Source organism: Mucilaginibacter flavidus (assembly GCF_024055575.1).
GTDB lineage: Bacteria > Bacteroidota > Bacteroidia > Sphingobacteriales > Sphingobacteriaceae > Mucilaginibacter > Mucilaginibacter flavidus.
The window spans coordinates 1-230,686 of sequence record NZ_JAMXOE010000002.1 but is presented as its reverse complement, the minus strand read 5'-3'; the positions used below and the strand labels follow the sequence as shown (position 1 = coordinate 230,686).

At 43.4% G+C, this 230,686-nt stretch carries 207 protein-coding genes and 1 pseudogene; 127 read left to right on the top strand and 81 right to left on the bottom strand.

Translation table 11 applies throughout. From position 1 onward, the window contains the following. Positions 1 to 124 precede the first annotated feature (124 nt). The 7 genes from NAF19_RS05360 to NAF19_RS05330 all read right to left on the bottom strand — a co-directional run bounded on the left by NAF19_RS05360 (position 125) and on the right by NAF19_RS05330 (position 11,856). The gene (locus NAF19_RS05360; protein ID WP_252788787.1) at positions 125 to 4,333 is read right to left on the bottom strand and encodes a two-component regulator propeller domain-containing protein; all 4,209 of its coding nucleotides are present in this window, start codon (positions 4,331 to 4,333) and stop codon (positions 125 to 127) included. A gap of 227 nt (positions 4,334 to 4,560) precedes the next feature. Then, positions 4,561 to 5,850 carry an MFS transporter gene (locus tag NAF19_RS05355; RefSeq protein ID WP_252788786.1) on the bottom strand — a complete coding sequence of 430 codons (1,290 nt, stop codon included), beginning with the start codon at positions 5,848 to 5,850 and terminating at the stop codon, positions 4,561 to 4,563. A 126-nt stretch (positions 5,851 to 5,976) separates the two neighbouring features. Next, positions 5,977 to 7,362: a M20/M25/M40 family metallo-hydrolase gene (locus NAF19_RS05350; protein WP_252788785.1), complete on the bottom strand. Its 1,386-nt coding sequence runs from the start codon at positions 7,360 to 7,362 to the stop codon at positions 5,977 to 5,979. Between the two features lie 127 nt (positions 7,363 to 7,489). Beyond that, complete coding sequence (gene recG / locus NAF19_RS05345) at positions 7,490 to 9,598, bottom strand: ATP-dependent DNA helicase RecG (RefSeq protein ID WP_252788784.1); 2,109 nt, start codon at positions 9,596 to 9,598, stop codon at positions 7,490 to 7,492. A gap of 118 nt (positions 9,599 to 9,716) precedes the next feature. Beyond that, the gene (locus NAF19_RS05340) at positions 9,717 to 10,094 is read right to left on the bottom strand and encodes a RidA family protein (RefSeq protein ID WP_252788783.1); all 378 of its coding nucleotides are present in this window, start codon (positions 10,092 to 10,094) and stop codon (positions 9,717 to 9,719) included. 54 nt (positions 10,095 to 10,148) lie between these two features. After that, on the bottom strand, positions 10,149 to 10,292 hold the full coding sequence (locus tag NAF19_RS05335; RefSeq protein ID WP_252788782.1) for a DUF6728 family protein: 144 nt from the start codon (positions 10,290 to 10,292) through the stop codon (positions 10,149 to 10,151). A gap of 184 nt (positions 10,293 to 10,476) precedes the next feature. After that, a complete protein-coding gene (locus NAF19_RS05330; protein WP_252788781.1) occupies positions 10,477 to 11,856 on the bottom strand; it encodes an OmpA family protein in 1,380 nt (459 codons plus the stop codon). Positions 11,857 to 12,004: 148 nt separating this feature from the next. Between NAF19_RS05330 and NAF19_RS05325 the strand changes: the two genes are divergently transcribed. Beyond that, a complete protein-coding gene (locus NAF19_RS05325; RefSeq protein WP_252788780.1) occupies positions 12,005 to 13,291 on the top strand; it encodes an aminopeptidase P N-terminal domain-containing protein in 1,287 nt (428 codons plus the stop codon). Positions 13,292 to 13,329: 38 nt separating this feature from the next. Here the strand turns inward: NAF19_RS05325 and meaB are convergent, their stop codons facing one another. Continuing rightward, positions 13,330 to 14,247, bottom strand: a complete 918-nt coding sequence (gene meaB, locus NAF19_RS05320) for a methylmalonyl Co-A mutase-associated GTPase MeaB (RefSeq protein ID WP_252788779.1) — start codon at positions 14,245 to 14,247, stop codon at positions 13,330 to 13,332. 135 nt (positions 14,248 to 14,382) lie between these two features. On the opposite strand from meaB, the gene NAF19_RS05315 reads away from it, so the two are divergent. From NAF19_RS05315 to NAF19_RS05295, 5 genes are all read left to right on the top strand, one after another. Beyond that, positions 14,383 to 15,261, top strand: coding sequence for a glycosyltransferase family protein (locus NAF19_RS05315; protein ID WP_252788778.1), 879 nt, complete (start codon positions 14,383 to 14,385; stop codon positions 15,259 to 15,261). A 48-nt stretch (positions 15,262 to 15,309) separates the two neighbouring features. Then, positions 15,310 to 16,449 (top strand): glycosyltransferase family 9 protein, encoded by a 1,140-nt coding sequence (locus NAF19_RS05310; RefSeq protein ID WP_252788777.1) that lies wholly within the window; start codon positions 15,310 to 15,312, stop codon positions 16,447 to 16,449. Between the two features lie 85 nt (positions 16,450 to 16,534). Then, on the top strand, positions 16,535 to 18,367 hold the full coding sequence (locus NAF19_RS05305) for an ABC transporter ATP-binding protein (RefSeq protein ID WP_252788776.1): 1,833 nt from the start codon (positions 16,535 to 16,537) through the stop codon (positions 18,365 to 18,367). A 366-nt stretch (positions 18,368 to 18,733) separates the two neighbouring features. Then, the gene (locus tag NAF19_RS05300) at positions 18,734 to 19,657 is read left to right on the top strand and encodes a nucleotide-diphospho-sugar transferase (protein ID WP_252788775.1); all 924 of its coding nucleotides are present in this window, start codon (positions 18,734 to 18,736) and stop codon (positions 19,655 to 19,657) included. Positions 19,658 to 19,872: 215 nt separating this feature from the next. Further along, a complete protein-coding gene (locus tag NAF19_RS05295; protein ID WP_252788774.1) occupies positions 19,873 to 20,841 on the top strand; it encodes a nucleotide-diphospho-sugar transferase in 969 nt (322 codons plus the stop codon). Positions 20,842 to 20,922: 81 nt separating this feature from the next. Here the strand turns inward: NAF19_RS05295 and NAF19_RS05290 are convergent, their stop codons facing one another. Continuing rightward, positions 20,923 to 21,588 carry a porin family protein gene (locus NAF19_RS05290; protein ID WP_252788773.1) on the bottom strand — a complete coding sequence of 222 codons (666 nt, stop codon included), beginning with the start codon at positions 21,586 to 21,588 and terminating at the stop codon, positions 20,923 to 20,925. Positions 21,589 to 21,703: 115 nt separating this feature from the next. Between NAF19_RS05290 and NAF19_RS05285 the strand changes: the two genes are divergently transcribed. From NAF19_RS05285 to corA, 3 genes are all read left to right on the top strand, one after another. Continuing rightward, positions 21,704 to 23,425, top strand: a complete 1,722-nt coding sequence (locus NAF19_RS05285; protein ID WP_252788772.1) for a glycoside hydrolase family 3 protein — start codon at positions 21,704 to 21,706, stop codon at positions 23,423 to 23,425. Positions 23,426 to 23,528: 103 nt separating this feature from the next. Then, positions 23,529 to 24,200 (top strand): NAD-dependent epimerase/dehydratase family protein, encoded by a 672-nt coding sequence (locus tag NAF19_RS05280; RefSeq protein WP_252788771.1) that lies wholly within the window; start codon positions 23,529 to 23,531, stop codon positions 24,198 to 24,200. Between the two features lie 73 nt (positions 24,201 to 24,273). Beyond that, positions 24,274 to 25,401 (top strand): magnesium/cobalt transporter CorA, encoded by a 1,128-nt coding sequence (gene corA, locus NAF19_RS05275; protein WP_252788770.1) that lies wholly within the window; start codon positions 24,274 to 24,276, stop codon positions 25,399 to 25,401. Between the two features lie 86 nt (positions 25,402 to 25,487). On the opposite strand, the gene NAF19_RS05270 is transcribed toward corA, so the two are convergent. From NAF19_RS05270 to NAF19_RS05215, 12 genes are all read right to left on the bottom strand, one after another. Beyond that, the gene (locus tag NAF19_RS05270; RefSeq protein WP_252788769.1) at positions 25,488 to 25,898 is read right to left on the bottom strand and encodes a VOC family protein; all 411 of its coding nucleotides are present in this window, start codon (positions 25,896 to 25,898) and stop codon (positions 25,488 to 25,490) included. A gap of 221 nt (positions 25,899 to 26,119) precedes the next feature. Next, positions 26,120 to 26,551 carry a helix-turn-helix domain-containing protein gene (locus NAF19_RS05265; protein WP_252788768.1) on the bottom strand — a complete coding sequence of 144 codons (432 nt, stop codon included), beginning with the start codon at positions 26,549 to 26,551 and terminating at the stop codon, positions 26,120 to 26,122. Between the two features lie 64 nt (positions 26,552 to 26,615). Continuing rightward, the gene (locus NAF19_RS05260; protein WP_252788767.1) at positions 26,616 to 27,119 is read right to left on the bottom strand and encodes a hypothetical protein; all 504 of its coding nucleotides are present in this window, start codon (positions 27,117 to 27,119) and stop codon (positions 26,616 to 26,618) included. A gap of 181 nt (positions 27,120 to 27,300) precedes the next feature. Further along, on the bottom strand, positions 27,301 to 28,176 hold the full coding sequence (locus NAF19_RS05255; protein WP_252788766.1) for a hypothetical protein: 876 nt from the start codon (positions 28,174 to 28,176) through the stop codon (positions 27,301 to 27,303). Then, positions 28,160 to 29,467 carry an NrfD/PsrC family molybdoenzyme membrane anchor subunit gene (gene nrfD, locus NAF19_RS05250; RefSeq protein WP_252788765.1) on the bottom strand — a complete coding sequence of 436 codons (1,308 nt, stop codon included), beginning with the start codon at positions 29,465 to 29,467 and terminating at the stop codon, positions 28,160 to 28,162. Before nrfD ends, NAF19_RS05255 begins: the two co-directional genes overlap by 17 nt. Before the next feature lie 16 nt (positions 29,468 to 29,483). Continuing rightward, entirely contained in the window at positions 29,484 to 30,407 is a 924-nt protein-coding gene (locus NAF19_RS05245; protein ID WP_252788764.1) for a 4Fe-4S dicluster domain-containing protein, read from the bottom strand. 24 nt (positions 30,408 to 30,431) lie between these two features. Beyond that, on the bottom strand, positions 30,432 to 30,710 hold the full coding sequence (locus NAF19_RS05240) for a hypothetical protein (RefSeq protein WP_252788763.1): 279 nt from the start codon (positions 30,708 to 30,710) through the stop codon (positions 30,432 to 30,434). Between the two features lie 154 nt (positions 30,711 to 30,864). Next, positions 30,865 to 31,272, bottom strand: coding sequence for a c-type cytochrome (locus NAF19_RS05235; protein ID WP_252788762.1), 408 nt, complete (start codon positions 31,270 to 31,272; stop codon positions 30,865 to 30,867). 64 nt (positions 31,273 to 31,336) lie between these two features. Then, positions 31,337 to 32,308, bottom strand: a complete 972-nt coding sequence (locus NAF19_RS05230; protein WP_252788761.1) for a DUF5777 family beta-barrel protein — start codon at positions 32,306 to 32,308, stop codon at positions 31,337 to 31,339. 20 nt (positions 32,309 to 32,328) lie between these two features. Continuing rightward, a complete protein-coding gene (locus NAF19_RS05225; protein ID WP_252788760.1) occupies positions 32,329 to 32,712 on the bottom strand; it encodes a hypothetical protein in 384 nt (127 codons plus the stop codon). A gap of 16 nt (positions 32,713 to 32,728) precedes the next feature. After that, positions 32,729 to 33,511 (bottom strand): YceI family protein, encoded by a 783-nt coding sequence (locus NAF19_RS05220; RefSeq protein ID WP_252788759.1) that lies wholly within the window; start codon positions 33,509 to 33,511, stop codon positions 32,729 to 32,731. Positions 33,512 to 33,630: 119 nt separating this feature from the next. Continuing rightward, positions 33,631 to 34,218, bottom strand: a complete 588-nt coding sequence (locus NAF19_RS05215) for a hypothetical protein (protein WP_252788758.1) — start codon at positions 34,216 to 34,218, stop codon at positions 33,631 to 33,633. A gap of 363 nt (positions 34,219 to 34,581) precedes the next feature. Between NAF19_RS05215 and typA the strand changes: the two genes are divergently transcribed. The 5 genes from typA to NAF19_RS05190 all read left to right on the top strand — a co-directional run bounded on the left by typA (position 34,582) and on the right by NAF19_RS05190 (position 43,967). Beyond that, entirely contained in the window at positions 34,582 to 36,393 is a 1,812-nt protein-coding gene (typA, locus tag NAF19_RS05210) for a translational GTPase TypA (RefSeq protein ID WP_252788757.1), read from the top strand. A 144-nt stretch (positions 36,394 to 36,537) separates the two neighbouring features. Beyond that, positions 36,538 to 37,860 (top strand): flippase, encoded by a 1,323-nt coding sequence (locus tag NAF19_RS05205; protein WP_252788756.1) that lies wholly within the window; start codon positions 36,538 to 36,540, stop codon positions 37,858 to 37,860. Next, complete coding sequence (locus NAF19_RS05200; protein ID WP_252788755.1) at positions 37,857 to 38,504, top strand: FkbM family methyltransferase; 648 nt, start codon at positions 37,857 to 37,859, stop codon at positions 38,502 to 38,504. Before NAF19_RS05205 ends, NAF19_RS05200 begins: the two co-directional genes overlap by 4 nt. Positions 38,505 to 38,685: 181 nt before the next feature. Beyond that, positions 38,686 to 42,978, top strand: coding sequence for a T9SS type B sorting domain-containing protein (locus NAF19_RS05195; RefSeq protein WP_252788754.1), 4,293 nt, complete (start codon positions 38,686 to 38,688; stop codon positions 42,976 to 42,978). Further along, positions 42,975 to 43,967 carry a PorP/SprF family type IX secretion system membrane protein gene (locus tag NAF19_RS05190; RefSeq protein WP_252788753.1) on the top strand — a complete coding sequence of 331 codons (993 nt, stop codon included), beginning with the start codon at positions 42,975 to 42,977 and terminating at the stop codon, positions 43,965 to 43,967. Before NAF19_RS05195 ends, NAF19_RS05190 begins: the two co-directional genes overlap by 4 nt. A 7-nt stretch (positions 43,968 to 43,974) precedes the next feature. Here the strand turns inward: NAF19_RS05190 and NAF19_RS05185 are convergent, their stop codons facing one another. The 7 genes from NAF19_RS05185 to NAF19_RS05155 form a co-directional block, all read right to left on the bottom strand. Beyond that, complete coding sequence (locus NAF19_RS05185) at positions 43,975 to 44,964, bottom strand: glycosyltransferase family protein (RefSeq protein ID WP_252788752.1); 990 nt, start codon at positions 44,962 to 44,964, stop codon at positions 43,975 to 43,977. A gap of 178 nt (positions 44,965 to 45,142) precedes the next feature. Further along, positions 45,143 to 45,997 carry a UDP-2,3-diacylglucosamine diphosphatase gene (locus NAF19_RS05180; protein WP_252788751.1) on the bottom strand — a complete coding sequence of 285 codons (855 nt, stop codon included), beginning with the start codon at positions 45,995 to 45,997 and terminating at the stop codon, positions 45,143 to 45,145. Positions 45,998 to 46,252: 255 nt separating this feature from the next. Then, positions 46,253 to 46,780: a DinB family protein gene (locus tag NAF19_RS05175; RefSeq protein ID WP_252788750.1), complete on the bottom strand. Its 528-nt coding sequence runs from the start codon at positions 46,778 to 46,780 to the stop codon at positions 46,253 to 46,255. Between the two features lie 156 nt (positions 46,781 to 46,936). Continuing rightward, entirely contained in the window at positions 46,937 to 47,137 is a 201-nt protein-coding gene (locus NAF19_RS05170; protein ID WP_252788749.1) for a type II toxin-antitoxin system HicA family toxin, read from the bottom strand. A gap of 3 nt (positions 47,138 to 47,140) precedes the next feature. Next, positions 47,141 to 47,368 carry a type II toxin-antitoxin system HicB family antitoxin gene (locus tag NAF19_RS05165; RefSeq protein ID WP_252788748.1) on the bottom strand — a complete coding sequence of 76 codons (228 nt, stop codon included), beginning with the start codon at positions 47,366 to 47,368 and terminating at the stop codon, positions 47,141 to 47,143. 213 nt (positions 47,369 to 47,581) lie between these two features. Beyond that, entirely contained in the window at positions 47,582 to 47,881 is a 300-nt protein-coding gene (locus NAF19_RS05160; RefSeq protein WP_252788747.1) for a hypothetical protein, read from the bottom strand. Positions 47,882 to 48,007: 126 nt separating this feature from the next. Next, positions 48,008 to 48,745, bottom strand: coding sequence for a YjjG family noncanonical pyrimidine nucleotidase (locus tag NAF19_RS05155; RefSeq protein ID WP_252788746.1), 738 nt, complete (start codon positions 48,743 to 48,745; stop codon positions 48,008 to 48,010). Between the two features lie 42 nt (positions 48,746 to 48,787). Between NAF19_RS05155 and NAF19_RS05150 the strand changes: the two genes are divergently transcribed. Then, positions 48,788 to 49,126, top strand: a complete 339-nt coding sequence (locus NAF19_RS05150) for a hypothetical protein (protein WP_252788745.1) — start codon at positions 48,788 to 48,790, stop codon at positions 49,124 to 49,126. Between the two features lie 145 nt (positions 49,127 to 49,271). Here the strand turns inward: NAF19_RS05150 and upp are convergent, their stop codons facing one another. Next, positions 49,272 to 49,919, bottom strand: a complete 648-nt coding sequence (upp, locus tag NAF19_RS05145) for a uracil phosphoribosyltransferase (protein ID WP_252788744.1) — start codon at positions 49,917 to 49,919, stop codon at positions 49,272 to 49,274. A gap of 226 nt (positions 49,920 to 50,145) precedes the next feature. Between upp and uvrB the strand changes: the two genes are divergently transcribed. The 7 genes from uvrB (at position 50,146) to NAF19_RS05110 (ending at position 59,608) form a co-directional block, all read left to right on the top strand. Further along, a complete protein-coding gene (gene uvrB / locus NAF19_RS05140) occupies positions 50,146 to 52,170 on the top strand; it encodes an excinuclease ABC subunit UvrB (RefSeq protein WP_252788743.1) in 2,025 nt (674 codons plus the stop codon). A 167-nt stretch (positions 52,171 to 52,337) separates the two neighbouring features. Next, a complete protein-coding gene (locus NAF19_RS05135) occupies positions 52,338 to 53,327 on the top strand; it encodes a DUF6427 family protein (protein WP_252788742.1) in 990 nt (329 codons plus the stop codon). Between the two features lie 69 nt (positions 53,328 to 53,396). After that, complete coding sequence (purQ, locus tag NAF19_RS05130) at positions 53,397 to 54,089, top strand: phosphoribosylformylglycinamidine synthase subunit PurQ (RefSeq protein WP_252788741.1); 693 nt, start codon at positions 53,397 to 53,399, stop codon at positions 54,087 to 54,089. 76 nt (positions 54,090 to 54,165) lie between these two features. Next, a complete protein-coding gene (locus NAF19_RS05125) occupies positions 54,166 to 54,906 on the top strand; it encodes a type III pantothenate kinase (RefSeq protein ID WP_252788740.1) in 741 nt (246 codons plus the stop codon). Then, entirely contained in the window at positions 54,899 to 56,236 is a 1,338-nt protein-coding gene (gene bamG, locus NAF19_RS05120) for a BamG family beta-barrel-assembly machinery protein (RefSeq protein ID WP_252788739.1), read from the top strand. The genes NAF19_RS05125 and bamG overlap by 8 nt, the downstream gene beginning before the upstream one ends. A 90-nt stretch (positions 56,237 to 56,326) precedes the next feature. After that, the gene (lptC, locus tag NAF19_RS05115) at positions 56,327 to 56,896 is read left to right on the top strand and encodes an LPS export ABC transporter periplasmic protein LptC (RefSeq protein WP_252788738.1); all 570 of its coding nucleotides are present in this window, start codon (positions 56,327 to 56,329) and stop codon (positions 56,894 to 56,896) included. A 150-nt stretch (positions 56,897 to 57,046) separates the two neighbouring features. After that, a complete protein-coding gene (locus NAF19_RS05110) occupies positions 57,047 to 59,608 on the top strand; it encodes a putative glycosyltransferase family protein (protein WP_252788737.1) in 2,562 nt (853 codons plus the stop codon). A 145-nt stretch (positions 59,609 to 59,753) separates the two neighbouring features. On the opposite strand, the gene NAF19_RS05105 is transcribed toward NAF19_RS05110, so the two are convergent. Next, on the bottom strand, positions 59,754 to 60,509 hold the full coding sequence (locus NAF19_RS05105; protein WP_252788736.1) for a glycosyltransferase family 2 protein: 756 nt from the start codon (positions 60,507 to 60,509) through the stop codon (positions 59,754 to 59,756). After that, a complete protein-coding gene (locus NAF19_RS05100) occupies positions 60,509 to 61,768 on the bottom strand; it encodes a glycosyltransferase family 4 protein (protein WP_252788735.1) in 1,260 nt (419 codons plus the stop codon). The genes NAF19_RS05105 and NAF19_RS05100 overlap by 1 nt, the downstream gene beginning before the upstream one ends. 153 nt (positions 61,769 to 61,921) lie before the next feature. On the opposite strand from NAF19_RS05100, the gene NAF19_RS05095 reads away from it, so the two are divergent. Together NAF19_RS05095 and NAF19_RS05090 are read left to right on the top strand one after the other, a co-directional pair. Then, positions 61,922 to 62,428: a serine acetyltransferase gene (locus NAF19_RS05095; RefSeq protein WP_252788734.1), complete on the top strand. Its 507-nt coding sequence runs from the start codon at positions 61,922 to 61,924 to the stop codon at positions 62,426 to 62,428. 146 nt (positions 62,429 to 62,574) lie between these two features. Then, positions 62,575 to 63,321: a class I SAM-dependent methyltransferase gene (locus NAF19_RS05090; RefSeq protein WP_252788733.1), complete on the top strand. Its 747-nt coding sequence runs from the start codon at positions 62,575 to 62,577 to the stop codon at positions 63,319 to 63,321. Between the two features lie 32 nt (positions 63,322 to 63,353). Here NAF19_RS05090 and NAF19_RS05085 read toward each other — a convergent pair whose 3' ends face one another. Continuing rightward, on the bottom strand, positions 63,354 to 63,698 hold the full coding sequence (locus NAF19_RS05085) for a type II toxin-antitoxin system RelE/ParE family toxin (RefSeq protein WP_252788732.1): 345 nt from the start codon (positions 63,696 to 63,698) through the stop codon (positions 63,354 to 63,356). Further along, entirely contained in the window at positions 63,691 to 63,912 is a 222-nt protein-coding gene (locus NAF19_RS05080) for a hypothetical protein (protein ID WP_252788731.1), read from the bottom strand. The genes NAF19_RS05085 and NAF19_RS05080 overlap by 8 nt, the downstream gene beginning before the upstream one ends. Before the next feature lie 188 nt (positions 63,913 to 64,100). Here NAF19_RS05080 and NAF19_RS05075 point away from each other — a divergent pair, with 188 nt between their 5' ends. The 3 genes from NAF19_RS05075 to NAF19_RS05065 all read left to right on the top strand — a co-directional run bounded on the left by NAF19_RS05075 (position 64,101) and on the right by NAF19_RS05065 (position 69,644). Next, positions 64,101 to 67,289: a S41 family peptidase gene (locus tag NAF19_RS05075; protein WP_252788730.1), complete on the top strand. Its 3,189-nt coding sequence runs from the start codon at positions 64,101 to 64,103 to the stop codon at positions 67,287 to 67,289. Between the two features lie 237 nt (positions 67,290 to 67,526). Then, positions 67,527 to 68,018, top strand: coding sequence for an ankyrin repeat domain-containing protein (locus NAF19_RS05070; RefSeq protein WP_252788729.1), 492 nt, complete (start codon positions 67,527 to 67,529; stop codon positions 68,016 to 68,018). Positions 68,019 to 68,240: 222 nt separating this feature from the next. Continuing rightward, positions 68,241 to 69,644, top strand: coding sequence for an aminopeptidase P family protein (locus tag NAF19_RS05065; RefSeq protein ID WP_252788728.1), 1,404 nt, complete (start codon positions 68,241 to 68,243; stop codon positions 69,642 to 69,644). A 187-nt stretch (positions 69,645 to 69,831) separates the two neighbouring features. Here NAF19_RS05065 and NAF19_RS05060 read toward each other — a convergent pair whose 3' ends face one another. Together NAF19_RS05060 and NAF19_RS05055 are read right to left on the bottom strand one after the other, a co-directional pair. Then, a complete protein-coding gene (locus NAF19_RS05060) occupies positions 69,832 to 70,749 on the bottom strand; it encodes a glycosyltransferase (RefSeq protein WP_252788727.1) in 918 nt (305 codons plus the stop codon). A gap of 9 nt (positions 70,750 to 70,758) precedes the next feature. Further along, positions 70,759 to 71,532, bottom strand: a complete 774-nt coding sequence (locus tag NAF19_RS05055; RefSeq protein WP_252788726.1) for a class I SAM-dependent methyltransferase — start codon at positions 71,530 to 71,532, stop codon at positions 70,759 to 70,761. 372 nt (positions 71,533 to 71,904) lie between these two features. On the opposite strand from NAF19_RS05055, the gene NAF19_RS05050 reads away from it, so the two are divergent. The 8 genes from NAF19_RS05050 to NAF19_RS05015 all read left to right on the top strand — a co-directional run bounded on the left by NAF19_RS05050 (position 71,905) and on the right by NAF19_RS05015 (position 80,566). Further along, on the top strand, positions 71,905 to 72,162 hold the full coding sequence (locus tag NAF19_RS05050; protein ID WP_252788725.1) for a DUF4834 family protein: 258 nt from the start codon (positions 71,905 to 71,907) through the stop codon (positions 72,160 to 72,162). Between the two features lie 2 nt (positions 72,163 to 72,164). Continuing rightward, positions 72,165 to 72,455, top strand: a complete 291-nt coding sequence (locus tag NAF19_RS05045) for a hypothetical protein (RefSeq protein ID WP_252788724.1) — start codon at positions 72,165 to 72,167, stop codon at positions 72,453 to 72,455. Positions 72,456 to 72,661: 206 nt separating this feature from the next. Beyond that, positions 72,662 to 75,139, top strand: coding sequence for a YfhO family protein (locus NAF19_RS05040; RefSeq protein ID WP_252788723.1), 2,478 nt, complete (start codon positions 72,662 to 72,664; stop codon positions 75,137 to 75,139). 365 nt (positions 75,140 to 75,504) lie between these two features. Then, positions 75,505 to 77,619: a peptidylprolyl isomerase gene (locus NAF19_RS05035; RefSeq protein ID WP_256484223.1), complete on the top strand. Its 2,115-nt coding sequence runs from the start codon at positions 75,505 to 75,507 to the stop codon at positions 77,617 to 77,619. Between the two features lie 69 nt (positions 77,620 to 77,688). After that, positions 77,689 to 78,204 carry a DUF2480 family protein gene (locus tag NAF19_RS05030; protein WP_252788721.1) on the top strand — a complete coding sequence of 172 codons (516 nt, stop codon included), beginning with the start codon at positions 77,689 to 77,691 and terminating at the stop codon, positions 78,202 to 78,204. Positions 78,205 to 78,435: 231 nt separating this feature from the next. Continuing rightward, positions 78,436 to 79,221, top strand: coding sequence for a DUF3108 domain-containing protein (locus NAF19_RS05025; RefSeq protein WP_252788720.1), 786 nt, complete (start codon positions 78,436 to 78,438; stop codon positions 79,219 to 79,221). Further along, positions 79,218 to 79,781 carry a DUF3109 family protein gene (locus NAF19_RS05020; protein ID WP_252788719.1) on the top strand — a complete coding sequence of 188 codons (564 nt, stop codon included), beginning with the start codon at positions 79,218 to 79,220 and terminating at the stop codon, positions 79,779 to 79,781. The genes NAF19_RS05025 and NAF19_RS05020 overlap by 4 nt, the downstream gene beginning before the upstream one ends. A gap of 227 nt (positions 79,782 to 80,008) precedes the next feature. After that, complete coding sequence (locus tag NAF19_RS05015; RefSeq protein WP_252788718.1) at positions 80,009 to 80,566, top strand: hypothetical protein; 558 nt, start codon at positions 80,009 to 80,011, stop codon at positions 80,564 to 80,566. 60 nt (positions 80,567 to 80,626) lie between these two features. Here the strand turns inward: NAF19_RS05015 and NAF19_RS05010 are convergent, their stop codons facing one another. Next, positions 80,627 to 81,415: a hypothetical protein gene (locus tag NAF19_RS05010; RefSeq protein ID WP_252788717.1), complete on the bottom strand. Its 789-nt coding sequence runs from the start codon at positions 81,413 to 81,415 to the stop codon at positions 80,627 to 80,629. A 557-nt stretch (positions 81,416 to 81,972) separates the two neighbouring features. Here NAF19_RS05010 and NAF19_RS05005 point away from each other — a divergent pair. After that, positions 81,973 to 82,464, top strand: a pseudogene (locus NAF19_RS05005) (ABATE domain-containing protein); the annotation flags it as partial. Next, positions 82,428 to 82,631 (top strand): CGNR zinc finger domain-containing protein, encoded by a 204-nt coding sequence (locus NAF19_RS30690; RefSeq protein WP_370362844.1) that lies wholly within the window; start codon positions 82,428 to 82,430, stop codon positions 82,629 to 82,631. The pseudogene NAF19_RS05005 and the gene NAF19_RS30690, both read left to right, overlap by 37 nt. Before the next feature lie 135 nt (positions 82,632 to 82,766). On the opposite strand, the gene metK is transcribed toward NAF19_RS30690, so the two are convergent. Beyond that, a complete protein-coding gene (metK, locus tag NAF19_RS05000) occupies positions 82,767 to 84,017 on the bottom strand; it encodes a methionine adenosyltransferase (protein ID WP_252788715.1) in 1,251 nt (416 codons plus the stop codon). Positions 84,018 to 84,288: 271 nt separating this feature from the next. On the opposite strand from metK, the gene NAF19_RS04995 reads away from it, so the two are divergent. From NAF19_RS04995 to NAF19_RS04840, 32 genes are all read left to right on the top strand, one after another. Beyond that, complete coding sequence (locus NAF19_RS04995; RefSeq protein ID WP_252788714.1) at positions 84,289 to 85,173, top strand: diacylglycerol/lipid kinase family protein; 885 nt, start codon at positions 84,289 to 84,291, stop codon at positions 85,171 to 85,173. A gap of 113 nt (positions 85,174 to 85,286) precedes the next feature. Next, positions 85,287 to 85,622 (top strand): translation initiation factor, encoded by a 336-nt coding sequence (locus NAF19_RS04990; protein ID WP_252788713.1) that lies wholly within the window; start codon positions 85,287 to 85,289, stop codon positions 85,620 to 85,622. Between the two features lie 374 nt (positions 85,623 to 85,996). Beyond that, complete coding sequence (gene tnpA / locus NAF19_RS04985) at positions 85,997 to 86,449, top strand: IS200/IS605 family transposase (protein ID WP_252788712.1); 453 nt, start codon at positions 85,997 to 85,999, stop codon at positions 86,447 to 86,449. Positions 86,450 to 87,196: 747 nt separating this feature from the next. Continuing rightward, positions 87,197 to 88,801: a phosphoenolpyruvate carboxykinase (ATP) gene (gene pckA / locus NAF19_RS04980; protein WP_252788711.1), complete on the top strand. Its 1,605-nt coding sequence runs from the start codon at positions 87,197 to 87,199 to the stop codon at positions 88,799 to 88,801. Positions 88,802 to 89,177: 376 nt separating this feature from the next. Then, positions 89,178 to 90,008 (top strand): MotA/TolQ/ExbB proton channel family protein, encoded by an 831-nt coding sequence (locus NAF19_RS04975; RefSeq protein ID WP_252788710.1) that lies wholly within the window; start codon positions 89,178 to 89,180, stop codon positions 90,006 to 90,008. Between the two features lie 93 nt (positions 90,009 to 90,101). Beyond that, positions 90,102 to 90,725, top strand: coding sequence for an ExbD/TolR family protein (locus NAF19_RS04970; protein WP_252788709.1), 624 nt, complete (start codon positions 90,102 to 90,104; stop codon positions 90,723 to 90,725). Positions 90,726 to 90,728: 3 nt separating this feature from the next. After that, the gene (locus NAF19_RS04965) at positions 90,729 to 91,268 is read left to right on the top strand and encodes an ExbD/TolR family protein (protein WP_252788708.1); all 540 of its coding nucleotides are present in this window, start codon (positions 90,729 to 90,731) and stop codon (positions 91,266 to 91,268) included. Between the two features lie 47 nt (positions 91,269 to 91,315). Then, positions 91,316 to 92,131, top strand: coding sequence for an energy transducer TonB (locus NAF19_RS04960; protein WP_252788707.1), 816 nt, complete (start codon positions 91,316 to 91,318; stop codon positions 92,129 to 92,131). Between the two features lie 14 nt (positions 92,132 to 92,145). Beyond that, positions 92,146 to 92,373: a hypothetical protein gene (locus NAF19_RS04955; RefSeq protein WP_252788706.1), complete on the top strand. Its 228-nt coding sequence runs from the start codon at positions 92,146 to 92,148 to the stop codon at positions 92,371 to 92,373. After that, complete coding sequence (locus NAF19_RS04950) at positions 92,363 to 93,271, top strand: PstS family phosphate ABC transporter substrate-binding protein (protein WP_252788705.1); 909 nt, start codon at positions 92,363 to 92,365, stop codon at positions 93,269 to 93,271. The genes NAF19_RS04955 and NAF19_RS04950 overlap by 11 nt, the downstream gene beginning before the upstream one ends. Before the next feature lie 238 nt (positions 93,272 to 93,509). Continuing rightward, positions 93,510 to 95,249: a tetratricopeptide repeat protein gene (locus NAF19_RS04945; protein ID WP_252788704.1), complete on the top strand. Its 1,740-nt coding sequence runs from the start codon at positions 93,510 to 93,512 to the stop codon at positions 95,247 to 95,249. Positions 95,250 to 95,329: 80 nt separating this feature from the next. Then, complete coding sequence (locus NAF19_RS04940) at positions 95,330 to 95,701, top strand: NADH-quinone oxidoreductase subunit A (protein WP_252788703.1); 372 nt, start codon at positions 95,330 to 95,332, stop codon at positions 95,699 to 95,701. Between the two features lie 275 nt (positions 95,702 to 95,976). After that, the gene (locus NAF19_RS04935; RefSeq protein WP_252788702.1) at positions 95,977 to 96,519 is read left to right on the top strand and encodes an NADH-quinone oxidoreductase subunit B; all 543 of its coding nucleotides are present in this window, start codon (positions 95,977 to 95,979) and stop codon (positions 96,517 to 96,519) included. Then, a complete protein-coding gene (locus NAF19_RS04930) occupies positions 96,519 to 97,022 on the top strand; it encodes an NADH-quinone oxidoreductase subunit C (protein WP_252788701.1) in 504 nt (167 codons plus the stop codon). The genes NAF19_RS04935 and NAF19_RS04930 overlap by 1 nt, the downstream gene beginning before the upstream one ends. A gap of 5 nt (positions 97,023 to 97,027) precedes the next feature. After that, complete coding sequence (locus NAF19_RS04925; protein WP_252788700.1) at positions 97,028 to 98,239, top strand: NADH-quinone oxidoreductase subunit D; 1,212 nt, start codon at positions 97,028 to 97,030, stop codon at positions 98,237 to 98,239. Then, entirely contained in the window at positions 98,232 to 98,756 is a 525-nt protein-coding gene (locus NAF19_RS04920; protein ID WP_252788699.1) for an NADH-quinone oxidoreductase subunit NuoE family protein, read from the top strand. The genes NAF19_RS04925 and NAF19_RS04920 overlap by 8 nt, the downstream gene beginning before the upstream one ends. A 1-nt stretch (position 98,757) precedes the next feature. After that, complete coding sequence (locus tag NAF19_RS04915; RefSeq protein ID WP_252788698.1) at positions 98,758 to 98,937, top strand: hypothetical protein; 180 nt, start codon at positions 98,758 to 98,760, stop codon at positions 98,935 to 98,937. Positions 98,938 to 98,944: 7 nt separating this feature from the next. Beyond that, complete coding sequence (gene nuoF / locus NAF19_RS04910) at positions 98,945 to 100,309, top strand: NADH-quinone oxidoreductase subunit NuoF (protein ID WP_252788697.1); 1,365 nt, start codon at positions 98,945 to 98,947, stop codon at positions 100,307 to 100,309. Positions 100,310 to 100,442: 133 nt separating this feature from the next. Beyond that, positions 100,443 to 101,438 carry an NADH-quinone oxidoreductase subunit G gene (locus tag NAF19_RS04905; protein ID WP_370362843.1) on the top strand — a complete coding sequence of 332 codons (996 nt, stop codon included), beginning with the start codon at positions 100,443 to 100,445 and terminating at the stop codon, positions 101,436 to 101,438. Continuing rightward, positions 101,438 to 102,466, top strand: coding sequence for an NADH-quinone oxidoreductase subunit NuoH (gene nuoH / locus NAF19_RS04900; RefSeq protein ID WP_252788695.1), 1,029 nt, complete (start codon positions 101,438 to 101,440; stop codon positions 102,464 to 102,466). The genes NAF19_RS04905 and nuoH overlap by 1 nt, the downstream gene beginning before the upstream one ends. Positions 102,467 to 102,478: 12 nt before the next feature. Beyond that, positions 102,479 to 102,976 carry a NuoI/complex I 23 kDa subunit family protein gene (locus NAF19_RS04895; RefSeq protein WP_252788694.1) on the top strand — a complete coding sequence of 166 codons (498 nt, stop codon included), beginning with the start codon at positions 102,479 to 102,481 and terminating at the stop codon, positions 102,974 to 102,976. 61 nt (positions 102,977 to 103,037) lie between these two features. Further along, positions 103,038 to 103,535 carry an NADH-quinone oxidoreductase subunit J family protein gene (locus NAF19_RS04890; protein ID WP_252788693.1) on the top strand — a complete coding sequence of 166 codons (498 nt, stop codon included), beginning with the start codon at positions 103,038 to 103,040 and terminating at the stop codon, positions 103,533 to 103,535. Continuing rightward, on the top strand, positions 103,535 to 103,864 hold the full coding sequence (nuoK, locus tag NAF19_RS04885; RefSeq protein WP_252788692.1) for an NADH-quinone oxidoreductase subunit NuoK: 330 nt from the start codon (positions 103,535 to 103,537) through the stop codon (positions 103,862 to 103,864). The genes NAF19_RS04890 and nuoK overlap by 1 nt, the downstream gene beginning before the upstream one ends. A 136-nt stretch (positions 103,865 to 104,000) precedes the next feature. After that, positions 104,001 to 105,905, top strand: a complete 1,905-nt coding sequence (gene nuoL, locus NAF19_RS04880; protein ID WP_252788691.1) for an NADH-quinone oxidoreductase subunit L — start codon at positions 104,001 to 104,003, stop codon at positions 105,903 to 105,905. A 26-nt stretch (positions 105,906 to 105,931) separates the two neighbouring features. Further along, on the top strand, positions 105,932 to 107,395 hold the full coding sequence (locus tag NAF19_RS04875; RefSeq protein ID WP_252788690.1) for a complex I subunit 4 family protein: 1,464 nt from the start codon (positions 105,932 to 105,934) through the stop codon (positions 107,393 to 107,395). Next, the gene (locus tag NAF19_RS04870) at positions 107,396 to 108,781 is read left to right on the top strand and encodes an NADH-quinone oxidoreductase subunit N (RefSeq protein ID WP_252788689.1); all 1,386 of its coding nucleotides are present in this window, start codon (positions 107,396 to 107,398) and stop codon (positions 108,779 to 108,781) included. A gap of 238 nt (positions 108,782 to 109,019) precedes the next feature. After that, entirely contained in the window at positions 109,020 to 109,670 is a 651-nt protein-coding gene (locus NAF19_RS04865) for a DedA family protein (protein ID WP_252788688.1), read from the top strand. After that, positions 109,671 to 110,216, top strand: a complete 546-nt coding sequence (locus NAF19_RS04860) for an inorganic diphosphatase (protein ID WP_252788687.1) — start codon at positions 109,671 to 109,673, stop codon at positions 110,214 to 110,216. It begins immediately after the preceding gene. A gap of 7 nt (positions 110,217 to 110,223) precedes the next feature. After that, a complete protein-coding gene (locus tag NAF19_RS04855) occupies positions 110,224 to 111,561 on the top strand; it encodes a hemolysin family protein (RefSeq protein ID WP_252788686.1) in 1,338 nt (445 codons plus the stop codon). Between the two features lie 147 nt (positions 111,562 to 111,708). After that, the gene (locus tag NAF19_RS04850; protein ID WP_252788685.1) at positions 111,709 to 112,416 is read left to right on the top strand and encodes a 16S rRNA (uracil(1498)-N(3))-methyltransferase; all 708 of its coding nucleotides are present in this window, start codon (positions 111,709 to 111,711) and stop codon (positions 112,414 to 112,416) included. A gap of 83 nt (positions 112,417 to 112,499) precedes the next feature. Further along, positions 112,500 to 113,162, top strand: coding sequence for a DUF4159 domain-containing protein (locus tag NAF19_RS04845; protein ID WP_252789283.1), 663 nt, complete (start codon positions 112,500 to 112,502; stop codon positions 113,160 to 113,162). 63 nt (positions 113,163 to 113,225) lie between these two features. Continuing rightward, positions 113,226 to 113,723, top strand: coding sequence for an acyl-CoA carboxylase biotin carboxyl carrier protein subunit (locus NAF19_RS04840; protein WP_252788684.1), 498 nt, complete (start codon positions 113,226 to 113,228; stop codon positions 113,721 to 113,723). Positions 113,724 to 113,796: 73 nt separating this feature from the next. Here the strand turns inward: NAF19_RS04840 and NAF19_RS04835 are convergent, their stop codons facing one another. Beyond that, complete coding sequence (locus NAF19_RS04835) at positions 113,797 to 115,491, bottom strand: SUMF1/EgtB/PvdO family nonheme iron enzyme (protein ID WP_252788683.1); 1,695 nt, start codon at positions 115,489 to 115,491, stop codon at positions 113,797 to 113,799. 232 nt (positions 115,492 to 115,723) lie between these two features. Between NAF19_RS04835 and porV the strand changes: the two genes are divergently transcribed. After that, the gene (gene porV / locus NAF19_RS04830; protein ID WP_252788682.1) at positions 115,724 to 116,905 is read left to right on the top strand and encodes a type IX secretion system outer membrane channel protein PorV; all 1,182 of its coding nucleotides are present in this window, start codon (positions 115,724 to 115,726) and stop codon (positions 116,903 to 116,905) included. Further along, positions 116,905 to 117,390, top strand: coding sequence for a 2-C-methyl-D-erythritol 2,4-cyclodiphosphate synthase (ispF, locus tag NAF19_RS04825; protein WP_252788681.1), 486 nt, complete (start codon positions 116,905 to 116,907; stop codon positions 117,388 to 117,390). The genes porV and ispF overlap by 1 nt, the downstream gene beginning before the upstream one ends. A gap of 134 nt (positions 117,391 to 117,524) precedes the next feature. Here ispF and NAF19_RS04820 read toward each other — a convergent pair whose 3' ends face one another. The 7 genes from NAF19_RS04820 to NAF19_RS04790 all read right to left on the bottom strand — a co-directional run bounded on the left by NAF19_RS04820 (position 117,525) and on the right by NAF19_RS04790 (position 126,427). Beyond that, on the bottom strand, positions 117,525 to 120,899 hold the full coding sequence (locus NAF19_RS04820; protein ID WP_252788680.1) for a trifunctional glycoside hydrolase family 18/polysaccharide deacetylase/glycosyltransferase family 2 protein: 3,375 nt from the start codon (positions 120,897 to 120,899) through the stop codon (positions 117,525 to 117,527). Positions 120,900 to 120,955: 56 nt separating this feature from the next. Next, positions 120,956 to 121,117 carry a FeoB-associated Cys-rich membrane protein gene (locus tag NAF19_RS04815; protein ID WP_252788679.1) on the bottom strand — a complete coding sequence of 54 codons (162 nt, stop codon included), beginning with the start codon at positions 121,115 to 121,117 and terminating at the stop codon, positions 120,956 to 120,958. A 119-nt stretch (positions 121,118 to 121,236) separates the two neighbouring features. Beyond that, positions 121,237 to 122,466, bottom strand: coding sequence for a hypothetical protein (locus NAF19_RS04810; protein WP_252788678.1), 1,230 nt, complete (start codon positions 122,464 to 122,466; stop codon positions 121,237 to 121,239). Between the two features lie 89 nt (positions 122,467 to 122,555). Further along, positions 122,556 to 123,392, bottom strand: a complete 837-nt coding sequence (locus NAF19_RS04805) for a glutamine amidotransferase-related protein (RefSeq protein ID WP_252788677.1) — start codon at positions 123,390 to 123,392, stop codon at positions 122,556 to 122,558. An 8-nt stretch (positions 123,393 to 123,400) separates the two neighbouring features. Then, positions 123,401 to 124,498: a carboxylate-amine ligase gene (locus NAF19_RS04800; protein ID WP_252788676.1), complete on the bottom strand. Its 1,098-nt coding sequence runs from the start codon at positions 124,496 to 124,498 to the stop codon at positions 123,401 to 123,403. A gap of 79 nt (positions 124,499 to 124,577) precedes the next feature. Further along, positions 124,578 to 125,657 carry an ATP-grasp domain-containing protein gene (locus tag NAF19_RS04795; RefSeq protein ID WP_252788675.1) on the bottom strand — a complete coding sequence of 360 codons (1,080 nt, stop codon included), beginning with the start codon at positions 125,655 to 125,657 and terminating at the stop codon, positions 124,578 to 124,580. Positions 125,658 to 125,719: 62 nt separating this feature from the next. Then, positions 125,720 to 126,427 carry an esterase family protein gene (locus tag NAF19_RS04790; RefSeq protein WP_252788674.1) on the bottom strand — a complete coding sequence of 236 codons (708 nt, stop codon included), beginning with the start codon at positions 126,425 to 126,427 and terminating at the stop codon, positions 125,720 to 125,722. A 322-nt stretch (positions 126,428 to 126,749) separates the two neighbouring features. Here NAF19_RS04790 and NAF19_RS04785 point away from each other — a divergent pair, with 322 nt between their 5' ends. The 4 genes from NAF19_RS04785 to NAF19_RS04770 all read left to right on the top strand — a co-directional run bounded on the left by NAF19_RS04785 (position 126,750) and on the right by NAF19_RS04770 (position 129,675). Next, positions 126,750 to 127,565, top strand: a complete 816-nt coding sequence (locus NAF19_RS04785; protein ID WP_252788673.1) for an alpha/beta hydrolase — start codon at positions 126,750 to 126,752, stop codon at positions 127,563 to 127,565. 37 nt (positions 127,566 to 127,602) lie between these two features. Beyond that, on the top strand, positions 127,603 to 128,217 hold the full coding sequence (locus tag NAF19_RS04780) for a M949_RS01915 family surface polysaccharide biosynthesis protein (protein ID WP_252788672.1): 615 nt from the start codon (positions 127,603 to 127,605) through the stop codon (positions 128,215 to 128,217). 51 nt (positions 128,218 to 128,268) lie between these two features. Further along, positions 128,269 to 128,829 carry an NUDIX domain-containing protein gene (locus NAF19_RS04775; protein WP_252788671.1) on the top strand — a complete coding sequence of 187 codons (561 nt, stop codon included), beginning with the start codon at positions 128,269 to 128,271 and terminating at the stop codon, positions 128,827 to 128,829. A gap of 93 nt (positions 128,830 to 128,922) precedes the next feature. Beyond that, the gene (locus tag NAF19_RS04770) at positions 128,923 to 129,675 is read left to right on the top strand and encodes a lysophospholipid acyltransferase family protein (protein ID WP_252788670.1); all 753 of its coding nucleotides are present in this window, start codon (positions 128,923 to 128,925) and stop codon (positions 129,673 to 129,675) included. A gap of 54 nt (positions 129,676 to 129,729) precedes the next feature. Here the strand turns inward: NAF19_RS04770 and NAF19_RS04765 are convergent, their stop codons facing one another. Beyond that, positions 129,730 to 130,470 carry a LytR/AlgR family response regulator transcription factor gene (locus NAF19_RS04765; RefSeq protein ID WP_252788669.1) on the bottom strand — a complete coding sequence of 247 codons (741 nt, stop codon included), beginning with the start codon at positions 130,468 to 130,470 and terminating at the stop codon, positions 129,730 to 129,732. A gap of 1 nt (position 130,471) precedes the next feature. Further along, positions 130,472 to 131,479 carry a sensor histidine kinase gene (locus NAF19_RS04760; protein WP_252788668.1) on the bottom strand — a complete coding sequence of 336 codons (1,008 nt, stop codon included), beginning with the start codon at positions 131,477 to 131,479 and terminating at the stop codon, positions 130,472 to 130,474. Positions 131,480 to 131,681: 202 nt separating this feature from the next. Between NAF19_RS04760 and NAF19_RS04755 the strand changes: the two genes are divergently transcribed. From NAF19_RS04755 to NAF19_RS04745, 3 genes are read left to right on the top strand one after another with little or no spacing between them, the layout of a single operon-like run. Beyond that, on the top strand, positions 131,682 to 131,885 hold the full coding sequence (locus NAF19_RS04755) for a hypothetical protein (RefSeq protein WP_252788667.1): 204 nt from the start codon (positions 131,682 to 131,684) through the stop codon (positions 131,883 to 131,885). Next, positions 131,879 to 132,778: an ABC transporter ATP-binding protein gene (locus NAF19_RS04750; protein ID WP_252788666.1), complete on the top strand. Its 900-nt coding sequence runs from the start codon at positions 131,879 to 131,881 to the stop codon at positions 132,776 to 132,778. The genes NAF19_RS04755 and NAF19_RS04750 overlap by 7 nt, the downstream gene beginning before the upstream one ends. Positions 132,779 to 132,784: 6 nt before the next feature. Continuing rightward, positions 132,785 to 133,600, top strand: coding sequence for an ABC transporter permease (locus tag NAF19_RS04745; protein ID WP_252788665.1), 816 nt, complete (start codon positions 132,785 to 132,787; stop codon positions 133,598 to 133,600). A gap of 599 nt (positions 133,601 to 134,199) precedes the next feature. Here NAF19_RS04745 and NAF19_RS04740 read toward each other — a convergent pair. Further along, a complete protein-coding gene (locus tag NAF19_RS04740) occupies positions 134,200 to 135,552 on the bottom strand; it encodes a M28 family peptidase (RefSeq protein ID WP_252788664.1) in 1,353 nt (450 codons plus the stop codon). Positions 135,553 to 135,680: 128 nt separating this feature from the next. Beyond that, entirely contained in the window at positions 135,681 to 138,845 is a 3,165-nt protein-coding gene (locus NAF19_RS04735) for an ATP-dependent DNA helicase (RefSeq protein ID WP_252788663.1), read from the bottom strand. 134 nt (positions 138,846 to 138,979) lie between these two features. Here NAF19_RS04735 and NAF19_RS04730 point away from each other — a divergent pair, with 134 nt between their 5' ends. After that, entirely contained in the window at positions 138,980 to 139,222 is a 243-nt protein-coding gene (locus tag NAF19_RS04730; protein WP_252788662.1) for a hypothetical protein, read from the top strand. After that, a complete protein-coding gene (locus NAF19_RS04725; RefSeq protein ID WP_252788661.1) occupies positions 139,204 to 139,512 on the top strand; it encodes a type II toxin-antitoxin system RelE/ParE family toxin in 309 nt (102 codons plus the stop codon). Before NAF19_RS04730 ends, NAF19_RS04725 begins: the two co-directional genes overlap by 19 nt. 163 nt (positions 139,513 to 139,675) lie before the next feature. On the opposite strand, the gene NAF19_RS04720 is transcribed toward NAF19_RS04725, so the two are convergent. Further along, entirely contained in the window at positions 139,676 to 139,843 is a 168-nt protein-coding gene (locus NAF19_RS04720) for a hypothetical protein (RefSeq protein ID WP_252788660.1), read from the bottom strand. Between the two features lie 119 nt (positions 139,844 to 139,962). Between NAF19_RS04720 and gmd the strand changes: the two genes are divergently transcribed. Together gmd and NAF19_RS04710 are read left to right on the top strand one after the other, a co-directional pair. Continuing rightward, positions 139,963 to 141,099: a GDP-mannose 4,6-dehydratase gene (gene gmd / locus NAF19_RS04715; RefSeq protein WP_252788659.1), complete on the top strand. Its 1,137-nt coding sequence runs from the start codon at positions 139,963 to 139,965 to the stop codon at positions 141,097 to 141,099. A gap of 17 nt (positions 141,100 to 141,116) precedes the next feature. After that, positions 141,117 to 142,727: a capsule assembly Wzi family protein gene (locus tag NAF19_RS04710; protein WP_252788658.1), complete on the top strand. Its 1,611-nt coding sequence runs from the start codon at positions 141,117 to 141,119 to the stop codon at positions 142,725 to 142,727. 95 nt (positions 142,728 to 142,822) lie between these two features. Here the strand turns inward: NAF19_RS04710 and dxs are convergent, their stop codons facing one another. After that, positions 142,823 to 144,751, bottom strand: coding sequence for a 1-deoxy-D-xylulose-5-phosphate synthase (gene dxs, locus NAF19_RS04705; protein ID WP_252788657.1), 1,929 nt, complete (start codon positions 144,749 to 144,751; stop codon positions 142,823 to 142,825). Between the two features lie 187 nt (positions 144,752 to 144,938). Further along, positions 144,939 to 145,754 (bottom strand): hypothetical protein, encoded by an 816-nt coding sequence (locus NAF19_RS04700; protein ID WP_252788656.1) that lies wholly within the window; start codon positions 145,752 to 145,754, stop codon positions 144,939 to 144,941. Positions 145,755 to 145,948: 194 nt separating this feature from the next. On the opposite strand from NAF19_RS04700, the gene NAF19_RS04695 reads away from it, so the two are divergent. From NAF19_RS04695 to NAF19_RS04685, 3 genes are all read left to right on the top strand, one after another. Beyond that, on the top strand, positions 145,949 to 146,698 hold the full coding sequence (locus NAF19_RS04695; protein ID WP_252788655.1) for a segregation and condensation protein A: 750 nt from the start codon (positions 145,949 to 145,951) through the stop codon (positions 146,696 to 146,698). A gap of 242 nt (positions 146,699 to 146,940) precedes the next feature. Beyond that, a complete protein-coding gene (glyA, locus tag NAF19_RS04690) occupies positions 146,941 to 148,233 on the top strand; it encodes a serine hydroxymethyltransferase (protein ID WP_252788654.1) in 1,293 nt (430 codons plus the stop codon). Between the two features lie 154 nt (positions 148,234 to 148,387). Continuing rightward, positions 148,388 to 148,777, top strand: a complete 390-nt coding sequence (locus tag NAF19_RS04685) for a response regulator (protein WP_252788653.1) — start codon at positions 148,388 to 148,390, stop codon at positions 148,775 to 148,777. Positions 148,778 to 148,919: 142 nt separating this feature from the next. Here the strand turns inward: NAF19_RS04685 and NAF19_RS04680 are convergent, their stop codons facing one another. Both NAF19_RS04680 and rlmN read right to left on the bottom strand, forming a co-directional pair. After that, positions 148,920 to 149,618, bottom strand: a complete 699-nt coding sequence (locus NAF19_RS04680) for a ComF family protein (protein ID WP_252788652.1) — start codon at positions 149,616 to 149,618, stop codon at positions 148,920 to 148,922. A 247-nt stretch (positions 149,619 to 149,865) separates the two neighbouring features. Continuing rightward, positions 149,866 to 150,921 (bottom strand): dual-specificity RNA methyltransferase RlmN, encoded by a 1,056-nt coding sequence (gene rlmN, locus NAF19_RS04675; RefSeq protein WP_252789282.1) that lies wholly within the window; start codon positions 150,919 to 150,921, stop codon positions 149,866 to 149,868. A 133-nt stretch (positions 150,922 to 151,054) separates the two neighbouring features. On the opposite strand from rlmN, the gene NAF19_RS04670 reads away from it, so the two are divergent. The 12 genes from NAF19_RS04670 to NAF19_RS04615 all read left to right on the top strand — a co-directional run bounded on the left by NAF19_RS04670 (position 151,055) and on the right by NAF19_RS04615 (position 162,897). Further along, a complete protein-coding gene (locus tag NAF19_RS04670) occupies positions 151,055 to 152,230 on the top strand; it encodes an amidohydrolase family protein (protein WP_252788651.1) in 1,176 nt (391 codons plus the stop codon). 91 nt (positions 152,231 to 152,321) lie between these two features. Beyond that, positions 152,322 to 152,594 carry an acylphosphatase gene (locus NAF19_RS04665; RefSeq protein WP_252788650.1) on the top strand — a complete coding sequence of 91 codons (273 nt, stop codon included), beginning with the start codon at positions 152,322 to 152,324 and terminating at the stop codon, positions 152,592 to 152,594. A gap of 45 nt (positions 152,595 to 152,639) precedes the next feature. Beyond that, a complete protein-coding gene (locus tag NAF19_RS04660) occupies positions 152,640 to 154,127 on the top strand; it encodes an oligosaccharide flippase family protein (RefSeq protein ID WP_252788649.1) in 1,488 nt (495 codons plus the stop codon). Beyond that, on the top strand, positions 154,124 to 154,558 hold the full coding sequence (gene dut, locus NAF19_RS04655) for a dUTP diphosphatase (RefSeq protein WP_252788648.1): 435 nt from the start codon (positions 154,124 to 154,126) through the stop codon (positions 154,556 to 154,558). The genes NAF19_RS04660 and dut overlap by 4 nt, the downstream gene beginning before the upstream one ends. Positions 154,559 to 154,612: 54 nt before the next feature. After that, positions 154,613 to 156,385, top strand: coding sequence for a tetratricopeptide repeat protein (locus NAF19_RS04650; protein ID WP_252788647.1), 1,773 nt, complete (start codon positions 154,613 to 154,615; stop codon positions 156,383 to 156,385). Beyond that, entirely contained in the window at positions 156,363 to 157,199 is an 837-nt protein-coding gene (gene lolB1, locus NAF19_RS04645) for a lipoprotein insertase outer membrane protein LolB1 (RefSeq protein WP_252788646.1), read from the top strand. The genes NAF19_RS04650 and lolB1 overlap by 23 nt, the downstream gene beginning before the upstream one ends. A 12-nt stretch (positions 157,200 to 157,211) precedes the next feature. Beyond that, entirely contained in the window at positions 157,212 to 158,507 is a 1,296-nt protein-coding gene (locus tag NAF19_RS04640; protein WP_252788645.1) for a murein hydrolase activator EnvC family protein, read from the top strand. Between the two features lie 60 nt (positions 158,508 to 158,567). Beyond that, the gene (locus NAF19_RS04635) at positions 158,568 to 159,071 is read left to right on the top strand and encodes a twin-arginine translocase TatA/TatE family subunit (protein ID WP_252788644.1); all 504 of its coding nucleotides are present in this window, start codon (positions 158,568 to 158,570) and stop codon (positions 159,069 to 159,071) included. 34 nt (positions 159,072 to 159,105) lie between these two features. After that, complete coding sequence (gene tatA / locus NAF19_RS04630; RefSeq protein ID WP_252788643.1) at positions 159,106 to 159,306, top strand: twin-arginine translocase TatA/TatE family subunit; 201 nt, start codon at positions 159,106 to 159,108, stop codon at positions 159,304 to 159,306. Between the two features lie 110 nt (positions 159,307 to 159,416). Beyond that, complete coding sequence (gene gatA / locus NAF19_RS04625) at positions 159,417 to 160,841, top strand: Asp-tRNA(Asn)/Glu-tRNA(Gln) amidotransferase subunit GatA (RefSeq protein WP_252788642.1); 1,425 nt, start codon at positions 159,417 to 159,419, stop codon at positions 160,839 to 160,841. A gap of 148 nt (positions 160,842 to 160,989) precedes the next feature. Continuing rightward, complete coding sequence (locus NAF19_RS04620; protein ID WP_252788641.1) at positions 160,990 to 162,396, top strand: lytic transglycosylase domain-containing protein; 1,407 nt, start codon at positions 160,990 to 160,992, stop codon at positions 162,394 to 162,396. 156 nt (positions 162,397 to 162,552) lie between these two features. After that, positions 162,553 to 162,897, top strand: coding sequence for an immunity protein Imm33 domain-containing protein (locus NAF19_RS04615; protein ID WP_252788640.1), 345 nt, complete (start codon positions 162,553 to 162,555; stop codon positions 162,895 to 162,897). Between the two features lie 138 nt (positions 162,898 to 163,035). On the opposite strand, the gene NAF19_RS04610 is transcribed toward NAF19_RS04615, so the two are convergent. Next, positions 163,036 to 164,316: a hypothetical protein gene (locus NAF19_RS04610; protein ID WP_252788639.1), complete on the bottom strand. Its 1,281-nt coding sequence runs from the start codon at positions 164,314 to 164,316 to the stop codon at positions 163,036 to 163,038. A gap of 678 nt (positions 164,317 to 164,994) precedes the next feature. Here NAF19_RS04610 and NAF19_RS04605 point away from each other — a divergent pair. After that, entirely contained in the window at positions 164,995 to 165,384 is a 390-nt protein-coding gene (locus NAF19_RS04605) for a VOC family protein (RefSeq protein WP_252788638.1), read from the top strand. Positions 165,385 to 165,511: 127 nt separating this feature from the next. Beyond that, entirely contained in the window at positions 165,512 to 165,847 is a 336-nt protein-coding gene (locus tag NAF19_RS04600) for a hypothetical protein (protein ID WP_252788637.1), read from the top strand. Positions 165,848 to 165,871: 24 nt separating this feature from the next. Here NAF19_RS04600 and NAF19_RS04595 read toward each other — a convergent pair whose 3' ends face one another. Next, a complete protein-coding gene (locus tag NAF19_RS04595; protein WP_252788636.1) occupies positions 165,872 to 166,369 on the bottom strand; it encodes a RebB family R body protein in 498 nt (165 codons plus the stop codon). A 281-nt stretch (positions 166,370 to 166,650) separates the two neighbouring features. On the opposite strand from NAF19_RS04595, the gene NAF19_RS04590 reads away from it, so the two are divergent. The 8 genes from NAF19_RS04590 (at position 166,651) to NAF19_RS04555 (ending at position 179,746) form a co-directional block, all read left to right on the top strand. After that, a complete protein-coding gene (locus NAF19_RS04590) occupies positions 166,651 to 166,944 on the top strand; it encodes a MafI2 family immunity protein (protein ID WP_252788635.1) in 294 nt (97 codons plus the stop codon). Between the two features lie 43 nt (positions 166,945 to 166,987). After that, positions 166,988 to 167,221 carry a hypothetical protein gene (locus tag NAF19_RS04585; RefSeq protein ID WP_252788634.1) on the top strand — a complete coding sequence of 78 codons (234 nt, stop codon included), beginning with the start codon at positions 166,988 to 166,990 and terminating at the stop codon, positions 167,219 to 167,221. A gap of 46 nt (positions 167,222 to 167,267) precedes the next feature. Beyond that, the gene (locus tag NAF19_RS04580) at positions 167,268 to 167,942 is read left to right on the top strand and encodes a hypothetical protein (protein ID WP_252788633.1); all 675 of its coding nucleotides are present in this window, start codon (positions 167,268 to 167,270) and stop codon (positions 167,940 to 167,942) included. A 205-nt stretch (positions 167,943 to 168,147) separates the two neighbouring features. After that, a complete protein-coding gene (locus NAF19_RS04575; protein WP_252788632.1) occupies positions 168,148 to 168,528 on the top strand; it encodes a hypothetical protein in 381 nt (126 codons plus the stop codon). Positions 168,529 to 169,050: 522 nt separating this feature from the next. Beyond that, a complete protein-coding gene (locus NAF19_RS04570; protein ID WP_252788631.1) occupies positions 169,051 to 171,333 on the top strand; it encodes an NADP-dependent malic enzyme in 2,283 nt (760 codons plus the stop codon). A 244-nt stretch (positions 171,334 to 171,577) separates the two neighbouring features. Next, positions 171,578 to 172,162 carry a Holliday junction branch migration protein RuvA gene (gene ruvA / locus NAF19_RS04565; RefSeq protein WP_252788630.1) on the top strand — a complete coding sequence of 195 codons (585 nt, stop codon included), beginning with the start codon at positions 171,578 to 171,580 and terminating at the stop codon, positions 172,160 to 172,162. Between the two features lie 96 nt (positions 172,163 to 172,258). Continuing rightward, the gene (gene sov / locus NAF19_RS04560; RefSeq protein WP_252788629.1) at positions 172,259 to 179,227 is read left to right on the top strand and encodes a T9SS outer membrane translocon Sov/SprA; all 6,969 of its coding nucleotides are present in this window, start codon (positions 172,259 to 172,261) and stop codon (positions 179,225 to 179,227) included. An 18-nt stretch (positions 179,228 to 179,245) separates the two neighbouring features. Further along, entirely contained in the window at positions 179,246 to 179,746 is a 501-nt protein-coding gene (locus tag NAF19_RS04555; protein WP_252788628.1) for a YcxB family protein, read from the top strand. Positions 179,747 to 179,842: 96 nt separating this feature from the next. Here NAF19_RS04555 and NAF19_RS04550 read toward each other — a convergent pair whose 3' ends face one another. Both NAF19_RS04550 and NAF19_RS04545 read right to left on the bottom strand, forming a co-directional pair. Continuing rightward, entirely contained in the window at positions 179,843 to 180,547 is a 705-nt protein-coding gene (locus NAF19_RS04550) for a head GIN domain-containing protein (RefSeq protein ID WP_252788627.1), read from the bottom strand. Positions 180,548 to 180,671: 124 nt separating this feature from the next. Next, positions 180,672 to 182,483, bottom strand: coding sequence for an AsmA family protein (locus NAF19_RS04545; protein WP_252788626.1), 1,812 nt, complete (start codon positions 182,481 to 182,483; stop codon positions 180,672 to 180,674). A 423-nt stretch (positions 182,484 to 182,906) separates the two neighbouring features. Between NAF19_RS04545 and NAF19_RS04540 the strand changes: the two genes are divergently transcribed. The 8 genes from NAF19_RS04540 to NAF19_RS04505 all read left to right on the top strand — a co-directional run bounded on the left by NAF19_RS04540 (position 182,907) and on the right by NAF19_RS04505 (position 192,291). Further along, positions 182,907 to 184,451, top strand: a complete 1,545-nt coding sequence (locus NAF19_RS04540) for a MiaB/RimO family radical SAM methylthiotransferase (protein ID WP_252788625.1) — start codon at positions 182,907 to 182,909, stop codon at positions 184,449 to 184,451. Between the two features lie 138 nt (positions 184,452 to 184,589). After that, positions 184,590 to 185,828 carry a sigma-54 interaction domain-containing protein gene (locus tag NAF19_RS04535; RefSeq protein WP_252788624.1) on the top strand — a complete coding sequence of 413 codons (1,239 nt, stop codon included), beginning with the start codon at positions 184,590 to 184,592 and terminating at the stop codon, positions 185,826 to 185,828. A 6-nt stretch (positions 185,829 to 185,834) separates the two neighbouring features. Next, complete coding sequence (locus NAF19_RS04530; protein ID WP_252788623.1) at positions 185,835 to 186,356, top strand: LptE family protein; 522 nt, start codon at positions 185,835 to 185,837, stop codon at positions 186,354 to 186,356. Between the two features lie 18 nt (positions 186,357 to 186,374). Beyond that, positions 186,375 to 188,474 (top strand): hypothetical protein, encoded by a 2,100-nt coding sequence (locus tag NAF19_RS04525; RefSeq protein WP_252788622.1) that lies wholly within the window; start codon positions 186,375 to 186,377, stop codon positions 188,472 to 188,474. Positions 188,475 to 188,485: 11 nt separating this feature from the next. Continuing rightward, entirely contained in the window at positions 188,486 to 188,839 is a 354-nt protein-coding gene (secG, locus tag NAF19_RS04520) for a preprotein translocase subunit SecG (protein ID WP_252788621.1), read from the top strand. A 236-nt stretch (positions 188,840 to 189,075) separates the two neighbouring features. Next, positions 189,076 to 189,351, top strand: coding sequence for a co-chaperone GroES (locus NAF19_RS04515; RefSeq protein ID WP_252788620.1), 276 nt, complete (start codon positions 189,076 to 189,078; stop codon positions 189,349 to 189,351). 103 nt (positions 189,352 to 189,454) lie between these two features. Further along, a complete protein-coding gene (groL, locus tag NAF19_RS04510; protein WP_252788619.1) occupies positions 189,455 to 191,089 on the top strand; it encodes a chaperonin GroEL in 1,635 nt (544 codons plus the stop codon). 413 nt (positions 191,090 to 191,502) lie between these two features. Next, a complete protein-coding gene (locus NAF19_RS04505; RefSeq protein ID WP_252788618.1) occupies positions 191,503 to 192,291 on the top strand; it encodes a mechanosensitive ion channel family protein in 789 nt (262 codons plus the stop codon). Positions 192,292 to 192,416: 125 nt separating this feature from the next. On the opposite strand, the gene NAF19_RS04500 is transcribed toward NAF19_RS04505, so the two are convergent. From NAF19_RS04500 to NAF19_RS04475, 6 genes are read right to left on the bottom strand one after another with little or no spacing between them, the layout of a single operon-like run. Beyond that, positions 192,417 to 193,763 (bottom strand): DUF58 domain-containing protein, encoded by a 1,347-nt coding sequence (locus NAF19_RS04500; protein WP_252788617.1) that lies wholly within the window; start codon positions 193,761 to 193,763, stop codon positions 192,417 to 192,419. A 37-nt stretch (positions 193,764 to 193,800) separates the two neighbouring features. Further along, complete coding sequence (locus tag NAF19_RS04495; protein WP_252788616.1) at positions 193,801 to 194,778, bottom strand: AAA family ATPase; 978 nt, start codon at positions 194,776 to 194,778, stop codon at positions 193,801 to 193,803. 4 nt (positions 194,779 to 194,782) lie between these two features. Then, positions 194,783 to 195,961 carry a DUF4350 domain-containing protein gene (locus tag NAF19_RS04490; protein ID WP_252788615.1) on the bottom strand — a complete coding sequence of 393 codons (1,179 nt, stop codon included), beginning with the start codon at positions 195,959 to 195,961 and terminating at the stop codon, positions 194,783 to 194,785. Next, complete coding sequence (locus NAF19_RS04485) at positions 195,958 to 196,683, bottom strand: DUF4129 domain-containing protein (RefSeq protein ID WP_252788614.1); 726 nt, start codon at positions 196,681 to 196,683, stop codon at positions 195,958 to 195,960. The genes NAF19_RS04490 and NAF19_RS04485 overlap by 4 nt, the downstream gene beginning before the upstream one ends. Before the next feature lie 3 nt (positions 196,684 to 196,686). Beyond that, positions 196,687 to 197,559, bottom strand: coding sequence for a hypothetical protein (locus NAF19_RS04480; protein WP_252788613.1), 873 nt, complete (start codon positions 197,557 to 197,559; stop codon positions 196,687 to 196,689). Continuing rightward, positions 197,543 to 198,520: a stage II sporulation protein M gene (locus NAF19_RS04475; RefSeq protein ID WP_252788612.1), complete on the bottom strand. Its 978-nt coding sequence runs from the start codon at positions 198,518 to 198,520 to the stop codon at positions 197,543 to 197,545. Before NAF19_RS04475 ends, NAF19_RS04480 begins: the two co-directional genes overlap by 17 nt. Before the next feature lie 86 nt (positions 198,521 to 198,606). Between NAF19_RS04475 and NAF19_RS04470 the strand changes: the two genes are divergently transcribed. Continuing rightward, positions 198,607 to 199,332: an RDD family protein gene (locus NAF19_RS04470; RefSeq protein WP_252788611.1), complete on the top strand. Its 726-nt coding sequence runs from the start codon at positions 198,607 to 198,609 to the stop codon at positions 199,330 to 199,332. On the opposite strand, the gene NAF19_RS04465 is transcribed toward NAF19_RS04470, so the two are convergent. Together NAF19_RS04465 and NAF19_RS04460 are read right to left on the bottom strand one after the other, a co-directional pair. Continuing rightward, positions 199,314 to 199,679 carry a DUF2752 domain-containing protein gene (locus tag NAF19_RS04465; RefSeq protein WP_252788610.1) on the bottom strand — a complete coding sequence of 122 codons (366 nt, stop codon included), beginning with the start codon at positions 199,677 to 199,679 and terminating at the stop codon, positions 199,314 to 199,316. The two genes, NAF19_RS04470 and NAF19_RS04465, sit on opposite strands and share 19 nt — an antisense overlap. Then, positions 199,679 to 200,176: a DUF5684 domain-containing protein gene (locus tag NAF19_RS04460; RefSeq protein WP_252788609.1), complete on the bottom strand. Its 498-nt coding sequence runs from the start codon at positions 200,174 to 200,176 to the stop codon at positions 199,679 to 199,681. The genes NAF19_RS04465 and NAF19_RS04460 overlap by 1 nt, the downstream gene beginning before the upstream one ends. Positions 200,177 to 200,296: 120 nt before the next feature. Here NAF19_RS04460 and NAF19_RS04455 point away from each other — a divergent pair, with 120 nt between their 5' ends. Next, positions 200,297 to 201,724 (top strand): L-serine ammonia-lyase, encoded by a 1,428-nt coding sequence (locus NAF19_RS04455; RefSeq protein ID WP_252788608.1) that lies wholly within the window; start codon positions 200,297 to 200,299, stop codon positions 201,722 to 201,724. Between the two features lie 91 nt (positions 201,725 to 201,815). Continuing rightward, positions 201,816 to 203,132, top strand: coding sequence for an aminotransferase class V-fold PLP-dependent enzyme (locus tag NAF19_RS04450; protein WP_252788607.1), 1,317 nt, complete (start codon positions 201,816 to 201,818; stop codon positions 203,130 to 203,132). A 19-nt stretch (positions 203,133 to 203,151) separates the two neighbouring features. On the opposite strand, the gene NAF19_RS04445 is transcribed toward NAF19_RS04450, so the two are convergent. From NAF19_RS04445 to NAF19_RS04435, 3 genes are read right to left on the bottom strand one after another with little or no spacing between them, the layout of a single operon-like run. Further along, the gene (locus NAF19_RS04445) at positions 203,152 to 203,880 is read right to left on the bottom strand and encodes an SGNH/GDSL hydrolase family protein (protein WP_252788606.1); all 729 of its coding nucleotides are present in this window, start codon (positions 203,878 to 203,880) and stop codon (positions 203,152 to 203,154) included. Further along, positions 203,877 to 204,620, bottom strand: coding sequence for a lipoyl(octanoyl) transferase LipB (gene lipB, locus NAF19_RS04440; RefSeq protein WP_252788605.1), 744 nt, complete (start codon positions 204,618 to 204,620; stop codon positions 203,877 to 203,879). The genes NAF19_RS04445 and lipB overlap by 4 nt, the downstream gene beginning before the upstream one ends. Positions 204,621 to 204,624: 4 nt before the next feature. Then, the gene (locus NAF19_RS04435; RefSeq protein ID WP_252788604.1) at positions 204,625 to 205,260 is read right to left on the bottom strand and encodes a 4'-phosphopantetheinyl transferase family protein; all 636 of its coding nucleotides are present in this window, start codon (positions 205,258 to 205,260) and stop codon (positions 204,625 to 204,627) included. A 99-nt stretch (positions 205,261 to 205,359) separates the two neighbouring features. Here NAF19_RS04435 and NAF19_RS04430 point away from each other — a divergent pair, with 99 nt between their 5' ends. From NAF19_RS04430 to NAF19_RS04410, 5 genes are all read left to right on the top strand, one after another. After that, on the top strand, positions 205,360 to 206,202 hold the full coding sequence (locus tag NAF19_RS04430; RefSeq protein ID WP_252788603.1) for a phytanoyl-CoA dioxygenase family protein: 843 nt from the start codon (positions 205,360 to 205,362) through the stop codon (positions 206,200 to 206,202). Between the two features lie 115 nt (positions 206,203 to 206,317). Further along, positions 206,318 to 207,511, top strand: coding sequence for a Gfo/Idh/MocA family protein (locus tag NAF19_RS04425; RefSeq protein ID WP_252788602.1), 1,194 nt, complete (start codon positions 206,318 to 206,320; stop codon positions 207,509 to 207,511). A gap of 558 nt (positions 207,512 to 208,069) precedes the next feature. Beyond that, entirely contained in the window at positions 208,070 to 208,606 is a 537-nt protein-coding gene (gene dcd / locus NAF19_RS04420) for a dCTP deaminase (RefSeq protein ID WP_252788601.1), read from the top strand. A 276-nt stretch (positions 208,607 to 208,882) separates the two neighbouring features. Further along, the gene (locus tag NAF19_RS04415; protein ID WP_252788600.1) at positions 208,883 to 211,345 is read left to right on the top strand and encodes a TonB-dependent receptor plug domain-containing protein; all 2,463 of its coding nucleotides are present in this window, start codon (positions 208,883 to 208,885) and stop codon (positions 211,343 to 211,345) included. 18 nt (positions 211,346 to 211,363) lie between these two features. Next, the gene (locus NAF19_RS04410; protein ID WP_252788599.1) at positions 211,364 to 213,826 is read left to right on the top strand and encodes a TonB-dependent receptor; all 2,463 of its coding nucleotides are present in this window, start codon (positions 211,364 to 211,366) and stop codon (positions 213,824 to 213,826) included. 142 nt (positions 213,827 to 213,968) lie between these two features. Here the strand turns inward: NAF19_RS04410 and NAF19_RS04405 are convergent, their stop codons facing one another. Next, on the bottom strand, positions 213,969 to 215,087 hold the full coding sequence (locus NAF19_RS04405) for a carboxypeptidase-like regulatory domain-containing protein (protein ID WP_252788598.1): 1,119 nt from the start codon (positions 215,085 to 215,087) through the stop codon (positions 213,969 to 213,971). Between the two features lie 183 nt (positions 215,088 to 215,270). Here NAF19_RS04405 and NAF19_RS04400 point away from each other — a divergent pair, with 183 nt between their 5' ends. Next, entirely contained in the window at positions 215,271 to 215,663 is a 393-nt protein-coding gene (locus NAF19_RS04400; RefSeq protein ID WP_252788597.1) for a hypothetical protein, read from the top strand. Positions 215,664 to 215,791: 128 nt separating this feature from the next. On the opposite strand, the gene NAF19_RS04395 is transcribed toward NAF19_RS04400, so the two are convergent. Further along, positions 215,792 to 216,604, bottom strand: a complete 813-nt coding sequence (locus tag NAF19_RS04395) for an enoyl-ACP reductase FabI (RefSeq protein WP_252788596.1) — start codon at positions 216,602 to 216,604, stop codon at positions 215,792 to 215,794. 288 nt (positions 216,605 to 216,892) lie between these two features. On the opposite strand from NAF19_RS04395, the gene NAF19_RS04390 reads away from it, so the two are divergent. Together NAF19_RS04390 and NAF19_RS04385 are read left to right on the top strand one after the other, a co-directional pair. Then, complete coding sequence (locus NAF19_RS04390) at positions 216,893 to 217,369, top strand: RNA polymerase sigma factor (protein ID WP_252788595.1); 477 nt, start codon at positions 216,893 to 216,895, stop codon at positions 217,367 to 217,369. Further along, positions 217,353 to 217,952 carry a hypothetical protein gene (locus NAF19_RS04385; protein ID WP_252788594.1) on the top strand — a complete coding sequence of 200 codons (600 nt, stop codon included), beginning with the start codon at positions 217,353 to 217,355 and terminating at the stop codon, positions 217,950 to 217,952. The genes NAF19_RS04390 and NAF19_RS04385 overlap by 17 nt, the downstream gene beginning before the upstream one ends. A gap of 62 nt (positions 217,953 to 218,014) precedes the next feature. Here NAF19_RS04385 and recN read toward each other — a convergent pair whose 3' ends face one another. The 4 genes from recN to NAF19_RS04365 form a co-directional block, all read right to left on the bottom strand. Then, positions 218,015 to 219,694, bottom strand: coding sequence for a DNA repair protein RecN (gene recN / locus NAF19_RS04380; RefSeq protein WP_252788593.1), 1,680 nt, complete (start codon positions 219,692 to 219,694; stop codon positions 218,015 to 218,017). A 197-nt stretch (positions 219,695 to 219,891) separates the two neighbouring features. Then, the gene (locus tag NAF19_RS04375) at positions 219,892 to 221,961 is read right to left on the bottom strand and encodes a M56 family metallopeptidase (RefSeq protein WP_252788592.1); all 2,070 of its coding nucleotides are present in this window, start codon (positions 221,959 to 221,961) and stop codon (positions 219,892 to 219,894) included. Positions 221,962 to 221,998: 37 nt separating this feature from the next. After that, positions 221,999 to 223,852 carry a M56 family metallopeptidase gene (locus tag NAF19_RS04370; protein ID WP_252788591.1) on the bottom strand — a complete coding sequence of 618 codons (1,854 nt, stop codon included), beginning with the start codon at positions 223,850 to 223,852 and terminating at the stop codon, positions 221,999 to 222,001. 127 nt (positions 223,853 to 223,979) lie between these two features. Continuing rightward, on the bottom strand, positions 223,980 to 224,348 hold the full coding sequence (locus NAF19_RS04365; RefSeq protein WP_252788590.1) for a BlaI/MecI/CopY family transcriptional regulator: 369 nt from the start codon (positions 224,346 to 224,348) through the stop codon (positions 223,980 to 223,982). Positions 224,349 to 224,430: 82 nt separating this feature from the next. On the opposite strand from NAF19_RS04365, the gene NAF19_RS30525 reads away from it, so the two are divergent. After that, entirely contained in the window at positions 224,431 to 224,562 is a 132-nt protein-coding gene (locus NAF19_RS30525) for a hypothetical protein (protein WP_256484222.1), read from the top strand. Between the two features lie 103 nt (positions 224,563 to 224,665). Here the strand turns inward: NAF19_RS30525 and NAF19_RS04360 are convergent, their stop codons facing one another. The 6 genes from NAF19_RS04360 to NAF19_RS04335 all read right to left on the bottom strand — a co-directional run bounded on the left by NAF19_RS04360 (position 224,666) and on the right by NAF19_RS04335 (position 230,171). Further along, complete coding sequence (locus NAF19_RS04360; protein WP_252788589.1) at positions 224,666 to 225,526, bottom strand: hypothetical protein; 861 nt, start codon at positions 225,524 to 225,526, stop codon at positions 224,666 to 224,668. Between the two features lie 91 nt (positions 225,527 to 225,617). Then, the gene (gene porD, locus NAF19_RS04355) at positions 225,618 to 226,514 is read right to left on the bottom strand and encodes a type IX secretion system protein PorD (protein WP_252788588.1); all 897 of its coding nucleotides are present in this window, start codon (positions 226,512 to 226,514) and stop codon (positions 225,618 to 225,620) included. After that, a complete protein-coding gene (gene coaBC, locus NAF19_RS04350) occupies positions 226,501 to 227,700 on the bottom strand; it encodes a bifunctional phosphopantothenoylcysteine decarboxylase/phosphopantothenate--cysteine ligase CoaBC (RefSeq protein WP_252788587.1) in 1,200 nt (399 codons plus the stop codon). Before coaBC ends, porD begins: the two co-directional genes overlap by 14 nt. Positions 227,701 to 227,842: 142 nt before the next feature. Then, on the bottom strand, positions 227,843 to 228,181 hold the full coding sequence (locus NAF19_RS04345) for a DNA-directed RNA polymerase subunit omega (protein WP_252788586.1): 339 nt from the start codon (positions 228,179 to 228,181) through the stop codon (positions 227,843 to 227,845). A gap of 6 nt (positions 228,182 to 228,187) precedes the next feature. After that, positions 228,188 to 229,117 carry an outer membrane protein assembly factor BamD gene (locus NAF19_RS04340; RefSeq protein WP_252788585.1) on the bottom strand — a complete coding sequence of 310 codons (930 nt, stop codon included), beginning with the start codon at positions 229,115 to 229,117 and terminating at the stop codon, positions 228,188 to 228,190. A gap of 496 nt (positions 229,118 to 229,613) precedes the next feature. Next, a complete protein-coding gene (locus NAF19_RS04335; RefSeq protein WP_252788584.1) occupies positions 229,614 to 230,171 on the bottom strand; it encodes a DUF1572 domain-containing protein in 558 nt (185 codons plus the stop codon). Positions 230,172 to 230,686 lie beyond the last annotated feature (515 nt).

Here is a 230,686-nt window from a genome sequence, read left to right as displayed (position 1 = left end):
AAGGACAATCATGAACCTTAACTTTTGTGGAAACCAAAATGCGGCGTTTAGATACTCACAACGTTTTTTGCTCCGTTGATTAGCAAGCTCAGAGATTGCTTCGTTCCTCGCAACGACGGGTTTATTAAACCCCGTGCCCTACTTCCTTTTCAACAAAGGAATGTTCCAGCACGTCAACCAGATCCTTAATGCTGATTGGTTTCGAGATAAAATGGTTCATTCCTGCGTCAAGGCAAGCGGCTTTGTCTTCGGCCATTGCGGCTGCCGTCATGGCGATAATATAGGGTTGTTTTTTGTCGCTTTTGCGGATAATGCGCGTAGTTTCCACTCCGTCAAGTTCGGGCATTTGGACATCCATTAATATAATATCGTAAAAATCGTGGGCCAAAACATCCAGCACCTGGTTGCCATTGTTAACTACCAGGGGCGTATAGCCCAGTTTATTAATAACCTTGGTGATCAGTTTTTGGTTTATTAGGTTGTCCTCTGCAATCAATATCCGCATCGGGAATTTTTGAGCAAATTGCTCCGACAGTAACGAGGTTTTAGCCGCTTCGGGCAGTGCAGATTTGGTTTGTACCAGGCTCGCCTGTATAGCATTACAAAGCTGTTGCTGCTTAACTGGTTTTAATAATATTTTAGCGCCAGTATCGGCAGCTTTGTGCTTTTCAAGCACTGAGCACATTAATATAACGGGGATATTTTTATTGATATTGTGAATTGCCTTTGTAAGTTCCAGGGTGTCTGTTCCCGGGATGTTGGTACCGGTTAGTACAAGATTAAACCCGGCGGTGCCGGTTAATAAACTTAAAGCCTCATTGGCTGTTGCTGCGCATACAACATTAAGGTTCCACTGCTCAAGCTGTGTTTTTAATACTTCGAGTGCTTTGCCACTTTTGTCGACAACCAAAACGCGGGTCTCTGCAGCATTCTTGATGCCGCAACTTTCATTAGTTCCGGTTGTTTTGTCCTCTTCGCTTTTTAGGTTAAAAATTACGGTTGTGCCTATACCTAATTCGCTTTCAATACCAATACTGCCGCCCATTAGTTCAACCAGTCGCTCGCAAATAGCAAGCCCGAGGCCCGTGCCACCATGTAGGCGTGTGGTTGATGCATCAACCTGCGAAAATGCTTTAAATAATCGCTGTAGTTTTTCTTTAGGTATACCCATACCTGTATCCTTAACCTTGAAACCAAGGTTAAGACCATTTTTATCATTGCCCAACAGATCGATCTCTATCAACACTTCACCTTTGCTGGTAAACTTAATCGCGTTGCCCACCAGGTTTATTAATACCTGCCGAATGCGCAGTTGGTCGCCAATTAATTTCTCAGGTACGTTTTTGGCGAACTTGTATAACAGATCTAGTCGTTTTTTTGCAGCCGCTTCAGAAAACAGGTCCAATACGTCTTCAATACACTGCCGCAGGTCGAACGCATTCTGTTCGAGCTCCATTTGGCCTGATTCTATCTTCGAAAAGTCAAGAATATCATTAATAACATTGAGCAGATTTTCGCCGCTGATACGGATGATGTCGGCATACTCCCGCTGCTCGGGGTTTAACGGGGTTTCGCAAAGCAGTGAAGTCATACCCAATACGCCATTCATCGGCGTGCGTATCTCGTGGCTCATGGTGGCCAGGAAAACACTCTTTGCCATATTGGCTTTTTCGGCTTCTTTACGTGCCTGCAGTTCCTGCTCCTTTTGTGTTTCCAGCTCGTTGTTTAACTCCTGTAAATAATCTGATTGCGATTGCAGCTCTTCCGACTGCGCCTGCAACTCCTCATTTAAAGATTGCAGTTCTTCCGATTGATTTTGTAGCTCTTCTGATTGCTTAACAACTTCTGCAGTTTGCTCGATAACCAGCTTTTTAAGCTTTTTCTGCTGTTGTTTTATAGCATAAGTGCGGTAAACAAAATAACCGTAAACAGCAGCAATAACCAATATGAAAGCCATGATCCTAAACCACCAAGTCATATAAAATGGAGGTACTATTATGATTTTTAAAGTAGTAACGTTGTTATTCCATATGCCATCGTTGTTGGCAGCTTTTACCATAAAAGTATATTCGCCGGGGTTAAGGTTGGTATAAGTTGCCTTTCGTTGCGAGCCTACATAATTCCAGTTTTTGTCAAAATTGTCAAGCTTGTAGGCGTATGAATTCATTTCGGGCAGCGTGAAATTCAACGCACTGTATTCAATGGTGAAAACAGACTGGCCATAATCAAGCTTTATCTCTTTTGTTAAGCTAATTGATTTTTTAAGAACGGAACTCCCCCCGATTGACACTTTTTTATTAAACAGTTGAAAATCGGTAAACACCACATCGTGCTTACTTTTATTTACAGCCAAATCGTAAGGGTCAACAATGTTAAAACCATTATGCCCGCCAAAAAGCAGTTCGCCTGTGCGGGCATTCAAGCTGGCACCCGAAAAAAACTCGTAGCCCTGTAGGTTATTTGCAGCCGTGTATTTCCTGATATTGGCTGTATTTGGTTTAAAGCTGATAAGGCCGGCATTGGTACTTACCCACATAAAACCATAGCCATCCTGCGTAATACTGTTAATTATAGAGTAGTTTGTGCCATTTGGAAACTGGTAACCCACGAAAACTTTTTTGTGTTTATCGAATTTACTCAGCCCGCCGCCTAATGTGCCAATCCAAAGGTTGCCGTCATTATCTTCAAATATTGAAATGATAACATTGCTTGACAGCCCGTTTTGCGTAGGTTTAAAATGGGTAAAGTTGTTTTTTGCCTGGTTATACAAATTTAAACCGGCAAAGGTGCCTACCCAAATATTGTTTTCCTTGTCGCAATAAATTGACCGTATATCGTCGTTTGACAACGAATGCAATGTGTCTGATACATTACGTTTGAAACGCTTTACCACTTTTGAGTGTTCAATAACATTTAAGCCTTCGCCATCTATGCCTACCCAAACAGCTCCTGTTCTATCCTGATCTAATGCAAAAACATTAACACCACTTATTTGATTTGGGTTATTGCCGGCAGCAAGGTGGGTCACTTTTTGTGTTTTGGTATCAATCATGTCCAGCCCGCTACCATAATATCCTATCCAAAGTTTATTTTGCTTGTCTTTCAACAACTTAAGTATGTGCTTACCACTTATGGAATTTTTATCACCTGCCTGTGGCATGTAATGTGTAAACTTCTGTGTTGATTGATTTAAAAAGTTTAAGCCCCCGCCGTCTGTGCCTACCCAGTAGCCTTTATCGCCTTCTGCAAATGACGTAACTATATTATTGCTTAATCCATCAGCATCCAGGCGGTCTTTATGATAGTACCCAAACATAGATAAGTTTGTATCATAAAATTTCACGCCCGATTCATATGTGCCCAACCATAAAATACCGCCGCTTTTGTAGACACAGCTTATTGAATTATTTTCGCCCGCAGTGCTTTTATCATCGCTTATGTACTTTGTAAAAGTGCCTTTTGCCTCGTCAAAAAGGTCAAGGCCTTCCTCGGTAGCTACCCATATTTTTTTTGCAGCGCCGGTAGTTAATGCGAAAATATTGTTATTTACCAAAGAGTTGGAGTTACCCGGCTGATGTGCGAAATTTGTAAAGGTTTTGGTTTTTAAATCAAAGAAATCCAACCCTTTGCCGGCCGTGCCGATATAAAGATTACCTTCGGCATTTTTTAATAAATTATTTAACTTGTTGCTGCTCAAGCTATTTTTACCAATATGCAGGTACCGCTTTGCAACGCCGGTTGTATAATTGAACTCAACAAGGCCATTGCCGGTGGCAAGCCACAAATTGCCGTTGTTATCTTCTGCTATCGAATTAATTTGATTGTCCGGAGTGTCTTCATTTCCTTTGGTATAAAAGAATCTTTTTACTTTTCTCGTTTTTACATCAAGCAGATTAAGGCCAGAGTAAGTGCCAACCCAAATGTTGTTTTTGCTATCCTGGAAAATATAATTTACATCGGGAGTCGAGAGGGTAGTTTCATCATTTTTAACGGCTTTTAGCGTAGTAAAACTATTGCATTCCGGGTTGTATTCGCTCAGTCCACCACCACTACCTATCCACAAATGGCCCTGTTTGTCTTCAAACAGGTTAGTTATATCGTTTGCTGGTAGCGAATGCGGGTCGTTTGATTTATGCCTGTAAACGGTAAAAGTATAGCCATCATAACGATTAAGCCCATCGTCGGTTGAGAACCACATATAACCCAGGTGGTCTTTTATGATTGATTTTACATCACTTTGTGAAAGGCCGTTTTCGATAGTAAGTGAAGAGAATTTTACTACCTTATTTTGGGCGATAAGGCTATTATTAAGCGCTAAAAAAATGAAGCTCAATAATAAAAGGCGCAAAATAAACGGTTTCAAACAGGGTTTTAACATTAGCAGTATTATCGTTACAGTAACTACCAGGTGATAAAATTGGTCCTGGAAAAACAGGCTAAAGGTTATAACAAACCTAAATTAAACTGTTGCCGCCTTTTACGTTATTTTTTTGTAAAGGTTATGTTACGTGTATCGCGGGCGTAACGGGAACCGGCTGTTGCAAAAAGGTTTGGACAAAATTATTCGGTCTCAGCCGCTTCCGGCGTTTGAATTTGAACCAGCGAAAGCGGAATCAATTTTTGAGTTTTCAGGAAGGTAATGGTGACGATTACCAGCGTTACGGTGCCTCCAAAAACAACCGATGGAACGGTGCCGAGCAATTTAGCCGCCGTGCCCGATTCAAATGCCCCAATTTCGTTTGATGAACCAATAAACATGGAGTTTACTGCCGATACCCTGCCACGCATATGATCGGGTGTAAGCAACTGCATTATGGTACCACGGATGATAACGCTGACGCTATCAAAAGCGCCTTCGGTAAACAGGAAGATGAGCGATAAATAAAAGCTGCGCGAAAGGCCGAAACAAATAATGGAAAGCCCAAAACCCGTTACCGCAATAAGCAGGTTACGCCATGGTTTACCCATTGGCGAAAAACGGGCCATTGCCAGCATAGTTAAAACGGCACCTAATGATGAGGTTGCGCGCATTATCCCTAAACCTTCGGAGCCAACTTTTAATATGTCTTTGGCAAATACAGGCAATAGCGCCACGGCCCCGCCAAAAAACACCGAAAATAAGTCGAGGCTCATGGCCCATATCAGCATTTTGCTTTTAAAAACAAAATCAATTCCTTCTTTTAAACTATCCCATATATTCTCTTTCGGGATAAATATTGGCGGGTAAGATCGTAACCGGTATATCAGGATTATAGATAGTAAAAGAAAGCAAAGGATAAAGCAAAAAGTCGTAGTTATGCCGTAAAAGCCATAAATTAATCCACCGGCTGCCGGGCCCAGAATGGAGGCTATCTGCCAGCTGGAGCTGCTCCAGGTACTGCCGTTAGGGTAAATTTCTTTTGGGATGCTATGCGCATAAATAGTAAAAGTAGCAGGGCCATAAAATGCACGGGCCAACCCGTTTAAAAATATCATTACATATATTATGGGTATAATCCATCCCTTATGCAGGTACGGCGCAACGTTTTTCATGGTAACCGAAAACATCACCACCGATGCGAAAAGCACCAACCCCGAAATAGTGAGTAACATTTTGCGTTTTTCGGATTTATCGGCCACATAGCCGCCGTACAATGCAATACAAACAGCAGGAATGGCCTCGCACAAGCCAACAAGGCCGAGTGCAAATACGCTGCCTGTAACATGGTAAATGTAAAAGCCGATTACAACTGCCTGCATCTGGTAAGCAAAGGTGAAGAAAAACCGCATGCCCAGGTACGAGCGAAAATCCTTATAGCGTAATGCTGCAAATGAATCTGTTTTGGGTTTACTGTCGCCTTCTGGTGCCAATGATGAGATGTTTTTTGTGATGCGGTAAAATTAAGGTTTGTGGAATTATATGAGGTAAGATTTACGAGGTTTTTAAAACTTCGTAAATCTAAAATCGAATAAAATTACCTTGAAAATACAAAAGCACTAATTCAAACCGTGCTGGTCTATCAAATACATTAACGATGCCATTGATGCAGCGCCAAGTTCAAGCTCGCGTTTGTTTACGTTTTCAAAAACGTCATTTGGGGTATGGTGCACATCAAAATAACGTTGCGAATCGGGCATATAGCCAATTAAAACAACGCCTTTTGATTTTTCGGCCAATGGGCCAATATCGCTGCCGCCACCGCCAGCGGTTAACACACCTGAGCCGTATGGTGCTAATAATTTGCCCCAGTTGCTGCTGATTTTCTCAATCCGGGCCGGCGAAATACCCTCAAAGGTAAAACCGCGCGGGGTAAAGCCACCCAGGTCCGATTCAATGGCTGCAATATGCTCTTCTTTGTTTTGATCGGCAAGCTCGGCATATTTAATACCTCCGCGATCGCCGTTTTCTTCGTTTATAAAAAATACGGCTCGTATAGAGTTTTTGGGTTTATAGCCCATTACTTTTAACAAGCGCAACGCTTCAACAGATTGCATTACACCGGTGCCATCGTCATGGGCGCCTTCGGCCAAATCCCACGAATCAAGATGCCCGCCAACGGTGATAAATTTATTAGGGTTTTCGGAGCCTGTCATTTCACCAACAACATTAAATGACGGTGCATCGGGCAACAACTCGCAGTTTTGTTTAAAGTAGAACTTAACCGCCGGTAACGATTTCATCTTAAGCATAGCGCTTAAGGTATTTGCATCTTTTGTTGATATGGCAGCGGCCGGTATATTAACCCCATCTTTTGTATAGGACGTTGCTCCTGTATGCGGATAAAAATCAAGGGTTTCGGTTAATGAGCGCACTATTACGCCTGCCGCGCCATATTTCGCGGCAGCTGCCGGGCCGGCAAAACGCTGGTCGCCGGCTGTGCCGTAAGCCCGTAGCGTTTCGATAAACCTTGGATCAAACGGGCGGTTAAAGAAAACTATTTTGCCTTTAATAACACCTGCACCCAACGTTTCTAATTCTTTCAGGCTTTGTACCTCAATAATAGGAGCGGTTAAACCATTTTTAGGTGTTGCGACTGTCATACCCAAAGCCGCGATGTGCACGCTGATTTTTTTATCGCCCTTAATAATAGCGCCCTCTTCTTTAGCGCCGCGTACCCAGTGCGGTACCATTACAGGCTGCAGGTATACCTTGTCGAACCCGTAGCTTTCCATTAGTTTCTTGCCCCATTCAACCGCTTTTTGTGCATTTGCCGAACCGCTGATGCGCTGGCCGATATTTTTACACAAATAATGCAGGTTGCTGTAGCATTGGCCGTTAACCAATTCTTCGTCGTATATCTTACGAATCATTAGGGAATCCTGCGCTTTTGCAAGGCCTCCGATTAAAATTAGTGTAGATAGGAGTGTAAGTTTTAGTTTCATGTTATTAGTCAGTTATGCGGTAAATATAGGGAAAGAGAAAATAAGGTGGATAAAATTAGTAGCGCCGGGATATGCTAAAAGCACTTAATTAATGTAGTTGATCGTTTTTCAAAAGGCAAACTATTTGTCACGATATCTTATCCCAACTGAGCCCGTCTTGTTTTATTTTAAACGACTGATGCAGAATTTGATTTTCCGGCGCGGTAAGCTGCGGGTCTTTTTCAAAAATAGTTTCTACAAACTTGCGCACCTGTATCAGCAGTTCCTGGTCGGTAACCAGGTTGGCTACTTTTAAATCAAGGACGCCGCTTTGTTGGGTGCCCTCTATATTGCCGGGGCCGCGCAATTGCAGGTCTGTTTCGGCAATTTCGAAACCATTGTTGGTTTTAACCATGGTGTTGAGGCGTATACGGCCGTCGTGGCTCAGTTTATGGCTGCTCATGAGTATGCAATATGACTGCTCGGCCCCGCGGCCTACGCGGCCGCGCAGCTGGTGTAATTGCGACAGTCCGAAGCGCTCGGCATTTTCAATAATCATCACCGATGCATTTGGAATGTTCACCCCAACTTCAATTACCGTTGTTGCCACCATTATTTGCGTTTCACCTTTTATAAAGCGGTTCATTTCAAACTGCTTATCCGAAGGCTTCAATTTGCCGTGAACTATGCTTATTTTGAAATCGGGCAGCGGAAACTCCTGCGACATTACCTCTATTCCATCCATCAGGTTTTTGAGGTCGAGTTTCTCGCTCTCCTGTATCAGCGGGTAAACTACGTACACTTGCCGGCCTTTGGCAATTTCGCGCTTCATAAAACCAAACATAGCCAGGCGCTGGTTTTCGTAATAATGTAGGGTTTGAATGGGCTTGCGACCGGCCGGCAGTTCATCAATTACAGATATATCCAAATCGCCATATAATGTCATTGCCAGGGTACGGGGGATAGGGGTGGCCGTCATTACCAAAATGTGTGGCGGAATGATGTTTTTACGCCAAAGCTTGGCCCTTTGCTCCACACCAAAACGGTGTTGCTCGTCGATAACCACAAAGCCCAGGTTTTTATACTGCACCTTATCTTCAATAAGCGCATGGGTTCCTATTAAAATTTTAAGGTCGCCATTCTCTAACCGCTCGTGCAAAACCTTTCTGTCTTTTTGTTTGGTCGAGCCGGTCAGCAGCCCAACCTCAATAAAATCATCGCCAACAAGTTCTTTTATGGTTGCATAATGCTGGCTTGCCAAAATCTCGGTTGGGGCCATTATACAGGTTTGGAAGCCGTTATCGATAGCAATAAGCATGCTCATAAGGGCAACTACAGTTTTGCCGCTGCCCACATCGCCCTGCAATAAACGGTTCATCTGCACGCCGCGCTGGGTATCCTGCCTTATCTCTTTTAAAACCCGCTTTTGGGCGTTGGTTAGCGGGAAAGGCAGTTTATGGTGATAAAAATCATTAAAGATATTACCAATACTTCCAAACACATTCCCTTTAAATTTCTGGGTATGCAGCAGCTTGTTTTTTAAAAGTTTAAGCTGTAAAAAAAATAATTCTTCGAACTTAAGGCGGTATTGAGCCTCGTTAAGCTTAATAGCATCTTCAGGAAAGTGGATGTTTCGATAGGCCTCGGCACGCCCCATCAGCTTATACCTGTTAATAATATAAAAGGGCAGGTTTTCATGAATATCCTTCAGGTGCTGCTCCAGTAATTGTGATACCAGTTTAAGGAGCCCTTTACTATCAAGCGAAAACTGCTTAAGTTTTTCGGTTGAGTTGTAAGCGGGCTGTAGAGTGAGGTTTCCCCTGCGCTGCTGCACTTCGGTGGTATACAACTCCATCTCGGGGTGTGCCATTTGTGGCTTACCGTTAAAAAAAGTGGGTTTACCAAACAACACGTACACCTTGCCCGGTATGATGTTTTTCTCCATCCACTTAATGCCCTGGAACCACACCAGCTCGATAACGCCGGTGTCATCCTGTGCCTGTGCTACCAGGCGGCTGGTACGTTTCTCGCCGGCAATTTCTTTATGCATCACACGGGCAAGCACCTGCACGTAAGGCATCTCTGGCTGTACGTCTTTTACCTTATAAAACCGGGTACGGTCGATGTATTTGTAGGGAAAGTAATTTAAGAGGTCACTAAAATTGAATACCTGCAGTTCTTTTTTTAAAATCTCCGCACGGCTAAGGCCCACGCCCTTTAAATATTCAATTGGAGTTTCAAAAACCTGGGTGTTCAATTAGTGATTGATTTGAATTGAAAATTTGAAGATAAGCCGATTTGAAGATTAAAACCTTTGCAGCGCCTGGCCTGACTTGTAGTTCATTTTCAAATCCTCAAATCAGCCAGTCATCAAATTATTTAATCGCTGTAACGGTAATTTCAACATTAACGCCTTTGGGTAAACCGGCGACCTGCACGGTTTCGCGGGCAGGGAAATCATTTGTAAAATATGTTCCGTAAACCTCGTTTACGTGTGCAAAGTTACCCATGTCGGTCAAAAAAATGCTGGTTTTAATTACGTGGCTAAAATCAATGCCGGCCTCGGTTAAAATGGCCTTAATGTTATCCATCACCTGTTTGGTTTCGGTTTTAATATCGTCTAATACAAGTGCGCCGTTAGCAGGGTTTAGGGCAATTTGGCCCGAAAGAAAGATAAAGCCGCCCGCAGCTACTGCCTGGTTATACGGGCCAATTGGTGCTGGTGCGTTATTAGTATTAATTATAGTTTTCATTTAGAAATTTGTTTTTCTGACAGACTGGGATATGCGTTGAGGGGTATTTTAAATTTACTTTTTCAGGATGAACAGTTTTATAACCGTCCAGATAATGCCCAGCAAAAACATAATGATTGCAATGGCATTAATGGTATGCATTACCTTAAGGTTAAAGCTGGTGGGCCTGTTGGGGTCTTTTTTCCTGAAAAAATACATGAACAAATATAGGGAAGGTTAAGGCGAAAAGCAAGTGGGGGGAAGTCATAAGTCATAAGTCGGAAGTCGGAAGTCGGAAGTCGGAAGTCGGAAGTCGGAAGTCGGAAGTCGGAAGTCGGAAGTTTAGGGTAAACAAAAAGGCCTCCCTGTAACGGGAGGCCTTTTGTATAATAATTAATTAAAATTATTTGTGCATTTCAACACGACGATTAGCAACGCGGCCATCTTCGGTAGAGTTATCAGCTATAGGATGGGTTTCGCCAAATCCTTTAACTTTTAAGCGTTTTGCATCAACACCTGAGTTAACTAAGTAAGTTTTTACAGAGTTAGCACGGTCTTTTGATAAACGCATGTTGTGAGCAGCAGTACCTTCAGATGAAGCGTAACCAGCTAAAGTAACAGTGCTTGAGTTAGCCCTCATATCAGCAGATGTAGCATCTAATACTGGGTATGAAGAAGTTTTTAACACTGAACTGTCAAATTCAAACTGGATGTTTCCGTATGGAGTCGCAGCAGGAGCGGGAGCAGCAGCAGCAGCTACAGGCTCAGGGAATTTGATTGGGCAACCAGAACCATCAACTACGCTACCTGCAGGAGTGTTAGGGCATTTGTCAAATTGATCAGCAACACCGTCACCGTCTGAATCTTTTTTCAGGTCGTTAACAGCGTTTTCAACGTTAGTAACACGGCCTTTTAAAGCTTCAACTTCTGCACGTAATGCTGCATCGTACAATTCGTCATACATCATAGCAACAGGGTTTGCCCACTCTAAGCTCGGTTTCGAAGATGAACCTAAAGTGTACTCTAAACCAACATATCCGTAAGAATATTTGTCGTTAGATGGGTATTTAGCGTGAACGCCAGTTACGTTAAATCCGTCAACAAAGTTTTCGGTGTAGCCAACGTTGAAGTCTAAGTGATCAGATGCGCGGAATTTAACTCCAACGCCAACTGGTACGTATACTTCTTTAACTTTATGACCGCTAGCTGCGCTCCATTTAACATAGTTTGTTAAATCAGTTGACGGTGCCGGATCATAAACCATGAAGCCAAAACCTGCAGAAGCGTAAAAGTTAACAGAGTTAGCACGGTGTAAAAAGCTGATGTTACCAAAATTAACAACACCGCTCAAGCTTCCTGAAATGAAGTTGGTTTTGAAACCTTCGTACTGGGTACCAGTAACAAGATCTGTTACAGTGGTAGTAGCGCCAGGATCATTCGCGTTTGGAGATTGATCTTGTCTGCCTTTGATCTGACCTGCGTGTGCATCTAACTGTATGCCAAATGCGTGGCTAAGTTGATCTTTAATCGAAACGCCAAAACCTAAAGCAGGCTGGCTTTGATTAAATCTGTTGAAGCCACCGGTTATTACTGACGATCCTGTCACGCCAACGTTAACTCCGATGCTCCATGTGTTGTACTGTCCAGCTCCACCAAATAATTTGGCGGGACCGGCCGCGTCAGACATTTTCTTAGTGGAGTCGGTTTGAGCGGATGCTATACCAACTGCCATCAAGGAAACACATGATAAGACGACTGTTTTCTTTAATGTAGAATAGTTCATAGTTTTAAGATTAAACGATTTTAATTGTGATTTTTTTCAAAAATAGTAATTATGTTTGAATTTGTAACCAAACACCGTTCCAAATTTTATAATTATTATACAAATAAATGAAAAAAATTGTTTTTAAAAAATTAATAAAATTTAAAAGATGAAATATCTCCCCATTAATAATGAGGTATTTACCCACAATAGAAAAAATTTCGTTTCCCGACTAAAGCCCTGTTCCATAGCCATTTTCAATGCAAATGACGAATTTCCGAGAAGCGGCGACCAAAGTTTTCTTTTTAAACAAAACCCCGATTTTTTTTATCTGACAGGCATAGACCAGGAGCAAAGCATACTGTTGTTATTTCCTGACTGTCCTAATCCGTTATACAAAGAAGTACTGTTTTTAAGACAAACCAACGAACACATTGCTGTTTGGGAGGGCCATAAATATACTATTGAAGAAGCCAGGGTTGCTTCGGGTATAACAAATATCTATTGGCTGAATGATTTTGACGTTATACTGCACTCCATTATTAACTATGCAGAACACATTTATATAAATACAAACGAGAACGACAGGTACGCCCACACCGTGCCCTACCGCGACATAAGGTTGCTTGAATCGTTACGTACAAAATATCCCCTGCATAAATACGAACGTTCTGCTTTAGTAATGCGCGATCTACGGGTTGTAAAATCGGACACTGAGATTATGCTTACTAAAAAGGCTTGCGAAATTACCCGCGATGCTTTTGTACGTGTACTTAAGTTTTTGAAGCCTGGTGTTACCGAATATGAAATTGAAGCCGAATTAACCCACGAGTTCCTGCGCCAGCGTGCCACAGGCAATGCATACAACCCTATTATAGCATCCGGTAAAAATGCGATAGTACTGCATTATGTCGACAATAACCAGGTTTGTAAAGACGGTGATGTAGTATTATTTGACTTTGGTGCCGAGTATGCCAACTATAATGCAGATATGAGCCGCTCGGTACCTGTTAACGGGCGTTTTACCAAACGGCAGCGCGATGTTTATAATGCAGTGCTGCGGGTAATGCGTGCAGCAACCAAAATGATTGTTGCCGGAACTGTGCTAACTGAGTATCAGGACGAGGTGGGCAGGATAATGACCGGCGAATTAATTGGACTTGGACTGCTCAACAAAACTGATGTTGACAAGCAAGACCCTAAGATGCCTTTATATAAGAAGTATTTTATGCACGGCACATCGCACCACCTGGGCCTTGACGTACATGATTTTGCCAGCCGCTATAAACCGTTTGAAGTTGGGAATATTTTAACCTGCGAACCCGGAATTTATATACCTGAAGAAGGCCTGGGCATACGTATCGAAAATAATATACTGATTACCGCCCGTGGCAACGTTGACCTGATGGCCGATATACCTGTCGAGGCAGATCATATTGAGGAGATAATGAATTAGCCCCCCGACCCCCTAAAGGGGGAGCTCGATTAGCAAACTTAAACTTCTGCTCCCCCTTTAGGGGGATGGGGGGCTAAGGTTCCGATGAACTTATACAAGTTGAATCCTGGTTCTTCTAAAGCTTTGGCAATATCATGCTGAAGCTTTTTTTTGTCAATATCGGCCATGCGTTTTTGCTGGATGATGCGATAGGCCTTTTCGGCGAGCAATAATTGTTTGCGGGAGTTTTTTTTGCCTGCATTTGATCGGATAAAGGCTATTACTTTATCAATGCCGATATCTTTTGAAGCAACGGTTTTAAAAACCGGCAATCCCGAGTCAGCCTTTTGCAGCTTTTTTAGATTATTAACAAAAAGGTCGGCATCGGCGCGGTCGCCTTTATTTACTATAAAGGCATCGGCAACTTCCATAAGGCCCGATTTTATGTTTTGTATTTCGTCGCCGCTTTCTGGCACTAAAACCAGCAGGGTAATATCGGCCAGGCCGGCAATTTCGATTTCTGACTGACCAACGCCCACTGTTTCTACTAAAATATAATCGAACCCTGCGGCACGTAAAACATCAGTCATTTCGATGGCTTTCGCCGACAGCCCGCCAAGCGAACCGCGTGTAGCCAGCGAGCGGATAAAAACATCGGGATGGTTAAAATGCGGCGCCATGCGGATACGGTCGCCTAAAAGCGAGCCGAAATTAAAGGGCGAGGTCGGGTCGATAGCTAAAACCGCTATTTTATTGCTGTTGTTAAGCAAGCCGGTTATTAAAGTGTTTACCAGGGTGCTTTTGCCGGCTCCCGGTGGCCCGGTTATACCAATAATTGGAGCACTTTTGGCAAACGTCAGGCTTTTTAAAAGTTCATCGGCACCCTGCAAATCATTTTCAACAACAGTTAAAGCACGCGCAACTGAACGGAAATCAGTACAATCGGGTTTGATGTTGTTGGTGGCGTTATTTTGCATTTTATATAGCTGAGATAAAGTAACAAAAATATAATGTATTTTAAACAACACATGTACAATTGCCACTTTTGATTGACAATATTGTAAGCGTACTTTGTAGCATAAAGCTATATTTGCTGCAAAACATAATGTATAATGAAGGTGGCCGGTTTTACTTTTATCAGGAATGCAGTAAAAAATGATTACCCTGTAGCCGAAGCCATAACTTCAATTCTTCCAATTTGTGATGAGTTTATAGTTGCATTAGGCAATTGCAGCGACAATACTGAAAGTTTGATAAGGAATATAAACTCGCCTAAGATTAAAATAATTAATACTGTTTGGGACGATTCGTTACGCGATGGCGGAGCCGTATTTGCCGCCGAAACAGATAAGGCCTTTAATTCAATTTCTTCAGATGCCGACTGGGCCTTTTATATCCAGGGAGATGAGTGCGTGCATGAGAAGTACCTGCCGCTCATAAAAAAGGAGATGGAGGATAATTTAAATGATAACCGTGTAGAAGGTTTGTTATTTAAGTATCTCCATTTTTACGGGTCGTACGATTATTACGGCCATTCGCGCAGGTGGTACAGGCGTGAAATAAGGATACTGAGAAACAATAAGGCGATACATTCATATCGTGATGCGCAAGGTTTCAGGCTGGACGGAAGAAAGATAAGGGTTAAGTTGATTGATGCTTACATTTATCACTATGGATGGGTAAAACCACCGGATGGTTTGAAAAGCAAGCTTCGTAATTTCAACTTGTTTTATCATGATGACGCGTGGATGGCCGAAAACCTACCCGAAACATTTGAATTTGATTATAAAAATGCCGACCGCCTGGTACATTTCACCGGCAACCATCCGCAGGTAATGCAAAAACGGATTGCTTTGACCAACTGGAAACTTAATGTAGACCTTAACCAACTGCATAAAAAAATGACCTTTAGAAGGAAATTGCTGCAAAAAGTTGAAGATATTACCGGCTGGCGGGTAAGCGAATACCGGAATTACAAAATAGTTAAATAGCCACCGTGAATTTAAAGAAAAGCGTTTCGGCAATTATTCCTAATTATAATGGCCGTCATTGATAAAAATTTATTCAGACTTACCCGGTTTCTACTATTGAAGCTTCCTTTGCTATTTCGTTTTTTGGCGAAGTTCAGGTCGCCCCAAAAAAGACTGCTGATCATAAAAACCGATGCCATTGGCGACTACATCCTGTTCAGAAATTTTATAGAGGTTGTAAAATCATCAGCAGCCTATAAAGATTACCAGGTTGATTTGCTTGGCAACGTGCTTTGGCAGGATATTGCGTTGAAATACGACGCTCCTTATGTTAACCAGTTTATATTTGTAAAAGCCGGGCCCATGTTTACCCAGCCTGTGAAAGTCTTCAAACTGGCATTGCGGCTTTTTAAGGCTAATTACGAGGTTACGCTACAGCCATCATCTACACGCACATTTATCAGTGATAGTTTTGCCGGGTTTACAGCGGCGAAACAAATAATTGGATTCGAAAGTGACTATGAGGGTATTTCTGAACGCTATAAGATGAAGACCGACAAATTTTATACCCGGCGCTTGTTATTACCTGCCGGGGTGCATTTTGAATTTGGGCGTTCGAGGTTTTTTTTCGATACTTTTTTAAATACACATGATACTATAAGCTCAACCACAATCCCGGTGACAAAAACGGGGGAGGGGGGCATTGTGATATTTCCCGGCGCCGGCGCTTTTGGACGTCAATGGGGCGAGCACAATTTTATTGAATTAATACAGCAAATTAAACAGCAGAGCACGCAGTCGGTTTACCTGGCAGGCGGACCAGGCGAGGTAGCTTTGGGTGAATTTATAGTTGCCAATTTACCGCCCGGCAGCGTAGTTAATTTAATCGGCCAATCAACCCAACCGCAGATGGTTGAGCTGATAGGGCAGGCTGGGCTTGTAATTGCCAATGATACGAGCGCCATTCACATAGCTGTCGCTGCAAAAACAAAATCGGTTTGTATACTTGGCGGCGGCCACTTTGAGAGATTTGCCCCTTACCCTGCATATTTCGAATACGGCCCGGTTTGCGTATTCGAAAAAATGGACTGCTATTATTGTAATTGGGCTTGTATTCATAAACCTGCCGCAACCGAAGTTTATCCCTGCATTGGCAAAATTAGCGTAGCCCGCGTTTGGGACGCGGTTTTGCCTTTATTGCCCCGGTAATAAAAATGTGGCAAGCGCCGGTATACTTTGTGGGGTATATATTAGTTAATTACTGTTAACTTTGCATTTTTATTTATAGTTTTTAATGAAGACATATTTCCGGCTGCTATCTTTTGCCAAGCCAATTGAAAAGTTCGCCATACCGTATATAATTACAACTATATTCTCTGTAATATTCAGCACATTAAACCTGGCGCTACTGGCGCCCTTACTGCAAACGCTTTTTTCGGGTAAAAACCCAAAGTGTGATGTTCCTACCGCTGCAATGGTAAAGCCATCATGGTTTGACATTATGGGGAATTTTAATTACTACGTACAGTACATGATTGAGCACTACGGCAAATGGGGCGCCCTGGAGTTTGTTTGTGGCGCCATTGTTATGTCGGCACTATTGGCCAATCTGTTTAGGTACCTGTCGCAGCGTACCATGGAGAACCTTAGGGTGCACACACTTTTGAATTTTAGGCGTGCAGTTTTTAATAATGTGATGAATCTGCACCTGAGCTATTTTAATAATGAGCGGAAGGGGAACATTATTTCGAAAATAGCATCGGATGTACAGGTGGTTCAATTTTCGGTAACTTCAACATTACAGGTTGTATTCAAAGAACCTTTAACGCTGCTGTTTTTTATGGGCATGTTATTTAATATGTCACCAAAGCTTACGTTTTATTCGTTACTGGTAATACCGGTATCGGCATTTGTTATCTCACGTATTGTTAAAAAACTTAAAGCCCAGGCAATTGCATCGCAGCAAACTTATGGTAATATGATAAGCTATCTTGATGAAGCCTTATCCGGGATAAAAATTATAAAAGCGTTTAATGCCACTGAATTTATAAAAAACAGGTTCGACAGAGAAAATACAAAATACTCAAGAATTACACGTTCCATGGCCAGGCGGCAGCAGTTAGCATCGCCTGTTTCTGAATTTTTTGGGATAACGATGGTTGCTATTATTGTGTTGTATGGCGGTTACCTGGTGCTAAATAACAACTCTCCCCTCACTGCCCCCGCGTTTATTACTTATATCGCATTTTTTTCGCAGGTAATGCGACCGGCTAAAGCCATATCCGACTCATTTAGTAATATACACCAGGGGATTGCCGCTGGAGAAAGGGTTTTACAACTGATAGATGAAAAACCTATGATAGTTGATGCGGCGAATGCAATTGCTGTAAATGGGTTTAACGAAAAAATCGAATTTAGAAACGTATCATTCAGCTATAAAGAAAGAGAAGTTTTAACGCGCATTAACTTAATTGTGCCTAAAGGAAAAACTGTTGCGCTGGTAGGGCCTTCTGGCGGCGGTAAGTCGACTTTGATGGATTTAATCCCAAGGTTTATGGAACCGCAGGGGGGGGAGATTTTGGTTGACGGTGAAAATATACAAGCACTTAAAGTTGACTCCCTGAGAGCGTTGATGGGCATTGTAAACCAGGAATCCATATTGTTTAATGATTCGATCTTTAATAACATAGCGTTTGGCAAACCTGATGCTACCAGGGAAGACGTTGAAAACGCAGCCAAAATTGCCAATGCCCATAACTTTATCATCGAAACAGAAAAAAGCTACGAAACCAACATTGGCGACCGCGGTACCAAGCTGTCAGGCGGTCAGCGCCAGCGCATTTGTATAGCCCGTGCCGTGCTGAATAACCCGCCTGTAATGCTGCTTGATGAGGCTACATCGGCACTGGATACCGAATCGGAAAAGCTGGTGCAGGATGCCCTCAACAACCTGATGAAAAATCGCACATCGCTAATAATTGCGCATAGGTTAAGCACCATACAAAATGCCGATATCATTATCGTGCTGGAAAGCGGGCAAATTGTTGAACAAGGCACCCACCTTGAACTGCTTGAAAATAACGGGCTATACCGTAAACTTATTGATATGCAAACATTTGCGGGGTAGTAGCCGCAAATGCATCATTCCCGGTTAGCACCTGCTACCAGGTGATTAACCAATAATTTATTTTTTTTAAACATTGGTTGTTTTTGTTTGTTGAAAGCAAAAGTGGCTGGTATCGACCATTTTTTACTGCAAAACCACTTGAGGCTATACTTTTTAATTAAGGTGCTGGAATGCAGACCACGTACGACAGCATCCTGAAAAATGATAAAGATGTTTAAATACTATTGTAACAATATTCTTATAAACCGCTTTGCATTCAGATTGTTACCGTAGCAATAAAATATTCTACAGAGTTTTGGGTTGCCAATTATAATGTATTTGCTATGTATCAATCTACTAATTACCCCGTATCAAACTAAGTCGGCCGTGTTGTTCGTGATTTTTAACCGCCCCGATACCACCAACCGCGTTTTTGAACAAATAAGGGCCGCCAGGCCAGCCCGTTTATACGTTGCCGCCGATGCTCCGCGCCCCAATAATGCTACCGATGAGTTATTATGTAAACAAACACGGGCTATTATTGACAGGATAGACTGGGATTGTGAGCTGAAAACCCTTTTTAATGAAACAAACAGGGGCTGCAGGCAAGGCGTTTCGGCAGCGGTAACCTGGTTTTTTGATAATGAAGAGGATGGTATTATTTTAGAAGACGACTGTTTACCATCGAACAGCTTTTTTAAATTTTGCGACAACCTTTTAGAAAAATACCGCGACGATACCCGTATCAGACATATCACCGGCTGCAACCTGCAACTGGGAAAGAAATGGGGCGAATACAGCTACTATTTTTCAAACCGCGTACATATATGGGGGTGGGCAAGCAGGAGGCGCGTATGGAACGACTACGACTTACACCTTAGCAAATATGATGAACCTGAAATAAGGGAACGCTTGCAGAATGTTTACCAGGATCCGTTGGTGGTTGAAAGCTGGCTGAATATTTTTAAGGAAGTAAAAGCTGGCAAAGTAAACTCATGGGCGTACCCGCTCGATTTCATAAACTTTTTTAACAACGGCCTGGTAATAATCCCCAACAAAAATTTGATATCAAACATTGGCTTCGGTGGCGATGCTACCAATACTATCAGTACCGAAAGTGTTTATGCGAACCTGCCGGTGGCCGAAATAGACGAAATTACAGACCCCGTTTTCATACTTCCGGAAAAGCGTGCCGACCTAACGATAATAAACCGCGATTTTAACATTGAACAACAACGGCGCAAACAAAATGCGCTGAAAAGAAGGGTAAAACGTTGGTTTGTATCTTCATTTAATAACGCGGCAATGTAATACTGCTGCTGTTTTCTTTTCAACCTCTGCCCCCCGCGGAATTATTTCGTTCAAACATTGTAGCGTATCGATACCGCCTGTCGTAACAGTTAATATCGACAGCGTTTTAAACCTTTAGCGGTTGAGCATGCTGTTGTTAATATTAATAGGTTTTAGGGCGATATTTATCTTTAAAATAATAGCGCTCTTGTAATGTTTTTACCCAATATTGTAACATGAAAGTTACCTCTGTTCCTGAACCTGTAAAATCGGCGGTGTTATTTATTATATTCAACAGACCGGGTACAACAATGCAGGTTTTTAACCAGATAAAAAAGGCCAGGCCGTCGCGTTTATATGTGGCCGGCGACGGGCCGCGCGCCGGCAAACCCAACGAAAAGCAACTTTGCGCCGACGCACGCAGCGTGGTTAACTTAATTAACTGGCCTTGTGAAGTGAAAACACTTTGGCGGGACGAAAACCTTGGTTGCAAAGAGGCTGTAGCCGGCGCAATAAACTGGTTTTTTGAACAGGAAGAAGAAGGGATTATTTTAGAGGATGATTGTTTACCTGCTGACGATTTTTTTAATTATTGCGATACCCTTTTGGAAAAATACCGCCATGATACACGGGTGAGGCATATAGCCGGTTGCAATTTGCAACATGGCAAAAAATGGGGCGATGCCAGCTATTACTTCTCGAACATAACCCATGTATGGGGCTGGGCTGGCTGGCGTAGGGTTTGGAAGGATTACGATAAAGAATTAACGCGATACCCGGAAAGTGAGTTTAGAAATCAGATGGGGAAGGTGTTTGCAAACAGGTACATAATTGATGCGCTCGAGCATGTGTTTAAAGAGCTAAAGGCGGGCAAGATTGATACCTGGGATTATCAGCTAGGCTTTTTAAATTATTTTAACCACGGCCTTTGCATTATACCCAATGTTAACCTGATAGCAAATTTAGGTTTCGGGCCCGACTCGACCCATACGGTTGACACCGATAGCCCATATGCTAATTTGCCACTGGGGAGTTTGCCGGCAATAGTACACCCACACATTTTTTTGCCGGAGACACAGGCTGACAATTATACATTAATCCACGACTTTGATATTAATGAGCGCGAGCGGAAGCATAATTTGCTGAGACGCAGGGTTAAAAGGTGGTTTAAAGCCAGGATGAGGATAAACCCGGCGCTACAGTAAGATCGTAAAACATGAAGTCCCACAGGAAAAAACTGCAGGACTTTATTGTTTTGGACAGTCGAAACTTACCACTCACCAATTTTACTGGAACTTAAAGCCAATACCCAATTGGAAAACTTCGTTGCGGTAACCGGGGATATAATAAGCATTATCATCAGTTTGTTGAAAATCGATAGTATAACGGGCACGTATTTCAACGTTGGGATTTATATCAACACCAACGCCAATCACACCATCTAATACAGTACGGTCATGGGTAGTACTGTAGTGATCCTGTGCGGTACCGTTAAATCCGTTATCATATGTATTTGTTGTTGATATAGGGAACGAAACCTGCGGACCAACTACGAAATTAAAAAATGGCGACAGCCTGAATTTTGCCAGTAAAGGCACATCGATAAAGTTGCTGCGCTGTGTAAAGTTGCCATCAGTGGTAGTTGCTGCATAACCTTTTTGTGAGTATAAAACCTCGGGTGCGAACGACAGCGGGTAAGCTACAGGGATGTCTAACGTAAGGCCCACGTGGAATGCCGTAATGCCAGCTGTTGAATAATTTGAGTTATAGGCGTCAACAGCATCGGCAAAGTTAAAGCCGCCTGCAATCCCAACCCTGGTGCGGTAAAAATCGCTTGCTGAGCTGCGCGGAGCCGAACGCCTAACCGCACGACGATGGCCCGAGTAATAGCCCTGTGCGCTTACTGAACCTGCAACCAGCAGGCATATAGTAAAAAAGAGTAATTTTTTCATGTGTTTTTTGTTTGATATATCTCATAGATTAAAAAACAATACAAAGGTTTATTCGTAATTGTTTTTTTTATGAATGCTGCTCACTAAAAAATCATATTTCAACTACATTTGGCCCATGGCATTAATAAAACACCATTTAAAATATATTGCAGTACTCGTTTTCTGCTTTATTTCGCTCAATGTTTCTGCGCAAAAGGATAGCTATATACAATCATTAAACCACCAAAACCATTGGGTCGATTCTGTTTTTAAAAAGCTAAGCCGGAAGAAAAAGATTGCACAGCTGTTTTTTGTGCGTGCCCATACCGACAGGGGGCAGGCCTACGAAGACTCGGTGGCAAAAGTAATTAAGGATGAACAATTGGGCGGCGTGGTGTTTTTCCAGGGCGGACCTGTGCGGCATGCACAATTAATTAACAATTACCAAAAACTGGTAAAAGTGCCGTTGTTAATAACAATGGACGGGGAGTGGGGCTTAGGAATGCGGATAGACTCTACAATATCGTATCCTTTCCAAATGACTTTGGGAGCCATACAGGACAACAGCCTTATTTATAAAATGGGGGAGCAGGTAGGGTACGACTTTAAACGGCTGGGCATGCAAATGAATTTGGGGCCGGATATGGACGTAAACAATAACCCCAACAACCCGGTGATAAACTACCGATCGTTTGGTGATAATAAATATAATGTTGCCGCCAAGGGTATTGCCTATTTTAAGGGTATGCAGGATGCCGGTATTTTAACCACGGCCAAACATTTTCCCGGTCATGGAGATACCAATGTGGACTCGCACCTTGACTTACCGCTCCTACCCTTTACAAGGCAACGGTTGGACTCGTTGGAGGAATATCCCTTCCAGCAGGCAATAAACGCCGATATAAGCGGTGTGATGATAGCTCACATGAACATACCGGCGCTTGATACCACTAAAAACCTTCCTTCAACACTTTCGCGGCCAATTGTTACCGGCGAGTTGAAGGACTCATTGCGTTTTAAAGGATTGGTGGTATCGGACGCGATGGAGATGAAAGCGGTAATAAAGTATTTTCCGGATGGCGAAGCAGACTTAAGGGCATTTTTGGCCGGAAATGACATAATTGAATTGTCGGAAAACTCTGAGCGGGCGATAAAGAAAATCCGCAAGGCCATTCGCAAACATAAAATCACAAAGGAAGAATTTAATGCCAAAGTTAAAAAGGTGCTTGCAGCCAAATATTGGGCCGGCTTAAATCAATACCACGAAACAGATATTAACCACCTGGCCGAAGATTTGCACCGGCCCGCGGCCACTAACCTTATTCAGCAATTGAGTGATGCGGCGGTAACACTTGTAAAAGGCAGCGCCGCAGGTTTACAAATGATCCCTTTGCACCGCACTGCATTGGTAAGCGTAGGTGCGGAGGGGACGGTTTTCCAGGCGGAATTGGCAAAATGGTATACTTATAACAGGTGGTTTAACATTGGCAAAACATCAACAGCAGCCGAGCTTAATGATATATTGACGAGCCTGAAGGATTACGACCAGGTGTATGTAAGTATTAATGATACCCGCGCGCGCCCGGCCAGTAAGCTGGATTACAGCGCGGATATTAAACAATTTATAAGCAGCCTGGCAGCACACAACAATACGGTAATTACCCTATTTGCCAATGCCTACACCATTGCCGATTTGCCAGGTATTGAAAAATGCAGCGCATTGCTGGTTTGCTACCAAATGACTGATGCCCTGCAGCGCTCGGCGGTAAAAGTAATTACGCAGCAGCTAAAACCAACAGGCAGGTTGCCTGTAACTATTAATAAGGATTTTACAACCGGGATGAGAGGAGGTTTGTAAGAAAAATAGAGCCAGGAATCAAGAACCAAGAGCCAAGACAGGAGAAAGGAGGCCTACTATCGGATATTCTTTTTATCTTGACTCTTAAGTATAATTCGAAAATATGGAAAACATAAAGGCAATCGTAACCGGTGCCACTGGCATGGTTGGCGAGGGGGTATTGGATGAATGCCTGCAACACCCGCAGGTAACAGAGGTTTTGGTTATTAACCGCAAGCCCTGTGGTGTGGTTCACCCAAAACTAAAGGAGATTATCCATGCTGATTTTTTTGATTTGAGTTCGATTGAAAATCAGCTTGTGGGATACAATGCCTGTTACTTTTGTTTGGGTGTGTCATCCGTTGGGATGAAGGAGCCGGAATATTATAAGCTTACTTATACCCTAACCATACATGTTGCCGAAACTTTAAGCCGGTTAAATAACGACATGACTTTCTGCTACGTATCAGGTGCCAGCACCGATAGTACCGAAAAAGGCGGGCAGATGTGGGCGCGGGTAAAGGGTAAAACCGAAAACGATTTAAAGAAACTGCCCTTTAAGCAGGAGTTTAATTTTCGCCCGGGATTTATGAAGGCTGCGCCGGGAGCTAAAAATACGCTGAAACTTTATAAATATTTTAGCTGGCTGTATCCAATTTTAAAATTGGTAGTGCCGAACTCGGTAAGTACCATAGCCCAGGTTGGGCAGGCAATGATAAACGTTACCTTATTTGGATATGAAAGCAATGTTTTGGAGGTTAAGGACATTAAGGATGCTGCAGCGCCGGGGAGTTAATTTTTTCATACATTTTATCAACACAGAAACAAAAAGTACTAATTTCAGTTTTTGAAAACGTAATTAGTACCCCATGAATATATCCGGAAAAAGAATCCGCTACAACCCGCGACGAAAAGTTGGCAATATTGGCGATAGCCCGGGCGCCATCGTCATCCCCGAAGATGCCTTAAAGCCAATAATTTCGGTTTACTCGTACAATACCAAAGAACTGGTAAGCAGTGAAGGCAAAAATATAAAGGTTGTGCTGGACCAGTTTAAAAAATGCCAGGACCATACTCACTGGATACAGGTGCGCGGTTTGGGCGATGCCACACTGATTGAAGAAATAGGGTCTATTTTAACCATCAACCCGCTTGTATTAGAGGATATTACCAATATACACCAGCGCCCCAAGTTTGATGAATATGATGACTACGTATTTGCTGTGAGCAGGATGATAATGTTCACTAAGGATTACGAGCTCACCAACCACCAGTTTTCGGCGCTGGTGAAGGATAACATCATCATTACGTTTGAAGAAACCCACGAAGAAAATTTCGAGGGTGTAAAGAGCCGGCTTAAAGCAGGCAAAGGCGCCATCCGCACCGCCGGAGCCGGCTATATGTGCTATGCGCTTACCGACACTATACTCGATTGTTATTTTGCCCTGCTGGCCAAGCTTGGCGACCAATTGGATGTTGTAGAAGACCGCCTGTATGCCAGCGCCGATAAAACTATTATGTACGACGTGCAACAGCTAAAACGCACCCTGATAGTTTTACGCCGCAGCTGCTGGCCCGAGCGCGATAAAATAAACGACATGCTACGCACCGAAAGCCCGCTCATAAACGCCGAAGTAAAGATGTTTTTGAAGGATGCGTACGACCATTGCATCCAGATAATGGACCTGATTGAAAGCTACAAGGAAATAACCAGCAGCATTATGGATATTTACCTATCCATGGTGAGCAACCGCATGAACGAGATTATGAAGGTGCTGACCATTATCTCGGTAATATTTATCCCTCTCACATTTGTGGCCGGTATTTATGGTATGAACTTTTCGCGCACCGACCCGGTGACCAATAAGGTAATGCCTGATAACATGCCGGAGTTGTATAGCCCGCATGGCTACATTTACGCTATTGGCGGCATGATACTTATAGGGGTTATACAAGTAGTTGTATTTTGGAAAAAAGGGTGGTTTAGTAAATTGTAAGTTGATTTGAAAATAAAATAATTTGGAGATGTGTTAGTTTGAAAATGAAATGAATCTTCAAATTAACACATCGTCAAATCTTCAAATCACCCTTTCTGCCCCAATGAAAACCAGTTGCCTGAATCATCTTTAAACAGCGCTTCGAAACCGTAAAATTCCTGGGTTGGAGCTTTGGTGAACTCAACACCTTTGGCCTTTAGTTCTTCGTAAGTTACCAGCAGGTTGTCGCATTCAAATACGCCGAAGCCGAAGGTGCCTTTGCTTACCAAATCGCGCATTTGCTGTGCCGACTCCTTGCTAAACATCATTCCCTCGTCAATCGACATTAGTGAAATTTCCAGCTCCGGCTGATCCGGCGGACAAACAGTCAGCCATCGCATACCGGGTCCCATCGGCGCATCGGTATGTACTTTAAAGCCCAGCTTATTTACATAAAAATCAAAAGCGCTTTCCTGGTCCAGGACGAAGACGCTTACGTGGTTCATTTTTGTAATCATTGTTCTTTTGTTTTGATAAAGCGAAGGTGAGGATAGATTTGGTGCGGGGCTTCTCCGAAATTGCGATTGTGATTAGTTGATTAGAGGCTGGAGATTAGAGATTAGGAGCTGCAATGGCAGCGGATAAAAGATTGCGAAGTTTCAGACACGTTCTATTGCAAGTCAATCAAACACTTATTATTTCACAGCGCGTTTTTTTCTGATCTCTGATTAACTAACCTCTAATCAACTAAAGTCCAACCTTTTTTCTCGGCAAAGCAATTGGGGATAAATTTTAATGGCGCATCGGCAATGGCTGCCTGTCGCTGGTGTTGTGCTGCCTGGTACGCAGATGGGGTTTGGCCCACCATGCGCTTGAATAGCCCGGTAAACGAGGTCACACTTTCAAAGCCTACAGCGTAGCAAACATTGGCGGCAAGCATATCCGTTGCTAATAACTGCTTGGCTTTTTCAATCCGAACAAATGAAAGGTATTGGTGCGGGGTTTTATTATAAACGGAATTGAAGAGCCTGATAAAGTGATATTTTGAAAAAAAGGCCTCGTCGGCAATGTTATCCAAATCTATCTTATCGGCAAAGTTATTATCAATGAATAGTTTGGCGTAAACTATGCGGCGGTAGAGATAGATTTTTGGCAAGTTTGGTACGGACATTAAATATCATTGATTATCAAAAATACGTTTTCCAAACCTTTCGGCAATATTCAAATTAGCCCTTTCAGTTCTTCACCACCACAGAGCCCAGAAACGTATCATGCCCTGTTGTAGGTAAACCTTCGGCTGCTATTGTTGATACGCTGTACAATTTATTGCCTATAATAAACATAAACATATCATACTTCTTCTTAGCAGCATCTGTACCCGTAGAGGTGTAGCTGGTGAATCCTTTGTAAGTGCCAATGGTAAAATCGGCCATATCAACGCCAGGCAGACTCTGCAATAGCCCGGTTTTTATTTGGGCGGCAAATTCCGCTGTGGCTTTCATGGGGGCGAGGGCTACCGAATCGATGCCTGCTACCTGCACAAAATCAACCACTGTGAAAACGTAAGCTACCCCGGCTTTATCGGTAGTGATAAACGAGCCCGGTGTAAGTTCTTTGGGTTCCACCGGAAATTTAACTGATACCCTGTTATCGGCAACGTGGGTAACCCAGCCATCCTGTGCATTAGCAATACCTGCTGTAATTACCAGCGCGATAATAAGGGTATATATTTTTTTCATGTTTTAAATATAAAAATAAACTAATAAAAAAGCCAATAGATAAATAATACATAAAGTTTAATACAGGCAGACTAATTACAGCTATTATCGTGCGATCGTTAAATATTTGGGGGCTTACCAGTAGTCAAAAAAAATGACCAGCCATATCAGCCGGTCACCTTATTTATTTTCACCATTTTTGCTATACCTGCCCGCCTATTTTTCTTATTTTAATTATATTAAATACCAGGAAAACCAGGACTCCCCAAACAGCGAATAAGATAGAATAAGATATCAGCTGCAGCCAGATAGGTGCTTTGTCCCTGGTGGCGAATAGCGTGCGGTTGTTAAAGGTGTTTACCGGCGTAAATTTAACGCCCCAGTTTACGGTCTTCTCAACCGATAAATTGCCATACAATTCATTGTCCTCAACCTTGGCTATAAGTGTAAGGTTACCTGATTTGCCGCCCGGCATGCCCAGTCGTTTAAAATCTGCGGATGCTTGCCCGGTTGAATCGGTTGTAAACGTTGGGGTTTCGTTAACAGGCAGATCGCCGCCAAGGCGTTTTATAGCGATTTTTAGTTCAACTCCTTTTACGGGTGTCCAGGTGGTGTCCTTTAATTCTAAAACCGTGGCGGTTATGGTTTTGTCGGCTGTAGTTAATACTATTTTCGCCCGTGCTACGGTTAAGTCAGCCTTACCTTCCTCATACTTTTTATCGCCTTTAAAGGTGGCTAAAAAGGTATGCTTTACTGACGTAGCCCATTGTTTTTTTACCGATACCGGGATAAAAATACTTGCTTCGCCTTTCCTGTTTGTAGTAACGCGACCAATGGCAGTTCCGGCGGAGTCTTTGTCTAAAAACAAATTAACGCTTACGCCTTCAACGGGTTGAAACCTGCCGTTAACTTTAGTTTTTACCCTAACCAACAGCGAAGGCACGGTGTTGTTGTCAACAAAATAATTAATCGCAATGCTTAAATCGCCTTTCGGGGTAGCCTGCGCAAAGGTATTGTAGCCTGCAAATACTAAAGCAAGTGCCAATAGTGCGCTAAAATTTTTATATAGCCTTTTCATGTTGTTCGGTTAAAGTTTCCTGAATTGGGATGATAGGGAATATCCTGGCCAGTATGGTAATAATCAACAGTGCCCCGGCTAACGAGCCCATGGTTATGGCCCATTCTTCCCAGCTTGGAAAATAATGATGGTAGCTTGCCGGCACATCATGCATAGGCAGGAATGGGTTAAGCAGGGTTGGCGTTACAATTAAGTAACGTTTAAACCATGCGCCTACTATCACCATAATACCCACTATAAACATCGGCAGCGGTTTGCGCCCCTGCCTGAATAGTAAAATAACTACCGGGATGATGATACCTATTAAAATTGCGAACCAGAAGACCACTGAAAAGTCGCCGCTAAAAAGTCCGTTCAGATACCCTTCCTCAGATTTCTTCATCTTAAAAAACGGCGTTAAAAACTCGTTCATGTTAAAATAGAGGTAAAGCAGCGATAGTAATACAACCACACGGCCCATTTTTTCGAAATGGATTTCGGTTATATATTTTTCAAGATGATAGGCTTTCCTGAAAACGTACATGGCAACCACAACGGCGCCCGATCCTACCAAAAATGCGCCGGCAATAAAGTACGCGCCAAAGTTGGTGCTATCCCAGCCCGGCCTGTAGGTTGTGGCAAATAACCATGATGTAACCGTGTGGATAGTAAATGCCACCGGGATAATAGTTATACAAAGTATATTGATGGCCTTTTCGCTTAGTTTAAACTGGGCGGGTGTGCCTTGCCAGAATGAGCCGATATAGTTGTAAAACTTATGCAACCCATTGCCTGATTTTTGTTTAAAGCGAAGCAATATTTTAATATCGGGCAGCAAAGGGTAGTATAATAATAGTATGCTGATAAAAAAATAGGTTGTAATTACTATAACGTCCCAAATGATCGGCGATTGGATACGTCCGTGGGTGAATAGGTAATAGAACCGTTCGGGACTACCCATATCTACAATGATAATAAGCGATGCAAAAATGATAGCCGCTACAGCTATAATTTCGGCGATGCGGGTAAGGGGGGCGCCCCATTTTACACCGGCTAACCTGAATATTGCCGTTATTAACGACCCTACCAGGCTTATGGCAACAAAAAATACAAAGTTTGAAATATAAATACCCCACGATACATAATCGCGCATGGCGGTAACTATTAAACCATATCGTAACTGGCGGTAATAGGCAAATAATCCTATCAAACAAATTACCGTTAATACGCCAACCCATATTTTACCTGCCTTACCAAACTTTTGGGGCAAGAGGTCGGCTATTATTTTTTCATCTGTTATTGAGTTTTCCACTTTTAACTATTTAATATTATTTATTCTGCTCTTTATCGTTTTCAAGCCCCGATTCGAAAGGGAAATTGCGGCTTACCGGCGGCAGGTAATAAACGCTTGGTTTGGTGCCAAGGTCTTCCATTAAGCGGTAGCCTCCTTTGTCTTTAATCAGGTCGCTGAAACGGAAAGTTTCGGCGCCGTTGCTTACCGAATCCTGGTTGATATCCCCAAAAGCGAAAACGCCATTAGGACATGCTGAAACACAGTGCGGTAATTCGCCCATGCGGGTCATATCTGCACAGAAATCACATTTGCCTACGGTACCCTTTTTTTGTGGTACGCTGGTTTCGCACGAATATGGCTGACTGGCTATAGCTGGTGCAATTTCCGGTTCGCCCCAGTTAAATACCCGGGCTGAATACGGGCAAGCGGCCATACAAAAACGGCAGCCTATGCAGCGGTCGCTATCAATCAAAACTATACCATCCTGCCTTTTAAACGTTGCGTCAACCGGGCAAACCTTAACACAGGGCGGTTCATCGCAATGCATACAGGTAGTTGGTTCCCAATAGGGCGCGGTATGTTCGGCATCCTGCATTGGGTCCACTTTAATCCAGTTTTCGCCGGGGTTTAATTCATGTGCATGGTTACAAGCTGATTGGCATTTCTTCAGGTTTTTACACCGCGAAAGGTCAATTACCATTACAAACTTTTTTCCGGGGATGCCAATTCGTGCTTCGGTGTTACTAACAGGCGGGATATGGGGCACGGGTTTTAAAAATGCCTCATCTACCTCTATTTCTTCCCCGTCAACCGAAAGTAGTTTTACCTTTTTGCCTGAGGGCAGGGCAACATCACTGGCGCCGGCCTCAAAAGGGTCGGTTTTCGGCGTACAACCTGATACCAGGCCGGCGGTTATTAAGCCGGTTAGTAAAAAGTCTCTTCTCGAATTATTTTCCATCTTAATTTTATTAAGGGGTATCTTTTATTTTTTTATCCAGTTTTTGAGTTCGGTGTCTGTCACCTTTTTGCGGTTGGCGGTTAACAGCGATGCATCAACATCAACCAGCCGTCCATCTTGTGTCAGCATTCTTACCGTACCACATTTAACCGGGGTTTGCGGGAGTGCCTTATTCTTTTTTCCGAAAAGCGGTAGCCCCAGTGATGCGGCCATAGCTGCGAATGCAGTGATGGCACCGGCTTTCCAAACAAACCTTCGGCGCGATGCTGAATTTGTCGGTGTTAATTCCTCGTGATTATTCATTTTATTACACTTAATTGGGTGTGGTAAAAGGACATACCTTATGCCCCCGGCGCTTATTGTGCCGTTAAACAGGTGCATTACATTGCATTGTTTTGATGAAATAAAACAAACCAGCCAGGTTGTATAAAGCCGGTTTGTTTTATTTTAAAGCTCGCTATTTTTTTAGCGTACGTATGTAGTTCACCACGTTCCAGGTGTCTTCGGCCTCCGGAATCTTCTTTTTAAAGCTCGGCATATCGTTGCGCCCTTCAGAAATCTTGTAAAATAAAGATCCGTCTGATTGTGCCTGCAAGGCTGATTTTGTCATATCCTCGGGCTGGGTCTTTAGCTGCGCTGCTTTGCTACCGTCGCCCAAGCCTGTTTTGCCATGGCACGATGCACAATGTAAATTCCATAACGATTTCCCCTCAGCTATTGATTCTTTGCTTGATTTTACCGGGTTGGCCATTTTTGCATTCTTTTCGGGAACGGGCCATGGTTTGGGTTGCTGCGCCGTGGTAAACGCGACGCTGACCATGCTTGCGGCAAATACCGAAGTTGTTAACATTAATTTAATTTTCATAGAATTTTTCATTTAAGTATTGGTGATTAAAACATAAATATTGCTTGTCGATACTATCCCTGGATTAATTCCACAAACGGGTGATATTGAAGCCAATAACAAATTTGCCGCCTTTAACTTTGGTGCCATCGGCTTGCGTATAGGCAAAAGGGCTGTTTGCGTTAAACAGGTTGTTTTTTCCGGGATTTAACATGGTATAGTTACCCATAAATAACTGGAAAGTGTGGCCACTTGTGGCAAACTCAAACCCAAAGGATAAATTGGGATTGGGGTTGTTGGTGCCATGCTTTGTAATAGGCTGGTCGTAGTTGACTAACACAGAAGTTGCATCACCTAATTTGTACCTTCCCGAAAAAGCAATGGCAAAATGGTCATGCTTCATTTGTTGGAAGATGGTTTGGCCGGTACTGTCGTTTTTTGTGTAATAACCCTGTACCGAGTTCTGGTGGGTAATACTTGGTGCCACCTGTAATGATAATTTATCATTAATCTTACGGGCGATGATCAATTGGTTAAAAGAAATCAACCGATCTGTCTGGTGGGCGAAAAGGGCGTTACCCACGTCTTTGCGGGTGTCAGCTGCCAAATCTCCATAGTAGGTGATACTTACCGGGTACTTGCCGTTCGTCTGTTTAAGAATAGCGTATTTTGCGCTTACATCCCACAGCATGTCAAACTTATCGATTCCTATACCCAGGTTAAGATTGTTAATAGGTGCATAGCCAACGCCGATGCGTATGTTTGAGGAAGCAAACAGTCCCCAAAAGTCACTATAGCCTTTGTCAACTGTACCAAACCTATGCTGAATATCCATCTCGAATGTCCCTTTCACAGGCACCATCACAGTTTGATTGTCAATAATCCAAACACTTTGAAAAGTGTTTTTTACCGGTTTGGCTTTCGCCGGGGTAACCGCTTGTTTTGCGGTCGCCGCCGTGTCTTGTGCAAAAACGGATACCTGGTGTAGCATTAGGCAACAGACCATGCACAGGCCTGCTTTGAGCAGGCGGGTTGGTGATTTTATTGTTAGTTTCACGTCGTTATTTTTTAAGTCACTTAATTATTGAGGGCGCCGGTTCTAATCCAGTCATATACTTTTTGCCTGTCGGCAGCGTCTGGAATGTGTACCTGCATGTTTCCATTGATCATGATATACAGATCGCTTTGGGTTGGAATAATGGTGTTGACAAATCCGCCGTTAACCAGGCTGTTGTATGACACAGCTGTTTCCAGGTCAGGTGCTTGTACTCCTGCTACATGGCAGCCCGACAACGCGCAATTTGTGTTAAACAAAGGGGCGATATCTTTTTTATAGCTGTATTGTACAGGTGGAGCGTTCGGGTCGGTGCCCTTTTTTGGCAACACTACATCTTTATAGCAGCTTGTAACGCCGACTATCATAACAATGAAGACACCGGCAATTATTATAAATCTTTTCATCGTAATTGGTTGTTAACTATTTGTTATTAAAGTTGGCATTAACTACTATGTTCACTTTGTCGGCAACCTCGGTGTTGTTTACACCGAAATCAGCTTTGTTTATCTGGAATTCTAATTTTAATCCAAAATCGCTGTAGGTGGCCCCTGGTACCAATGTCTCGGGTATATAGGTTAATTTACCACTAATTGATTGGGTAACAGGTGCAGATCCTCCTCCCTGCCATGTAAAATCGAAAGTGGCTATGTAACCATTGCTAAGTGGGTCGAACACAACAGAAGTAGTTTTTATATGGGCTACATTTGCTGCTGTAAGGTTTTGTGTGCCAGCTACAATTTTGGTGGTGCCAAATGTTGTAATTAAACATCCTCCATCGCGACCCGGCTCACCGGTATTTACCTGGTTGGTTTGAATATACCCGGCAAAATGTGTTTTAGTGGGATCGTTTTCGTAAAATGCCCATGATGTATCTGGCAATGGCTGCTTGGTTGTGTTATAATTCTGCATAAGCGCATCTTTTAAATCAACCACGCCGAATTGGTTAAATTTGCCGGTGAGGTCGGCGCCTACTTCTAAAAATGGGCTTGACCAGTTAACGGCGCTGTGTACCTTGTCAAACTTCCATTGCGTGGTGTCGCCCAACGTTAACCCTGCAAGGTGAATGTGCTTGCCGTGTGAAATTTTTACTGCAGTTGATACAGATGCCGGCAAAGGATCGTTTTTGTGTGTGCAGCTTACAACTAATCCAACGCCGCTTATCAGAATCAGCGCGATCATCAGTATTTTGTTAAATCGTTTCATAATGTTTTGTTTGATTTGTGATTATCTATTATGTCATCAAATGTATGGTGCGAATTTTTACAATTTAATGACGGGTGTGTGCGATTAGTATGACCCTCGTCACTAATTTAAGAACAGCTTTATTTGTGATTTTTACTGTTAAATAGGCCTAGAATAATGCCGCTGCTACCCAGTTTTTTTACAAATAGCGGCTTGCGCTTTTTTAAATAACTAAAAGCCAGAAACAGGATGGTTATAAGGCCGGGTAAGGCGAGGTTTAGGATTATACTGGCAGCTAAAACCCGCATATCATTTTTAACGATGTTGTTATCGGCCGATGGAGTTATCGCCAAAAAAAATAAATCACTTACCACAAAATAGAAAAACAGGCAGCTGTGCAGTAAACTTAAAACAGGCCGCTTGTAAAAGAATGGTGCCAGGAAAGCGATGGGCAGAAGCCCCCATATAACCAAAAAAGGCTGTTGAATGGTAAACTGAATATGTTCGAATGAATAATCCGGGTAAAGTTTTTTTAATTGAAAACCAAGGAATAAGATACTTATAAGCGCATATGAGGCTGGCAAAAACGAAATTACCCTGTCGCTGAGTTTTCCTTTTAGCCGCCTGTTCCCCAAAATAAACAGGATAACTGTATAAACTAATGCATAGCCGGAAAAAAAAGCCATTGCTTCCAGTTTCTGTATGTAGGCTAAAAAACTACTATTCATAAAAACAATTTTGAAAGAAGTTGCATGATAGAAATAGAGTTATATTGAATTAATAAAGCCTGGTTTTTTGAACCGCCGCAAAGTACAGCTCTGGTTTTGACAGCGAAGTGACGCATCTCACTTTTAAAAATGATAGTTAGTAGCCGGGGAACTATTTAGCTTGTGATTAATTAAAGCCGGTGCATCGACCGGTGTGCAGGGGGACCGTATCTCTGCAGTTTTTTGCAGGCAGCTGTGTTAATTTTTAAAAAACTGATTATTAAATATTAACACCATTTGGCTGGTTTTAGGCAAAAAGCGGCTTGGGCTTTCAAATCCCACTAAATAACCGTACCTTTGCGCAAAATTTAGAGGCGCATTTTCATGCAAAAAATAAGAAATATAGCGATTATCGCTCACGTTGACCACGGCAAAACTACTTTGGTTGACAAGATATTACACAGTTGTTCTATCTTCCGCGACAACGAACAGACAGGTGAACTGATACTGGATAACAATGACCTGGAGCGCGAACGTGGTATTACCATCGTTTCAAAAAACGTTTCGGTAATGTACAAGGATGTTAAAATCAACATTATTGATACTCCTGGTCACGCCGACTTTGGCGGCGAGGTTGAGCGCGTTTTGAAAATGGCCGATGGCGTTTTATTGCTGTGTGATGCGTTTGAAGGCGCTATGCCACAAACCCGCTTTGTTACCCAAAAAGCTTTGGCCTTAGGCCTTAAGCCAATTGTTGTGGTGAACAAGGTTGATAAAGAAAACTGCCGCCCCGAAGAAGTTTACGAACAGATATTTGAATTGTTCTTCAACCTTGAAGCTACCGAAGACCAGCTGGATTTCCCGGTTATCTACGGTTCGTCGAAACAAGGCTGGATGAGCACCGACTGGAAGGTGCCTACCGATAACATTTTCCCGTTGATGGATGCTATTTTAGCAAACATTCCTCCTGCGCCAATTGCCGAAGGTACTTTACAAATGCAGATTACCTCTTTGGATTATTCTTCGTTTGTGGGTCGTATCGCAATTGGTCGTGTTGCACGCGGTACCATTAAAGAAAACATGCCGGTATCGCTGGTAAAACGCGATGGCACTATTCAAAAATCGCGCATAAAAGAATTATACACGTTTGAGGGCCTTGGTAAAGTTAAAGCTACCTCCGTAAGCTCGGGTGATATTTGCGCCGTTGTGGGTATTGATGGTTTTGATATTGGCGATACCATTGCTGATTTTGAAAAACCGGAGCAATTGGAGGTTATCCATATTGACGAACCTACCATGAACATGCTTTTCACCATTAACACTTCACCATTTTTTGGTAAAGAGGGTAAGTTTGTAACGTCCCGCCACCTGCGCGACCGTTTATATAAAGAAATGGAAAAAAACCTGGCGCTTAAGGTTATTGAAACCGACTCGCCCGACTCGTACCTGGTTTATGGCCGTGGTATTCTCCATTTATCAGTACTGATCGAGACCATGCGCCGCGAAGGTTATGAGTTGCAGGTTGGCCAGCCACAGGTAATTGTTAAAGAAATTGATGGTGTTAAATGCGAGCCTGTTGAAACTCTGATAGTTGATGTACCGGGCGAAGTTGCGGGTAAAGTAATTGAGCTGGTTACACAGCGCAAAGGCGATTTGCTTGTGATGGAACCAAAAGGCGATTTGCAGCATTTAGAATTTGATATCCCTGCACGCGGTATCATCGGTTTGCGTAACAACGTATTAACTGCTACAGGCGGCGAGGCTATTATGGCACACCGCTTCAAATCATACGAACCATGGAAAGGTGTTATCCCTGGTCGTTCAAACGGGGTATTGGTATCAATGGATACCGGTAAAACCACTGCTTTTGCAATTGACAAATTGCAGGACCGCGGCCGTTTTCACATCGATCCGGGAGTTGATATTTACGAAGGCCAGGTTTTAGGCGAGCACATCCGCGATAACGATTTGGTGATTAACCTTACCAAAGGCAAACAGTTAACCAACATGCGCGCATCGGGTAGCGATACCAACGTGCGTATTGCACCTGCCATTAAATTCTCGCTGGAAGAATCGATGGAGTATATACAGGCTGACGAATACATCGAGGTAACCCCGCAAAGTATCCGTATGCGTAAAATCTTCCTGAACGAAAACGAAAGAAGGGTTAACGCTAAGAAGTTTGTGAATCAGTAAGAAAAAAGAATCAAGACATAAGAATCAAGAGCCAGGAAAGAACCTTTCACTGGCTCTTTTTACGTTTTGTTTGTCTATTCTTAATTGCCGCCTCTCAACTTCTGTTTTGATTCTTGTATCTTGGCTCCTGATTCTAATTTATATATGCGTTTCCCCAATATTCCAGGTTTTGACCAGCAGGCCCTCGAAAAGTATTTTAAAAATACCGGGATGATGTTTATTGGCCGCATCGGCAGCCTGGCGATAAAAATGTTTGTGGGGATAGCGGTAGCCAACTACCTGCACCGCGAAAATAATGGCATTTTAACCGGCGGTACGGTTTACATCTACTTCGCCTCTGCGCTGGCCGCACTTGGCCTCGACCAATTCATTGTTAAAGAACTTCATCAATTTCCTGAAAACAGGGACCAAATTTTAGGCACATCCTTTTGGATGAAGATATTTGCCGGTTTTTGCTGCGTTCCAATTATTTATTTGGCATATACCATTTACCCCGCTAAGGGGACGCCCTATCATTATGTGTTGATTTTTTCCGCAATAGGCATTATACAGGCCTTCAACGTCATCGATTCGTATTTTCAAAGCCAGGTGCAGTCAAAGTACATCATGCAGGTTCAAATTACAGGCAACCTGGTATCCGCTGCGGTTAAGCTATTGCTGATACACCTGCAAATGCCGCTTATCTGGTTTGTTTACGCCTACACGTTCGACTTTTTACTGCTTTCTATAGGCTATTATTTTACCTATCAACGCAAGCAACGCAGCGTTTATAACTGGACATTCAATTTCGAATTGTCCAAAAAACTGTTGAAATATTCGTGGCCGCTTATCATTTCAGGTATTATGGTTGCCCTGTATATGAAGATAGACCTGCTGATGGTGCAAAATATTTCCGGCGCAAAAGAAGCGGGAGCTTATGCAACCGTTGCAAATTTAAGCGAAGTGTGGAATTTCATTCCTGCAGTTATTGTTACCACGCTTTTCCCGGCTATCCTAAACGCTAAACGTGACGACCCCGGACGTTACAAAAAACGTATTCAAAACCTGTATGACCTGATGGTTTACATCAGTTTACCAATAGCCGTCATAGTAACATTTGCCTCGCCGCTAATCTATCACATTTTACCTTTCAAACCCGAATACTATTACTCAGCGCCTGCATTATCGGTGCACATATGGTCGGGGGTGTTTGTGTTTTTGGGCGCGGCCAGCAGCCAGTATTTAATTGCCGAAAATTTCAGCAAGCTAACCTTTATCCGCACTGGGTTTGGCGCGGTAATTAACATTGTACTTAACCTAATATTAATACCACACATGGGGATGATGGGTGCCGCTATTTCAACTTTAGTTGCCTATGCAAGCGCCACATTTGTAATTATATTGATACCGAAAGTTAGCGAGCAGGGAGTAATGATGTTAAAATCATTATTCCTAATTTCGCTGGTTCAAAAAATCATTAAAAAATGAGTAAACTCAAGTTGCTTTATAAAGTATTTGCCAGTCCCAAAAGACTCAAAACCCTCCTTTCATTTAACGAAAAAGGTTATTTAGACGAGATTGGCTGGTTTAATGCGTATCACCATAAAACACCGGTTGATGAGCATAACAACCCCATTCCATGGGTTACTTATTCGTTTATTGATTTTATAAAAACGCATTTAACAAAGCAGCTTTCAGTATTTGAATTTGGTTCTGGTAATTCTACATTTTTCTACGCAAAATACGCCGCGCAAGTAGTCTCAGTTGAGCACGACAAAGCTTGGTTCGAAAAAATTGTAAGTACCAAACCCGAAAATTCTGAAATGATTTTTTGTGAGCTGGTGCGCGATGGCGACTATTGCCGCATGCCATTAAAACTTGAAAAAAAGTTTGACATTATCATTGTCGACGGCCGCGACCGGGTTAACTGCTGCAAGCAGACTGTTGATGCATTAACCTCAAATGGTGTGGTTGTTTTGGATGATTCGGAGCGCGAATTTTATGGAGAGGGTATCAGCTTTTTAAAAGATAAAGGATTTAAAGAGCTATCTTTCAGCGGTATTTCGCCGGGATTGTTTTACCGCAAGTCGACGTCAGTTTTTTATAAAGCTGATAATTGCCTGGATATTTAATTGTGTCTCTCGGGCCGGTTTTGCCATTATTAACACCTAACTAATAAGTAATTTTAGCACGGGTGTTAAATTGCCTTATTTTTATTGAGTATTCTTTAAAAAACTATCGGAGCACGAAAGAAATATTTTTTAAACAGGCTGTGTAATGGTAGCTTTATATACTTTTTAATAATCGGCGTTATTGATACTTATTGAGCAGATAAACCTTAAGGTGTTTTATATTGATATGACGAACAAAGGCATGCGTTTTTTAACACTGCTGGCGTTTTTCATGTCCGTGTGTTTTTGCGCTGATGCCGGTTATTTGAAGCCTTTAAATGTAGTTGCGGTTAAAAAAAAGCCGGCCGCGCCTGCAATTATTTCTTTTAAAATTCCGCAACAAATTGCTGCCGAAGTCATTGATGAAACCAATCATTCCATTGGTATAGCAGTTCACGCCGGCCAGAATTTAACGGCGCTGGTACCTACAATAATAACAAACCCGGCTACTGCTGTGGTATCACCCGCATCAGGCGCTCCACAGGATTTTACCAACGCTGTTGGATATACTCTCGATGTAAACCAAGCGTTCTATTCGGTAAATGTATTACGCGCCCGAAGCGCTGCACCCATCTGTAGTGGAACATCAGCAACTTTAACCGGCGACCCGCCTCCACCAGGGTCGGGCACTTACAAATGGCAAATACTTAATCAGGCAACTGGCGCCTGGACATACGCCCTGGGGGTAAACACCGGCGCTGACTATACAACCGCCACGCTTACAAGCAATGCAAATGCGCCAAAACTGTATACTTTCAGGCGCAGTATAATTATAGGGGCATTCACTGCTTACGATTCGTATACCGATTTAACGGTAAACCAAACTACCGTAATTTCAAACAATACTATCACACAGCCCCCCCTTAATACTTTTTGTGCCAGCGGTGATATGGCGATAATCCCGGGAAGCGTTCCTTCGGGAGGTAATGGTAACTATACCTACCAGTGGCAAAGCTCGACGGATGGCGGCAGCACTTTCGGCGACATATCCGGCGCCACCAACCCCGACTATGACCCACCTACCGTAACTGTAACAACTATTTACCAGCGTATTGTAACATCGGGCACGTGTACACCGGCCAAAAAAAGCAACACAGTTAAGGTTACAATTTTAAACGCGATAACAAATAATATGCTGTTTTCGCCGGCGACTACTTCGTTCTGTATAAAGTCTACCCCGTTTATTATTAACGGTAATATACCCAACGGTGGCACAGGTACCTTTAAATACCAGTGGCAAAGCTCGCCCGACGGTGTAACTTTCACCGACATAACAGGCGCCATCAGTCAAGATTACCACGGGCCGGTTATAAATACTACAACTTACTACAGGCGCATGGTAACTTCTGGAGCATGCTCAACGCCTGTGCCCAGCGCCCAGGTAATCACCATAACTATACAGCCCGGTTTGGGCAACTTTGGCATAACAGCGCCGGCCATTACAACTTTTTGCGGCTCCGGCGACCCGGTGGTTATTATAGGGAACGCGGCAACAGGCGGCAACGGGTTCTATAACTATCAATGGCAAAGCTCGCCTGATGGGGGAACATTTAATGATATACCCGGCGCCACCAACCAGGATTACGATCCGGGCCTGCTAACAGCGACAACTTATTACCAGCGCACGGTAACATCGGGCGCTTGCAGCACGCCGTTAAAAAGCAACGCGATTGTTATCACAATCCAGCCCGCGCTTTCTGCAAATACAATCAATCCAACTGGTGCAATAACTTTTTGTGCAACTGGCGATCCTGCAGTAATTAATGGCAGCGCAGTTACGGGCGGGAATGGAACACCGGGATACCAATGGGAATCGTCGCCTGATGGCAACACGTACCAGCCTGTAAACGGCGCCACAAATCAAAATTACGACCCGGTTCCAATCACCCAAACAACATATTATCGTCGCACAGTTACGTCCGGCACTTGCGTAACACCATCAGTAAGCGCCCCGGTGGTTATTACCATCCAACCGGCGCTTTCTGCGAATACCGTCACCCCATCTGGTGCTACAATTTTTTGTGCAAATGGAGATCCTGTAGTAATTAACGGCAACGTGGTTACGGGTGGGAGTGGAACACCAGTATATCAGTGGGAGTCGTCGCAGGATGGCAATACCTATCTGCCTATAAACGGCGCCACAAATCAAAATTACGATCCGCTTCCCATTACCCAAACAACTTATTATCGTCGCACAGTTACATCCGGCAGTTGCGTAACAACATCAGTAAGTGCCCCGGTTGTTATCACCATCCAGCCAGCGCTTTCAGCGAATACCATCACCCCATCTGGTGCTACAACTTTTTGTGCAACCGGCGATCCCACAGTAATTAATGGCAACGTGGTTACGGGCGGGAGTGGAATACCTTTATACCAGTGGGAATCCTCGCCTGATGGCAATACGTATCAGCCTATAAACGGCGCCACAAATCAAAATTATGATCCGCTTCCCATTACTCAAACAACTTATTATCATCGCACGGTTACATCCGGCAGTTGCTCAATACCATCAATAAGCGCCCCGGTTGTTATCACCATACAACCAGCCCTGGTTGGTAATACACTCACCCCACCTGCAACAACCCAATTTTGCGGGCCGGGCGATGCCGGGGTGATCACCGGCAGCACGCCGACAGGGGGTGATGGATCGCCTTTATACCAATGGCAGCAATCGCCGGATAATGTTGACGCGCATTTTACCGATATAAACGGCCAAACGGGTAAGGATTTCGATCCGCCTTCGTTAACTACGACTATGTTTTACCGCAGGGTGGTAATATCAGCGATATGCAGCACACCGCTGATAAGTGCTGCGATTGAGATACATATTACCCAGCCGATAACAAGCAATACCATATTGGTGCCGCCTTTTCCGTATTGTGTAAGTGTCGATCCGCAACCTATTTCGGGCAGCCCGCCAAATGGCGGTGACGGCCCCAATTCATTTCAGTATAAATGGTATAGTTCAACCGACAAAGGGGCGACCTGGATATTGATTCCCGGCGCCAACAGTATCGATTATGACCCGTCTACGATAACCGTAACTACTTCATACAGGCGCGATGTTACGTCGGGCGCCTGCCAGGTGCCGCTTCAAAGTGCTATGGCAACAATTACGGTTAACCAAACACCTGCAAACGCTGTTATCAACACAATAACGCCGATATGCGCCGGCAATACCACAACTATTTCAATTACCTCGCCCGACCCGGCGCTTACCTACGTCTGGTACGATTCACCGGATAAAAGTAATGCGGTTTTCCAGGGAACAAGTTTTGTCACACAGGTACTAAATGCCACCCAAACTTATTATGTCGAGGCGTCAAACGGAACCTGTGCCAGCCCGGTATTAACCCCGGCAACCGTAACGGTAAATACTGTACCGGCCGCACCCGTGCTGCAAACAAACCCGGTATCAACCTGTGCAGGCTCGCCGGCAATATTAAACATATTGACCCCCCAGGCCGGCCTGACTTACAATTGGTACACAGCTGCCACAGGTGGTACGTCAGTTTTTACCGGCCCCGATTTTACGACACCGGTGTTAAGCAATAACACAACTTATTATGTTGATGCCACCAGCTCGTCTGGCTGTACCTCCACATCGCGCACTGTCGTTAATGTGTCGGCAATTCCGTTGCCAACTATTTCGGCACAGGGCGCTAACGTTTGCCCCGGCGACCCAGCCACACTGGTATCAAACAATACGGACCTTGACGTTACCGTAAACTGGTATGCATCTGCAACCGGTGGTGCCATATTGTTTACCGGCAACAGCGTTACCACACCGCCCATCAACGCCAATACTTCGTACTATGCGGAAGCGGTAAACAACAGTTGCTCATCAGCAGCCCGCGCCAAAGCCGATGTACAAATAATACAGCCATTACCTGCCCCTGTACCACAGGCTATAGCTTTAAAGGCGCCCAATATAACTTTTGAATGGTCACCGGTTAGCGGTGCGGACGGCTACCTGGTAAGCACCGACAATCGGCAAACGTTTACTGCGCCAAGTTCGGGCAGCAATGGTAACACCCATACGGTTACCGGCTTGCAAATTGGGCAGAGCGTTACTTTAATTGTGCGCGCCACCGGCGATGTTAGCTGCAAGGAAAGCGCTAATTCAACACAGGTAACAGCTCTTGCGGTTAACCCCCTTATCGACCAGGTGTTTGTCGCCAATGCCTTTACGCCCAACGGCGATGGCAAAAACGATGTGGTGTATGTACACAACGAAAATATTAAGACGCTTAAGTTTTATGTATACAGCCAATGGGGCGAGTTGCTGTTTATGTCGCAAAGCCAGCAAAACGGGTGGGACGGCACTTTTAAAGGCAAAGCAGAACCGGCCGGGGTGTATGTTTATTATGTTGAAATTACCTTAACCAACGGCGAGAAGGTGAATAAAAAAGGAACGATTACATTATTACGGTGAAAAAGATAATTGTATTTATATCTGTTATATTGATGGCTGTCGGCTCTGCTAAGGGGCAGATAGACCCTCATTTTTCACAGTATTATGCCTACCCGCTTTGGCTAAACCCGGCGCTTACCGGCGTTTTTGACGGCGACCTGCGTATAAATGCCAATGCTAAAAACCAATGGAACGCCATACCGGGCGGCTTCAAGACCGGTGGCATTTCTATGGACTTTAAGGCTGGCGAAAAATCGGGACTGGGTCTTAACATTATTAACCAGGCCGCTGGTACTGCTGGCTGGAATTATTTTGCTGCTTATGCATCGTATAGTTATGGCTTTTCGGTATCTGACGATGAGACTAAAAAGCTGCGTTTCGGTTTGCAGGCAGGCATCATCAACCGTAGTTTCGATCCAAGCAGGCTACAGTTTGACGACCAGTATAATCCGGTGATAGGATATGACCCTACCGCGGCCAGCTTTGAAACGTTTGCAACCACCAGCGCAACCGTATTTGACGCCAGTGCAGGCGTTTTTTATTACGATGGTGACCCTACGCATCCGGCCAATTTTTTTGGTGGTGTAAGCGTGGCGCATTTAACTTCGCCTAAAGACCCTTTTACTAACGGCGGCAGCATTACCAGCAAGCTACCCATGCGTTTTACCGCCCATGCCGGGGTGAAAATTAAAGCATCCGACGATTTTGACGTTATTCCGCACGCGGTTTATATAAGTCAGCAAGGCAATGCTATTAAAGCACTGGGCGTATACTCCGAAATGAAATTCCAGGACGATAACGGCCTTATCCTCGGCGGCATGTACCGCATTGGTGATGCTGCGGTAGCCGATGTAGGCTATCATCTTAAGAACATGGTGATAGGGGTGAGCTACGATTTTAATACCTCGGCCTTTAAAAATGCAACCAGCGGGCAGGGCGGGTTTGAGCTATCAATTAGCTATGTATTTAAGCATACGACCAATCCATCGGTGGTTTGTCCTAAGTTTTAATGGCGAATTATTTACTGCGAGCGTACTTCTTCACCATATCATCCACAATCTGCGCAGTTTCATCTGGGAAATCTACATGCACCTTTTTGCCGTCGTTAAGCCAGTTGTTAACGTAGTAAATAAATTTGTCGTCAATTTCGTGGATTACCGGAACGCCCAGCTTTGACGCCGCCAGTGCATTGCATTGCTGCTCGTACTGGCCCTTCATGGGTATCATCATCACCTTTTTCTGCAAAAACAATGCTTCTGCCGGGCCCTCGAAGCCGCCGCCTGTGAGCAGGCCTTCGCAGCTTGCCAGGCTGTTGTTAAAATCCTGGTTGTTTACCGGGAAAATCTTCACATTGCCCTGGGTATAATGTGTTTTCTGTCGTTTGGAAAATATATGCCATTCCTTGTTGGTTTTATTCAACTCGCGGGCAAGCAGTTTATCGTCATAAGCAGGCAAGTAAACGGTGTAGTGGCCCAGGTTTGAGGTAACCAGGCTGCGTATTTCGCTGCGGATAACCGGGGTATGGATGAAATCGTCATACCGTTCAAAATGGAAGCCTATATGGTGGGCAGTTGGCGAATAATATTTCAGCAGCCACTCAGCATAACTCCATTTGGCTGGGCGCGGTGTTTTTGGTGATACAAATGAGCACTGGTGACTTAACGACACGGCAGGTATCCGCTGCAACTTGCAGGCCCAGGCGCTAACCGGTTCAAAATCGTTTATAATAAGATCATATTGCTTTAGCGGCAGGGTAAAGATGTCTTTAAACAGCCGGGGGGTGTTCATCAGCTTAAAAGTGGCCCAATTATCAACCCCACCGTTGGTACCAAACACAAAGCTAAACCCATGGAACTTGTATTTAAGCGGCTGTGCCAACGTCACCTCGGCCTCGGTGCCGCTCACCAGTAAATCAACTTCACCATGTTGCTGCAGCAGCGGCACAATTTCGCGAGCCCGGCTGATGTGGCCGTTACCGGTACCTTGTATGGCGTAGAGGATTTTCATTGGTCGAAGTTGGAACGTTGAAAGGTTGTAAAGTTGAAACGTTGCTTATTTGTCGTAAAGTTTTTTGATTATCGCAAACTTGTTGAATAATTATTGATTTTTCATGTTCAAATGATTGAAAGATGAAAGGTTTTTCCTAACATTTCAACCTTTCAACGTTCAGACGTTTCAACAAATATTAATCCTGTTCCTGTTTAAACCGGGCAAGCAGGCTGCTCACGTCCAGTTTTGCATCCAAATCCTCAGCATCGGTTTTGTCATCTTCATCGGCGTCGGTATCAAAGTCTGCAGGCTCATATTTAAAAATAGTCCAGTTGCCGTTTTGGTATTCGAGGGCGGTGAGGCTCTCAACCCAGTCGCCCGAATTCAGGTAAAGCACCGAGCCGGGGCTATCGGTCGCCTGCATCTCGCGTATTTCGGCATGATGGATATGGCCGCATATAACGTATTGGTAACCTTTTTCAACAGCCAGGTCGGCCGCAGTTTGTTCAAATTGGTTGATGAATTTTACAGCCTCTTTGAAGCGGGCTTTTATTTTTTGCGAGAAGCTCATTTTTTGGCGCCCCATGGCGGTAAGCAGCCAGTTGGTAAAGCTATTGATCAGTATCAGCGTATCATAACCCACGGCGCCCAGTTTGGCCAGCCATTTGGAGTGTTGCATGGTGACGTCGAACACATCGCCATGAAATATCCAGGCCTTTTTGCCGTCGATATTTAATACAATTTTGTTCAGCAACTGGAACGAGCCCATATTGAAATCGGCAAACTTGCGCAGCATTTCATCGTGGTTTCCGGTCAGGTAATATACAGGTACACCATCCGTCACAAACTTTAGTATGCGGCGAATCACCTTCATGTGTGTTTCGGGCCAGTACGATTTACTAAACTGCCATATATCGATAATATCGCCGTTTAAAATCAGGATTTTGGGTTTGATGCTCTTTAGGTATTTGAGCAGTTCTTTGGCGTGGCATCCGTATGTACCTAAATGCACGTCGGATATAACTACAATATCAACTTCGCGTTTTGCCATTAAAATTGGGGGGATATTTCTCCGCCCGGTAAACTACACCGGAAAAATACAGGAGCATTGTATAAGCAACGATTAGTCTTCTTCGTCGTCGTCATTAACTTTTAGTTCAAATGGACTTACATAGTAAATGCATACTAAAAATAGTAAGCTGCCTACAACCATATATCCTAACTCGAAATGCATCTTTTAAGATTTTTACAAATAACGTTAAAATGGATTATTTAATTGTTAAGACTGTGTTAAATGTAAAAGGTTTCATTTTGACTGAAATTTTTTTTCAATCCGTTTTAGTTGCTTTAAATGGTGATATAAATGTACGCGAATAAACTTAAACCATTGGCCAGCGTTCAGCATGCCAAGCCGTGGGTGCTTAATGCGCGAGGTTGGTAATGAATTTTTTAAGATGGGAGCAGTATCGTCGACGCGTTTGCGGCATTTTACCAGCAGGTTTTTAGCTTCTTCTTTGCTGATTTTTTCGGCGGGCATTTTTGCCGATGTGGCTTCGGGTACTTTTAACTTTACGGGAAAACTCCCAATCAGCATTAAATAACGGCCCATTAGGTTAGGCCCTTTTGTAGTGGCTTCGCAATTATTGTGTGCGCAACGCTCCAACGCGATTGAAGAGCCCAATGTCGCCTTTAAAATATGCGAGTAAACCTCGGCATACGACCAGCCACCACCCGGCGGTGTTTCGGTAAAAAGCTCCTCGGGGATGGTCTCCAGTTTGGCCCGGTAATCATCCAGTGCGGCATCAATGGCTTTGCGCTCTTTATGCAGGTTCATGGTAATAAAGGTAGGGGTTTTAAATGATTTGTGATAAAAGATATACAACGCAAAATTAGGCGTAGGGGGTACCATATATACACCCAATTGGCGAAACGTTTAAGCACTAAGGCGTACGTAATACGCCCGTACGATAATTGTTCTGGAATATTTTCGTCAATCTTTCAAATCAATTCCGGCTTGTTTAAGTATCCCATGCAGGGTGCCTTTCTTTAAATCTTTTGAGTGCATTGGCACTATAGTCCGTTTACCGTTTGTTCTGTTGACGTAAATTTGGTGGCTTCCGTTGGTGCGGGCGAGTTCAAAGCCATTTGAAGTTAGTATCGAAATGATTTCTTTAGGCGTATAGGATTTCATGCACTAAGATGCGAACGTCAAAGAATATTCAAGGCTTTTGCTATCATCGGGCACTGGCTCACCATCTTCTTCCAAACTTTCCACATATAAAGTGATGGCCTCTTTAGCCATTGCTATAGCTTCGTCAATAGTTTCACCTTGTGTGAAGCAACCAGGCAATGCCGGCACAGAAACACTAAATCCCCCTTCGTCTTCAGGTGTAAGTAATATTCGATAGGTGCGTTGTGTCATGATTACAAATTTAGATAATAAATTGCAATTTGATTTAAAGTAGAACTGAATTCTGATGGTTAATCCTAAGTGAGTTTTTGTTTGTAATTAAATCGGAATACCTCTTCGAGATTAACTTTTTGACTTAATTGTTCGTATAACTCAACAAACACTAAATGATATTCAACTATTGTTAACTCTTTTTCTCTATTTGTTACGTAACGCTTAATTTTTTCAATAGTTTTGACCAAACTGATAATGTACACAGCAGTAATATTCGACAATTGACGAATGTTCGATTCCCATTTCAATTATATGGTCTGTTCCGTAGGTAATACCGATATTTTTGCCGCTTGAATCACTGATAAAAGTTGGTTTGGCGTGACAAAAAGGCGTATGGATTATCGCGAAATCAGAATTGTAATATTCAATAAAATTCGGGTAAAGTCTTTTTAGTCCCCCGTTTTGGCGGATAATTTGCTCTTTTGTACTTTTATTATAATCGACTACACCCCATAGAACGAGGAGTCCCATAATTATTGCGATAACGACCATTATCAAATTTGCTAATTCGTTATGTAAAGATATGAGATTAATAAAGTTATAAGGGATGCGTCTTTGAATAATATAAATTTGAACTGAATCGCTCCTTGAAATTTGTTACAATATCCCCATCAACTCCCTTAACCCATTCACCTGCATCGGCACATCATCCGGCTTGGGAGCATTAAACGGGTTAAAATAAATGGCATCCATGCCAAAATTTAAAGCACCGTACACATCGGCTTCCAGGCTGTCGCCAATCATTATGCTTTCGTGTTTTTGGGCGCCGGCAACGGTTAGCGCGTGTTCAAATATGGCTTTGTCGGGTTTGTTAATGCCTACCACTTCGGATATAATCACCTTGTCGAAATATTTGCCGATGTTGGTGTTTCCGATTTTTAGGGTTGAAGCTTCTTTAAAACCATTGGATATTAAATGCAGCGTGTATTTGCTTTGCAGGTACTCCAATGTCTCGTGCGCGTGTGGGAAAAGGTTTGTTTTTGTGGGACAAAGCTTTACGTAATCATCTTCGAACGCAACTGGCAATATATCGGGGTGCACACCCAACTCGATAAAAGTTCGTTTAAAGCGGGTTTCGCGCAATTCAGTTTTGGTTATTTTGCCGGTATGGTATTCGGCCCAAAGCTGGTGGTTGTTGCGGGTGTAGGTTTCAATAAACACCGTAGCGGCCGGTACGCCGATTTCGTGCAGCCGGTTAATTTCATACAACTCATGCAGTGTTTCTTCGGCGTTTTTGTCAAAATCCCAGATGGTATGGTCGAGGTCGAAGAAGATGTGTTTGTATTTTTTGATTTCGGATTTCGGATGTTCGATTTCGGATTTATCTTCAGCCATTGGGATTAATCAGGTATATTTAAACTGATTTTGCAAAGCTATATGTTAAAGGTGATAAATTTTAAGCGATTGTTTTTGTTGATTGTCATTTTTATCGTTTTAGCGATGGTAACCGGCTTGGTAGTTGGAAACGACGATGCAGGGTTTAAGAATAATAGCATAGTTACTCAATCGCTGGTTGCAATAGCCGGATGGATATTTAAACTGTTGGTTCTTCCAATTACATTTATAGATAGCGTTAGTTTTTTTAATAAATATGTAAATACTACAGTCTTTTTGGGTATTATCATATTTGATTGTGTTCTTTACAGCCTTATAATTGAGCTGGCGTTGGTTTGGTACAAACGTTTTAAGTTGGGCGGGAACATTGAGGCTAAATAACCCGGATAAACCGTCTCGTGGGGTGCCGAAATAAATTCGGCATGACGAAAAGGAGAAAAATGTTTATTCTCATGCAATGCATTTCGCAATCGGCATTCCGATTTCCGTATTCAAAAATCCGAAATCGAACATCCGAAATCCGAAATCAATGCACCTTTTCCCCAAACGCCAAATCCCCCGCATCACCCAACCCCGGCACTATATATGATTTGCTGGTCATTTCCTCATCCACCGTGCATACCCATAGCTTTGCTTTGGGCAGGTTGGCACGCACGTGGGTAATACCTTCGGTGCTGGCTATTACGGCAGCAATGTGCAGCTCCTTTATCTGGTATTGCGCTATCAGCTCTTTGCAAACCTGCACCAGGCTTTGGCCTGTGGCCAGCATGGTATCGCACATTATTAGTGTTTTGTCATCAAGGTCGGGAGTGGAGATATGGTCGATATTAATGATAAAGGCGCCTGTCTTTTTTACTTTGCGGTAGGCGGTGGCAAACAACGAGCTGGCATTGTCAAAATAATTTAAAAATCCCTGGTGAAAGGGTAGCCCGGCGCGCATGATGGTACCTAACACCAAATCAGTTTCGGGCAGGTTTATGTTTGCCAAACCCAGAGGTGTCTGCACCTCGTATTCGCCATATTTAAGCGATTTGCTCATCTCGTAAGCCATTATTTCACCAAGGCGCTCCAGGTTATTGCGGAAACGGGCCTTGTCCTGCTGTATGCTGCTGTCGCGCAGCTCGGCCAAAAATTTATTGGCGACGGTGTTGGTTTCGTTGAGGATGAAGGTCATGTTTTAGAGATTAGTTAATCAGAGGTTAGCGATTAGTTGGCATGCTGGTATAAATTTACGTAAAATTAAATCTATAAATTCCTGTTGACATACCGTTGTCATTAACACATTGTTATTTTGATTTTGTTTAGCAAATTAAAATTAATACGATGGTGATATGTTAGAGATAAACTGACCTCTAATTAACTAATCTCTAACCGCTAATCGTTAACTTTGTATTTACACTATGGATTTCAAACTTACTTCCCAATATTCTCCCACCGGCGACCAGCCCGAAGCCATCAGGCAACTGGTTGAAGGTGTAAATAATGGCGATCCGTTCCAGACCCTGCTGGGGGTTACCGGTTCGGGTAAAACGTTTACCGTTGCCAATGTTATACAGCAAACGCAAAAGCCTACGTTGATTTTAAGTCATAACAAAACGCTTGCTGCACAGCTTTACGGTGAGTTTAAGCAGTTTTTCCCTGACAATGCGGTCAACTACTTTGTATCGTATTACGATTACTACCAGCCGGAAGCATTTATCCCTACAACCAATACTTACATCGAGAAGGATCTGCAGATAAATGAGGAGATTGAAAAGCTGCGTTTGCGCACCACATCGGCACTGATGTCGGGAAGGAGGGATGTGATCGTGGTGTCGTCCATTTCCTGCATTTATGGTATGGGTAACCCGGAGGATTTTAAGGATTCGGTTTTTAAGTTTGCTGTTGGCACCCGTATAGCACGAAATGCATTTTTGCACCGGTTGGTTGAGATATTGTACTCGCGCACCACTGCCGATTTTAAACGTGGCACTTTTAGGGTTAAAGGGGATATCGTCGATATTTTCCCGGCTTATATGGACCACGCTTACCGTATATCCTTTTTTGGTGATGACATTGAGGAGCTGACCAGCTTTGACGTGAGCACAGGCAAAACGCTGGAAAAAATGACGCACATGGTGCTTTACCCGGCCAACCTTTATGTTGCCCCGCGCGAGCGTTTTTTACAATCTATCTGGGCCATACAGGAAGAGCTGGAAACCCGCAAAAAGCAATTTATTGGCGATGGCCGCTTCCTGGAGGCTAAGCGCCTGGAAGAAAGGGTGAATTACGATTTAGAAATGATACGCGAGCTGGGCTATTGCTCGGGCATTGAGAATTATTCCCGCTTTTTTGATGGTCGCTTGCCGGGTGCAAGGCCGTTCTGTTTGCTGGATTATTTTCCGGAAGATTACCTGATGGTTATTGACGAGAGCCACGTAACTGTGCCACAAATACGGGCTATGTATGGCGGAGATAGGTCGAGAAAGATCTCGTTGGTTGACTATGGTTTCCGCCTGCCAGCAGCACTGGACAACAGGCCGCTCAACTTCCAGGAGTTTGAGAAGCTGGCCCCGCAAACCTTATATGTGAGCGCAACCCCGGCTGATTTTGAACTGGAGAAATCGGGCGGCGTGGTGGTTGAGCAAGTGATACGCCCAACCGGATTGCTCGACCCTGTGATTGACGTTCGCCCGGTAATAAACCAGGTGGATGATTTGCTGGAAGAAGTGGACAAGACCATCAAAATGGGCGACCGCGTGCTGGTTACCACCCTGACCAAACGCATGAGCGAGGAGCTGGCAAAATATATGGACAGGCTGGGCATTAAGTGCCGCTACATACACTCTGAAGTAAAAACACTGGAACGCGTGGAAATTTTGCGCGGTCTGCGTCTTGGCGAGTTTGATGTGCTGATAGGTATCAACCTGTTGCGCGAGGGTTTGGACTTGCCCGAAGTATCGTTAGTGGCTATTTTGGATGCGGATAAGGAGGGCTTTTTACGAAGCGAAAAATCGTTGATACAAACCATTGGCCGCGCCGCCCGTAACGACCGGGGTCGGGTGATTATGTATGCCGACAAAATTACCGACTCGATGCAGATCACCATGGACGAAACCAACCGTCGCCGTGAGATACAGATTGCTTATAACACATTACATGGTATAACCCCAATAACTGTGGGCAAAACCCGTGAACAGATAATGGAGCAAACATCGGTAATGGACTTTAAGGACGGCATACAGAAAGCCTACGTAGAAGCCGACATGGTTAGCCTTGCCGCCGATCCTATTGTGGCCTACATGACCAAGCCCGATTTGAAAAAATCGATAGAAAATACCAAAAAGGAAATGCTTGCCGCTGCGAAGAATATGGACTTTTTGTTAGCGGCCAAGTTGAGGGATGAGATGTTTGCATTGGAGAAGATGATGGAGGAGAAGTTTTAGAAGAAAAAATATCGAACATCGAATATCCAATATCGAATGATGAAGGGTTCTTGGGTGTTGGACATTCAAAATTCGGTGTTCGATATTTGTTATTTACCAGCTATTATCACCCTATAGTTTTATCCTAACGACAATTGTGCTAATTTCGCAGCGCAAATACGCCCTTAATGATTGGTTTTTTTAAAACGCTTAATCCGTTCAATATTTTACTGCTTGTTGTAGTGCTATTTGTGTCGCGGGCGGGCTATTTGCTTACCGCCCCGGCTACAACCGAATTTGCATTTGCTGAACCTGTTGCGCGGCTGTTAATTGCGCCTGGCTCGTATATTAACCCGGCAGTTACCGCTTATAATGTTTTGCTGGCCGCAGCCATTGTGTTTATACAAAGTCTGCTGATAAACCGATTGGTAAATCACTTTAACTTATTGGGTAAGCCTACGTTTCTGCCTGCTTTAATGTATGTTACTGCAACGGCTTTGTTTAAATCGTTTTTGGTATTGAGCCCGCCGCTTATTTGTAATTTTTTGATTATCTGGATGCTTTTCAGGCTGTTCAGTTTTTATAAAAGTAGTGATGCCAAGTCGGCCGCGTATGATTTGGGGATGATGGTTGCTATCGGTTCGGTAATTTATTTACCCTTTATCTACCTGTTTTTGGTGCTGTGGATAGCCCTGTTTATCTTCCGCCCGTTTAACTGGCGCGAGGTTGTGGCCAGCATTATTGGATATGTGACCATATTTTTCTTTTTGGCTGTGTATTATTTTTTATCCGACAGTATCAACCGGTTTCCGGCTATCTGGCGGCCGCTAGCCACCAAATTTCCGGATACAATTAACATTGTTTATTACAACTACCTGGTACTTATACCCGTTATAGCCATACTGGTACTTTGCTTTTTTAAGCTGCAGCAAAACTTTTTTAAAAGCTATGTACAGGTGCGTAAATCGTTCCAGTTGTTGTTTGTAATTTTTTTGATGGCGGGCTTGTCATTTTACGTAAAAACGCCGTTCACTTTAAACCATTTTTTGCTTTGCACAGTACCGCTTGCGGTGTTTTTTGCTTACTATTTTTTGTACGCCAAAAGCAAATGGTTTTACGAAAGCTTGTATTTATTGCTGCTAATCAGCATCATCTATTTTCAGTTTAACACTTTTTAACTTTTACATTCGTTCAAATCACGGCTGTTATATTAGTTTTGTACCATTATTACACAAAAAATCAATTTAATGAAATTTGGAGTAGTTGTTTTCCCGGGTTCTAATTGCGATGAGGACATCATCTATGTATTGGAAAAAATAATGGGCCAGCAGGTGGTCCGCCTATGGCATAAAGACCACGACCTACAGGGTGCCGACTTTATTGTTTTACCGGGTGGGTTTTCGTTTGGCGATTACCTGCGTTCGGGCGCGATTGCACGTTTTTCGCCTATCATGACCGAAGTAATACAGTTTGCTGCCCGCGGCGGTTATGTTTTGGGCATTTGCAATGGCTTCCAGGTATTAACCGAAGCCGGCCTGTTACAGGGTGCATTGCTGCATAACGAAAATCGAAAATTTATTTGCCGCAACATTTATATGAAGGCGCAAACCACAAATTCGTTGATCACTGCGCAGATAGACCCTGAAAGGGCGCTTAAAATACCTATTGCACATGGCGAGGGTAATTATTTTGCCGACGCTGATGTTTTAAAATCGTTATATGACGATGATTTGGTGCTGTTTAAGTATTGCGATGAGTATGGTATGGTAACACCTGAATCGAACCCTAACGGCTCATTGGATAGCATTGCCGGTATCACCAATATAAACCGTAACGTGTTTGGCTTTATGCCTCACCCTGAACGCGCATCGGATGCATTAGTGGCTAACGAGGACGGGCTGGCAATTTTTGAATCGATATTGTCACTCGTAAAGGCATAGTCATTTGGTCATTACGTCATCGGGTCATTGTTTTTTGACTTAGGGCTTATGAATCGCGACTCAAGACTTAAAATAAATGAACCTGGTTATCGATATCGGCAATACGTTTACAAAAATTGCTGTTTTTGAGCACGACAGGCTGTTGCAGGCAGAACAGTACGGCCAGGTTGATGAAACTATAATTGATAAAACCCTCGCTGATTATGCCATCGGTAAGGCCATTATATCATCAGTAAAAAAAGAAAAAGAGGAGTGGCAAAATATACTGGCCGGTAAAGTAAAGCTGGTGTATTTTAGTGCCGGGATGACAAGTGGCATAACTAACCATTATTTAACCCCACAAACGCTCGGGCTCGACAGGCTGGCCGCAGTAATAGGTGCATACCACCTGTACACTGGTAAAAGCAACGTGGTAATTGACGGGGGCACTGCCATTACCTACGACTGGGTTGACGCCCGGGGAAATTATTTTGGGGGCAGTATATCGCCGGGTTTAAATATGCGTTATAAGGCATTAAATAATTATACAGCCGGTTTGCCTTTGATAAAAGCCGATGAAAGTTTTACCGCCGACAGCGGCAACGATACAAAATCGGCGATAATATCCGGGGTGCAAAACGGGATAAAATATGAATTGGAAGGCTTTATAAAAAGCTATAAAAAAAACGGGGAAGAGCTGAATATTGTGCTTAGCGGCGGTGATAGTATTTTTTTTGATACGCTGCTAAAAAATAGCATCTTTGCCCCCTATATAAAAATTGAGCCTCACTTGGTTCTAAAAGGATTAAACGCAGCCATACAAACTAATAATGATTAAATATACCAGGGTTTTTATAATACTAATACTTGCTGTTTCTGTATACGGGGCACACGCACAAACATCCGCTACTACAAGTTCGCCTTATTCAAGATACGGGCTGGGTGATATAGACCAGGCTGTAACGCCACAACAAAGGGGCATGGGCGGCATATCAACCGCTATCAACAAAATAAATAATTACAACACCATAAACGTACAGAACCCTGCATCGTATGCGTTTATCAACTACACCACTTTTGATGTCGGTATTTATGTAAACTCAATTGGGTTGAGCCAATTACAGCAAACCAGTGTACGTAACTCAAACTTCAGGCTTAGCCACGTTTATTTTGCCGTGCCGGTTAGCAAACGGTCGGCGCTTAGCTTTGGTTTAATGCCGTATAGCGAGGTGGGATATAACTATAAACAGGTACAGTCGAGTTTTAAATCGAACTTGCCGACTGATACCAATGCTGTAAATTACCTGTATAACGGCACCGGAGGCCTTTCAAAGGCATATATAGGCTATGGGTTTGGCATAGGCCATCTGTCAATCGGCGCTAATGCCTCTTATATTTTCGGTAACATAGTTCAAACGGCGTCTACAGAGGTTCCTAAATTATATGGCACACTAAACTCACGCATTGAAGACAGCAAAAGCGTTGGCGGCTTAAACTATGATTTAGGCCTTCAGTATTCGTTCGATTGGGCGAACAATACCAGGCACTTTACAGTGGGTTATTCAACTTCAACGGCGAATAGTATTACCAATACCTCATCATACATAGTAAGCCAGTACACTTACGACGCCAGCGGTAACGAAAATGCCCCAGCCGACTCGATAGTTAACCACCAGAACGAAAAATCGAAAATAAAACTGCCTTCCATTAACCGTTTTGGACTGTCGTACCAGGTAGACAACAAATTTTTGGTGGGCGCTGATTTAACATTGGGTAACTGGAGCAGCCTGACCATTGACGGGGCTAAAGCTCAAAATGTACAAAACAGCAAAACGTTTGCTGTGGGTGGGCAGTTTACACCTGACAATAACGCGCTGCGTAACTATTTTCAGCGGGTTGACTACCGTTTAGGGTTTATTTACGACCAAACTTACCTAAATATAAATAATACCAACATCAACAGGTATGCAGTTACATTTGGCCTCGGCCTGCCTTTGGCGCCGTCACAAACGCTAAGTTCGTTTTATAAAATAAACATATCGGCCGAAATTGGTAAACGAGGTACCCTGGGCACTGCGGACAACCCGTTAGTTAAAGAAAACTACGTTAACATACATTTAGGCTTTACGCTAAACGATAAGTGGTTCCAAAAATATAAGTTCCAATAATTCGTTTAGGAGTTGGATTTGCTTACAGTAAAGGCTTGTTTGTGATTTTTATCTTGATTCTTGTATCTTGACGCTTGATTCTTCTTCAATATGAATATCCGGGCAATTAAGTTAATGCTGTTTGCGGGCATAATGCTTGCGTTTTGCTCGTGCGAGAATTCGTTGAACGACATCAAGAAAATTGCTTCTAAAGAAGAGGATAAACCCATTTCGCGCACCACAGATGTTGATATAATTTACAGCGACTCGGCGAAGGTTAAAGCACATGTGACCGGGCCGCTGATGATTGATTATTCGGACAATACTCCCAAGCCCTACAAAGAGTTTCCCAAAGGCATTAAAATAACTTTTTACGACAGTAATTTAAAAGAAAGCGGCAGTGTTGTATCAGACTATGCCATTCAGCGCGAGAAAGAGAATCTAATTGAATTCAGGCGGCATGTTGTAGCCACGAGTGCACACGGGGATGTGTTTAAATCAGAAGAATTGACATACGATAAGACTGCCAAAACATTTAAGTCCACCAAACCGGTTGAGATAACAAGCCCTGATGGTACTATCATGGAGGGGGTAGGCGCTGATAGCAACGATAGTCTTTACCCGTGGCATATTTTGCAGACCACCGGTGTTTTTCATGTAGATGAAAAAGCGGTTCAATGATGTCGGACTTCGGACGTTCGGTGCCCGATTTTTTGGATACAGAATTCCGGAATTTACGACCCCGATAAATCAATCAAACATATAATTCACTTTCTCATACTAATTTCTATTTTTGAGGAATTAATATTAGCTCTTTTTTAAAAAACTTAGATGAACAATTGGTTTAAGCGAAATGGCATTCACTTTTTGATAGGTGTAATTTTCTTTGTGATATGCATTATTTACTTCGCCCCGGCATTCCAGGGTAAAGTGTTAGGACAGTCGGATGTTACCGGCGCCCAGTCGACCCAAAAAGAGATAAACGACTACAGGGAAAAAGGCGTCACCATTTTGTGGACCAACCAGATATTCGGCGGTATGCCAACGTTCCAGATATGGGCGCCCTACCCGGATAATATTACCACACACGTTGTATCTGCCTTAAAAACAGTATTTCCCAACCCCGTTGATACGGTATTGCTGCTGCTCTTCGGCGTTTATTTTTTACTAAGCGTTTTAAAGGTAAAGCCGTGGCTGGCGGCAGCCGGGGCCCTGGCGTTTACGTTTTCGTCGTATAATATTATCCTGCTGGTCGCAGGGCATTCAAACCAGGTTTTTGCAATCGCTTTTTTCGCGCCTTTAATAGGCAGCATAATACTTACCCTGAGGGGCAAGTATTTTACCGGTGGTGCCTTAACTGCACTTTTTTTGGCGATGGAAATAAGGGCCAACCACATCCAGATGACTTATTACCTGATGCTGGCGCTACTGATATTCCTTGGTATTGAGCTGTACCATGCGCTGAAGGCAAAAAATACAAAACCATTCTTGAAGTCGCTGGGTTACCTGGCGGGTGCTGCGCTGCTTGCTCTCGCTATAAATGCTTCGTTACTATGGAGTACTGCCGAGTACGCTAAAGACAGTTACCGCGGTCAATCGAATTTAAAACAAAATACCAAGGAACCAAGCGACGGCCTCTCCAAAGATTATGCCTACCAGTACAGCCAGGGTGTTGCCGAGTGTTTTACCTTTTTGGTGCCGAACGCCTTTAGCTTTGGCTCTGGGCCGGAAACGCTCGATCAAAATTCGGAAACGGCCAAGGTGTTTTTGGCTAAAGGAGCCGACGAGCAGCGGGCGGTTCTCACAGCTCAGCAAGTTGTTGAAAGTTTCCCGGGGCTTACCCTGTACTGGGGTAATAAACCTGGCACATCGGGGCCATTTTATTTTGGCGCCGTAATATGCTTCCTGTTTTTATTTGGCTTGCTGGTTGTTAAAAGCAGGCTTAAATGGTGGCTGCTGGGTACTGTAGTGTTAACTATGTTGCTATCATTCGGCAGTAACTTTCCTTTAGTATCAGATATTTTCTTTAAATACTTCCCGCTTTATAACAAATTCCGCACGGTTGAATCGATAATTGCGGTTACCAGTCTTTGTTTCCCGGTGCTGGCATTTTTAGCGGTGCAGCAAATTGTTGACACTGACGATAAGGCTATCATATTTAAAAAGCTTAAACTGGCGTTTTACATCACAGGCGGCCTTCTGTTTGTACTGATTGTAATGCCGGGTATTTTCCTGAGCTTTAAAGGAGCCGATTACCAAACCGGGATAACTTACCTTACCCAAGCCCTTAAGGGCGACAGTGCCCTTGCAAACAGCGTGGCAAAAGCCATTGTTAGTGACAGGGAATCGCTGGAGCGCAACGACGCCATCAGGTCGTTGATATTTGTGGTACTGACATTTGGCCTTTTGTGGGCATTTATTAAGGAAAGGATAAAAAATACGCTGGTATTTTCGGTTCTGTTGCTTGTGTTAACTGTAGGCGATGTATGGCAGGTTAGTAAACGTTATTTAAAAGATGCCAATTTTGCCGATAAACTGGACAACCAGGTAAAACCACGCGAAGTTGACAATTTTATTATGCGCGACACTGACCCCGATTTCAGGGTGTATGATGCGACTGCCAACGTCAAGTTCGACCAGTTTAATGGGTTTTTCCATAAATCAGTAAGCGGTTATTCGGCAGCGCGTTTAAAACGTTATGATGAGTTGATTGATAGTCACCTGTCGCAAAGCCCTCCAAATCAGGACGTGCTGGATATGTTGAACGCCAAGTATATTATTACGACAGACACATCGCGCAACGTTAAGATGTTTGCAAACCCAACGGCCTGCGGCCATGCCTGGTTTGTAAAAAGCCTTAAGTATGCTAAGAACGCCGATGAGGAGATGACGGCGATCAGTGCCTTCGCTCCGAAGGATGAGGCCATTGTTGACCAGCGGTACAAGAAGCTGATTGATGAAAAGCAGGCGCTGGGACTTGATACTGCCGGTACTATCAAATTGGTAAGTTACAATCCTGACCATATGATTTATGAGAGCGGTTCAACAAGCAATCAACTGGCTGTATTCTCTGAAATTTATTACGAAAAAGGCTGGACAATGCTTATTGATGGCGTTGAAAAGCCATATTTCCGTGCTGATTATGTGCTGCGTGCGGCGCAAATACCAGTAGGTAACCATAAAATTGAATTTGTGTTCCACCCGGCATCATACTACACAGGCGAGAAAATTTCTCTTGCTGGCTCGATATTGCTGCTGCTTGCTTTAGGCGGCGCCGGTTTTGTTGGCGTACGCAAAATGAAAGAGGAAGCTGCTGCCGTCGAACCGGAACCAAAGAAACCGGAAGGCAAGAAAGTTGAGCCGGTGGCGAAGAAATCGGGTGGTAAAAAGTAATTGAAATAATTTTTAGATAGAGATAGCGATGGGTTGGTGCTCATCGCTATTTTTTTGTCTGAACCTTGATTTTTAGTATTGAGGGATGGGCATGATACCTGGCGCGTTTAACGATCGGGACATCCTTCAAGCAATTGAATCAGGGTCAGTCATTAGTCCTTTTGTGCCTCAGCCAATACCAGGCCAGGTTAACAGCGATTACAAAGTGATTTAAAACGGTAGGAACGAGGCCATAGTATTCCTTCATAATATTATATCGTTCCTGCAGGCTTTGGCGATGTTTAGCTTTTGACATACCGCCAACCAGGTATTTGGCCACATAACGGTTTGCGTTTACTATGGTTTTTGCTTTTTTTGCCGCGCGGATAATCCAGTCGATATCAGCACTAAGCTGGTATTTGCGGTTATATGGTTCGGTTAACGAGCGGCGGATGTAGATGGCCTGGTGACTAATGCTCATACCAAATTTAAAATCGCGCCAGGTAAATTGGGCGGGCGCTTTGTGACGGCGCTGACCAAGGCTTTCGGCGGCATCGTTTATCATTTCCGTTTCGCCGTAATAGATATCGGCATCGGGCGCGGTTTCAAATACTTTCTCTACCGTATCGGTTCTATAAAATTCGTCACCCGAGTTCATGAATATCACGTAGTCGCCGGTGGCAGCGGCAAGGCCCTTGTTCATGGCATCATAAATACCTTCGTCCTTTTCGCTGATGAGTTTTGCGATCCGGGTTTTGTACAGCTCAATAATTTGCAAGGTGCCATCGGTTGATTTGCCATCGACAATTATATATTCGATGTTGGGATAGGTTTGGTTTAGCACCGAAAGCATAGTGCGCTCGATATCCCTTACGTTGTTGTAAACAATGGTAATAACCGAAAGGGTGGGATTGAACGGCATTATTTCAATATCGATTGATAAACGGCCATGTACTGCTGGGCTACCTTCTCGTTGCTGAAATTATCCAGCACCTTTTTGCGGGCATTGGCTGCCAGTTTACCCGTCTTACCTGCATTTAAAACAAACCTTATGCCGGTAGCAAAATCGTCGGCCGATTTATATTCAGCAAGATAGCCATTGTTAAAATGGTCGACCATGTCGGGTATACCTCCGGTATTAAAGGCCACCACAGGCGTTGCGCAGGCCAGGGCTTCCATTACGGTGTTTGGCAGGTTGTCTTCTAGGGCTGGCGAAACAAATACGTCAGCAAGGCTGTAAAGGGCTGCCAGCTCGGTTTGTGAGGTGACTATCCCGACTTCGTGCACTTTAAAGGGCAGGGTACCTGTATTAAACTCTTTGTTCTTGCCGAATATCACAATTTCAACTTCGCCGGCGTAATTGTTTTTAAGGATGCTTAGCGCCTCAACCAGGTAGTTAATGCCTTTGCGCCGGTCCATGATATTGGCTGCGCCAAAGAGTATCACTTTTGAGTTTTTACCGATATTTAACTTTGCCCGTGTGGCGTCGTTATCTTTTGGTGAAAATATTTCGGTATCAATCGGGTTCGGGATGGTTTCGATGCGGAAGCCTTTTAATAATGTGCTTGTGCGGGCAACGTCGGCTAGCCAATGGCTGCAGGTTACAAACACAACATTTTTGGCGGCTTTCAGCATATATTTCTTGCGGAAAAAACCACGGTATGAAAGGTCCTCGCCGTGCGGTTTGCGCAGCATCCAGCAATTACCACATTCATGTTTATAGTGGTCGCATTCGCCGGAGTAGTGACAGCCTCCAGTAAAAGCCCACATATCGTGCAGCGTCCATACCACGGGTTTGCCGGTTAAGAACAGTTGCTTAAGGTTTTTAATGGAGAGGAAACCGCTGTTTGTCCAGTGCAGGTGCAAAACATCGGCACTTAAAATATCGGGCTGGTTGGTAATATCAGTCCCTGTGTCAGCCGCTGAAAATGCAAACCGTACCGATTTGTCCTTCGCCTTAAACCAGATGAAAGGCAGGCGTTCATAATAAAAATTGAAATTTGTTTTTAACCGGCTCCAAAAATCATTGGCGATGCTCTCGACCAGGGGTTCGGCGGTCTTTTTTTCCTGCACCTGCATCATGGCATCAACCTGCTGTAATTCCAGCGCTTTTAGCAGGCGCATGCAGGCAGCCGGGGCACCACCGCCGGCATCAGATGTGTTTATTAAGGTTACCTTCATTCAGTGGCGCTAATTATCGCAGCAATTATAACAATTCTAAAATGAAAACTTTACTTTTGGGCGTTAAGGCCTCACCAAATCCTCTACAAACAAGAGGATTTGACGAACAGGGGTTATTAGTAGCATTGTTATCAACAATCTGAAAACTATAAAATGAACTTTTTTGCTTATTTATTCCAGGATTGGAGCGCCAACCGGCAGAATTTTAAAGCACAATCGGTTTTATTTTCTTTCAGGCTGATGATGGTTTTTAACCGTTACCTGGTCACCAAAATTATATTTTACCCGTACTTTATGCTTTACCGCTTTTGGGTGGAGTGGGTACTGGGTATTGAACTGCCGCGCAAAACAACTATAGGAAAAGGATTATCCCTTTACCACGGGCAGGCATTGGTAGTTAACAAAGGCACCATCATCGGTAATAATTGCGTATTGCGTAACAGCACCACCATCGGCCACAAAAAACTGGCCGACGGCACGTTTAGCGCTTGCCCGCGGATTGGGAATAATGTAGATATTGGGGCCAATGTTTGTATTATTGGAGATATTGCTATCGGGGATAATGTGATAATAGGTGCGGGTTCGGTAGTAATAAAAGATGTACCTGCTGATTGCGTGGTGGTAGGGAACCCGGCGAAGGTATTGGAGAAGAAAGGATAAATAAAAATAAAAAACACGTCATGCTGAACTTGTTTCAGCACCCCATTTGCTCAGTGACCGGCATCTCGGCGACCTGTCCTGTGAGGTGCCGAAACAAGTTCGGCATGACGGTTGGGAGACTAAAAATATAACGAACTAACGTTTTAATGGAACAAAATTTAACCGACCGCTCATTTTGGAAATCTTTTTGGGAATCGAGAAAAGGGCTGATATTTTTTATAAAACCCAACTATGTTTTCGGCAACATACTGGCAAAGCTTATCGCCGAAAAAAATGTAAAAAACGCAATTGAGCTTGGCGGTTTCCCTGGTTATTATGCCACCTACCTGAAAAAATACGAGCACCTGGATACCACCTTGTTTGACTATTACATTCACCAGGACCTGATAAACCAACTGCTCGAAAAGAACGGGTTAAAACCCGGCGATATCAATATAATTGAAGCCGATCTGTTTAATTACAAGCCTGAAAAGTTGTATGATATGGTGCTCTCGTTTGGTCTGATCGAGCATTTTAACGATACCAAAGCCATTATTGAGACCCACCTGCAGTTTTTGAAACCGGGCGGCATTCTGTTTATTACCCTGCCAAACTTTAAAAGCGTAAACGGCTGGGTACAGCGCAATTTCGACAAAGAAAATTACGATAAACACAACATAAACAGTATGGATCTGCAGTTGCTTACCGATAGCTGTAAACAACTGGGACTAAAAGAAGTTGAAGCATACTACCATGGCCGTTTTACCGTATGGCTGGAAAATAAATCGGAGCGGACCGGGTTGACCAAGGCGTTGGTAAAAGCCATTTGGGTAGCCGGGAAAGTGTTTACGAAGGTTATACCGATGGAGAGCAAGGCGTTGTCGCCGTATATTGTGGTAAAGGCGGTGAGGTAGGCGTTTGGATTATCGGTAGCCCTTTTACATCTCTACATTTCGTCGAGTATTTTATCAAGTTTTTTCAACGCTTCTGCCTTGGTTATGGTCTCCCTGTCAGATTTATCGAATATTGACATCAACAGGGTAGTAATTCCGTCTTCGGTTTTAATAATATGATAATATAACACCCTGAAGCCACCACTTTTGCCACCACCTTTACTTTTGTCGCGTAAACGAAGTTTATAAATTTTCTGACCAGATGGTTCACCACAATATGGATCGTCAGTCAATTTATTTATCAATCCATCGATAGATTCTTTAAGGGTGTGAAATTTTTTCAGTAAATCTTTTGCTTCCCGCTGGAAGTTTTTAGAGATAATAACCTTATTAGTCATTCCACAACTCGGAGGGTAAAATGCCTTTTGAAAGACCTTTTTTTATCAAAATGGCTTCATTACACGCGTCCTGCAATGATTTGAATTCAGCTTCACTCAGGCCATCGTCATCATTATCAATACTTACTTTTAACCCCGCATTTTTTGTAATGGTGGTTAATTCAGAAAGTATCGACTTCTTATCATCCGGTATTTCAATGATTAGTGTGGTCATATAAACGCTTTTGTTTTAAACGTAATCAAATTTACAATATTTTTTTTACTCTGGTATCTTTATAAGTTTACGACGTCCCATCTTGTTTTAAATCCTGTAAAATAGTACTTTAACCAAAATTTCGGAGACGCAAAGTGTTGTCTCTCTACATTAATGAAATTGTACCTGACTTACATAATTTATCTCATATGAAAAAAATCTACCTGCTCATTTTATCATTTTTAACCATTCAAAACTTTGTCCATGCGCAAAGTGCCGGTGTTTATTTTACATCGTATCCAACCCTGACACCTGATGGAAAAACCGTAATCTTTAGCTACGAGGGCGACCTTTGGCGGGCCGATTTGAATAACGGCAATGCAGCACGCATAACCGCCATGCAGGGCGAGGAGGTGATGCCGCGTGTATCGCCCGATGGTAAATGGCTTGCATTTTCGTCAAACCAGTTTGGTAATTATGATGTGTATGTGATGCCTTTAGCCGGTGGGGATATTAAGCAGCTTACTTTTAGCAGCGCAGGGGATGAGGTGGATTCGTGGACCTGGGATTCGAAATCGATTTACTTTACCTCGAACAGGTATAATGAATTTAGTGAGTATACAGTTAAGCTGATAGGCGGCACCCCGGTGCGCCTTTTTAACAATTTTTTTAATACGATACACGGCGTAGTAGAGCACCCGCAAACCGGTGAACTGTTTTTTAGCGATACCTGGGAAAGCTATATTTTCCCTACCCGTAAACATTACAAAGGCGCCTATAACCCGGATATACAATCGTACAATCCCAAAACCAAGGCTTACAAGCAATATACCGACTGGGTAGGCAAAGATTTCTGGACATCAATAGACCAGAAAGGTAATGTCTATTTCGCATCGGACGAGGGAAGCGGGGAGTATAACCTGTATACTTTCATCAACGGTAAAAAAACTTCGCTGACGCAGTTTCCATCATCCATAAAACACCCGGTGGTTAGTGCTAACGGCGAAAAGGTGGTTTTTGAAAGAGACTACCAGCTTTTTGTGTACGATGTGGCATCGAAGCAAAGCCAGAAAGTAAGCCTCTCGCTATCCCGCAATGATGTGCTAACCAAGCAGCAGGAGTTTAACGTAAAGGGCAAAATTGAAGCCGTAGACGTATCGGTTGACGGTAAAAAACTGGCATTTGTGAGCCGCGGCGAGCTTTTTGTAAGCGACATTGAAGGTAAATACGTAAAGAAGATAGAACGTGGTAATGCCGAGCGGGTAACCGAGGTTAAATGGCTGCCTGACAATAAATCATTGCTGTTTGCACAAACCTTCGGCGGCTATACCAATTGGTACACCACAGCTGCCGACAAGCCATCGACAGAAAAACAAATAACTACCGATAAGCAAAACGACAGGCTGCTTACTGTAAACAAGGAACACACCCAAGGTGTTTACCTGAGCGGTCGCAACGAGGTAAGGCTGCTCGACCTGAAAACGCTGGAAAGTAAAACCATTGCCAACGACGAAATTTGGGGCTTTCAAAATCCGTCGCCCGTTATATCATCAAACGGCGAGTATGTGGTATACACGGCCTTCCGCAATTTTGAGCAGGATATATTGATCTATGGTATAAAATCGGGTAAAACAATTAACCTTACCAATAGCGGTGTTACAGAGACTGATCCGTTTTGGTCGCCTGATGGTAAGTACATTTACTTTACTTCGGCACGTACAACGCCCCTATACCCATCAGGTGGTGGCGACATTCACGTTTACCGCATGCCGCTGCAAAAATTTGATGAAGCATTTCGCCTGGATAAGTTGAAAGATTTGTTTAAGGAGGAGAAAAAAGATAGTACGGCCAACAAAAAGGATAAGGATAAAACGGCCGCTGCCAAAAAGAAACCGCTGTCGGAACAACCCGCACCTAAACCTCCGGTAGATATTATCATTAACACTGATGATATTATGAAACGGCTGGAGCAGGTGAGCCCCGGGTTTGGGGTACAGCGCTCGCCTTATGTTATTCAGAAGGGGGATAAAACGCTGGTTTACTATGCGTCGAACCATTCGGAAGGCAACTGGGCCATTTACCGGACAACTATACAGCCATTTGAAGATAATAAAACCGAAAAAGTTGGCGGCGAAGACGGCGCAGGGTTTGATATAGTACAAAGCGGCGATAAATATTACGCGCTGGCCAAAGGCAATATTTATACAGTGAATATTGATGGCAACAAACTGGAGAAAGTCGATATCGATTACAAATTCGAGCGCAACCTTGACGGCGAGTTCAGGCAGATGTATGACGAGGCCTGGGCAGGGTTAGAAGAAAACTATTATGATAGCGAGTTCCACGGTACCGATTGGAAGAAAATGCACGACCGGTACGCAGTTTACCTGCCCTTTGTAAATAACCGCAGCGACCTGCGCACGCTGCTGAATGATATGCTGGGCGAGCTCAACTCATCGCACCAGGGCTTTTACTCCAATGGCAGCGAGGAACGTAAAACACTTACCTACGCCACCATGGAAACCGGGATAATGTTTGATAACGAGGATCCGTACAAAGTTTCGACGGTATTAAAAAATAGCAGCGCCGATAAAGCTGGCATCGATGTGAAGCCAGGCGACAGGTTGAAAGCTGTAAATGGCCAGCCCGTTGACGAAAAGCAGGACCGCAATTATTATTTCACAAAGCCATCGATGGATAAGGAAGTGGAGCTGACTTTTGAACGTGATGGAAAAGAAGTATCAGCCAAAATACACCCGGAAAGTCGTGGTGCATTAGACGGCGATTTGTACGACGAATGGATAGACCATAACCGCGCTGTAGTAAACGAAAAAAGTAAAAACAGGATTGCCTACGCCTACATGAAAGATATGGGCACCGGTTCGCTGGAAACGTTTTTAGAGGATATGGTTGATGATGCCTATAAAAAGGATGCATTGATATTGGATTTGCGCTACAACACCGGCGGCAATGTGCATGATGCGGTGCTGAGATTTTTATCGCAAAAGCCCTACCTGCAATGGCAATACAGGGGCGGCAAGAAAAGTCCGCAGCCAAACTTTGCACCGGCAGCCAAGCCGATAATACTGCTGGTAAACGAGCAAACCCTAAGCGACGGCGAAATGACGGCGCAGGGCTTTAAAACATTAGGACTGGGTAAAATCATCGGCACCGAAACCTATCGCTGGATAATTTTCACTAGCGGTAAAGGCCTGGTCGACGGTTCGTTTTACCGCATACCGGCCTGGGGTTGTTTTACGCTGGATGGCAAAGACATTGAGAAAAACGGCGTAGCGCCGGATATTTACGTGAAAAACGGCTTTACAGACAGGCTGGAAGGAAAGGACCCGCAGCTGGATAGGGCGATTGAGGAGATAATGAAAGATTTGAACCGTTGATTGTTTTTGATTACGTTGATTGCGCTGATTTTAATTTTGTGATTACAACGATTTAAGGATAATTACACCGATTTTTGGAGCGCAAATGTGGGCTGATTTAGCTGATGACGCTGATAAATAGCCCCCTTGTCATTGCTGTGCGAGGAACGAGCGCGGCAACCTCGTCGTCGTGCATTGGCGCTTATGTATGACGATGAGGTAACGAGGAATAGAATTATAAAATATACCACCATTGAAATGCAAATTGATGAATTAAAGTTGATTTTATTACACAAATCGTTCGGCGAAATTGAAGCGGTGTTAAGAGATTTTGATTTGGCCTCTACCGATAAGTTTGGGAACAACATTTTTCATTACTATGTTGGGAACTATGGGGCTGTACAAACGCCTTTAGAAAAAATAATACAATTGTTTATCGATTTTGGGATTAGTATCAGCGCTAATCAATCAAAAATGCCTAAACGAACCGCATTGCATATTGCCGTAATCAAGAAATCAAAAGATGTTTTTGATATACTGTTAAAAATGGGTGCTGATGTTAATATCCGGGATGGTTATGGGAATGTACCATTATTTGATGCTGTTTTTGGATACCGCGGTGATGGTTATTTTATTGAAACTCTTATCTCAAAAGGTGCCAGCGTTGATATAATGAATGATTATGATGTTAGTCCTAAAAGCTTGGCGGAGACGATAGCTAATTATGATACCAGGAAGTTTTTTACATAAATTCTCTGCGAAGTGTGCAGTAATTCGGGGCGAAGAGTGCATAGCGGCTGTTTCGTTCTGAAATGTTCACCCACCGCAGGGTCCTCTGTCGGGAGACCCTGCGGACACGGGACCTGCATTTATTTGCTGTGAAATGTTAATCCGGGATAAGACAATTGGGAGTAGATTTTTATAGATTTGCCCAGCAGCGTAAAAATCTATCAAATCTTTTAATCCAGGTTCATGAATCTCCACCTTTTTGACAAACAGGTTTACACCGGCCGCAGGCAGGTTTTAAAACAAAATATAGCTAACGACGGCCTTATTGTGCTGATGGGCAACGAAGACAGCAGCATGAACTATAGGGATAACACCTATCTTTTCCGCCAGGACAGCACGTTTTTATATTATTTCGGACTGGATACCCACGGCCTTGCTGCTATCATCGATACGGATACCGGCGAGGAAGTGATCTTCGGCAACGAGCTGACGATTGATGATATTGTTTGGACAGGCACTTTGCCTACTGTAAGCGAAATGGCAGCCATGGTTGGCGTTACCGAAACCAAACCTTACGAGCAGATTACACATCATATTCATAAAGCGATAGCTGCCAGCAGACCGGTGCATATTTTACCGCCGTATCGCCCTGAGAATAAAATTAAACTGGCGGCGTGGCTAAATACCAGCCTGGGCGATATTGCCAAATATGTTTCGGTAAAGCTGATTAGAGCGGTTATCGGTCAGCGGGTGATAAAAACGCCTCTGGAGGTTGCCGAACTGGAAAAGGCAGTGGATATCAGTATTGATATGCAGTTGGCGGTTATTAAACATACCCGCCCCGGTATTAAAGAATATGAGTTGGTGGCCAAAGCGCACGAAGCTGCAATCGCTGCCGATGCTCGCCTCGGGTACCCAGCCATTATAACCACCTATGGCCAAACGCTGCACACCCATTACTATGGCAATACCTTGCAGGAAGGCCGTATGGTATTGAGCGATATCGGTGCCGAAAACGCCATGCACTACGGTGGCGATTTAACGCGCACCTTCCCTGTGGGCAAAACTTTTACCACCAGGCAGGCAGAATTGTACGAGGTAGTGCTCAATTCCATGAACCATGCCATCAGCCTGCTGAAACCCGGTACACGGTATAAAGATATTCACCTGGCTGCCTGCCAGAAATTGGTAGAGGGCTTAACCCAAGCTGGTATTATGAAAGGCGATGCCGCCGAAGCTGTTGAGGCCGGTGCGCACACCATGTTTTTTCAGTGCGGATTGGGCCACATGCTGGGTATGGATACCCACGATATGGAAGATTTGGGCGAGCAATATGTTGGGTATACCGATGCGCTGAAAAAGGAAACAGCCATCTTCGGGCTAAAATCATTGCGATTGGGGCGCGAACTGGAAGCAGGTTTTGTGCTGACCGTTGAACCGGGTATCTATATCATCCCCGAACTGATTGACCGCTGGCAGGCCGAAAACAAATACGCCGATTTTATTAATTACGATGTATTGAATACTTACCGCGATTTCGGTGGGATAAGGATTGAGGATAACTTTTTGATTACGGAGACAGGGAGCCAGGTTTTAGGTAAATATTTACCTAAGAGTTTGAAAGAGGTAGAGGGGTTGAAAGGGTAAAAATAACCCCCCGAATCGTCATTGCGAGGAACGAAGCAACCTCTACGTGTGCTAATCAAGGAGTAAAAAGCTTGTGGTGACCTGTCAGCCGCATTTTGGTTTTTACAAACATCACGGTTCCTGATTGTCCTGTGCAGAGGTTGCTTCGTTCCTCGCAATGACGTGTGGGAGAGGTGATTAGGTATTCTTATTTCTTCACCAAATACTTCACCCTCAACTGCGCTACAAACCGCACCCCGCGCTGCAATAGTGTGCCTTTGCGGTTCTTTAGGAAATTTTTGATGGCTGCATAGGCCTGCGGGTTTTCCTTAACTTCGGTGGGGAATTGTTTGATGGCTGCTCTGCCTATGCGCACCTGGTACATGTCCTCTTTGTTGGAATGTACGCCGCTGCCATCATTACCTATGTTTTGGATGAGCGAGGTTGATGGGTTTAAGGTTAAGCCACCTTTTAAAAATATGGAGGCGTACCAGCGGATGGCCCAGGAATTATTTTTACCGGCTTTGAAACCCGTTAACTGTTTCCAGAAGTTCATGGTGCCATTGATGGAGAACTGGTCGGTTTTTTGTTTGTCGAACTGGTTGAGCAGTACATCCACATCATCCTCGAAATGGTTCCATGCGCGGCCCCAGGTTGCCCAGCCCCAGCTGGTTGCTGCGCGCCAAAAGAAGGTTTCCGGTAGTTTTTTATCCGCCAACTCATACATGTAGGCACCTATATGCATCACCTTTTCTTCTTTGGCATAGCGGTTTAATCCTTCGTTAAAATACTCCAGTGTGTGGGGCGACGACAGCAAATCATCCTCAAAAACAATAATTTTACCATACTCGGCCACCAGTTGCGTAACCCCGCTGATGATGGAATTGGCCAGGCCCAGGTTCTCCTTGCGCTCTATAATTTTAACTGATTTAAAGCCGGATACGTCTTTTATAAAATTGCGTACCTGCTCCACTTTTGCCCTGTCGTCCTCCGTTTTTGGCGCATCTGAAAATATAAACAGTCGCGACTCATCGGCCAGTAAATTCTTTTGCAAATAACTGATGGTGCGGCGCGTGTGTTCAGGCCGGTTGTAAACAAAAAGGGCAATCGGGGCAAGGTTTTGCATTGGCAGCTACTAGAATATTTCGAGGTGTTTGTCGGCTTTTTTACAAAGAACGGTATAAGCGTTGGCTAATTGTTCATCAACCTTTTTTCCGAAGATTTTTCCGAGGTTGTTCTTCACGGTGTACTCGGCAGCAATCTTTAAATCCGTAATAATACTCTTTGATTTTTTTTGATTTATGTAGGTATTAAACTTCGTAACCTCGGGTTCAATCAGCGAGGTTAAATCGTCTTCAACCTCAAAACCTTCCGTGTTTAACAGGTAGCGAAGGGAGGTTGGGGTGTATACGTTAATGTGGCCGTATGCCAGAAAATGTTTAATGCGCTTATCGACACCGGCGCGGTAATCAAGCGGCACTTCTATCACATAGTGACGGGCAACGCGTTTTAATTCGCGCAGCAACACGCGCTCGTGCTCAACATGTTCCAACACGTGCGACAGGATGATTAAATCAAAACTGTTATCTTCAAACGGCAGCTTGTAGCCATCAAATAATGCAACCGATTTCAGATTCTTTATATTGCGGGTTTTGATGTGCTCCACGCCGCTTTCGGATATTTCAACAGCATGGTATTCGGGTGCAAAATCAGCATCGGCCAGCAGTTTTAAAATGCTGCCATCTCCTGCGCCAACTTCCAGCACTTTACGGAAATCGCGGCCGTGGCAAACGTCGATAATATGCTGCGCCTTGTATTTGGCGCCGAGCATGCGCCAGGCCTCGTCGTGTTTTTCGTAAAATTCATCGTACGCGGTTTTAACATTATCGCTGATGCCTGATTGTTGCATAGTGTAGCTGGTTGTTGAGGCGTCAAATTTAGTAAAAATTAAGGATGGGAAGGAGGATTCGCTGCGGTAGAAAAATTTAACCACGGAGGCCACTGAGAAGGCGCGAAGAGCACAGAGCCCGCATAATTTGAACACGGGTTAAGGGCAGCCCCTCACGGGCCAAAATACAGTTATGGGTAGGTGGCTACAAAGCGGTAGTGCCTACGGCCCATTATCGTCCTATTTCAAATATCCGTACACTGTCATATTCGCACATCCACACATCTTCTCCTGTAACAAACACCATCAATTAATTGTCAAAAGCCATGTCAAAATCATATGCAAACAAATTTGCCGTTATAATATTATATTTGTGGGCTTAAATTTTTTAAGATGATAAGGTTATTAGATTTTTTGCTACTTGTTATAGTAGTTTTATATATAATAAAAGCGCTGGTGCGTTTTTTACTGCCGATGCTGTTTCAAAGTGTGGTAAACAAGGCTCAGGAGCAGCACCAAAACCAGCAGCGTAATTACAGCAGCCAAAAGCAGCCTGATGCCAAAGTTAAGGTTGATTATATCCCCGAAACCCACAAAGCTAAAGTGCCTGACTCTGAGGGAGACTTTATCGACTACGAAGAAATTAAGTAACCATGTTAATACCCGAGGAAGTATTTAAACGCCGCAAACAACACAACAATACACCGGAATCGATAATGTTGATTATCGTCAACTTTATTGTGGTATCGCTGGCCGAAACTTTGTTTTGGGATCATACCCATATCAATTGGTTTTTTTGGGTGGCAATTGGTCTGCTGGCCGTTTATAATTTCTTCTCGCTCCGCAAAAATCTTGAAGTTTACAGCAAGATTGATAAAATCGTATACGTTTCGAGTATGATTACTTTGGCGATACTTGCGGCGGTGTTGTTTATATTTCAGTAGTAAGGGTAGTTTTAACCACAGAGGCACAAAGAAGGCACGGAGGACACTGAGCCTTTCAGTTCGATATTTTTCCTTTGTGAGTTCTGTGTTTTTCACTTTGCGCTTCCGTGGTTATTTTTTACTACATCATTAAATCACCACCCTATAACCGCAATCTCCCGTTAATTTCTATTTTTGGAACCTTCAAACCTTTAATAAAAATACAGATGGGTAATTGGTTCAGGCGAAACGGGATTCACTTTATAGTTGCTGCGGCATTTTTAATTATCAGCTTTTTGTTTTTTACCCCGGCTTTCCAGGGTAAGACTTTGGGGCAAAACGACGTTACGCGGGCTCAATCCACCCAAAAAGAAATAAACGACTACCACGAAAAAGGCACCACCATTTTATGGACCAACCAAATACTGGGCGGTATGCCGGTGTTTCAAATATGGGCGCCTTATTCGGGAAGTATAGCCACACATATCGTTAATTTTTTGGATACGGCTTTTCCCTCGCCTATTTATATTGTTTTTTTACTGCTGTTTGGCTCGTACTTTTTGTTTAATGTTTTAAAGCTGAATCCCTGGCTGGCGGCGGCCGGCGCAGTGGCGTTTACCTTTTCATCGTACAATATTATTTACATAGCGGCGGGGCATGCCAACCAGGAGTTTGCTATAGCCATTTTCGCACCTATAATTGCCTCCATACTTCTTGTGCTTCGCGAAAAAAGGTTGTTAGGTGCGTCGTTGCTAGCGTTATTTCTTGCTATAGAAATAAAAGCCAATCATATCCAAATGACCTATTACCTGCTGATAGCGTTGCTGATTATGCTGGCGATAGAGCTTTACCATGCCGTAAAAAGCAAAAACACGGCTCCATTTTTTAAATCGCTGGGTTATATTGCAGGTGCAACTTTACTGGCGTTAATGGTGAATGCTTCCCTGTTGTGGAGCACTGCGGAATATGCCGGCGACTCTATCCGCGGTAAATCAAACTTAACCCAAACCGATAAAAAACCGGGCAGCGGCGTTCCGCGTGACTATGCTTATGAGTTTAGCGAAGGCGTTGGCGAAACGTTTACCTTTTTGGTGCCGAATGCATATGGCGGTGAATCGGGCGGGAGTGAAGATCCTGTCGAATCGAATATTACCAAAGTGCTGGTTAGCAAAGGCGTTGATGCCGGGCAAGCGCAACAAGTGGCACAAAGTATCCCGCTTTACTGGGGCGAAAAAACGTTTACCAATGGGCCCTGGTACTTCGGAGCGGTAGTGTGTTTCCTGTTTGTATTTGGCTTGTTTGTGGTGAAGGACAGGATAAAATGGTGGCTGCTCGCAACGGTGGTGTTAATGATGTTCCTGTCATTCGGTAAAAACCTGCCCTTCATTTCTGATTTATTTTTTAATTATTTTCCGTTATACAACAAATTCCGGGCGGTTGAATCTGTGCTGGCGGTGGCCATGCTTTGCGTACCAATGCTGGCGTTGCTGGCGGTTAACGAGGTTATTACCAACCCTGATAAAGCCATGTTGTTTAAAAAAGCTAAAATTGCCATTTACATAACGGGCGGCATAGCTTTGCTGCTGGCGCTGCTGCCCGACGCGGTGCTTTCTTTCAAATCAAGCACACACCACGAACTTATCAGTAAAATATCAGCAGGCATTACCGGTGGAAATATGCCGATGGCGACCGATATAGCCAATGCGCTGGTGCAGGACAGGATATCCATTGCCCGCGCCGATGCCATTCGTTCGCTTATATTCCTGGCACTGGGTTTCGGTATTTTGTGGGCCGGCATCAAACAAAAAATAAAAGTTGTGCCGCTGTCGCTGGCGTTGCTGGTTTTAATATTGGTTGATTTATGGATGGTAGACAAGCGCTACCTGAAAAGCGAGCAGTTTGTTGACCGGGAGGCCGTAATGAAACCGCAGCCCCGTAATGTTGATCAGGAAATTTGGCGTGATAAAGACCCTAACTACCGGGTAATTGATTTAACGCAGGTGTTAACGCAAGACGCTACTACGCCATATTTCCATAAATCCATTGGAGGTTATTCGGCAGCCCGGTTAAAGCGTTTGGACGAGTTGATTGAGAACCAGTTCAGCAGGCGCATTAACCCGGCGGTTTTAAGTATGCTGAATACCAAATACATCATTAATGCTGATACCGCGAAAAACCTGAGCGTTATGGTCAACCCGGCTGCCTGCGGGAATGCCTGGTTTGTGAAAACTGTTAAATATGTGCCCAATGCCGATGCGGAGATGAAGGCGCTGGATAGTTTTAACCCGAAGGACGAGGCCATTGTGGATCAGCAGTATAAAAGCATGATTGAAGGGAAAGGATTTGACCGCAGTGAAAAAGCTGAGGAAGCTATTAAATTAATCAGCTATAACCCCGACCATTTGATTTACGAAACCAACCCGTCAAGGCCACAATTGGCGGTTTTTTCGGAAATATATTATAACAAAGGTTGGAAGATGCTGATTGACGGTAAGGAGCAACCCTATTTTCGGGCCGATTATTTGTTGCGTGCCGCTGTAATACCGGCGGGCAATCATAAGGTGGAATTTGTATTTCATCCGGCATCGTATTACACCGGCGAAAAGATTTCGATGGTAGGGTCGGCATTGTTAGTGCTGGCGCTGGGCGGTGCTGTTTATTTAGAGCGGAGGAAGAAAACGGAGGGCGGGCAAAAGGTCGGGTAGGGTGACGGTATCATATGTTATAAATCGACACAACCCCAGAGGGGTTCAAGGTCGGTAGAAAAATAAGCAACACAAAAATGCCGTGCCGTTAGGTACGGAACCTTAGCGATGTTGCGTACCTGACGGCAAGCTAAATTACGTTAATGTTGTTTTCTACCGACCTTTTGCACCGATGGTGCATTTTATCCGTCAACTAAATGATATTGATACATATCCCAGGTGCTTTTTTACGGCCACTTTAGCCCCATTTTTGTTACAACAATCAATAAAATATAACACAAAATTTTGTGTTATAGAATTTTAGTAAAAGTTGTATCTTGCGCCCTCTTTTTATTATATAAAGAAATAAGTAATTATATACGTTTATGGGTATTATGGGTTTTTTGCGGGAACGAATGGGGAAGATTCTCGCATTTTTTATTGGATTTGCATTACTTGCATTTATCATCGGTGAAGTTGCCAGGTCGGGCGGGTCGTTTTTCCGCGACGACAGGAACAAGCTGGGCGAAGTAGGTGGCGAAAAGGTTGAGTATGATAAATTTAACAAGTTGTTTGAACAGAACAGCCAACAGTTTAAACAGCAATCGCAACAAGCTAACTTAACGCCGCAGTTTACTGCTTACATACAGGAAAATACCTGGAACAATATGATAAGCCAGATGATACTTACAAAAGAAGTTGAAAAGCTGGGCTTGGTGGTAGGCGATGACGAAGTTAACTCGATGGTTAACGGCACCAATCCCGACCCGCAGATTGTGCAGGCTTTCGGCAACCCGCAAACCGGCAAAGTTGATGTTGCTAAATTTAACCAGTTTAAGCAAAACGTGCAGGCCTCAAAAGCCGACGACCCGGTTAGGGCACAATGGGATGCTTTTATCGACGGACTTGGCAAAAACAAGCTGAACGAAAAATACCAGGCAATTGTAACAAACGGCCTTTACATTAACTCGCTTGAAGCAAAAGAAGATTATACCGCTAAAAACAAGCTGGCTAATTTTAAATACGTAACGCTTGACTACGCATCGGTACCTGACAACAAAGTTACCATTACTGATGCCGACTACCAGGCTTACTATGATGAGCATAAAAACCAGTTTAAAGCGCCTCAGGAAACCAGGACTTTTGATTACGTGAGTTTCAATGCAGCAGCTTCAAAAGCCGACTCGGCCGCTACCAAAACCCAAGCCGAAAAGATGGCGGCTGACTTTAAAGCATCAACCAACGATTCGCTTTTTGTGCAGATAAATTCTGAAACAAAAGTTCCGCTTGCTTATTTACACAAAGGTAAAGGGCTCGATCCAAAATTGGATTCGGTAATGTTTACCGCTTCAAATGGTTTTATGGTTGGTCCGTACCTTAGCAATGGCAGCTATAAAATAGCCAAACTTGTTGATTCGCGCGTTGAGCCCGACTCAATAAAGGCACGCCATATATTAATCGACCCATCGGGCATGGGGCTTGAAAAAGCCAAGGCTAAAGCCGATTCGATTAAAAAACTGGTTGACGGCGGAAAATCATTTGCTGAGATCTCAGCTCAATATGCTACAGGCAAAGTTCCTACTATAAAAGCTGAAGATTTAGGCACGTTCGGCCGCGGCAGAATGGTTCCCGAATTTGATAATCCGGTATTTACCTTCAAAAAAGGCGATGTAAAAGTGATCATAACGCCTCAATTTGGCGTTCACATTGTACAAATTGAAGATACAAAAGGCTCATCGAAAGTGGTTAAAGTTGCGCTTGTTGACGTTCCGTTAAAAGCCAGCAGTACTACACAAACTGAAGTTTACAGCAAGGCGCAGCGCTTTTTAGGTAATTTAACCAAGGAGAATTTTGCCGCTGAAGCTAAAAAAGAAGGCCTGGCAACAAAAACTGCTGCTGATGTAAACGGTGTTGCAGGCTCGATACAAGGTGTTGAAAGCGCCCGTGATATTGTAAAATGGGCTTTTACTGCCGAGAAGGGCGACTTTTCGGATAAGGTTTACATCACAGGTAACCAGTACATTGTAGCCCACCTGGTAAGTATTAAACCACAGGGCCAGCTATCGCTCGATGATGTGAAAAAACAAATTGAGCCGATGGTTAAAAACAAGGTAAAAGGCAAATTATTGGCTGATAAGCTGCAGGCTGCGTTAAACGGCTCAACTACTATCGACCAGGTTGCTCAAAAAGCAGGTGTAAAAGTAAATCCTATCCAAAACATAGTGTTTGCTAATCCGATAATTCCGGGTTCATCAGCTGAGTATAAAGTTATCGGTACGGTTTTTGGTTCAAAACCAAACAAACTATCAAAACCGATAGAAGGACAACAAGGTGTGTTTGTGTTTACACTTGACAGCTTTGTTAACCCTGCCGCTGTTACCAACACGGTTAGAGAAAAAGAACAACTGGGCCAGGCCTTGCTGCAGCGCTCACGTTCACTGATATTTGATGCCCTGAAAGATAAGGCGAATGTAAAAGATTACAGAGCTAAGTTTTTATAGCAAATTTAAAGGTAATTTTGTATCCGGGATGGCGTTACAGCTACTCCCGGATTTTTTTTGTTTACAGTTATGGAAATACAGGAAAATTTTGTGAATAAGGTAGCGCAGAGCGGCCTGGTTACTTTGGATCCTGCGGCCTTTTATCCTGAAGGCGATAGGGTTGTTTATGATATAAAGGATAACCTTTTCATGGAGCTGATATTAAAGGAAAAGGATTTCAGGGAGTTTGTGAAAGGCCATGACTGGGCGCAGTACGACGGTAAATTTGTTGCCGTGACCTGCACAGCCGATGCCATTGTGCCGGCCTGGGCCTACATGCTGTTGGCAAACCGGCTGGCGCCCTACGCAAAGGAAGTAGTTTTTGGCGATGGAGATGTATTGGAAACAGTGCTGTTTGTAAAAAGCTTAGCCAAACTTGATGTTGAACAATATCGCGATCAGCGTATAGTAATTAAAGGCTGCGGAGATATCCCGGTACCCGTTTCTGCCTACGTTGAGTTAACCAAAAAGCTTACCCCGGTTGTAAAAAGCCTGATGTTTGGCGAACCTTGCTCGACTGTACCTATTTATAAGAAAAGGGATTGAGATTGTAGAGACGCGATGCTTCGCGTCTCCCGCTGATAGGTAGTCAATAATGATCTGCCTATCAGTTGTATTAGACGCGAACCATCGCGTCTCTACAAGAATTCATATTTATCAGCCTAATGTCATCATCCAAAATAATAATTTACTATCATAGCAGTTTATAGTCAGAGTCTTAACAAAACAAATAATATTAAATTCGCTTTAAAAGACAACAGACTAATAGCCATACAGATGACCAAATACTTTCTGCTCGCGTTCTTTCTCGTAACCATTGGGGCCAAATTATCCGCACAGGAGATGAATTACCTGGGCGAACCTTCATTTAAGGTGGGCGAGGAGCTTGACTATAAATTAAAATACGGTTTCTTCACAGCGGCCGAGGCTACCATCAGGGTTGGCGAAAGCGACAAAAAATTTGACGACAAGCCTGCTTATCATATTGTGGCCGATGCAAAAACCGCCGGCACTTTTGACATTTTTTACAAAGTGCGCAACCGCTACGAAACTTACGTTGACCAAAAAACACTTGAACCATACTTTTATACCGAAAACCGCAAGGAGGCCAGTTACAGGCATAGCGACAATGTTACGTACGACCATACCACTGATAAAATAACTGCTGCCAAAGGCGTTTACCCTATGAAAGGAAAAACGTTCGACTTTTTGTCGGCTTATTATTTTGCCCGGAGTGTTGATATCTCCAAACTGAAGATTGGCGATAAATTTAACCTGCAGTACTTCCTGGAGGATGGCGTGCACTCTATGGAAATTACTTATGCAGGTAAAGAAAAGATGGAATGTTCTGTCGGTACCTTTAATTGTTTAAAATTTAACCCCACAATTATCCCGGGGCGTGTGTTTAGAAAAAGCAGTAAGCTATATTTGTGGATTACCGACGATAAAAACCGGATACCTGTAAAGGCGCACGTTGAGTTGGTAGTAGGCAGTATAACAATGGATTTAACCGGCGCTAAAAATTTAAAGTACGCGCTGAATCCACTAAAAAAACAAGAATGATAGAGGTTGGCAACGTTTTAGTACACGAGGATGTAGTAAAAGAGAATTTTGTTTGCAATTTAAACAAGTGTAAAGGCGCATGCTGCCTTGAAGGCGACTCGGGTGCACCCCTGAATGCCGATGAACTGGATTTACTGGATGAAATTTACCCAAAGGTAAAACCGTTTATGAACGCCAAAGGCATAGCCACGGTTGAAACTGTGGGCACCTACGTTACCGATTTTGAAGGCGATTACACCACACCCTGTGTTGACGTAAACAAAGAGTGCGCCTACGTGATATTTGAAAACGGTATCACCAAATGTGCCATTGAAAAAGCATACGAGCACGGCGCCATTAGCTGGAAAAAACCAATATCGTGTCACCTGTACCCCATCCGCATAATCAAGTATCCCGAATTTGACGTATTAAACTACGACCGCTGGAGCATTTGCAGCCCGGCCTGCTCATTTGGGAACGAGCTAAAAGTACGTGTACACGAGTTTCTGAAAGCCCCGCTAATCCGCAAATATGGCGCTGATTGGTACCAGGAGCTGGAAGATACTGTGGCGGGGATATAGTTATTCCGTTTCTGTCTTTCGCAGATTAAAGTTAATCCATCAAACCTAATCAGGGAATTATAATCGTTATTTATCGTAGGGGCGTATTGCATACGCCCCTACATTAACCATGTACGCATTTTATCGGTTAACCTAAATCTGCAAGAGATGACGACGGGCGAGGAAAGCCCCTTGGATAGCAATAAAACATTTAAATTTATTCCCCATATTTAGAAAAAAATTTACAAATGGAAACTCCTTATGGCGGACGTGCCAGTATCATTGAAAACTTTGACGGCATTGAAATTATAGTCCCGGCGAAGAGAAATACATTTGTAATAATTTTTTTCTCGATTTGGTTGTGTATTTGGACGGTTAGCGAATTTTCCACACTGAATACGTTTATCATCGGCCGCAATTCCTCGCGCGACATTTTTAGCATAGTGTGGCTGTGCGGATGGACATTGGGCGGCCTTATAGCTTTCAGGGCGCTTTTTTGGACAATTACGGGAAAGGAAATTATTAAAGTTGGGCAAGGTGCGCTTACTATTAACAAACGCGGCGCGCTACTTTATAAAGCGAAAAGTTATGATTTAAGGGAGGCTAAAAACTTTCGTGCCTGGCAGGAGTATGCACCACGCGGTCCTTTTGGTAACACAGGGTCGAACAATGCTTTCAATATAGCAAACAACGGCACAATAAGGTTCGACTACGGTATGCAGACCATAAAATTTGCAGATGGCCTGGATGAAGCCGAGGCCAATTTTATATTGCAGAAATTACGCGATAAAAAGTATATCAGTTAATCCCACTATCTCCACAGGCTACGCTACGGAGATAGTAAGATCGACCGTTTTAACGCGTAATTATTTCTCAGCCGGCATAGCATTCAGCAAAATATATTCGCGCTCGCTGGCGGTAAAGTGCAGGCTGTCGGTTGTTAAGATAACAGGGCGGGTAACCAAAAGCTCATCAGCCATTACTATACCGTTTTTAAAGGTGGTGTAGCCCGTCCAGGTGGCAGTGCCGGGGGTGATGTTCATTTTAACCTTTTTGCCGTCTTTAAGGGTCACTTCTATCTCGTTGCGATCGTTATCAAAAAAGCCTTCGCTGGTGCCATCCCGTTTCAGGGTAATGGTGTTGTGGTTTGCATCGATAGCTACAACACTAATGGTTTGTTTTCCGGGGCCGCCAAGTTCCCATGGCACGGTAATATCGGCCGCCCAGGTATCGCCTTCCTTTAAGGTTGCAGGCGCATTGCCCCATACCAGGCTGCTGTACAAAAGGCCGCTGGCGCTGGTATTGGTAAATTCCTTGCCCTCGTAGGTGCCCTTACCGTCGAGCCCTATCTGTGATACGCCGTTGCCAGCCGGGCGACCATCGTACAAATCGGTTTCGTTGAATTTTGGTTTGGTGGGATTATCGTCAAGCACCTCGTAATAGCTGGTGCCGCTAACGCGGAATACCAGGGGCGCAAAATCGTCGCCTGCAAAAGCAATAGCGCGGCTGTAGATATTGGCCAGTTTTTCGCCTTTTTTAAGCGTGAGAGCAAAGAATGCCGATGAATTGTTTTTTTTAGCCGACGGCTGGGCATTTACCCGGAAGCTGCCAATGCCGGTAACGAGTAAGGATACTATAAATAATTTAGCTTTCATGTTTTGTGTTTTATTGATAAAATCTAAATATGAAAAGCCACTGAGCTATCCGGAAATTTTTTCAATAAATGGGTTAGTGTTTTAAACGGATGGGGGAAAGTTGGAAGTGGTGTAATGGTTGTAAATCAAAAAACACAGATAAGTTTGCTAATTATATTAGTTTAATTTATTATATTTGTGCTACGCTGAAATTATTTCTTCAGCCAGCCTTTGCGCCGCTTTCTGCGGTTGATGTTGAGAAGGCTAATCCAACAAAATTTATAAAAACTGCCGCCATATTTTTTCTCTAAAATATTTTTCGGCAAAAAAGTTCTTTAAAAAGCACCAATTGAGCATTAAAAATGCCTGATTTTCGGCCATAGAGAGTACCAGCCGCTATTTTTGTACCGAATGACCTAAATGGTTTTTGCCCGTTTAATCGCAATTTTTCACACGACCAAAACGCATTTAGCCAGTTTATCGCTTTTTTTTCGCACGACCAAAACGACTTTAGCCCGTTTTTAGGGTGCTTTTTCACACAACCAAAACCTTCTTTTTTCATAGAAAACTTAAATATCATGTATAAATCACTAAAAAACCGGTACCGGCCCGAGCGCCAATGGCCTTGCAATGCGGCCGATCCATTCCCGATTGAGGGAGACCACCCAATGCTGCAATTTATAAATACGTACCGCAATCGCGGCGGTGTACATCGTAAAGAGTATATTGAAAACTATGCCGATTTTTTAACCTGGTGCCACGAGTTTGGTATTATGACGCTGGAGGAGTACAACACCCTGATATTGGAAGGCAACTGCTACCAGGATGAGGCTTGTTTCGTATGGCAACGGGCCATCAAACTACGTGAGAAGGTATATGAATATATAAATTGTAACATGCGCGACAAACCGGTGCACGAAGACGTCGCCGACTTTTTAAATGAAACAATAGCAAAAGCCAACAGCCACCTGCGGTTTGAACTCGTCGACAACAGGTTGCAGGTGATGTGGTACAATACGCACGAGGAACTGGCATGGCCGTTGTGGGTGTTGGCAAAACGGGGGATAGCGCTATTGCAATCGGAAGAATTTGGGTATATAAAAACTGCAGCTGCGGTAAGTTCTATCTTGATACTACCCGGAATAAAAACCGGCGCTGGTGCAACCCGCTGATTTGTGGGAATTCGGTCCGGTCGAAAAAATATTACGCGACGAGGAAGGGGATGGCGGCGGCGTGAGAGCGGCTATGTGTTGCCAATTTGTTCTGAAAGCCTGAAGCTTTCACTATGCCGCACCACAGCGCAAAAAAATGTGCTGATCCGAAGACCTTAATCTTCAAATCAGCACATCATCAAATTTTCAAATCGAAAATCTTACAGCCCGAACGCTGCTTTCACCTTATCCACATAATCCAATTTCTCCCAGGTAAACAGCTCAACTTCGCGTTTAAGCTCTTTGCCGTCGTGGCCTATGAATGATTTGGTTACTATTTCGTTAGGGCGACCGAAATGGCCATAAGCAGCGGTTTCGCTGTATATGGGGTTACGCAGTTTGAAACGGGTTTCAATTGCGTAAGGGGTCATGTTAAAAATGGCTTCAACCTTTTTGGCAATTTCACCATCGTGCAGGCCAACTTTGCCGGTGCCGTAGGTGTTTACGTAAATACCCATTGGCTGGGCAACGCCGATTGCGTAAGATACCTGTACCAGCACTTCGTCGGCAACGCCGGCTGCTACCAGGTTTTTGGCAATGTGGCGGGTTGCATAAGCTGCAGAACGGTCGACTTTTGAAGGGTCTTTACCTGAAAATGCACCACCACCGTGTGCACCTTTGCCTCCGTAGGTATCCACAATGATTTTACGGCCGGTTAAGCCGGTATCGCCATGCGGACCGCCGATAACAAACTTGCCGGTAGGGTTAATGTGGTATTTAATGCCGTCACCAAAAAAGTGGGCGTATTTTTCGTACTTGGCCTTAACACGCGGGATAAGGATGCTGATGATATCGCTGCTGATTTTTTCAAGCATAGCTTTCTCTTCGTCGAAATCATCGTGCTGCGTTGAAATAACGATAGCATCAATGCGGATAGGCTGGTTATTGTCATCATACTCCAGCGTTACCTGCGATTTTGCATCGGGGCGCAAATACTTGATATCGGTATTTTCGCGGCGGATAGCGGCAAGTTCAATTAACAAAGCGTGGGCAATATCCAATGCCAAAGGCATGTAGTTGTCGGTCTCTTTGGTCGCATAGCCAAACATCATGCCCTGGTCGCCTGCGCCCTGCTCTTCTTTAGCAGTACGGTCGACACCCTGGTTAATATCCGGCGATTGCTCGTGGATAGCCGAAAGTACGCCGCACGAGCTGCCATCAAACATGTACTCGCCTTTGGTGTAGCCAATTTTGTTGATTACCTCGCGGGCAATTTTTTGTACATCAAGATATGCTTTTGATTTTACCTCGCCGGCTAAAAAAACCTGGCCGGTAGTAACTAAAGTTTCGCATGCCACCTTTGAGTCGGGGTCGAATGCTAAAAAATGGTCAATCAAAGCATCCGATATCTGGTCGGCAACTTTATCCGGGTGTCCTTCTGATACGGACTCTGATGTAAATAGATATGACATAGATTTTTATGTATAATTATATTCTGCGTAGAGACGCAATATTTTGCGTCTCGGATTATGTTATCGAAATAAAAAGATTTAAAGGATTGAAGTAAAAAGAAGCAAGGTATTAGCACTTTTTTACGTGGTTGCAATCCGGTAGGCCCCGCCGTTCAGAATGAACAATTGACAGGGACAAGCAATTAAATCAGTCCACTTTCCGGGTGCGAAATTAAAACAATTTTTACAAAGCCGAAAATACATTTACTTTTGCCGCAATAATCATATTTATTTGGAACGGAAAGCGTTATTTATTATAAACCCAATATCTGGCGGGAAGAAAAAGGACGGCGTTCCGGAACTCATCGACAAACACCTGGATAAAAGCCTGGTTAAACCAGTAATTGTTTTTACCGATGGTGTGGCGCATGCCAAACAAATAGCACACGAAGCCGCGGGCAAGTTTGAAATGGTGGTGGCCGTTGGCGGCGATGGTACGGTAAACGAGGTAGCGTCGGCAATTGTGGGGAGTGATACCGCATTGGGGATAGTGCCTTTTGGCTCAGGCAATGGCCTTGCCCGTTTTTTGGGTATCCCGATGGATACCGCAAAAGCCATTGAAACACTGAGCACCGGCAAATGGATAACTATGGATTCGGGCCGGGTGAACGGACAGCCATTTTTTAATATGGCGGGCATGGGTTTCGACGCACATATCAGCGAGGTTTTTTCGCATAACAAAAAGCGCGGTTTTATTACTTATATCAAATCCTCGATAAAGGAAGTCATTAGCTATAAAGCCCAGATATACAACATCAACATTGATGGTAAGGATTATGAGCGCGAGGCATTTATGCTAAGCTTTGCCAATTCGTCGCAATATGGTAACGACGCACACATATCGCCCACTGCATCGGTTCAGGACGGTTTACTGGATATTTGCGTAATAAAACCATTCCCGCTGTGGCGCTTTTTTGAAATGGGCATACGCATGATGCGCAAAACCACCGATAAAACAAAATACGTGGAGATAATTAAGGGCCAGCGTATATTGGTAAAACGCAGCGAGCCAGGCCCGCTGCACCTTGATGGTGAACCGCAAATGGCCGGTACGGATGCTGAAATTGTGCTGGTGCCGCATTCGCTGAAGGTGATTGTAGGGAAAGATTTTAAATGAAACGACGTAGAGACGCGATGCTTCGCGTCTCCAACTTGACAGGCTGCCGCAATGCAAATTTGTCACTTGGCAGCGGGAGACGCAAAATATTGCGTCTCTACAAAACAACAACCATGGCTAAACATAAATTTACCGGCATAATGTACTCCACCGATCCTGATTTTGCATACCAGCAGGAGGGGGGCGAATCCGCACAGGCGTTACCGCCGCAACAGCAAAATCTTAAAATATATCTCGACCGCAAAGGCGGTGGCAAGCTGGTTACCCGCATAACTGGTTTTGTTGGTCCCGATGCAGATTTGGAAGTCATCGGAAAAAAGCTGAAATCAAAATGCGGCGTAGGCGGCTCCGTAAAGGATGGGGAGATATTAATACAAGGCGATTTCAGGGATAAGATTTTGACCATGCTTACTACGGATGGATTTAAAGCGAAAAAAGCCGGCGGATAATTTTTTTCGCGTAGGGGCGTATTGCATACACCCTGTTCCTGCGGACATTACGGTTGATAGGTTCCGGTAAATACCTTTCCTTCAAATCGCGAAAAAAGGCCGCTTATACCGTAGGCCTGCGACCTGCGCTGACGGATGCCGCCCTTTGGGGCTGGTGGATTTATCTTTCTAACAAATTTCGGACACCAATTATATTTAAAAGGGTAATGCATCATTTTTAAATAGAAGAATACTCTCCAAAGCCCCAACGGGGCGAAATTCATCAGCACAGGTCGCAGGCCTGTGCCAAACAAGAGAATAACCTGTGTAATTGTAATAGTTAAAGATTAAATTAGCTACACTAATTATCATATCGCCAATCTCAACACATTGCCATGCCACAATCCCTCGTAAAAAACTATATGCATATCGTGTTCAGCACAAAAAACCGTGAATCGCTAATTCATCAACCATATGAAGACGAGTTGCATAATTACTTAGCCATGCTTTGCCAAAAGCAGGAGTGTTTACCAATAAAAATTGGTGGATATACCAACCATGTTCACATCCTGTGTATGCTATCCGGGAAAATAGCACTCATGACGCTTGTTGAAAAAGTAAAGGCATCATCGTCTGGGTGGATGAAAAACCGCGATCAATCACTGTCGAACTTTTATTGGCAAAACGGTTACGGTGGGTTTTCGGTTAGTCCAAATGATGTTGATTCGGTTATCAGTTATATTTCTAATCAGCATGCGCATCACAATGGTATTCTTTTTCAGGATGAACATCGGAAAATGCTTAACGACCATGCGGCAGAATATGACGAACGGTACGTGTGGGATTGATGGCGTTATCTGCCGTTTCGCACAGGCCTGCGACCTGTGCTGGCGACGGGCGCCCCTTTGGGGCTGGGAGACTTGTCTTCAATTTTAGTCTTTGTAGATTTGATAATATCTTGCTATCCTGGATTTTGCATGAAAAAAAATCTAAAAAGCCCCAACGGGGCGAAATTCATCAGCACAGGTCGCATGCCTGTGCCAAAAAAACTGCGACCTGTGCTGGCGACTGGCGCCCCTTTGGGGCTGAGAGACTTGTCTTCAATTTTAGTCTTTGTAGATTTGATAATATCTTGCTGTCCTGGATTTTGCATGAAAGAAAATCTAAAAAGCCCCAACGGGGCGAAATTCATCAGCACAGGTCGCATGCCTGTGCCAAAAAACTGCGGCCTGTGCTGGCGAAGGGCGCCCCTTTGGGGCTGAGAGACTTGTCTTCAATTTTAGTCTTTGTAGATTTGATAATATCTTGCTGTCCTGGATTTTGCATGAAAGAAAATCTAAAAAGCCCCAACGGGGCGAAATTCATCAGCACAGGTCGCAGGCCTGTGCCAAAAAAACGTCCAAAAATTCCAAAATTTGTCCCTGTAAATTCTACACTTAGTGTATTGAATTGAAAATTTTATTTTTAATTAAACATTTGATAATTAGTTATTTAAATACTGTGTAAAATATACATTATGTAAATAAATACTCAGATTTTCTTGCTTGGTAGCCGTTAAAACCGGTAATTTTGCATAAACCAATTTTACACTTTTAATGAGAATAAGTGCTGCCAATTTACCTGATTTGAGCTACCTGCAGCTTAATCGGGCTAGGAATGTTTTTTACCAGTTAACGCCTGCCGAACTTGTTGAGGCAGCTTTGCAAAGAAATGAGGGCGTTTTGGCCGACACCGGAGCCCTTGCCATTGATACCGGCGAATTTACAGGGCGCTCGCCTAAGGACCGCTTCATCGTGGATGACGATATTACCCGCAACAACGTTTGGTGGGGCAAGGTAAACCTTAAATTTGATGCTGCCCGGTTTGATGCCCTGTTGCAGAAAGTAACCGATTACCTGGCGGATAAAGACATTTTTGTGCGAGACAGCAGCGCCTGTGCCAACGAGAAATACCGTATGGACATCCGTGTGGTTACCGAAACGGCCTACCAGAGCCTGTTTGTACACCACCTGTTTTTACGCCCCGAAGTTATTGACACCGGGTTTATGCCCGAGTGGACAATAATTGCCGCTCCCGGCTTTAAAGCCGATCCGGAAGCTGACGGGACCCGGCAGCACAATTTCTCTATCATCAACTTTACTAAAAAAATGATACTGATAGGTGGCTCGGGCTATACCGGCGAGATTAAGAAAGGCATTTTTTCGGTGCTGAACTTTATTTTGCCGCACGACGAAAAGGTGCTGTCGATGCATTGCTCGGCAAATACGGGTGCGAAAGGCGATACTGCGATATTTTTTGGCCTATCGGGCACTGGTAAAACCACCCTCTCGGCCGACCCTGAACGTAATTTAATAGGTGATGATGAACACGGCTGGAGCGATTACACCGTTTTTAACTTTGAAGGCGGCTGCTACGCCAAATGTGTTGACCTTACCGCCGAGAAGGAGCCGCAGATATTTAATGCCATAAAGTTTGGCGCACTGCTCGAGAATATAAATTTTGTAAAAGGTACGCGCACGGTTGATTTTTCGAATATCGACAAAACTGAAAACACTCGGGTGGCATATCCCATACATAATATATGCAACGCGGTTACTCCATCAATAGCGGATGCGCCAAAAAATATTTTCTTTTTAACTGCCGATGCGTTTGGCATATTGCCCCCGGTATCGCGGTTAACTCCGGAACAGGCGATGTACCACTTTATTTCGGGCTATACGGCTAAAGTTGCCGGTACCGAAGCAGGGGTAACCGAGCCAAAGGCAACCTTTTCGGCCTGCTTTGGAGAAGCTTTTTTGCCATTGAACCCTGTAACCTATGCCGAACTGCTGGGCGCCAAAATAAAAAAGCACAACGTTAAAGTATGGCTGATAAATACCGGCTGGACAGGCGGCGCCTATGGCGTTGGCAAGCGGATGCAACTTAAATATACCCGTGCCATGATATCGGCCGCCTTAAATGGAGGACTCGATAATGTAAAGTATGCGGAGCATCCGGTTTTTAACCTGCAAATGCCGCTTCATTGCCCCGATGTGCCTGATAACCTGCTCGATCCGCGTAACACCTGGGCCAACCGCGATGCTTACGATGAAAAGGCAAATGACCTGGCTATATTATTCATAAAGAATTTTGAGCAATATGCCCCGTATTGTAATTCCGCAATAATTAGCGCCGCGCCGAATGTGGTTGTTACAACCTGAGCTAATTTATTGGCAATGTGAGTCTAAAGCCTAAAGTCTGCCGTAATATAATGCCGGGCCGACTTTAGGCTTTTAAACTAAGAATTTAGGACATAATGCCCGGTAACATAATTTTTATACATTATTGTTTGCTATTATTAAAAAAAATGGGTTTTATTGCAGAATATTATTTGTTCAAAACACAATTTTTAATTTTTGTCGTTATGTATTAACCGATTATTCATAACAGGTAAAGCACAAATTAAATTTTGTTAAAGAATAGCATAAAATATTTTTTTATTTCATTTAAATTCTATTTTTGTTATTCACTTTACAATGTTGCATTTAACAAACTTATATCCATAAACTAAAAACTAAAAACTAAAACTAAAAAGTAATGGCAAACGCACCAACAAAACCAACTAGTCCTGTTAAAAAAGAAAGCTCAAGTTCATCAGGCATGTTTGCAACTTTAACTATCCCGATTTGTATCGTGGTTGCAATTTTGATCTTCAAATTCATTTTAGGCGACTCTAGCCACTATGCTGACGGCGACGTAGAAAAAGGCCTTCCGGATTTCTTCGGACAAATTCACAGAGGTGGTAACCTGGTACCGGTAATTATGTCGTACCTGTTAATGGTTATCGTGTTCTCAATCGAGCGTTTTGTTGTTATCGGTAAAGCTTCGGGAACCGGCAACGTTGATGCTTTTGTACGTAAAGTAACTGCTGCCCTTAATGCAGGCAACATTGATGGTGCTGTACAGGAGTGCGACAAACAAAAAGGTTCGGTTGCTAACGTGATCAAATCAGGTTTGAAAAAATACAAAGAAATGGAAGCTGATCCTAACCTGACCGTTGACCAGAAATCATTAGCTATCCAGAAAGACATTGAAGAAGCGACTGCTTTGGAAATGCCGATGCTTGAGCAAAACTTAACCATTATAGCAACCCTTGTATCAATCGGTACACTATCGGGTTTGTTAGGTACAGTATTCGGTATGATCAAGGCCTTCGGCGAGTTGGCTGCTGCCGGTGCAACTAACCAAACTGCACTATCTGCATCAATTTCTGAAGCATTGGTTAACACCGCGTTAGGTATCAGTACATCAGCGTTATCAATTATCATGTATAACGTGTTTACATCAAAAATTGACAACCTTACTTATGCTATTGACGAAACTGGTTTTAGCATAGTTCAAACATTTGCTGCATCACACAATAAATAAACAACACGCTGTTGCTTAGTTTTACCCCGGGCGCCAAAAGCGGCCGGGGATAGTATAATCAATTTATACACTTACACTAAAAAAATTAAAATTATGCCCAGAGTAAAAGTTGCCCGAAAAAGCACGGCAATAGATATGACAGCCATGTGTGATGTGGCTTTCCTATTGCTCACCTTTTTCATATTAACGGCAAAACCAAAGGTTGAGGACCCTTCAAAAGCTGAAGTCCCGCCCTCATCCAAAGAAGTAACGATACCGGATGATAACGTTTTAACGATATCGATAGGTAAGGGAGGTAAAATATTCCTCGGATTTAGCGGTAACGATGTACGCACAGAAACGCTGAAAACAATGGGTGATCAAGTCGGTGTTTCATTCACCCCCGCAGAGTTAAACAAATTTGCAAACACCGAAATTTTCGGTGTGCCAATGAAGCAAATGAAGCAGTTTTTAAATACGCCTTCGGACCAGATGAAAAATTTTGAGCAGACCGGTATTCCTGCGGACACTACGATAAACAATGAGTTATCCAACTGGATTATTACTGCACGCAAGGCCAACAGGGGTATACACAGTAAAGATTACAACATAGCCATAAAGGGTGACCGTTTGGAACAGTACCCGTCGGTTAATACGGTTATAACTGTGTTAGGACACCAGAAACTTTTTAAATTTGATTTAATTACGACGCTTAAAGCGGCACCTAAAAGACACTAGAAAATGGCAGAATTAGATACCTCCGGCGGGGGTAAGCATAAAGGCGGGAAGGTAAGAAGCAAAAAGGCATCAACGCGCGTGGATTTAACCGCGATGGTGGATCTGGCTTTCTTACTGATCACATTCTTTATGTTTACCACTACGCTTAACAAGCCAAAGGCGATGAATTTGGCAATGCCAGATAACTCGGTTATTAAAAACCAGTTACCTGTTGCCGAATCACGTACGATGACTATTTTGTTAGGCGCCCACAATAAAGTTGAATGGTACATGGGCTTACCGGGAAAATCAGCACCTACAGTTGATGGATACGGCCCTAATGGCTTGCGCAAAGCCTTAATTGATAACGGAAACCAGGTTGCTTCAACACACGCAGCGCCTGATAATTTTATGATTGTTTTGATTAAGCCAAGCGACAAATCAACTTACGAAAACCTGGTGGCTACGCTCGACGAAATGAGCATAACCGCTGTGAAATCATACGCTATTGTTAAGATATTACCAATAGAGGTTGATGCACTTAAATCACAGGGAAATTACTAGTAATAAATGTATTACTTGAACGTTAATTAATATTAAAGCCAAAAAAAATGTTTGGATCGAAATTAGACATATTAGACCAGAAATGGATTGATACTGTTTTTACAGATCGCAACAAAGCTTATGGTGCATACGAACTAAGGAAAGACAATGGTAGAAATACCGGTAAAGCTTTAATTATTGGTATCATCGTGTTTGTTGTGGCTATATCTGCAAATACAATTATCGACATGATCTCCGGCTTTATACCAAAGGGTAAAGAGAAGATCAAGATTACCAACGTGGTGCTTTCGCCACCGCCAGTGGATTTGAAAAAACCACCTCCGCCACCTCCGCCTGAGCCGCCTAAACCAAAGGTTGACCAGGTTAAATTCCCGCCTCCGATTGTAAAACCTGACGTTGAAGTAAAAGAAAAACCACCTACAATTGAAGAATTGAAGGTTGCCGACCCTGGCCAGAAGAACCTGAAAGGCGACAAAAACGCCGATGTGGTTATTGACGAGCCTGTTGGTACGTCTGATACCAAAGTAACAGAGGAAGACCCTAATAAGATCTTTACCTCGGTTGAGCAGGTTCCGGTGTTCCCGGGTGGTATGGAGAAGTTTTATGCTTACCTGCAGAAAACTATGAGATACCCGGCAGTAGCAAGAGAAAACGGTACACAAGGTAAAGTTATAGTAAGCTTTGTTTGCGAGCGCGATGGCTCATTGACTGATATACACGTAACCCGTGGTATTGGCGATGGTTGCGATGAGGAAGCTGCCCGCGTAATTAAAGCTTCACCAAAATGGAGCCCAGGTATTCAAAACGGACGTCCGGTTCGTGTTGCTTACAGCGTGCCAATTTCGTTTGCACTTTCTGAATAAAAAATAAGTATTAGATGTTATTTAACAATAACGAGCAAAAATCGCCCGCAAGGCGGTTTTTGCTTATTTTAGGCGTGTTGGGGTTTGTTTGTGTAATAACATTAGCCATGATGGTGATGTTTTGGGACGCCATGTTACCCAATCTATCCAAAACACAACGCATAGTTTTCGGCCTGGTACTGGTAGGCTACGGAGTTTTACGTTTTTCGCGTTTGATAAAAAAGAAGCCCGATGAAATATAGTTTCAAAATTATAACCGCCGGCGCTGCATGGCTTGCCCTGTTTGCAAGCTGCGAACACAAGGTTAAAACTGTTAGCGGTGTTGACCGCTCAAAGATATTTGTGGTTGATGAATCGTTAAAGCCGATTGTTGACCAGGAACTTTACGTTTATGGCGCGCTTTACAAAGATGGCCACCCAAAGGTTATTTATGCACCCGAGAACAACGCCGTAAATATGTTATTTGCCGACAGTGCAAGGGTGCTTTTGATGTCGCGTGAGATGACTGCTGAAGAAAACAAGGTACTTAAATCAAAAAATATAAGCCCGATTGTTAACTGTTTTGCTATCGACGCAATCGCATTGATTGTTAACCAGGCCTCCAACGATACCACTATTACCGTAAGCGAGATAAAAAAGATGCTTACCGGGGATACTAAAACCGATAAAGACATCGTTTTTGATAACCCGAACTCTGGTTTGGTACGTTATTTAAAAGAATTTTCGGGTACTAAGGAATTTAAACAGAAAAATATTTACTCGCTAAAATCAAATAAGGAAGTAGTACAATACGTTAGCACGCACCCAAATGCTATAGGTATTACCGGTTTTAGTTGGCTCAATGACCCTGAGAAAGACTACGAAGACGCAGTGAATAAGGTTAAAATTGTATGGGTGAAGGATGACAGCAAGCCTTCGGGCCAATACTTTTTGCCTTCGCAGGAGTCCCTTGCATTGAAACAATACCCGCTTACCCGTAAATTATATATTTTAAATTTCACGGGTAAAATGGGATTAGGTATGGAATTTGCAGCGTTTATTGCCGGCGACCGCGGGCAGCGCATTATTCTTAAATCGGGACTTTTACCGTTTGATATTCCCGGCAGGGAGGTCAACATAGTGAAAAAAATAGTACAATGATATAATATTGTACAAACTTGTTTAAACTTGTTTGTTGATTTTTAGTCAAAAATTTATATTATTGTAAATGCAACATTGCTGTAGCAAGCTTACGTAACTAACTAAATCACGCTTTAAGGCGTGGCAAGCTATAAATAACTAAAATAAATTATTAATCCGGTGGGATATTTATGACGGCTTTATTTTAAATTAGCTGTTCATTTTAAATACCACTGTCTTTAAAAAAATTTAACGCAAAATGAAAATGATCAGTAAGATAGCCGGAGCAGGGCTGGGTTTGATGTTTTTGGGGTCATCGGTATTTGCACAGAGTTTAGCCGATGCAAAAAAGGCTATCGATGCCGAGCAGTATCAGAAAGCAAAATCTATGCTTAAAAACCTGACAACCACACAGGCCGACAAAGACGAAAACTACTTTTACCTGGGTTGGGTATACATTAAGCAGGACTATGCCGACTCGGCAAAGGCCATATTTAACAAAGGTTTAGCCATAAACTCGAAATCGCCATTAAACATGGTTGGTATTGGTGCCGTGGCCCACATCGAAAAAGACAATGCAACAGCTACCAATAACTTTAACCAGGCTATTGCCGTAGCAGGTAAAAACAGCAAGCCATATTTATACATTGGCCTAAGCTATTTATTACCGGTTAATGGCAGCAGTAAAGGAATTAACGGGTCGAAAATTACACCTGCAGATGCTGACGCAGCTATTGCTGTTTTAACCAAAGGCAAAGCGGTTAATCCGAAAGATGCCGAGATACTGATCGCTATGGGCGATGCATATCGTTCGCAATTGAAAAGCAATGATGCTTATACCAGCTATAGCGGTGCATTGGCGATGGAGAAATCGGCTGCTGCAAACGTGGCACTGGGCGTGTTATGGCAATATGCTGATAACTTTGACGGATCGAAAGACCAGTTTAAAGCTGCTTTAGCTATCGACCCTAACTACGGTCCCGCTTACCGCGAATGGGCTGAAACCGATTTACGTGAGTCGCCAAAAGACCCAACGAAATACGATGCGTTGGTAAAAGATGCGGCTGAGCAATACAAAAAATACATCAGCCTTACTGATTACTCGGTTGAATCGCAGATGCGTTATGCTGACTTTTTGGTACGAACAAAAGATTACGTGCAATTGCAGAAAGTTGCTACTGATTTATCTGCATCAGCGAAAAGTAATTTAAGAGCTTACCGTTATTTGGGTTACGCGGCTTTTGAAAATAAGGATTATCCTGCTGCTGAGTCGGCATTGACGAAATGGATAAAAGAAGCTGATGCAAAACGTTTGCTTCCAAATGATTATTTGTATTTAGGGCGTTCACAAATATTACAGAAAAAAGATTCTGTAGGCGTTCAAACGTTGCGCACTGCTTTAACTGTCGATACCAGTAACGTGGATATTTATGGTGAAATTGGCACCACTTTGTATAATTTGCACAATTATGCAGACGCAGCCCAAGCCTTAAAGACATTTACTGAAAGATCAAGAAACGCGCAACTTAACGACCACTTCAAAGAAGCTTTCAGTTATTACCAGGTTTACAAAAGCCAGCTTATTAAACAGCAGACAGATAAAACTATAAAGCCTGATACAACAATTCTTGCCAAAGCTGACACTGCGTTTAGTTATGTTGAACGTAAACTAGGTGCAAAGCCTAATGCGCAAATTTTATATTTCCATGCCAATGTTAAAGACTTTGAAGATGGCGATAGAAATAATATTAAAGGTTTAGCTAAGCCGTTTTTTGAGCAGTATGTTCAGTTAATTACTGCAAAAACGACGCCGCTTAAGGATGATGAAAAAACATCTATGGGTGTTGCGCTTGCTTACTTAGGTAATTACGCTGAAAATAAAGAAAAGGACTCTGCCAAGGCGCTTGATTTATATACGAAGGCACAAACATTTGACCCTGAAAACCCTCAGGTAAAATATTACTTTGCTACCAAGAAAACCGGTGGTAAAAGCAAATAAGTAATTATTAAAAAATAAAAGAAAGCCTTCCGATTTACCGGGAGGCTTTTTTATTATATAACCATTTGTATATTTGCAGCATGGAAGTACAAAGTTTGCCCGTTAATTATTTGCCCATCATTTTTCAAATGCTGGTAGCTTTAGGTTTTGTGGTTACCACCATGTTTGTAACCCATAAAATTGGCCCAAAACGGGCTACCAAGGATAAGCTTACCCCGTTTGAGTCGGGTATAGAGGTTATTGGTAACGCACGCACGCCAATTTCAATTAAATATTTCCTGGTGGCTATCCTGTTTGTGCTGTTTGATGTGGAAGTAATATTTATGTACCCCTGGGCAGTAAATTTTAAAGATCTTGGCAAAACTGGCATGATAGAGATGTTTATCTTTATGGGTACGCTGCTATTGGGCTTTTTCTACGTTATAAAAAAAGGCGCGCTGGATTGGGATTAAGTCGGAAGTCTGAAGTCAGAAAAGACCGAAAGTCAGAAAGACTGAAAGATAGAGCAGAGTTAGTTATAGAGTTGTTGCTATCAATGACCAATGACTATTTGGAATAATTCTAAATATATTCACCTTATTGCATAGTGTATCTCTTACATTATAAATTGTTGTAAATTTGTCAAACTTTTTTACCGGCAGTATACAATCTGTTATAAGCTCACAAGCGTTGCAATAGGTTTGAAATTACGGAGTAAAAATGGAAGGGTTTTTGTATCAAATACATCATGAGTGATATTCAATTAGTTGATGCCCCCGCAGGCGTAGAAGGTGCAGGTTTTTTTGCCACCTCGCTTGATAAAGCAATAGGTTTAGCGCGTTCAAATTCATTATGGCCACTGCCGTTTGCCACTTCGTGCTGCGGCATTGAATTTATGGCCACCATGGCTTCGCACTATGACCTTTCTCGTTTCGGCGCCGAGCGTTTGAGCTTCTCGCCACGCCAGGCCGACCTGCTGATGGTTATGGGCACGATATCGAAAAAAATGGGCCCTGTGTTAAGGCAGGTATATTTGCAGATGGCCGAGCCCCGTTGGGTAATGGCTGTTGGCGCCTGTGCATCAAGCGGTGGTATTTTTGATACCTATTCGGTTTTGCAGGGTATTGATGAGGTGATCCCGGTTGACGTTTACGTGCCCGGCTGCCCGCCTCGTCCTGAGGCTATTATTGATGGCTTTATGGCAATCCAGAAACTGGTACAAACCGAAACACTGCGCCGCAGAAATGAGCCGCAATACCAAAAACTATTAGCTTCATACGGAATACAATAATGGGCAAATTTTCAAACGAAGAGCTTTTAAATAAATTAAACGCGGAGTTCCCGGAACAGCTTACTGTAGTTGGTGAACCTTTTGGTTTGCTTACCCTGGAAACCGGCAAAGACAACATTATTGCCATTTTATCTTATTTAAAAAATGACGCTGCTCTTCAGTTTATATACTTAACTGATATAACCGCTATCCACTATCCGGAGCAGGAAAAGCAAATAGGCGTAATATACCATTTGCACAGCCTGGTTAACAATGTACGTATCCGTCTTAAGGTATTCATGACCGATGGCGATGTGCACATGCCAACGGCTACCGAACTTTGGAATGGTGCCAACTGGATGGAACGCGAAACTTATGACTTTTTTGGGGTTATATTTGACGGCCATCCTGATTTACGCAGGATATTGAATGTTGACGACATGACGGCTTTCCCGATGCGAAAAGAATTTCCGCTGGAAGACCCGAACCGTGTTGATAAGAAAGATTACTTTTTTGGAAGATAACAGAGATGCAAAACCATCCGGTATATACAGATAACGACCCGCAAAATGAGCTGTCGACCCTGAATTTGGGGCCAACGCACCCGGCAACACATGGTGTTTTCCAGAATGTGCTGCAGTTGGATGGCGAGCGCATTGTTAGCGGCGTATCAACCATAGGCTACATACACCGCGCCTTCGAAAAAATTGCCGAACACAGGCCCTTTTACCAGATAACCCCGCTAACCGACAGGCTCAACTACTGCTCATCCCCCATAAACAATATGGGTTGGCACATGACAGTTGAAAAACTGTTGGGTATCGAGATGCCAAAACGTGTGGATTACCTGCGCGTTATTGTAATGGAGCTGGCCCGTATAAGCGACCACATTGTTTGCAACGGCGTATTGGGTGTTGATACCGGCGCTTTCACGGGTTTCCTGTATATGATGGAGCACCGTGAAGCTATTTATGAAATTTATGAAGAAGTTTGCGGCTCGCGCTTAACAACCAATATTGGTCGTATAGGCGGGTTCGAACGGAACTTTAATACTATTGCATTTGACAAGCTGCGCAAGTTTTTAAAGACATTCCCTAAAACATTAAAAGAGTTCGAGTCACTGTTTAACCGTAACAGGATATTCGTTGATCGTACCCGTGACGTAGCTGCGGTTACTGCCGAAGAAGCGTTAAGCTACAGCTGGAGCGGCCCGATACTGCGTGCAACAGGTGTCGATTACGACGTGAGGGCCATGAACCCTTACTCGTCATACGAAGATTTTGAATTTGAAGTACCCGTTGGTACCAATGGCGATGTTTACAACCGCTTTTTGGTGCGTAACGAAGAGATGTGGCAAAGTCTGCGCATAATTGAGCAGGCCCTGGCTAAGCTCGAAAAAGAGCCAACAGATATTTTCCACGCCGATGTACCTGATTTTTACCTTCCGCCAAAAGAGGAAGTTTACAATAACATGGAAGCCCTTATTTATCACTTTAAGATAGTGATGGGCGAGGTGCCGACCCCAACTACCGAGGTTTATCATTCGGTTGAGGGCGCAAATGGCGAACTGGGCTTCTATTTGGTGAATGATGGAGGCAGGTCGCCTTACAGGCTGCATTTCCGCAGGCCAAGCTTTATCAATTACCAGATGTACGCGCCAATGAGCCGGGGGATGTTATTGAGTGATGCAATTATTAACATGAGTAGTTTAAACGTTATAGCCGGAGAGTTAGATGCTTAGAGTTGACGAACAACAGCAGGAGGTTACCTTTAGCCCAGAGCTGGTAAAACAGTTTGATGATATAGTAAGCCGCTATCCCGCAGGAAAGCAGAAATCGGCATTGTTACCTATTTTGCACCTTGTGCAAGCCGAATATGGCTGGCTAAGCTCAAAGGCGATGGATAAGGTAGCCGAATACCTGAAAATACAGGATATTGAGGTTTACGAAGTGGCCACTTTTTACAGCATGTATTTTATGCGCCCGCAGGGCAAATACGTGCTGGAGGTTTGCCGCACCGGACCATGCGGCATTGTAGGCGCCGAAAAAATAATGGACCATATTGAACAAACACTGGGTGTAAAAGAAGGTGAAGTTACCTCTGACGGCCTGTTTAGCTGGCGCGGTGTGGAATGCCTTGCCGCCTGCGGTTACGGACCGGTGTTACAAATAGGGCCCGAATACACTTTTTATGAAAATTTAACCAACCAGTCGGTTGACGCGTTAATTGCAGATTTAAAAGTTAAGGCACGTAATTAAAATGAACAAAGTTTTATTAATAACGGATTTATTATTTGTTGCCACCGTAACTGTTATAGGATATAACAACGATGGGTTCGACAAAACTCCGGTATTATTAAAAATCCTGGTGGGGGCGGCCTTTGCAAGCTGCATCATCAGGCATATAAATTTTTACAGGCATACCAAAAGGATATATTAAGCAGTAGATGGCACGCAAATTACTTTTAACGAATATAAACGTACCGGGCATCAACACTTTTGATGTTTATCGTGCAAACGGCGGCTATGCTTCGGTTGAAAAGGCTTTGAAAACAATGTCGCCCGACGAGATTGTTGAAGAAGTTAAGAAATCGGGCTTGCGTGGTCGTGGCGGTGCAGGTTTCCCAACCGGGATGAAGTGGAGCTTTTTGGCCAAGCCCGAAGGAGTTGCCCGTTACCTGGTTTGCAACGCCGATGAGTCGGAGCCCGGAACTTTTAAGGACCGTTACCTGATGACTTACATACCTCACTTACTAATTGAGGGGATGATAGTTGCCAGCTTTGCGTTGGGTGCAAAAACATCATACATATACGTTCGCGGCGAAATGATGCCGCAGATACGGATACTTGAAAAGGCCATTGCCGAAGCAAAAAACAAAGGATTTTTAGGAAAGAACATATTAGGAACAGGTTACGACCTGGAGCTTTATGTACAACCCGGCGGCGGCGCTTACATCTGCGGCGAAGAAACCGCATTGCTGGAGTCGTTGGAAGGTAAACGCGGTAACCCGCGCATAAAACCGCCATTCCCGGCTATTGCAGGTTTATACGGCTGCCCTACGGTGGTAAACAACGTAGAGTCGATTGCAGCTGTTGTGCCTATCATTAATGAAGGCGGCGAAGAGTATGCTAAAATAGGCATAGGTCGCAGCACAGGTACTAAGCTGATTTCGGCTGGTGGTAATGTAAAGAACCCTGGTGTTTACGAAATTGACCTTGGTTTGCCGGTTGAAGAATTTTTATACAGCGATGAATATTGCGGTGGCATAGCAAATGGTAAACGTTTAAAAGCGGTTGTAGCAGGCGGTTCGTCAGTACCAATTTTACCAGCCAATTTGTTTTTAAAGACAATAAACAACGAACCCCGCCTGATGAGCTATGAATCATTAGCCGATGGGGGATTTGTTAGCGGCACCATGCTTGGTTCAGGTGGCTTTATAGCTTACGACGAGGACCAATGTATTGTGCGCAACACCTGGAACTTCACCCGTTTTTACCACCACGAAAGCTGCGGACAATGTTCGCCATGTCGCGAGGGTACAGGCTGGATGGAGAAGGTATTGCACCGTTTGGAGCATGGTCATGGCAAATTGAGCGATATGGACCTTTTGGTTGATGTATCGAAAAAGATTGAAGGTAACACCATTTGTCCGCTGGGCGACGCAGCAGCATGGCCGGTGGCCAGTGCGATACGCCATTTCAGGGATGAGTTTGAATGGCACGTAACCAATGGCGCCGAAGCGGTAACAAGGAATTTCGGACTGGCACATTATGCTGATCCGTTGCCAAAGAAGGAAGAGACGGTGGCGTAGGCCACCGCTTGTCATTGCGAGGAACGAAGCAATCGCGAACTGTACAGGGCGGGTAGCTAAGGCAGCAACTGATACAGAATGAACAATTAAGGATGCAAATCCTAAAATATAAAAGGACGTTATATAAATGTCAATGAAAGTAACAATAGATGGCATTGCCATTGATGTAGAACCGGGAACAACCATACTTAATGCCGCGAGGCAGATAGGTGGCGATATCGTTCCGCCTGCTATGTGCTATTATTCTAAGCTGAAGGACAGCGGTGGTAAATGCCGTACCTGTTTGGTTAAGGTAAGCAAAGGCTCTGAAAAAGACCCTCGCCCTATGCCTAAGCTGGTTGCATCATGCCGTACTACGGTAATGGACGGTATGGAAGTACAAAACATTACCTCGCCCGAAGTACTTGAGGCACGCAAAGGTATCGTTGAAATGTTGCTGGTTAACCACCCGCTTGATTGCCCGATTTGCGACCAGGCCGGTGAATGCGATTTGCAAAACCTTAGCTACGGGCATGGTGTGGCCAAAACCCGCTATGAGTTTGACCGCCGTACATTTGAGAAAATTGATATAGGCGATAAGATACAACTACACATGACGCGCTGCATTCTGTGCTACCGCTGCGTATTTACAGCCGACCAGATTACCGACCATCGCATACATGGTATATTAAACCGCGGTGACCATTCGGAGATATCTACTTACATACAAGCCGCTGTTGACAACGATTTTTCAGGAAATGTAATTGATGTGTGCCCTGTAGGTGCGCTTACCGATAGAACCTTCCGCTTTAAAAACCGCGTTTGGTTTACCAAGCCTGTTGATGCCCACCGCGATTGCGACCATCCGGGCTGTAATGGTAAGGTAACGCTGTGGTACAAAGGCGAAGAGGTATTACGCGTAACCGCACGCAAGGATCAGTATGGCGAGGTTGAAGAATTTATTTGCAATACCTGTCGCTTTGATAAAAAGAAAACCTCTGATTGGGTGATTGACGGCCCGCGCCACATATCTAATAAATCGGTTATCAACGCCAATCATTACGATTTTGTACCACTGCCGGTTGTGAAGACAAACCCGGTACTAATTGAGGCGAATAAAGAACAATTTGAACGAGACACACGCTTATAATGGGACTAGCAGATATAGTAATTAAATTGGTACTGATAGTGATTATTTTCCTTATCAGTTTGGTTATTGCCATGTATTCTACCTATGCCGAACGCAAAATAGCGGCGTTTTTCCAGGATAGGATAGGCCCTAACCGTGCAGGCCCATGGGGTATCTTACAGCCACTGGCCGATGGTGGCAAAATGTTTTTAAAAGAAGAAATTATCCCAACCAATGCCAGCCCGTTCCTGTTTATAGCAGGCCCATCGCTGGCGATCCTGACGGCTTGTATAGGTTCCGCAGTAATCCCCTGGGGGCAAACGGTGACCATGGGCGGCCACACATTCGATTTACAGGTAACTGATATAAACGTAGGTATTCTGTACATTTTCGGCGTTGTATCGCTGGGTGTATATGGTGTAATGATAGGCGGCTGGGCGTCAAACAATAAATATTCGTTGTTGGGTGCTATCCGCGCTGCATCGCAAAACATCAGCTACGAAATTTCGATGGGCCTTTCTATCATCGCGTTGCTGATGGTAACCGGCACATTAAGCCTTAAAGAAATTGCAGAACATCAACACGGCTGGCACTGGAATGTACTTTACCAACCAGTTGGCTTTATACTGTTTATAGTGTGTGCCTTTGCCGAAACCAACCGTACGCCGTTTGACTTACCCGAGTGCGAAACAGAGCTGGTAGGCGGTTATCACACCGAGTATTCATCAATGAAGCTGGGTTTTTACCTGTTTGCCGAGTATATCAACATGTTTATTTCATCGGCGGTAATGGCTACCTTGTATTGGGGCGGCTATAACTACCCGGGAATGGATTGGGTGCTGGCACATACCGGCCCGACGATCGGTCCGCTGATTGGTACCGCGGTGTTATTCGCCAAGATATTTTTGTTTATTTTCTTTTTTATGTGGGTAAGGTGGACTATCCCCCGTTTCCGGTACGATCAGTTGATGGATTTGGGCTGGAAAGTGCTTATACCACTGGCAATTGCCAATATTATTGTTACCGGGTTATGGATAACATTTTTTTAATTGAACGCAGAGATGGAATCATTAACTAATAGAAAAAAGGTGCTTGAGTCGAAGCCGCTCAATTTTTTGGAGCGAGCTTACCTGCCTGCAATTGCGCAGGGGCTTGCAATTACCATGAAGCACTTTTTCAAAAAGCCGGTAACCATTAGCTACCCGGAAGAAAAACGCGAGTATTCTGAAAATTTCCGCGGTTTACATTCGCTTAAACGCGATGAAAACGGGAAGGAACGTTGCACTGCCTGCGGCCTGTGCGCATTATCATGCCCTGCTGAAGCAATTACGATGATTGCTGCTGAGCGCCAGAAAGGCGAGGAGCATTTATATCGCGAAGAAAAATATGCAGCCGTGTACGAGATAAACATGCTGCGCTGTATTTTTTGCGGACTGTGTGAGGAAGCATGCCCCAAGGAAGCCATTTATTTGGATGGCCCGCACGTTGAGTCGGATTATTTAAGGAAAGATTTTATTTACGGTAAAGACAAATTAGTAGAAGCTCCCTTAAATCAATAAAGAAGTTTTATACCTTTGCCCAGCTCTTTTAAAGGGGTAAAGGTATTTTGAAATATAAACCATGAGTACATTTTACTTCATCGCATTTCTGTCCATATTTTTTTCAATACTGGTTATTACTGCAAAAAGCCCTGTACATAGTATCCTGTACCTGATACTCACATTTTTTACTTTCACCATCCACTATATTTTAATGAATGCCCAGTTTCTGGCTGTCGTTAACTTTATAGTGTATATGGGCGCCATCCTGGTGTTGTTTTTATACACGCTGATGCTCATCAACCTGAATAAGGAATCGGAGCCCCGGAAATCAAACCTGGTTAAAATAGCCGGTTTTATAGGCGGTGCCTGTTTTTTAATAACCATCGTAGCGGCTTTAAAGGCATTTACAGTTTCGCAGCCGGTATTATTGAGCAACCCTAACCTTGGCCTGGTGAAAAACCTTGGAAAAATATTGTTTAACGAATTTTTACTGCCGTTCGAGGTATCGTCTGTGTTGCTGTTATCGGCAATGGTAGGTGCGGTATTACTGGCAACTAAAGACCCCAAAACAGCCTGATGGAAACATTAACTAAAACTATGCAGGGCGTGCCCCTTAACCATTACATATTGCTGTGCGCTATCATTTTTTCGATAGGGGTTATAGGAGTTTTGATACGCCGTAATGCCATCGTGATATTTATGTCGGTCGAGCTGATGCTTAATTCGGTAAACCTGCTGCTGACTGCTTTCTCTGTTTACAGGGGCGATGCAACCGGGCAGGTTTTCGTGTTCTTCGTTATGGCGCTGGCAGCTGCTGAAGTAGCAGTGGGCTTGGCTATAATAGTAATGATTTACCGCAATACAAACTCGGTAGACATTAATGTGCTGAACAGGCTGAAATGGTAAGCCCCCCGGCCTCCGCTATATAGCGGAGGAGTGAGGAGGATTTTGGAAATCGGATTTTCGATTTCGGATTTTTTTTAAATTAAATTAACAACGCTTCGTTCCCCCTTTAGGGGGTTAGGGGGCAAAGGGTTTTTATATGGACAAATATATCTGGCTTATTCCTATCTTACCGTTAGCCGGTTTTTTAATTAACGGTATCGGTCGTAATACTTTATCAAAGGCTGTTGTCGGTTTTATCGGCAGCCTTGTGGTATTAATTTCGTTTGGTATAAGTGTGGCCGTTTTCTTCCAGGTAAAAGCTACCGGGCATGGTATCGATGTTCCGTTATTTAACTGGTTTGCCGCTGGAAACGTAAAAATTTCGTTCTCTTTTTTAATCGACCAGCTAAGCTCAATTATGCTGTTGATTATAACGGGGGTGGGCTTTTTGATTCATTTATATTCGGCAGGTTATATGAAGGATGATGCCGGTTTCGGTAAATTCTTTGCTTATTTAAACCTGTTTATCTTCTTTATGTTGTTGCTGGTGATGGGATCGAACTACCTGATCATGTTCATTGGCTGGGAAGGTGTAGGCCTTTGCTCGTACCTGCTTATCGGTTTCTGGTATACAAATCCTGATTACGCCGATGCTGCTAAGAAGGCATTCATCATGAACCGGATCGGGGATTTGGGCTTTATCATAGCCATCTTCATTATTATGGTGATTTTTGGAAGCGCCGATTATAAAACAGTTTTCGGCCTGGCTGCCACGAAAGATTTTGCCTCGGCTCCTTTTACACTAATTACCATCCTGCTTTTTGTAGGCGCAGTAGGTAAATCGGCACAATTGCCATTATTTACCTGGCTGCCCGATGCAATGGCTGGTCCAACACCTGTATCGGCACTGATACACGCGGCAACCATGGTTACCGCCGGTGTTTACATGATAGCACGATCAAACATTTTATTTACGCTTGCGCCGGTTACCATGCACATTGTGGCTGTAATAGGCTTAACTACCGCAGTTATCGCCGCGCTGATTGCATTAACACAAACAGATATTAAAAAGGTATTGGCTTATTCAACAGTATCGCAACTGGGGTATATGTTTTTAGGACTGGGCGTTGGTGCTTATACCGGTGCATTCTTCCACGTATTAACTCACGCATTCTTCAAAGCATTATTATTCCTTGGCGCCGGTTCGGTTATCCACGCGGTAAGCGGCGAACAGGATATGCGCAACATGGGCGGGCTTAAAGGCAAGCTTAAAATAACTTTTGCTACCATGCTTATCGGCACACTGGCTATATCGGGTATACCTCCTTTTGCAGGCTTTTTCTCGAAAGATGAGATCCTGGCACACGTATTTATGCACAGCACGCCAATGTATATTATTGGTGTAGTTACTGCGATGTTCACCTCATTCTACATGTTCAGGATGCTGTACCTTACTTTTTACGGTAAATTCCGCGGGACGCATGAGCAGGAGCATCATTTACATGAGTCGCCGCCATCAATGACTATCCCATTAGTTGTACTGGCTATACTGTCAATATTTGGTGGTTTTATCGGCGTTCCCGAAGCGCTGGGCGGTCACCACGAATTAGAGCATTTTTTAGCGCCGGTTTTCGAAAAATCGACCCACTTGCTGGTAGCACCTGAGCTCTCAAAAAGTATGGAGATCACTTTAATGTGCATATCAGTTGGCGGCGCATTGCTTGCCCTTGTTTATGCTTATGTTAAATACATTAAAAATGCACACGTACCGGTTAAAGATGGCGAAGAACGCCCTGCACTGGTTGATATATCATACCATAAGTTTTATATCGATGAATTGTATGATGCCATTGTGCGCAAGCCGCTGGATGCATTATCGGTTTTCTTTTACAAAGTGGTTGAACGCCTGGGAATAGACGGCTTAGTGAACGGCCTTGGCAGGGGAACTATTGAAACAAGTAAAGGCCTTCGCCTGCTGCAAACGGGTAATGTAGGGTTTTATATATTTATGATGGTGGTTGGCATCATCTCAATATTGATGTACATTTTAATTAAAGCATAACGAACGATTAGCGTTTACAACAAAAGATGACGGTTAGTATTTTAATTTTTTTGCCGGTAATTGCAGCCCTTGCTGTTCTATTGTTTAAAAACGATGCGGCTAAACATGCGGCATTAACTTTCTCGGTAGCCGAGCTGGCGGTAGCCTTGTTCTTCTTATCGAAATTTGTGCCCAACGCCAGTGTTCAGTTTGGAATTGACGCTCCCTGGATACCTAAATTCGGTATTTACTTTAGCGCAGGCATCGACGGCATCAGTATGATGATGGTGTTGCTCACTACAATCCTGGTTCCGCTTATTATTTTAACTACCTATAAACATCAGTATAAAAATGCCGGTGCCTTTTATGCCCTGGTACTGTTTATGCAAGCCGGCTTATTGCTTGTATTTACCGCGTTAGACGGCTTTTTATTTTATGTGGGATGGGAAGCTGCATTAATACCCATTTACTTCATCTGTTCGTTATGGGGCGGCGAAAACCGTATCAAGGTTACGCTTAAGTTCTTCATTTATACCTTCTCCGGCTCGTTGTTTATGCTGCTGGGTATTATTTACCTGTACCTGCAAACACCGGCAAAGACATTTGATATTTTCGAGTTTTATAAATTAGGCCTTGATGCACATCACCAGGCATTTGTATTCTGGGCATTCTTTTTAGCTTTTGCTATCAAGATGCCGTTGTTCCCGCTGCACACCTGGCAGCCCGATACTTATACCGAGGCGCCGTCTGCCGGTACCATGTTGCTAGCTGGTATTATGCTGAAAATGGGTATCTACGGTGTTATCCGCTGGATGATACCTAACGCGCCACTTGGCTTTTTCGATTGGGAGAGCATGTGTATTATGCTGGCTGTTATCGGTATTGGTTACGCATCTATCATCGCCTTTAAACAAAACGATGGCAAGCGCCTGGTGGCTTACTCGTCAATTGCACACGTTGGCCTTATTGCTGCCGGTATATTTGTGTGGACGATTGAAGGTTTACAGGGCGCCATGATACAGATGCTTAGTCACGGTATTAACGTAGTTGGTATGTTTTTTATCTGGGACATTATCAGCAGGCGCTTAGGCACACGCTCTATCAGCGACCTAGGCGGTATCGCCAAAACTGCCCCCAAATTTGCAATAGCCTTTTTAATTATAGTACTGGGTACTGTTGCGCTGCCGTTAACCAACGGTTTTATCGGTGAGTTTTTATTGCTGAGCAGTGTTTTTCAATGGAACGTGTGGATGGTAAGTGCCGCAGGCTTAACTATGATATTTGGTGCGGTTTATATGCTGCGCATGTATAAAACCGTAATGCACGGTCCTACAAACGAACTTACTGTTACTTTCACTGATATCAGCGGGTCGGAAACCCTGGTGCTATCAATTATTTGTGCTTTAATAATAATAATGGGGGTTTATCCGCAGCCGATACTTCATATATCCGAAGCATCAGTTACCCACTTGTTTAATGTAGTGTACCCTAAATTTCCGCAACTAAAATAAATGAATACTTTAATCATCATATCCGTTTTACCTTTAGTGCTTTTGTATTTAGGTTTATACAAGGCTCAAAAAGCTTTGTTGCCGGTTACAGTTATTGGTTTACTTGCGGCTTTGGGTTTTGCAGTTGCCGAATGGAATAGTAGCGCAGTGCCAATTTATAGTGGCATGATGTTGTTTGATAACTTCTCTATAGCTTTTTCTGCAATTACTATTATATCAACCATCCTGATTATATTTTTATCAAGGGGCTATTTTGAAAAGATAAGCAATCACATTGCCGAGTACTACGCCATTATCCTGTTTTCGCTGGCGGGCATTATTGTAATGGTATCGTTTTATAACCTTACCATGCTGTTTATCGGTATCGAAATTATGTCGGTAAGCTTGTACATACTCGCAGGTATAAAAAAGAGCGACTTTGCATCAAACGAGGCTGCTTTAAAGTACTTCCTGATGGGTGCATTTTCGACCGGGTTTTTATTATTTGGTGTAGCATTAATCTATGGTGCAACCGGCTCCTTTAGTTTAGAAACTATCCGCGACTGGGTGCTCGACCATCCGCACGCTAAAGATATAACCCCAATGTTTTATACCGGGGTACTGTTAATTATAGTTGGCCTTTGCTTTAAAGTAGGCGCTGCACCTTTCCACTTCTGGACACCAGACGTATATGAAGGTTCGCCAACGTTAATTACTGCCTTCATGTCGACCGTGGTAAAAACAGCCGGCTTTGCTGCATTCCTGCGTTTGTTTTCGGCCTGCTTTGCGCCACTGTCCGACTTCTGGGTACCGGTACTGTTGGTAATTACGATTGTAACACTCTTCATAGGCAATATCACCGCTCTCTATCAGCATAGCTTTAAACGCATGCTGGCATTCTCGAGTATATCACATGCAGGTTACCTGTTGTTTGCCATTGTTGCCTTAGGCGCAAATTCAGGCAGTTCGGTATTAACTTATGCTACTGCTTATTCTATCGCCTCGATCATCGCATTTGGTGCACTGATATTGGTGCAGCAACAACAAGGCAGCGATAGTTTCGAAAGCTTTAACGGCCTCGCCAAAAAGAATCCATTCCTGGCGTTGGTATTAACCATTGCTATGCTGTCGTTAGCGGGCATACCGTTAACTGCCGGTTTTATCGGTAAATTCTACATGTTCTCATCGGCGCTAATGCAAATGCAGGTATGGCTGGTTGTTTTGGCAGTTGTTAATGCCATAATCAGCATCTTCTATTACTTCAGGGTTATAGTGGCCATGTATTTCCGCGATGCTGAGCGCACCGAACTGGTGGTGCCGGTTTATTATAAACTGGTACTTGGATTTTCGGCAATCGTTACTATTCTAATCGGGGTTTATCCGAGTTTGATTTCGAGATTTTTTTAAGGAATAAAAAAAACATTCTGACGTAGAGACGGAATACTTCCGTCTCTGAATAATAGGTTACCATCAACGGTAGACGCAAAGCATTGCGTCGCCACAAATGAACTATGTCAGGGTCGGCGCCTACCGTTATAAATTTTCATCCCTCTGTAACATATTCCACCAAACACCTATCTCATCTTTAATTATGTAACATGGGTATTACAAATTCACATAATATTTGTAGTTTTACGGATAGCGCATGGACAATTTTTGGGAACACCTTCAAAACTTAACGGACGCTAAATCCATCATAAGCCTGGGGTTTTACTTTTTGCTTATTGTTGTATTTGCTGAAACAGGTCTATTTTTCGGTTTTTTTTTACCGGGCGACTACCTGTTGTTTATGTCTGGCCTTTTATGCTCGAGCGGCAAGCTCGACGTATCTATCTATACCCTTGTGCTTTCGCTTATTGCCGCAGGTGTTTTGGGTAACTATACCGGCTACTGGTTTGGTTACCGAACGGGGCCAAAACTGTTCAATAAAAACAACTCTTTGTTCTTTAAACAGCGTTATGTGAAGCTTGCAGAAGATTTTTACACAAAATATGGCGGCATGGCGCTGGTTTTAGGCAGATTTTTCCCAATAATTAGAACTTTTGCACCTATCTTTGCAGGTGTTGTTAAAGTCGACCTTAGAAAATTTACGATTTATAACCTTATCGGTTGCTTTGCCTGGGTATGTACGTTCACTTTAAGTGGCTATTTCCTCGGCAGAAGGTTCCCACAGTTGAAGGATTATATGCAGTATATCATAATCGGGTTGATAATAATTACAACAATTCCGTTGGTTATCGCTTTTATCAAACAAATGGTAACCAAACGAAGTGTTAAAGAGTTAAATGAAAATTAAATGAGTACACAACATCCCTGGCACCAGGTTTCGCCTGGTGATAATGTTCCCGAAATTGTTAACGCAATAATTGAAATACCAAAAGGCTCAAAAGCTAAGTACGAAATTGACAAAGAGTCGGGCCTTTTAAAGTTAGACCGTGTTTTATTTTCGTCGGTAATGTACCCGGCAAACTACGGCTTTATTCCACAGACCTATTGCGACGACCATGACCCGCTTGATATCCTGGTGCTTTGTTCAATCGATGTTTTCCCGATGTCGATTATTGAAGCTAAGGTGGTAGGCGTGATGCACATGGTTGACAATGGCGAACAGGATGACAAGATTATCGCTGTAGCAAAAAACGATATGTCGGTTAACTATATAAACGACCTTGCCGAGTTGCCTCCCCATGCCATGACCGAGATTGTACGTTTTTTTAAAGACTACAAAAAATTGGAAGATAAAAACGTAACCATTGAACACTTGTTGGGCGTACGTTATGCGCATAAAGTAATAAACGAGAGTTTGGAATTGTATAAGTCTACTTTTCCGGTTTACCAATAAATAATGTATGGACCCTGAACATGAAATAAACGGTTTATATATTTTTCTTACCTTTTTCCTGGTGTTGCTCAACGGCTTTTTTGTGGCCGCTGAGTTTGCTATGGTACGCGTTCGCGGTTCGCAGATAGAGCTTAAAGTTAAATCGGGCAGCCGGATGGCCAAGCTTACCCGCAATATTATGGGTAACCTTGACGGCTACCTTGCGGCAACGCAACTGGGCATTACCATAGCGTCTCTGGCGCTGGGTGTAATAGGCGAGGAGGTATTTACCAACGTAGCGTTGCGGGTATTCCAGTTGTGCGGCATTGAAATAACTTCGCACCTTGTAATAAATCTCGGGCACGTAGCTGCATTTATATTTATCACGTTTATCAGCATCATATTTGGTGAGCTCGCCCCCAAAAACATTGCCATACAGCGCTCTATGAGAACAGCACTTGCCGTTTCGGCGCCGCTTAGGGTGTTTTTCATTATGTTCAGGCCGCTAATTACGGTGTTAAACTACATGGCGAACGGGATTTTAAGAATGATGGGCATTAACCCTGTCCAGGGTGAGGCGCATCACAGCTCCGAAGAACTACAGTACTTGCTGGAGCAAGGCAAGGAAACCGGCGCGCTCGACTCATCAGAACATGAATTGATACAAAATGTGTTTGACTTCAACGAGCGCGTGGTTAAAAATATCATGGTGCCCCGTACTAAAATATCCGGTGTTGATGTAAATACTCCGCACGACGAACTGGTACAGACGATCATCTCGGAAGGTTATTCGCGCATGCCGGTTTATGATGATGTTATAGATAAAATCATCGGTATAGTGCACGCAAAAGATATATTGCCGCTGCTCGCGCGTGGCGAGGAGGTCGTCTTAAAAGATATTATTCGCAAACCATACTTTGTTCCTGAAACCAAGAAAATTAACGACCTGATGGCCGAACTGCAGCAAAAGCGCATACAAATTGCCATTGTATCTGATGAATTTGGCGGCACGGCAGGCATGGTTACACTGGAGGATATTGTTGAAGAGTTGGTTGGTGAGATACAGGACGAGTATGATGAGGAAAAGCCAATAGTTGAAGTTGTAAACGACCGCGAATTTATAGTGAATGCCCTTGCGCCAATTTACGACGTAAACAGCCACCTGCCGCACGACCTGCCCGAAGACGGCGATTTTGATACCGTATCCGGCTGGCTGGGCGACATATTTGGCAAAATTCCGGATGTAGGCGAACAGAAGGAATCAAACGGATATAATATTACCGTGCTCAAAAAATCTGACCAAAACATTGAATCGGTTAAGCTTGAGCTGCTGATAAACGAAGAGGATACGGTTGATTTGCATTAAAGCTAATAGTTCATAGTTCATAGTCGGAGGCACCGGGTTAATACCTAAAAACGGGTCATCTTTGAGCATCCCCCAAATAATCGGGCAATCGCTCGGATATTTCATTTTTACCTTTTAGCTTTACGCTTTCAGCTTTTTTTCCAAAATATGCAGCTATTTTATACACCCGGCATCAACCCAGCGCACCCTCAGTATTTTTTGAACGAGGAGGAGAGCAAGCACGCCATACGTGTGATGCGTTTGGAGAAAGGTGACGAGGTGCAGTTGATTGATGGCAAAGGCGGGCTTTACGCTGCCAGTATATTGGACCCACACCCCAAAAGAACAATCCTCCAAATAAATTCGGTTACAGCGGAGTTTAACAAGCGTAACCATTACCTGCACATCGCCATTGCTCCCACAAAAAATATCGAGCGTACCGAATGGTTTTTAGAGAAAGCCACTGAGGTTGGCATTGACGAAATATCGTTGATTATTTGCCAGCGGTCCGAACGTAAAGATGCAAAGGTTGAGCGGCTGAATAAAATAATTACTTCGGCTATTAAACAATCCATCAAAGCCTATCACCCGGTCTTAAACGAACCATTGACATTTAACCAATTATTGGCTAAGCCCTTTAGCGGGCAGCAGTTTATAGCCCATTGCGACGTTGGCGAAAAAGTAAACCTGAAAGATGGGTTACAAACGCACAGCAACTACTTGATATTGATTGGCCCCGAAGGCGATTTTGCACCAGCCGAAATTAATGGCGCGTTAAAAAATGATTTTAAAGCCATAACTTTAGGCGAAAGCCGTTTAAGAACTGAGACTGCTGCGCTGGAAGCGTGTTTTGAAGTGAATTTTTTGAACAGGTAATTTGATATATTTGAATTCTGCTTTTTCGCCTCCTGAAGGCAATGAAGAATGACGAAGGGGCTGGTAAAGCGGGTAATATATTTATGAAGAAAACTGTTTATATAGTCTTTGCCTTTTTCCTGGTAGCTGTTATCAGCAGCTTTAATGCGCCAACCTACAAAATGGCCAAGCTGAAATACAATGGCGGCGGCGATTGGTATGGCGACCGTACTGCATTGCCAAACCTGATAAAATTTTGCAACGATAACCTGAAAACCAACTTTCAGCAAGAGGACGAGGTGGTTGAAGCCGGCAGTGCCGAGATATTTAATTACCCTTTTATTTTTATGACCGGGCACGGAAACGTTATCTTCTCCGACCAGGACGTGCGTAACCTCCGTAAGTACTTAACCGGCGGCGGCTTCCTGCAGATCGATGATAATTATGGGCTCGACCAGTTTGTCCGGCCCCAAATGAAAAAGGTTTTCCCGGAGCTTGATTTTGTGGAATTGCCGATGAATCATCCCATCTATCACCAAAAATTCCCGTTCCCAAATGGTCTGCCAAAAATACACGAACACGACGGCAAGCGCCCGCAGGGTTTTGGTCTTATTTACAAAGGCAGGCTGGTTTGTTTTTATACCTATGAGTGCGATTTAGGCAACGGTTGGGAAGATTATGGCACCTATGCCAACGATACCCAGGAAAATCGCGTGAAGGCCCTTAAAATGGGTGCAAACATGATACAGTACGTGCTTACCCAATAGCCAAAAATTTCGTAAGTCTCTCTTTAACTAATCACTAATCTCCAATCACTAATCTCTAACTCCATGCTCCAGGTAAAAGTTAACGAAAAATACAATTTTGACGTAGATCAGAACGGCAAAGGCCTGCTGATAAATGGTGACAAAATAACTGCAGATTTACAGCAGCTAAATGCATCAGCCTATCACGTTATTAACAACCTGCAATCGTACAATGTTGAAGTGGTTAATTTTAATGTCGCCGATAAAACTGCCGAAATAAAGGTTAATAACAATACCTACAATGTTACGGCTAAAGATCAGTTTGATATCCTGCTGGACAAGCTTGGTTTAAGCAGCCTGAACGCTGCAAAGGTCAGCGAAATAAAGGCGCCAATGCCAGGCATGGTGTTGAAAGTATTTGTGAACGAAGGCATGGAAATTAAGAAAGGTGATAACCTGTTTGTACTGGAGGCTATGAAGATGGAAAATATCATCAAAGCACCAGCCGATGTTACAGTAAAAAACGTGAAAATAAAGCCTGGCGATAAAGTTGAAAAAGGGCAGGTGTTGATGATGTTTTAAAAAGGATCGTAACGCGTAGAAATAAGAAAGGCGCCCGGTTTTGGAGCGCCTTTCTTATTATATAATATTCAAATTATCTTGTTGCCTTGTAAGGTTTCCCTTTTTTAATGCTGTAATGCGGTTTACCTTCAGGGTGAATTTCAGGAGCACCAACCAGGGTCATTGCACAACGGAAACCAACTTCGGCGCTTGCATCGTCCTGGTCCATAAAACGACGGGTTGCGGGGTTTAGCCAAAATGCAAGATCGTTCCATGAGCCACCTTTGTAGACCTTCGAGTGGTCGTTAACCAGCGTGGTTTTGCCATAAAGCGAGGTAACAACAGTATCATTATAGCCCCTGTAGTCAGCGTTATAAGGTTTTCCAGCCAAATCGTTCCTAACACCCGGAATAGCAGACGTAGTGGTTGGAGCAGCAGGGTTATTACCATTAGCGGGGGCTGCACCTGGAGTAGCCGGAGCGTTACCATTTGCCTGCGCCTGTGCCTGCATAGCAACCAACTCGCTGTATTTCATTTTTTTGTTCGAATGCGAAGGATCTTTAATCGGTTTGCCGTATTTGTCTTTGGCATATAAACCCTTTGTAGGATCGGCTAACCTTTTGTTGGTAAACTCGTTACCACGGAATGGGTTAAAGTCATCAAACTCTTCAAACGAAGTTTGACGGTAAGTATCCTGTACCCATTCATTTACATTTCCGGCCATGTTATACAAGCCGAAATCATTCGGCGGGTATTGCCTAACAGGCGCAGTAATGTCGGCCTTATCATTCAGGTAACCGCCAACGCCGGCATTATCACCCTGGCCACGTTTAAAGTTAGCCATCAGTAAACCACGGGTCGCCCTTTTTGAGGAACGTACGCCAAGACCGTTCCATGGATATACTTTGTTATCGTCAATATTTTCAAATTCGGTATTGCCAATTAACGCCAATGCTGCGTATTCCCACTCAGCTTCAGATGGTAAACGATAGCCTTGCTTTAATATACCGTCTTCTAAACGCACAGGCCTTACAGTTTTACCAGCTTTTCCGTTACCGGTGGTCGAAGGTTTTGCATTAGGGCTTAAATCGGGAAGCATCTTTTTGCCGTCTATACCGGCTCCCCTAATTTGTCCGTTCAAATAAATATCTGTGTTAAAAGGCTCTTTACTGGCAGGCGCCGGGGCGGCGTTTTTGCCTTTCCCATTGCCGTTCATGTCTTTCCATGCAACTAAATTGCCACGCTCACGCAAAATATTTTCGTTTGTACGGTCGGTACGCCATTGACAATAATCCTGTACCTGGTCCCAACTTACACCTACAACAGGGTAGTCCTGGAAAGCGGGATGCCTTAAATAGTTATCAACATAGGGTTCGTTATATGATAACGGCTTGCGCCATACCAGCGTGTCGGGGATTGCATTGTAATACAATTCATGGTCCTGCGGGTAGGTGATATTTATCCAGTGCAGGTAATCTAACCAGTCCTGGTTTGAAACTTCAGTTTCATCCATATAAAACGACGGGATAGTTACCCTGCGTTTTATATTGTTATACTCATAAGTAACATCCTGGTCCGCACTGCCGCCAACCACAAAGGTACCGCCTTCAATAGGGATAAGGCCCGGTCCCGGTGATGGGTGTGTTTGCCTGAATTTCTCATAACCGCCATTGTTTTTGTCGTTATAAGCCATCCCGGTTTTGTCAGATTGCTGATGCTTACTACAGCTGCTGAGCACTGCGCTTGCGCAAATTAGTACTATTGCAGTTTTAGTAAAAAGTACTTTCATGTTCCTACAGTTAATTTAAAGGGTAAATTTAAAACATTTTGCCTAAAATGCTAATTATTTAACCCTAATCTTTAAAAGAAATTAAAACTTTATCGGGCATTTAACGAAAAAAGTATCGGGTTTGTTACATTTTTCCTTGTTTTTTTGGTGGAAAACTTATTTGCACGGATGTACGTAATAGGCATCAATTAGCATATATTTATTACTTTAAAAGTAAGGGTAAATTTCACAGATGAAGTTTTTATACAGCAAAGCCATTATAGTCGGTGTCTCGGTTTTACTGCCTGCATTGGCATTTTCACAAACCAGCTCTAATGGCTCAAATTACGCTACAGCCATACCTACAGCTGTGCCTTTTTTAAATATTACGCCCGATTCGCGCTCGGGAGCGATGGGAGATGCGGGTGTTGCACTAACACCCGATGTGAACGCCAACTTCTGGAACCCTGCCAAACTTGCCTATCTCGAAAATAACGACAATGTGTCTTTATCGTACAGCCCATGGCTGCGCCAATTGGTTCCCGACATCAGTTTATCGTATTTAAGTTATGCACATAAGGTTGACGACCGCAATACCATAGGCGCATCATTGCGGTATTTTAATTACGGCAGCATTCAACTTTTTGACAATAGCCAAAATCCGCAGGGAACCTATACTCCAAATGAATTTTCAGTAAATGGCTCGTTTGCACGTAAATTTGGCGAAAACTTTTCGTTGGGCTTAACAGTTGGTTTTATACACTCCAGCCTGTCAAACGCATACTTTGCAACGGGCTCAGGTCAGCAGGCAAAGGCGGGTAACGCACTTTCGGCCGGTGTATCATTGTACTACAATAAGCCGATGCAGGAATTTGGCACCGATGGAGTTTTTTCATTCGGTACTAACATCTCAAACATCGGTTCAAAAATAAGCTACAGCAATGCCGGGCCTAAATACTTTTTGCCTGCTAACTTAAAAATTGGGTTTGCCAATACCATCAACCTTGATGATTTTAACCAAATAACACTTACTGTTGACTTTAACAAGCTGTTGGTGCCAACTCCGCCCATAAGGGATGTGGATGGCAATATTATAAAAGGTAAAGACGACAATATATCGGTGCCGGCAGGTATTTTTGGCTCATTTGCCGATGCTCCGGGTGGCTTTAAAGAGGAGATGCAGGAAATTTCGATTTCGCCGGGTTTTGAATATTGGTATAATCAATTGTTTGCCATAAGGACAGGCTACTATTATCAAAATGCCAACAAAGGCGGCGCCCACTATTTAACTGCAGGCGTTGGCTTTAAATACGAAAGCTTTACGTTCGATTTCTCATATCTTGCTGCAAGCCAGCAAAACAGCCCCCTGGCTAATACTTTACGTTTCACTTTATCGGCCAGTTTTGGCGGCGAGAAAAATTCCCGTAAACATTAATGACTAAAATTAAGGTAGGTTTTGGGTTTGATGTGCACCAGCTAAAAGAGCAGCACCCGTTTGTTTTAGGAGGAGTTAATTTAGAGCACCATGCCGGAGCATTTGGACACTCGGATGCCGACGTTTTATTACACGCCATTTGCGATGCACTGTTAGGTGCAGCTAATCTTCGCGATATCGGCTTTCATTTTTCAAACAAAGACGACCGTTGGAAAGGTATAAGCAGCCTGTTATTGCTTCAACACGTTATGGTGCTGGTGCGCGAAAAAGGCTGGGAAATAAATAACATCGACGCAATGGTATGCCTTGAGGCGCCGAAAATTAACCCGCATATTCCAGCGATGCAGGCCAATATAGCTAAAGCCGCGGGCATCGATGTGGAAGATATTTCTATAAAAGCTACTACCAACGAACAGTTAGGTTTTATCGGGAGGGAAGAAGGCATTGTTGCGTATGCAGTATGCTTGATAGCGAAGAACCGTTGATTTTCATGATTTCGTTGATTCCGCTGATTTTTGATCGCAGGTAGTTGCTGATTCAACTGATGACGCAGACAAGTGGGAAAGTTGATGAGAGACCAAAGGGTCAGCGATTTTCGCCTATCTCCAGTCCCTAACCTCTAATCACTATTCACAACTTCTTTCTTCACAATAACATTCCCGGTACGTTTCAACGCACCCCAGCCACTCAATTCACCTTTGAGGGCCTTGCGGATGGATTTGAAAAGAACGTAATACATCAACTGGCGCCAAATAAAGCGTTGCGGTATAATGTAAACCAACTTTTTGTAGTCCTCTTTCTGCATCCAGAACGCAATGATTGCTACTATAAAGTCTATCACGACAAAGGCAGCATAGAATATCAGGATTTTGCCGGGCTTATCGCTGAATAACCCGAAGATCATTATCAAATCGGCCAGCGGCGAAAATAAGGGGAGTACAATCTGGAACACCAGAATATTAGGCATGCCCAGCATTCCAAAAAACTTATATTTTTTGTTGAACAGGGCGTCCTTATTTTTCCAGAAGCTCTGGATTACGCCAAAACTCCAGCGGAAACGTTGTTTTAATAAACCATTAAGGGTTTCCGGCGCTTCGGTATAGGCAATAGCCTCGGCGCAGTTTTTTACAATATAGCCTTGCTTTAATATGCGCATAGTAAGATCGCAATCTTCAGCAAGTGTGTCATAAGTAAAACCCCCGGCTTTGTATATGGCCGATTTACGGAATGCGCCTATCGCCCCGGGAACAACCGTAATGCTGTTAATTAGATCAAAAGCACGGCGGTCCATATTCTGGGATGTAATATACTCGATAGACTGCCAACGGGTGACGATATTGTTTTCGTTACCTACCTTTACGGTGCCCGCAACCGCCCCTATCTCCTCGTCGGTAAAATAAGTCATTAAATGATAGATGGCATCGTCTTTAAGCTGAGTATCGGCGTCAATACAAACCACAAACTCATATTGCGCATGGCTTATGCCAAAGTTTAGCGCTGATGCTTTGCCGCCGTTTGGCTTGGTTAAAACTTTTACCAGCGGATGGTGCCCGTAAGCGTCATTGACAAGCTGAAAGGTTTTATCCTTCGACCCATCATCAACAAAAATTATTTCGAAGATATTATAGTCAGTTTTAAGCAAGCTTTGTATTGTTTTTATCGCCGTAACCTCCTCGTTATATCCGGGTACAATTATGCTTACCGGTGGCAATGTTGTAGGGTCGGCAACGCTACGGTTCACTTTTTGGTCGTCGCTGTATTGCCTTACTGCCAGTATGCCAATTAACACCACGCGTCCAACCGCCAGGAAGATGGCAGACAGGAACAGGTAAAGCAAAAACCAGTTGCCGTAAAAATAAAACTCGATTAAAAAGTTATAAAACGTACCAACCACGCCCGAATTTGCATCGTCTTTTATAGGCGGCATCAGGTCGTCTTTAGTTTTACCTAAAACATCGGCAATAGTGGTGAATTTGTAACCGTGACTCTTAAAGAAATGAATGATTTCGGGCAATGCTTTTACCGTTTCCTCACGGGTATCGCCACCGGCGTCGTGCAGCAATAGCATTGATCCGTTGTCTTTTTGCCTGATGGTACGGGCAATAATACTATCAGCGGTCACGCCCGGCTGCCAGTCCCATGGGTCGATAGACTCGCCAATGTTAATATAGCTTTGTCTGCGACTTTCGGCCACCGGGATAACTTCTGCAAGGGTTTGCGGTTCGGCATCGGCATTGAAAGGCGGCCTGAACAATATGGTGCTGCGGCCGGTTACCGATTCAATTAATTTGCGGGTAGCATTAAGCTCGAGATTAACGCGGGATATGCTAACTGTTGAAATATCCGGATGAAAAAAGGTGTGGTTGCCAATTTCGTAGCCTTCTTCAAACTCCCTCCGGAGAATGGGTACATTTTTTTCAGCCATCGACCCTACCACAAAAAATGCGGCAGGCACGTTCTCACGTTTCAAAATATCTAAAATGCGGGGTGTATAGTCGGGGTCGGGACCATCGTCAAATGTTAGCACTATTTTGCCCGGCGCATAACCGTACTTTTTTATTACATATTTTGTTGGCAGTTTAACATACTGTTGGTGGGTTATAACATAGTTTGTTGTATCCATCCGCACGTCAATTTGCCCTGGCGTTGGGGTGGTTATCAGATCGAGCACCTCGCCATTACCGTCGTAATTGATTTTATTATTTAAACCAACAGAAGTTAGCCGTTTCACATCAATACCTGTTTTTTTAAGCGAGTCTATCGACAGGTTTTTTGCGAAAAATGTCCATAAACGAGGATCTTCCGACCCCATACGCCATAAAGCGACACCGCCGGTTGCCCAGTCATCCGCCATGCGGATAATGTTAAAATTTGTGGCAGCATCAGTAAAATAAACGGTATGCTCAAGGCTGTCGTCATCAAAATATTTGTAATGAAGATTAGCCGAAACAGGGTCGAAAGTTATTTTGCTTCCTTTTTCCTGGGCTATACTTATGGCTTGCGGGTAACCTATGCCGGTACCTACACTAGTTTCCGGCCAATCAATTGCGCCGCCTGCAACGGTTAAAATAACTTTCTCACTTGGTATTTTTGTGCAAACATCGTCCAGTATTTTTTCAACCCAGTGCTGGTTTGAAAGGTCGCCGGCATTGCTGCTTTCGTTGTGCTGGTCAATAGCCATCACAAACAAAAAATCGTTTATATGCTGCAGGCGCTCAAGGTTAAACTGGTCGTCATCAGGTATAACGTTTTGCGTAACCAAAAAACCCGCTCCATGCAGTATGGTGTACAAATCGTTTTCAAATGCTATATAATTTTTGCTGTTGCGGTCTTTAATCTCGTCAAAATCAAGATTTACCCCCTGGAACTTAAAACGGGCAAGTTGTTTGGCAATGTTGTCTATAAATGCAACCCTAAGTGTTTTATTTTTAATAATCCGCTCAACATCTTTTGAGTCATATCCGCCTTTGGCATTGTTTTCATTAACGTAGTTAGACAGTGATATTAAAACCGGTTTTTTATACTTTTTATTCAGGTTAATAAGGCCCGTATCAATATTTGCAACAAGTGTATCCCGCTTAGGCAGAATAGAAAATCCTTCACTCACCACCATATCCAGTTTCGGATAATTATCAACAAGCGATGAGTACGCCTGCGCTTCCCATGGCCGGTAAAAGGCAGCGTTTATACGGTCTTTATTATTGGGGCGTTTTAGTTGATGTAAATGACGGGAGCGGGCAAGCTTTTGTATCTCACCTTTATCCAGCTTAAAATCTTTAAACTTTTTCGATCTTTTTAGCTGGTCAAGTTCTTCTTTTGTAAGCTTTTTTGGGGCCGGGTTTAAATTCGGCAGGCTTGGGTAATGCTTGGACGTTACGGTAATTGCAGCAGCAACCACGCTGAAAACCAATACAATTATAATTGCGCGGCTTAGCCACTTAAAACGGATCCATCTACCAGGGGTATCAGTTTGGAAAACCTGTTTATCAGACATTAAATTTTTTTATATGAAAATACTACACTGTGTTAGTATATAAATTGGTCTTATTTTTACTTCGATGGTTTATTAGCCTCAATGGCCGAAAAATCAACCCCGCATTTGCAATTGCCACCGCAGCTTTTTTTGGTAAACAGGTTTTTGTAAACCAGCCTGCACACATAAAATACTGCTGCTGCAAATAGTATCGCTATAATAGTCACCTGCACGTTCATGTCACAAATTTAATACAATTTATATATATACGCTAAAGACAACCGAAATAGTATAAGGTTTAACGGCGAAAGAGTCAAGAGCCAAGAAGCAAGAGCAAGGACTGATTGGGGTGCGTTTTTTATCTTGAATCTTGATTCTTGGCTCTTGGTTCTTCTTTCGAAGACATGAATCCCACCGTTCCGCCCACCCAGTCAAAATCCTGGTTATAGCGCACGCCAATCATTTTCCCGCGGCTTAAACGTGCTAAATTGATGGCCAGGGTTGGTTTTTCATCACCATTTGGCCATAAATAAAGCAGGCGGATTTCGACCTTAACACCACCGTCGGGCGCTTGTACTACAGGCTCATAATTTACCTTTTCCTGCAATATCCAGTTCTCCGGGTCATTTATGTTTTTAATGTCATTTTCTGTTACGTCGATGATAACACCCTGTCCTGCGAAAGAAAACAATGGCTTAAGCACATAGTTTTCCAGGTCAGCAGGAATTTGTTTAAGCTGGTGCAGAAATTGCGTTTTCGGGATATAATCACCCTGTAAAAACGGCATGGTAAATTTGCTCACGCGATAAAACCAGTTGGGATGGGTTATCCACTCCACATCAAGCGGCTGCCTTATATCCACCACTTTATCAAATATATCCGGATCGCATTCAATTTCGTCAAATATCAGCCGGTTGTAAATACGTTTGATGCGTTGCTTTTCGCCATTTACACGGTAAAAAAGCTGGTTCCCCTCCTGTTCCAAATCAGCCAGTGCTACTACCGGTGTGCCAATGAATTTTTGGGTTAGGTAAAAATCAACCGCTGTTTTTTGCTCAGGCGCATTCACATCCATCAAAACAACTTCTTTGGGCTGGTGATCGCCAACAATGGTTTTTTTAAGCAGATCGATATAAGCTTCTTTATCCAATCCGCTAAAAAAAATGGCTTGATCTGTCGGAATATCGAAGTTATCATGGAACTTATCTGCCAGGTTTACCTGGAACCCGTATAGCGAGGGGAAGCCCTGCAATTCTATTAGTTTGGGTACGATATTGCCTGCGCTATCCTTGCAAACCCCAAAATCCAAAGCCAGGAAATGCGGATGATCGTTTTCGTTGGCTACCCGCCATTTTTCCGGGACCGCCCTTTCGGTTAGCTCTTTAAAATTGGGTTGCAGGATGGTTTTAACGATATCATTACCTGCCACGATTAATTTATCCCTGAAATCATCAGTCAAAAAAACAGGCGTTTCGGCCACGCGGAAAGCGATGGGCTCGCGCAAGCCCTCGTTTAAATCACCTATAAAGTTTTTATACTTTTCGGGGGTGAAATTTGCGTTGTATGTTTTTCTGAGGACGGGGTTCATGTTTTTTATTAGAAACTAACGTCTGCAATTTTGAAAACGCTGGGTAATAAAAGCGAACCTAAGAATCTTTTAATCCTATAAATCTTAGTTTATGCTTCCTGCAAACTCAAAATAGCCTGGTCCAAAAAGTTGGGGATCATGGTATTTTGGGTATGTGTTATTTTATCAGGGTCTTCCAGCCGTTCCAGCATTTCGTTGTATTTATCAATGCCGTGCTCGCTTACTACCTCTTTCTTTTTTTCTTCTTTCAGCAATAACGATTTTACACCTTTTGCATCAGCTTCAGGATGGAACTGGGTCGAGAAAAAGTAATCGCTGAAACGGATGGCCATCATTGCCCTTGGTAAATCAACATGCGGGCGTTCTTTTTCAATAGCCAGCAATTGCATACCAAACTCGGTAAAGCGTTTTTCATCCGGGTTTATCACTTGCCAAAGTCGCGAATCGACCGTGTAAAACGGGTCTGCCATATTTTCGAATACAGGCTCATTTCTGCCTGCGCTGGTTTGATTAACCGGCAGCACGCCAAACGACGGTGATTTCCGCATATTGATATGGCCCAATTGATATTTGCGGCACATTAACTGGAATGAATGACAAACAAAAAACCCGTATTTTTTTTGCGAGGTGTTCGACAGGTTATGATCTTCCAGCTTATCAACCAATTGGAAATATTTTTTCTCCCATTCGCTGCCTTCGCTTTCAATCGGATCGCCGGGGCCGCCGCTGGAAATATAAATATCAAATTCGGTGCCGGGTACTTCAACTTTCTTGCGTACGTCAAATACCTCGTAGCTTAAATTCAGTTCGTTCTTTACTTTGTACCTGTCTAAAATCTCGCGGAAAGCACGCATGCCCTCGTTAGCTATCCCATCGTAAAAATCAAGAATGGCAACTTTGATTTCCGGCTTATCTGTCTGTATCATCTTAAAAATTAAATTCCCTTTAACGTTTGCGACGTAATGTAATCAACAACGTCTGCAAAGTTATTATTTTGCTGGTAAACTGCTAATTGCCTGTCGGCCCCGGTTCCATGCTCCAATATTTTGTGCACATAGTTCAAATCGTCGCGGCAACCAAGGTCGTCAACAACGTCGTCAATAAAGTCGAGCAGTTCCAATATCAGCGAACGGGTGTTTACTTCCATCTCCTTACCAAAGTCTATCATTTTACCGTCGATGCCGTACCGCGCTGCCCGCCATTTATTTTCGTTGATAAGTGCGCGGTTATAGCTGATGAACGACATGTTTTGCAGGCGAAGCTTATATAATTTAGCGCACAGCGCCTGGAACAGCGCCACAAAAGTCATGGTTTCATCAATCAGCATAGGGCAATCGCAAATGCGGAACTCGATAGTTTCAAAAAACGGGTGCACGCGTATGTCCCACCATATCTTCTTGGCGTTATCGATACAGTTAGTTTTTACCAGTAGCTTGATGTAATTATCATATTCTTCAATGCTGCTGAAATAATCAGGAATGCCTGTGCGGGGGAATTTGTCGAACACCTTGGTGCGGAATGATTTATAGCCCGTATTACGTCCTTCCCAAAATGGCGAGTTGGTCGACAATGCATACACGTGCGGCAAAAAATACCTTACCTGGTTGGCAATATGAATGGCCATATCCCGCGACTGTATACCCACGTGCACATGCAGCCCGAAAATCAGGTTTGAGCGTGCGGCTTCCTGCAACTCGTCCACAATTTCAAAATAGCGCGGGTGGTCGGTTATCAGCTGGTGCTGCCAGTGCGAAAACGGGTGGGTGCCGGCTGCGCCAATACGCAGGCCGATATCGCCGGCCAGCATGGCCACGGTTCCGCGCAGTTTGCCTACTTCTTTACGAGCTTCGGTTGTATTGTGGCAAATATGGGTGCCCACCTCAACCACGGCCTGGTGCATTTCGGCCTTTACCTGGTCCTCGTGTATCTTTTGGGCGCTGTCAACAATCTTTTGTTCGTGCGATTTTAGCTCCCTGCTCACAGGGTCAACCACCATAAATTCTTCTTCAACACCTAAGGTAAATTCGTTCATCTTTATTTAGCCTTTATAATTGGTTTGTTTATTATCCATAGCGATGGGTTTAAAACCCATCGCTATGGATAGCCCATCGTTATTTTTTTACTGCCCTTTTCGGCTTTGCAACTTTCACTTCTCCTTCAGTCGCAATACCATGGTCAATACTTCCCTTGCTTACTTCTTTTTTGTCAGCCTTCTTCTCCACCTTTTTTTCTGATGATAAAAGGTGATGCCCGGCTGCGCCTGTTTTTACATACTCGCCCCAGGTAAGGTTATCGCTGTCGTCTTTCTGCTTTTTGGCGCGTTCAATGGCGTAATCAGCGGCGGTTTCAACTACCCAGTCGAAGTTGTCCTGGCCAACGCTGGTTACTTCGGCATCAGGGGCTGGGTTGCAAAAATCAATAGCATACGGCACGCCGTTGCGAATGGCAAATTCAACGGTGTTAAAATCGTAGCCTAAATATTTATTCAGTTTGATAACATAGTTTTTTACAGTTTCCAGCAGTTTCTTTTCTGCCGGTGCCTTGCCATGTTCGTAGCGTAAATGGTGCGGGTTGCGCGGCTCGTACTGCATAATACGCACATGCTTGCCGCCAATGCAATAACAGCGGAAATAATCCTCGAAAATTATCTCTTCCTGCAACATCATTACGTATTGTTTGGTTTTGTTGTAATTGTCCCAAAGTTCATCAAGATTGTTTATCTGGTAAACTTCTTTCCAGCCGCCGCCGTCAAACGGTTTCATATAGGCCGGGAAGCCAACATATTTAAAAATGCCTTCCCAGTCCAGCGGGTAAGCCAGGTTGCGAAACGATTGGTCGGTTGTATCATCCGGGTGGTCTTTTGACGGTAGTATCACCGTCTTAGGTACCGGCACGCCGATTTTAACCGCCAGCGCATTGTTAAAAAACTTTTCGTCGGCGCTCCACCAAAATGGGTTGTTTATTACCGCAGTACCGGTTATGGCTGCATTTTTTAGCATGGCCCGGTAAAAAGGCACGTCCTGCGATATCCTGTCGACAATTACTGCGTAGCCCTGCGGCTCGGCCTGCATTACCTTGTCAATGCGCACAAACTCTGCGCTTATATTTTTTTCGGCTTTTTGGTTGATACGGTCAACAAATGCTTGCGGGAATGATTTTTCCTGTCCGAATAATATGCCTATTTTTTTCATGGTAGTGGTGTTTGATTATTCTTTATTCTTGACTCTTGTATCTTTATTCTTGACTCTTGTATCTATTTTATCGTCGACAAATAATGCGGAAACATTTCCTTCCAAATTGGCCAGTCGTGGCTTGCAAAGGGCCGAACATCCAACCAATGGTTAATGTGCTTTTGGCTTAAAATGTTTGACAGTCGATTATTATCTTCCCGGCAAATGTCATGTTCTGCTGTGCCGAGGATGATGTTCATGTGCCATAAATCGGGCAGGTTGCTGCCGGGTAAAAAATCAACCGGGTTGTTGTAAAATACATCGTCGCTGTAAAAACCGTCCATAAATTGCTTAATATCAAATGCCCCGCTCATGCTGAACAGGTTGCCCACTTTGTCGGGATGTTTGAGTGCGAAATTAACCGCGTGATAGCCACCAAAACTGCAGCCCGCTGTGGCCACTTTACCTACGCCGGTTTCATGCATGGCCCAGGGTGCCAGTTCTTCGTTCAGCATTTTATCGTACCAGTTATAGCGGTTGGCCCGCTCGAGCGGATGAACGCCTTTGTTGTACCAGGTAAGCCAATCGAAACTATCGGGGCAATAAATTTTTACCAGCCCCTCGTCAATAAACCAGCGCACGCTTTCAATAAGCCCTTCATCTTTATTTTGATGATACTTGCCTTGCGATGTAGGGAACAGGATGATAGGGTAGCCGCGGTCGCCAAAAACCAGCATCTCTACATCAAGCCCAAGGTTCTGGGAATACCAGCGGTGATATTTTTCTACCAAATCGTTTTAATTTATTTATGAATGTAAGATAGGGAATAATTTGATTTACAAATAAATTGATTTGAAAATAAGAAGATTTGAAAATCAATTGCAGTTTTAACCACGGAGACACGGGGGAGAACGCGGAGGTCACAGAGATTAAAAAAAACGAAATGACTGGCTCAGTGCTCTCTGTGTATTCTCTGACTCTCTGTGGTTAAATTTCAGCTATCCAAACCAACAGTTACTGCCGGATTATCAACTCAATATCATCAAATTTTCAAATCAGCTAATCTTCAAATTGAAATCCGTAAATTTGCGCCTTTAATTAATACTAATAGAGATGTACGCGAGCTGGCTTGAGATGGAGATAGCTATCACTGAAAATAATATCACCCTAAAATCGGACGTGCTGAAACGCGATGTAACCTGCACGTTGTTGATGCCCGAAGATAACGAAATAACAGAACCCCTTAATTTATTGCTGCTTAACGACGGCCAGGAAATTGAAAGCCTGCAGTTAAAGGATACGCTGGAAGATTTAATGAATGCCAACAGGATAAAACCGCTGTTGGTGGTGGCTATACATGCAGGCCCCGAACGCCTGCAGGAATATGGCACAGCCGGCAAGCCCGATTTTAAAAAACGCGGCGCAAAGGCAGCCCAATACACCGAATTTATTAAAACTGAACTATTACCGGGAATTACCAAACTTACCGGCATAGAGACATTTAATTCAACGGCTTTTGCCGGTTTTTCATTAGGCGGATTGTCTGCGCTTGACATTGCCTGGAGTAATCCACAATTGTTCGACAAAACAGGTGTATTCTCCGGCTCGTTTTGGTGGAGAAGCAAGGATTTGACAAAAGGTTACACCGAAAGCGACCGTATCATGCACAGCATCGTGCGGAATACCGCAGTAAAGCCCGGCATTAAAATCTGGTTGCAAACCGGCACCAAAGACGAAACCAGCGACCGCAACAAAAACGGGATAATTGACTCGATTGACGATACCGTCGACCTGATAAAAGAGCTGGAAGATAAAGGTTTTACCCGTCCGGCGGATGTTCAATACGTTGAAATGGTAGGCGGCAGCCACAATACCGAAACCTGGGCCAAAGCTATGCCTAAGTTTTTGGTGTGGGCGTTTGGCAGGTAAGGGCTATTTTGTAGCTTTATACCGAATCCCCTTAGTAATGAATAAACTCTTCTTTGTGCTGATAGCCACAATAACGCTTGCGGTGCAGCAAAGCGGTGCCCAAATGTATGTGAAAACCATACAGGCTAATGATACAGTTCGGGCTAAAGCTCCCATCCCGGTTAAATTTGAAGGGAAAGTTCAGGAATGCTACGAATATAAAGATGCTGCGGGACAGCACCTGCTGCTGGCTACCGCCACCGAAGAAGGTAAAAACTTTTTCTGCACAGCCTATACCAAAATAAACGGTGCCTATGCGCAGGATTGGCAGATAAAGGACTTTGCAGAATCTGAAATTGGCATGGCCGACGATTACACCAAGTTTGTAGATATAGACAAAGATGGCGTTTATGAAACCATAATCGTTTATAGTTACTGGATAGAGAAGCCGAAGGAAAAGTTCGTAGGTACGAACTGGAAGCTGATGCTGCACTACAAAAACAAAAAATACGCTATCAGGGCTTACGAACCTGACAGCGACAGCGATGAGCCGGAACTGACGATCGATAAATCTTTCGACGAGTTGCCCAAAGCTGTAAAAGCCTACGTAACCCGGTATTGGGACAAATTAGCCAAAGACCAGAGCTTTCACATGATGCTTAATGCAAAATAACTAAGGTGCTATCGCCTTTTAGCTTAATTTTACTGGTTCAATCTAAATAATATGCAGCACCCCGAAGATAATCCCTGGCAAATAACCGCCGAAAAAGTTGAGTACGATAATCCATGGATAAACGTAACTGAATACCAGGTTATCAATCCATCAGGCAATCCAGGTATATATGGCAAAGTGCATTTTAAAAACCGGGCAATAGGGGTTTTGCCGCTTGATGATGAAATGAATACTTACCTGGTTGGCCAGTTCCGCTTTGCATTGGGGCAATACAGCTGGGAAATGCCCGAGGGCGGCGGCCCTGTTGGCACCGACCCATTGGATTCGGCTAAACGCGAATTGCTGGAAGAAACCGGTCTTAAAGCCGACAACTGGACGGAACTGCAGCGCCTGCATTTATCTAACTCGGTTAGCGACGAACTGAGCATCCTTTACCTTGCCCGGGGTTTAAAACAGTTTGAGGCCGAACCGGAAGATACCGAGCAATTGGTAATAAAAAAACTACCCTTTACCGAATTGTACAGCATGGTATGCAACGGCGATATAACCGATGCCATGACGGTGGCTGCGGTGTTACGGGTGCAGTTGTTGATATTGGAAGGCCGGTTGTAAATGTTGTAGTGGTTGTAAGCGTTGCAGAAGTTAAAAAACTCAATCAACCTAATCCAACTTAATCAACCAAAATTCCTAATTTTGCGCTACTTTATGAGAAGACTTTTCGGCATCATTTTAACGCCAATCCATTACATTCTTTTTGGACTGGCGCTGCTTATTTTTCATCCCATACAATGGGTATGCTTTAATTGGTTTGGCTACCAGGCGCACAAACGTTCGGTTGATGTGCTGAACTTTTTCCTGGTGAGCACCTATTATGCTTTGGGTAACACCGTTTCGTTCGTAAACAAACAAAACCTTCCTGAAGGACGCCCAATGATATTTGTGGCAAATCACCAGAGCCTGTACGATATACCGGTAATGATATACTTCCTTCGTAAATACCATGCAAAATTTATCTCGAAAATTGAACTGGCCAAAGGCATCCCATCCATATCATATAACTTACGCCACGGCGGTGCCGCCAACATCGACCGTAACGACTCGCGCCAATCCTTAACCGAAATCGGCAGGCTGGGCCTCGACATGAAAGAAAAACACTGGTCGGCAATGATATTCCCCGAAGGCACCCGCGCTGCGGATGGGATCATAAAAAGATTCCGGGCTGCTGGTGTTGCCACGTTGCTAAAAAAATGTCCGGAAGCGCTGATAGTGCCGGTTGCTATTGACAATTCATGGAAAATGGTGCGGTATGGCAAGTTTCCGTTAAATACCTTCCTAAGCATGTCGTGGACGGTACTGCCGCCTATTGAAATGGAGGGCAGGAAACCGGATGATGTTGTGTTGCAGGCGGAGGATGAAATCAGGAAACAGCTTGGGCAGCCTAGCCCCCTAGCCCCCTAATGGGGGAACAGCTTCGAAACCAGCTTTTTGCTCCCCCTTTAGGGGGCTGGGGGGCTAGATATTCTTCCCGTCAATAATCTTAAAAAATTCTTCTCTATAAGTATCGCCAACGGGAATCACTTTATCCCCAATAAAAATGCGGCTTCGTTCTATACTGTCAATTTTATTGATGGATACAATGTATGATTTGTGCACCCGGATAAAATTCCTCTCGGGCAGGGCGTCTTCCATCTTCTTCATATTTTGCAGGGTGATGATGCGTTCGCCGGGGGTGAATATCGAAATATAGTCCTTTAACCCTTCTATGAAAAGAATATCGTTTAAATACACTTTCTGGATTTTATGCTCGGTTTTTACAAAGATAAAATCGCTTAAAAAATCATTTTGCTGCTGCTGTGGATGGTGTTGAGCCGGCTCGGGTTGAATAGGAGCAGCGGCGGGTTGCAACACCCCCTGTGCCTTCTGTACCGATTTAAAAAACCTGTCGAATGCAATGGGCTTTAACAAGTAGTCGATAACATCAAGTTCATAGCCTTCCAAGGCGTATTGCGGGTAGGCGGTGGTTAAAATAACCTTGGCCTTGCCGTTGGCAATGCGCAAAAACTGTATGCCGGTAAGTTCGGGCATTTGCACGTCCAAAAAAACCAGGTCCACCAGTTTTTCCTGCACCAGGGTTAGCGCTTCAATTGGGTTGGTAGTGGCCTTAACTAATTGCAAAAACGGAATTTTTGAAATATAGTCTTCCAGTATATGCAATGCCAAAGGCTCGTCATCAACAATAAGGCATCTAATCATTTTATAAAACTAATGATAATTCAACTGTGTAAGTGTCCGCTTCGTCGCGTATATCCAAATTATATTTATTTGGATATAGCAAATTTAGCCTACGTTTAACATTATTCAAACCAATTCCGCCCGAGGCATCACGATTGTTGGTATGTTTTTTATTCTGCATATAAAAATGCAGGTGCTCCTCGTCAACATCAATCAACAACCTGATAGGGGTAAGCGGGTTGTTGGCAACACCATGTTTAAAGGCATTTTCAATAAATGCAATAAGCAGCAGTGGCACTATCTGCTGGTTTAAAATTTTGCCTTCAACCTTATAGTCAATATACGCCTTATCGCTAAACCTTATTTTTTGCAGGTCGATATAATTTTGAAGGTATTGCAGCTCTTTAGACAGGTCGACCTTGTTATCGTTACAGTCGTAAAGCATATAACGCATAATTTCCGAGAGTTTTAAAATTGCATCGGGCGTGGTGGCCGACCGCTGGTAAGCCAGCGAATAAATGCTGTTGAGCGAGTTGAAAAGGAAATGCGGGTTTATCTGCGACTTTAAAAAAGCCAATTCGGCGCTTAAACGCTGGTTTTCAAGATCACGCTGTACGCGCTCATTTAAAAACCAGTCGACCGTAAATTTTAGTGCAGCGCTTAGTAGCAAAAATATGATGTTGGTAACGGTGGTGCTTAAAAAAAACTCGCCAAACCCCATCTCAACCTTGCCATGCATTAATACATAAGGTTTTAAAAACAATCCAAGGCCATATTTACCAGCGCCAAATATAACTATTGCCACAACTATGGCGATGGCATATTTGCCGTACTGTTTTTTATCAAGAAACTTTGGTATCAGGTACAGATAGTTAACATAAAACAGGCTGATATCTATAACGCTATACAGTAAAAGCACCAGCATATAGGTGGTACTTAATTTAGCGTTGGCGTGAATAATATACCCAAAAAAGCCGACTATGAGAACCCAAATAAATACATGCCAAAATATTTGCCAGCTTTTTTTCATCACTTCTAAGATACTATTTACACAGGGTTAAAGCATTTATATTATATATAGCACAAAGTTTTGTCGATAAACTGGCTTTAAAACCCGACGAACGGGTTGCTTTGGGTATTAGCTTGTTTATCTATGAATCCTGTGTGTTGGTCTAAATGATTTTAGCGGGTTGTTTTTTTGATATTCCTTTGTATCATCAAAAGCAATCACGATGAAAACGCTTATCAAAAACTCGAATCCTTTTATACTTTTACTGGTACCGGTATTTTTTGCCCTTATAATGGGTGTAAGTTACCAGTTTCAACAAAAAAGGCAAACTATTGTTGGTACCTCAGTACACGCGACCTCGCTTTTTTATAAAAGCGTTAGTTTGGTAAAAACTGTATGCGCCATAGCTAAAGAAAAAGTATGGTAATTAGTACCCAAAACCTAACCTTTACATTTGGCAGCCAAACGGTTGTTAAGTCACTATCATTGCAAGTTCCGGAGGGAAGTATTTACGGCTTCCTGGGCCCAAACGGCGCCGGTAAAACCACCACTATAAAATTGCTGCTTAACCTGCTAAAAACGCAGGAAGGCAGCATTCTTATTTTTGAAAAAGAGCTGCAAAGCAATCGCATCGAAATACTGTCGCAAATAGGTTCGCTTATTGAGCAGCCAGCCATTTACCTACATATGAGCGGTAAAGAAAACCTGCTGAACCGCGCCTTGCTATTAGGCGTCGGCGAAAAGCGGGTTGATGAAATGCTCGATTTAGTGCATTTAACAACGGCAGCCCATAAAAAGGCAGGCCAATATTCATTGGGGATGAAACAACGCTTAGGCATTGCGTTAGCGTTGTTAAGCGACCCCAAACTCCTTATATTGGATGAGCCGACCAACGGCCTCGATCCAAATGGCATTATTGAAATACGCGAACTGCTGGTGAAACTAACCACCGTACATAAAAAAACTGTTTTTATTTCGAGCCATTTACTGGCCGAAATTCAAAAGATGGCTACTCATGTGGGTATTATCAACTTTGGCGAACTGATGTTCCAGGGCAGTATACAGGAACTGGAGGCATCAAATAAGCCATCGGTACAAATTGAAACCGACCGAAGTGTTGATGCAGCAAATTTCTTGAAGAAGAATAATATTGACGTTGCTGAAGTTAACGACCATTGCGTATTTGTGCCCTTCACTTCGAAAGAAACTATGGGCGAGATAAACGCCCTGCTTAACCAAAACGGTTACACTGTTTACAGCATTAACAAGCAACAGCAGGACCTGGAAAAATTATTTTTAGCCATAACCCAACACGCCTAAGCCATTATGAAAGGATTTATATTATCGTTCCGGTCCGAATTTTACAAAACCCGCAAAACAATGGGTTTTTGGAGTGCGGTTTTGTTGCCGTTCCTGCTTTGCCTGTTTGTATTCATTGGCTTTTTTGCAAAGAGTGATGATTTGATGAAGAATTCCGGTATGGAACTCTGGCTTAAATTTGCCGCACCAATATTAGGTGTAATGGGGCTGTTACTGATGCCCATGCTCATCATTTTCATTGCCTATTCGGTAAATAGCCTCGAACATAAAGCTGATACATGGAAAACTATTTTTAGTCTGCCTATACCCAAATTATCAGTTTACGCCGCTAAATACTTTTATGCCTTTTTTCTCCTGTTTCTTTGCCTGGCGCTGTTTGTTTTATTTACACTCGGCTTTGGTAATTTCTTAGGAATATTGAAACCATCGTTAAAATTTAGTGAATATAGCATTGCAAGTATTTTAACCCAGATATACTTTAAGTTTTTCCTTGCTTCTTTGGGAATTCTATCTATCCAGTTTTTATTAAGTCTTTTATTCAGCGATTTTTTAAAACCGATGGGAATTGGATTCATCTGCACTATCACGGGAGGTATCCTGGCCGGAAATGGCTGGGCTTATGCTTATCTTTTCCCTTATTCTCATCCAATGATGGCTATGAGGGCGTTCGGGCAAAATACTAAAGGGGGAGACAATCACCCATCTGCTATGCCGCATTTTACTGTTGAGATGCTTACCAAAGATACCTGGGTTAGCCTTGCTGTTGCTGTAGCGGTTTTTGTAGCGGGATATTTTATCGTGCTTAAAAAGAGTGTGAAGTAGGGGACTTGTTAATTAGATTCGTTTTTTACGTAGCAGGAAATATATTCCGGACAAGATAACAATATAAATTATTGCTTGGGTTAAATACTGAATTGCTGTATCATTAAGGTAGATGTGCCAGCCAACTGAAGTTAATTTTACAAACAATGCTAGCGCAGCCCAAACAATTACAATTATTATGGAACTTGTAATTGTGTTACGAAGTTTCTTAAACCATAACATTTGAGGCAACAAATACCCAGGAGCCGTGAAGAGCCAAAAAGCCCACCAATATGGGCCGAAAAATCGATTCAAACCTGCGTACCTATCATATTCCGTTCCCGACGAAAAATCAACTACAATAGTTGCAACCATGTATAAAATGAAAAACGTCGAGCCGATTAATAATGTGCAATTGATAGCGTTGATTAACAGTAATTTATTACCTGCTGAATTGTAAAATTTGAAAAAAAGCCAAATGCACGGAACTAACATCAAAGTTCCGTTAAATATTGAAGCAATAATTAGGTCTAAAAAATAAAGCATATTCTTAATCCGTTAGAATGTAGAACTTTGTAAACCTGCCCGTAGCTGTCTAACTTTCCAACCTTAGAACAAAACTACCTTACCGGCTTAGGATACACCGGCAAACTTTCATGCCCTTTATCATCCACCGATTGCACAGCAAAAAAGTAATTATCCTTTGAGTAAGCAAGCGATATTCCCGTTCCTTCTACATAAAATTTCTTTTCCCAGTATGGGCTAACGCTTTCGCGCATCAGCACATAATAGCCGGCTGGTTTTTTACCTGCCTTCGGGGCTTCCCATTTTAATACGGTTCGGTTGGTTAAATCGCTGGTGACTACGCCTACGTTTTCAGGTTCAGCGGGCGCCATGGCCAGGTTGGCGAGCACGGAAAGGTTCATGCGGGCCACCTTTTGTACATAGTTAAAATCAACAAAATCGGGCAGGTCGCCATAGTCGACGCCTTTTTCGGTGCGGATATCCTGGTGCTGGCGGTTAAAATCCTCATTCATTTCGGTAAATCGAACGGCGGTAAAGCCCTGTTGTAAAAACGGCACATGGTCGCCGCCGCGCAGGAAACGGTCGCGGCGGTAGATTAGTTTTACATCCAAATGGTCAACATATCGTTCGCCCGTTTCTTTTACATACCGCGCCAACTCGCGCGATGGGCTGTCATTTTCACCACCAAGTGATATTAAACTCCGTATCTCGCGTTCGTTTCCCGCTGCTGTTGAAGGCACACCTTCGCTGAATACACGTACGCTGCGGTTATCTTTCAAATCGGTTTCCATGCCGTGGGTGTTGCCCACAATGTCGTTGTTCAGCATGGCATCCACATTCCATTTTTCGGCCTTGGCGCGCTTGGCAACGTTTGTTGAACCATAAAGCCCTTGTTCTTCACCCACCACGCACATAAATATAATGGTAGACGGGAACGACCACTTCGACATTACCCGCGCCAATTCCATCGACACTGCCGAACCTGATGCATCGTCGTTGGCACCCGGCTCAACCGAGTTGGCGTTCATCACATCATTTACCCGCGAATCGTAATGTCCGGAAACAATGTAAACGCGCGTATCGTTCGGGTCGGTGCCTTTTAGAGTTGCCAGGATGTTTTTTAGGTGAACGGGTTTATCAATCCTGTCGCCTTTGGGTTGGGTGAAAGTGTCAAATTGCACGGTCATCCGTCCCTGCGTTTCTGCGGCGTATTTTTCCATTTCTGCCTTTATCCAGTTACGGGCCGCACCGCTGCCTTCGGTTTTACTGGTGGTATCGCTTAGTGTATGGCGGCTTTTAAAGCTCACCAGCTTGCGAATATTGGCCTCGATGTTTTTTGACGAAACCTCGTCAACCATCTGTTTAATAATGCCGTCCTGTTTAACAATTGTTTGTGCCGATGCCTGTAAAATGCAAAAGGCGGGGATGATAAGTAATAGTTTTTTCATGCTGATTTTGCCCTAAATATCTATTCTCTGCGTCCTCTGTGCCTCCTCCGTATCTCCGTGGTAAAAATTAACCACAGAGGTCGCAAAGGAGGCACGGAGAAACAGAGCCTTAATGGTTCGTTAATAATTTATTCTGTACTTTCCTCCTGCATTACCCCGCCAACCTGTTTAAAATTGCTTTTTACAAAATGGCACCAATCGCATTCTTTTTTGCCACATCCGGTGTTAAAGTCGTGCGCCATTATCTTTCCGTAAACTTCTTTAATCTGTTCTGTTACTGTTTCTGTATCTTCCGGCGTTATCACAACCTTTTCTTTATGATATTCGCCTTCGTTAACCGGTTCAACAAACTCAAATATAGTGCTTACAACTTCCCAATCAAGTGTACGGTCGTTATCAATTAATATTTTGTAAAACACGGCCTGGCGCCAGTAATCGCCGCCGTAGGGCACATCGTTGTTGGGTTTTATAAATTTGTCTTTTGCATATTTCAGCTTGCCTGTTTTGTAATCAACAACGGTTACTTCCTTGCCGTTAAATTCAACTTTATCCAGGTTCCCTTTTATCGGTACACCTGCCACTTCCACATTTTTTATGCTGCGTTCGGTGACTGCGTTTTTGTTCCAAACTTCTATGTTTTGGTTGTAGTAAGACGGCAATATCTTCTCGCCATAATCAAGCCGAAGTTTAAAGTCCTCTTTAGTAAACGAATCGCGGTTGCGGTACATATACCAGCGGAATTCCTTCATAAAATCATCCGTCAACGGGAATTCATTGCCATCAGCCTTCAGGTTTCTGAACACTTTTTTCAATGCCCAGTGCACCGCCTGCCCAAACGTAGCCGCCGGACTTTTGCCAGATGGCACTTTTATTAGACACTGAAAATAAAACCGCAGCGGGCAATCCAGGTAATTGCTCAAATGGGTTACCGATAGGGTATAATCCTGCAGTAATTGGTTGATATAGTTGGTATCAAGCAATTCAACCCTCGGCTTGTCGGCCTCGTTAAATTGGAGCGCGATAAAATCTATCATGGCATCGGCGCTGATTTTGGGGTGATGAACCGGCAAATCCGTATCCGCCAAAATTTCGCCCACAAATTGCGATGCCTCCTGGTCCTTGCCGTTTTTATCCTGGCTGGCATACGATATCAGCAAATGCTGTTTAGCGCGCGTAAGTGCTACGTAAAACAACCTGCGTGCTTCTTCTTTTTGGGCGATGTCATCATCGCTTGCTTGTGTCAAAGTATCAGGAAAACTAAAGCCATGGTTGCGTCCTTTGCTGTCCCATATTTTTTTAGTACAGCCAATTAAAAACACATGCTCAAACTCAAGGCCCTTTGAGCCGTGGGCGGTAAGGAAGTTTACCCCGTTTTCTGAAAATATTACCTGGTTAAGCGCAAGCCTGATCTTATTTTGCTTCATCAGGGTAATAACGTTGATGATATCTGCCAGCTTTATCTCCGGGTTTTTGCGGCTCTCATCTTTTATAAAATCAAAAAAGTTGGTGAGCACCTGCATGTACCAGCCCTTATCAGGCTGTTGCATAATATATTTCAGGATGCCCATTTTGGCTATTAGCTGCTGAAAAAGCTGCTGTAGTGTGTTGCTGGCCGAATAATTCAAAAGGTAATCGATATCGCTCACCAAAAATTTCATCCCATAGTTTGGCGCTTTGTCAAACAGCCCGGTTTGTGCCGGCAGTTTCATCTCGTTGATGTAGCGGCGCAGCGATGTTATTGGTTCATTGTTCCTGGCCGTAGCGTAATTCTCTTTAGCGACAGCTACGCTGGCTTTGGCAATCTCGATGGGGGCGATGTCGAAAAAGTCATAATGCATTATCTCGAACAATAATTCATCACCGCTATAAGGAGAATCCATCTCCATCCCCAGGTAGCGCATAATATTGATGATCTTCTCGCCGAAAGGTAGGGTGAAAATATCAACCTTGCGTTTGGTGTTTACCGCGATTTTCTGCGTGTCGAGGTATTGAATCAGCTCTTCTACCTGGCTGTGGTTACGGTATATTACAGCTATTTCGCCGGGCTCGGTGCCGTTGGTTAATAGCTCCTTTATTTTGTTTGCAACGTCCACCAGTTCTTTGCCAGGCGTTTCGTATTCGTTTATAACAGGGGCTACAATCAGCTCATCAAAGCGGGGGTGGGCGGCCTTGAGGTTTTTATCTAATGCAAGTTGGGCGGTCAGCCGCTCGCGGTTGTTATTTATCAGCGCTTTCGAAACATCAAGAATATGCTGGTTTGAGCGGTAATTGTGTTTTAAAACAACGGTTTGCAGGGTGCTTACATAATCGTTTGCAAAATCGAGAATGTTTTTCATGTTGGCACCCTGGAACTTGAAGATCGACTGGTCATCATCACCCACCACAAACACGTTTGGTGTTTCCCAGTAATTCAGCATAAATTTCAGCAACTCATTTTGTGAGCCGCTGGTGTCCTGGAACTCATCAACCAGAATATACTGGTAACGCTCCTGGTAGCGGCGCAGCAGTTCACCGTTTTCGCGGAAGGCCTTCAACACCCACAAAATCATATCGTCATAATCATAACGACTTTTGGCTTTCATTTTTTTATCGAAGTTTTTGTACTCACTGACGGCCGCAAGCAGCTTTTTCATCAGGTCGTGTGCCTTATCTATGTCTTTCTGCTTTGGGTCGCCGGCTTTTATGCCTGCTTTAATATTTGCCTTTTTGTAGATAAATTCCTCGCGGTTGGGCAGATCTTCCAGGTACTCTTTTACCGCCTTTTCGATATGCGCTTCGTCCCAGGCTTCCGTTTTCATGGTGGAGAACAGGCTTTTTAAGCGGGGGGCATCGTAATACTTTTCGCCGGTAAAACGCTTCAGCAGGTGGTCGTTCGGGAACTCATCAATCAGTTCGTTAAAAAGCATTACTCCATCCAAATCCGACAAGGATTCCATGCTCAACTTTCCAAAGTAATCCAGGTTTTCCTGTATTATCTCGTTGCAAAAGGCGTGGAATGTGTAAATGTTAACCCTGTAAGCTTCGGGTCCTATAAAGTCAAAAAGGCGCTTGCGCATGGCAACTGCGCCGGCGTCTGTATAGGTAAGGCACAAAATTTCGTGGGCATTGGCATCCGTTTCGGTCAATATCTTGCCGATGCGGGCAGCCAGTATTTGCGTTTTGCCCGTACCCGGCCCGGCAATAACCAAAACAGGGCCTTCCATTTTATTAACGGCGGCCAATTGTTCAGGGTTAAGCTGAGCTATTGCCTGCTGAAATTTTTCGTTGTATTTGTTGGGGGTAGATGGAACCATTATAAGGTAAAGGTAGCAAAAGGTTAGTGGAGATAGAAAGGGAGTAAGGGGAATGTTACGTGTCAATGATTAAATATTTGCCGGGCTTTTTAAATGTTGTTTGATTAAATCGGACATTTATGTAAATTTGGTATATGGCAACAGTAGACATTTTAAGGGATAATTTAATTGATAAACTCCTCACAATTTCAAATAAGGAATATTTACTTGCGTTAAATAGTTTAATTGACAAAAGTGTAGAAAATAATGCGACAGTCGAACTCAAAGAAGCACAGATTACTATGTTGCAACTTAGTGATAAAGATATCGAAATGGGTAGGTTAATTTCACAAGAGCAGCTAGATAAAGACGATTTGGCGTGGCTAAAAGGAAAATAGTCTGGACTGAAACCGCCGTTAGGCAACGGCGCGAGATTTTTAGATACTGGACCGTGAGAAATGGGTCATCGGCCTACGCAGAAAAACTCATAAAACTCATTGCGGTAAGAGTTAAAGTAATCAGAAAATACCCCGAGGCTTTTATAGCTACCAAATATCCTGAAACAAGAATTTCAGCGCTGGGGCATTTTAGCCTTTTATACAAGTTTAACGAAAATGAAGTAATAATTACCGCTTTTTGGGATAATCGGCAAGACCCAGAAAAGCTGCTTGAGATAATTAAAGATTAATGTTTTTCCTTTTATTCATGGCAGCTTCTATGGCTGCCTGCTTAGTCTCGTCCCAAGTATAAGTTTTAACCGTTCCTTCAGCAAATTCTTCGCTAGTTCTTTCTCAAAACCGTCACCCCAATATTTTTAGTTGTATCGATTTTCTTGTTTCCCCTCTCATCGGTTATAAATACTTCGCATACTTTTTCATCACCTCATCATGTGGTGTAAGCTTGCCGTCGGCAGCCTGTTTTTGAACTAGTTCTATTCCTGCTTTTACATGTTCGGGCAAATCATTCCAAAAATCTTTCTCTTTGTTTTTCGCATTTAGTGGTGATGGCTTTGACTTCATAGTCAAATATACCTTGATTATTGCAAACAAAAAATTCAATCCACCCACCTCCACATACCCACATTTACAATTAAATTGGATAATATTGCAACTACATAATTATTACATTATACTCATTAATGAAAATTGCTTTAATAACAGGCATTACCGGGCAGGATGGCGCATATTTAGCAGAGTTTTTGCTGAAAAAAGGCTACGAGGTACATGGCATAAAAAGGCGCTCGTCGTTATTTAATACCGACAGGATCGACCATCTGTATCACGATCCGCATGAGCCCAACGTGAAATTTAAATTGCACTATGGCGACCTTACCGATTCGACTAATTTAATACGCCTGGTGCAGGAAATCCAGCCAGACGAAATATACAACCTGGCGGCACAAAGCCATGTTAAGGTAAGTTTTGATACCCCGGAATATACCGCCAACGCTGATGGTATCGGTACGTTGAGGATACTGGAAGCGGTAAGGTTATTGGGACTTGAGAAGAAAACGCGTATTTACCAGGCATCCACTTCCGAATTGTATGGCCTTGTGCAGGCTGTGCCACAAAGCGAAACCACACCTTTTTACCCGCGTTCGCCATATGCGGTGGCAAAGCTTTACGGGTATTGGATAATTGTAAACTACCGCGAGGCTTATGGCATGTTTGCCTGCAACGGCATATTGTTTAACCACGAAAGCCCGGTGCGCGGCGAAACTTTTGTTACCCGCAAAATCACCCGTGCAGCTGCAAAAATTGCTATGGGTTTACAGGATTGCCTTTATGTGGGTAACCTTTCGGCCCAGCGCGATTGGGGGCATGCGAAAGATTATATTGAAGCCATGTGGCTGATGCTGCAGCATGATACGCCGGAAGATTTTGTTATTGCCACAGGCGTAACCACCACCGTTAGAGAATTTATAAAAATGTCGTTCAACGATTTGGGTATTGAGGTTGAGTTTAGCGGGAAGGACGAAAACGAACGCGGTGTGATTATCGACATTGACGAAGAAAAGGCAAAAGAACTGGGCCTTAATACCGATGCCTTAAAATTTGGGCAAACAGTGGTAAAAATCGATTCAAAATATTTTAGGCCTACCGAGGTTGATTTGTTGATCGGCGATGCCACCAAGGCTAAAGAAAAGCTTGGATGGGTACCAAAATACGACTTGCAGGCACTGGTGAGCGACATGGTTCAATCAGATTTGCACATGGTAAAAAAGGATGACTACCTAAAAAAGGGCGGCTTTAAAACGCTTAATTACTTTGAATAAAAACTAATACCGGCATTATGAAGAAAATATTTGGTGCTTTACTGTTATTTTTAACTGTGGCTGGCGCAGCCCGGTCTCAATCAATATATCAACAGTATTCGTACCAGTTTTATCAAAAACTTAATGCCGATGTTTATTCAACCAAAACCAGGCAGCACAGTTCGCTAAGGCCGTTTTTTGCTGACGACTCCGTGATTAAACGCCGCTACGATTCTTTAATGAATTACGGCAGCGATGGCAAATCGCACGGCGGCGTTTATGCTAAATTATTTAACGAGCATTTAATTGATTACAAAGGCCCGAACTCCACGTTTTACGCTGACTTGCTGCCCGATTTTGCCATCGGCAGGGATTTTTCGAATAAACTGAATACCAACAACGTGTCGCTCGGTTTGCAGATTGGTGGTACGTTTGGTAATAAATTCAGTTATTATGTAGCAGGGTACGAAAATAGTGCCGTTGTACCGCAATACCTGGCTACTTATATTAATCAAACCGGAATTGTACCGGGGCAGGCTTACGCCAAAGTTTATAAAGCAAACGGATACGACTGGGACTATATCACCGCAACAGCATCTTATACACCCACCAGTTTTCTGAATATTTCGGCCGGGCGCGACAAAACATTTATTGGCGATGGTTACCGTTCGCTTTTACTGTCAGATGCAGCATCACCTTACCCGTTTTTCAGGTTAACGGCAACCCTTGGTAATGTTAGATACATGGCCATGTGGGCCAGCTTTACCGATCCTGTTGATTTGGACGCCGCGGGTAATAACCGTAAAAAGGGTGGTGTCTTTCATTATCTCGACTGGAACGTTACTAACCGGTTCTCAGTTGGCTTTTTTGATGCTATTATCTTTTACAATAAAGACGATGCGGGCCATTCACGACCATTCGACTTCTCGTACGTAAACCCCATCATATTTTTAAGGCCGGTTGAAGCGCTAAATGGCTCGCCTGATAATGCCCTGATTGGTTTTACCAGCAAGTATAAAATTACCGACGGTATTACTGCGTATGGACAATTTGCTTTGGACGAGTTTGAATCTTCAAGCTTTTTTTCGAGTAGTGGTAGTTCAAGAAATAAATATAGCTACCAATTAGGTTTCAGGGGGTCAAACCTGTTTAACGTTACCGGTCTGAATTACCTGGTTGAAACCAACGCTTCGAAACCATACACCTACTCAGAACGCGGGCCCGTTATCAGCTATACCGAAAATGGGGAAATGCTGGCGCATCCATGGGGTGCCAATTTCAGGGAGTTTGTTGGTTTGTTAAACTATTCCTACAAGAGGTTTGATTTTTCGGGCGAAGTGGACTACGGTCACTATGGTTTGGATATCGACGGATTGAACTATGGAAAAGATGCGTTCCAGAACTACGGTAACCCGGCAAAGTTTACGGGTAACTACATCGGCCAGGGCTTAACCACTAACATGATTTATGTTGAAGGCAAAGTAGCCTACTTGTTAAACCCTAAATATAACCTGCGAATTGAGCTTGGTGGGATCATCAGGAACGAAAAAAATAGCCAGTTCCAGGACAAAACTTCAATGGTAACTATCGGCCTGCGCAGCTCATTCCGCGGCTTGTATAACGATTTGGCGAGTTATAAAGCGCATTGAGTAGTCTAAAGTCGTTAGTCTTGAGTCGATAGTCTAAAGTCCGAACTGACTTTGACTTAAGACTATCGACTCAAGACTACTGACTTAAGACTTGATTAAGAAGCTATTATATGCTTATTCTGCTTGATACCTAACTTTTTAACCTGCGTAGCAATACCCTGGGCATCGTAGCCGCATTCGGCCCATAGCTCTGGTTGTTCACCATGCTCAATAATTTGGTCAGGTATACCTAAACGGACTACCTGGGCCTTATAGTTATTGTCGGCCATAAATTCAAGCACTGCACTGCCCATGCCGCCTTCAAGGCAGCCGTCCTCAACGGTTATTACTTTATCGAATTTTTGAAAAACTTCGTGCAGCAGAGCTTCGTCAAGCGGTTTTACAAAACGCAAGTCGTAATGTGCGGGGTAAAAGCCTTCTGTATTTAATTCAGCTATTGCTTTAACAGCCTCATTACCTATTGCACCTATGGTCAATACAGCAATTTCTTCGCCATCGCATACCTTGCGCCCTTTACCGACCTTTATGGCCTTCATCGGGCGTTGCCAGTCAACCATAACACCGTTGCCGCGAGGGTAACGGATAACAAACGGTCCCATGTCGTCCTGCTGGGCAGTAAACATCAGGTTACGCAGTTCTTCCTCGTTCATAGGTGCCGAAACCGTCATGTTCGGTATACAGCGCATAAAAGCAAGGTCGTAAGCGCCGTGGTGAGTTGGTCCGTCGGCGCCGGCTAAACCGGCTCTGTCCAGGCAAAATACCACGTTAAGTTTTTGTATGGCCACATCGTGTATTACCTGGTCGTATGCACGCTGCATAAAACTGGAGTAAATATTACAAAATGGGATCAAACCTTGTGATGCCAAACCCGCCGAAAACGTTACGGCATGCTGCTCAGCAATGCCAACGTCGAACGCGCGGTTAGGCATGGCTTTCATCATCAGGTTTAATGAACAGCCGGATGGCATTGCCGGGGTTATGCCCATTATTTTAGGATTCTGCTCAGCAAGCTCTATAATGGTGCGTCCAAATACGTCCTGGTATTTTGGTGGCTGTGGTTTGTCTGATTTTGATTTCTTTATTTCGCCGGTTATCTTGTCAAATAAGCCGGGCGCATGCCATTTGGTTTGATCCTTTTCGGCCAGAGCGTAGCCTTTGCCTTTTACTGTAACACAATGTAACAGCTTGGGGCCCGGAATGTCGCGCAAATCGCGCAATACTTTTACCAGGTGCTCTACATCGTGTCCGTCAATAGGTCCAAAATACCTGAATTTAAGCGCCTCGAAAAAGTTGCTCTTTTTAAGTAAGGTGCCTTTAATGCTTTTTTCAAGCTTTTGTGCAATTTTAAAAGCATCGGGTCCTATGGCCGATATTTTGGCAAGTACATTAGCTATATCATCCCTGAAACGGTTATAAGGCTTTGATGTAGTAATATCAGTTAAGTATTCCTTCAAAGCCCCTACGTTAGGGTCAATCGACATATTGTTATCATTCAATATCACCAGCAAGTTCGAGTTTTCGATGCCTGCATGGTTCAAAGCCTCAAAAGCCATCCCCGCTGTCATAGATCCATCGCCGATTACAGCTACATGCTGCCTGTCGGTCTCACCTTTGTAGTGCGAAGCAACAGCCATGCCCAATGCCGCGGAAATTGAAGTTGATGAGTGCCCAACGCCAAAAGTATCGTATTCGCTTTCAGATCGTTTTGGGAAACCGCTGATGCCGCCATGAACGCGGTTGGTATGAAACTGGTCGCGGCGACCTGTTAAAATTTTGTGACCGTAAGCCTGATGGCCAACGTCCCAAACCAGTTGGTCGTAGGGGGTGTTTAATATGTATTGCAGCGCGACGGTTAGTTCAACAACACCTAAACTGGCGGCAAAATGTCCACCGTTTACCGAAACCACGTCAATAATATATTGGCGAAGTTCCTGGCATAATTGCTTTAATTCATCCTCTTTTAGCTGTTTTAAATCAGAAGGGGTGTTTATTTTTTGTAGTAAATTACCTGCTGGTACCTGCATTTAAGTCCTTACAATGTTTAACCTACAAAGTACGGCAATTTATTATAAATTAAATACTACCTTTTTGAATAATTAATGCACAATGACGGAGGGATGTTAATATTGTTAAGTCTTTAGTCTGAAGTACTAAGTCCAAAGTGAAAAACTACAATGACTTTGGACTTTCGACTCAAGACTTAGGACTATATCAAATGGCGGTAACGCCTCCGGTAAGCAGGTTGACCGAGTATGACTTATTTTTTTCGTTGAGGTGTAGCCTGGCTTTGTGGTTTCCCAAAAAAGTGATTGTACCTGTATTGCTAACTTCTGTTACTTGTTTATCGCCGGGATGCAGGTAACTAGTTGTGCTTTTAAATTCAGCAACTCCGGTTATAATGTCGGCACTTCCTTTGGTAAAATCAATTTTTAGTCCATGCAGCGTATAGCTGTTGTAATTATAATCGTAGCCCACTGAAAAACCATCCTTGTAAATGGCGTTGTCGGTTATCGAAAGTATTGAGCCGTTGGTTGAAACAAGTTTATAGGTTGTATCGAGCGCTTTAACTGTGTAATCCTGTGCAGCTGTAAATGAATTTTTAAGCAGTGGGGAAACAGCCACACTGACAACGCTATCATGCGTACGATAGCCGTCTGGCCTGTCGGTGCTGCAGGTATAAACAAACTTAAAGTTGCCGAAAAAGGTTTTATTGGTATCGGCCGATTTTGTTTTAGTGTTAAAGGTAGTATCGATGGCGAAGCCACATAATGGGACTTTTTTAAACACTATTGCGCCGTTGTTCTGTCCGTTGGTTATATTCGACTCAGCCTTAATACCGTCGTTAATATTAGTGCCGCCGTATGCTCCGGATAATCCCTGCATTAGGTTGAAGGCTATTTTTGTGTTTGAAGTATCGATGGCACTCAAAGTTTTGGCGTCGGGCTTGGTTTCCGACTTTTTACAGGCTGTATAAAAAAATACAACTGCAGCTGCCGTCAGTATAATGCGGGTATAATTTAACTTCATGTAGTCTTGTTTCAAGTGATGCAATAATTTATCAGTCTTCTGTTGTTAAAAAAATCTGGGATTTCTGGAACAACCCGCACTTATACTGTAATTGGCAAATTTTTGTTACAACGGGCCACTTTATTGGGGCACAAAGCTGCGCCGCAGGTAAATCGGCCTTTACAACTCTTAAAAATTAACCTACTTTTGGACCAATGACAGCCGAAGAAAATTTTGAGATAAAGCTGCCCCAGTTTGAGGGGCCTTTTGACCTTCTGTTGTTTTTTATTGAGCGGGATGAGCTGGAAATCCACGACATCCCCATTGCAAAAATCACCAACGATTTTTTAAACTACATCCACCAAATGACCAGCCTCAATATGGAGCTGGCCAGCGAGTTTATAATTGTGGCGGCCACCCTGATGCGTATAAAGGCTAAAATGCTGTTGCCGCGATATGAGGCAGAAGATGATGGTAACCAAACTGATACCAAAGAGGATCTGATCCGAAAGCTGATTGAGTACAAGAAGTTTAAAGAAATATGCGAAGAGCTGCACCCGCTGGAAGACGGGCGCTTTATGCAGGAAAAACGCGGTAACATAAAGTTTGATATCGAGCAAACCGAAGCTATAGCCCAACCCGGCGAAGAACTATCAGAGTTGAACCTTTATAAACTGATGATGGTTTATGGCCGGTTGATGAAAAAATATCTTAACCGGAGCGAGGAGGTCACCCATACAGTAGTACAATATCCATATACTATTGAGCAGCAGAAAAAAGCAATCGGCGATTTGCTGCGTATTAACAAAATGATGGATTTTAAAGCCATTGCTGCCCAATCGGAAAACAAGGTGCAATTTGTTTACAATTTTTTGGCGGTGTTGGAGATGCTGCAGCAGGAATTAATTGATATACAGGTAGGGCTGGGTTATAACAACTTCTGGATTTCGGCGAAGGGCGCCTGATTACAAGCCCCGTATTATTAAAATATCACATATTTAAGCTTGTGCCTGTTATAAATTGGGACGTGGTTAAATGAATATGACATCAAATTTTAAGGGTGAATATTTCAAATAAGAGTAATTTATTTGCCTTAAGTGCCTAATTAGCAAATTAAATTGTGCAGCTATTAAATGTTTTAGCTAACCGCTCAAATCTTTAATCAAAACTTATTTTTTAGCTAACTTAGCAGCGTTTAATAATCACAATGAAAAGAGACAAATTAATTTTTAAGCTATTGGACGAGGAGCAGGAACGCCAGGAAGAAGGCATAGAGCTCATTGCGTCAGAAAATTTTGTTAGCAGGCAGGTTATGGAAGCCGCTGGTTCTGTGGCCACCAATAAATATGCCGAAGGCCTGCCGGGCAAACGCTACTATGGCGGCTGCCAGGTGGTTGACGAAATTGAAACAATAGCTATTGAAAGAGCCAAACAACTTTTTAACGCAGAATGGGCAAACGTTCAGCCTCACTCAGGTGCGCAAGCTAATGCCGCAGTTATGCTGGCTGTGCTAAAGCCGGGCGATAAAATTTTAGGCTTTGATTTGTCGCATGGCGGCCACTTAACACATGGTTCGCCGGTGAATTTTTCGGGTAAGCTGTATGAGCCGCATTTTTATGGTGTGAAAAAGGAAACCGGTTTGGTTGACTACGATATGCTTAAAAAAGTGGCGTTGGAGCAAAAACCAAAACTGATTATCTGCGGTGCGTCTGCATACTCACGCGATTGGGATTATGAGTTTATTCGTGCAGTGGCTGATGAAGTTGGCGCATTGGTGCTGGCCGATATATCGCACCCTGCCGGCCTAATTGCCCGCGGTTTATTAAACGACCCACTGCCACATTGCCATATTGTTACTACAACTACCCACAAAACCCTGCGCGGCCCGCGTGGCGGCATGATATTGCTGGGAAAAGATTTTGAAAACCCATGGGGCTTAAAAACGCCTAAGGGCGAGATCAGGATGATGTCGGCGTTGCTGGACATGGCTGTTTTTCCCGGAACACAAGGTGGCCCTTTGGAGCACATCATTGCTGCAAAAGCTATTGCATTTGGTGAGGCTTTGAGTGAGGATTACATGAAATACATCGTTCAGGTTAAAAAGAACGGCGCGGCAATGGCAAAAGCTTTTGTAAGCCGTGGCTATGAAATAATCTCTGGCGGTACTGACAACCATTTGCTGTTAATCGATCTTAGGAATAAAAACATCACAGGTAAAGCTGCCGAGAATGCCTTGGTTGCTGCCGACATCACCGTAAATAAAAATATGGTGCCATTTGATGATAAATCGCCGTTTGTTACTTCAGGCATCCGTGTGGGTACTGCCGCTATTACTACCCGCGAAATGAAGGAAAAGCAAATGGAAGATATAGTTGAGCTGATTGACCAGGTAATTACCGACCCGGAAAATGAGGAAAACCTGAAAAAAGTGCGTAAAAAAGTACACAAGCTGATGCATGATTATCCGCTGTATCGGGCGAAACATGCTGAAATAGATTAGTATTAAGTCTGAAGTCTTGAGTCGATAGTCTTAAGTCTAAATCAAGTTTTATTTTGACTATAGACTTAAGACTATCGACTTTGGACTATTTTACAACCTTTTTAATGTCGCAACGTATAAGGGGCATAATTCATACCTACTAAAATTCTACAAAGTGGAAACAGAATTAAATATTAATGTGCTGGTTGTTGATGATAACAACATAAACAGGTTATTAATTAACAAAGTGCTTACCCGTTGGGGAGCCCATGCTGATTTTGCCGAAAACGGCTTACAGGCCGTCGAGAAGGTTACCGCCAACCAGAACTATGATGTTGTGTTAATGGATGTTTATATGCCCGAGATGGGCGGGATTGAGGCTACGCAAGTAATCCGGGCTACCCCGGGAGCTTATTTCCAGCAGTTACCCATTATTGCCCTTACCGCATCGATGCTAAGCAGCGAACGCGACCAGATTTCCGAGGCCGGCATGAACGATTACATCCTGAAACCATTCGAGCCAAAAAATCTTTTCGAAAAATTAAGCGCGTACCAGAAAGTCTAGTAGGCAGTTTGCAGTAGCAGTTGGCAGTTTTTTTGCCTATGCGAAGAACAGAGACCAAAAAGAAGTGACCTCCAGGAAATCGTCCTGGTCGTTAAATCTTCGATAATCGGTGTAATCATTCTGCAATCGGTGAAATCAAAGGTTACTCAGCGTAAGCAATTGTAGCAATACTCAATTTTAGCCCTTCGACTTTAAGTAATTGTTCGCCGCAGGCCTCGAGTGTGGAGCCGGTTGTTATCACATCATCAACAAGCAATACATGTTTGCCTTTTAGTTTTTCCGGGTTAATAATCACAAAAACTTCCTGCATATTCTCAAATCTGGCAAAGCGGGATTTATGGGTTTGAGTTTCGGTAGATTTAACGCGCACCAGGTTATCTTCCTCAACCGCAGCATTTAATTTATCGGCAAGCCCTTCGGCAAAACGGGTGCTTTGGTTATAGCCGCGTTCCCTGAAGCGTTTCTTGTGCAGCGGCACGGGTATGATATAATCAACGGTGTTAAATATTTCGTTTTTCGCCAATTGCCCGCCGGCTATGTTGCCCAGCAGGTTACCGATTTGTTGCTGGCCATTGTATTTAAGCTGGTGCAGCATGTTTTGAATTTTGCCGCCCTTATTAAAGTAAAAAAGCGCAAAAGCCGCCTCAATATTTATTTTACCCCAAAACTGCCGGGCAACAATATTATCAGCTTGCAAATGGAAGTTGGTGTAAGGTAGGTTAAAACGGCAATCGGTACAAAGCAAGTGTTCATTAGCCACCAGGCTTTCGCGGCAGGCTGCGCAAAGCTCAGGGAATAACAATGAAACAAAATCGGCCAGGTAGCTGCGTTGCAGGTTCATGGGGGCAATTTAGGAGAAAAAGAATCAAGAGTCAAGAATCAAGAGCCGAGAAAAAGGGTGACTAACTAACCCCTGACGTCATGGCGAGGAACGAAGCCACCTCTACGAAGGACATTCGCGGACCAATATGTTTATGGGAACCTAAATGCAGCTGAAAGGTCGCCACAAATTTTTCGTTTCGTTGATTAGCATGTGTAGAGGTTGCTTCGTTCCTCGCAATGACGTGATAGAGAGTGCTATCCGTACATCATACCTTGGCTTCGTCCTTTATCGCCAATTGCCCGCAGGCTGCATCAATATCCTTGCCGCGGCTGCGGCGCAGGTGAACGTTAACGCCTTGCTTTTTCAGATAGTCGGCAAATGCTTCAACTTTATCTTCGCCGGCATTGATGAATGCGGCCATGGATATGGGGTTGTATTCTATAATATTTACCTTACAGGGTAAGTGTTTACAAAATTGCGCCAACTCGGCAGCGTCTGATATATTATCATTAAAACCATCAAAAATAATATACTCGTAGGTTACCGGGTTTTTGGTTTTAGCGTAGTAATATTTTAAAGCCTCCGCTAATGCTTTTAACGAGTTTTGCTCGTTTATCGGCATTATGGTATTGCGTTTTTCGTCGTTGGCAGCGTGTAAGGACAGCGCCAGGTTAAACTTCACCTGGTCGTCGCCCAATTTTTTTATCATCTTGGCGATGCCGGCGGTTGACACGGTAATCCGCTTGGCAGCCATATTTAACCCTTCTTCTGATGTTATCTTTTCAACCGACTCCAGTACATTCTTATAATTCAGCAAAGGCTCGCCCATGCCCATGTACACAATGTTTGAAAGCGGGATGCCGTAGTTTTCTTTCGCCTGGCGGTCAATCAGTACAACCTGGTCGTAAATTTCATCGGGGTTGAGGTTGCGTTTGCGTTCCATATAGCCGGTAGCGCAGAACTTGCAGGTTAAACTGCAGCCCACCTGCGACGAAACACAGGCAGTCATGCGGCCGGGAGTCGGGATTAAAACACCCTCAATTAAATGAGTATCGTGTAAAATAAAAGAATTTTTTATAGTTTTATCCGCGCTGAACTGTGAGTTATGGATTTTAACATTGTTGATAGTGAAATTGTCGTTCAGTTTGACACGCAGTTCTTTTGAAATATTACTCATCTCGTCGAACGAAAAGCATGATTTTTTCCAAAGCCACTCATAAACCTGTTTTGCCCTGAACGCTTTTTCATCCATTTTGATGAAATGTTCCTGCAAAGCATTGAGACTTAGGCTGCGGATATCTATTTTCTCTTTTGTATTAATCACGATACAAAGGTACTAAATAAAAAAATCATCTTATTTTGAATGACATTCAATTATAATTAAAACAATAACTAGGAGTTAATGTAATTAATATTAATTGGATTTGTCAACGAGAAGTGTTACTAATACTTGAATGAAAAGTTTTAAAGCCGATTACGTTTATCCTGTTTGTGCCGATCCAATTAAAAATGGAATAGTTACTGTTGATGATTTTGGTAAGATAATTTCGGTTATCGACCCCGCTTTGTCGACAGAAACATTTAGTTCGCCTGTTGAACAGGTTAGCGGCATTATATGCCCTGGTTTTGTCAATACACATTGCCATCTCGAGCTCTCGCATCTAAGAGACAAAGTTAAACAGCGCACAGGCTTGGTTAATTTTATTATCGATATTCAAACAAACAGGGGCGCTGATAGTGACCTGGTACTGGAGGCTGCCGCCAAAGCTGACGCCGAAATGTACGACAACGGAATTGTCGCCGTAGGCGATATTTCGAACACCAACAGCACTATCGGCATAAAAGAAAGCAGCAAGCTATACTACCATAGTTTTGTTGAAACCTTTGGTTTTATGCCCGGCAGGGCGCAGGAGGTGTTTGATAACGCCCTGGCGTTGCTTAATGAGTTTAAACCGATGCCCTGCTCCATTACGCCGCATGCACCGTATTCCGTATCGAAAGAACTGTTTAAATTGTTGCAGAAATACAGCGATACGGGGCATAACCTTATCAGCATACATAACCAGGAGTGCGAGGACGAGAATAAATTTTACAGGTATAAACTGGGTACGTTTAACGATTTGTATGCACACTTTGGGCTGGATATTACTCATTTTAAACCGCAGGCGCGTAATTCTATACAATCGATTTTACCCTTGCTAACCAACAAGCAGGAGGTTTTGTTGGTACATAATACCTGTACCAATTTAAAAGATATTTACTTCATCAAACGGTTCGACCGCAAGATACATTTCTGCTTTTGCCCTAACGCCAATCTTTATATCGAGGGCTTTTTACCTAAAATTGAGTTATTCATCGGGCAGGGGTATAATATTACTTTGGGTACCGATAGCCTGGCATCAAACAATAAGCTGTGTATTTTAAGCGAGATGCGCACCATACAGCAAAAATTCCAAGCTATAAGTACGCAGATGCTCATACAATGGGCTACGCTTAACGGCGCCAAATACCTTGGTATCGACGATGAAAAAGGCTCCCTTGAGCCAGGCAAAACCCCCGGCCTTAATTTGATAACAGGATTAGATGGGAATAAGATTACGCCGGAGACGAAGGTGAGGCGATTGTTGTAAGGTTGAAACGTTTGACCGGTTTGTTTTGAAAGCAAATTTCCCTAACATTGCAACATTCCAACTTTACAACATTTCAACAATTTCCAACAAAATGACCCACCTCGATATAACAATAAAAGGCAACGTGCAAGGCGTATCATACCGGGCAGCAACCAAGGCTGTCGCAGATCAGTTGGGGGTTAAGGGCTTTGTAAGAAACGAACCAAACGGCGATGTTTTTGTGGCTGCCGAGGGCGACAGATTTGCAATGGAGATGTTTTTGGAGTGGTGCCATGAGGGCCCAGAGCATGCCGAAGTAAATCATGTTGAAACCCATGAAGGCGAATTAAAAAACTATCGTAATTTTGAGGTTGTTAGAAAATAGCAATACGGGTATAAGTTTTCAAACCAAATTTCGTTAATACAAACATTGTCGACCGCTAAAAAATTCGCAGGCCAAACAGCCTTATATGGTTTAACTACAATAGTACAGCGGCTGCTCAGCTCTGTACTCACCCCGCTTTACACTACCACTTACAATCCTGCCGTTTACGGCATTTTCACTACCATGTTCAGTTACGCATCAATTTTCAATGCAATACTGTCGTTCGGTATGGAGACCACATTTTTCAGGTACATGAACAAGATGCCTGAAAAAAAGCGCGAGGTTTATAACAATGGTTTTTGGGCGGTAGCCTTGCTTACCGGGTTGTTCCTTTTGCTTACCTTTCCATTCGTGCATCAAATAGCCGGTTTTATCAAGATTGGCAAAAATACTTCGCAAGCCGAATATGAACAGTATATAAAATATTTCCTGGGGATATTGGTGCTGGATAACCTTTGCGTACTGCCTTTTGCCAAGCTGCGTGCCGATGGACGCCCAATGGTATATGGACTGGTAAAAGTTGTAAACATTGTGGTAATGGTAACGCTCAACCTGGTGTTTATTTTTGTTATACCTTACATTATACGGAATCATTTGGCCGGTGCACAATGGTGCGCAAGCTGGTTCCATGGGGGCTGGGTAGGCTATATTTTTATCTCGAACCTGGTAGCCAGCGGGGTAACGTTTTTAATGCTGACGCCGCAGTTGGCCTGGATACAGTTTAATTTTGACCGAAGCATTTTCAGTAATATGCTGCTATACAGCTGGCCTGTACTGGTAGCCAACCTGAGCTACATTGTAAACGAAAATTTTGACAAGCTGTTACTCGGTAAAATGCTGGACCCCAGCTACAGTGAACACGATGTTGGGGTATACTCCGGCTGCGCCAAGCTATCCATATTCCTCAGTATTTTTATACAGGCTTTCAGGCTGGGGGCCGAGCCATTCTTTTTCAGCCATGCCAAAAATAAAAACGCAGGCCAGACCTACGCCCGTATAATGGACTATTTTGTCATCACCATTTGCATAATGTTTGTTGGCATTGTTGCTAATGTCCAGATATTAAAATACTATGTAAATAACCACAATTATTGGGTAGGGCTTGATGTGGTACCGCCACTGCTGTTTGGCTATGTGGCATTGGGTATTTATATGAACCTATCGGTGTGGTATAAACTTTCCGACCAAACAAAATACGGCCTGTATATTTCGGGCATAGGCGCTATTGTTACCATTGTATTCAATTACCTGTTTATCCCAACGTACAGCTATATGGCATCGGCCTGGGTGTCGTTCGCGGCGTATACCTGTATGATGATCATGTCGTACGTTTGGGGGCAAAAAAATTACCCAATACCATATAATGTAAAAAAGAACCTGGTTTATATTATTATTTCAATGGTGTTCGTTTATTTATCATTCTATGTATTTAAACGTAATATATTTGTAGGGAATGCGTTGCTGGTGATATTTTTAGCCGGTGCCTATTTTAAAGAAGGAAAAGAATTAAAGGCTATTTTTAGCAGGCGATGAACATAAGGATAATTAATAAATCGAAAAATAGCTTACCGGCCTACGAAACGCTGCATGCTGCCGGGATGGATTTGCGTGCCGAACTGGAAGAGCAAATTGTGCTTAAACCAATGGAGCGTAAGTTAGTCCCAACAGGGTTGTTTATCGAATTGCCTGAAGGCTTTGAGGCGCAGATACGTCCGCGCAGCGGGCTCGCCTTTAAGCACGGGATAGGTATAGTTAACTCACCGGGAACAATTGACGCGGATTACCGCGGCGAAATAAAAGTACTATTGATAAACTACGGCGACCAACCGTTTGAAATAAATACTGGCGACCGGGTTGCCCAAATGGTGGTTGCCCGCCACGAAAAGGTAAACTGGGAACAGGTGGATAGTTTGAATGAAACTACACGCGGTGCGGGAGGGTATGGTCATACGGGAGTAGTGTAGCAAGTGGCAGCAGAGAGTAGCAGTAGCAGTTGGTGATTGTAAAAAAGATTTAAGATGACAAACAAACAATTAAACAATATAAGCAAGCGCAGCAATAAGGTTTCTGTTGCAGCTGTCTTGATTCTTGGTTCTTGTTTCTTGACTCTTAACTCCTATGCTCAAAATAAAAATAAAATTGTTGTTGTGGCCGGCAAGCCGATGACATCTACAGATAGCGCAACGGTGAGGCAGCTTTTCTTTTCGGGGTTGCGGGAGAAGGCTATTGAGAACAATACATTGGCTTTCGAGTATTTCGACAGGGTGGTGCAAATCGACCCGCAGAATGATGCTTCCCTGTATGAGCTGGCGATCATTAAAAAAGCGAAAAACAATTATCCCGATGCGCAGGAGTTTTTAGAAAAGGCTGTTACCGTTAACCCGGACAACGAATGGTATTGGGCAGCGCTGGCTGATTGCTATGAAAAAAGTAACAGTTTTGATAAGCTGGAGAATGTTTTTAACGAGCTTATAAGGATAAATCCCGATAAAATCGACTATTACTACGACAAAGCCAATGCGCTTTATTACCTGAATAAATACGACGAAGCGCTGCAGGTTTACAAGAAAATTGAGGAATTGACAGGCCCGACCGACGACCTGCTGGCTAATCGCCAGAAAATCTACTTAAAACAAAATAAGGTTGACCTGGCTGCCCAGCAGTTGGAGCAAATGATTACTGCCGATCCGTCGCAAATAAAGTATTACCTGTTTTTGTCGCAGTTGTATAGCTCAAACAATCAGCCTGATAAGGCGCTGAAAACTCTGCTGGCCGGCGAAAAAATAAAGTCAAACAGCGGGCTGGTGCACCTGGCACTGGCTGATATTTACAGGGATAAAAAAGATATAGAGCACAGTTACAACGAACTTACCCTGGCGTTTGCAATCCCCGATTTAGAAATAGAACAAAAAATTAAGATCATAGGCGGCTACCTGCCCCGGTTAACCGACCCTAATGTAAAGGCAAGCGCGCTAGAGCTGAGCCGCATATTAACCGTTGCCCACCCAACCGACGCCCGTGGTTATGCCATATACGGCGATATGCTGCTGCAAAACGAAAAACCCAAAGATGCGAAACAGATGTACCAAAAATCGGTGGCATTAAACAGCCAGGTTTATGATGTGCAGGAGCAATTGGTGAGGCTCGATCTTGGAGAAAATGATATTGCCGGTGCTATTAAGGATGGGGAAAGCTCTCTATCGCTGTTCCCTAACCAGGCCTGGATGAATTATTTGGTGGGTGTGGCATGGATGCAAAAAAAGGATTACAAAAAGGCAGTTGACTATTTAAAAAACGCTTCTTCATTAGAACTTCAGGATAAGGACCTACTTTCGCAATGTTTTTCGGCGTTGGGCGATTGTTACCACGATTTAAAAGACATGAAAAGTTCGGACGAAGCCTACGATAAGGCATTGACATACAATGCTGATAATGCATTCACGCTGAATAATTTTGCCTATTATTTATCGTTAAGGGGTGAACAACTGGACAAGGCTGCAAAAATGTCGAAACGTTCGACCGAGTTGCAGCCGGGTAATGCCTCGTTTGAGGATACTTATGCGTGGATACTGTTTCGGCAAAAAGATTACGCAGGTGCAAAAACCTGGATTGAAAAAGCCTTAACCGACGATAAGGACAAAAGTGCTACAAAGCTGGAACATTACGGCGATATATTGTTTTACTTAGGTAAAGCGGACGACGCAGTTGAAAACTGGAAGAAAGCTAAAGACAAGGGCGACGTATCGCCAGTTTTGGAAAGAAAAATAAATGAAAAGAAATACATTGAATAACGTTTTAAACAAAGCCAGGATTAAAACTGCGCTTGGTTTAAAACTAATACCACTGTGCTGCATACTGCTTGCCTTTGGCTGCAAAAGCCGGAAGCCGCTGGTGGTTAAGCGCGTTGCCGATACAACCGCAGCTGTTAAACCGGTTGACACGCGGGCGGCTAAGCTTGAGTTAATAAAATCAAAACAAACCAGCTTTAACACCTTTACAGGCAAGGCTAAAACAAAGCTGGATATTAACGGCAACACCAATGATGTTACCCTTAATATACGCATACAACGCGACAAGAAAATATGGGTTTCAATTACCGCAATTGCTGGTATTGAGGTTGCCCGCGCTATGATTACGCCCGATAGCCTGCTGCTGATCAATAAATTGCAGAGCCTTTATTTGCGCAAGCCATTTAGCTATGTAAATAAATATGCAGGCGAACAGGTTAACTATCGGACGCTGGAATCGCTGCTGATTGGCAATGCCATACCTGAATTGCTGACCGAAAATGCGGAGTTTAAAACAGATAGCGGGAATACCACCATCTCCGGTAACTTAAGCGAGGTGCTTTACAAATTGATGCTGGGGCCTGATATGAAGGCTACGCAAACAAATTTGAGCAATCAAAACGCCCGGCAAACGTTACAGGTTACCAACAGCGCCTTTATACAGGCCACAAATAAAATAATGCCATCGCAAATAGATATTGCATCGGTAGTAAAAGATAAAAAAATACAGGTTAATTTGCACTATACAAAAGCAGACTATGATTTGCCCGTGGAATTTCCGTTTTCAATTCCGTCGCGGTATCAACCTGCAGATTAACGATAGCAATAAATGAAGTTTTTAAAAGCAGCTTTTTTTTTAGTTTTAGTATTTGCCGCATTCAGCGTGCATGCGCAAAGCAGCGCCGATTTAAAGCGCCAGCGTGAAGCGCTTACCAAGCAGTTGGAGCAACTGAACAACGAATACCAGGAAACAGCTAACAATAAAAAAACAACGCTAAAGCAGCTTAATTTACTAAAACAGCAGATTTCTATCCGCGAAGAAAAAATTGCCAATATCAACTCCGAGGTACGCAACCTGGACAACCAGATATCGGAAAGCAACAACTTTGTGCGCAACCTGCAAACCCAGCTCGACCAGTTGAAAAAAGAGTACGCTGCAATGGTTTTGTTTACTTATCGTAACCAAAGCGCCTATAATAAGCTGATGTTTATTTTTGCGGCGTCAGACTTTAACCAGGCCTACAAACGTTTAAAATATTTACAGCAAATAGGTACTTACCGCGAGCGGCAGGCCGGTTATATACAGGAAACACAAACCGAGCTGCATGTTAAGATAAACGAGCTCGACAAAAACAAAAAAGAAAAAAACAACCTGCTGGTTGACCAGGAAAAGGAAAAGAAAACCCTTGGCGCCGAAAAAAATGCACAGGTGCAAGTGGTTGCTGATCTATCGAAACACGAAGGACAGCTTAAGGAGCAGCAACAAGAGGTTCAGCGGAAAATAACCCGCACCAACCGCGAAATCGCTTCGGCGATCCGCAGGGAAATTGAAGAGGCAAGGCGCAGGGCTGAAGAAGCCGCCAGGGCCGAAGCAAGAGCAGCAGCAGCCAGGGCAAAGGCCGAAAACAAGGAAGCACCAGCCCCCAGGGCACGTACAATAAATAAAAATTCGTCGGACCGTGAGGTGCTGAACGCGACTCCAGAGTCGGCTAAATTATCGAGCGACTTTTTGGAAAATCGGGGTTCGTTGCCGTGGCCGGTTACAAACGGCAGCCTTAAACAAGGGTTCGGCATTTATTATGATGAAACCGGGATAAAAAATGAAAGTTCGGGCTGGGGTATTAAAACAAATCCAGGTTCTTCGGTAAGAGCGGTTTTCCAGGGCGAGGTATCAAGCATAGTAAACGTGAGCGGTACCTGGCTGGTGGTTATAAAACATGGTGAATATTTTACGGCTTACTCAAATCTTAAATCATACTCGGTTAAGGCAGGCCAAAAAGTAACCACCAAGCAGATAATTGGCACCGTTGCCACTGATTCATCAACCGGAGAAGCAGTTGTTGAGTTTGATTTGTATAAGGGCAAAACGCCGGTAAACCCTAAAATATGGCTGGCGCCTAATTAGTTTTGAAAATTATAAATTTTAAATTGCCTATATTTGCAGGCTATATATTAAGTAATCGGTATGCATAATTTAGTATTGGGATTTTTGAACATTGGGTCATCCGAAATGGTACTTATAGTGTTTGTTGCCCTGTTGCTTTTCGGTGGCGAGAAGCTGCCCGAAATTGCACGCGGCCTTGGGAAGGGGATTCGTGATTTTAAAGACGCATCAGACGGTGTTAAGCGCGAAATCAACAACCAGATAAACAGCTACGAGGAGAAAAGGGAAGAAGATAAACGGGTTGAGGAAGCGACAAAAACGCAAACTGAAACCGCCCAAAACCAGTTACCTGCACATGCTGATGGTTTTACACCTGTTGAAAATACAGTGTCAGTTGGCGATAACCCTTTTATGCCTGCCGACCATTCAACTGAACATGTGGCCGAAAGCCATACACCAGCCGACCATGCAAGTGCTGAGATTCATGGCACAGAGCACACCGCGGCGATTACTGAAGAACACCAACACCATGCAGAAGTTTCAAATCACGAAACCGCAGCAACTGAACATACAAAGAATACATAACGGGAATATTAATCAATAATTAAACATAAAAATCATGGGTGGATTAGGCGCACCAGAAATTATTCTGATCATCATTGCAATTTTAATACTGTTCGGCGGTAAAAAAATTCCTGAACTAATGAAAGGTTTAGGCAAAGGCATGAAAGAATTTAAGGATGCACAAAACGGCGAAAGCGGCAGCACTTCAACAACCTCGGGTCCGACAATCAATCACGACGACAAACCGAGAGTTTAAGTTGTAAAACCGGGCGGGCAAATCCCGCTTTAGGTCTACAAAGTTTTATCATATTAACTTATCTGTTGATTAATTATACATTCAACGGATAAGTTTTTTATTTTAGGCCCATGACTAAGTCTTATGCCTCGCTAAGCGGGATAAAGAGCGATATTGAAGCAGGGAAAACTACTGTTGAGAAGCTTGTTCAGGGATATTTAACTAATATTACCGCTAATGCGCGGTTAAACGTTTTTAACGAAGTGTTTGAGCAAGAGGCGCTTGCCCGGGCTAAAGAAGTTGATACCCGTATTGAAAATGGTACCGCCGGCAAACTCGCCGGGATGGTTATAGCCATAAAGGACAACATTTGTTACAAGGGGCACAAAGTAAGCGCCTCGTCAAAAATCCTTAATAATTTTACATCTGTTTACTCGTCGACCATCGTTGAGCGGTTGCTGGCTGCTGATGCCATAATAATTGGCCGTTGCAATTGCGACGAGTTTGCCATGGGCGCTGCTAACGAAACCTCGTTTTTTGGCCCGGTGAAAAACTATGCCGATGAAACGCGTGTATCCGGCGGCTCGTCGGGCGGTTCGGCAGTAGCGGTGCAGGCCAATATGTGCCAGGCAGCTATCGGTACCGATACAGGCGGTTCGGTGAGGCAGCCCGCATCGTTTTGCGGGTTGGTGGGGCTTAAGCCTACTTACGGCCGCATATCAAGACACGGGATAATTGCCTACGCCTCATCTTTCGACCAGGTTGGACCTATTACAAGATCGGTTGAAGACGCCGGGCTGCTGCTGGAGGTTATGGCCGGGCCGGATGAGTACGATAGTACGGTTGCCCAGGCTGATATCCCTTTATTCAGCAATGAAATTAAAGCGCCGGGCAAAAAAAAGATAGCTTATTTGCAGGAAGCATTGTCGAGCCCCGGAGTTGATAGTGAAATAAAAAGCACGCTGGTTACTTATATCGATAAACTGCGCGCCGAAGGGCATACCGTTAAACCCATAGCTTTTGATTTCCTGGAGTACCTGGTTCCAACCTATTATGTTTTGGCAATGGCCGAGGCATCGTCAAACCTTTCGCGGTATGATGGGGTGCATTATGGTTACCGCAGCCCGGCTGCTACAGATTTACAGTCGACCTATAAGCGTTCGCGCTCCGAGGGTTTTGGTAAAGAGGTTAAGCGCCGCATAATGCTGGGCACCTTTGTGCTTAGCGCAGGCTATTACGATGCCTACTTTGCGAAGGCCCAGAAAGTGCGCCGCCTGATCCGCGAAAAAACCGACGAAATACTGCGGGAGTACGATTTTATTTTGATACCCACCGCTCCCGAACCAGCTTTCCCCATAGGCCGGCAGGAAAAAGATCCGGTTATAACGTATCTTTCTGACATTTTTACCGTACAAGCATCATTAACAGGGGCGCCCGCCATCTCATTGCCTGCGGGCAATAACATCAAAGGTTTACCGTTAGGGTTGCAACTGGTAACAAAACATTTTGAAGAACAGGAACTATTGAATTTTTCGAAATATTTCCTTGAACTATAAAAGTTTTATATATTAGTAAATTAGAGGGGAGCAAGAGTCAAGAAATCAAGAATCAGGAGTCAAGACAAGAAGACTAATCCTGGTTGTTTTTCTTGCTTCTTGACTCTTGATTTCTTGACTCTAAAATTGATAAGTTAAACCCTGAAGAATGAAGAAAACGCTTACGCTAATTATTTGTCTGGTATCACTACAAATTATTAAGGCAGCGCCTAACTCCTCTACTCTGCTGGCCTCTGTTACGCTGCAAAACAGCAAACTTTTAACCAATACACAACAAACCAACGCCGATACTACCATCCTCCCCGTGGTTGATGCCCCGGCCCCGTTAAGCTACCAAAGCGGCATGTACAAACGCCGTTTGGATTCGATTAAAAAAGATATTCAGCTTGATTATAACGAGTATGTGCAAAGCTATATTGAGATATACATGCGCAACCGCGAAGAAATGGCCAAGGTTTTGGGGTTAACCAAATACTATTTCCCCATTTACGAAAAGGCTTTTCATGATGCCGGTATCCCCGACGAAATAAAATATTTATCCATTGTTGAATCAAAGCTCGACCCTTATGCTGTATCACGAGTTGGTGCAACCGGGCTCTGGCAGTTTATGTTTACCACAGGCAAGCTTTACGGCATGAATGTGGATGATTACGTTGACGAGCGCCGCGACCCTATACAGGCCAGCTACGCGGCAGCAGCTTATTTAAAAGACGCCTACCAGGAATTTGGCGATTGGCTGGTGGCAATAGCATCATACAATTGCGGTAAAAGCAATGTGGAACGTGCCATTGAAAAGGCCAGCGGCGCTACCGATTTTTGGTCGATACGCCAATACCTGCCTAAAGAGACCCGTGGTTACGTGCCTGCATTTATTGCTGTAGCTTACGTAATGAACTATTACGGCCAGCATAATATTACGCCGATGGCCTGCAATATATCGTTAAAAACGGATACTGTTTTGGTAAACAAATACCTGCCGTTGAGCATGGTGGCACAATCGCTTAACCTTGACTTGCACGAGCTTGCTATTTTAAACCCATCCTACAAGCGCCAGGCAATAAACGGCACAACCGCCAAGCCCCGCCGCATGATTATCCCGCAGATTGACAAAGCCCAATACGCGGCTCTATATGATGTGTTAAATAACTCGACCACCACAAGCCCTGTAGCACAGCCCGTTTATGCTGCTTACCCCGCAGAGCCAAAGGCTGATAGAATGCCATCGTACCACAAAGTAAAGCGTGGCGAAACATTGGGAGATATTGCTGATAACTTCGGGATTGAAGTACAGGACTTAAAAGCCTGGAACCACCTGCATAGCAACAAAGCCGTAGTAGGGCAAACGCTTAAGGTAAAAGAATCGGCTGATGAGCCGGAGCAAAAACCGGAGAAAGCTGCGCACAGTAACTACGTAACCTACAAAGTTAAAACCGGCGATACCCTGAGCGGCATTGCATCGAAATTTGATGCCAACGTGGAGAAGATAAGGGAACTGAACGGTTTGAAAAAAGGCCGTTTGCAGCCGGGGATGATGATAAAGATTAATAAAGGGTAGTGGGATTTCGGATTTTCGATTTTGAGAAGATATTTAAAGGTGTTTTGCGGAAGTAGGACGCCTTTTTTGTCTATATTCTATGATAAATAGCTATGCAATTTCTGTATTATTAACCTATTAACAGTAAATGGCAATACCATAAAATAAAAAAACTGCATGGATTATATTAACGAACAAAAATTGGTTTGTGAACGATACGGTTCTCCTTTTTATGAATCTCAGATGTTTTTAAAGGTAGGAATATCCAAAAATGTAAAAAATGGAGTTTGGCCAATAAACGGTCTGCGGCATCCGTTAGAAGGAGATACCACCGGCTGGTATATATGGGCAGGTGAAGAATTTTCAACCGAGCCTGATTTTTTTACTCCCTTACACGTTGAACATCTTGAAGACTGGTGTCCTTTAGCACTAAAGTATCTTGGCCTTGCTCCCGGATGGAGGTTTTTGCTTGCCCCTGATTATGAAGATGTTTGGGAAGACCTTCAATTGCTTCAGATTTGAGCATCGGCATTCCAATGGTTTGAGATGCTTGTTTACATGGCCGTCCCTTAGAGTCCGGCAGTGTAGCCTCTATGAGGCAAAAATCAACTGTTATACCTTTTTCTGCAAAGCGACCGGCCTGATGGGCCAGGTAGCCAGCTAATCTTCATTTAACAAAATTATTTTTTCACGGTTTAACGGGATGCTGTCGGCGGGCAACTGCTCCATTAAAACATCAATCTCCTTTCCTTTCCATTTCCCGGTAAGTTCCAGGCGGTTTTTTGCCGGATAGGAATAGCGGAATACACTCCATTTGGTACTGTCGGCATTGTCACGAAATGTATATGTTTTCTTTACTTTATCGATGCTGAATTCGAACTGTTTAGGTTGGTTTTTCATATTAAAGATTACAGCATTACGGCCCTGTACAAATAGCATCAGGCGGTTCCAGCGCAGGGTATCGGTTGTAAGCGGCGGCAGGGTATCCTTTGCAACGAAGGTAACTACGTTGTATATCCTCTGGTTGCGGGTGTTTTCGGCCTGCCTGGCAAACCTTCCGTGGAACCCGATGACTATAGGGATAATGAGTATTGAAGGAACAACTATCAATAGCACCTTTAATAAATTTCGATTCAACCGTGTGTTAAATGTATACTGTTCGGGCAGGATGGAGGTGGAAATGCCCTTAAAAAATATATTGTAAAGCTTGGGCGCGTAAGGAATAATTAAGAATAATGTATAAACCAGCAGTTGCGTTGCGTATGTTTTTACCGGCACATTATAAAAACAGTTTACCGCAACCACGTTAGCGAGTATCACCAATAGTAGTAAGCTTCCGAACAGGAATGTGCGGCGAAACAGTAAGCACAATCCGGCCAGGACCTCGCCGGCGCCAACCATCATCATGTATCCGGGCGATATCCCCATAAAATCCCAAAGTACCTGGAAGCGGCTTAAATCCCCGATGGGTGTCGCCAGGTTGGCAACATCAGGGCGGGGCATTTGAACAGGTATTAATTTATCGAAACCGTAAATAATAATTACTATAGCTAACACATATCGTATGTACAGGGTAAACCAATAAAAAAGCCGGTTGTAATTTGGTCGTTTGGCATCAAATAAAGTCCAAATAGTGGCGCCCGGAATGGATAGGTACAAGGCTGTAAGATATAATACCCCGGCAAAATGGTTGTCTTGCGGAAAAGCCCTGTTTATTTTGGGGTTATAGCCCGTATGGTAAATATTGCTGTCGAGCCAATATAAAAAAGGCGCCAGCGGCTTAAACACGGCGGCCGGATTATAAACATGATGGATTAAGAAAAAACAGGTAAGGTAAATAGTCACAATCCAGCAAACCGCCGAAGTGAGCCCCAGGAGTAAAAAGAAAAATCTAAAGCTGATCTTTTTTCCTGTCGTCCAATTATTATTTGCCTGGTTCATACGCGACACAATTTCCTGAAAATTCTCCGGAAATGACTTAAATAATTCACAGGTTATTTTCGGAGAGACGGCCAGCAGTCAGCGGCGATGCGAACAATAGCTGTTCCGAAGATTAAAAAAGCGTGGGGAAGTGCGGTTCCACTCTTGAGAGCTACCGTGTACCTACATATTTTCAGAGCTCCATCGGAGTTCAAGGTCGGTAGAAAAAGCACCCAACAAGTAGTCCGTGCCGTAGGTACGGCACCTAGCTTATTTTCACAAGGAGCCATAAATAGTCCGTTAAGTGTTGCACCTACGGCGCAAAATTGATGGAGGCACTATTTTTCTACCGACCTATTGCACCTACGGCGCATTGACTTTGCAGCGATGATAGATGTGGGTACACCGTAGCTCTTGAGAAGGGTGGAGGGGTGTGTGTTCTCTGCGCTAAGCTTTTACGCTACTGCGTGGCGGAGGACACACCTTTGCTACTACACAATCCAGCGCGCCCCCTCTGCGCCACCTCTAAAGCGAAGGCGGCACGTGGTCAAGAGGGGAATAAAAAAATCTTCCGAACATCTATGCAGTGCGAACCAACGAAGAAAATTAAAAAACTATTAGCCCCGTTATTTTGAAACGACCACTTTTTGTTAATTTTGGATAAGCCGTTTGGTATGGCCGTTTTCAAATCATAAAACAATGTCAAACCTCACCCACATTTGGCCTTTCTTTATCATTTCAGATATAAAAGATTCAATCGACTTTTATGTAAAAAAGCTTGGATTTGAAGTGCGGTTTATTGGCCCCGAAGGCGACCCGTTTTGGGCCATTGTTGGCCGCGATAATATTTCCATTATGCTGAAGGCGATTGCCCCCGACATAATACCGGTACCCAATCATACTCGCCACGATTGGGCCCACTGGGATGCCTATATCCACGCAAATGACCCTGATGCTTTGTTTAACGAATACTGCGCGGCTGGCATAACTTTCCATCAACCCCTTAAGGACGACGAAGATGGGTTGCGCGGGTTTGAAGTAAAAGATGCTGATGGGTATGTTTTGTTTTTTGGGAGGCCGAAAGAATAGAGATGTTCGCCAATTTTCAATAAGACAACAAACGGCAGGCAATTATTAGTATTTTTAAGAACTAACCGATTCCAACAGTTGGGATAAATAATCACAAATTAGATTTTTGTAAAAAATGAAAATACCCATGAATATCAAGTTCTTAATAGGAGGAGCTGTTGTAACTCCTATTTTACTTTTGATAGTCGCAGGTTATTTCATTAAAAAAGGTGATGGCAAATTATTAGCGTACAAATTTAATGGCAGGGTTGATAGTGTTAGGTATAGTGATCATAGTGTTAGCGTTCCTAATGTAACCGGGCCTTTTGTAACAATTAAAGGTAAAACATATCACCTATTCTATCATACTTGGAATTTTGGTTATAAAATTCAAAAGGGCGATTCAATTATAAAAAACGAAAACACGTTGGTCGTGACTCTTATAAAAAAAAGCGGAAAGAAATTTGTGTATGGAGGAGATTAGTAGATCGAGCACCCAGCCCCCTTTCTAACTCTCAGCTTTCTTAACCGCTACTGACAATGCGGCTGTTACCACACTTATTAAAGTAGATATGAGCATAGTTGCAGCCGCTTGTTGGGTTATGTTAACCTGTTGTTGTGTGTTAACCGCATTTTCGTAGCTCAGTCCAACCGCGTGTACCAGAGCAGAATCTAAATCCGGTTCGGTTGGGGTTTTCCCCGGTACAGTTTCCGGTAGCACCGGCGTAACTGTTTTAGGCGCTTGTGCCGTTGTTTGCTTGACATCGGCAAGTGCTTGCTGTATGGTGCCTGTGAAGGTTTGCTGAGCTGCGACATCAATGGCATCATTGCCAACGGCAACAGCTTCCTTGCAAAGTGTAATCAACTGTTGAAGCGCATCAATGGTGGATTTTATGACGCCATCTAACTGGTTTCTTACAACGGCATTTTCCATTTCCAGCGTTTTGGTGAATGCTTCGCTTGCTTCAATAACTTTTTCGGGGAGTGTTTTTTCGGTATCTGGCATGATAATGTATTTAGGTGGTTTGTAATAATTATTGGGTTAAATATAGGAAAGAAAGAGTTAAGAGTCAAGAGACAAGAGTAAAGAAAAATACCGACGGGACTATAAGACTGTGCTTCAAGTCAGGTTTTGTTTTTGCATGCGGAAGAAAAGGGTGTGCAGTTGTATAGTTTTTGTATTTTTAGCCTATCAACAAAAAAATATTGTTTATGACTTGTTTGGTGTGGTCGCCGATAGTGTGTTCCCTCAATCTTGGGAATGTTTTATTTTACCAACGACACAAAATGAACTACTTTCAAGTTTTGTACGGTTTGCATGAAGGTTTTCTTCATCGAATTAAACCTAATTATAGGGGAATTGCCGTAGGGTATTCCACTGGCGGCTTAATCATTAAAGTCTACTGCGATAATAATCCCGAAAATGACGATTATGAAATTTTAAGGGAATGTATTTCAGAAGCTGAAGCCCATATTGACAACGCAAGATATTGCTCAGTTGAAATAATTTATTTTGAGGAACCGATATTGTCATTGGATAGCCTTGACTTTTGGTATTTTTTAAGATATGATATTAGTTAAATGCCACCCTTGTTAAGGCCAAATAAATTCTAAGATTCTGCTCATGTCCAAAACCATCCTCGTGCCGCTAATATTATTCGCTGTTCTGGCATGCAAAATAAGTAATGCCCAAGTGTACAATGTCCAGGCAATTGATGGGACTAATCAAAAAATCAGGGTTGCCGACAATGAAAAAAGCATGTTGATAATATCGTGCTTGCAGGATACCATTTATGTGCGTAATTTGAATAACATTGCCGAAGTGGTCACTCGTGACGTTCGCCAGCCTTGGGACTAACGTATGGCTTTGGGATATAGCCAATGAATTAAAGCAGCCTTAACACATGAACATTAAAAACTTTATCGTTTTTTCAATTCTTATAGCAACTTGTTCCTGTAAACATAAAGTAAAGGTATCCAGTCCTTACGTCTATAACCATACTTATCACATTGGTGACATACCTAAACTGAACGACTTCCAAACATATAATGTCTACGAGAAAAGCTTTGACAGCATAATGGCGAAGGCGCAGTCGCCATTGCATGATTTTTTTAAATATAACCGGGGCCGAATTTTTATAACCAACTATGAAAACGGGAAGCAAAAGCCGGTACAAAAACCTTTTGATTTAGGCGACCCAGTTTTATGCGAGTGCGAATTGCATCGCGACTCGTTAACGATAAGCGTGGCCGCTGGTTTTTTTGGCGGCTTTGGGTTTACTATTAATTTGAATGAGGATAAATTCGACCTTAAGTATTTTGAGGAAACAGACGGCGACTATTTCAAATCAAAGCTGACAGATACAAGTTTTACCCGATTAGTGACCGTTAAAAGTAAGTTCCAAACGCTTTTGCTTGACGAAAGGCCAACTATGAAAGAAGGCCAGCAACTAACCGGGCTTGCAACGTATACTTCAGCCAAATACTATACGAAAGGTATCAGAAATATGTTAGATACAGCCCAGGTTAGTGGGAAGTTTTATTTTACTTGTAAGACAACAACAGTGGCAATAAAGTGATAGGGTACCTCTGCTGCGGTGAAGCTTTACGGCAGCGGTTTTTGATAGAACGTTTGATATTTCATGTTGCGTTAAAGTTGAATGCTTTCTGTATTTCAACCATTCAGCAGTAACCCCTAGTATGTTAACAGGCTAAGTTGGCCGCGCGCGGCGCGTTAGCCGGGGATAGCCCAATTTTAATTATGAAGCCAATTATTTGAATAATATGAATATAGAGAAAAGATACTGGCAGTGGAGTGAGTATTTAAATGAATCGGATTTTAAATTAGGTGTAAATATCCACGAATTAATCGAAAGGGGTTTAGTAGAAAAAAGAGGCGGAGACTTACAATATCGAGGCATTAACGAAGCCTCTGCTCCGTGGACTATCGCCGTTGATAAGAATGACCAAATAACATCAATCGGTTATAGGGAATTTTTCTTTTTCAAAGGCGAGAACATTGGCCAACTTCATATGAGCGAGTTTATAGCTAAACTTAATCGATTTTTAATTGTAGCTAACGAAAATTATGACGGTGATAGATTGAATGTTGTATTTAGAGATTCATTTTTTGCCGTTGCTATTTTAACGAAGCATAAACTATAGCAGCGACTTCCAATCGAGTAACACCGCTTATTTCTTCCTAATCTGATGTTAATTCCCCGGGACATATTTATCAGCGCAAGACACCGCCCTGTGCAAAAAAGAAGGTTTTGAACCCGCCAAATTTTAAATTTCCATATTAAATAAATCTGAGATCGACCATCCGCAATTCCCTTCATTTCGCAATCGGCAAGCAGTTTTTACGAAAAGTACTGACACCAATTTGTCAGTACTTTTCGCGTTTTTTAGCGTAGTAAACAAGGTAAAAAGTGCATTATTAGCGCAAAAACAAGGTTTTTGTACCTTTGGCCCAACCATTTGCTGTTCCACCCTGTTCCCTATGTTCCACTGTGCACAGGAACATAAAACCATGCTATAATACCGGTATAAGTTTGCACCAGGCATCGGCTTGGGTTTATTCTCTCCTGGCTATAATGTTAAAGGCGATTTCCCTGCCGGCTACTGCATTAAATAATTTCGAAATAAAAAATATCCGTACTTTTGGCATCCCAAGTAACTGAGAAGATGAACAAACCCACCCGTAACCAGGATGCGCTGAATTACCACTCGAAGGGGCGCCCGGGTAAAATACAGGTAGTACCTACCAAGCCCACCAATTCGCAACGCGATTTAAGTATGGCTTACTCGCCCGGCGTGGCCGAACCATGCCTGCGCATTGCCGATAACGTTGATGACGTATATAAATACACCGCCAAAGGCAACCTCGTTGGTGTCATTACCAATGGCACCGCGGTGCTTGGCCTTGGTAACATTGGACCCGAGGCAAGCAAACCGGTAATGGAGGGCAAGGGCCTGCTGTTTAAAATTTATGCAGATATCGACGTATTCGATTTGGAGCTGAATGCCAAAACGGTTGACGAGTTTGTAAATATTGTAAAGGCGCTTGAGCCTACCTTCGGTGGTATAAACCTGGAGGATATATCGGCGCCAACCTGCTTCGAAATTGAGCGCAGGCTAAAAGCCGAAATGAAGATCCCGGTAATGCACGATGACCAACACGGTACGGCAATTATATCGGGGGCGGCTTTAATAAACGCTTGCGAAATTCAGGGTAAAAAGCTGGATAAAATAAAAATGGTGGTGAACGGCGCCGGTGCGGCAGCTGTATCCTGTACCAAAATGTACCTTAACCTGGGCGTTAAAAAGGAAAACCTGGTGATGTTCGACATCAACGGACTGATCACCCCCGACCGTACCGATCTTGACGATATTCGCCTTGAATTTGCCACCACCCGCAAGGATATAAAGACCCTTGCCGAAGGTATGAAAGGCGCTGATGTGTTTGTGGGGCTTTCGGCAGGTAATATTGTTACCCCTGATATGCTAAAGGCAATGGCTAAAAACCCCATCGTGTTCGCCATGGCCAACCCCGACCCTGAGATAGCTTACGACCTCGCCATAAATGCCCGCAAGGACATCATTATGGCCACGGGTCGTTCCGACTTTCCTAACCAGGTAAACAACGTGCTTGGTTTCCCCTATATTTTCAGGGGAGCGCTGGATGTACGTGCAACCAGCATTAACGAGGAAATGAAGATAGCGGCCGTGCAGGCCATAGCGCAAATGGCCAAAAAGCCAATCCCCGAGACGGTAAACCTGGCGTATAACACCACCAACCTTAAGTTTGGCAGGGATTACATTATCCCGAAACCGATGGATCCGCGGCTGATAACCGAGGTGTCGTCGGCAGTTGCGCGGGCAGCAATGGAATCGGGTGTTGCGCGTAAAGCCATAACCGACTGGGAGGGTTATACTGAAGAACTACGGTCGCGCATAGGGATAAACGATAAGCTGCTGCGTAACCTTACGAACAAAGCAAAATCGAACCCCAAACGCATTGTTTTTGCCGAGGCCGATACTTATAAAATTTTACGCGCTGCCCAGATCGTCAGGGAAGAAAAAATCGCCACGCCAATTTTGCTGGGCGATGTGAAAAAGATACGCCAGATAATGCGCGACAATGATATTGACCTTGGCGACGTAACGATAATTGACCCCAAGGAAGATTGTGCCCGCCTGGATGAATATGCCGAATACCTGTACAGCAAACGCCAGCGCAAAGGCGTTTCTCTTTATGAATCGAAAAAACTGGTGCACGACCGTAACTATTACGGCGCCTGCATGGTTCAGTTCGGCGAGGCCGATGCTTTAATATCGGGCTTAACCAAAGACTATGTAACTACTATAAAACCAGCCCTTCAAATTATAGGTACAGGTGATGGCGTTAGCCGTGTAGCCGGTATGTACATGATGATTACCAAAAAGGGCCCTGTATTTTTTGGGGACACCACGGTAAACGTAAACCCATCGGTACAGGATTTGGTGGATATTACCGTACTTATAGAACACTCGGTTCGTAAATTTAATATTGATCCCCGGGTTGCCATACTATCTTACTCCAACTTCGGCTCAAACAGTGGCCCAATACCTGAAAAAACGATAGAGGCCGTGCGCATCCTGCATGAAAAATACCCGGATATGATAGTGGATGGCGATATGCAGGCCAACTTTGCCCTCAACGGCGATTTGCTGGCTGATAACTTCCCTTTCTCCACACTGAAAGGCAAACCAGCCAATACTTTAATATTCCCTAACCTTGAATCAGGTAACATCGCCTATAAACTGTTGCAGGAAATCGGTGGTGCCGAAGCTGTCGGCCCAATATTGCTTGGACTTAAAAAGCCGGTGCACGTACTCCAGCTCGGCAGTTCAGTTCGCGAAATTGTGAACATGATAACCATTGCCGTTGTTGATGCCCAGGAAAGAGGAGAAGAAATAAAAAAATAGTCCGAAAGTCGGTAGAGTCCGAAAAGTTAGTAAAGAAGCTGCAAGCGGCCGGGCTTTTAGCGTTTAAAACCTCCGCCTGCTAAACTTTACTCTTTCGTCTTTCGGACTTTACTGACTTTTTCGACTTTCCGGACTCTCGATAAATATTTAACAATTCATATGAATTGGGGATAAGTTTTTTTTCTGAAAGTATAAAATTCCTGTTACCTTTCGCCTTTAACCTTGCACCCCGAAACGATAAATTATGTACGCCTATATTGATGGTAAATTAGCCTTTAAAAGCGCCGCTTTTGTAGTGATTGATGTGGGAGGAGTTGGCTATCACATTAATATTTCTCTTAATACCTATTCAAAGCTGGCCAACAGCGAACGCTGTAAACTTTTTACATGGCTGCATGTAAAAGAGGATGCACACACGTTGTATGGCTTTATTGATGAAGGCGAACGGCGGTTGTTTTTGCATTTAATATCCATATCGGGCATTGGCCCGAACACAGGCCGGATGATGTTATCATCAATTACGCCAGAAGAAATACAGAATGCAATAATTTCGGGTAATGTGGCGTTAATTCAGCGCATTAAGGGCATAGGTCCAAAATCTGCACAGCGCGTAATTTTAGAATTACAGGATAAACTGCGCAAAGAAGGCCCTGATACTTTAAGCACTGTTCCGCTAAACAAATCCGTGAGGGAAGAAGCCTTATCAGCACTCGTTATGCTTGGTTTTGCACGTAATGCAGCCGAGAAAGTAGTAGACCATGAGGTTAATAAGAATAATGTTGATTTAACTGTTGAACAGCTTATTAAATCTGCCTTAAAAAGTTTATAATTACGTATTATTTGGTGAACCTTGACTAGAACTTATACCTGGCGAGTTATTGCAATTTTTACGCTTATTTCCGCATTTTGCGGGGTTGGGAGCGTTATGGCCCAGCAAACGCCTGCAAAAAGCGACTCGACCAAGGTTACCATTCCTGCAAAAATTACCGACTCGAAAAACTACCGCGCGCGCCAGGGGGCTTTACTTAACGATCCGATAAACCTTGTTCGTACCATTGAGTACGACCCGGTAACCAACCGTTACATTATGTACGAGCGTGTGGGCAATTTGCTATACCGCCCGCCGGTTTACCTTACGTTTGATGAATACCTGCGCATCAAACAAAAAGAGGGTATCCGCACCAATTTTAAACAGGCATCCGACAGTTATGCTTATCAATCGCAGCAGCCGGGCTTTATCCCTCAAATAAAAATACGCAGCCAAACATTCGACCAGATTTTTGGGGGCTCAACTATTGATATTAAGCCACAGGGCTCGGCCGAGGCAATATTGGCAGGACAGATAAATAAGAACGCCAACCCGCTTTATAACACTAAACAGCGCACGCAGTTTAACTTCAACTTCGACCAAAAAATACAGCTGAACGTAACCGGAAGCATTGGCGATAAATTAAAAATTACCACCAACTATAATACGGATGCCCAGTTCCAGTTTGAAAACCAGATAAAGCTGGACTATACCGGCCGCCCCGACGAAATTATTCAAAAAATTGAGGCTGGTACTGTAAGCATGCCGCTGAATACTACCCTGATAACAGGCAGCCAGGCCCTTTTTGGGGTAAAAACTAAGCTGAAATTCGGCAGGCTGGATGTTACGGCTATTATGTCGCAGCAGCGCTCGCAGTCGAAAACCATTACCATTACCAATGGCTCGCAACAGGGACAGTTTAAATTCACCCCGGCAGATTATGAGGCTAACCGGCACTACTTTTTATCGCAATTTTTCCGCAATCAGTATAACAAGGCGCTTTCAAATATCCCGATTATCTCATCGAACATAAATATTACGAAGATTGAGGTTTGGACAACTAACCGGACTAACAATACCACCAACTCGAGAGATGTACTGGCGTTTATGGACTTGGGCGAAAATAACCCCTATAACACCGCACTAGTACACGGCGGCCCCGCTTATTCGGGTTTGCCGGCCGGGTTTAAGGGGCCAGGCTTTCCGCAGCAGTCAAACACGTTGCTGGATAACTTGCCTGCCGCGAGCCGCCTGACTAACGACCCGCAAAACACCATTGCCTCGTATTTTAAAGCCACCGGCGGATCTGACAACTACAGCAAGCTTACTTACGCCCGTAAGCTGACTGAAAAAGAGTTTACGCTGCACCCGCAATTGGGATACATCTCGTTAAACTATCCGTTAAATAACGATGAGGTGCTGGCTGTTGCTTATCAATACACCTACAATGGTGTGCAATACCAGGTGGGTGAGTTTTCGAGCGATGTGCCGGTTGACCCGGTTAACCCGAAAGTATTGTATGTAAAGTTGCTTAAAAACCAACTACTGAAAACCAGCCTGCCTACCTGGAAGCTGATGATGAAGAATATTTATTCATTAAACTCTTTCCAGGTTAGTCCGAAGGATTTTAAATTGACGGTGACCCGTTTGGATGAATCGGGCATCGAGAAAACCATAATGGATGAGGGGCAGAATACCAAGAGCAAACTTTGGCTGCAATTAACAGGTCTGGATAACCTCGACCAACAGCAGAGCAAACAACCCGATGGCTATTTCGACTTTTTGGAAGGGATCACGATAGATTCGCAAAACGGGCGGATCGTCTTTCCGGAACTTGAGCCTTTCGGCTCGGACCTGGCGAAGAAGTTTACGGCAGGTGAAAGCGCGCTGAAGAGTCGATACGTTTACCAGCAATTATATGATTCTACAAAAACCATAGCGCAGCAATTCTTCCCTCAGCTAAATCGGTATTTGATAAAAGGCACCTACACTGCAACAGGCGGGTCGGAATACCAGCTGAACGCCGTAAATATCCCGCAGGGTTCGGTTGTGGTAAATGCAGGGACATTAAAGCTTGCCGAAGGTACCGATTATACCATCGATTATGGCGCCGGTCGTATCAGGATATTGAACACGGCACTACTTGCCTCTGGCCAACCCATTACGGTTAAGGTAGAGAATAACGAACTTTTTGGTGTGCAGCAAAAATCGCTGTTCGGCTCACGGTTCGACTATAAAGTAAGCGATAACCTGGCATTAGGCGCAACCATTATGCACTTAACCGAGCAGCCGATCACTCAAAATGAAATTATTGGCGAAGAATCAATATCAAACACCATATACGGTTTTGATGTAAATTATAATTCCAATTCACGTTTTTTAACGCGGCTGGTTGATAAGATTCCGTTTATACATACCAAAGCCCCGTCGTCGGTGAGTTTTAACGGCGAGTTTGCGCAACTGCTGCCGGGCAGTCCATCCATTCTGAATTTCGCAGGCGCCAAGCACGGCACATCATATCTTGACGATTTTGAAAACAGCCAGTCGGTTATCGATGTTAAAAGCGCCAACAGCTGGCAAATATCGGGTACACCACAAATGTTCCCCGAGTCAGGCTCATTTAACGATTTAAGCTATGGGTATAACCGGGCGCGCCTCGCTTTTTATAATATTGACCCGGTTTTTTATACCGGCTCGGGCACAGCAAAAGTTAGCCGGAACGAACTTTCAAACCACTATGTAAGACAGGTACTTCAAAACGAAGTTTACCCATATAAGCAGTCGCCTACCGGGCAGCCACTAAACATCTCGACCCTTGACCTTGCGTTTTACCCAATGGTGCGCGGCCCTTATAACTTTACCACAACAGGCCTGGAGGTCAATGGTAACCTTGCTAAACCAACAACGCGGTGGGGCGGCATTGTACGCGGTATTAATGCGAACGATTTTGAATCGCTGAACGTTCAGTACATCGAGTTTTGGGTAATGGACCCCTATATATACAAACCAGGTTCAACAGGTGGCGATTTGTACATTAACCTCGGTAATATATCCGAAGATATATTGAAGGACGGTCGCAAGAGCCTTGAAAACGGCTTGCCTGTAGATGGCAATTTCAGCAATACCGACGAAACCAATTGGGGCCGCGTATCAAAACTGCAACCGGTTGTAAATGCGTTTGACAGTAACCCGTCATCGCGCACCCTGCAGGATGTTGGTTTAGACGGATTGAATGACGCGGACGAACAGAAAAAATTCTCAACCGTGGTTCAGCAGGTGCAGGGCCAGGTTAGCGCTGGTGCAGCGGCTGCATTTGCAAAGGATCCTTCGTCTGACGATTACCAGTACTACCAGGGCCCTGACCTGGATAATGCAGGCGCCGGTATATTGCAGCGTTACAGCCGTTATAACGGCACCGATGGTAACTCGCCCACTGCCGAGCAATCGCAAGCCACGCTAGGGCTGCAAACATCGGCATCAACCTCTATCCCCGATGGTGAAGACATCAACCATGATAACAACATGGACCAGGATGATGAGTATTTTCAGTACAAAATATCAATGCGTAAAGCTGATTTGGTTGTAGGTAAAAACTTTATTAGCGATAAAGTAGAATCGACAGTTAAACTGCCTAACGGATCGAACGAGAAAGTTACCTGGTACCAGTTCAGGGTGCCGATAACTGCACATGATTCGACAGTTGGCGGCATCCAGGATTTTAAATCTATCCGTTACATGCGGATGTTTATGACGCATTTTGCCGATACGGCCGTATTGCGTTTTGCATCGTTACAATTGGTACGCGGCGAATGGCGGGCATTTAATACCGAAAATAACCCGAACAATGTAATTGCAGACCCTACACTCTTAAACCCACCGCTTGATAACTCGATACTCGATGTTGAAACGGTAAATATTGAAGCAAACGGTAACCGCCAGCCTATACCGTACGTGGTGCCACCGGGCATTACCCGCCAGGTTGATTATAACAATATACAAGCCAACACCAAGCTTAATGAGCAGTCGCTGTCGTTAAGAGTAACCAGCCTTAGGGATGGCTATTCGAGGGCTGCTTTCCGCCTGTTTAATAACGATGTACGTAAGTATAAAACCTTACAAATGTTTATACATGCCGAAGGTGCACAAATAAGGGACAACGATTTGAGCGCGTTTGTACGTTTGGGTGTTGATTATGTAGACAACTACTACGAATACGAAATACCACTGAAAGTTACCCAGCCGGGCACGTCATCGCCAACCGCTATTTGGCCTGATGCCAACCAGCTTAATTTGCAGCTTTCGTTATTAACCAACGCAAAATTGGCGCGTAATAATGCCAAATACCTGGGCAAGCCATGGCCGTTAACGCTGCCGTTTACGGTTAGCGATGGGATAAACAAAATCACAATTGTAGGCCAGCCTGACCTGAGCCGCCTAACAGCCGTAATGCTTGGTGTGAGAAACCCGTTAAAATCGGGATCGAATACAAGTAATGATGACGGCCTGGATAAGGACGGAACCATTTGGTTTGATGAACTGCGCCTTACTGATTTTGACCAAAAGGGGGGCTGGGCAGCAACGGGAAGGCTTAACGCCAAGCTTGCTGATTTTGCCGATGTTACCGTATCCGGCAGTAAAACTACCGCCGGTTTTGGCGCCCTCGATTCGCGACTTGCGGACCGGAGCTTGTATGATAACCAGGTGTATGATGTGGCAGCTAACGTTGAGCTTGGTAAGTTTTTCCCTGATAAAAGCGGGGTGCATATACCTGCCTATATCAATGTATCGTCGCAGGTTAGTACACCGCAATACGATCCATCGTCGCCAGATTTGACATTGAAGCAAACGCTTGCTGCCACTACGGACACAAAGAAACGGGATTCGATAAAAACTGCTGCTGAAGATTATACATTACGAAAAAGCATAAGCTTTACCAATGTACACATTGCAAAAACTGACCCGAAGGCGAAAAACCACGTGTACGATTTATCGAATTTTAATGCGACGTATTCATTCTCCGAATACCAGCACCACGATTTTACCACACAGAACGACCTGGAAAAAACTTACAAAGCGGAGCTGGACTATAATTATACCAACCAGCCAAAATATTATAGCCCCTTTGCTAAGATTATAAAAAGTAATATGCTGGCGCTTTTCAGGGATATTAACTACAGCCTGGTGCCGTCTCGTTTAAACTTCAGCATTACCTTCGATCGCTTTTATTCGGAAAATACGCTCCGGAATAACGATCCGAATAACTTTATACCTATACCAACTACTTTTAACAAAACCTTTACAGTTACCAGGGTGTATGGCATAGGCTGGAACCTATCGAAATCACTTTCGATGGATATCGACGCTACCAACCTTGCCACTATCGATGAGCCGGCCGGCCGCATAAATGGCTTGAAGGTTGATACCCTTTGGGAAAATTTGAAACGCCTGGGCCGCAACACAAATTATAACCATACCATAAACTTTAACTATACCGTACCGCTTGCCAAAATACCGGGATTGGACTGGACAAGCATGATTGCCCATTACACTACCACCTTCCGCTGGCAAACGCAACCGCTTTTTGCAATAGCGAGCCCGCAATTTGATGTGGGTAACAGCATCCAAAACTCACGCACCATACAGCTTAACCCTACCTTAAACTTCGACCAGTTTTATAACAAGTTTAAGTTTATAAAAAAGGCAACCGGCCCCGATAATAAAGACGGGCTGACCAAGTTTCTTGTAGGCTTGTTAACCAGCATTAAAAACATTGGAGGTACCTATACACGAACCGAGGGTACGTTTATACCGGGCTACCTGCCGCAATCGAATTTTGCCGGTGAGGATTTGAACTTAGGCGCTCCAGGCCTTGGCTTTTTGCTGGGCAGCCAAACCGACCTACGGCAGAAAGCGGTTGCCAATGGCTGGATAAGTACTGATACACTGCAAAATCAATTGTATGTAAAAACACTTAACGAGGATTTACATTTAAAGGGGACGTTTGAACCTGTGCCTTACCTGCGGATAGAATTGCAGGCATTTAAAACCCAGAACCATACTTACCAAACCAATTTTAAATCGCTCGACGGCTCGAACAATATACAAAACCTTAGCCCGGTAACCACTGGTGACTACACTATATCGTACCTTACCATTGGAACCGCATTTGCAAAAGCAAAAGGGGTCGACAATACTTCTCCGACCTTCCAGAAGTTTTTGAGCGACAGGTCGGTTATTTCGCAGCGTTTAGGTCAACAAAATCCAAATTCGATTGCTGCGCCAACGGGAGGATTCGCAGATGGTTATAGCGCTAACTCGCAAAACGTATTGGTGCCTGCTTTCCTGGCTGCTTACTCAGGTAAGGACGCCGGTAAAGTAAGCCTGGGGCAATTTCCTAAGATACCGATACCAAACTGGCAGGTAACTTATAACGGCCTTAGCCATGTGCCTTTCTTTATGGAGCTTTTTGATTCATTCGACGTAACGCATGGTTACCGTTCAACTTATACCGTATCTGGTTTCAGTACCTTGCTGCAATACCAGGCAGCAAATGGGGCTGTTAGCTCGCGCGATGCCAATAACGACTTTTTGCCTTTCTACCAGTTTTCGCAGGTTACCATTTTCGAGCAGTTTGTACCGCTGTTAGGCATGAACGCCCGCTTTAAGAATAACATGACGGCTAATATTGAATACCGCAAAAGCCGCGCGTTAAGCTTAAGCCTGCTCAACAGCCAGCTGGCACAGCAAAATGAAAGTATTTTTGTGTTTGGCTGGGGCTATCATGCAAAAAACTTCAGGTTCCCGTTTGGGTTGATGAGTGGCAAGACGGACAATGACGTAAACTTTAAGATAGATTTCTCATTACAGGATAATAAAACGCTGATATATCGTGCCGATGTACAAGCTGCCGAAGTATCATCAGGAGCACAAAATATCACCGTGCGCCCATCTATCGACTATGTGATAAACCAGCGCTTTAACCTGAATATTTTTTACGATTCAAACATCACCCGACCATATACCTCGCAAACATTTAATACAGCCTTTACCAATTTCGGGATTAATTTGAAGTTGTTGCTGCAGTAGTATTAACAGATCTGAATTATGGAAGATATTACGATAAACAGCCTGATTGATATAAAAACATACTTTAACATAAGTCTGCTGGTGCAATACAATACCAGGGCAGTTGTTAGGATGCTTATTATTTTTGCATTGGTGCATTTTTGCATGTTTTATAGTAACCCGTTTAACTGGGCAGACGAAATTTTGATTATTGTTATGTATACGTTGTTTTATGCCGGGGTATTTCCACTGCTTACGTATATAGGGGCACGGCGAAATATGGCAAAAACAATATCCCTGCGCGAGCCAAAGGTTTATACTATTAGCAACGAGCAAATAGCTTTAAAAGGCGAAACAGTAAGTTCAACCATAACATGGCCACACATAATTAAGTTCATCGAGCGCGAAAAATACTTTATTTTGATGCCTTCAGGCCGCGCATTTTATTACCTGCCAAAGTCGGGTTTTCAATCGGATGAGGATATTGCTAGGCTGAAAAACCTGGTAAAGGAAAAAGGCATCAAAATGAGCTATCATTAAAAAATAAAAAAGCTGCCTTTTACAGCAGCTTGAAGAATATATATTATAAGTTATTAAGTGCTATTTTAGCTTCAACTACTCACACCACTTACCAAATTAGTCTTCGTGACTAACCCTGCCCGAGCCAACGGTGCGGTTATCGGTAATGCTTGCATTGCCTGAATAAACTACGTTGCCTGAGCCTACGATGCTTGCCGAAACTGTTTTATCGGCACCAAAACGGGCATTGCCAGAACCTGCTATTGAAACATGGGCAGTTTCTGTTTTAAAATTTCTGCCTTCCAAATCGCCCGAGCCGGCGATGGATACATTTGTTTTGTCAGCGCTTCCTTTAACATCTATCGAGCCTGAACCACTGATTGCCGCATGAAAATCACCGCCTTTAACTGCGGCTGTAACGTTGCCCGAGCCGCTTAACGAAATGTTAACGCTGTTACCGGTAAGGCTGCCATCAAGCTTAATTGAACCTGAACCTGCATTGGCAAGAGCTGACAATGATTTGGCAGTAACATAAACCTCGATAGGGCCATAGTTATGGTCGCCCCAATTTTCGTGGTGCTTAAATTTTATTTGCAGGGTGCCGTCTTTAACAATAGTTTCAATTTCTTTAATTACATCAGGCTGGGCTTTTATTTTCAGGCTTTCGGTGCCATCAATTTTTACGTGCACTTCAAACGGACCGCCGGAGCCAATTTTGTTATAACCCGATACCTGGCGGCTTTTGGTTGATTGTGCTGATGCTATTAAAGTGGTACCTACCATTAAAACTGCAGCCAAAATAGTATAAGATAGTTTTTTCATGATTTTTAGTTTATGCTTTGTATATAAGATGCGGCGGGGTCGGGAAACGTTGCACAAAGGAGATATAAAACTTACAAAGTTTTAAAATTGTCATAAGTTTTACTTATAGAGTAGGAGTTATAGGTTATTTGCTTTCCGCCTTCTTTATCTCTCTTTTCAGCTTTCGCTCGGCACGCCGTTGCTTGCGTTGCGCTTTTTTTACCTGGCGATTTTGTTTATCAACGGCACGCTGGTCCTTCATTTGGGCAATGGATTGCAACGTTTTTTCGTCTAGCCCCACAGACGGTTTTATTCCATCTAACAACACCTGCCAAACTGATTTAAAAAACGCGTTTTCAGGCTTGCGGATAAAATTAACATAAGCAACTCGTGGTTGTTCGCCCGGGCTATCTGGGTTGTCATGTTTTAGGATAAATATATTGGCAAATAATGATTCGACAAGCTTCTTTTTAAGCTTATCGTTTATGGTGTCGGCCTTTAACAAGCTTACTTTTACATCGTTATATAATAACTCAACCTTTCCTTTGGCGCCATTGCGGTTGGCCTTTACATCAAAACTAAACCGTTTAATTGTGCCTGCGTTCACCTTAACCATAGCCAGGGGCATAGTAGCCTTATTGATTTCCTGGGCATTCATCGGCCCAAGGCTGCCCCTGTAATTAAAGCTGTTAATTCTATCTGTAAGATTAAAGTTAAAAGCTACGTTGAGCTTACCGCGGTTCATAAAATAACTGCTTAGCTGTATTGTCGTAATACTATTTTTTTGCAACGCCGCTTTGTTATTGGTGAAGTTTAGCGCCCGCCCATTAGTATTGTTAAATGTTATTGTCCCTGTCTTTTTCGATTTTACATTAAACTCGTTATAAGTAACGCTTATTCGTTTAAATAAAATGGTATCTATTTTTATATCAATGGGTAATTTACCCATTGCCACATTTGGGAAGCTGATAATTTTATCTTCTTTTTTTTCTGACTGATTGGGGTTGGCAAACACCTGCAGGGCGCCATTGTGAAAAAGTAGGTTTTGCGCAGTTAAAGTGCGGTACTTGTGATAGCTCAAAAAATCGAAATTATTCAACTGCACCGAATCCAGGCTGAGCGTGAACCTGTCTTTGTGACTTCGGGTAAAAAATACATCCGTTGTTGCTGGTTTAAGCGATATGCCTGTTAGGTTTAACTGCGATTTTGAAGTAGATAATTTAACCGATTTTATGCTGTAGGAGTACAGGCCATTTGGCGTTTTGGCTTTGTAATTATTTAGTTCGGCAGTTATATCCTTGCAGTAAAGCAGTCGTGATTTATCAGTTTGCGTGGCCGAGTCAATCAGCAGATCGTGCGCGCTCAGGTTCATCTCCTTAAGTTCGGAAATTGCCAGTTTATTGCCCGAGTAATCTTTATAGCTAAACTTAACATCGCCCATTAAAATATCGCCGATGTGAATAAAATGGAGGCTTTTTGATATTTTTTGCCAGGCGGTGCGGTTATCCTTCACCACGGTGTCGCGGGTATGGTTTAGCTGGTAGCTAATATTCAACTCAGGGTTGTAAACCAATACCTGCCCTATGTTAAGCCGATGCCGAAAGTAAAGACTAAGCGGGTGGATGTGCGAAAATACCAGCTTTTTTATGTGGAGTTCAACCAGGTTGTTAGGGGCAAGGTGCAGCCTTTTTTTAGCATTGTAAACGGCTGTGTCGGGTTTTAGTGTGATATTAAAAATAACTATGGTGCCCCTGAGAACATGCAACTCGGCCGACGAGAAATCTACTTTATACAAGCTATCGCTGCTGGCGCTAACAATATCTTTAACCTTATTCTCCAGTATGGGCGACCAATAACTGTTAATAAAAATAGCCGCCACCAAAATAATTACAGTAAAGCCCAGCACAACAGCCAGCGTCACCTTTTGCCACTTTTTCTGTAAATATTTAAACGCCATTAATTCCCATTGTTTTACTTACTTTTTACTGGGAATCTATTTGGCTATCTGCCTTTTTGCTTCCCGCCGTGCTGTACGGTCGTTTTAATTTCGCTAAATTTATTAATTAAGTTGCTAACTTTTGTAACAGCAGCCGTAACAATCCGGCGTTGCAATAGCCCAAGGTGTAATATTGACGTCAAAATCAGGCTGGTTGATACAGCCTTTATGTCGACATTTAACAAAAATCGCTACGATAAAGTTTTAGAAGAAAGCGGTCTGTGGGCGCTTAATTCGAATATGTGTGATCATCTTCAAATCAGCACATCATCAAATTTTCAAATCAGCAACCCAATCAACTAAAATCCAATCAACTAAAATAACTGCCAATCTGTCACACTGTATTTAAATTTTGTGTATTTTTGCAGACTAATTTTTATAATAATGATGGATTTGGTAATTCCGGATAAAGTACATGATGAAAGCAGGCAGGGTGAAGCTTTATTGTTGGAACCCAAAACTGAAAGCAATGGCCGGAAGCTTTATATTGAGAGCTATGGTTGCGCCATGAACTTTTCGGATAGCGAGATTGTCGCATCTATTTTAGCTGAAAAAGGTTTTGAAACAACGGCCGATTATAATGTGGCCGATGTAATATTTATAAATACTTGCTCCATCCGCGAAAATGCCGAACAACGCGTGCGTAACCGCCTGCGCGATTTCACCATAGCTAAGGTTAAAAACCCCGGCCTGGTGGTGGGCGTGCTTGGCTGCATGGCTGAACGTTTGAAATCGAAATTTTTAGAAGAAGAAAAACTGGTTGACGTGGTGGTTGGCCCTGACGCCTACCGCGACCTGCCAAACTTGATTGAACAGGTTGACGGTGGCCAGAAAGCGGTGAATGTGCTACTATCGCGCGAGGAAACTTATGCTGATATAAGTCCGGTTCGGTTAAACAGTAACGGCATCAACGCTTTTGTATCGATAATGAGGGGCTGCGATAACATGTGTTCGTTTTGCGTAGTGCCGTTTACCCGTGGCCGCGAACGCAGCCGCGATCCGCAATCGATAGTTGCCGAGTGCGCCGGTTTGTTTAACAATGGCTACCGCGAGGTTACTTTGCTGGGGCAAAATGTGGACTCGTACAAGTGGAAACCCGAAAACAAACAGGAGCAGAAAATCGAAACTGAAAAACCTGTGTTGGGCATGGATTTGTTGGACAAGGTGCTGGCATCGGGCGAGGATTTGAGCGTGATGTATAATCACACAGTTGAGGAAGGTGATGTTACTTTTGCCAATTTACTGGAAATGGTGGCGCTGATAAGCCCCGAGCTGCGTGTGCGTTTTTCAACTTCGCACCCTAAAGATATTACCGACGATGTGTTGCATACCATCGCGAAATATGATAATATTTGTAATTACATCCATCTGCCCATACAATCTGGGAACAGCCGCGTGCTGAAGCTGATGAACCGTACCTATAACAGGGAATGGTATATGGACAGGGTGGCGGCGATAAACCGCATCATTCCGAATTGTGCCATTTCAACCGATATAATTACTGGTTTTTGCAGCGAAACAGAAGAAGAACACCAGGATACTTTAAGTATAATGGACCACGTGCAATTTTATTTTGCATATATGTTTATGTACTCGGAGCGTCCCGGAACGTTGGCAGCCAAACGTTACGCTGACGATATTCCCGATGCTGTTAAAAAGCGCCGTTTACAGGAAGTAGTAGCCAAGCAACAGGAACATTCACACGAGCGGTTGAAAAGGTTAGTTGGCACCACGCAGAGAGTATTGATAGAAGGTTTTTCAAAAAAATCGAATAAAGATTATTCGGGTCGGAGTGATCAGAATACAGTAGTAGTTTTCCCGGTGGGAGAGGGGTATAAGCCGGGGGAATATGTGGATGTACTAATAGAGCGATGCACGACGGCAACACTTATAGGTATGGCGCACAGCCCCCAAACCTCCGCTAACTAGCGGAGAGTTACGCCGTGGCGGATATCGTCGTGGTTTACAGCCAGGGGCTGTTAATGAGTTATAGATAGTATTAAAAATATCCTCCTCCCTTTAGGGGCAGGGGGCTTAAAACTCCCCCTTTAGGGGGTTGGGGGGCCAATGGAAATTCAAGAAATTAAACAACGCTTCGGCATCATAGGCAGTTCGCCTTTGTTGAACCGCGCGATAAATATAGCTAACCAGGTTGCACCAACTGATATTTCGGTTTTGATAACAGGCGAGAGCGGGAGTGGTAAGGAAGTGTTTTCGCACATCATTCATCAAATGAGTCCGCGTAAGCACGGGCCGTTTATTGCGGTTAACTGCGGGGCCATACCCGAGGGAACTATCGACTCAGAATTGTTCGGACACGAGAAGGGCGCTTATACAGGTGCAGTTGGCGAGCGTAAAGGCTACTTTGAAACCGTAAATGGCGGCACCATATTTTTAGATGAAATTGCCGAGATGCCACTGGGTACCCAGGCGCGCTTATTGCGGGTGCTGGAATCGGGGCAGTATATTAAAGTAGGGTCGTCAAAGGTTGAGAAAACCAATGTGCGGGTAATAGCCGCCACCAACGTTGATGTATATGACGCTGTAAAAAATGGCAAGTTCCGCGAGGATTTATACTACCGCTTAAATACGGTGCCATTACGCATACCACCGCTACGCGACAGGAAAGAGGATGTTTACCTGCTGTTCCGCAAATTTACGTCAGACTTTACCGATAAATACCGCACGCCACCTATCCAACTGGATGAGGAAGCGCAGCAAGTATTGATCAATTATTCGTGGCCGGGCAATGTGCGCCAGCTTAAAAATATGGCCGAACAACTGGCCGTGCTTGAGCGCGACCGTGTCATCACCGCGCAAACGTTATTGGGCTATATCCCGATGGAAGTAAACGGCCGAAACCTGCCTATGCGGGTCGACAACCAGCAGAAGGAAGATTTTTCGGAGCGTGATATTTTATACAAAGTGCTTTTTGATATGAAACGCGATATGGTTGAACTGAAAAAACTGGTCGCCGATATTATTGAACATGGCGGGGTTTCTATTAATCACGCAGCACATTCTCAAACCATAAACCAGTTGTACAGGGATATTGATTTGCCAAATGGGCCCGAGTCGCAATTTACTTTGCAGCAGCCCGTTATTAGCAATAATAGTAGCGCAAACCCTTATAATATAACTCAGGATGCCGAAGAGGTAGAGGAGTCTTTATCTCTTATCGACAAGGAATCGGACCTGATAAGGAAGGCTTTGAAAAAGCATAAGGGCAAGCGCAAACTTGCAGCTAACGAGCTGGGAATATCAGAAAGAACTTTGTACAGAAAAATAAAAGAACTAAATTTATAATTGATAATGAGAACTAAGGGGATTGCGTTAACACTTATAGGGTTTGTTTGGCTGTTACAGGCTTGTACTTATAAACTTAGTCTTAACGGGGCGTCGATACCGGCCAACTTGAAAACGTTACGGGTTGAGTTTTTTGAGAACACCGCGCCCCTTGTTGTAAATACCTTAAGTCAGCAATTTACCGAGGCGTTAAAAGAACGTATCCGAAACACAACCAGCCTCAGCGTTGTTAATGGCGAAGCCGACGCGGTAATGTCGGGCACAATTACAGACTATAATATAGCGCCGGTATCGGTACAGGCAACCAACAATACAACAGCGCCCCTGGCCGATCAAACACGTTTAACCATAACGGTAAACGTAAAATATACCTATGATGCCGATAAAAAGCTTAGTTTTGAACAACAATTTACAAAATATAAAGATTTTAAAGGTGAGCTTGGTGCGCAGGAGCAGGCGCTGATACAGGATATTAATAAGCAGCTAACCGAAGATATTTTTAACAAGGCTTTTGCAAATTGGGAGTAATTCGTATTTTCAACAATCGTGGATCAAAATTATAATAACAGCCAGAACGAGTTTTTATGGACATTGTTGGCCCATCCGGCCGATGATGCCCAGCAGTATAATTATAATTTGCAGCGGCTGGTTAATGATTTTCCGCAGAGCGGTATTTTACAGGCCCTGCTTGCCCATACCAGCGACCAAAAAAACTTAAAACAGGCTTCAGTTTATTTTAATGCAAAGGCACTTTATAAATTAATAAATGCCCCTGCGTCATTAATAGGTGTAGCCGACGAGAATATTATTGTTCAAAATGGCTTGCAGCCTTTAAACTACAACGGTTACCAGCAACACGATACAAATACAGGCAACCCCGAAAATTATTTTAGCGACCATAGCGCTGTTGAAACGCTGTCGGCAGCGGATGACCTACCTGCAACCGAGCGCGAAATCACGCATCCTGCAGTTGATGAATACCATGCAACAGATCTTGTGGAGACATTACACAGTCAACATGTTGATGAGCAGGTGGAAGCCCACTTGGTTGAAGAGCAGGCAGCCTCATCACACGAACATGACGAGATGGGCGAAAATGCTGTGGCGGAAGGGCATGCTGATTTAACCGAAGGGCACGAAACTGCACCGGTGGAAGAATTACCGCATGATAATAACAGTGAAACCGCTACAGATGAAATTAAAGACGGAATAACCCACGCGGTTCCAATTGCGGAGCCTATAATAAATTATGCTGCAGGCATGGGCCACAGGCTTCCGCCCGAACCGGTTGAAGCCGTTGAACTGCCAAATGCAGAACATGAGGATGCGGAACATCTTGAGCCAGAGGCACACACAACGCCATTGTTTGAAGAACATTTGGTAGTTGACCCAGGAGCGCCCGAAGCACATACCCCACCACCAATCCCTGAAGTACATTGGACAGTGGACGCGGCTGCTCCTGAAGAACATACCCCGCCGCCGATACCTGAAGAAGATTTATCAGTTGATGTGGCTGCACCAGAAGCACACACCCCGCCACCAATCCCTGAAGGACACCTGGTAGTTGATGTTCCTGAAGCACATACACCACCGCCAATTCCTGAAGAACACCTGGTAGTTGACGCAGTTGCTCCTGAAGAACACATATCGCAACCGGCTGCTGAAGAGCATTGGGTAGTTGATGCTGGGGCTCCGGAAATACATACACCACCGCCGGTTCCAGATGAAGATGCGCATGAAGAACATCAGCATGCAGCGAACGATTACGCTGCTGAACAAGTACAGGTAACAGAAGAACCCGTACAGCAATACCGGCCGTGGGATGAAACCGCTCCGGCAGAACATCATCAGCCTGAAATTAAAGAAGAGCCGGCACCCCAGGAAAGCCACCAGCCCGAGGTAAAACAGGAAGAGGTAAGCCACACCATTGATGATGAGGTTTACGACGAAATAGGCGGCATGGAACCTGATATTATAGGGAACATAGCGGGTGCTGATTTTTTTATGTTCGACCGCGCTTTTGGGGAACATAAAAAAGCGGAACCGGTAAGCGAGCCCGCGGCAACTGCCGAACCTGTAAATGAATTGGCCGGCGATGCGGACCAGCAGGACGTGTCGAAATACCACGACGAAAAAATGCCTTATAGCTTTTTGTGGTGGCTTGATAAAACCCGCAAAGAGCATTCAGGTGTTTACCAGCCTTATACGGCACCAGAAGAAACAAGCACTGCCGGCACCCGGGCCAGGTTAAAAGCCGGTACCGATGAACTACAGCAGCAGTATTATGAAAATATTTTTCACATCACTTCAGTAGAGGAGCTTGATAAAAGTTTGCCGCAACCTCCGTTTGCTGCACCGCCTGTTTTTGAGCACAAGAAAAAAGAGCAGGTTATTATAGAACGCTTTATACAGGAAGAGCCCCAGATAAGGCCACAAAGCAGCGATAAGCTGGATAACGAGAACAAGGCTAAGAAAAGCTCGGAAGACAGGGACGAATTGGTATCCGAAACACTGGCAGCCATTTACTCCGACCAAATGCTTTACCACAAGGCCATAGCATCATACAAAAAATTGATGTTGAGATTTCCGGAAAAAAGCCGTTACTTTGCGGCAAAGATTGAACAATTAGAAAAGAAAACCAATTAATTTAATATAAAATGTATTCATTATTGCTGATCATAGCGATCATTGTGTGTGTCCTTTTGGTGTTGATCGTGTTGATTCAAAATCCTAAAGGTGGTGGTTTGTCATCAAACTTCTCAAGTTCATCCCAGTTAATGGGGGTGCAAAAAACCGGCGACTTTTTAGAAAAAGGCACCTGGATTTTGGCTATCACCTTAATGGTATTGTCGCTTGCTATTAATGTTGCTGTAAAAGGCGGCGCCGATAAGGCCGACAGTTCGCAATCGAAAGGCCAGGCCGAAAAAGTATTAAAAACTGCACCGGTTAATAACGCCCCGTCACAAACATTGCCGGGCCCGGTTACAACACCTGCACAAAAAACCAAATAAGGTTTATAAAATTATTATGAAAGGCTTTGGATTTTTCCAGGGCCTTTTTAATTTAAAACCTACTGACATGATGGCATTGCGATGTTAAGCTATCATTAAAAATGAAAACTGCTTACCTGTATAAGGTGACAATTTGAACACTAAGTATGCCAATTTTGAACTTTGCGCCTGCTTGGCATAATTGATGTTGAACACAGGCAGAACTTAAATTACTATAAATTTATAATTGTATAACTATGTCATTAAACATTAAACCTATCGGAGACAGGGTAGTAGTGGAAGCTGCTCCGGCCGAAGAGAAAACTGCATCGGGAATTATCATCCCTGATACTGCAAAAGAAAAACCGCAGCGTGGAACTGTAGTTGCTGTTGGCGAAGGCAAAAAAGACGAGCCTTTAACCGTTAAAGTTGGTGACCAGGTTTTATATGGTAAATATGCCGGTACCGAAATCCCGTACGAAGGAAAAGAGTATTTAATTATGCGCGAATCTGATATTTACGCGGTATTATAATTATTGTAAAGTTGCAATGTTGAAAGGTTGTAAAGTTGCCTTCCGACATTGATTTTCATAACATTTCAACTTTACAACGTTCAAACATTCAAACAAAAATAAAATGGCAAAACAAGTCAAATATAATGTGGAAGCACGCGACGCCCTGAAAAGGGGTGTTGACATTTTAGCTAATGCAGTTAAAGTAACTTTAGGTCCTAAAGGCCGTCACGTAATTATCGATAAAAAATTCGGTTCACCTGCAATCACCAAAGATGGTGTTACTGTAGCAAAAGAAATTGAGTTGAAAGACCCGATTGAAAACATGGGTGCCCAAATGGTAAAAGAAGTTGCATCAAAAACTGCTGATATAGCAGGTGATGGTACTACTACTGCTACTGTTTTAGCCCAGGCTATTGTTACTGCAGGTATTAAAAACGTTGCTGCCGGTGCAAATCCAATGGATTTGAAACGCGGTATTGACAAAGCTGTTGCAGCTGTTGTTGAAAACTTAAGAGCTCAGTCGAAAACTATCGGCGAGGACAACAACAAAATTAAACAAGTTGCTTCAATTTCTGCTAATAACGACGAGGTGATCGGTGCGTTAATAGCTGAAGCAATGGAAAAAGTTGGTAAAGACGGTGTAATTACTGTTGAAGAAGCTAAAGGAACTGAAACTGAAGTTAAAACTGTAGAAGGTATGCAGTTTGACCGTGGTTACCTTTCTCCATACTTTGTAACCAACGCTGATAAAATGGAAGTAGAGTTAGAAAACCCTTACATCCTTATCTACGACAAAAAGATTTCTTCGATGAAGGAATTGTTGCCGGTACTTGAAAAACAAGTTCAAACTGGCAGGCCTTTATTAATTATAGCAGAAGATCTTGACGGTGAAGCATTAGCTACTTTGGTAGTTAACAAAATCCGCGGCTCACTGAAAGTAGCCGCTGTTAAAGCGCCAGGTTTTGGCGATCGCCGTAAAGCAATGCTGGAAGATATCGCTATTCTTACCGGTGGTACCGTTATTTCTGAAGAAAGAGGCTACAAATTAGAGAATGCTGATCTTACCTATTTAGGTACAGCTGAGAAGATTGTTGTTGATAAAGACAATACTACTGTTATCAATGGCGCTGGCCAGGCTGAAGAGATCAAATCTCGTGTAAGCCAGATCAAAGCTCAGATTGAAACCACTACTTCTGATTACGATAAAGAAAAATTACAGGAGCGTTTAGCCAAATTATCAGGCGGTGTTGCTGTATTATATATCGGTGCAGCTTCTGAAGTTGAAATGAAGGAAAAGAAAGACCGTGTTGACGATGCTTTACATGCAACCCGTGCGGCTGTTGAAGAAGGTATTGTTGCAGGTGGTGGTGTAGCATTCATCCGTGCAGTAGCATCGTTGGCTGACCTTAAAGGCGCTAACGAAGACGAAAACACAGGCATCCAGATCATCCGTCGTGCAATTGAAGAGCCATTACGCCAGATCTGCGAAAACGCAGGTATCGAAGGTTCTATCGTTGTACAGAAAGTAAAAGAAGGTAAAGATGATTTCGGTTACAATGCACGTACCGACAAATACGAAAACTTAATTGGAGCCGGTGTTATCGATCCAACTAAAGTAGGACGTGTAGCATTAGAGAACGCAGCTTCAATTGCATCGATGTTGTTAACAACAGAGTGTGTATTGGCTGACGATCCGGATGATGCTCCTGCTGGTGGTCCCCCAATGGGCGGCGGCGGCATGGGCGGCATGATGTAATCGTGAAGCCCTGAGCCAAAAGTCTGAAGTCTGAAGTCTGAAGGTCATTAATTTTGACTTTTGACTTTAGACTAATGACTCAAGACTAATAAAAAACCCTTGTCTGCTTTAGTGGACAAGGGTTTTGTTTTTGAAACACCCCGTTTCGTCATAGCAAGGTAAACGAACGGTCATTTGTTAATCAAATGATTGATTAAGTAAAAATTAGGTTACAATTAGCAGTATTTTTGGGTGTTAAATAGAGAGCCACAGTTTAGGCACAGCATTTGAATACACAACAATACTATGAAAAATATAACAGAAGCAGCCAAATTTATCCAGAGCCAATTGGTCGACTGGGTACTAATAAAAGGCCCCGAGCTTTTCATAACCATCTACGGTAAGTAATAAATTTATAAATTTGCTTCCATATTATGGAAGTTAAAGAGTTTTACAAAGAGTTCCACACCTGGATCGTTACACAAGGCCCAAAATATGTTTTCGGGATTATAGTTTTTGCCATTGGCCTTTGGGTCATCAGGTTCCTAAGAGCCCGCATTCGTCTTCGCCTCAGTCAAAGAGCAGTACATTCATCCCTCCAGCCATTTATTTTAAGTTTAACCATTACCAGTTTATATGTATTGCTGATCATCTGGGTGATGAATTACATAGGTTTTGAAATGACCATTTTCACAACCATTATCGGGGCGTTTTCAGTAGCGGCCGGTTTGGCGCTGTCGGGCACATTTCAAAACTTTGCGGGAGGGGTGCTTATCCTATTATTAAAGCCATTTGAACTTGATGACAGCATTGTAGCGCAGGGACAGGAAGGTAAAGTAATATCTATCCAAATATTTTATACTGTATTGCTTACAGCAGATAATAAAACAGTTATTATTCCCAATGGAAAACTATTTAACGAGGTAATTGTAAACGTAACCCGCGAAGGCAAACGACGCCTGGACTTTGACGTTAGATTGGGTTACGCTGCTGACATTGACAAGGCCAAACAAATAATGCTGGATGCCGTAAAATCGACCAAAAATGTGTTAACCACACCGGCAATTAGAGTTGGCCTCGTAGGGCTGGATACCGACTGTATACGTATAACCGTAAACGTGTGGGTAGAGCCGGCCAACTTTTTGGATGTTAAGATAGCCCTGATGGAGACGATCATTAAGAACCTGGGCGCTGCAGGCATTAATTTCCCGAAGCCGGGTTAAGTTAAGATATAAAATTTTGTCATTGCGAGGCACGAAGCAACCGCGAACTGTGCAAGTCCGCCTTGCATGGTTCGCGATTGCCGCGCTCGTTCCTCGCTCGCAATGACAAAATTTTGAATGGTCCCTCAAATTTTCTGCCGCGCTTTCAATTCCAAATACCGGTTGATGGTATTAATCGTCAAATTTTGCGGGGTCGTTAATATCGATTGAATATTATATTTCGCCAATTCTTTTACAATCAGCTTTTTATCATAAGCAAATTTCTCGGCGATGGTTTTTATGTAGATGCCTTCAACGTCGTCCGCAGTGGTTTCGCTGACTTTTTTGAGTTCGGTGTTCTCAAAAAATACCACCAGTAAAAGATGGAACCGCGCAATCCGTTTTAAAAACGGCAATTGCCGTTGCAGGGCATACATACTTTCGTAATTGGTAAAGAACACCACCAGGCTGCGTTGTTTCACCACGTTACGAATGGTGGCATATAACAGCTCCATATTAGTTTCGAGGTAGCGTGTTTTCTCTTTGTACAGCACCTCTAATATTTTATTTATCTGTGTCGGGCGCCTGTCTGCGGGTACTACGGCGCCAATTTTTTCGGCAACGGTGATCAGGCCGGCTTTGTCTTCTTTTAACAGCGCCACATTCGAAAGTACCAAACTGGCATTAATAGCATAATCCAAAAGGCTCATCCCTTCAAATGGCATCTTCATCGCCCTAGATTTATCAATTACGCAGTAAACCTGCTGCGATTTTTCGTCGATGTACGAGTTGGTCATCAAACTTCCCTTACGCGCAGTGGCTTTCCAGTTTATAGTGCGGTAATCATCGCCTGGCACATATTCTTTTACCTGTTCAAACTCAAGGCTGTGGCCGAGTCGCCGTATCTTTTTTATACCGATTTCGGACAGGTTATTTGATATCGCCATCAACTCATATTTGCGCATCTGTAAAAACGAAGGATAAACAGCAAGCGTCTCTCCCTGGCTAAAATTATAGCGCCGCCTCACTAACCCCAAGGCCGAGGTTACAAATACCCTTATATAGCCAAACTCATATTCGCCGCGACGGGTTGGGCGCAGGCTGTAACTGATCAACTTGCGCTGCCTCGGCTTCAAAGCTGTTTTAAACCAAATGTCGCGCTTTTGAAACTGGAAAGGTATCTCGTCAATTATTCCGATGCTAACGTTAAACGGGTACCAGTTTTCAATATAAATACCCAACTCATTCTCATCGCTGTTGCTTAACCGCTCGGGAGCATGGCGTTTGGCAAACACACCTTTTTGCGTGCCGTAAAGCATAGCAAGGTCTGTAATAAAAAGTAAAGTGAGCGTTAAAAATAGCAGTAGGGGAATCGTTTCCATCCACGGAAAAAAGAAAGCAAGCATAAACAGCGCTGCGTTGCAACCAAGCGCTATGAAAATGCGCCCGGTGAAAAATAAATCCGTATAAAACAGCCTGAAAACTTTTTTCACTTAGTATCTTTCTTAAAACTACTCACCACTCACCATTCTACCTTGGTACCTCTATTTTGTGTATGATCTGTGCTATAACGTCATCCGGTGTTACGCCCTCCATTTCCTTGTCAGGCGTAAGCATTATGCGGTGCCTTAACACTGGAGCGGCCACGTAGGCAATATCGTCAGGCGTAACAAAGTCGCGGCCTTTAATAGCAGCTATGGCTTTCGCGGCGTTTACAATAGCAAGCGATGCGCGCGGCGACCCACCAAGGTACAGCGATTTATTGCTGCGGCTTTCGTGAACTATCTGCGCGACGTATACCACCAGTTTGTCTTCCACATGCAGATTCTTTACTACCTGCCTGAGTGTAACTATTTCGTGCGCCGAAAGCACCGGTTTTACGTGACCTAACTGATCGGCGGTTTTTTGATTGTGCTGTTGCGTTATTACGGCTATCTCCTCATCAAGGGTGGGGTATTTTACCTCTATCTTAAATAAAAAGCGGTCCAGTTGGGCTTCGGGCAAGCGGTACGTGCCTTCGTGTTCAACAGGATTTTGGGTGGCCAGTACAATAAACGGTTCATCCATTTTGTAGGCGGTGCCATCCATTGTAAGCTGCCGCTCCTCCATCACCTCAAATAAAGCCGATTGTGTTTTGGCAGGTGCACGGTTAATCTCATCAATCAATATAATGTTGCCGAATATGGGCCCGTGTTTAAACTCAAATTCAGTAGTCTTCGGGTTAAAAACCGACGTGCCTAAAATATCCGATGGCATCAAATCGGGCGTAAACTGTATCCTGGAGTATTTGGCGTCTATCGACTTTGCAATCAACTTTGCAGTTAAGGTCTTGGCAACGCCCGGCACTCCTTCAATCAATACATGTCCGTCGGCCAGTATTCCCGCAATAAGCAGGTCAATACTGTCATGCTGCCCCACAATTATGGTGGATAAAGTGGCTTTTATCTGTTCAACAGCACGGCTTAGCCCGCTAAGGTCTGTTCGCTGCGCAAATATTTCGTCTTCCATATATTTACCTGGCTTGGTTATAAATTTGTTCAATCAGTTTATTTAGTTCAATCAGTTCGGTGTCGGTTACCTGCTCCTGTACGCTTATATAGCTGATATAATTTACCAAATCGTTTGCAGCATTGCGGGAAATTCCCAGCTTGCCTATAATTTTTTCAGTAAATTCTTCATCAAGTTTATTGGTTTTTACCTGGTGCTCATCGCGCAGCCAGGTTAAAAAATAAAGCACCTTTTTTTGGGCGATGTTGGCATTATTCCGCTTTTCGTAATATACCCGCCCCACAACGTTCACAAACTCAAGCGATGAGTTTTTTAGAGGCTCAATTACAGGTATAATGCGCTGCCTGCGCTTAATATCATATAACACAAATAGAAGCAGGCTAAACAAGGCGATGTAGTAGGCCCATTGTAACGAGGGATTGCCCAAAAATAATCGCATCGGCGATTCATCACCTAAATCGCCCTGGGTGTAATATTCGTCCAGCGCTATGTTTTTGGTGTTTTTTACAAAGGATAACATTTTGGCAGCATATTCTGAAGCATCCTTGTTAAGCATACTATAGTTGCCGAAAAATTTCGGGGTGCTGCACAGGTACAAGTTTCCTTTGCCAAAGGTGTACTTGACAAAGTTGGCTTTGCCGTCGCTGTTTTGGCTTATAACTGTTGCCTGTGCGGTGTCAATTTGTGAGAAAAAGGTAGTTGCAATGTCTTTGGCAATCCGTACCCCTTTTCGCGTTTTAAGATGCGGGCTTAAAAAGTTAACCTCGGCAAATGAATCGAACGATTTAAAAATTTGCTTTGTTTCAATATGCAGGTTTTTAGTAAGCGGGCCGCCGAAATAATCTGCGGCAATAAAAACATCATTGCCTTTTTCTACATATTTTTTTAACTGGTTATAATCAGTTTTAGAGAGCTGTACACCCGGGCAAATTATTATGTATGATGTATTTGCAATGGAGTCTTCGGCAATAACGTTGTAAACCGGTTGACGGTAGGTAGTCACTTTAGCGCCAGGGAAAACGTCGGTAAGCTGTTTCGACAGGATGTAGGTGCCAAACGGTATTTTACTTTTACTGCTCAATGTCTCGGTCCAGTCAACCGCTTTGGGGCGGTTAAACTGCGCGGTGAGGTAAATGGCCAGTATAACAGCTCCGGCAATAAGATATATTCTCAGACTTTTCATGGCAGTTGCTTTTTAAAGTCCGTGAAAAGCATATCTATATTGGTATATGCCTGTTTATTAATAGCGAAGTTTCCGTACCACACGAATTCAAACTGGCGCGTAAGCAAACCGAATACCCGTTTTTGCTCCGGGGCGGTCAGCTCCGAAATATAGGCTGTGTTTGTTTTATCGGGTTGCCATTGTATCAAATCTTTATCACTAAGTTGTTTCAGGCATTTTAAATACAACAGCCGCACCGCAAGCCTGAAATTGTGCTGCGCTACCGCACGTTCAATTTCGGCGTCGAAATCAATTCCATGAATATCCTCCAGCGATTCGCTGTACGGAACCGCAACTTTAGCTGCTTCGCCACGCCAAAAGGTAATCGGATCAATCCCAAGCGATTTGAATATGACGAAAGCTAAAAACGCGACGGCTAAAACAGCGAAAAAGTATTTCAGCGCCGTGCCGCTAAACGGAATGCTGTTAAACAGGCGGCCAATTTGATACCATACCCAGTCCCAAAACCTTTGCCAAAGCGAGGGCTTTCCTATACTTTGTCCGCTATAATCAAAATCTTTGTCTGCTTTGTATTTATCAAGTGCTTTTTGGTCAAAGTGTCGGGCGCTGATTTTTGAAGTATCAGTAATTACTTTTAAGGGTTTCTTTTTTGCTGCCGCGAAACCAGTGCCGCAAAACATAACCATAAACAGTACCAAAAAAGCCAGCGATAACCTTTGCATTGCCTAATATTCTTCAGTTGGTAAATTTGAGTTGTCAGCTGCGCCGGTGCCGAATTTTTCAATACGCTCAAGCAAGCCCAGCCCGTCTTTTTGCTCGGCTAAGCTAAAATAACAGAGGCAGATGGCAATACCCGGCAGGGCATAGCCAAGCATTAAAATATTACGGAGCGCACTAAAGAAAATGATCAGGGGCGTTGTAATATTTTTAAGCGACACAAGCGTGCTGCTCATGCTGATAATGGTTATAGGGTATTGAGCGAATGAATTGGCAATACCCACTATCATGCCCATTACAAATATAACCCCGAAGGTTGACCACCAGTTTTCTCTTATGATCCGGAAAGCTTTGTTAAAGGCGTAGCTAAACGAAGAATTTTCAATAACCATTATCGGTATGATGAGGTAGAAAATAGGAAACACATAAATGCCCGGGATAATACAAAGGATGAACCCTATGACAGACATAATTGCAATTAAAATACTGCTGCCAAATACCCTGAAAAAGTAGTATTTAAAATAACCCCATACCTCTGCAAACGTCGGCTTTACGTTGCCTTTTTGAAGGTAGACCGAAATATAACAAAGCGTAACCAGGTGTATGCAGGCCTGCGCTGCAATCAACGAGAACATACTGATAACGAAACTGATGATATAGTCGTATTGCCCGCCCTGTATGTTTTGGAAGCGACCGGTAAACATCGACGACATTTTAAGGTAGGCAAAGGCAGTAGTAATGGTACCAAGCACCAAAAAAAAGCCGCAGATAATAAATAGCGATTTAAATAATGGCTTAAAATTTTCTTTTAAAAAAGTAAAACTGTCGTTAATAACCTGGCCAAAGTCTCGTACGCGCCTTAGTTCAATAGGTTGTTTCATTTATAGTCAGGTTATTGCGATTTAATTTTCGGTTAAGGTTTGCCGGGTACAATATAACATACCAAATTATAAATACCAGCGAGCATGTTAAAATGGTTACACTTTGCCAAATAGCCATTTCTGTGTGGCGTGTTACAAAGCCCTCGAAAAAAGCTGCGACAATAAAAATGGGAACAATGCCTATAGCTATTTTAAGACCATCTTTAGCGCCGTTTTTAAGTGATGCAACGCGAGTATACGTTCGCGGAAACAAAAGGCTGTTCCCTACAATAAGTCCCGCGCCGCCTGCTATGATAATTGCAGATATTTCGAGCGTGCCGTGCAGCCATATTACCATTATCGACTTTAGGCCCAGGCCCTTGCTGAAAAAATAATATTGAAACGAGCCTAGCATTACGCCGTTCATCAACAATTGGTATATGCTGCCCACTGACAGAAATATACCCATCACGAAAATCATCAACTCGACCTTAATATTGTTTGCCGCTATAAATAAAAACATTAAAAAGGAGCCTTCCTGCTTATAAACGCCGAATGGGTCGCCTTTGGCAATGTTTTCGTTTGTCATATTCACATAATCATCGCCCATTATCAGGCGCACAAAGGTGTTATCGTATTTTGCTGATAGCGCACCCATCAGGCAGAAAACAAGGAAAAACAGGAGTGAGTAAAGCAGCGGCCTGCGGTGTTTATAAAATATCAGCGGCAGTTCGTATCTCCAGAAAGTAATAAAACGGTTGGTTTTCTCTTTTTTGTTTTTGTAGATAGATTGGTGAAAGGCAGCGGCCAGCCCATTCAAATATTTTGTTGTGTTTGATTTTGGGTAAAATGTTTTGGCGTAAGCCAAGTCGTCGGTAATGCTTATAAACGATTCCGCAAGCTCATCCGGGCTTGTCGCCTTTGAATTTTCATAATCTTTCCACCTTTGCGTGTTTTGTTTTATAAACAAGGCTTCGCGCATTTTCTAAATTATATTTTTTGTTTAATGTAATACAAATTTTTAATCCGCAAACAATTTATAAATAACAATTTTATATTTGTTACACGATGGAAATAATTACAGTACACACCGCCCAGAATATTGATATAGACTACGAAATTGGCGGCCTGGGCGAGCGAATATTGGCCCGGTTACTGGATTATGCCGTGTTTATTCCATTTGTTATTGCTGCTATGTTTATTGTTCCCGCTGTTACAGAATATGCATCGGCTGTATACGCCATAGTTATGGTAGTTTTATTTGTGTTTTACGATTTGTTGTGCGAAGCTTTTTTTAACGGGCAGAGCGTAGGTAAATTGGTTATGAAAATACGGGTGATAAGTCTCGACGGGGCGCGCCCTAAGTTTAGCCAGTATTTATTACGCTGGTTATTCAGGATGGTTGACTTTGGTATTACCGGCGGTTTAGGGGCCTTGATTACCGCTGCGATGAGTGAAAATGGCCAGCGTATTGGTGATATTGTTGCCGGCACAGTTATGGTACGCACCGAGCCCCGCACCAAAATGAACAACATTGTTTTTAATAATACCGAAAGCACCTACCAACCTGTATTTAGCCAGGCGGGTGAATTAAACGATGGAGATATTGCTTTAATACACGATGTAATTGCCAATTATTTTAAAACCGGCAACAATAGTATTGTTTTCGCCATGGCCGAAAAGGTTAAGGCCCATCTTGTCATAACACCGCCTGAAAGGATGAACAGCCTCGTGTTTTTACAAACTATTATAAAAGACTATAGCCATATTTCGGCTCAGGCAGATGCTTTGTAGTGGCTGAATAACCCCCACATCTTTATGCAGTAGCTGGTCAGGATAATACCGCCGACAACCATAAAAAGCGTTTTTTTTACGATGTTTTTTGGGTTGTCGAGCTTGAAGTATTTGTCGAAAATAAGGTAAACGGATAATGATATAAGCGGTATGGCTGCAGGGTACAAAGCAACACTTTTATGTAAATCGCCGTGGATAAGTGCAATCATTGAACGTTGAAAGCCGCAGCCGGGGCAATCAAGGCCGGTTAAATATTTAAATGGGCAGGGTATTAAATGATTTTGCAGCCAGTTAATAAAGTTTAACTGGCTGCAAAACACTTGTATAATATCAACTTTTAATAGCACTAAGCTTGCGGTGGCGGCGGGTTATTACTAAAAGGGTCCTGGTAATTATTATTGACATTAGGACTATTGAATGGGTCACGTGGTCTCAACCCACCTGCTTCTGCCGCCGAGGGGCCCAGGTATTGATAACTGCCGAAACCAAGTATCGGCCAAAAAATAAAGCTCAATAAAATTAACCCTATAGTAAAACCTTCGCTTTGTCCAAAGCTTTTGCTCACCAGGTTTAGCGTCCATATAATAAATACGATATTTACGCATGGTATAAAAAACAAAATTACCCACCATACAGGTTTACCTACAATTTCAAGCATAACTATCCATGTGTAAACAGGGATTAGCGCCGCCCAGCCCGGTTTGCCAGCTTTTTCATAAACTTTCCATTTGCCAACAATTGTAATAACGGCAACAATAAGGATTGGAATTAATGCGGCTAAGATCATTGCCATAATTGCAGCGGCAAAGCCGCCTGAACTTGAATCTAAATCGTAATTTTGCATAGTTTTAGGTTTATAAGTGAGTTAATAATTACATGCAAAATATAAAAATTAATTGTAAAACCCTCATTGTAAACTTTTTATTTAAAAACAAATACACGCATATTATCATAAATTTGACCCGTGCAAAGAGAGCAAATTTCAGTTTTCGATATTTTTAAAATAGGTATAGGCCCCTCAAGTTCACACACGCTTGGCCCATGGCGGGCGGCACAACAATTTGTGCAGTCGTTGGAAGATAAACAGGTGCTGCCATTGGTTGAGCAGGTAAAAATTTTACTTTACGGCTCGTTAGCAAAAACAGGCCGCGGCCACGGTACGGATATTGCCATACTGCTAGGTTTGAGTGGCGATGACCCGGTAACTTTTGAGGTTGACCAGGTTGGCCCTAAAACTGCTAATATCCACACTTCGCACAAGCTTATACTTGCAGACAAGCACCAGATTGATTTTGACGTTGATGCCGATTTGCTGTTTCTTTTTAACGAAAGCCTGCCGTTTCACCCAAACGCAGTAACCTTTCAGGCGTTTTTGAGTAATGGCAACGCTGTTTCTGAAACTTACTATTCGATAGGCGGCGGCTTCGTGGTAAAAGAAGGTGCCGAAGGCTTGCAAAAAGCCGAAGTGGATTTGCCTTTCCCCATTGATACTGCCAGCAACCTGCTGCATTGGTGCATGAAAACCGGTCTTAAGATATCGGAAGTGGTAATGGAAAACGAGCTCGCCTGGCGCAGCGAGCAGGAAACGTTGCAAGGTATACAAAATATTTTTACGGCATTAAAAGAATGCATTTACCGTGGTTGCCATACCCGCGGCACATTGCCGGGCGGCCTTAATGTAGCCCGTCGCGCCGCCAGCCTTAACAAACGATTATTAGGCGACCGTACTTATAATAATTATGATGAATGGATAACCGCCATTCGCAGCACCGGCAATAGCTTCCAGAATACATTGGATTGGGTGAGCTGCTTTGCGCTGGCAGTTAACGAAGAAAATGCCTCGTTTGGTCGCGTAGTTACTGCGCCCACTAATGGGGCCGCAGGGGTAGTGCCGGCTGTGCTTCAATATTTTATCGCTTTTTGTGATGGTTATAGTAAAGAACGCATCGTGCAATTTTTACTTACCGCATCCGAGATCGGCAGCATATTTAAAAAAGGCGCGACTTTATCTGCTGCCATGGGCGGTTGCCAGGCCGAAATCGGCGTGTCATCTGCAATGGCCGCCGCCGGCCTTACCGAATGCCTTGGCGGCACACAGCGCCAGGTTTTAATGGCTGCCGAAATTGCCATGGAACATCACCTCGGCCTAACCTGCGACCCAATTGGCGGATTGGTACAGGTGCCCTGCATAGAACGCAATACCATGGGCGCCATAAAAGCCATCACCGCATCGCAACTGGCCCTGCAAACCAATCCTGATAATGCCAAAGTCAGCCTTGATGCCGTGGTTAAAACCATGTGGCAAACAGCGCTGGATATGAATTCGAAATATAAAGAAACTTCGGACGGTGGGCTGGCGATAAACATTCCGATTAGTTTGCCGGAGTGTTAAAATGTCTGAACCTTGATTCGCCTGATTTAAGGATTGTTTGATTTTTGCATTCGTTTGTTAATCAATATTTAAAACCCTAAATTCGTTTATCATGATGACAAACGACCGCCGCATATTTTTGAAACAGGCAGCAACCCTTGCGGGTGCTTTTTCTGTTAATAGCCTCTTCAACCAGGCTCATGCCGCCGAATGGCAAAAGGCATCACAAAAAATCAACCATCTTACCCCTGCGCAGGCTGCACAGGATGAGGATTATTGGGCAGTTATCCAGCGGTCGTTTAGTGTAAACTCCAATATTATCAATTTAAATAATGGTGGTGTATCGCCATCGCCTATAGTGGTGCAGCAAGCCGTGGAACGGTACAACCTGCTGGCAAACGAGGGGCCTTCGTATTTTATGTGGCGCATACTAGACCAGGGGCGCGAGCCTTTGCGCGAGAAACTGGCTAACCTGGCCGGTGTGAACCCCGAAGAAATTGCGGTTAACCGCAATGCAACGGAATCTTTAAACACCATTATACTAGGCCTGGATTTAAAAGCCGGGGATGAAGTTGTAGGCAGTAAGTTTGATTACCCGCACATGGTGCAGGCTTACAAGCAACGTGTTATGCGCGATGGCATAGTTTATAACCAGGTGAACCTTAATTTACCAAGTGAAAATGATGAGGAAATGGTTAAAGCTTATGAAAGCGCCATCACTTCAAAAACAAAATTAGTGCATGTTACCCACGTAATTAACTGGGTTGGGCAGATATTGCCGGTAAAAAAGATTTGCGACATGGCACACGCCAAAGGGGTTGAAGTTATAGTTGATGGTGCGCATTCATTTGGGTTAATGGATTTTAAAATACCCGACCTGGGCTGCGATTATTTTGGCACCAGCCTGCACAAATTTCTTTCTGCTCCAATTGGCAGCGGAATGATGTGGATTAAAAAGGAAAAGATAGAAAAAATATGGCCGCTACCGAGCAGCGGCGAACCACATAGCAAGGACATCCGCAAATTTGAAGAGCTGGGCACCCGAAGTTTCCCCATCGAGCAGGGAATAGGCGAGGCCATCAACTTTCATGAAGGTATAGGCAGCAAACGAAAAGAAGAACGCATAAGGTATCTTAAAAACTATTGGGCCACAAAGGTTCAGCAAATACCCAACGTAAAGTTGCACACGTCATTAAATCCAAAGTACTCATGTGCAATCTGCGGTGTAAGTATCGATGGGATGACACCAGGCGAATTGGACACCGCCCTGTTCAATAATTATAAAATACACGTGGTAGGTATAAAAATTGAAAACATAAGCTGTGTGCGCGTTACGCCGCATGTATACACTTCATTGCACGATTTGGATAAGTTTGCGCGGGCAATTGATGAAATTGCCGCAAAAGCCAAATCAACGGGTAGTAAATAATCGGAAATAAAGGCTGATGTTATTTCTGCTCCAGTCTTGCTTTTACAGAAGGCTCAAGTGCCTGCACCCACATTTGATACATTTGGGCAGAAGGGTGTAAGCCATCAATAGCGATTAATGACGGGTTTGTAGCCGCCAACCTTGATATAGCTGTTATATCAATATAACTTGAAACGTGCGCTTTTGCCGTTTCCTCCTTGTTAATCGCATTAAAAGCGTCAATATCTGGCCCAATTGTGTTTTCGCGCCCTGCTGCAAACGGGGTGACGCCATAATCAGGGATAGATAGAACAAAAACCCTGCTGGCATCGCCTTTTGCAAAGTTGATTGCTGTATGCAGCACTTGTGCAAACTTTGTGCGGTAATTGTCTTTGCTCTGATACTGGTATTGATCATTAACCCCGATAAGTAAAGTAACGAAGTCGTATTGTTTATCTTTAAAGTCGCTGTGGGAAATAGCGCCTATCAAATTATCGGTAGTCCAGCCGGTTACAGCAATAATGTCGGGTGGTTGTACGTCAAACTTAAATGAATTTAATGAGTTGACAAGCTGATAAGGGAACGATTGATTTTGTGGCACGGACTGGCCAATGGTGTATGAATCGCCTAATGCAAGATAAGTTACTGGTGCTACCATAGGTTTTGTGGTGGTTACCGTGTCGGTTTTTGCTGTTGCAGGCACAGTCGCCTTTTTTGCGCAGCCCGACAAAGCGGTTATGGTTATTAAAATAAGTTGTATTGCTTTCATTGCATCATCTCCATATTAAACAATACGGAAATATGATGTTTTAGGATTTTTTTTACTTCATTAATATCTACTTCGCGCCCCAACTCGCGCTGCATACTGGTTACATCCTTATCATCAATGCCGCAAGGAACAATGTTTTTAAAATAATCAAGGTCGGTATTCACATTAAACGCCAGCCCATGCATAGTAACCCAGCGGCTGCAACGTACGCCCAGGGCGCATATTTTGCGCGCATTTTCGTTGTCTGCATCGAACCAAACGCCGGTATAGCCCGGGTAGCGACCGGCGGTTAAGCCGTAATCGGCCAGGGTAAGTATCACAGCCTCTTCCAGCGTACGCAGGTAAAGGTGTATGTCGGTAAAAAAATTATCAAGGTCGAGGATAGGGTAGGCTACTATTTGCCCCGGCCCGTGGTAGGTGATATCGCCACCACGATTGATGGGATAATAAACCGCCTGCTTTTCCTTTAAGCCTTGTTCATCCAGCAATAAGTGTTCGGGCTTGCCACTTTTGCCAAGAGTGTACACATGCGGGTGTTCACAAAAAACAAGGTAATTCAATGTATCGCTGGCTACACAGTGGTTGTATGTGTGCCCGGTACCATCTGCCAGTGCCACTTCTTTGTTTCGCAGGGCAATTTTTTCGTTTACGGTTTCGGCAAATAAAGCTTCCTGGCGGTCCCAGCCTTGTTTATAGTCAATAAGCCCCCAATCCTGGAAAATTACCTGTTTATTTTTCATTGCATTATCCCTTTACGTAGCCAACCATGTAGTCCTGGTATTGCAGATAGCCAACATCGTATTTAATATCGGTATCGCCTTTAAGTAGCCGTGCATCCACCCAGCCATGGCCCTCAAATTGGAACGGTTTCAATAATATATTATCAGCAAATGATACCTCTTTTTGACCGAAGCATTTATACACGGCTTCCTTAGCACACCAGCAAACGTACAACTGGTTTATTTTATCAGGCCCCTGGACGAAGGCTAATTCTTCTTCCCGCATAAATTTATGGGCAATACGCTCTACCTTTTGTTTTACCTGCTCTATATCGATACCCACCGGGTTTTTACCGATCATTACGGCGGCATAATCAAAAGAATGACTTAATGATATATGATAGGGCATATTAACCAAATATGGCTTGCCATGTGAGTCGACTTTGCAATCAATATATTCGTCAGTTTGCAGCATTTTGCGCAGTAGTACACGCGTACCCAGCCAGTGCAGGTTGCGCTTGCCAACCTTAAGGCTCTCGTAGTGGGCCTGTTCCTGCTCGTCTAAACGGAGTTGACTGTACAATTCGTCAGCTTGTTCCTCAATCTTCCAGATCGCAAATTCTGTTTCGTCATCAACCTGCTGCCGGTATGCTATAGCCATAAAAGTAAAATTGCAAAAAGCACAACAAACTTATATCAAATAACACTAAATTGTATCGCTTTTTGTTAATTATACAGCCAACCCTAATAAAATTACATCATGCTAACCGAAAAACTTACACCTGCCCAGGTTGAGCAATATAATCGTGACGGGTATATCATCCTGAAAGATTTTTGTTCGCCGGCCGAAATTGATAAGTTGTATAGTACCGCGCTGGATGACAACGCCATGCGCAACAACGCGCTCGACCTCAACGACCAGAGCGGCAAAAAAACACGATTATCATTATGGTTTACCCCGGGCAATGATGTTTTTGGATACCTAACCCGCAGCGAGAAAGTTGTGGGCACGGTAAAACAATTACTGGGTGGCGATTCGCCGGTTTGTCATTTTCATAGTAAATTGATGCAAAAAGAGCCCAAGGTGGGTGGCGCCTGGGAATGGCACCAGGATTACGGCTACTGGTATAAGAACCAGTTTATGTTTCCCGATGAATTAATAAGCATAATGGTGGCATTAACCGAAGCCAACAAACAAAACGGATGCCTTCAGGTAATAAAAGGTTCGCACAAGCTGGGCCGCGTAAACCACGGCTTTGCCGGTGAACAGGTGGGTGCCGATATGGTGATGGTAAACAATGCCCTTAAAACCATGGATATTGTTTATGTTGAAATAGAACCCGGAGATGCCCTCGTTTTTCACAGCAACCTGTTACACCGATCAGAAGCTAATCTGAGCGACAGGCCGCGGTGGTCGGTTATTTCGTGCTACAATCTGCAATCGAACCTGGCTTATAACGAAACATCAATATCATACAAAATACCGGTTGATATTGTACCCGATGAAGCTATTTTGGAATGGGAGCCAGAATCATTATCAAACGCAGATTTCCTGAAAAAAGAAAATGACCCGGCGTTGAAGCCAACAGGATGGGAGAATTAATAATTTGAAGATGTGCCGATTTGAAAATTTGAAAATGCTTTGATAGTGTGAGATTAAACACTGATTTTAGAGCTTTTAACCATTATAACATTTACAACCATTATAACGAACTACTATGAACATCGCCATGTTAGGTTCGGGTTTTATCGCCCGTTTTTATGCAGACTCGCTACAGGCGCAGCGCGCAAAGGATAGTTTAATCAGCGTTTACTCGCGCAACATCGATAAGGCAAAAAAATTTGCCGACGATTATAAGCTGTCCTTTTACAGCGAGGATATGGATGAGGTTTGCAGCCGCCCCGATGTGGATTGCGTGGTGATATCGCTACCAAACAACCTGCACGAGGCTGCTGTTGCTGCATGTGCAAAGGCAAAAAAACACGTGCTTTGTACCAAGCCGCTTGGGCGTAATGCTGCGGAGGCAAAACGGATGCTTGACATGGTTGAGGCAACGGGCATAATGGGGGGCTACCTGGAAGATTTATGCTACACACCTAAATATCTCAAATCGCTTAAGTCGGTTAAGGACGGTAGCATCGGTAAAGTATTGCTGGCAAAATCGCGCGAGGCGCATCCGGGCCCGCACAGTGATTGGTTTTGGGACCACGAACAATCGGGAGGAGGTGCTATTATTGATTTGGGTTGCCATTGTATCGAGATAGCAAGAGGCTTTATAGGTAAAGATGTCCGGCCGGTTGAGGTGATGTGCTGGGCGGCAACGCAGGTACACCCCATAAAAGCCGAAGATAACGCTATTGGGTTGGTGAAATATGCTAACGGTGCTATCGGGCAGTTCGAGGTAAGCTGGTGCTTTAGAGGAGGTATGGACTTGCGCGATGAAGTAATGGGCACCGAAGGCACCATCTGGCTAAACAATTTCCTGCGTACCGGCTTCGAAATGTTTAGCACAGGCAAAGGCGGCTATGTAGCCGAAAAAGCCGAAAGCAGCAGCGGCTGGTTATTCCCAGTGGGTGATGAGGTGCACGAGTTGGGCTACACCAACATGTTTACCGATATGTTTAATTCTATCGAAAATAAAACAGAACCGATGGAGACGTTTTATGATGGCTATATTGTAAATGCGATAATAGATGCCGCATACATTTCGGCAAAAAGCGGTAGGTGGGAACCAGTACAAATTGAAGGCTGGCGCGGCAGTACCGAAGCAGACAGCGGCCCGGCAACAACATCGTACGATGAAACTTACTATTTAATTAAAAAGGAGATACTGCCATCCGGCGAGCATAAGCTGATATTAAAGCACAAAGTGAGCGGGGAAGTTGTGGTTCGAGAGGTAACTGCTGGTTAAGCTGTCAACGCTGATTTCAATTATGATTTACTCTTTAAAATCACTGACTATTAAAACGATAATATTGTTGCTTACAATAATTGTGGCACCTATTAAACAAGATTCTTTGGTAAACACTATCTGGACATATAAAGTAGCAAACGGTTGCATAGATAAATTGGAGTTTAAACCCAATCACCTGCTCAATGAATACGATTGTGAATTGGATTATAACCTTAAAGGGACTTACAAATTATCAGCGGATACACTTTTTATGGTGATTAATGACGATTCACATTCAGAGGACGGAGGTAAAATTACTCGCTACAGGTCAAAATGTTTAATAAGAAATAACGCGCTGTATACTATTACTACCGGAGAAATGATAAAAGGTACTTGGAAGGACAAAGCCATTAGTTCTAAGACACCAGGCTATAGGAAAATTAAATAATATCAGGTGGCAAGAAAAAAGGTAAAGGAAGCAACCTATTCTCCACATCTTTCCAAAACTTTTGTTGGTAAACTAGCATTGTCCACCCCGTCAATTAGTTATAATTTAGCACTTCTTTACAGGGCATCATGATATTATCAGACAAACGAATTTTAGAAGAAATTGAGGAAGGGCGTATTATAATTGAACCTTTTCAACGCGAATGCCTCGGAACAAATTCGTACGATGTGCACCTTGGAAAATACCTGGCCACCTACCGCGACAGGGTGCTGGATGCAAAGCTGCATAACGAAATTACTTACTTCGAAATCCCAAAAGATGGTTTCGTTCTGCAACCCAATACGTTATACCTTGGTGTAACTGTGGAGTACACCGAAACTTATAATCATGTTCCGTTCCTGGAAGGAAAATCAAGCACAGGCAGGTTAGGTATTGATATACATGCGACGGCCGGCAAAGGCGATGTAGGTTTCTGCAATACCTGGACCTTAGAAATTTCGTGCACCCAACCAGTTAAGATCTATGCCGGTATGCCAATCGGCCAGCTGATATATTTTGTAGTTGAAGGGGAGATAGAAACATTTTACAATACTAAAGACAACGCCAAATACAACTCACCATCAACCAAACCGGTTGAAAGCATGATGTGGAAGAATGTTTTTTAGTTCATGGATGATGGTTCATAGTTCATAGCCGCTGCATATAACACTTTTTGTCTTGACTCTTGATCCTTGGCTCTTGACTCTTGATCCTTGGCTCTATCCAGCCATGAACTATGAACAATCAACCATGAACTTTTTTCATCTTCAATTAAACCTTTACTAATTTTTTAGTTCAAAGGATTAATAACCAGCCTGTTCAGTTTGTATAACAATCTTGTTACAGGCTAATGGCTGGATTATTAATAAATTGAACGCTATAACCTTATTTTCAGTGAGTTTATGAAGAAAACCTTATCCTTTGTAATTGCTATGCTGCCGTTTTGGGCTTTTAGCCAGGCTACACAACAAGTCGCCGGCGATGCCGTAATACCATCCATCAGCGCGAAGCTAAGTAACTACAAGGCAAACCACACTATCGAAAAAGCTTACCTGCAATTTGATAAACCCTATTACGCCGTTGGCGATACCATTTACTTTAAAGCATACTTAACGCTTGGTGCACAGCACAAACTATCAGCGCTGAGCGGAATTTTATATGCCGATTTAATCGACCCGAACAATAAAATAGCCCGGTCAATAAAACTACAGGTTTTGGCAGGTACCGCCCATGGAGATTTTGCTTTAGCCGATACCTTAACCAAAGGAAATTACCGAGTGCGGGCCTATACAAATTGGATGCGCAACAATGGTCCCGACTCGTTTTTTGAACAGGTTATACCTGTAGGAATAGCTTCTGCAAAAAGAATTCCCGAAAGCGGGGAACCGGTTGCCGTTAAACCGGCAAAAAAAGGTGCTTTAAATAGGACCGACATCCAGTTTTTACCCGAAGGCGGCACCTTGGTAGCGGGAAACTATTCTACAGTAGCTTTTAAGGCTGTAGCACCAAATGGCCTTGGGCTTGCTATAAAGGGTACTTTAAAGGATAATGAGGGTAACGAAGTAACAACATTTGCGACTGCCCATTTGGGCATGGGGGAATTTTCCTTTGTGCCACAGGCCGGCAAAACCTATACCGCCAACATTATTTATGCTAATGGCCTAACACAGGCAATTGATTTGCCGAAGGCTGTAAATAGCGGCTATACTATAAATGTTAACAATGCCAATCCGGATACCATCAGCTTGCGAATCGCTGCTGGCTCCGAAAGCCCCCAGGATAAGTTAAACCTTGTAGCACAATCAGGTGGCATTGTTTATTACGCAGCAGAGAGCGGACCATTCAGCAAGTTTTTTACTGTAGTAATACCAAAAAGTAAATTCCCGACAGGTGTGGTGCAGTTCACCTTGTTTTCGCAAAACGGCGAACCATTGAATGAACGGCTGGCATTTATCAATAACAATAATCAGCTTAAACTTGATGTAAAAGCACAGGAAACTTATAATACGCGGCAGAAAGTAAACATCGAAATAGATGCCCGCGGTAAAGATAAAAAACCGGTAACAGGAAGTTTTTCAGTTGCTGTTACAGATGAAACTGCTGTGCCTGTTGACGAACAAAATGAAACCACCATCCTCACCAACCTGCTGTTAACATCCGATCTAAAAGGAACCGTTGAGCAGCCCAACTACTATTTCACAAATGTTACCGAAAAAACGCAGGCCGATCTCGACCTGTTAATGCTTACGCAGGGATATCGCCAGTTTACATGGAAACAGGTCTTGGATGATAAGCCTGCGCCGCTGGTTTGGCAGCCTGAAAAATTGATGCAGGTAAGCGGTAGGGTAATAAAATGGAGTAAGCCTGCGGCCGGCGCAAAAGTAAGCCTGGTAAGCAATAAAGGTGGCTTTTTTATGCTGGATACTGTGGCAGATAAAGACGGAAAATTCGCGTTTAAGGATTTGATATTTGAAGATAGCACCAAATTTGTAGTACAATCACGTATAAAAAAAGGGCAGGATGCTGTAACGGTTGAACTTGATACGGTACGGCCACCTCAAATACCAATAAGACATCTTAACGATAACAACAATTTAACGTTTGCGCCTGTGGCCGATATGTCGGCTTATTTGATTAATCAAAAGCAGTTTTATGATGAGCAACAAAAATATGGCATCAATAAACACGCGGTGTTGTTAAAAGAGGTGCATGTTAGGGCCAGCCGCGATCCGCAGGTGCCGCACTCGCAAAACTTAAACGGCGCCGGTAATGCCGACCAGGTTTTAACTGCCAAACAGTTGAAAAACCTGATTTGCGTAAAACTTAAGGATTGTTTGTTGGGAGTAATAATGTCTGTGCAATTTGCCAGGGACGGTACGCCGATAAATATGCGCGAGCGCAAGGCTATGGCCATAGTTGTAGATGGCGATTTTGTTGATCCGGACGTCTTTGACAACATTAATCCAGATGATATTGAAGGAATCGAAGTGATACTTGGGCCTCACTATGGCGCCATTTATGGAACCCGCGCTGCTGGCGGAATTTTAATGATAACTACAAAACAAGCACGAGGTACTAAGGACTTTTACCGTTACGCACCCGGGGTGGTGGCTTATCACCCTAAAGGCTTTTACAAAGCCCGCGAGTTTTATTACCCGCAATATGACGATCCAAAAACCAACTTCAGGATCGGCGATTACCGAAGCACTATTTGCTGGAAGCCGGACTTAATAACCGATAAGGATGGCAAAACTTCGTTCAGCTTTTTTAACAGCGATAATAAAGGCACTTACCGCGTAGTTATTGAAGGCATTGATGCCGATGGCAATATCGGCAGGCAGGTATACAGATACACCGTACAGTAATTAACTATTAACAACTAAATGATAAAATCCCTAACCTTTCTAACCCTGCTTTTGCCATTTTATGCATTCAGCCAGGCGATGCAAATAGCCGCCGGCGACACCCTAATACAATCCGTTACCGAAAAGCTTAACACCTACACTGCCAACCATAGTATCGAAAAAGCTTACCTGCAATTTGATAAGCCTTACTATGCTATTGGCGACACTATTTATTTTAAAGCTTATGTAACACTCGGCGCCCAGCATAAGCTCTCGGCATTAAGCGGCATATTTTACGCTGACTTAATTGGCCCGGGCGGTAATATAAGCCGGTCGATAAAATTGCCTATCGCTGCCGGTGTTGCATGGGGCGATTTTGTTTTGGCCGATTCATTAAAAGGGGGCAATTACCTGGTAAGGGCCTATACCAACTGGATGCGTAATGAAGGGGACGATTCCTTTTTCGATCAGTCGCTTATGGTTGGGTCTGCCTCAATAATTAATGCCAATGCAAATGGCGGGAAAGCTAATGCGACAGGACCTGCAAAAATGACTGCCGGTAAGCCCGATGTGCAATTTTTACCTGAAGGCGGCAGCCTGGTAATAGGTAATTATTCAAAAATAGCTTTTAAAGCCATTTCGCCCGGAGGTTTAGGGACAGATATAAAAGGAACTATAACCGACAATGATGGAACCGAGGTAACTACGTTTGCATCGACACACCTGGGTATGGGCGTTTTTAGTTTGGTACCACATGCCGATAAAACATATAAAGCTAATATTACTTATGCGGATGGCACAACAGGTACTGTTGATTTGCCAAAAGCTGTTGCCAATGGCTATACCATCAACCTTAACAATTCAAACGCCGATACCATCCGCGTGAGGGTTGCTGCTGGTGGTGATGGTACTCAAAGCCAGTTAAGCCTGGTAGCGCAGGTCAACGGCGCTGTTTATTATGCCGTACAAAGCGGACCCTTTGCTAAGTTTTTTAACGTGGTAATTCCTAAAAGTAAGTTTCCGACCGGGGTTGTACAGTTTACATTGTTTTCACAAACCGGCGAACCCTTAAATGAACGCCTGGCATTTGTTCAAAATCCGGCAGAATTGAAGCTTGATATAAATGCAAAACCAACTTACACTACGCGGCAAAAAGTAGAAATTGAACTAAATGCAAAAGTTAAAGATAATAAGCCTGCAACCGGCAGCTTTTCGGTAGCGGTTACCGACGAAACGAAAGTGCCTTTTGATGAGCTAAACGAAAATACCATATTAACCAATTTGCTGCTTACCTCGGTGTTAAAAGGCAATATTGAGCAGCCCAATTATTATTTCACCAATGTAAACGAAACTACCAGGGCCGACCTTGATGCTTTAATGCTAACACAAGGCTACCGGCATTTTGAATGGAAACAAGTTTTAGCTGGAGACATCAAACCCATTACGTGGCAGCCCGAAAAAGCGATGGTAATATCCGGTACGGTTAAAAAAGGTTCGAAACCGGTAGCCGGTGGTAAAGTAACCCTGCTGAGCAAAGCGGGCGGTATGCCGGTGCTTTTGGATACCGTAACTGATGATAACGGCCGGTTTGCATTTAAAAACCTGGCGTTTAACGATAGTACCAAGTTTGTAGTTCAATCAAAAGTTTCAAAAGGGCAGGATGATGTGGTACTTACAATTGACAGTGCATCTGCACGGGGTGTACCTGTAATACATACCCCGCTTAGTGGTTTACAAACAACCGTGGCGGTTGATATGACGGCTTATGTAAATAACCAAAAACAATTTAACGACGAACAGGAAAAATATGGCATTAATAAACACCCGCTTTTATTAAAAGAAGTTGTGGTAAAAGAACAAAAAATAAGCCCGGTACCACATTCGGTAAATCTTAACGGCCCAGGCAATGCCGACCAAGTTATCAGCGCAAAGGATATTGCAAGATTTTCTTGTGCGAGGATTACCGATTGTTTATCGGGGGTATTATCGTCGGTAGTATTCAGGAATAATGTGCCCCTTAATATGCGGCTTAAGATGGCCCCGATGGCTGTGGTGGTTGATGGCGATTTTGTTGATGCCACTGATTTTATGTATTTAAACCCGGACGATATTGAAGGTGTGGAAGTTGTGCTTGGTGAGCACTATGCGGCTATATATGGCACACGAATGGCCAACGGAGGATTGATAGTGACTACAAAAAGAGGTAAAAAAGGCAAGGAGTATTACCGCTATGCGCCGGGAGTTGCGACCATCAGACCTAAAGGTTTTTACCTGGCAAAAGAATTTTACTCTCCTCAATATGATAATTCAAAAACCAACCCCAAAATAACCGACCTGCGCAGTACCATTTTTTGGAAACCGGACATTATTACCGACAAAAACGGCAAAGCATCATTCAGTTATTTTAATGCGGACGGTAAAGGCAGCTACCGGATGGTTATTGAAGGTATTGATGCCGACGGAAACCTGGGCAGGCAGGTGGTGAGGTATAAGGTGGAGTAGAGATTGGTGATTAGTTGATTAGAGATTAGTTAGAGATTGGAGATTAGTTAAACTGAGGTTAGAGCTTAGTTTAGCAACCAGGATTTGCGCATTTGACGGCCCGAATCCGCCGTTAACCAATCTCTAATCAACTAACCTCTAATCACTGCTCCGACACATAATCAACCGGCAATAGTTCCGCAGTTAACCGGTGGCCCCAGTTGCCATCGGTGGACACGCTTTGTGGATTTGCAAAAATGCCGTTTGCATCAAAAAGGGCATACTCTTCGTTAAATATAAGCGTCGTAGCTAAAGGGTCGTCTAAAAATTCGGGTGTTTGGGTTGTAGTATTTGTTGCCTGGTTGCCTGAGTAGGCCCGCCTTTTGTTATAAAGTACATACAGGCAATCGCTAAAGTTTAATGCATTAGTACCTTTTACATTGGTTAGCTTAACAAAATCCGGTGCCTCAAGGGGTTTATTAACCAGCGTTTGGATGTATTTGGGGCCGATCCCGGTGTATTCGGGGTTTGGTTTTCGTATCAGCCGCATCACTTTAAAACCCTCGTTTGCAAATGTATTGCCGATTACCGACCGTAAAAAATGCATGCTTGAGCCCTGGTAGGCGCTCAACCTGTTTGCCTTCCACCGCTTCATCTGCGATTTTGAACCCTTCATCTCTTCGAATGATGAGTTTCCTTCAAAATAAAAACTTCCATCTTTACGGTTGAACGTAAAATCTATCAGCATATACTTAATCTTGTAGCCAAGCGCTTTATTTTCTATTTCAAAAAAGTCGAATGATTTAGCTGTAAAGAGCTGGGTTTTTTTGTCGAAATCCAGGTCAAGCAAATCGGGCAGCCCCTTTGTAGTTATCTTACAGGATTGGGCATAAGCCGATGTACCGAAAAAGTGTTCCGTGAAAAATTCATAGTTTTTTAACCAATCTGTTTTTGGTTTTATTTTTACTTCCTGTAGCATCATCACCTTAGGGGTGAGGCTAATGTCGGCCAATTTTAAATCACCATTTATCGTGACGGCCTGGTGTAGAGTTTCGTAGCCCAGGCACGTTACCACAAAGTCGTACTGGCCGGGCCTGACATTTGTTATCGTATACCCACCTTTGTCGTCAGTTTTTGAACCAGCCACTGCGTTATTAAAAAATACGCTTGCGTTGGCCACAGGTGTTTTATCATTGCCATTAATTATTTTACCTGTAATGGTGTATTGACCCAGGCAGGCAAATGGTAAAATAAAAAATAACAGGAAGGCGAATCTTTGCATAAAACAACTAAGTTGTTAGTTAATGCAAATTTATAGTTTATTTTAATATTAATGATTTTATCTGGTGATGAGTTGTTGAAGCGGGGTATTTGCGGGGCACAACTATTTTTTTAAAAAAAGTTTCATAACATATTAAACCTTTTTTAAAAACGTTGTTCTTATATATAAATTAACAACACTTGTATGAAAAGAATCTTATCTATTATTGGCTGCATTGTAGTGCTGGCAGCATCTTCATGTACCAAAAAGTACATCACCCCTAACCCCAACCAAACCATTTTGCTGAATGTTAAATCGACCGATTGGACAAGTACAGATGGTGGAAAAACATATTCAGCAATTATCGACGCCCCCGAAATCGACAGCTACTTTAACGACCATGGTGGGGTGTTGGTTTATTTTTCGTTCACCGATGGGGTGTATGAGCAGGTACCCGAAGTTTACCAGGGCATATCATACAGCTATACCCACAATAAAGGCAGCTTAGCACTTTATGCGCAGGCGTCTGACGGTGCAACAGTAATTAACCGGCCCGATGATGCGGTTGTGAAACTTTTACTGATTGAATCTAATTAGTCCGAAAGTCAGTAAAGTCCGAAAGACAGAAAAGAAAAAACCTGTGGCGTTTATGCTTCACAGGTTTTTTTATGCTCAAAACTATTGAACTTTTTCTTTCGGACTTTTCCGACTTCGGACTTTGCGGACTAACTCTTCATCTGCTCAATCACTTCAGGGGTTACACCTGTGAAGGAGAAACCACCATCGTGGAAGAGGTTTTGCATGGTTACCATTTTGGTAAGGTCGCTAAACATGCTTACACAGTAGTCGGCGCATTGGTCAGCATCAGCATTGCCAAGGGGGCTCATTTTTTCCGCATAGCTAATGAAGCCGTCAAATCCTTTTACACCGGAGCCCGCAGTTGTGCGGGTTGGCGATTGCGATATGGTATTGATACGCACATGTTTCTTTTTACCATAGTAGTAGCCAAAGCTGCGGGCAATGCTTTCTAAATAGGCCTTGTTATCAGCCATATCGTTATAATCAGGGAATACTCGCTGGGCGGCAATGTATGTTAGTGCCAGCACCGAACCCCATTCGTTTATCGCATCCATTTTCATGGCGGTCGACAAAACGCGGTGCAGGCTAAGCGCCGATATATCTAATCCCTTATGGGTAAAATCGTAATTGTTTTCAGGATAGGAGATGCCCTTACGAACGTTAACGCTCATGCCTATCGAATGCAGTATAAAATCAACACCGCCGCCGAAATGCTCCTGGCTTTTGGTGAACAGGTTCACCAGGTCGTCGTTATTGGTCACATCGGCACCAATGATTGGGGCATTACATTCTTCGCCCAGTTTATTTAATTCGCCCATGCGGAGTGCGATAGGGGCGTTGCTCAAAATAATTTCGGCACCTTCCTGTACGGCGCGCTGCGCTACCTTCCAGGCGATAGATTGCTCGTTAAGAGCGCCAAAAATTATCCCTTTTTTACCTTTTAATAAGTTGTAAGCCATTTTATTGATTTTAATTAGCGCGCTAAAATTAAAATTAATTATTGGTATTGTGAATTTTGAGTTTTGAATGATTTGTGGGCTTGGACAATTTAACCACAGAGAGCGCTGAGAAGATACAGAAGGCACGCAGAAAAAAAAAAATTCGGGCAACTTACACGTGGTATACGCTAAAATAAATAATTGAACTTGACCTGTAGCATTTTTAAATTCCCCGTATCTAACCACCAAATAAACGCCCGGATAAGCTAAATTACTTACCTTAACCCGGATACAAAGTAAAATCCATTTATGGTGTTTGAAGACATTTACCGTGACTATTGGAACAAGGTATTCCGCATTTGCATGGGCTATGTGAATGACCGGGACCTTGCAAAAGATATGGCGCAGGAAACTTTCATTTTGATTTGGCGAAAACTGCCGCAGTTCAGGAATGAGTCGGCGGTTGGTACCTGGATCTACCGTATCGCATCGAACAATTGCCTGCGGCAAATTGAGCGCAGTAACCGCATGCCCAAAACTGAATTACCGGAACAAATTGAAGATACCCTGGAACCAGATATGGAATGGCAGAGCCGCCTGCTTTATAAATGCATAGCTGAACTGCCCGAAACCGACCGTATCATCATTTCATTGGAACTGGAAGATGTTAAACAAGCTGAAATAGCAAAGATAACCGGCCTTAGCGAAAGCAATGTGCGGGTTAAAATATTCAGGTTAAAAGAAAAGCTGACTCAAAAATTTAAACAATATGAGCAACAATATTGATTTTAAGGAACTGTGGAACCGCGGCAAGGCCAGCGCACCTGATGTGAGTGAAATTTTTGCAAAAGCAAACCGGCTTACCCGTAAAACACGTTGTAAAATATGGTGGAGCAATATCATTCTATCAATAACCATTTTGCTGATGATATTTATCTGGTGGTATTACCAGCCGCAATTACTTACTACAAAAATAGGGCTGATATTAATACTGATTGCCATCGTGATTTTCCTGGTTACTACCAACCAGCTATCACCTTTATTAGCCAAAGCGGATGAGGAGACTGATAGCCGGCATTTTTTGGAGCAAGTGATCAGGATTAAGCATAAGCAGGAGTTTTTAAATAAAACCATGCTTACGGTTTATTTTATTTTACTATCAATTGGTATCACGCTTTACTTTATAGAATATGCGAGCCGCGGCAGCTTGCTGTTCCAGGTGCTGGCTTACGGGATAACGTTCGCCTGGATAATTTTTAACTGGATTTATATCAAGACGCGTACAATTAAAAAGCAGCAAAAAGCCATAAATGATATAATTGCAAGGCTGGAGGAGGTGAATAAACAATTTGGCCCCCCAACCCCCTGAAGGGGGAGCAAATAGCATAACTTATAGACGTTTTCTGTTCCCCATTTAGGGGGCTAGGGGGCCTACGCTAGCAGCTCCCTCGCATTCTGCAATGCGCTTTCACCCGGCTTATCGCCGCTTAGCATTTTGGCGATCTCCAAAACACGTTCGTCGTTATTTAACTGCTTAATGCGTGTATAAGTAGTTGCGCCTTCATCGTCTTTATAAACAAAGTAGTGGCTTTGGCCCTTGGCGGCAATTTGCGGCAGGTGGGTTATGGTTATAACCTGCAGGTTGTCGGCAAGTTTTTCCATTATCTGGCCCACCTGGTTGGCTACCTCGCCGGAAACTCCGGTATCTATCTCGTCAAAAATAATAGTAGGCAAGGCAGTGTTTTGGGCGATGAGCGATTTGATGCTGAGCATCAGTCGGGATAACTCGCCGCCCGAAGCCACCTTGCTCATCTCGGACAATGAATGACCCTTATTCGCGGTGAACAGAAATCGGACTATATCAAATCCGTTATCCCCCAAACCCCCGCTACCCAGCAGGGAGTTATGTCCTGCGGGAGGGGATAGGTCAATTTTTAAGTTAGAGTTGCCCATTCCCATTTCGGCGAGGGTTTCTAAAACCTTTGTTTCTATAGATGGAACTGCCTTTTTTCGATTGGCTGATAGCTGACCGGCTAACGTTTCAAGCTCCTTTTTATCGGTATCAAGCTGCATCTTTAGCTTTTCAATAGCTTCGTCGCCGAAAACTGATTGCTGTATTTTGTAGGATAGCTCATTTTGTAAATCCAGCAGTTCGGCATTGGTGTTTACGCGATGTTTTTTTTGCAACAGGTAGATAACGCTGAGGCGTGTATTTACTTCTTCGGCCCTCGCGTCATTGGTAACGGTGCGTTGTTCAATATTTTCAATTTCAGCAGCAATATCTTTCAGCTCGATAACGGCGCTGTTGAGGCGCTGGTGCAGTTCTGCAATTTGCGGGTTGAACTTTTCGAGTGCTAATAACTGGTGACCAGCCTCACGTAGTTGAATAATGGCGGACGTTTCGCCTTCCTCCATCAGGTAAAAGGCGCCCAGCAGGTTTCGTTTTATTTCACCTGCGTTGTTTAGCGAGTATAATTCCTGCTCCAGCAATTCCTGCTCATCTGCCGAAAGTGCAGCTTTCTCCAGTTCATCAAACTGGAATTGGTAATAATCCAGGTCGGCTTTAGCTTTGTCGCTATCATCAATTAATTGCTGCAACTTTAATACCCCTTTTTTCCAGGCCCTGAATTTGGCGCGATAATCATTCAGTAAGTCATTGTGTTTGGCAACGGCGTCGACAACCAGCAGCTGAAACTCCGGGTCGTTAATCTCGAGTGTTGCATGCTGTGAGTGTATTTCAATCAGCCTTTCGCCCAGGGCCTTCAACGAATTCAAATTAACCGGTGTGTCATTTACAAAAGCCCTTGATTTGCCGTCGGCCGATATCTCGCGGCGTAAAACGGTTTCAGCCTCGTAATCGAGATCGTTATCTTCAAAAAACTGTTTTAAGTGGAATGCGCCTATTTTAAAGGTGCCTTCGATAACACATTTTTTTTGTTGATTGAAAAAATAACGGCTTTCAGCACGCTGGCCGAGGATAAGCGAAAGCGCCCCTAATATGATCGATTTACCCGCGCCGGTTTCGCCGGTAAGTATATTTAAACCTCCATCGAAACTGATTTCGAGGTTGTCAATTAACGCGTAATTATTAATGCTGAGCTTCTGAAGCATAAAAAAATACCTTCTGTTTTGAAGGCACTAAATTACGGTTTAGTTGATTAAGTTGAACCGCTGATTTTTATGATTGCGTTGATTTCGCAGATTGAGAAGTTACTCAACCTAAACAAATACGCCCCTTGCAGTTTTCACCGCTAAGGGACGTAAATTGGTTTGTTCAATCTTTGAATTATATAATCAGGGTGGTTATATTATTGCTGATCGCTGGTGCTGTCTTTTTCCTGTTTTTCAGGCTTATCAGCTTTATCCCCTTTGTCATCGTCATTATCGTCCGACCAACGGAACTTTCTTGGATGTGTTTTCTTGTATTCCTGCAACCGCCTTTTAAAATCGGGCGTGCGCATATAGGCATGTAATTTTGCAGTTGCTTCGTGCAAAGCAGCTTTTTCTTTTTCAATCTCAGGGCTGTGGCTATACCCGCGCATTTTTGCGCTTAAGGCATGCATTTCTTCTTTTTGCTGCTCAGCCTGTGGGTTATGGAAAGCCTTTCTTAAGCTATCGCCGGTAGCGCGCAATAATTCCCTTTGTTTTTCATATTCAGGAGAGTGGGTGCGTTCGCGCATTTGCCGGCCTGCTGCTTTAATGTCAACTTGAGCCTGGCGTACGTCTTCGGGGATGTTTTTCTTTAATTCGGCTTCGTATGCCTTGTAGTTGTCATCGCGGTCATAATCGTTATAGTTACGGTCATGCGGTATACCGTATTTTTTTTCCATCGATTCGTTCAGCTTTTTAAATTCGGGGCTTTCGTAATACACTTCGATTTTTTTACTAAGCTTTTCCATCTTTTCCTGCATTTCCCTGGTTTCAGATGTTTCGCCCCAGTTTTTTTCGAAATCCTGGCTTATCTTTTCCATTTTGGCCTGCAGTTCCTTCAGTTCAGGCTTGTCGTAAAATGCCTGCATTTCCCTGCCTTTGGCTTCCAGTTCTTCCTGTGTTTTTTTGAACTCGCCGCTTTCGTAATATTTGCCGATAGCGTTACCGTGCTTTTCAACTTCTTTGCTCAACCTGTCTAATTCAGGGTCCTTAAAATCCCATGAACCATCGTACCTGTCATCGTTTGAGTAAGCGTATTCGTTATGGTTGTTATTGTCATTGTTATTATCGTTGTCGTTATCACCATCATTGCTTTTAAATGCATGTGCAACTTTTTTGTGAATCACAGCTTTCTTTTTTGCTGCTGACTTGCGGCCGGTATCGGCAAACATGCGACTGATTACGGGGCTGATGGCCTTTACCGAAATTTTTCCCTGCGCTACCTCGGGATTAAGCAGGGCCATGGCGCCTATCCCCACGGTTAATATAAGCATGGCCAACAAGGTTGGGCGCAGGCTGGGTATTTGTTTCTTTGTTTTCATGATTCTTTCAATTCTGTTTAATAAATGGTATTTTTTGCCTGTTGCGGCCAGCGCTAGCTGCCAGTCGTTTTGGCGGTTTTGCTCCAGCTTTAACAAAGCCTTTGCGTAGATGATAGGGTCTGCGGTGGCCTTTACAACCAGGTCGTCGCAGCAATTCTCACGTTCTTCGTTTATAATCCTGTTTATGAGTTGTGCACAGGGGTTAAAAAATAACAGTATGGCTATTACCTGTTGCAGCATATTCACCAGGTAATCGTTGCGTTTTATGTGAGCAAGTTCATGCAGCAATATCGCCTCAATTTCTTCGGCCGACAGGTAAGTAGCCAGGCTGAACGGCAGCAAAATAACGGGCTTGAAATAACCTACCATGCAGGGCACATCAACCATTCTGCTCATGCCCGCTTTTACTGTTTTGCCGATTTTTAGCATTGCAGTAAATTTATTTACCGAGAATTGAATGGCGCTGTCGACCACCATACTGCGCTTTACAGCATTTATTTTTTTACGCGCCAGTACCAGCTTGCCGGTATTAAACAATAAACCTGCAAGATAAACTGCTGTTATGTAAGGCAGGTACGCTTCAATACTGTAATAGTACCTGATTGTTTGGTCGTTAAATTGCCCAATGCCCTGTGGCAGTCCGGCAAGTACCGGCATAGCCGATAATTTTGATGGTACTACAGCTAACCAGTTATAAAGATGTATCTCGTTGATCAGGGTGTAGCCAAACCAGCCGGTTATGGCCAGCAGGCTTGCTGTTGCCAGCAAATATTTTTTTGAGGCCGAAAGTTGTCCACCGAACATCAGCGCCAGCTTTAGTGCAAAATATATTACCAGCCCCTGCCACAGCGAATGGATAATGGTGATACCCAAAACCTGGCTGATATTGAATAATATATTTTGCATGGTAATAAAAGCTAAAGGTTAGTGTTTGGCTGGTTTGTTATTGGTCTTCTTTTTCAGTTGTATCCTTCTGCGACCGGTAGATACGAACATCGCCGGTTGTGTCGGTTAATACCCAATGGCCATTGCGTTTCATTTTTTTCCACTCTTTGCTGTCAAATTGTTTCGTTAGCTCTTTCATTTGGTTTTTCCACTCAGGGCTGTCAAACTGCTTTGTCAGGTCTTTCATTTGGTTTTTCCATTCAGGGCTGTCAAACTGTTTTTGCATCAGCTTACCCTGTTTTTCCATTTCTTTAAACTGGTTTTTCCATTCAGGACTGTCAAATTGTTTTTGCATCAGCTTGCCCTGTTTTTCCAGTTCTTTAACTTGGTTTTTCCATTCAACACTGTTGAAGTGCTTACTCATTTCTTCGGACTGCTTGGCCATGGCCAGTATTTGATTTTTCCACTCGGGGCTGTCAAACTGCTTTTTCATCAGGTCCATCTGACTTTTCCATTCGGCGCTGTTAAAGTGTTTTTGCATTTCAAGGCCCTGTTTGCTCATGGCTTCCATTTGTTTTTTCCATTCGGGGCTGTTGAACTGTTTTTTCATTTGGGCCATTTGGGCCTTCCACTCGGCGCTGTTAAAATGCTTTTGCATTTCCAGGCCTTGTTTGCGTACTGCATCCATCTGGCTTTTCCATTCGGCGCTATTAAAAAAGCGTTTAACCGAATCAGGTGCGTCATCACCCCAATAAGTATTGCTGTAAGATTGCTCGGTTTTGCCTGTTTTTTGCTTTCCGGCCTTCAGCTTATTTTTTTGACTTTTGGCTACAGTTTTGCTTTTGTGCTTGTATTTGGTGGTATCGCTTTGCAAGCTGTAGTTTGTGGAATCGGTTAAAAGGGTTTTGGGTGTTGCAGTTTTAGGGTTAAACCATGCAATACAGCTAAGGGTGCCTGCTAATAAAAACAGGGCTATCATTAAATGGCGGATGCTGCCAATATGTTTTTTAGTTTTCATGATACGTTCAATTCTGTTTAATAAATGGAACTTTTGCCCGGTTGCCGCAAGTGCCAGCTTAAAATTTGTTTTGCGCACCTCTTCAAGCTTTATTAAAGCTTGCGCATATATTAAAGGCTCGCCGGTTTTTTCAACTACTAAATCATCGCAGCCGTTTTCACGTTCCTGGTTTACAATCCGGGTAATTAATTGGGTAAAGGGATTAAAAAAGAGCAACACCCCTATAAACTGCTGCAGCAGGTTCACCAGGTAGTCGTTCCGTTTGATGTGCGAAAGTTCGTGTAATAAAATGGCCTCAACTTCATCAGCCGAGAGGTTTGTACATATCGATACGGGTAAAAGTACAAGTGGCTTAAAGTAGCCTATCATACAGGGCACGTCAATCAGCTCGCTGAATTTTAGCTGGATATGCTTTTTGATGCCCAGCTTTTGTGCGAACGTGTTTACATACCGCTGCATTTGTTCGGCAGGTAAAACTGATAGCCTTATTTGCCTTATTTTGCTCCATTCCATAGCCAACCTTGCCAGATTTATGGTGAGGCCGGTAAAGTAAACTGCACATATAAATGGCAGGTACCCCGAAATTTTATAGTACCATGCCGGCTGATAGTGACTGTTGGTAGGCAAATTTAAATAAGGCAATAAGGGCAAAAGCTGATTTTTCTTTAAGGTTACCCAGCTGTAAGCGCTAATTTCGGTAAGCAGCGTATAAATAAAACAAACTGTAATGGCAACCATTGCGCCAATAGCCAGGTTATATTTTTTTGTAGCCGTTAACGACGATGGGCCGGCGAAAACAATCCTCAAAATAAAATACACCACCAAACCCTGCCACAGCGAGTGGATTATGGTGACGCCTAAAACCTGGCTTATGTTGTATAGTATGGTTTCCATCTGCTTAAGTTGATTAGTGATTAGAGGCTGGAGATTAGTTAAACTCCTCACCAGTCATCACTTTTTATTATCTATCTTATTATTTCTTACTAATCTTGGGTCTCTAATCTCTTTCCTCAACTAATCTCTACTTCTCAAACTGTTTCAAATAATCCTTAATAGCATCTATCTCATCTTTTGATGCACGGTGATGGCCCAGGGCCTGGATCACCAAATCAGATGTTGAGCCTTTGAATACTGTAGAGATGATTTTATCGATGGCAGTTTGTTGCGCCTGCTCGCGGGTTATCAACGATTTGTACAGGTGGGTTTTGGAGGTTGTGTCGCGCTCAACCATTCCTTTGTCATGCATTATCTGCATCAGCTTTAAAGTAGTAGTATAACCGGCATCTTTATTCTTTGCCAATTCCTCATGCACATCACGTACGGTACACTGGCCCTTTTTCCAGATTACCTGTAGTATCTCAAGCTCGCTTTCTGTTGGTTTAATTTCCATTTTAAATAGTTATACGAATTTCTTCGTACAAATATGTACGATAAGTTTCGTATTTGCAAATTATTTATGAACTTTTTTAAAAATGACGTATGAAGGGAGGGATATGTTGCAGGAAACAGGTAAAAACTATATGTTATTTCATAAATTGATGCTTAGCTTTTATGGAAGCTTGTGCAGCAAGGACGTAATTGAAGGCCTGTCGGCCAATGTTTGATTTTGTTACAATAAATAGTACGGAAAAAGCGCTAATAACCATATATTAGTAGTTATTAATTGAAAGCAGGATTAAAGCATTAAAGTAATTGTGAGCGAAATCATTATTTATCAAATTCATATTTAAAGAATTTAGGAATGTACCCGTAAATGCTTTTTAAAAGCCCGTTGGCATAATAATTATACGTCAAGGTTACGTTAAAGGTTCTCCATGTATCAGGATTAACCATAAAACGTTGATGGATATCGGAAGAGATCAGTTGGCCTTTCGAATTGAATCGATTGGTGATTTCATCATAGCTATCTAACTTCTTTAGGTCTTTGTAGTCACTATATTGAGTGCGTGATGTATCGGTGCCCCGAACAGTAGTTATCGTTTTAAGTGTGGGTTCCCACGAATATCCGTAGGAGCGCTTTTTATAAAAATTCCGGTCATATTCTTCAGTATCTTTGGAAATGATCAAAGAATCATTTTGCCGTGTTGTGATGGATTTGAGCGGATCAGAACTATACTCTGTATGACTGTAGACGTATTTATTTTTGTGATATGTTGATCCATTTAAAACACCATTAGCATCGTAAAAAAAATATGTTTGGTCAGTTTCTTTGCTGGATTTTATATAGCTGGCTGAATCAATCACCTCAATAAGCTTGTTTGATGAATCGTATATATAACGGGTTGTACCCGATATTTTTTTTCGCGCTCTTGTTTTCCTATCGTAAGATGCGTCATAATCTACCAATTTAACTTTGTGCCCATTTGCGTCTAAATCTATTATCCTGGAAAGATCCCTTGGAGAGTTCTCATAAACATAAATCCTTTTTACCTTGTGATTTTGGTATGTGCTGTCTGGTTGGAAATTATTCTCATCTTGTGCTTTAACCTGGATAAAAAGAATGCTTAGAAGAATTGTCAATATATTATATTTGGGCAATGTTGAAATTATCTTCAAAATTTGATCCATTGGTCAATACAACGTTAGCGTGATTTCGGCTTAAATGTCGTAAAATTTGCCGATACCTTTAGCTTTGTTACTTAATGTTTTCAGCTAAAAATTACTGTTTCTGCAGCGATTGATACTTCAACCCATTGGCTGGGTCTGCCTGGCTGAGGATGTTCATGGCGACTACGCGATCCTGCGTATCGGTTTTGGCGAAGATAGATACAAACTCGTCGCTTTTGGCTGTAAAGAAAACTAGCGGGAACATGGCGCCCAGTCGTTGCCTGTCAACCTGCGAGAGTACGGGTAGCAGGGCAGCAATAGCTTTGCGTCCTTTGTTGGCATTATCGGCCATCAGATCGAGCCCGTTGCGGTGATAGTTATACACAAATTCGCGCAGTGGCTGGTATAGTTTATTGTTCAGGTTTTCGGCCAGCCAGTAACGGTTGTTGTTACCATCAAAAGCCTTCCAGCCCTTGCTCGAGCCGGTTTGCGCATTGGTGGCCACATTTTGCGCTGCGGCAAAATACTGGCTGCCGCCTAGCTTACTAAACGAGTCGTAATCCATACCTACTATAATATAGGCGTAAAAAGCCATTATCGAACTTAAATTACTCTGAAAATTCTGGTCGGTATAATCAATGCTTTGTCCTTCAGTATAGGTGAAGTCAATGTCTTTATCGTTTATGTTTAACAGCGTTGAGGAATAAGTTGAACCAAATACAGGTCTTGACGATTGCACCTGCAACTCGCCGTTAAACTGGCTGCTGCCATCCCAGTTGGTAACGTTCAGTATAAAATTGCATTCAATGCGTTCCTGCGGTAAAATCGGATCGGCGGCCCACTTGCGGCCATTCAAAAAATCCTTCATGGCTGTTTCGAGCGATTGAAGAATGCGTTTGTTGGTTGATTGTATTTTGGGCGATACCACCTGTATGCGCGCATTTAAATCTTGCGAAAAAGCGTTCAGGCTTAAGCACGCTAGCAGGATATACAGGCTAAATATTTTCATTTTTTATTAACTCAACAATTTTTGCGCAAATATCGCGGGCAACGTCGTCTTTGGTTTTAAGGTCGTAAACGGTTTTAACTAACGCCTTGTCAATAATAGTTATTTTATTGGTATCTTTTTTAAAACCGGCGCCTTCATCGCTCAGCGAATTTAATACAATAAAATCAAGATTTTTTCTTTGCAGCTTATCAATCGCATTTATTTCTTCGTCGTTGGTCTCCAGGGCAAAGCCAACCAATATTTGCCCGGTGGATTTTTTACGGCCCAGTTCGTTTAAAATATCAGTGGTTTTTTTTAGGTCGATGCTGAAACCGTCTTCCTTCTTTTTTATTTTTTGCTGCGCAACAGTAACGGGTGTATAGTCGGCTACGGCGGCGCTCATTATACAGGCTTTTGCATTCGAATAGTTTTGCAGGCAGGCATCAAGCATCTCTGCTGCCGAGGTAACATTTATCCGTTTGACAGAATGCTCCCCGCTTATCTGCGCCGATGGGCCTGATACCAGAGTAACATCAGCGCCAAGCTTAGCCAGCTCATCGGCAATGGCGAAACCCATTTTGCCGGATGAATGGTTACCGATGAAACGCACGGGGTCAATAGCTTCATAGGTAGGGCCGGCAGTTACAAGCATTTTTTGATTAGCCAGCGGCTGTTTACTTTTTATATCTGAAAACAAAAAATCAATAATCTCTTCAGGTTCCGCCATCCGGCCTTCACCATGCAGCCCGCTTGCCAGTTCCCCTGTTCCCGGCGGTATCAGCGTGTTGCCAAATGATCGTATTTTGTCGATATTTTCCTGGGTAGCGGTATGCTTCCACATATCCAGGTCCATGGCCGGGGCAAAATACACCGGGCATTTGGCCGACAGGTAAACGGCCATCAGCAAATTATCACAAAGGCCACCAGCCATTTTAGCGATGGTGTTGGCACTTGCCGGTGCTATTATCATTACATCACCCCAAAGGCCCAGTTCAACGTGATTGTTCCACTCGCCTGTTTCGGGAGTAAAATAATCGACCAGCACCGGGTTTTTGGAAAGAGTAGACAAGGTAAGAGGAGTAATAAAATTGGAAGCATCAGGGGTCATCACCACCCGCACATCTGCACCGCTTTTAACCAGCAGCCTTATCAATGTTGCAGCTTTATAAGCCGCTATACTACCACAAATACCTAAAATTACTTTCATAAGCCCCTAGCCCCTAAAGGGGAACAGAAAACGATTAATAAAAAATAAAAATAAACAAAAAAACTCCCGGTGGGAGTTTTAAATATGATGTGTCTAAATCCCCGATGTGTATAACTCCCCCTTTAGGGGGCCGGGGGGCCTACTATTGTTCTTTAGCCGGGTTGCGGTAGTAAACCTTATCGTCTAAAAATTCCTGGATAGCTACCAGCGATGGTTTTGGTAACCGCTCGTAGTATTTAGAGATTTCGATTTGCTCGCGGTTTTCAAAAACCTCTTCCAGGTTATCGTTCGACGATGCAAATTCCGAAAGCTTCTGGTGCAATTCTTCCTTTATATTGTTCGATATCTGGTTAGCCCTTTTCGACATAATTACAAGCGACTCGTAAATATTGTCGGTTTTCACATCCAACTCACGCAAATCGCGGGTTACTGTGCTGCTTGCTACCGCAGGTTTGTTAATATTATTGTTATTAGCTGTCATATCTTATTAATTTGGAATCTTTTTATCACCGTTACCTTTTTCAGATGGCGGCTGTGTTTTTACTGTATCTTTTTTGGCGAGCTTTTTAGCCACATTTGGGTTTATTAACGCTTCTGCCAATAACCTCTTGTTAGCTTCAATGCCGTCCTTGCTTTCTTTTTTATATGAGGCTGTTTCTTTTAAAAACTTACTAGTGGGATATTTCTCAGTAAACTGGTCGGCATAGGTTATTGTCAATCCGTAGCGTTCCTGCTGAAAATCTTCACGGCTGTGCCTTGCATACTCATATTGCGCCTGTATGGTTAAATATTCAATCTCTTCAGCATATTTAGTGTCCGGGTAATCGCGCAATGTATTATTAAGCGCAATAACGGCAGCCTGGTAATCGCTGATAGTTAAATACAATTTAGCATTGGCGTAAGCTTTGCTTTCAAGCTTGTCGCGCAATGTTTGTATCAGCTTGCTGGCTTCGGCAACACGGTCGCTTTTTGGGTAAAGGTTTATAAACAACTGTAAACCCTCAATAGCTTTGCTGGTATTTGCCTGGTCAAGCGAGTATATCGGCGAATCAAGGTATAAGCAATAAGCATACATAAACCGGCACTCCTCAGCCCTTGGGCTCGATGGATAAGTGTCGGCAAAGTTTTTAAAGTGATAACCTGCAGCGGTGTAGTCCTTTAATTTATAGTTTGCGTAAGCATTATAATAAAACAGGTCCTCTGCGCCTTCGTGGCCGCGGTAACGCACAACAAGATCGTCAAATAAGCCCAATGCTTTGGTATACTCGCGTTTGTTATACAGCTTAATTGCTTCCGAGTATTTTTTGGCATTATCGTTACTGGCCTTCAGTTTTTCATATTTACTTTTACAACTGCCCAAAACGAGCATTAAAACAGCAAATACACCGGCCAATAACGTTAGTTGTTTTTTAAACATTTTGCAAAGATAGTTGAATATTATAAATCAGTCAATTATTTATTTAACAAGCCCAATTGTCCCGCGTTTTGTATACGCAACAAGCCCAACCAGGGATATATGGCGCTAATATATAACGCCTGTTTTATGCATGCTATATATATAGGTGTTATTTAACATCTTTTAACAGGGGGGTAGTCGGAAGTCCGCAGTCGGAAGTCAAAAGTCGAAACAGTAAAAATTAAGGAGAATGTGGGCGTTCCCGCTGATAGAATCGGTCGTGCCAGCAGGCCTGCCCCGATGAATTTCGGGGTCATACTGCTGCAAGGCCTTGGGCGCGGGCCGGTATCCACTGCTGTCACTAACGCATGAACCTGCGTTTTTGTAGGAGACGCAATATTTTGCGTCTCCCGCAGGAAGGGTCAGCGGCCTAAAAATATCTTGTCGTCAGCCTGCTGGTAATCGTGAAATTTAACGTTACCGGTCCGAGACGCAAAATATTGCGTCTCTACGTGAATTATTTCGCAAAAAACTTTTTCTCCTTTTCCGCCGCAAATTTCCCGGTATTAAACTCCTTCGATTTGCCTTTGGGGATAGTGAGCGACTTCCATTCAGTACCGGCAGCCATTTTTGCTATGTGCACTATCTGCCCGATGTGGTAGGGGATATGCGCCAGCTGTCGGTTGATGGCCTCCATAACGGTATGCCCTTCGTTACGTATATATATAATGCGTAACAAATCGTCGGCAGTTAGCGGATCGATAGCGTCAAACAAACATTGCCAGCCTTTTTCCCAAAGCGCTATCAGTTCATCATGCGATAACTGGCTGTCCTCAAATTCGTCATCCCGGTCGCGCCAGGGCTTTTCACCGTCGCTGGTTAAAAAATCTGTCCACCGCGAAATGGAATTGCCGGCTATATGTTTAATAATAATAGCGATGCTGTTGGTTTCTGGATTGTATTGCCAGTTCAGTTGGTCTTCGCTTACCTGGGCAATGGCTTTATCGCCTACCGATTTGTAGTATTGAAATAGCTTTTTGATGCCGGGCAGGTAATTGGTGCCGATGGTTTCCATATAATTTATAGTTTAAACAAAGATAATTATCAGAATTAAGAACCAAGAGCCAAGAATCAAGAAGTCAAGAATCAAGGGGAAAGACTTTGGTGCTTGCCGGATTTGTGCTTTATATAGTGGGTAAATATATTTGAGCTGTACTTATTTCTACCCCACGATATCTCTCAAGGTCTTGATTCTTGATCTCTTGAATCTTGACGCTCATTTAAAATGAATTTTTTCCTGCTGATTTGCAAAGTGTTACAAATACACGTTTGATTATTATTGCCGATTGTTTGTATAAGTAAAAAACCTGCGTATCTTTGCGGCCCGCTTAGGAAAAAGAGGGCTGTTATTTGAAATCTGGCAACTAAAAAACAAACTGAAAAATAAGTGAAATAAACACTTGACAGGAAATGAAAAAAATCACATCTTTGCAGCCCGCAAACGAGGGAGAGAAAAGAGAGAAAGGTGGCGGGAAACAAGCTTTAGAAAATAAAAAAAAATAAAGTTTGCGAATTAAAAAAAGGTTTCTA

What these genes read in the sequence shown, in the direction of transcription:
- NAF19_RS05260 (WP_252788767.1), bottom strand. Translation starts at nt 27,119, where the DNA reads ATGAAAAAAATATATACCCTTATTATCGCGCTGGTAATTACAGCAGGT.
- NAF19_RS04770 (WP_252788670.1), top strand. Translation starts at nt 128,923, where the DNA reads ATGAGAAGACTTTTCGGCATCATTTTAACGCCAATCCATTACATTCTT.
- NAF19_RS04620 (WP_252788641.1), top strand. Translation starts at nt 160,990, where the DNA reads ATGAAGAAAACGCTTACGCTAATTATTTGTCTGGTATCACTACAAATT.
- NAF19_RS04495 (WP_252788616.1), bottom strand. Translation starts at nt 194,778, where the DNA reads ATGGAAGACGAAATATTTGCGCAGCGAACAGACCTTAGCGGGCTAAGC.
- NAF19_RS04975 (WP_252788710.1), top strand. Translation starts at nt 89,178, where the DNA reads ATGGCAAACGCACCAACAAAACCAACTAGTCCTGTTAAAAAAGAAAGC.
- NAF19_RS05215 (WP_252788758.1), bottom strand. Translation starts at nt 34,218, where the DNA reads ATGAATAGTAGTTTTTTAGCCTACATACAGAAACTGGAAGCAATGGCT.
- NAF19_RS04965 (WP_252788708.1), top strand. Translation starts at nt 90,729, where the DNA reads ATGGCAGAATTAGATACCTCCGGCGGGGGTAAGCATAAAGGCGGGAAG.
- NAF19_RS04515 (WP_252788620.1), top strand. Translation starts at nt 189,076, where the DNA reads ATGTCATTAAACATTAAACCTATCGGAGACAGGGTAGTAGTGGAAGCT.
- sov (WP_252788629.1), top strand. Translation starts at nt 172,259, where the DNA reads ATGGCCCAGCAAACGCCTGCAAAAAGCGACTCGACCAAGGTTACCATT.
- NAF19_RS04545 (WP_252788626.1), bottom strand. Translation starts at nt 182,483, where the DNA reads ATGGCGTTTAAATATTTACAGAAAAAGTGGCAAAAGGTGACGCTGGCT.
- NAF19_RS04860 (WP_252788687.1), top strand. Translation starts at nt 109,671, where the DNA reads ATGAGTACACAACATCCCTGGCACCAGGTTTCGCCTGGTGATAATGTT.
- NAF19_RS05070 (WP_252788729.1), top strand. Translation starts at nt 67,527, where the DNA reads ATGCAAATTGATGAATTAAAGTTGATTTTATTACACAAATCGTTCGGC.
- NAF19_RS04850 (WP_252788685.1), top strand. Translation starts at nt 111,709, where the DNA reads ATGCAGCTATTTTATACACCCGGCATCAACCCAGCGCACCCTCAGTAT.
- NAF19_RS04700 (WP_252788656.1), bottom strand. Translation starts at nt 145,754, where the DNA reads ATGAAGTTAAATTATACCCGCATTATACTGACGGCAGCTGCAGTTGTA.
- NAF19_RS05105 (WP_252788736.1), bottom strand. Translation starts at nt 60,509, where the DNA reads ATGCCGTTCAATCCCACCCTTTCGGTTATTACCATTGTTTACAACAAC.
- NAF19_RS05040 (WP_252788723.1), top strand. Translation starts at nt 72,662, where the DNA reads ATGGGTAATTGGTTCAGGCGAAACGGGATTCACTTTATAGTTGCTGCG.
- nuoL (WP_252788691.1), top strand. Translation starts at nt 104,001, where the DNA reads ATGGACAAATATATCTGGCTTATTCCTATCTTACCGTTAGCCGGTTTT.
- groL (WP_252788619.1), top strand. Translation starts at nt 189,455, where the DNA reads ATGGCAAAACAAGTCAAATATAATGTGGAAGCACGCGACGCCCTGAAA.
- NAF19_RS04570 (WP_252788631.1), top strand. Translation starts at nt 169,051, where the DNA reads ATGAACAAACCCACCCGTAACCAGGATGCGCTGAATTACCACTCGAAG.
- ispF (WP_252788681.1), top strand. Translation starts at nt 116,905, where the DNA reads ATGACTAAAATTAAGGTAGGTTTTGGGTTTGATGTGCACCAGCTAAAA.
- NAF19_RS05285 (WP_252788772.1), top strand. Translation starts at nt 21,704, where the DNA reads ATGGCATTAATAAAACACCATTTAAAATATATTGCAGTACTCGTTTTC.
- NAF19_RS04815 (WP_252788679.1), bottom strand. Translation starts at nt 121,117, where the DNA reads ATGAACGTGCAGGTGACTATTATAGCGATACTATTTGCAGCAGCAGTA.
- porD (WP_252788588.1), bottom strand. Translation starts at nt 226,514, where the DNA reads ATGAAAATATTTAGCCTGTATATCCTGCTAGCGTGCTTAAGCCTGAAC.
- nuoK (WP_252788692.1), top strand. Translation starts at nt 103,535, where the DNA reads ATGGAAACATTAACTAAAACTATGCAGGGCGTGCCCCTTAACCATTAC.
- metK (WP_252788715.1), bottom strand. Translation starts at nt 84,017, where the DNA reads ATGTCATATCTATTTACATCAGAGTCCGTATCAGAAGGACACCCGGAT.
- NAF19_RS04470 (WP_252788611.1), top strand. Translation starts at nt 198,607, where the DNA reads ATGGAAATAATTACAGTACACACCGCCCAGAATATTGATATAGACTAC.
- NAF19_RS04775 (WP_252788671.1), top strand. Translation starts at nt 128,269, where the DNA reads ATGCAGCACCCCGAAGATAATCCCTGGCAAATAACCGCCGAAAAAGTT.
- NAF19_RS05050 (WP_252788725.1), top strand. Translation starts at nt 71,905, where the DNA reads ATGATAAGGTTATTAGATTTTTTGCTACTTGTTATAGTAGTTTTATAT.
- NAF19_RS05045 (WP_252788724.1), top strand. Translation starts at nt 72,165, where the DNA reads ATGTTAATACCCGAGGAAGTATTTAAACGCCGCAAACAACACAACAAT.
- NAF19_RS04760 (WP_252788668.1), bottom strand. Translation starts at nt 131,479, where the DNA reads ATGAAAAAAAGCTGGCAAATATTTTGGCATGTATTTATTTGGGTTCTC.
- NAF19_RS04960 (WP_252788707.1), top strand. Translation starts at nt 91,316, where the DNA reads ATGTTTGGATCGAAATTAGACATATTAGACCAGAAATGGATTGATACT.
- NAF19_RS04845 (WP_252789283.1), top strand. Translation starts at nt 112,500, where the DNA reads ATGAAGAAAACTGTTTATATAGTCTTTGCCTTTTTCCTGGTAGCTGTT.
- NAF19_RS04930 (WP_252788701.1), top strand. Translation starts at nt 96,519, where the DNA reads ATGGGCAAATTTTCAAACGAAGAGCTTTTAAATAAATTAAACGCGGAG.
- NAF19_RS04765 (WP_252788669.1), bottom strand. Translation starts at nt 130,470, where the DNA reads ATGATTAGATGCCTTATTGTTGATGACGAGCCTTTGGCATTGCATATA.
- NAF19_RS05110 (WP_252788737.1), top strand. Translation starts at nt 57,047, where the DNA reads ATGAACAATTGGTTTAAGCGAAATGGCATTCACTTTTTGATAGGTGTA.
- NAF19_RS05135 (WP_252788742.1), top strand. Translation starts at nt 52,338, where the DNA reads ATGATTGGTTTTTTTAAAACGCTTAATCCGTTCAATATTTTACTGCTT.
- ruvA (WP_252788630.1), top strand. Translation starts at nt 171,578, where the DNA reads ATGTACGCCTATATTGATGGTAAATTAGCCTTTAAAAGCGCCGCTTTT.
- NAF19_RS04505 (WP_252788618.1), top strand. Translation starts at nt 191,503, where the DNA reads ATGGAAGTTAAAGAGTTTTACAAAGAGTTCCACACCTGGATCGTTACA.
- NAF19_RS04335 (WP_252788584.1), bottom strand. Translation starts at nt 230,171, where the DNA reads ATGGAAACCATCGGCACCAATTACCTGCCCGGCATCAAAAAGCTATTT.
- NAF19_RS05310 (WP_252788777.1), top strand. Translation starts at nt 15,310, where the DNA reads ATGGCCGTCATTGATAAAAATTTATTCAGACTTACCCGGTTTCTACTA.
- NAF19_RS04855 (WP_252788686.1), top strand. Translation starts at nt 110,224, where the DNA reads ATGGACCCTGAACATGAAATAAACGGTTTATATATTTTTCTTACCTTT.
- NAF19_RS05025 (WP_252788720.1), top strand. Translation starts at nt 78,436, where the DNA reads ATGACCAAATACTTTCTGCTCGCGTTCTTTCTCGTAACCATTGGGGCC.
- porV (WP_252788682.1), top strand. Translation starts at nt 115,724, where the DNA reads ATGAAGTTTTTATACAGCAAAGCCATTATAGTCGGTGTCTCGGTTTTA.
- NAF19_RS05305 (WP_252788776.1), top strand. Translation starts at nt 16,535, where the DNA reads ATGAAGACATATTTCCGGCTGCTATCTTTTGCCAAGCCAATTGAAAAG.
- NAF19_RS04345 (WP_252788586.1), bottom strand. Translation starts at nt 228,181, where the DNA reads ATGACAGCTAATAACAATAATATTAACAAACCTGCGGTAGCAAGCAGC.
- NAF19_RS05060 (WP_252788727.1), bottom strand. Translation starts at nt 70,749, where the DNA reads ATGCAAAACCTTGCCCCGATTGCCCTTTTTGTTTACAACCGGCCTGAA.
- NAF19_RS04835 (WP_252788683.1), bottom strand. Translation starts at nt 115,491, where the DNA reads ATGAAAGTACTTTTTACTAAAACTGCAATAGTACTAATTTGCGCAAGC.
- NAF19_RS05235 (WP_252788762.1), bottom strand. Translation starts at nt 31,272, where the DNA reads ATGAAAATTAAATTAATGTTAACAACTTCGGTATTTGCCGCAAGCATG.
- NAF19_RS30690 (WP_370362844.1), top strand. Translation starts at nt 82,428, where the DNA reads ATGGCCGTTGTGGGTGTTGGCAAAACGGGGGATAGCGCTATTGCAATC.
- NAF19_RS04385 (WP_252788594.1), top strand. Translation starts at nt 217,353, where the DNA reads ATGAGCAACAATATTGATTTTAAGGAACTGTGGAACCGCGGCAAGGCC.
- nuoH (WP_252788695.1), top strand. Translation starts at nt 101,438, where the DNA reads ATGGGACTAGCAGATATAGTAATTAAATTGGTACTGATAGTGATTATT.
- NAF19_RS04650 (WP_252788647.1), top strand. Translation starts at nt 154,613, where the DNA reads ATGACAAACAAACAATTAAACAATATAAGCAAGCGCAGCAATAAGGTT.
- NAF19_RS05090 (WP_252788733.1), top strand. Translation starts at nt 62,575, where the DNA reads ATGGAACAAAATTTAACCGACCGCTCATTTTGGAAATCTTTTTGGGAA.
- NAF19_RS04395 (WP_252788596.1), bottom strand. Translation starts at nt 216,604, where the DNA reads ATGGCTTACAACTTATTAAAAGGTAAAAAAGGGATAATTTTTGGCGCT.
- NAF19_RS05030 (WP_252788721.1), top strand. Translation starts at nt 77,689, where the DNA reads ATGGAAATACAGGAAAATTTTGTGAATAAGGTAGCGCAGAGCGGCCTG.
- tnpA (WP_252788712.1), top strand. Translation starts at nt 85,997, where the DNA reads ATGCCACAATCCCTCGTAAAAAACTATATGCATATCGTGTTCAGCACA.
- NAF19_RS04405 (WP_252788598.1), bottom strand. Translation starts at nt 215,087, where the DNA reads ATGCAAAGATTCGCCTTCCTGTTATTTTTTATTTTACCATTTGCCTGC.
- NAF19_RS04360 (WP_252788589.1), bottom strand. Translation starts at nt 225,526, where the DNA reads ATGGATCAAATTTTGAAGATAATTTCAACATTGCCCAAATATAATATA.
- purQ (WP_252788741.1), top strand. Translation starts at nt 53,397, where the DNA reads ATGAAATTTGGAGTAGTTGTTTTCCCGGGTTCTAATTGCGATGAGGAC.
- NAF19_RS04485 (WP_252788614.1), bottom strand. Translation starts at nt 196,683, where the DNA reads ATGCAAAGGTTATCGCTGGCTTTTTTGGTACTGTTTATGGTTATGTTT.
- NAF19_RS05315 (WP_252788778.1), top strand. Translation starts at nt 14,383, where the DNA reads ATGAAGGTGGCCGGTTTTACTTTTATCAGGAATGCAGTAAAAAATGAT.
- NAF19_RS05010 (WP_252788717.1), bottom strand. Translation starts at nt 81,415, where the DNA reads ATGAAAGCTAAATTATTTATAGTATCCTTACTCGTTACCGGCATTGGC.
- NAF19_RS04750 (WP_252788666.1), top strand. Translation starts at nt 131,879, where the DNA reads ATGGTAATTAGTACCCAAAACCTAACCTTTACATTTGGCAGCCAAACG.
- NAF19_RS04740 (WP_252788664.1), bottom strand. Translation starts at nt 135,552, where the DNA reads ATGAAAAAACTATTACTTATCATCCCCGCCTTTTGCATTTTACAGGCA.
- nuoF (WP_252788697.1), top strand. Translation starts at nt 98,945, where the DNA reads ATGGCACGCAAATTACTTTTAACGAATATAAACGTACCGGGCATCAAC.
- NAF19_RS05340 (WP_252788783.1), bottom strand. Translation starts at nt 10,094, where the DNA reads ATGAAAACTATAATTAATACTAATAACGCACCAGCACCAATTGGCCCG.
- NAF19_RS04490 (WP_252788615.1), bottom strand. Translation starts at nt 195,961, where the DNA reads ATGAAAAGTCTGAGAATATATCTTATTGCCGGAGCTGTTATACTGGCC.
- NAF19_RS04920 (WP_252788699.1), top strand. Translation starts at nt 98,232, where the DNA reads ATGCTTAGAGTTGACGAACAACAGCAGGAGGTTACCTTTAGCCCAGAG.
- NAF19_RS04695 (WP_252788655.1), top strand. Translation starts at nt 145,949, where the DNA reads ATGACAGCCGAAGAAAATTTTGAGATAAAGCTGCCCCAGTTTGAGGGG.
- NAF19_RS05160 (WP_252788747.1), bottom strand. Translation starts at nt 47,881, where the DNA reads ATGGGACTCCTCGTTCTATGGGGTGTAGTCGATTATAATAAAAGTACA.
- NAF19_RS04460 (WP_252788609.1), bottom strand. Translation starts at nt 200,176, where the DNA reads ATGCAAAATTACGATTTAGATTCAAGTTCAGGCGGCTTTGCCGCTGCA.
- NAF19_RS04680 (WP_252788652.1), bottom strand. Translation starts at nt 149,618, where the DNA reads ATGAACCTGCAACGCAGCTACCTGGCCGATTTTGTTTCATTGTTATTC.
- NAF19_RS04795 (WP_252788675.1), bottom strand. Translation starts at nt 125,657, where the DNA reads ATGAAAAAAATAGGCATATTATTCGGACAGGAAAAATCATTCCCGCAA.
- NAF19_RS04415 (WP_252788600.1), top strand. Translation starts at nt 208,883, where the DNA reads ATGAAGAAAACCTTATCCTTTGTAATTGCTATGCTGCCGTTTTGGGCT.
- tatA (WP_252788643.1), top strand. Translation starts at nt 159,106, where the DNA reads ATGGGTGGATTAGGCGCACCAGAAATTATTCTGATCATCATTGCAATT.
- NAF19_RS04970 (WP_252788709.1), top strand. Translation starts at nt 90,102, where the DNA reads ATGCCCAGAGTAAAAGTTGCCCGAAAAAGCACGGCAATAGATATGACA.
- NAF19_RS04410 (WP_252788599.1), top strand. Translation starts at nt 211,364, where the DNA reads ATGATAAAATCCCTAACCTTTCTAACCCTGCTTTTGCCATTTTATGCA.
- NAF19_RS04990 (WP_252788713.1), top strand. Translation starts at nt 85,287, where the DNA reads ATGGCTAAACATAAATTTACCGGCATAATGTACTCCACCGATCCTGAT.
- NAF19_RS04820 (WP_252788680.1), bottom strand. Translation starts at nt 120,899, where the DNA reads ATGTCTGATAAACAGGTTTTCCAAACTGATACCCCTGGTAGATGGATC.
- NAF19_RS30525 (WP_256484222.1), top strand. Translation starts at nt 224,431, where the DNA reads ATGACGTATGAAGGGAGGGATATGTTGCAGGAAACAGGTAAAAACTAT.
- NAF19_RS05295 (WP_252788774.1), top strand. Translation starts at nt 19,873, where the DNA reads ATGAAAGTTACCTCTGTTCCTGAACCTGTAAAATCGGCGGTGTTATTT.
- NAF19_RS05205 (WP_252788756.1), top strand. Translation starts at nt 36,538, where the DNA reads ATGCGTTTCCCCAATATTCCAGGTTTTGACCAGCAGGCCCTCGAAAAG.
- NAF19_RS04735 (WP_252788663.1), bottom strand. Translation starts at nt 138,845, where the DNA reads ATGGTTCCATCTACCCCCAACAAATACAACGAAAAATTTCAGCAGGCA.
- NAF19_RS04635 (WP_252788644.1), top strand. Translation starts at nt 158,568, where the DNA reads ATGCATAATTTAGTATTGGGATTTTTGAACATTGGGTCATCCGAAATG.
- corA (WP_252788770.1), top strand. Translation starts at nt 24,274, where the DNA reads ATGAATATATCCGGAAAAAGAATCCGCTACAACCCGCGACGAAAAGTT.
- NAF19_RS05290 (WP_252788773.1), bottom strand. Translation starts at nt 21,588, where the DNA reads ATGAAAAAATTACTCTTTTTTACTATATGCCTGCTGGTTGCAGGTTCA.
- dut (WP_252788648.1), top strand. Translation starts at nt 154,124, where the DNA reads ATGAACATAAGGATAATTAATAAATCGAAAAATAGCTTACCGGCCTAC.
- NAF19_RS05020 (WP_252788719.1), top strand. Translation starts at nt 79,218, where the DNA reads ATGATAGAGGTTGGCAACGTTTTAGTACACGAGGATGTAGTAAAAGAG.
- secG (WP_252788621.1), top strand. Translation starts at nt 188,486, where the DNA reads ATGTATTCATTATTGCTGATCATAGCGATCATTGTGTGTGTCCTTTTG.
- NAF19_RS04665 (WP_252788650.1), top strand. Translation starts at nt 152,322, where the DNA reads ATGACCCACCTCGATATAACAATAAAAGGCAACGTGCAAGGCGTATCA.
- NAF19_RS04670 (WP_252788651.1), top strand. Translation starts at nt 151,055, where the DNA reads ATGAAAAGTTTTAAAGCCGATTACGTTTATCCTGTTTGTGCCGATCCA.
- NAF19_RS04870 (WP_252788689.1), top strand. Translation starts at nt 107,396, where the DNA reads ATGAATACTTTAATCATCATATCCGTTTTACCTTTAGTGCTTTTGTAT.
- gatA (WP_252788642.1), top strand. Translation starts at nt 159,417, where the DNA reads ATGACTAAGTCTTATGCCTCGCTAAGCGGGATAAAGAGCGATATTGAA.
- NAF19_RS04755 (WP_252788667.1), top strand. Translation starts at nt 131,682, where the DNA reads ATGAAAACGCTTATCAAAAACTCGAATCCTTTTATACTTTTACTGGTA.
- NAF19_RS04575 (WP_252788632.1), top strand. Translation starts at nt 168,148, where the DNA reads ATGAATATAGAGAAAAGATACTGGCAGTGGAGTGAGTATTTAAATGAA.
- NAF19_RS04595 (WP_252788636.1), bottom strand. Translation starts at nt 166,369, where the DNA reads ATGCCAGATACCGAAAAAACACTCCCCGAAAAAGTTATTGAAGCAAGC.
- NAF19_RS05175 (WP_252788750.1), bottom strand. Translation starts at nt 46,780, where the DNA reads ATGAACCTGCATAAAGAGCGCAAAGCCATTGATGCCGCACTGGATGAT.
- NAF19_RS05265 (WP_252788768.1), bottom strand. Translation starts at nt 26,551, where the DNA reads ATGTCCGTACCAAACTTGCCAAAAATCTATCTCTACCGCCGCATAGTT.
- lolB1 (WP_252788646.1), top strand. Translation starts at nt 156,363, where the DNA reads ATGAAAAGAAATACATTGAATAACGTTTTAAACAAAGCCAGGATTAAA.
- NAF19_RS04590 (WP_252788635.1), top strand. Translation starts at nt 166,651, where the DNA reads ATGAACTACTTTCAAGTTTTGTACGGTTTGCATGAAGGTTTTCTTCAT.
- NAF19_RS04640 (WP_252788645.1), top strand. Translation starts at nt 157,212, where the DNA reads ATGAAGTTTTTAAAAGCAGCTTTTTTTTTAGTTTTAGTATTTGCCGCA.
- NAF19_RS04480 (WP_252788613.1), bottom strand. Translation starts at nt 197,559, where the DNA reads ATGAAACAACCTATTGAACTAAGGCGCGTACGAGACTTTGGCCAGGTT.
- NAF19_RS04905 (WP_370362843.1), top strand. Translation starts at nt 100,443, where the DNA reads ATGAAAGTAACAATAGATGGCATTGCCATTGATGTAGAACCGGGAACA.
- lptC (WP_252788738.1), top strand. Translation starts at nt 56,327, where the DNA reads ATGAATATCCGGGCAATTAAGTTAATGCTGTTTGCGGGCATAATGCTT.
- upp (WP_252788744.1), bottom strand. Translation starts at nt 49,919, where the DNA reads ATGACCTTCATCCTCAACGAAACCAACACCGTCGCCAATAAATTTTTG.
- NAF19_RS04805 (WP_252788677.1), bottom strand. Translation starts at nt 123,392, where the DNA reads ATGATACAGACAGATAAGCCGGAAATCAAAGTTGCCATTCTTGATTTT.
- NAF19_RS04550 (WP_252788627.1), bottom strand. Translation starts at nt 180,547, where the DNA reads ATGAAAAAACTATCTTATACTATTTTGGCTGCAGTTTTAATGGTAGGT.
- NAF19_RS04875 (WP_252788690.1), top strand. Translation starts at nt 105,932, where the DNA reads ATGACGGTTAGTATTTTAATTTTTTTGCCGGTAATTGCAGCCCTTGCT.
- NAF19_RS05100 (WP_252788735.1), bottom strand. Translation starts at nt 61,768, where the DNA reads ATGAAGGTAACCTTAATAAACACATCTGATGCCGGCGGTGGTGCCCCG.
- glyA (WP_252788654.1), top strand. Translation starts at nt 146,941, where the DNA reads ATGAAAAGAGACAAATTAATTTTTAAGCTATTGGACGAGGAGCAGGAA.
- NAF19_RS04865 (WP_252788688.1), top strand. Translation starts at nt 109,020, where the DNA reads ATGGACAATTTTTGGGAACACCTTCAAAACTTAACGGACGCTAAATCC.
- NAF19_RS05095 (WP_252788734.1), top strand. Translation starts at nt 61,922, where the DNA reads ATGAACTTTTTTGCTTATTTATTCCAGGATTGGAGCGCCAACCGGCAG.
- meaB (WP_252788779.1), bottom strand. Translation starts at nt 14,247, where the DNA reads ATGCAAAATAACGCCACCAACAACATCAAACCCGATTGTACTGATTTC.
- NAF19_RS04540 (WP_252788625.1), top strand. Translation starts at nt 182,907, where the DNA reads ATGATGGATTTGGTAATTCCGGATAAAGTACATGATGAAAGCAGGCAG.
- NAF19_RS05270 (WP_252788769.1), bottom strand. Translation starts at nt 25,898, where the DNA reads ATGATTACAAAAATGAACCACGTAAGCGTCTTCGTCCTGGACCAGGAA.
- NAF19_RS05080 (WP_252788731.1), bottom strand. Translation starts at nt 63,912, where the DNA reads ATGACCACACTAATCATTGAAATACCGGATGATAAGAAGTCGATACTT.
- NAF19_RS04945 (WP_252788704.1), top strand. Translation starts at nt 93,510, where the DNA reads ATGAAAATGATCAGTAAGATAGCCGGAGCAGGGCTGGGTTTGATGTTT.
- NAF19_RS04375 (WP_252788592.1), bottom strand. Translation starts at nt 221,961, where the DNA reads ATGCAAAATATATTATTCAATATCAGCCAGGTTTTGGGTATCACCATT.
- NAF19_RS05330 (WP_252788781.1), bottom strand. Translation starts at nt 11,856, where the DNA reads ATGAACTATTCTACATTAAAGAAAACAGTCGTCTTATCATGTGTTTCC.
- NAF19_RS05240 (WP_252788763.1), bottom strand. Translation starts at nt 30,710, where the DNA reads ATGAATAATCACGAGGAATTAACACCGACAAATTCAGCATCGCGCCGA.
- NAF19_RS04800 (WP_252788676.1), bottom strand. Translation starts at nt 124,498, where the DNA reads ATGAACGAATTTACCTTAGGTGTTGAAGAAGAATTTATGGTGGTTGAC.
- NAF19_RS04585 (WP_252788634.1), top strand. Translation starts at nt 166,988, where the DNA reads ATGTCCAAAACCATCCTCGTGCCGCTAATATTATTCGCTGTTCTGGCA.
- NAF19_RS04730 (WP_252788662.1), top strand. Translation starts at nt 138,980, where the DNA reads ATGGCAACAGTAGACATTTTAAGGGATAATTTAATTGATAAACTCCTC.
- NAF19_RS04535 (WP_252788624.1), top strand. Translation starts at nt 184,590, where the DNA reads ATGGAAATTCAAGAAATTAAACAACGCTTCGGCATCATAGGCAGTTCG.
- NAF19_RS04390 (WP_252788595.1), top strand. Translation starts at nt 216,893, where the DNA reads ATGGTGTTTGAAGACATTTACCGTGACTATTGGAACAAGGTATTCCGC.
- NAF19_RS04430 (WP_252788603.1), top strand. Translation starts at nt 205,360, where the DNA reads ATGCTAACCGAAAAACTTACACCTGCCCAGGTTGAGCAATATAATCGT.
- NAF19_RS05180 (WP_252788751.1), bottom strand. Translation starts at nt 45,997, where the DNA reads ATGGCAAAACGCGAAGTTGATATTGTAGTTATATCCGACGTGCATTTA.
- NAF19_RS04555 (WP_252788628.1), top strand. Translation starts at nt 179,246, where the DNA reads ATGGAAGATATTACGATAAACAGCCTGATTGATATAAAAACATACTTT.
- NAF19_RS05155 (WP_252788746.1), bottom strand. Translation starts at nt 48,745, where the DNA reads ATGGCTGAAGATAAATCCGAAATCGAACATCCGAAATCCGAAATCAAA.
- NAF19_RS05225 (WP_252788760.1), bottom strand. Translation starts at nt 32,712, where the DNA reads ATGAAAAGATTTATAATAATTGCCGGTGTCTTCATTGTTATGATAGTC.
- NAF19_RS04370 (WP_252788591.1), bottom strand. Translation starts at nt 223,852, where the DNA reads ATGGAAACCATACTATACAACATAAGCCAGGTTTTAGGCGTCACCATA.
- NAF19_RS05280 (WP_252788771.1), top strand. Translation starts at nt 23,529, where the DNA reads ATGGAAAACATAAAGGCAATCGTAACCGGTGCCACTGGCATGGTTGGC.
- NAF19_RS04615 (WP_252788640.1), top strand. Translation starts at nt 162,553, where the DNA reads ATGGATTATATTAACGAACAAAAATTGGTTTGTGAACGATACGGTTCT.
- NAF19_RS05085 (WP_252788732.1), bottom strand. Translation starts at nt 63,698, where the DNA reads ATGACTAATAAGGTTATTATCTCTAAAAACTTCCAGCGGGAAGCAAAA.
- NAF19_RS04710 (WP_252788658.1), top strand. Translation starts at nt 141,117, where the DNA reads ATGAAGAAAATATTTGGTGCTTTACTGTTATTTTTAACTGTGGCTGGC.
- NAF19_RS04720 (WP_252788660.1), bottom strand. Translation starts at nt 139,843, where the DNA reads ATGAAGTCAAAGCCATCACCACTAAATGCGAAAAACAAAGAGAAAGAT.
- NAF19_RS05255 (WP_252788766.1), bottom strand. Translation starts at nt 28,176, where the DNA reads ATGAAAAGGCTATATAAAAATTTTAGCGCACTATTGGCACTTGCTTTA.
- NAF19_RS04425 (WP_252788602.1), top strand. Translation starts at nt 206,318, where the DNA reads ATGAACATCGCCATGTTAGGTTCGGGTTTTATCGCCCGTTTTTATGCA.
- NAF19_RS04940 (WP_252788703.1), top strand. Translation starts at nt 95,330, where the DNA reads ATGGAAGTACAAAGTTTGCCCGTTAATTATTTGCCCATCATTTTTCAA.
- NAF19_RS05170 (WP_252788749.1), bottom strand. Translation starts at nt 47,137, where the DNA reads ATGAAATCCTATACGCCTAAAGAAATCATTTCGATACTAACTTCAAAT.
- NAF19_RS04955 (WP_252788706.1), top strand. Translation starts at nt 92,146, where the DNA reads ATGTTATTTAACAATAACGAGCAAAAATCGCCCGCAAGGCGGTTTTTG.
- NAF19_RS05075 (WP_252788730.1), top strand. Translation starts at nt 64,101, where the DNA reads ATGAAAAAAATCTACCTGCTCATTTTATCATTTTTAACCATTCAAAAC.
- NAF19_RS04580 (WP_252788633.1), top strand. Translation starts at nt 167,268, where the DNA reads ATGAACATTAAAAACTTTATCGTTTTTTCAATTCTTATAGCAACTTGT.
- lipB (WP_252788605.1), bottom strand. Translation starts at nt 204,620, where the DNA reads ATGAAAAATAAACAGGTAATTTTCCAGGATTGGGGGCTTATTGACTAT.
- NAF19_RS05065 (WP_252788728.1), top strand. Translation starts at nt 68,241, where the DNA reads ATGAATCTCCACCTTTTTGACAAACAGGTTTACACCGGCCGCAGGCAG.
- NAF19_RS04890 (WP_252788693.1), top strand. Translation starts at nt 103,038, where the DNA reads ATGAGTACATTTTACTTCATCGCATTTCTGTCCATATTTTTTTCAATA.
- NAF19_RS05165 (WP_252788748.1), bottom strand. Translation starts at nt 47,368, where the DNA reads ATGACACAACGCACCTATCGAATATTACTTACACCTGAAGACGAAGGG.
- NAF19_RS05185 (WP_252788752.1), bottom strand. Translation starts at nt 44,964, where the DNA reads ATGAAAATCCTCTACGCCATACAAGGTACCGGTAACGGCCACATCAGC.
- NAF19_RS05015 (WP_252788718.1), top strand. Translation starts at nt 80,009, where the DNA reads ATGGAAACTCCTTATGGCGGACGTGCCAGTATCATTGAAAACTTTGAC.
- NAF19_RS04950 (WP_252788705.1), top strand. Translation starts at nt 92,363, where the DNA reads ATGAAATATAGTTTCAAAATTATAACCGCCGGCGCTGCATGGCTTGCC.
- NAF19_RS04365 (WP_252788590.1), bottom strand. Translation starts at nt 224,348, where the DNA reads ATGGAAATTAAACCAACAGAAAGCGAGCTTGAGATACTACAGGTAATC.
- NAF19_RS04445 (WP_252788606.1), bottom strand. Translation starts at nt 203,880, where the DNA reads ATGAAAGCAATACAACTTATTTTAATAACCATAACCGCTTTGTCGGGC.
- NAF19_RS05035 (WP_256484223.1), top strand. Translation starts at nt 75,505, where the DNA reads ATGGGTATTATGGGTTTTTTGCGGGAACGAATGGGGAAGATTCTCGCA.
- NAF19_RS04435 (WP_252788604.1), bottom strand. Translation starts at nt 205,260, where the DNA reads ATGGCTATAGCATACCGGCAGCAGGTTGATGACGAAACAGAATTTGCG.
- NAF19_RS05200 (WP_252788755.1), top strand. Translation starts at nt 37,857, where the DNA reads ATGAGTAAACTCAAGTTGCTTTATAAAGTATTTGCCAGTCCCAAAAGA.
- NAF19_RS04450 (WP_252788607.1), top strand. Translation starts at nt 201,816, where the DNA reads ATGATGACAAACGACCGCCGCATATTTTTGAAACAGGCAGCAACCCTT.
- NAF19_RS05335 (WP_252788782.1), bottom strand. Translation starts at nt 10,292, where the DNA reads ATGTATTTTTTCAGGAAAAAAGACCCCAACAGGCCCACCAGCTTTAAC.
- coaBC (WP_252788587.1), bottom strand. Translation starts at nt 227,700, where the DNA reads ATGAAAGTAATTTTAGGTATTTGTGGTAGTATAGCGGCTTATAAAGCT.
- NAF19_RS05055 (WP_252788726.1), bottom strand. Translation starts at nt 71,532, where the DNA reads ATGCAACAATCAGGCATCAGCGATAATGTTAAAACCGCGTACGATGAA.
- NAF19_RS04530 (WP_252788623.1), top strand. Translation starts at nt 185,835, where the DNA reads ATGAGAACTAAGGGGATTGCGTTAACACTTATAGGGTTTGTTTGGCTG.
- NAF19_RS04745 (WP_252788665.1), top strand. Translation starts at nt 132,785, where the DNA reads ATGAAAGGATTTATATTATCGTTCCGGTCCGAATTTTACAAAACCCGC.
- NAF19_RS05150 (WP_252788745.1), top strand. Translation starts at nt 48,788, where the DNA reads ATGTTAAAGGTGATAAATTTTAAGCGATTGTTTTTGTTGATTGTCATT.
- typA (WP_252788757.1), top strand. Translation starts at nt 34,582, where the DNA reads ATGCAAAAAATAAGAAATATAGCGATTATCGCTCACGTTGACCACGGC.
- gmd (WP_252788659.1), top strand. Translation starts at nt 139,963, where the DNA reads ATGAAAATTGCTTTAATAACAGGCATTACCGGGCAGGATGGCGCATAT.
- NAF19_RS04840 (WP_252788684.1), top strand. Translation starts at nt 113,226, where the DNA reads ATGCTCCAGGTAAAAGTTAACGAAAAATACAATTTTGACGTAGATCAG.
- NAF19_RS04925 (WP_252788700.1), top strand. Translation starts at nt 97,028, where the DNA reads ATGCAAAACCATCCGGTATATACAGATAACGACCCGCAAAATGAGCTG.
- NAF19_RS05220 (WP_252788759.1), bottom strand. Translation starts at nt 33,511, where the DNA reads ATGAAACGATTTAACAAAATACTGATGATCGCGCTGATTCTGATAAGC.
- bamG (WP_252788739.1), top strand. Translation starts at nt 54,899, where the DNA reads ATGATTAAATATACCAGGGTTTTTATAATACTAATACTTGCTGTTTCT.
- NAF19_RS05325 (WP_252788780.1), top strand. Translation starts at nt 12,005, where the DNA reads ATGAAATATCTCCCCATTAATAATGAGGTATTTACCCACAATAGAAAA.
- recN (WP_252788593.1), bottom strand. Translation starts at nt 219,694, where the DNA reads ATGCTTCAGAAGCTCAGCATTAATAATTACGCGTTAATTGACAACCTC.
- NAF19_RS04785 (WP_252788673.1), top strand. Translation starts at nt 126,750, where the DNA reads ATGTACGCGAGCTGGCTTGAGATGGAGATAGCTATCACTGAAAATAAT.
- NAF19_RS04400 (WP_252788597.1), top strand. Translation starts at nt 215,271, where the DNA reads ATGAAAAGAATCTTATCTATTATTGGCTGCATTGTAGTGCTGGCAGCA.
- uvrB (WP_252788743.1), top strand. Translation starts at nt 50,146, where the DNA reads ATGGATTTCAAACTTACTTCCCAATATTCTCCCACCGGCGACCAGCCC.
- NAF19_RS04610 (WP_252788639.1), bottom strand. Translation starts at nt 164,316, where the DNA reads ATGAACCAGGCAAATAATAATTGGACGACAGGAAAAAAGATCAGCTTT.
- NAF19_RS04475 (WP_252788612.1), bottom strand. Translation starts at nt 198,520, where the DNA reads ATGCGCGAAGCCTTGTTTATAAAACAAAACACGCAAAGGTGGAAAGAT.
- NAF19_RS04340 (WP_252788585.1), bottom strand. Translation starts at nt 229,117, where the DNA reads ATGTTTAAAAAACAACTAACGTTATTGGCCGGTGTATTTGCTGTTTTA.
- dcd (WP_252788601.1), top strand. Translation starts at nt 208,070, where the DNA reads ATGATATTATCAGACAAACGAATTTTAGAAGAAATTGAGGAAGGGCGT.
- NAF19_RS05125 (WP_252788740.1), top strand. Translation starts at nt 54,166, where the DNA reads ATGAACCTGGTTATCGATATCGGCAATACGTTTACAAAAATTGCTGTT.
- dxs (WP_252788657.1), bottom strand. Translation starts at nt 144,751, where the DNA reads ATGCAGGTACCAGCAGGTAATTTACTACAAAAAATAAACACCCCTTCT.
- NAF19_RS05245 (WP_252788764.1), bottom strand. Translation starts at nt 30,407, where the DNA reads ATGGAAAATAATTCGAGAAGAGACTTTTTACTAACCGGCTTAATAACC.
- NAF19_RS04810 (WP_252788678.1), bottom strand. Translation starts at nt 122,466, where the DNA reads ATGAACCCCGTCCTCAGAAAAACATACAACGCAAATTTCACCCCCGAA.
- NAF19_RS04605 (WP_252788638.1), top strand. Translation starts at nt 164,995, where the DNA reads ATGTCAAACCTCACCCACATTTGGCCTTTCTTTATCATTTCAGATATA.
- NAF19_RS04600 (WP_252788637.1), top strand. Translation starts at nt 165,512, where the DNA reads ATGAATATCAAGTTCTTAATAGGAGGAGCTGTTGTAACTCCTATTTTA.
- NAF19_RS04935 (WP_252788702.1), top strand. Translation starts at nt 95,977, where the DNA reads ATGAGTGATATTCAATTAGTTGATGCCCCCGCAGGCGTAGAAGGTGCA.
- NAF19_RS05350 (WP_252788785.1), bottom strand. Translation starts at nt 7,362, where the DNA reads ATGAAACTAAAACTTACACTCCTATCTACACTAATTTTAATCGGAGGC.
- NAF19_RS04780 (WP_252788672.1), top strand. Translation starts at nt 127,603, where the DNA reads ATGAATAAACTCTTCTTTGTGCTGATAGCCACAATAACGCTTGCGGTG.
- NAF19_RS04895 (WP_252788694.1), top strand. Translation starts at nt 102,479, where the DNA reads ATGGAATCATTAACTAATAGAAAAAAGGTGCTTGAGTCGAAGCCGCTC.
- NAF19_RS04915 (WP_252788698.1), top strand. Translation starts at nt 98,758, where the DNA reads ATGAACAAAGTTTTATTAATAACGGATTTATTATTTGTTGCCACCGTA.
- pckA (WP_252788711.1), top strand. Translation starts at nt 87,197, where the DNA reads ATGAGAATAAGTGCTGCCAATTTACCTGATTTGAGCTACCTGCAGCTT.